Genomic DNA, 222353 nt, shown 5'->3' with positions numbered 1-222353 from the left:
GATAGGCATCGAGATAGGCGGCGATATCGGCTGGCGAGCTCAGCGCTTCGGCGGCATCCCAGGGTTTGGTTTCGAGTGTCATGATCAAAGCTCCCTGGCCATGGCGATGGCGCGTTCGATGTCGCGTTGCTGGCTTTGCTTGTCGCCGCCGCAGAGCAAAATGATCACCAGCCGTCCGCGTTGCACAAAATAAACTCGGTATCCGGGCCGAAGGCGAAGCGCAGTTCGCTGACACCGCTGCCAACCGGATTGGCATCGCCGAAATTGCCATCGGCCATCCGGTCGAGCCGCTTGGCAATCCGCGCTCGCCCTTGAATATCCTTCAGGCCGGTCAGCCAGTCGAGAAACGCGGCCGTCAGTCTGATTTCAAACATGTGACTTATAATGCACAACCGCATAGGGTCGTTCAAGTCAGAAAATCCCGCCACCCATGAACAGCCGGAACGCGCCGATCGCGATCACCACCAGGTTCAGATTGCGCCCCGCATTGCTGCCCGACAGCGCGCCCAGCCCCAGACCGACCATGGCCATCGGGATGATCGCCCAGTTTGCCCAGCCCAGAAACGGCAGAAAGGCGAACACCGCCAGCCCCAGCGCGATGAAGCCGACGAACAGGGACAGGAAGTTCAACATAATCCGAATGTGGGAACCGATAGGGGGTGGCACAAGGTGACGCTGTGACAAAACTCGCAGGGTTGCTCGAGGCTCGATTCGGGTTTACGTAAACGTCAACCTATCTGCTGGGGAGTGAGACATGGACCTGAATTTCAGCGCCGCCGACGCCGCCTTCCGTGACGAAGTGCGTACCTTCATCCGCGAATCCTATCCGCAATATCTGCACGACAAGATCGACGAAGGCGAGGAAATGGCCAAGGAAGATTTCCTGGCCTGGCACAAGGTGCTCCACGCCAAGGGTTGGGTCGCGCCCGCCTGGCCGGTCGAATATGGCGGCACCGGCTGGACCGCGACACAGCGTTATATCTGGTCCGAAGAAACCGCCGCCGCCGATTGCGTGCGCCTGATGCCGTTCGGCCTCTCCATGGTCGGCCCGGTGATCTACACCTTCGGCACGCCGGAACAGAAGGCCAAGTTCCTGCCGCGCATCCTGTCCGGTGAGGATTGGTGGTGCCAGGGTTACAGCGAACCCGGCGCCGGTTCCGACCTTGCTTCGCTGCGCACCCGCGCCGAGCGTTTCACCGGCGAAGACGGCAAGGAATATTATCGCGTCAACGGCCAGAAGACCTGGACGACGATGGCGCAGCACGCCGATTGGGGCTTCTTCCTGGTCCGCACCGACACGTCGGTGAAGATGCAGGAAGGCATTTCCTTCCTTTTGATCGACATGAAGACGCCCGGCATCACCGTGCGCCCGATCATCACCCTGGGCGGCGAGCATGAAGTCAACGAAGTCTGGCTGGAAGACGTGATCGTGCCGGTGGAAAACCGCGTGTTCCACGAAAACAAGGGCTGGACCTGCGCCAAGTTCCTGCTCGCCCACGAACGTACCGGCATCGCCGGCGTGGCTGCGTCCAAGCGCAGCGTCGAGCGCATCAAGAGCGTGGCGCGCAAGACCGAAGACGGCGCCGAAGCGCTGCTCGCCAATCCGTTCTTCAAGCGCAAGGTTGCCGAACTGGAAGTCGATCTGGCCGCGCTGGAATATACCGAACTGCGCACGCTGGCCGGCGAAAGCAGCGGCAAGGGCCCCGGCCCGGAATCCTCGCTGCTCAAGATCAAGGGCACCGAAATCCAGCAGCGCCTGACCGAACTGGCCCTCGAAGCCGCGGGTTCCTACGGCGCGCCTTACTTCCGCTCGATGGGCGAAGGCGATAACAGCTTCGCCGTCGGCCCAGACAGCGCCCGCCGCGTCGCGCCCGTGTATTTCAACATGCGCAAGACCAGCATCTATGGCGGGTCCAACGAAATCCAGCGCAATATCATCGCAAAGATGGTGCTGGGGCTTTAATCACTGATCGTCACCCCGGCGAACGCCGGGGCCCATCTCCCCGGCCGTGATCGCATGCGACACGGGCACGCGATGGGCCCCGGCTTCCGCCGGGGTGACGCGTTTCTTGGGGACGGACCATGGATTTCAATTTCACCGACGAACAGACCATGCTGCGCGACACGCTCTCGCGCTATTTGGCTGACACCTACAACTTCGACGCCCGCCAAAAGGTGGTGCACGGCGGCAAGGGCTGGAACCCGGCCGTGTGGCAGGCCTTCGCCGAAGAGCTCGGCATCCTCGGCGCTCCCTTCTCCGAAGCCTACGGCGGCCTCGGCGGCGGTGCGGTGGAAAACATGGTGGTGATGGAAGAAATGGGCCGCGCCATCGTGCTGGAACCCTATCTGTCCACCGTCGTCATCGGCGGCGGCGCCATGAAGCATGTCGGCGGCGACATTGCCGATGCCGTGATCCCCGGCATCATCGCCGGCACTACCCGCATCGCCTTTGCTGCCTATGAACCCCAGGGCCGTTTCTATCTGCACGATCTCGCCACCACGCTGAAGGGCGGCCAGTTGAATGGCCACAAGGCCGTCGTCGAAGGCGCCGCGCATGCCACGCACCTGCTCGTCACCGCCCGCACCGGCGGCGCGCAGCGGGATGCCGGCGGTATTGCCCTGTTGCTGATCCCGGCCGACGCGCCCGGCATCACCCGCCGCGATTATCTCACCGTGCACGGCACCAGCGCTTCGGAAGTCTATTTCGAAAATGTCAGCGTCGGCGCCGAACATGTGCTGCGTGACGACGCGCTGCCGCTGATCGAAGCCGTGGTTGACGAAGCCACCGCCGCCCTGTGCGCCGAAGCCTGCGGCGTGCTGAAGGTCCTCCACGCCACCACGCTGGATTATGCCAAGCAGCGCAAGCAGTTCGGCAAGGCCATCGGCGATTTCCAGGTCATCCAGCACCGGCTGGTCGACATGTTCATGGAAGTCGAACAGGCCGTCTCCATGACGATGATGGCCACGTTGAAACTCGACACCGATGAACGCAGCGCCGCGGTCTCGATGGCCAAGGCCAAGGTCGGCAAGGCTGCCAAGTTCGTCGGCCAGAACGCCGTGCAGGTGCATGGCGGCATCGGCATCACCCAGGAACTCGCCGTCGGCCACTTCTTCAAGCGCGCGACGCTCATCGAAAATCAGTTCGGCAGCGTGGATTTCCACCTGTCGCGCTACGAAGGCATCGCACTGGCGGCCTGAGCGCGACATTGCCCCGCCTTGCCGCCCGGCGCACGGGCGGCGAGAGCGGGGCATGACCACCCTCATCCCCATCCTCGGCGATCAACTCTCCCACAGCCTCGCCAGTCTGCGGGTCGCCCCGGAAAACGCCATCATCCTGATGATGGAAGTGGCCACCGAAGCCACCTACGTCCCCCACCACCCCCAGAAAATCGCTCTGTTCTTCAGCGCCATGCGCCACTTCGCCGAAGAACTGCGCGCCGCGGGCCGGCGCGTTGACTACATCGCCATCGACGATCCCGAAAACACCGGCGATTTCAGCGGCGAAGTCACCCGCGCCGCCGCCCGCCACCGCGCCACCAACATCATCACCGTCGCCGCCGGCGAATGGCGCGTGCAGACAAGCCAGCAGACCTGGGCCGACGCCACCCAAATCCCCGTGCAGATCCTCGACGACGATCGCTTCCTGTGCAGCATCAATCAATTCATGGCCTGGGCCAAAGGCCGCAAGCGCATGATCATGGAGGATTTTTATCGCATCATGCGCCGCCAGACCGGCCTGCTGATGGACGGGGATCAGCCCCTCGGCGGCCAATGGAATTATGATCAGGAAAACCGCAAATCCGTGCCCAAGGGCCACAAATTCCGCCCGCCGCTGCGCTTCGCCCCCGATGCCATCACCGCCGAAGTGATCGAAACGGTCGCCGCCCGCTTCGGCAATCATTTCGGCAGCCTGGATGGCTTCGGCTGGGCCGTCACCCGCGAACAGGCGCTCGCCGCTCTCGATGATTTCATCACGCACCGCCTGGCCGGCTTCGGCGATTATCAGGATGCGATGGTCACCGGCGAAGATGTGCTCAACCACAGCCTGCTCTCGCCCGCGCTCAACACCGGGCTCTTGCTGCCGCTGGAAGTCTGCCAGGCTGCCGAAGCCGCCTACCACGCCGGCACCGCGCCGCTGAACGCGGTGGAAGGCTTCATCCGCCAGATCCTGGGCTGGCGCGAATATGTCCGCGGCCTCTACTGGTTCGCCGGCCCGGATTACATGGCCCGCAACCACCTCGGCGCCACCCGCCCGCTGCCTGCGCTCTACTGGGGCGCCCCCACCGACATGCTGTGCCTATCACAAGCGGTCGACGCCACGCGCCGCAACGCCATGGCCCACCATATCCAGCGCCTGATGATCCTGGGCAATTTCGCCATGCTGGTCGGCACCGATCCGCACGAAGTCAGCCGCTGGTACCTCGCCGCCTACGCCGACGCCATCGAATGGGTGGAAGCCCCCAACGTGATCGGCATGAGCCAGTTCGCCGACGGCGGCCTGATGGCCACCAAGCCCTATGCGGCCGGCGGCGCCTACGTGAACCGCATGAGCGACCACTGCAAACCCTGCAAATACGACGTGAAACAGCGCACCGGCCCCAACGCCTGCCCGTTCAACAGCCTCTATTGGGATTTCCTCGCCCGCCACGAAGACACGCTGAAAAACAACCAACGCCTGTGGCGCATGTACGACGGCTGGCGCCGCTTCGCCCCCGACGAACAAACCCGCATCCGCGAACAAGCCGCCACCTTCCTCGCCACGCTGGCCTGACCCTAACAATCCTCCCCTTTCAGGGGAGGGGGACCGCCGCAGGCGGTGGAGGGGTCCCACCATCGCCACCCACCACGGAGGACCAAAATGCCCAAACGCACCTCCCCCAGCGACGCCGCCGACATCACCGAAGCGGACGATCTGCAACACGCCGTCCACGACAAACGCGAAGGCTGGCGCGCCAACCCCACCAAAGCCCGCCGCCGCCAACGCCGCTACACCGGCCTGCTGACGCGCGAGCTGCTGAAACAAGGCGGGGTGGAAGAGGAAGAGTGAAGGGCACGTCACCCCGCGCCTGATGCGGGGCGGCGGGCAGGGTCGCAGACCCTGCACCCGTAAGATTTGGGGCGGCTCACTCCGACGGCAAATGCCGCTCGATATCCATCCGGCTATGCAGCACCCGCGCAACAGTGAGACGCTCGTCCTCCACATGCACAATCAGATAATGGGATCGCACCCGGAAAATGCGAAACGGCCCGCGCAGCGGCCGTGCCCGCCCCGGCTGGCCGGCCACCAGCCGCGCCGCATCGCGGATATCCTCAAGATAGCGACGGGCCACAACCGCGCCCCAGTTGTCGATGGAATAGCGCCGCAGCGCCTCCAATTCTTGCCGCGCCAGGTTCGACCAGACGAGCTTCACGCGCCCAGGCTCAATCTGGCGCCTTCACCGCATCCACAAACGCATCGATGTCAAAGCCCTCATCAATCCCGCTGGCCATGCCCGTTTCGCCCAGGCTCACCAACCGATCCACCACCCGCGCATCCTCCTCCAGCCGCCGCAATCCGGCCCGGCAGGCATCAGACAAATTCTCGAACCGCCCCTCCGCCACCAGCCGCTGCCCAATGGCGCGGGCAGCACCGAGATTGACGCTGGCGAGGCCTTCACGTTGTGCCATGGATGGGTGCTCCAGATGATGCCACAATGTATTACAACCCGGCCGCCGCGCCAAGACACCGCAAGCATCACCCAGGCCGACGATCTGCAACACGCCGTGCACGACAAACGCGAATCCTGGCGCGCCAACCCCACCAAAGCCCGCCGCCACCAACGCCGCTACATCGGCCTGCTCACCCGCGAGCTGCTGACCCGAAGGGCGGCGCAGCCAAACAAGGCGGAGTGGAAGAGGAAGAGTAAGGGGGGCACGTCACCCCGCACGTGATGCGGGGCGGCGGGCAGGGTCGCGGACCCTGCACCCGATTTGTTGGCACGGTTCGCTACAGCAACTGTTGGGCCGTCTGCGGACTGGCCGGTCCTGGACTGAAGTTGGAAAATCTGCCGCTCCCAAATCCTAAGCTGCGGGGCATAAATGTATCCCAACCTAGCGCCCGCCAATAATATCGCGCAGCCCATGCTCGAAAGCGGCTGGGGGCGCAGTTAGGTCAATCGTCTTGAAGCGCATCTGATGCCCTTGTACCTCCATCGCTTCGTCAACTGCTCCACCGGTCTGAGGATGCAGGAGCATCCCGTCAGCAGTAAGGCTAGCCGGATCGTTAGAGTCTTCCTGAGTGCGTAGGTAAGCATATATCTGATAAAGATACCCACTCTTCAAGATCGCTTCGCGATAGCTTGAAGCGGTCAGAATCGACGTGAATTTTGTGTCGATTACAATCCGCCTGCCTTCGCGCGAATGGTTCAATTCGATATCGGTTTGCATCCCCGGAAGAATCGCCGCAATCCCCGATGTCTGCGCCATTGCAGGCCAGGCGAGCCGGCGACCCTGACTCACCTGCCAGCCTTGTGGCGCCAGTTCAAGACGCAGGGCATTGCCGACGGCGCGCTCGAACAGACGGCGTACCAATTGTTGCTGCGTGTCCGGCTCGGTTCCTGCTACTCGTCCCGAAATCTCTGTAGGGATCATGAGATCAAAGACCATCCGCGCCAAAGCAACCATGAACCTGTCAGTACTTTCATTCCGTCCTATCTGATCGCTGGCAATGTCCCCCCAGGATGGACGCGCGCCCGTAACCCCCATCCGAGCGAAACCTTCGGCAAGTTGGCGACACCTACCAGCGAGCTGATCAGCCTGCACTGTTCCCGCAAGCCGATTCAGCGCCGCCCGCACAAGCCTGTTTCGAGGAGTGTCCATGGTATGCTCTTGGAAACGGCAGGCGACTTGTCCTCGATCCATCAAGCGCCGCGAATTTGTTTCTAGTAAATTAATGCGTCCGCGGACCCGCGTGAGAGTGGCTGCACGAGCACGATACCCGCGAGAGAGATTTCGTCTGAATCTTTCCTCGACTGCGAACGTAAGCAGATTGGCAATGAGATCAGGTAAGTCGCGGGCAGCCTCAACTTCGCTTTCAAACCTATCGCGAAATTCGACCAAGTCAGCGGCGTACAGAAACAGTAGCCAAATGTTTCGCAAGGGGATCGAGTCGCTCATTATAATCCCGCGCGAAGCGCTAGCACAGCCTCTCGAGCGTGATCGGGTGCGTCGAACCAGTATTCTTCCAACAGGGGGCCTATTTCGGTTTCTATCACTTTCGCGAACCATGAACGGGGATCAACCATATCGTCATCGATAGGCGTAACATACGAATGGCCTACTCGGAACTGCGGTCCCATCGTGCGGTCCTGCGCAATCTTTTCATTTAGTGCTGTCATTCTTTCACGAATCAAAATAATCAAATCTTCAGGAAGTCCCTTCTCGAGCGACCATTTCGCCCAAGCGTCGTTCAGGAGGGGTTCCAGCGTCACAAAGGCGAATCGCCGCCGCAAGGCGAGATCAACCAGCGCCAATGAGCGATCTGCGATGTTCATCGTTCCAATGATATGCAAATTGTCGGGTACGTGCACTTTCTCGCCCGGAACCTTCCGATATGCGAGTTCCATTGCGTCAGCGCGGCTTCGCTTGGTGTTCTCCAGCAACGTGAGCATCTCGCCAAAGACTTGCGCAGGGTTGCCTCGGTTGATCTCTTCAATGATAAGCACATGCGGCAAGTCAGGCTGTGCTCGGGCGGCTTCAACAACCTGTAAGAATATTCCGTCTGTTAGCACAAGACCAGCCCCTGAAGGGCGGTAGCCGCGAACGAAATCCTCGTATGAGAGCGATGGGTGAAACTGGACCGACCGCAGCTGGTCCATCAAAGGCGTTCTTCGCCCAATCAAGGCACGAGCAAGGCGCTTAGCTAGCCAAGTCTTGCCAGTGCCGGGTGGCCCCTGAAGTATCAGGTTCTTCTTGGATTCGAGGCGGCCGATCATAGCCGAGAGGGTCTGCCTGTCTAGGAAACTCCCCTCCGCAATAATGTCATCGACACTATACGCTGCCGTCTCAGGGACCGATATGCTCTCGGCTTCCGCCTCTGCGTCGGCCTCCATAGCGCTCAATGGATCGATTACTGGCGCAAACAGTTCGGCCCAGTAAGGGTGTGCCAAAAAGTGAGCATAGTCCTGCGGTGCGCCGTCAAAAGTAAAAGCGACTAGCCGTCGTGCCATGTCATCTTCTTCGATCCGAGCGCGGACTACGGTTGTTCGGTAGGTGTAGAAGTACCAATCGCGCGCTGGTTCCTCCACCTGCCAGTCGACGCTGATGGATTTGCCGTCTTGTTGGTTCGCTTTGATCGTTCCAACCAACTTGATTCGCATAACGCTGGCTGGGCGTCCATGATTTTCAAAGGGGACATCGTATTTACGGGTGAAGGTTGATTTTATTGCGATCCGGTCGCCTGGCCTCATTTGCTTTACGACTTTGGTAAACTTTTCATCATAGCCGTTTATCCAAACACCTTCCTTTGAAAAGCGGGCTGTCTGGTCGACATTTTCCCAAGCAGCACCGACAAACCAGTAGTTCACGCCATCCGGTACTATGTCATCTGCAGGTGCGACCTGCTCATCTTCATCGCCGGTAAAATTGGCGCGAGCAGAACGAAAAATCTTTATAGCACTTTCGGAGTTTAGTTGAGCATTTAAGCCGGACTCGGTCAATCCCCAGACGCCACGGTGAGGAGCATTCATTAGACCCGCTTTGAAAAGATAGAAGCGAGCAAAATGAACTCGATTTTCGAATTTCGATCCTCCGTTTTTATTTGTCAAAGCGAGGAATTTCTGCGGTATATTATACCGTTCAATCAGTTCTTGAAATACCTGCTGGGGCCGCGCCGTTCCCCCTAAATCGCGCATGATCTCAATGATCGGAGAAAAATAGCTCGCAAACTGAGGCACTCCATCAATTTTCTGATCATGTAAGTCCATGTTTCGACCTCATTTTGAAATTCGCTGTCGGTGGATGCATGCCGTAGCTGGAACCAAACAGCACGACTGTCTAGAGTGGGACCGCAGCCGACCCATTCGGTCGGCGATCTTGCCAAATCAAGGTAAGCGGTAACATCCCCTTATGACCGGTTTCCGCCACCCCCAGCGGACGGCTGTATGTCCGAAATTAGGGCGCATTGCTGCCGCCTGGGGTGAACATGAATGGCGGTGGGTGCAGGGGCTCAGCCCCTGCCCGCCGGAGGCCGCTAGCTTGGTCCTCTGTCCTGCACGCGCCGATCTTGGTGTAGCGATCAGGCCCTACTGACGGGGACGGCAGGCTAGGCCTGTCCTACAGGGCCGGAACCATGTCATGCTCCTGCGCAGGCGGCGGTGCGATGCGGCCATATTGTTTTGGCACAGCATGTGCCGAAAAGTCTGCAAAAGCCGAACCTTACTAACCTTGTAAAGAACAATTGTAGGATTTCCGGGCGCGTTCCCAGCGAAAGTGGCTGCCGGGGCTCAGCCCCTGGCCACGTCACCCCGGACTTGCTCCGGGGCGGAGGCCCCCTTGCTTGGCTCTCTGTCCTACGCGGGCCGGGCCTGTCATGATGGTGGATCTGGGCATTGGTTCGGGCCGGCGGTGGGGGTGAATCTTTGAAAATCGTGATTTTTCAACGTCCAATGCCACCGGATTCGTCAAGGCTGACAAAACTGGCGCGCGTATCGGGGGAGACAAGCAAGCGGGGCCCCGCCCCGGATCAGGTCCGGGGTGACGGGTCCGCAGTGAGGGGTCCGGCGTGACGCAGCAGGACCGGCGCGGCGGCGGCGTAATGCCGCGTTTGGGGATACCGGGGGTGGTATCATTGCGGGGAATGTGAAAGCTTTGCATGGTTAACGATAACCACTGGGGAATGATCATGCGTCTGGCGCTTGCGGCGGTTTTTCTTGCGGTTCTACTGATGGGCGCGGCGGCGCCGGCGGCGGCGCTCAACATGTATGTGTTTGGGGATTCGCTGGTGGATGCCGGCAATGTGTTCGTGTCCACGTTCGGCACGACGCCCAGCCCGGCGCAGGGTTATGTGCAGGGGCGGTTCACCAATGGTTTTAACTATGTCGATTATCTCAATCGCCGGTTGAATGGCGGCAACACGGTGGCGTCGTTGCTGGGTGGGCAGAATTATGCCTTTGGCGGGGCGCGGGCGATCGGGCCGGATTTCGGCGGGTTTCCTGTGCCGGGCCTGCCGCAACAGCTTGGCAGTTATTTTGCCAGCACCGGCGGCACGGCGGATGGCAATGGCCTGTATGTCATCAATTTTGGCGGCAATGATCTGTTCGGCATCGCATCGGGCGATATCGGCGGGCTGTCGCCCACCGATGTCGTCAATCTGTTGATCGGCAACACGGTGAACGCCGTGCTGTCGCTCAGTGCGGCGGGGGCCGGCAAGATATTGGTGGCCGGTATTCCGGTGGGCGGTGCACAGGGCGTGGCGATCGAGGGTCTGTTGCAATCCTCGCTCGATGCCATCGAGCCGGGGCTGGATGCGCGCCTGTATCGCTTTTCCTATCTCGATTTTTACGATCGCTTTCAGAACGATCCAACGGCCTATGGCTTTCCGGCGGTCGTGAATTACACCTCCAATTGCCGGTCTGATCAGCCGGTGGTTGGCGGCGCCATCGATTGCACCGGCTATTTCAGTTTCGATGGCACGCATTTCACGGCTCAGGTGCAGCGCGCCATTGCCCACGATGTGGGTGACATTTTGGGTGTGCCGGAACCGGCGAGCTGGGCCATGATGATCGCCGGTTTCGGGCTGGTCGGTGCAGCGATGCGCCGGCGGGCGGCGCAGGCGGCCAGGCTGGCGTGATGCTGCGCCTCAGCCGCCGGCCAGGGCGGCGAGGAGCAGCAGCGCGACGATGTTGGTGATCTTGATCATCGGGTTCACGGCCGGGCCGGCGGTGTCCTTGTAGGGATCGCCCACCGTGTCCCCCGTGACCGCCGCCTGGTGCGCCGGGGAGCCTTTGCCGCCATAGGCGCCTTGTTCGATGACTTTCTTGGCATTGTCCCACGCGCCGCCGCCGCTGGTCATGGAGATGGCGACGAACAGGCCCGAGATGATGACGCCCATGAGAAGGGCACCGAGCGCGGCAAAGCCGTTGCCCTGGCCGGCGACGGCGGTGATGACGAAATAGACCACCACGGGGGCCAGCACCGGCAGCAGGGAGGGGATGATCATTTCCCGGATGGCACCGGCCGTCACCAGGCCAACGGTGCGGGCATAATCGGGCTTCACTTCGCGGGTGGCGATGCCGGGGTTTTCGCGGAACTGGGCGCGGATATCCTGCGCCACGGCCTGGGCGGTGCGGCCCACCGCGGTCATCGCCATGCCGCCGAACAGATAGGGCAGCAGCGCACCGAGCAGCAGACCGACGACAACGTACGGATTGGACAGCGAGAAATCGACCGTGACGGCGGTGAAGAACTGGGACAGATCCTCGGTATAGGTGGCGAACAGCACCAGCGCGGCGAGGCCGGCCGATCCGATGGCATAGCCCTTGGTAACGGCCTTGGTGGTGTTGCCCACGGCATCCAGCGCATCGGTGCGCTGGCGGACTTCGCCATCCAGCCCGGCCATTTCGGCGATGCCGCCGGCGTTGTCGGTAACGGGGCCATAGGCATCCAGCGCGACGATCATGCCGGCCAGGGCCAGCATGGCGGTGGCGGCAAAGGCGATGCCGATCAGGCCGCCCAGTTTGTAGGTGGCGATGATGCCGGCAACGATCACCAGCGTGGGCAGCGCGGTCGATTCCATCGACACGGCAAGGCCCTGGATGACGTTGGTGCCGTGGCCGGAATCGGATGCCTTGGCGATGGATTGCACCGGGCGATAATCGGTGCCGGTGTAATATTCGGTAATCCACACGATCAGCGCGGTGACGACGAGGCCGATCAGCATGCAGTAGAACAGCGAAGCGCCGGTGAAGGCTTCACCGGCCACGCTACCATCACCGATCACGGCGTTCATGTCCGGAAAGATGGCAGCCGTGGCGAACCACAAGGCCGGCACCGACAGCACACCGGTGACGATCAGACCCTTGTAGAGCGCACCCATGATCGATCCGCCACCCAGGCGGACAAAGTAAGTGCCGATGATGGAAGTGATGATGCACACACCGCAGGCCAGCAGCGGCAATTGCATCAACCGGGCGGCATCAGGGCCGGCAACCAGCAGGGCACACAGCACCATGGTGGCACCGATCGTGACCACGTACGTCTCGAACAGATCGGCGGCCATGCCGGCACAATCGCCGACATTGTCCCCCACATTGTCAGCGATCACGCCGGGGTTGCGATCGTCATCCTCGTCGAAGCCCAGCTCGTTCTTGCCGACCATATCAGCACCGACGTCGGCCGCCTTGGTAAAGATGCCGCCGCCCAGCCGGGCGAAGATGGAGATCAGCGATGCACCGAACGACAGCGAGACCAGCGCATTCACAACCGCGCGGCTCGTCGGCTCCAGGCCCGAAGACACCAGCGCATAGAAATAGCCGGCGATGGCGAGCAGCGCGAGGCCGGCGACCAGCATGCCGGTGACCGCGCCCGAACGGAACGCCATGGTCAGCCCGGCCTGCAGCGACTGGCGTGCGGCCTCTGCGGTGCGCACATTGGCGCGCACCGAAATGTTCATGCCGATGAAGCCGGTGGCGCCCGACAGCACCGCCCCCAGCACGAAGGCGACGGCGGGAATCAGCCCCAGGAACCCGGCAACCAGCCCGGCGACGATCACGCCGACGATGGCGATGGCGGTATATTGCTTGGTCAGGTAGGCGCCGGCACCGATCTGGATGGCCTTTGCGATTTCCTGCATGCGGGCGTTGCCCGGTGAGGCACTGAGCACCTGGCGCGAGGTGAAAACACCATAGGCCACCGCTGCCAGACCGCAGGCGATGGCGAACATCACATAGTCCATGATTGTCCTTCCCCAGTTGTATTCGCCCGCGTATGCCGTGGGTCGGTCATTTTGTCGCAGCATGACATGGGTTTTGGCGATGGCAAGCAGGGACAAGACCGAAGGGGGAGATTCGATGATGACGGTTTCACGGCGCGATGCGATGTTGCTGGCGGCGGGGGCTGCGGCGGCGGGTTCGGCGCAAGCGGCCTTGCCCACCGGCATCATTGCCGCCGACGACGAAGCCGGCTGGGCGCGCATCGCGGCGCTCTATCCCAAGATGGGGCCGGTGACGCAACTCGAGCATGGTTACTGGGGCAATATGGCGGCGCCGGTGGCCGAGGTGCACCGGGCCACCCTTGATCGGCTGAACCGCGACACCAGCATCTATGCGCGGCGGGCGATGCAGAAGGATGTGCAGGCCGCCAGGGCACGGGCGGCGCAGGTGATGGGCGTGCAGCCGGGCGAGATCGGATTTTGCCGCAACGCCGCCGAAGCGTTGCAGGCGCTGATCAGCCAGTTCCGGGCTGTGGCGGAAGGCGATGCCATCCTGTGGTCGGACAATGATTATGAAACCACCCAAGGTGCGATGGCCAGCCTGGCCCGCAGCCGGCGCGCGACGCCGGTGAAGATCGACCTGCCGCGGGCACCCACCCACGAGAACGTGATCGCCGCCTATGCCGAGGCCATTCGCACCACGCCGAAGCTGAAATTCGTCGTGCTCACCCACGGCACCCACCGCAGCGGCCTGGTGGTGCCGGTGGCGGAGATTGCAGCGCTGGCCAAGGCGGCGGGCGCGGTGGTGCTGGTCGATTGTGCGCAGAGTTTTCTGCAACGGCCATTCGTGATCCCGGATTTCGGCGCCGATTATGTTGTGCTGAACTTCCACAAATGGACCGGCGCGCCGGTGGGCATCGCCGGATACTGGTGCCGGCCGGGCATGGCGGCGCTGATCGCGCCAGCCGCCAGCGAAGGCGAGGCCAAGCCCGATAATGTGCAGGCCAAGGTGCACCAGGGCACGGTGGACTATGCCCCGCAACTCACCCTGCCGGCGGCGCTGGACTTTCAGGCTGCCGTACTGCCCATCCCGATGAAACTGGCGCGGCTGCAATATCTGCGGAACCGTTGGGTCAGCCAGCTGCGCGGGCTGCCGGGGTTGGAAATCATGGTTGGCGATGATCCGCGGCTGTTCGGCGCGATCACCTCGTTTCGGATCGCAGGACACACCAGCACGGCGGAGAACATCGCCATCACCGACACGTTGTTCAACCGCTACAACATCATGACCGTGCACCGCTCCGGCCTGGCAGCGGGGGCGTGTGTGCGGGTGACGCCGGCGCTGTTCTCCACGCCGGCCGAATGTGACCGGCTGGTGGCGGCGTTGCAGGACCTGGTGCCGCAGATCGCGAAGGCGTGATCGCGCATTCCCACCCCCGGCCCCTCTTGGCTGCGGCAGGGGAGAAGAACGGTCAGGTGCAAACGGCTCCCCTCCCGCTTGCGGGAGGGGCTGGGGGTGGGTCTATCCGTGCTCCCAGCCCAACCGCGTTGGCACCGGCACCAGCTGACCCTCGTAACGCAGCGCCAGCCCCGAACCCGCCACCACCGTGCCGATGCGGGTAACCGGCGTCTTCGTGGCCGCATTCAGACCAGCCACATCAACATCCGGCGCCGCGGTGAACAGCAGTTCGTAATCATCACCAGCGGTCACCTGCGCCAGCACCTCGGCCAGATCACTGGTCGGCACTGCCAGTGGCACGGCATCCAACGCAATCGCAAGGCCCACCCCACTCGCCGCCGCCAGCCGCTCCGCATCGATCAGCAGCCCGTCCGACACATCCATACCCGCGCTGGCCACGCCGCCAAGCGCGGCGCCGAGCGCCAGGCGCGGCATCGGCCGCCGAAATCGGCCCAGCAGCGCCTTGTCGAAGGGCCGCGCCCCGCGCGCCACCGCCAGCCCCAGCCCGGCGCCGCCGATGCTGCCCGATACGTACAGCGCATCTCCCGGCTGTGCGCCGGCGCGGCCCAGCGCCTTGCCCGGCTCGACCCAGCCGACCGCCGTCAACCCCAGCACCGCCTGCGCCAGCCCCGACACCGTATCGCCGCCCCACAGCGCCACGCCGAAATGCGCCAGTGCACGACCCAACCCGGCGACAAAGGCTGCGCGCCACGCCTCATCCTCGGCCGCAGACAGGCCCAGCCCCAGCAGCACACCGGCCGGCGTCGCCGCCATCGCGGCCAGATCGGACAGGTTCACCGCCAGCAGTTTCCAGGCGACATCGCTGGGCGGATCGTCGGGCAGATAATGGATACCTGCGGCCAGCACGTCGTGGGTGAACACCAGTTGCCGGCCGATCGGCGGCATCCACACCGCCGCATCGTCACTCAACCCGCGCGCTGCAGGGGTGGTGGCCAGCGGCGCAAGCAGGCGGGCGATGAAATCCCGCTCTGCCATCGCTCAGGCGCGGCCAGATCCGCGAACGCTGCGGGCGACCGCATCCAGCAGTCCGTTCACGAACCCCGCCTGCTTGGCGTCGTGGAAGGCGTGCGACACATCGACATATTCGTCGATCACCGTCGCTGCCGACACATCGGCACGCGCCACCAATTCATACACCGCCGCCCGCAGCAGCGCCCGCATCGGCCGGTCGAGCCGATCCAGCGCCCAGCCTTGCGCCAGGGCACCGCTGATCAGGCCGTCCAGCTCGTCCTGCCGCGCGGCGACACCGGCGACGACATCATCGAAAAAGGCTTCGTCGGCGGCCAGATATTCGGCACCTTCGATTTCCTGGCCCAGCCGGTGGCTGTGGAATTCCATCAGCAGTTTCGGCACCGGATCGCCGCCCATCTCGCGCTGATACAGCGCTTGCACGGCGGCAAGGCGCGACGCGGAGCGGGCACGATAATCGGGGGGCGAGGTACTGTTGATCATGGGTGGCGCGGCTTACGCCGATTCCGGGGGGGCGGGCAAGCGGTGTGGTCCCAGACCGCAACGGTAGCGCGACTTTGTCCCGTACTCATCCACAGACCTGCCCACCGGGAAATTGCCGTGCCGTCGGCCGGCCGGGTTGCTGCGCAGCCAGGCATGCGCGACTATGGCCAGATGGTTTCCCTTCCCCCCCTATTGCCCCCCGCCGGCCCTGCGCTGCGCCTGGTCGACCCCAATCAGCCGATGGCCGGCCTGCCGCAGAATCTCGAAGCCGAAGCCGCGCTGCTCGGCGCGCTGATGATCGACAACCGCTTGGTGGAGGATGTCGTCACCCGCCTGAAACCCGATCATTTCGCCGATGCCCTGCATGGCCGCATCTATGCCGCGGTCTTGTCGCTGTCGGCCAAGGGCATGTCGGCCAATCCGGTGACGATGAAGCCGCTGTTCGAAGCCGATCCGGCGATCATCGAACTGGGTGGCCCCGGCTATCTGGCGATGCTGACCCAGAACGGCGCGGCGCTGTTGGCCGCCCGCGATTTCGCGACGCAAATCTATGATCTGGCGCTGCTGCGCGAACTGATCCGGGTGGGGCGCGACATGGTGAGCGCCGCCGGCGACACCAGCACCGGCATCGCGCCGATCGAGCAGATCGAGACCGCCGAAATGGCGCTCTACAAGGTCGCCGAGGCCGGCGAAGTTCAGGGCGCGGTCAAGAGCTTCAGAGAAGCCGCGATGGAAGCGGTGAAGATGGCCGACCGTGCCAAGCGGTCGGGCGGGCATTTGTCGGGCTACACCACCGGTTTGACCGGGCTGAACGAAAAAATGGGCGGTCTGCACAAATCCGATCTGATCATCCTTGCCGGCCGCCCGGCGATGGGCAAGACCAGCCTTGCCACCAACATCGCCTTTGCCTGTGCGCAGCGCTTTGCCGAGGATGTGGCCCGCGGCGTGGAGGCCGAAAAGAGCAGCGGCGCACCGGTGGCCTTCTTCAGTCTGGAAATGTCGTCGGACCAGTTGGCGACACGCATCCTGGCCGAACAATCCGAACTGAGCAGCGAAGCGCTGCGCATGGGCCGGATCAAGGATGAGGAATTCACCCGGCTGGCCCGCGCCTCCACCGCGCTGTCGGCGCTGCCGCTGTGGATCGACGACACGCCCGGCCTGACCATCGCGGCGCTGCGCACCCGTGCCCGCCGGCTGAAACGCCAGCATGGCATCGGGCTGATCGTGGTCGATTATCTGCAACTGCTGACCGGATCGCGCAGCGGCGGCAGCGACAACCGCGTGCAGGAAATCTCCGAGATCACCCGCGGGCTGAAAACTCTGGCCAAGGAACTGGCGGTGCCGGTGCTCGCGTTGTCGCAGTTGTCGCGCGCCGTGGAAAACCGCGAAGACAAGCGGCCGCAGCTTTCGGACCTGCGCGAATCCGGCACCATCGAGCAGGACAGCGACATCGTGATGTTCGTCTATCGCGAGGAATATTATCATTCGCTGAAACAGCCCGATCCCGAAGATGGCGAAAAGCACGCCAAGTGGCGGGAAAAGGCCGAAAAAGTCTTTGGCCTTGCCGAAGTGATCGTCGCCAAGCAGCGCCACGGCGCGACCGGTACCGTGCCGCTGACCTTCATCAAGCAGTTCACCAAATTCGCCGACCGCGCCGACAGCGATTATGGCCCGCAGCCCTGGTGAGCGCAGCGGCGGGAACGCCTGTCGCAGCCGGTGACAAACCCCCGTCATTTCGCCACTATCGGTGGGTGGGGCCAGCCGGCATCGCACGGCTGAGCATGAGGTGCAGGCTCTGGTTGGGTGAGGGGATACAAGGTCTTGACGAACTGGGCAGAAGCGGGGCCGACGCGGCGCGAGGTGCTGCGGGCCATCGGCATGATGGCGGGCACCGCCGTGCTGTATCAGGCGATGGAAGTGCTGGGCCATGCCAAGGAAACCCAGTTCGCCGGCCCGCCCAACCTGCAGGGTGCGCGGCCGGGCGCCAAGGTGCTGGTGCTCGGTGCCGGGCTGTCGGGCATGCTGGCCGCCTATGAATTGGGCAAGGCCGGTTATGAGGTGCAGATTCTGGAGTATAACAACCGCCCCGGTGGCCGGAACTGGTCGCTCTATGGCGACGATGTCTACACCGAACTTGGCGGCGCCACGCAGCGCGTCGGCTTTTCCGACGGCAATTATCTCAACCCTGGCCCGTGGCGCATTCCCTATCACCACCGCGCACTGCTGCATTATTGCAAGCAGTTCGGCGTGGCGCTGGAGCCGTTCATCCAGATGAATCACCAAGCGCTGGTGCAGTCGGCCAAGGCCTTCGACGGCAAGCCGATGCGCTATCGCGAACTGGCCGGCGATTGGGATGGCAATGTCGCGGAACTGCTGTCGAAGGCGATCGACAATCGCGGGCTCGACAGCGTGTTGACCAAGGACGACGCCGACCGGCTGCGCCTGGCGCTGCGCGAATGGGGCGCGCTCGACAAGGATTTCAAATACACCAAATCCGTGCGCTCGTCGCGGCGGCGCAGTTTCGAACGCCCGCAAGGTGGCGGCGTGCTTGGTGAACCAATCCCGTCCGAACCTTATGCGTTCAAGGACATCATGGATTCGGGCATCTGGCGGGTCGTGGCCCAACATATGAGCATCGATCACCAGCATTCGATGTTCCAGCCGGTGGGCGGCATGGGCATGATCGGCCGCGGCTTTGCCAAACAGGTCGAAGGCAAGATCCGCTACAACTCGAAAGTCACCAGCATCAGCCAGCAGGGCGACAAGGTGACCGTGACCTACGCCGATACCGGCACAGGCAGCGTGAACACCGCCACCGCCGATTATTGTGTCTGCACGATCCCGCTGGGCGTGCTCAGCCAGATCGATCTCGATTGTTCGCCAGCACTCGATGCCGCGATCCGGGCGGTGCCGTACAGCAATTCGGTGAAGGTCGGCCTCGAGTTCAAGCGGCGCTTCTGGGAGGAAGACGAAGCCATTTACGGTGGCATCAGCTTCACCGACCGCGAGATCGCGATGATTTCCTACCCTTCGGCCCGCATGCACAGCAATGGCCCGGCGGTGCTGCTGGGCGCCTATACCTTCGGCGCTGGCGCCTATCGCTTTGCCGGCATGACGCCGGAGCAGCGGGTGCAGGCAGCGCTGGAACAGGGTAGCGTGTTCCATCCGCGCGGATACAAGGAAGAATTCATCGGCGGCGCGTCCGTGGCCTGGAGCCGCTCACCGTTCACGCTCGGCTGCTGCGCGATGTGGAACGAAGACACGCGCAAGGAACATTATCAGACGCTGGTGGCCGTCGATAACCGCCTGGTGCTGGCCGGCGAACACGCCAGCTATATCGGGTGCTGGATGGAAGGCGCGATCCTGTCCTCGCTGGACGCGGTTACCCGCCTGCACAAGCGCGCACTGGAGGCATGATGATGCGAGTGATATTGTTGGCTGCTGCCTTGCTGGCCACACCAGCGTTCGCCCAAAAACCGGCCGCCAAGCCAGCGGCGCCACATCCGGGGGCCGAGGTTTATCAGAATCTCTGCCAGGCCTGCCACATGGCCAATGCGCTGGGCGGTGTGGGCGCCGGCCGTATTCCGGCGCTGGCGAAAAATGACGCGCTCGTGGACGCGGCCTATCCGATTGCCGTGGTCACCGGCGGCAAGGGCGCGATGCCCTGGTTCCGTGGCAGCCTGACCGACCAGCAGATCGCCGACGTGATCAACTATGTCCGCAGCAATTATGGCAACAGATATCGGGACAAGGTGACGCCAGCGATGGTGGCGGAACTGGGCCTGCCGGCGCCAAAGGGCGGCCGCGGCGAGTGATGGAACCTGCTCCCCTCCCCTTCAGGGGAGGGGTCGGGGGTGGGGCTGTGCCGACATGCGCACCAGGGGGGGGGCCCCCCCCCCCCCCCCCCCCCCGGGGGGGGGGGGGGGGGGGCGCCCCCCCCCCCCGTGCCGACATGCGCACCATTCCCCACCCCCAGCCCCTCCCCTAAAGGGGAGGGGAGTAGTCCGGCTCACTTCGCGAAATAATAGGCGTAGGCCGGCAGCGTCAGGAACGGCTCCAACTGGTCGGCGAGCACCAGCGTGCGGAACAGCTCGGCGGCTTCGCGATATTTGCCGGCTTCGAAGAAATTGTCGCCAACCTGTGCGCGCCATGCCGCAAGCTGCTCGTCGGTGACACGCGAAATCAGCGCCGCGTCCACCGCCTCGCCGCTGTCCAGCGTCGCGCCATGCTTGCGCCATTGCCACAATATCGTGCGGCTGATTTCGGCGGTGGCGGCGTCCTCCATCAGATTGTGCAGCGGCACCGCGCCCTGGCCGCGCAGCCAGGCAGCGACATAGCCGATGCCGACATTGATGTTGTTGGTCAGCCCCGCCAGTGTGCGGGCGCCAGCGGGCGGCGTCACCAGATCATCGAACGTCGCATTGCCTGCCGGGATCACATCCAACTGGTTCGGCCCGGGCATCAGCCGGTCGAACACCTCCCGTGCCACGCCGACGAGGCCGGGGTGGGCGACCCAGGTGCCGTCGTGGCCAAGCTTGGCCTCACGCTCCTTGTCGGCCCGCACGGCGGCGAAGGCTTTTTCGTTGGCGGTTTCGTCGTCCTTCACCGGGATGAAGGCGCTCATGCCGCCCATCGCGTGGGCACCGCGGCGGTGGCAGACGCGCACCACATGGGCGGCATAGGCCGCCATGAACGGCACGCCCATGGTGACCGCGGCGCGATCGGGCAGCAGCTTGGTTGCATCATTCTGGAAGGTCTTGATGTAGCTGAAGATATAATCCCAGCGGCCGCAGTTCAGCGCGGTGATGTGGTCGCGCAGTTCATAGAGGATTTCTTCGGCCATGAAGGCGCCGGGCAGGGTTTCGATCAGCACGGTGGCGCGGATGGTGCCCAATGGCAGATTGAGCATCGATTGCGCCGAAACAAAGACATTGTTCCACAACCGCGCTTCCAGAGCATGCTCCAGCTTGGGCAGATAGAAATAGGGGCCACTACCCTTGGCCAGCAGCGCCTTGGCATTGTGATAGAAATACAGGCCGAAATCGAAGATCGCCCCGGCCACCCGTTCGCCATCCACCGTCAGATGCGCTTCGTCGAGATGCCAGCCACGCGGACGGCAGAGCAGCACGGCGGTCTTTTCGTTCAATTTGTAGCTCTTGCCCTTGTCCTCCAGCGTGATCGTGCCGGCAGCGGCATCGCGCAGATTGACCTGGCCTTGCACCATCACATCCCAGGTCGGCGCCGAGGCATCCTCCAGGCAGGCCATGAAGCAATGTGCACCGCTGTTGAGCGCGTTGATCACCATCTTGCGATCACAAGGCCCGGTGATCTCGACGCGGCGGTCGGTCAGATCGGCCGGCGCCGGGCGGACTTGCCAGGTGCGGTCGTCGCGGATCGCCGAATATTCGGGCGCAAAGCCGATGAAGCCTTCGTGGTTGATCCACTCTTGCCGCTGGCCGCGGGCGCGCAGCAACGACTGGCGGGTGGGTTCATACATGCGGTGCAGTTGCGCCACGAACGCCAGCGCGTCGGGCGTCAGGATGGTTTCATAGCCGGGCTGCATCGCGCCCTTGATTTCAACACCATCAAGTCCGGGGTGGCTGGTCATGGAAAGCCTTTCAATCATCGGTGAAACGAAACGGGGTGAGCACGCGCTGGCGTTCGTCGAAGGCCAGATGGGCGCCGGCCGGCGGCGCGCCGCGCTGGCGGCAGGCGGCGCGGTGGCAGGCGGCACAGCCAGGGCCGATCGGCGCGGCCTGGCCGTTGAGTTCAATGCCGGCGCTCCACGCCAGCGCCGGGGCATGGGCAATGTCGCAGCCAATGCCGATGGCGAAGCTGGGCCGCGCGCCGCCCCACGGCATGGCGGCCGGCCGCACGGTGCGCGCCAGTGTCAGGTAGCGCTTGCCATCTTCCAGCTCGACAAGTTGCCGGCGGATTTCGCCGGGCCGATCAAAGGCGTGATAGATATGCCACAGCGCGCAGCCGCCAGTGACTGGCAGCGGCGATGGACCGGGCGCGAAGCGTTTCGAGATGGTGCCAGCGCGATCCAGCCGCAGAAAGAAGAACGGCACGCCGCGCGCGCCAGGGCGGTGCAATGTGGTCAGGCGGTGCGCCACCTGTTCCAGCCCGCGGCCGAACCGCGCCTGCAGCAATTCGACATCATAGCCGGTGGCTTCGCAGGCGCTGAGGAAGCGGCCATAAGGCATCAGCGTCGCGGCGGCAGCATATTTGCCCAGCGCAACCATGCAGGCGCGTACGCTGAGCGGGTCGGCGACGCCGGCTGCCATGATGGTGTCGGCGATCTGCGCCTTCAGTTCGATCAGTACCAACTGGACGGCCGCCGCAAAACCGCGGCTGGCGGCATCCAGCGATTCCGACAGCAGCAATTGGCGGGCATGCAGATCGAGCCGGCGCAATTGACCCGGCAGCACCTCCATCGGCAGCGCACGCACGGTGATGGCGTGACGGGTGCGCAGGCGATCGACGACGGCCGCGTTGAGATCAGGGCCGGACAGCCGCAGTTCGTCTGCCAGGCGTTCGCAGGCTTCATCAAGCGCGCCGAAATAATTGCCGGCGGCATCGATCATCGCCGTGACCGCGGCCAGGGGCCCGGGCGGTGGCGGCTCGGGCGCGACCGACGGCGTGGCGGCGGCGAGGCGGAGCAAGGCATGGGCAATGGCCGGCGCACGAACGGCAAGGTCTTTCAGCTCGGCGCGCGGCACATCGATGCCGATCAGGCGCGGATCGGTGAAGAGTTTTGACAAATCCTCCACCAGTTCGCCGCCATCATCACCGGTCAGGCTGCGCACATCCAGATCATAGTTTTCGGCGAGCTTGACCAGGAAGCTGGCGGACAATGGACGCTGGTCGCGCTCGATCAGATTGAGATAGCTTACTGAAACGCCGAGGTCGTGCGCCATCCGAGTCTGCGTGAGTCCGCGCTGCGTGCGCAAGCGGCGGACGCGCGCACCGGCGAAGATCTTGCGGCCACCATTGATGGCTTGCGGCAGAGCAGGCGAGGCAGCAAGGTCTGTCAAAATATTTACATCTTTACCGTCGGAACTGGCGAAAGCGGGACATTTACACACGATTCCTTGACAGAATCTGTTGACCGGGCCGTAGCTGAAGCGCAACGCGCTGACAAGCGATACACACCGCAGTGCAGCAATTGCCCATTGCGGACCAACAGGAGAGCCACATGAGCTATCAGGACGAAATCCGCCAGGCCGCCACCGCCATCGAAGGCAAGCCCGGCTGGCAGGCGATCAACGCTGAATCCGTGGCGCGCATGCGGGTGCAGAACCGCTTTCAGTCAGGCCTCGATATCGCTCGCTATACCGCCGCCATCATGCGCCGCGACATGGCGGCTTATGATGCCGATCCCGGCCAATACACCCAGTCGCTGGGCTGCTGGCACGGCTTCATCGGCCAGCAGAAGCTGATTTCGATCAAGAAGCATTTCGGCACCACCGACAAGCGTTACCTCTATCTTTCGGGCTGGATGGTCGCGGCGCTGCGCAGCGAATTCGGCCCGCTGCCCGACCAGTCGATGCACGAAAAGACCAGCGTTTCGGCACTGATCGAAGAGCTTTACACCTTCCTGCGTCAGGCTGATGCCCGCGAATTGGGCGGTCTTTTCCGCGATCTCGATGCGGCGCGCGCGGCTGGTGATGCGGTGAAGGCCAAGGCGATCGAGAATCAGATCGACAATTTCCAGACGCATGTCGTGCCGATCGTTGCCGATATCGATGCCGGCTTCGGCAATGCCGAGGCGACCTACCTGCTTGCCAAGAAGATGATCGAAGCCGGTGCCTGCGCGCTGCAGATCGAGAATCAGGTGAGCGACGAAAAGCAATGCGGCCACCAGGATGGCAAGGTGACCGTGCCGCACGAGGATTTCCTGGCGAAGATTCGCGCCATCCGTTACGCCTTCCTGGAATTGGGCGTGGAAGACGGCATCATCGTTGCGCGCACCGACTCGCTCGGCGCCGGCCTGACCAAGCAGATCGCCTACAGCCGTGAGCCGGGCGACATCGGCGACCAGTACAACAGCTTCCTGGATTGCGAGGAAATCGATGTTACCCAGGTCGGCAATGGCGATGTGGTGATCAGCCGCGACGGCAAGCTGCTGCGCCCGAAGCGCCTGCCCTCCAACCTGTTCCAGTTCCGCGCCGGCTCCGGCGAGGACCGCTGCGTGCTCGATTGCATCAACAGCTTGCAGAACGGCGCCGATCTGCTGTGGATCGAGACGGAGAAGCCGCACATCGGCCAGATCGCCGGCATGGTGAACCGCATCCGCGACGTGATCCCGAATGCCAAGCTGGTCTACAACAACAGCCCCAGCTTCAACTGGACGCTGAACTTCCGTCAGCAGGTTTATGACGCCATGGTTGCCGCCGGCAAGGATGTGTCAGCTTATGACCGCGCCCGCCTGATGAGCGTGGATTATGATGGCAGCGCGCTGGCCAACGAGGCCGACGAGCGCATCCGCACCTTCCAGCGCGATGCGGCCCGTGAAGCCGGCATTTTCCACCACCTGATCACGCTGCCGACCTATCACACCGCCGCACTGTCGACCGACAATCTGGCCAAGGAATATTTCGGCGACCAGGGCATGCTGGGCTATGTGAAGAATGTTCAGCGCGCTGAAATCCGCCAGGGCATTGCCTGTGTGAAGCATCAGAACATGTCCGGGTCGGATATTGGCGATGATCACAAGGAGTATTTTGCTGGCGAGGCGGCGTTGAAGGCTGGCGGGGCGCACAACACGATGAACCAGTTTGCTGCGTAGCGCGGCGCGACGGTAATGCGCAGCGTTGCCGTCCGACTCGCGCAAGCACGGACAGCGAGCGAAAAGGGCGGCCCCAACAGGCCGCCCTTTCTGACTCGTGTGATGCTTTGGCCGCGCTTCGCCTTTTCCGATGCCGGCTGCATGCCCGGCGGGCTGACTGCACGTTCAGTGCGCCAGCGCCGTGACAGTGGCTGCTACCCCTGTAACGTTCCGATCAACGCTTGTGCGCGCCTGCGCCGGGCTGCGGCGCCGACCAATCCGAAGCCAGCGATCAGCATCGCCCAGCTTGCCGGCTCAGGCACAGCGCCGCCGCTCACGGGACTGATATCGACAAAGGTGCGGAAGCCGCCGGACTGGCCAGTTTGTTGAGGCTGGAAACTTCCTCCGCTGAGGAAATAATCCCGTCCGCCACCATAGAACCCGCCAAAATGCCATGAGGCGGCAAACGCGCTGGTGACCGGTTCAATGCCGAAAACCTGACCGGCGGTGATTGCCAGCGAGGTTGTGAACACCGCCCAATCGCCTTGCAGCCCGGCAAATGTGCCCGTGCCCAGAATGGCAGACAGCGCCGTCTCCGGCGTTCCGCTATTGGTATTCACGACATTGAACCCGGTCACATTCGCAACAAAGGCCGCAGAATAATCAAAGCCATTGAATGTCGTGGGGAACATCTGGATGTGCACTTCGCTCAGCGTGCCCGTCATGCCGGCGGTTACGGTCTGCACGCGGCGGGTGCCATTCACAGTGGACGAAGCAAAATTGATGCCGTCGCCGGTTGCGACATGCCCCTGATCAAGAACAGTCGTGGCAGCCGTAGCGGTAGAGGCCAACGGGCCGGCCGCGAGCAAGGCAAGAGAAGCCAGCGTCCATAGTTTGTACATGTTTATACCCCCGTAAACTTAATCAACGTAAGCTGCGGTTTGTCACCCTGTCAATTGCTTGTGCCGTACGCTGGCCCGCCTACAAAGCCCGCGAATACGGGTCCGACCGGCCGCGCCCACAGCAGGCCCCTAAAGCTTACCCCACTCCCAACCCCTCCCCTAAAGGGGAGGGGAATTCTCACCGCGTGTTCGCCCGCCACCGCGCAATCACCCGGTCCAGCATCTCGGTATCATCGCCGGTTTCCACCCAAAGTTCGCTGAACACCGGGTCGTCGCTGGCCGGGCGCTTGTGCGGTTCCAGATCGTCCAGCCGCACGCGGATCGGTGCGGCGACGCCTTCGCCGGAAATGATGCATTCGCGGTTGCGCAGTGCCGGGATGGCATCGATCAGGCTGCGGCCGCCTTCGGGCAGAGCGTTGCGCACGAAATCCTGATCGCGATCATTGTTCAGGCGCAGCGACACGATGGTGCCGCATTGCGACAGCGCGCCTTCGGCCAGATCGGAGGGACGCTGGGTCACCAGGCCCAGCGATACGCCATATTTGCGGCCTTCCTTGGCGATACGCTCCAGCACGTCGCGCACCGTGGAATTCTTGGAAATGTTGCGCGACGGGATGTAGCGGTGGGCTTCTTCACAGACGAGCACGACCGGCCGGCGCTGTTCGCCGCGCGACCAGACTGCGAAATCGAACACGATGCGTGACAGCACGGACACCACCGCCGAGACCACGGCAGACGGCACGCCCGACAGATCAATCACCGAGACCGGCTTGCCCTCCACCGGCAAGCGCAGGATGCGGCTCATGAAGTCCGCCATGCTGTCGTTGGAATAGCGGCGATCGAACATGAACTGGTGGCGCGGATCACGCATGATCTGTTCCAGCTTGGCGCGGATGCGCAGATAATTGGGCGCATTCTGGCTTTCGGAAATCTTGCCCATTTCCGATGACAGCGTGTCCATCAGCACAGACAGCAGATAGGGGATTGGCGTGTCGGTGGTGACGCTGTTCAGGCCCTGCGCATACACGGACTTCATCCGCGCCAGTTGCAGGCTGCGCGACAGGATATCGCGGTCCATCTCGCGCGCCGCGCCTTCGCTGGTCAGCAACACTTCGCCATGTTCTTCAAAATTCAGCAGCCAGTAGGGCAGCTCCAGATTGTCGACGTTGAAGATCTGGCCGGTGCTGGCAAAGGCGCGGGCATATTCGCCGTGCGGATCGATCACCACGACATGGCCTTCGGGGGCCTGCTCGATGATGCGGTGCAGGAACAGCGCGGTGGCGGTGGATTTGCCGGTGCCGGTGGAGCCGACGATGGCGAAATTCTTGGACAGGAACGTGTCGTAGAATACCGCGGCGCGCACCTTGCCGGTGGGATAGACGATGCCGACCTGAATGTGCGGGCGTTCATCGCCGGAAAAGACGCTGGCGGTCTCGATGCCATCCAGCGGCCAGGCGCGATCGCCGGCGCGCGGATAGGTGCCGACACCGCGGCGGAAGCGGGTGATGCGGCCATCCGCGTCGGATTCCGCTTCGCCCAGGAAATCGATGATGGCCATGGGCAGGCCGTCGCGCTGTTCCACGGCGCGCAGCGTGCCGATCACCCATAGTGATTGGCTTTCCACTTTCAGCAGGCTGCCCAGCATCCCGGCGGATGCCAGCACACCATCGGGGTTGCCCTGCAACCGCGCCGCGGCGGCCACATCAAGGCGCAGCAGCATCTGGCCAGCCGATACGGCGGCCACATCGCCGATCACCATGTCTGCCTGTTTCATGCCCATGTTCCCCAATCAATCCGGCATGCCGATACATACGCCGAATTTCCGTGGCGGGACGCCCTGTTTTCAGCGCTTGCCTGCCGGCCCGGCCCGGGCCAGCATGCGCTGAAACGACCGGGGAGGACAGATGATGAGCGATTTCCATCCACATACCATCATTGCCGAGGGGCTGGGCTTTCCAGAGGGGCCGGTGGCGATGGCCGACGGATCGGTGCTGGTTGTCGAGATCCGCGCCGGTGCGATCACCCGCATCACGCCGGATGGCCGCAAGCATGTGGTGGCGACGCCGGGCGGCGGGCCCAATGGCATGGCGGTGGGTCCGGATGGCGCGCTGTATGTCTGCAACAATGGCGGCTTCGATTGGTATGAGCAGGATGGCATGGTGCTGCCGGGCAATGCCGCCAGTGACTATACGACGGGCCGCATCGAGCGGGTGGATATTGCCACCGGCAAGGTCGATCGCCTATATGATGCCTGTGACGGGGCGCGATTGTCTGGTCCGAACGACATCGTGTTCGATGCGCATGGCGGGATGTATTTCACCGATCTCGGCAAGCATTTTGCGCACCACACCGATGCCGGCGGGTTGTTCTATGCCCTGCCCGATGGATCGAAGATCACGCAGCTCGTTCACGGGCCGGATTTGAACGGGGTCGGCCTCAGCCCGGACGGCAAGACGGTCTATGCCGCCTCGACCAGCCGGCGGGTGGTGCTGGCGTTCGATATCGTCGCGCCGGGCGAACTGGCGCCGGAGCCGTTGCCGGCGGTGCCCGGCCGCTTCGTGACGACCTGGGCCAACAAGACCTATCTCGATTCGCTGGCCATCGAAGCCAATGGCAACATCGCGCAGGCGACGTTGATCGAAAGCGCCGGCATCACCAGCATCGATCCGGCGACGGGGGCACAGGAATTTTTCCCCTTCCCCGATCTGCTCACCACCAACATCTGCTTTGGCGGGGAGGACATGATGGACGCCTGGGTCTGCCTTTCGACGACGGGCAAGCTCGCCAAGTGCCGCTGGCCGCGGCCGGGTTTGAAGCTGCACTTCAACGCTTGAGGCATTGGGCGTGATGATGCTCCGCGCCAACGGGCTGGACTTCGCCTGCGATGTCGCCGGTGAAGGCCCGGACGTGGCGCTGTGCCTGCACGGCTTTCCCGAATCGCGCTTTTCCTGGCGGTACCAGTTGCCGGTGCTGGCGCAGGCCGGCTGGCGAGCGGTGGCGCCGGATTTGCGCGGCTATGGCGGTTCGAGCCGGCCGGTTGGCAAGGCCGCTTACCATATCGATCATCTGGTTGCCGATGTGGCCGGGATGTTCGATGCGCTGGGTGCCCGCCGCAAGCTGCTGGTGGCGCATGATTGGGGCGCGGCGATTGCCTGGGTGGTGGCGATGCGGCGGGCTGTCGATCTGGATGGTCTGATCATCATGAACGTGCCGCACCCGACGGTGTTTGGCGAACTGATTGCCCATTATTGGCCGCAGCGGCGGAAGAGCTGGTATGTCGCTTTCTTCCAATTGCCGTGGCTGCCGGAATTTCTGCTGCGCCAGCGGCGGGCGGAAGGTATCGCCAACGCCTTTCTGAACATGGCGGTGGACAAGAGCATGTTCCCGCCGGACGTGCTGGAGCATTATCGGCAGAACGCGCTGCAGCCCGGCGCGCTGACGGCGATGATCAACTATTACCGCGCCAATCTCGGCCTGCTGGATGAGGTCGCGCCGCAAATCACCGTGCCGACGCTGATGCTTTGGGGGGAGGAAGACAAGGCGCTCGATCTGAAATTGACCGAGGGCTATGGCCGCCATGTGCGGGATTTCCGCCTGGTGCGGTTTCCGAACGTTTCGCATTGGGTACAGCAGGAGGCGCCGGACGCCGTGAATGCGGCGATGCTGGCGTGGCTGCGGGAGAAGCGGCTTGCTGGCTAGACTGGATTGAGAAAGAGCGGGCGGTGCGTTTTGACAGTTTGAACGAATCCGGCGGGGTTCAGTGTTGTTTTTGCAGGTGATTTAATTAATTGGCGCAGATTCAAACTACCAGCCCATCATGGCAGGATTGGGCCGTGTAGGACAGGCCCACCCCCGGCCCCTCTTGGCTGCGGGAGGGGAGCAGTTCGGTCATTGTGGGCAACCTGCGCTACCAGCACGAATGGCTCCCCTCCCGCTTGCGGGAGGGGTTGGGGGTGGGAAAAATCTCAGTGCGCATCGCCCCATGAGGCGCCGTGGCCGATTTCGACGCCGAGTGGGACCGACAGGTCCACCAGCGGGCGGTGGGCGTTTTCCATCACGCTGCGGATCACCGGCTTGGCCGCCTCGACCTCGCTCTCCGGCACTTCGAACACCAGTTCATCGTGGACTTGCAGCAGCATCTTCGTGCCGGTCAGGCCGGCGGCGGCCAGTGCGGCCGGCATCTGCACCATGGCGCGCTTGATGATGTCGGCGGCGGTGCCCTGCACGCGGGCGTTGACGACGGCGCGTTCGGAAAATTGGCGTTCGCCCTGGTTTTTCGACAGGATCAGCGGCGCGTGGCATTTGCGGCCGAACAGGGTGGTGACGAAGCCATGCTCCTTCGCAAACGCAATCGTTTCGGCCATGTAGTTGCGAATGCCCGGAAACCGGCTGAAATACAGATCGATGTACCGCGCTGCCTCGCCGCGATCGATGCCGAGCCGCGCCGCCAGGCCGAAGGCGGAAATGCCGTAGATGATGGAGAAATTGATCGTCTTGGCGCGGGCGCGGGTGTCGCGGGTCACTTCGCCGAACACTTCGCGGGCGGTCAGCGCGTGGACATCTTCGCCGGCGGCATAGACCGTCTTCAGTTCCGGCACGTCGGCGATATGCGCGACCAGTCGCAGTTCGATCTGGTTGTAATCGGCCGCCATGATGACATTGCCCGGCGCCGCCACAAACGCATGGCGGATGCGGCGGCCAAGTTCGGTGCGGATCGGGATATTCTGCAGATTGGGATCATTGCTGCTCAGCCGGCCGGTGGAGGTGGCGGCGAGGTGGAAATTGGTGTGCACCCGGTCCGTGGTCGGATTGATCTGGCTCTGCAGCGCATCGGTGTAGGTGGATTTCAGTTTCGAATGCTGCCGCCAGTCCAGCACGCGCTGCGCAATCGGTGCGCCTTCCTCGGCCAGCCGTTCCAGTTCGCTGGCATCGGTGGTCCAGGCGCCGGTCTTGCTGCTCTTCTTGCCGCCCTTGTAGCCCAGCCGGTCGAACAATATTTCGCCCAGTTGCTTGGGGCTGCCGATGGTGAACGGCCCGCCGGCGAGTTCGTGAATCTCGCCTTCCAGCCGGCTGATCTCCGCCTCATACAGCGCCGACAGCCGCACCAGTTCGGCACGATCGACCTTGATGCCTTCCATCTCCATGTCGGCAATCACCGGCAGTAGCGGGCGGTCGACGGTCTCGTGGATGGTGGTCACCTGTTCCTTCCACAGCCGGCGGCGGAATCCTTGCCACAGCCGGAAGGTGACATCGGCATCTTCGGCGGCATAGGCGGTGGCGCGGGCGAGATCGACTTCGGCGAAACTTTTCAGGCCCTTCGCCACCTCCTTGTAGGGGATTGGCGTGTGGCCGAGGTGGCGTGAGGACAGATCGTCCATGCCATGGTTCCAGCGCCCGGCATCAAGCGCGTAGCTGAGCAGCATCGTGTCGTCGTAAGGCGCCAGCGCCGGCACGCCATGGCGGCGCAGCACGATGAGATCATATTTCAGATTCTGGCCGATCTTCAGCACGCCGGGATCGGCGAACAGCGGGTTCAGCCGGGCGATCACCGTGGCCATATCGAGCTGCGGCGGCCGCTCGGCGAACATGCCGTCGCCGCTGCCATGGCCAACCGGGATATAGCAGGCGACGCCCGGCGCGGTGCACAGGCTGATGCCGACCAGATCACAGCGCATCTGATCGGTGCTGGTGGTTTCGGTGTCGACGGCCACCGCGCCCAGGCGGGTGGCTTCGGCGATCCACCAGGCCAGTCGTTCTGTTGTCGTCACCGTCTCGTAATCAGCGTGGGTGAAGGCGACCTCGTCCTCGACCACGGCGGTTGACGGCCGGTGCGTGTCCGGTGCCGGGCCATTGGCGCCACTGGCCGACAATTTGGCGAGCATGGCGCGGAAGCCGTGTTTCTTGAGGAAGGCCGTCAAGGGCTCATGCGCCGGCTCGCGCAGCGTCAGCGAGTCGAGCGGTGCCGGCAGCGGCAGGTCATCGCGCAGGCGCACCAGTTCGCGTGACAGCCGCGCCATGTCCACCGATGCGGCCAGCGTCTCTTTCAGCTTGGGCTTCTTGATCGCGTGGATATTGGCAATCACGCCTTCGACGGTGCCATATTCCTTGATCAGATCGGCGGCTGTCTTCGGCCCGATGCCCTTCACGCCGGGAATATTGTCGGACGTGTCGCCCATCAGCGCCAGCACCTCACCGACCTGTTCCGGCGGCACGCCGAACTTCTCGATGACTTCGGCCCGATCGATGGTCTGGTTCTTCATCGTGTCGAGCAGGTTGATGCCGGGCTCTACCAACTGCATCAGATCCTTGTCGGAGCTGACGATCGTGACATTATAGCCCTCGACGCGCGCCGCCTTGGCATAGCTGGCGATGATGTCGTCGGCCTCCATGCCGGCCTGTTCGAAGCAGGGCACGCTGAACGCCCGCACCGCATCGCGGGTCAGCGGGAATTGCGGCACCAGATCTTCGGGCGGCGGCGGGCGATTGGCCTTGTAGCCACCATACATGTCGTTGCGGAACGTGTGGCTGCCCGCATCGAAGATCACGGCGAGGTGCGTCGGCGCTTCGGCCTTGTTGAGTTCCGCGATCAATTTCCACAGCATGGCCGTGAAGCCATAGACGGCGCCGACCGGCGTGCCTTCCGGGTCGGTGAGCGGCGGCAGCCGGTGATAGGCGCGGAAGATGAAGCTGGAGCCATCGACCAGGTAGAGATGCTGCTGAGCGGCCATGCCGCTTCGCTAGCAGGTCAGGCTGCGGACGGCGAGACCCTCTCCAAGTTGTGCCGCCGCCGGCGCAGCGCCGCACCGGTCAGGCCGAAGCCGGCGATCAGCATTGCCCAGCTTGTGGGTTCCGGGATGGCGGCGTTCAGCGCTTCCGGGGCGATGGCCTGATCATAGATGCGGATGGCATCGATGCTGCCCTGAAAATATTCGCCCAGGGTGCCGAACTGCCGGCCAAAGCGGGTGTTGGTGCCGCCGGCGCCGTTGGCACCCAGCACGCTGGTGGTAAAAACCTGAACGCCGTTGATGTAGAGCGTTGAACCAATGTTGCTGCGGCTGAACAGCAATTCATTCTCACCTGTCGGGAACGTGACGCCGGTGAAGCTGATCTGATCGGTGAGGCGGATACCGCCGCCGGGCGCGGTGCCGATATAGAATCCGCTGGTGCCAGAGGCGCCCTGCGAGATGATTTCCGTGAACGTGCCAAGATTGGGCGTGCCATTCACGCGAATGAACACCGAATAGGGGCCGCTGGTCGGCACCAGGTTGGTGCCGAACTGCACATAGCCAGTGGAACCATCCAGAACCAGCCGGCCGTCCACCACTGAAGCCGTTCCAATCAACGTGCCGTTGGCCCCGCCGACACTGTCGTTCACATTGCCATTGAATTCATAGGCATGGATCGGCGTGACAGCATGCGCCGACGCCAGCGGCAACATGGCTGCCGCCATCACAATGAAAAATCGCATCATATCCCCCGTTCATTCGCAAGTTACAGTTATTCGGCCAGCCAGCTTCGTGTCAACTGCGGTGGCCGCCACATTTGCTTTTGCGCGCGCCGGAACCCTGTGGCATTCGGCGAGCCATGCAAGCCTTCACCACCCTGTCCGGCCAGGCGATTCCGTTTGGCGCCGCCAACATCGATACCGATGTGATCATCCCGGCGCGGTTCCTGAAAACCATCAGCCGGGCCGGGCTGGGAGCCGGCGCCTTCGCCACGCTGCGCGAGACGCCTGACAATGTGTTCGATAATCACGCCGGCGCGCCTATCCTGATTGCGGGGGCCAATTTCGGTTGTGGCTCCAGCCGCGAACATGCGCCGTGGGCGCTGGCCGATCTTGGCATCCGCGTGGTGATCTCGCCGGGCTTTGCCGATATCTTCGCCGGCAATGCCTTCAAGAACGGCCTGCTGCTCGTCACGCTGCCGCAGGCGGCGGTGGACCGGTTGCTGGCGGTGGCGGTGGATGGCCAGCCGATCACCATCGATCTGGAAAATCAGGTGGTGACGACTCCGTTTCAGGATCGCTTCGAATTCGCGATGGACCCGTTCCGCAAGCATTGCCTGGTGAATGGCCTGGATGAAATCGGGCTGACGCTGGGGATGGATGCGGCCATTGGGGCGCACGAGGCGCGCCAGATGACGGATCGGCCGTGGCTGGCCGGCGCCGCCGCGCGCATTTGACCGGCGTTGGCAGCACAGCGGATTATCGATAAGGGCGAAACATGACCAAGACACTGCTGCTGCTCCCCGGTGATGGTATCGGCCCCGAAGTTTCCGCTGTGGCCCGGCGGGTGGCCGGGCGGCTGATCAACCATGGCCTGCCGCTGACCGTGGAAGAAGCGCCGTTTGGCGGGGTGAGCATCGATGCCCATGGCGTGCCGTTGACCGACGCGACGCTGGCCCGCGCGCTGCAGGCCGATGCGGTGTTGATGGGCGCCGTGGGCGGCCCGCAGTGGGCAAACCAGTCCTATGCCACGCGGCCGGAAGCCGGGTTGCTGAAGCTGCGCTCCGAAATGCAGGTCTATGCCAATCTGCGCCCGGCGCGCTGCTTTACGGCGCTGGCGGATGCCTCCACGCTGAAGCGGGTGTATGTCGAGGGGCTGGACATCCTGTTCGTCCGCGAACTGACCGGCGGCGTGTATTTCGGCGAACCGCGCGGCGTCGAAACGCTGGCCGATGGCCAGCGCCGCGGTGTGAACACGCACGTCTATACCAGCAGCGAAATCCGCCGGGTTGCCCGCGTCGCCTTCGAACTGGCGCGCGGCCGCAAGCATGAGGTCGTGTCGGCCGAGAAAGCCAATGTGATGGAGGCTGGCCTGCTGTGGCGCGAAGAGGTGCAGGCGCTGCGTGATGCCGAATATCCGGATATCAAGCTGTCGCACATGCTGGCCGACAATATGGCGATGCAATTGGTGAAGAACCCGCGCCAGTTCGATTTGATCCTCACCGACAATCTGTTCGGCGATATCCTGTCCGATGAAGCCGCGATGCTGACCGGGTCGCTGGGCATGTTGCCGTCGGCTGCGATTGGCGATGCTGGCCGGGCGGGCCTGTATGAACCGATCCATGGTTCGGCGCCGGATATTGCCGGCCGCGGTATCGCCAATCCGTGCGCGGCGGTGCTGAGCCTGGCGATGGCGCTGCGCCACAGCCTGGGCGCGCCCGAACTGGCGGCGCGCGTCGAAGCTGCCGTGGAGGCTGCGCTGGACAAGGGCGCCCGCACGCCCGATCTGGGCGGCACGCTCAGCACCGTGGCGATGGGTGACGCCATCCTGGCTGGCCTTTGATCCGGCGTATTCTGGCGCCTTTTGTCACCGGGCTGCTGTTTCTGGCGCCGGTGCTGCTGACCATCATCCTGCTCAACTGGTTGTCCGGCTATCTGATTGCCGCACTCGGCCCCAACACGCCGCTGGGCCAGGCGCTGGGCGCGGCCGGCATGTTCTTCACGCCGTCGCCGTTCGCCGCCTTCTGGGCCGGGCTGGGGCTGGCGGCCATCGTCGTCTGGCTGATCGGGCTGGCGGTGCAGACGCGGTTTCGCCCGCAACTGGAAGGCGGGCTGGATGGGCTGTTGTCGCGCATTCCCGGCCTGGGCACCCTGTATCGGCCGCTGGCGCAGTTCGTGCGGTTGATGGGCAATGCGCCGGGCGGCGAGATGACCGGCATGTCGGTGGTTTCCGTCAGCTTTGGCGCCAATGTCGAGATCTTGTCGTTGCTGACCTCCTCGCGCATCCATGATTTCGGGCAGGGGCGGCGATACTTGATCCTGATCCCGACCGCGCCGGTGCCGGTCGGCGGTGCCTTGCTGTTCGTCGATATCGCCGATGTGAAACCGGTGCCGGGCATGGGCGTGGATGATCTGGCCAAGCTCTATGTGACGATGGGCACATTGTCCGGCGGCGAAGCGCTGCGATGAGCCTGACCCTGCGCATTCTGCTGGCGCTGATCGCCGGGCTGGTGGCGGGGGCGCTGCTGCCCGCCGATGTCGGCACGCTGCTGCTGCCGATCAGCGATGCGGTCGGCAATCTGTGGCTGCAGGCGCTGCAGATGACGATCATCCCGCTTATTGCGGGCCTGTTGTTCACCGGCATCGCCCAGGCCGCCGGCACCGCTGGCGGCGGGCGGATGGCGGGGCAGGCGCTGCTGGCCTTTCTGGGGCTGCTCATCTTCTCCGCCGGCTGGGCGATGCTGTTCGTGCCGCTGCTGCTCGATGGCTGGCCGGCCCCCGCCGAAGCCGCCGCCGCGATCATCCGCAACAGCACCGGCCAGGCCGCAGCCGTGGGCGAGATCAAGGTCGATCTGGGCAAATGGCTGCTCAGCCTGGTGCCGGCGAATATCTTCGATGTGCTGGCCAAGGGCGACATGCTGCCCGTTGTCACCTTCATCAGCGTGTTCGCACTGGCGGCCACAAGGCTGGATGATGCCCGGCGCGGCCTGCTGGTCAGCATGTTCGATGCCATCAAGGATGCCATGCTGGTGCTGGTCGGCTGGATTTTCCTGGTCGCGCCCTTGGGTGTGCTCGCACTGGCGATCAGCGTGGGCATCAAGGCCGGGCTGGGCGCGTTCGGGCTGCTCGGCCATTATATCGCCGTGCTGGTGGCGGTGCAGGTCGGGCTGATCATTCTCATCTATCCGGTGACCATGATATTGGGCCGGGTATCGCCGCTGGCCTTCGCCCGCGCCGCGCTGCCGGCGCAGGCGGTGGCCGTTTCCACCCAAAGCAGCATCGCCTCACTGCCGGCCATCTTCGATGGCGCCGAACGGCTCGGCTTGCCCGAAGCCACCAGCCGGGTGGTGCTGCCGCTGGCGGTCAGCATCTTCCGCATCACCTCCCCCTGCGCCAACATCGCCGTCGTCCTCTATTGCGGGCATCTTTATGGCATGGAGCACAGCACGCTGGCGTTTGTGGGTGCGCTGCTGGCGTCTCTGGTCGCAGCGGTATCAACCGGCGGGCTGCCCGGCTCCATCACCTTCCTCGCCGCCTGCGTGCCGATCGCCAATGCCATGGGCGTGCCGATCGCCGTGCTGCCGCTGCTGCTGGCGGTGGAGCTGGTGCCGGACGTATTCCGCACGCTGGGCAATGTGACGGCCGATCTGGGGGTGACGGCCATATTGGCCCGCGACGGCAAGCGTCCGCCACTGGACTCTGCCGGCTGATACGCTAACAGCCGCAACCCAAGGAGCTTTCCCATGGGTTACAAGATCGTCGTCGTAGGCGCCACCGGCAATGTCGGGCGCGAAATGCTGAACATCCTCGCCGAACGGGAATTCCCGATCGCCGAGATTGCTGCCGTCGCCAGCTCGCGGTCGGTGGGGGACAAGGTCGAGTTCGGCGAAACCGGCCGCGAGCTGAAGGTGCAGAATATCGAGCATTTCGATTTTGCCGGTTGGGACATGGCGCTGTTTGCCTGCGGGTCCGGCCCGACGAAAATCCATGCGCCGCGCGCTGCCGCGGCCGGCTGCGTGGTGATCGACAACAGCAGCCTGTTCCGCATGGATCATGACGTGCCGCTGATCGTGCCGGAGGTGAACCCCGAAGCCATCGACGGCTACACCCGCCGCAACATCATCGCCAATCCCAACTGTTCGACCGCGCAGATGGTCGTCGCCCTGAAGCCGCTGCATGATGCCGCGATCATCAAGCGGGTGGTGGTGAGCACCTATCAATCGGTGTCCGGCGCCGGCAAGGATGGCATGGACGAGCTGTTCACCCAGTCCCGCGCCATCTTTGTTGGTGACGATCCGGTGCAAGAGAAATTCACCAAGCGCATCGCCTTCAATGTCATCCCGCACATCGACAGTTTCCTTGGCCCCGAAAGCGGGATGGACGGCTACACCAAGGAAGAATGGAAGATGACGGTGGAAACCCGCAAGATCCTCGATCCCGATATCGAGGTGACGGCGACCTGCGTGCGGGTGCCGGTGTTCGTCGGCCACAGCGAAGCCATCAATGTCGAGTTCGAAATGCCGCTTTCCGTCGCCAAGGCGCAGAGTCTGCTGCGCGCGGCGCCGGGCATCATGCTGGTCGATAAGCGCGAGGACGGCGGCTATGTCACCCCGATCGAATGTGTCGGCGATTATGCCACCTTCGTGTCCCGGGTGCGCAAGGACCCGACCGTGGAGCACGGCCTGGCGTTGTGGTGCGTATCCGACAATTTGCGCAAAGGTGCAGCGTTGAACGCCGTGCAGATCGCCGAGCTGCTTGGTCGCCGGCATCTGAAAAAGGGCTGATTTCGCCATCCTTGCGTGTTGGGCGCCCCGCAAGCCAGCCGGCTTGCGGGGCGCAACTGCATGGATTCACGATGAATTTTCTCACTTTCTGAAGCGCGGGTGAACCAACCAAGGCAAGTGTATGGCAAAAACAATACACCGCCGCCAAAATGCCTCTATTGGTTCAGCGCGTGGCCAGCCTGGGGGCGCCATACGCTCGGGTAGCCGGCTTCCCCCATTGCCGGTGAAAGAAGAAGAAGGATCAACTCCATGACGACCAAGTTTACGCGTATCGCTTTTGCCCTGCTGGGTGCTGCCGCTGTTGCGGCCCCGGCCGCCGCGCAGGAAGCCAGCAATTTCAACGGCCCGTTCGTGGGTGTGCAGCTCGGCTGGCAGCAGGACCGCCAGACGCTCGAGCTCGGGACCGTGCCGCCGACCACCAGCCGTGCCCGCGGCAATGGTTTGGCTTACGGCGGCCAGGCCGGCTTCGATTACCGGCTCGGCTCCAGCGTCGTCCTCGGCCTGGAAGCCTCGCTCACCGGCCGCACCGGCAGCAACCGCTTCCCGACCTTCGATCTGGACGCTGGCCGCACCATCAACCTGACCGCGCGCGCCGGTGTGCTGGTCTCGCCGGATGGCCTGCTCTATGCCCGCGGTGGTTATTCGAACGCGCGTTTTGACATTCGCAATCCGGGCAACGCTTCGGAAACCCGTGACGGCTATCTGGTCGGTGCCGGTTACGAACATATGCTGGCGCGCAATGTGTCTGCCCGTGTCGAATATAATTACGCCGATTACGGCAATGACAATCTGCCCGGCATCGGCGGCGGTGCGCAGTTGAACTATCATCGCCACGCGGTGATGACCGGTCTCAACTTCCGCTTCTGATCGGCGCCTTGGCGAGGATGATAGCATCATGCTATCATCCTTCCATGGGCCAGATCATCATCCGCAACCTCGATGACCGGATCATCGAAACCCTGAAGCGCCGCGCCGAAGCGGCAGGGCGTTCGATGGAGGCGGAGGCACGCGAGGCCCTGCGCCGGGCAACACGCCTCACGTTCGAAGAAAAACTGGCCCTCGTCAAAGAGATGCAAGCCATCACGGCACCCATGATGCAGGGTCGCACCGACATGCGAGAAGGCTGGGAGCTGATTCGCGAGGATCGCGATGCCACCGACGATCCCTACCGATGCTCATTGATGCCAGCGTTGCGTTCAAGTTGATCGTGCCCGAATCGGGCTATGAAGCGGCGAACGCCTTGGTCTCCTCAGAATCCCTGACTGCGCCTGACCTGATTTTTGCGGAGTTGGCAAATGCCCTCTGGCGCTTCTCGCAGCGCAATGCTCCTTTGAACTGGTCAATTGCTGCCGCAAAGGTACGCACGGTCATAGATCGTGTGGTGCCAACCGAGGATTTGATGCCGGTTGCTATCGACATCGCCGTCCAGTTGAACCACCCAGCCTATGATTGCTTCTATCTCGCGCTGGCCATCGCCGAGCAGGATGTCGTCATCACCGCCGATCGCCGCTTCCACGCCGCCTGCGCTGCCTCTCCCCATGCCGCGCGGGTGCGGCTGCTGGGTTGAGCTTCCGTCAACGCTGAGAAAGAACGGGAATCAGGCTTCAAAATGGCCCTCGGTCCGGGCGCGCAGCGTGTCCAGATCGATACCCGGCGCCAGTTCGACCAGCTTGAACGGCGCGCCCTTGGCCGGGCGGGCGAGCACGGCGAGATCGGACACCACCATGTCCACCACGCCGGTGCCGGTCAGCGGCAGGGTGCAGGCGGTCTTGAACTTGGCCGAACCGTCTTTGGCGTTGTGTTCCATCAGCACGATGATCTTCTTGACGCCCGCCACCAGGTCCATGGCGCCGCCCATGCCCTTCACCATCTTGCCGGGGATCATCCAGTTGGCGATGTCGCCATTTTCGGCCACTTCCATGGCGCCCAGGATCGACAGGTCGATATGGCCGCCGCGGATCATCGCGAAGCTGTCGGCGCTGCTGAAATAGCTGCTGCGCCGCAGTTCGGTGATGGTCTGCTTGCCGGCGTTGATCAGATCGGCGTCCACCTCGTCGTCATAGGGAAACGGCCCCATGCCGAGCATGCCATTCTCGCTCTGCAGGGTGATGTCGATGCCGGGCGGGATGTGATTGGCGACGAGCGTCGGCATGCCGATGCCCAGGTTCACATAGAACCCGTCCTGCAATTCCCGCGCGGCCCGGGCCGCCTGTTGGTCACGCGTCCACATCATACTGTCTCCCGCGTCCGCACCGTGCGCTGTTCGATGCGCTTTTCATAATCGGTGCCGACGATCAGCCGCTGCACATAGATGCCCGGCGTGTGGATATGATCGGGATCGAGGCTGCCGGCCTCCACCAGTTCCTCCACCTCGGCCACGGTCACCTTGCCGGCCGTCGCCATCATCGGATTGAAATTGCGCGCGGTTTTTCGATAGATCAGATTGCCGTAGGGGTCGGCCTTCCACGCCTTGACGATGCTCAGGTCCGCGACCAGCCCGGTTTCCAGGATATAGGTTTCCCCGCCAAAATCCTTGTGCTCTTTGCCGTCGGCCACCAGCGTGCCGACGCCGGTTTTCGTGTAGAAGCCCGGAATACCGGCGCCGCCGGCGCGGATGCGCTCGGCCAGCGTGCCTTGCGGGTTGAATTCCAGTTGCAGCTCCCCAGCCAGATATTGCCGCTCGAACTCCTTGTTCTCCCCGACATAGCTGGAAATCATCCGCGCGATCTGGCGGGTGCTCAGCAATTGCCCGAGGCCAAAGCCATCGACGCCGGCATTGTTGGAAATGCAGGTGAGGCCGGTCACGCCGGAGTCGCGCAGTGCCGCGATCAGCTTTTCGGGCAGGCCACACAGGCCGAATCCGCCCGACATGATCGACATGCCATCGAACAGCAGCCCATCCAGGGCAGCGGCGGCATCGGGGTAGAGCTTGCTGGCCATTGCCGGCTCCTGTTCTTGTTGCACTTGCGAGATAGCCAGATTGCCGCAGCAGCGCCAGCCCGTTGATTGCCAACAAACGTGATTTGCAAGGTTAGTAAAGTTAGGCTTTTGCAGATTTATTGGCGCCGCAGATGCCATATGATTGCGCGCAGCCTGATGCTGCTCCACGGATATGATGCCATGATTGCGGCGGTGTAGGACAGCGGCCGATTTCCGCGCGCAGGCGGGCGTATCCTCTGCTCCGGCGCTGGCGGCGTTACGCCACCTTTCCGTTGAAGCTGTCCCTTAATTCGCGTTTCAGCACCTTGCCGATGTGGCTGCGCGGCAATTCGTCGACGAGCACAACGGCGGCGAGGCGTTGGGTCTTGCCCAACTGCGCATTGGCGGCGGTGCGTAGAGCTTCCGGATCGGCGCCCGGCGCCACCACGAACGCCACCGGCGTTTCGCCCCAGGCGTCGGACGGCATGGCCACCACCGCCGCTTCGACCACGCCCGGCAGGGTGACGAGCACGGCCTCCAGATCGGACGGGTAGATGTTGAAGCCGCCGGAAATGATCATGTCCTTGGCGCGGTCCATCAGGGTCAGGAAGCCGTCTTCATCCAGCCGGCCGATATCGCCGGTGCGCAGCCATTCCTTGCCCGTGGGATCGATCCAATAGGCCTTGGCGGTGAGATCGGGGCGGTTGCGGTAGCCGTTCATCGTGGCCGGCGAACGGCCGACGATCTCGCCCGGTGTGCCCGGTGCCACATCGTTGCCGTCTTCATCGATGATGCGCACTTCGTGGCCAGGTTGGGGTAGCCCGACGGTGTGCAATTTGTCGGGATGTTCGTGGGCGACGAGCATGAAGCCGACACCGCCTTCGGTCATGCCGAAAAATTCGATCAGGCCGCCCGGCATGCGGCGCAGCACTTCGGCCTTCAGTTCGGCAGCGAACGGCGCGGAGGTGCAGAATTTCATCTGCAGCGACGACAGATCGGTGGCATCGAAGCCCGAATCGGCGAGCAGGCGGCGATATTGCACCGGCACCAGCATGGCATGGGTGGCGCGGTGGGTTTCGGCCAGGTGCAGCCATTTCGCGGTATCGAATTTCGGCAGCAGCACGACGGTGCCACCCCAGGCGAGGGTGGGGATGAAGCTGACCAGCGTGGTGTTGCTGTAGAGCGGCGTGGAGCAGAGGGTGACGCAATCCGGGCCATAGCCGATGCGCCGCCCGCCGGTGATGTGCAGGGATCGCATCGCGCAGCTTTGCACGATGCCCTTGGGGGTGCCGGTGGTGCCGCTGCTGTAGATGATGTTGAAGCCGGCGCTGGCATCGAGCGGGGCGAGCGCCGGCAGCACGGCATCGGGATCAAGCCAGCCATCGAGGGCATCGAGATCGACCAAGGTGCGCCCAGCCAGCACGGCACCGAATTCAGCGCGGTTGGCGGCATCGACGAAGACCAGCTGCGCCCCGGAATCGGCGACCATGGCGGCGATCTGATCGGGTGTGGAGCTGGGCGCCAGCGGGGCGATGGTGGCGCGCAGACGCAGCACCGCTGCCCACAGCACGGCATAATCGACGCTGGACAGGGCAATGCTGGCGACGCTGTCACCGGGGCCGACGCCGTGCGCTGCCAGTGTGGCGGCCAGACGTTCGGCGCGCTGCCAATAGGCGCCCCAGGTCAGGCGTTGATCCCCGCAGATCACCGCAGTGTGGTCCGGCATGGCCGCTGCGTTGGCAGCGAGCGCGGCGGGGAAATCGAAGATGTTGTCGGGGCTGGTCATGGCCAGCAACTTGCCAGCCAGCCCCGGCGTGTAAACTGGTTTCTTGGACGGGTGCCCTATTACGCGGCGTTGTGTGTGGCGCCGTTACGCGGCGTTATGTTTGGCGCCGTTACGCGGCGCGTGCCATCGGCGACGGCTCACCGGCCAGCGACGGCACCGGCTGGCCGAGCTGGGTCAGCGCGCGGGCGTGGGCGGTGTAGTTGGCGCTGAGGCGGGCAAGATGGTTGGCGTCGCCGCTGTGGCGGGCGATGGCATCGGCGAGCAGCTCGGCACCGCTGGTCAGCATGGCGATTTCGCGGACCTTGCGGCGCTCCAGCTGCGGCGGCACCAGGATCATCGCCCAGGCCACAAAGCCGGACAGGGTGATCAGGGTGAACACGGTCATCAGGATCGGCACGACATTATTGGCCAGCATGGCGAAACTCCGTTCTGTTGCCGGGCGGAATGGCCCGGGCATGCGTATGAGACATGGCAGGATTGTTACGCGCCTGTCACGGTCAGCATGGTCGCGGGCGCTATTGCCGCAGTGCAGCATGGTGACGCAGGGCGGGCGCGGGGCAAGGTGGGCGCGGTGCGGAAGCAAAAAAGGGCGGCGGCCACCTGGCCACCGCCCCTTTTTATTTGCGCTTGAACCCGTGGTTCAGAGCGGCTGCAGGTTCACCGCAGCCTGCTTGCCGCGACGGTCTTCTTCCAGCTCGAACGAGACGCGCTGGCCTTCGTTGAGGTTGGCGAAACCGGCGCGTTCCACGGCCGAGATGTGCACGAACGCATCCGGCGCGCCATCGTCGCGCTGAATGAAGCCGAAGCCCTTGGTGCCGTTGAAGAACTTCACGGTACCATCAACGCGCTGGCCGTCGCCCATCGGGGCCGGACGATCGCTGCGCGGCGCCGGCGGGCGGCGTTCGAAGCCACCTTCGCGCGGTTCACGCGGCGGGGCCCGATCCGAAACCGGCAGCGGTTCGCCGTCGATCTTCAGTTCGGTGGCCGACACGCGACCATTGCGTTCCGACAGGGTGAATTCCAGCGGCTGGCCATCGGCCAGGCCGGTCAGGCCAGCGGCTTCCACGGCCGAGATGTGCACGAACACGTCTTCGCCGCCATCTTCACGCACCACAAAGCCGAAGCCCTTTTGCGCGTTGAAGAATTTTACCGTGCCACGGCCAGTGCCGATGATGATGCCCGGCGATTGTTCACGGCGCGGACCACCGCCGCCGAAACCACCGCCGCCGCCGCCGCCGCCGAAACGACCACCGCCGCCGCCGCCGAAGCCGCCGCGATCACCGCCGCCGCCGCCGCCGAAGCCGCCACGATCACCACCGCCGCCGAAGCCGCCGCGGCCTCCACCGCCGCCACCGAAACGATCACCGCCGCCGCCGAAGCCGCCGCCACCGAAGCTGCGACCCGCATCCTCGAAACTGTCAAACCCGCCTTCGCGCTTGTCAAATCCACCGCGCCCCGGACCACGTCCGCGTCGATCAAAGCTCATTACCTAATTCCAAATCCGTATTATTGTCTGCGTTGCTGGAGCTTGTCGGGCGATGCGGTGAAATTTCCAAAGCAGCCGGCCGATATTGCGCCGAGGCAGATGCTATACCAAATCAAGATTCCACGCGAGTCGAATATTGACAGCGGAATTTACCCGGTGCAGCCGCGGCCGCTTCACCAGCGCCGGCGGGTGACGAGCGCGGCCAGCCCGCCCGCCAGCAGGGCGGCGCCCACCGCTGCCAAGCCATAGAGCAGGCTGCGCTCCTTCGCCATCACATAGACCCAGCGTTCGAATCCGGACTTGCCGATGGCAAAGCCGGTCGAGGTGCTGGCCAGCACCCGCCCGTTGCCAACCAGATGAATTTCCGCGGTATAATCCCCAACTGGCACCGCCGACGGCAGCGCGATGCGCGCGGCATAGAGCACGCCGCGCGTCACCTGCACGCCGCCTGGCGATTCGGCGAACAGGCCCTGGCGCTGGCGGGTGGAAATCAACCCGGCTTCGAAGGCGCGCGTCGTCGCTTCATCGGCGCCGCTGGCCGGCGACAATTGCAGGTTGCGGATGCCGATTTCATAGATGGCCGTGGTGCGCTCATCGGCGAGCGCTTCGATCTTTTGCGTGGCGGCCACCGCATAAAAGCCCGGCACCGATTCGAAACGCACGCCCTTGGCATTCACCCAGATGCCGGCGACGCGCGCTTTTTGCCGGACGGTAACCGGCCCGGCCGGGCCGCGCACCACCACCGCGATATCGGGCGGTGCATCGGGCACGGCGCCGCGCGGATACTGAATGGCGCCGAACACCAGCAATTCGGCGCCGCGAAAGCTGGTGTTGATATCGATGCGCGCCTGGCTGAGCTGCGTGATCAGCCGGATCGGCGCCGCCCCGCCCAGCAGGGTCCAGGCGCACATCAGAAGGGCGATGCGCCGCATCATGTCGCGGCAAACAGGGCGAAAGGCTCGGCCGGTGTCCAGGTGAGCCCGATCAGCAGCCGCACCGACACGCCGAGCACGATCACCGCCAGCGCCAGCCGCAAGCGATCGGGGGACAGTTTCTGGGCCGCACGCACGCCATATTGCGCGCCGACCACGCCGCCGACCAGCAACAGCAGCGCCAGCACGATATCGACGGTCTGCGATGCGGTGGCGTGCAGCAGCGTGGTCGCTGCCGTCACGAAGATGATCTGAAACAACGAGGTGCCGACCACCGCCTGCGCGCGCATGCCCAGGATATAGACCATGGCCGGCACCATGATGAAGCCGCCGCCGATGCCCATGATGACCGTGAGGATGCCAACAGCCGCACCGAGCACCAGCGGCGCGATCGGCGAGATATAGAGGCCCGATTTGGGAAAGCGTATCGGCCACGGCAGCGCCGCCACCCAGGGCCGGTGCCGCAGCCGCCTTGTCGGCGCCGTCTGCCCACGGTGGCTGGCCAGCAGCGCCACCAGCGAATCCCACAGCATCAGCCCGCCGATCACCGTCAGGAACAGCACATAGATCAGGCTGATCACCACATCGATCTGGCCGAAATCCTGCAGGATGCGGAACACCACCTGGCCGATGCCGGCGCCGATGATGCCGCCCAGCACCATGACAAGGCCCATCTTCACATCGACCTGGCCGCGTTCCCAATAGGCCAGCGCGCCCGATACCGACGATCCGGTGATCTGCGTGGCCGACGACGCGACGGCAACGGCGGGTGGGATGCCGTAAAAGATCAGCAGCGGCGTGGTGAGAAAGCCGCCGCCGACGCCGAACATGCCCGACAGAAAGCCGACGCCGCCGCCCAGCAGGACGATGACCAGCGCGTTCACCGACATTTCGGCAATGGGCAGATAGATGTCCATGCGCCGACCGGTGTAGGGCGGTGTGCGGGAAAAGGGAATCGCTGAGTAGCGGCGCCCGCTACCCCGGCAGCGCAATCACCGACAATTGCCGGCCATAATCCAGCTCCCCGGCATGGGTGGTGCGGCGATAGCTGAACCAGCGGGCGGCATCGGGATAGGTGTCCACGCCCATCGCGATCACGGTGCGCACGCCGGCGGCCGCCAGACGCGCGGCGATGAAGCCTTCCAGATCGAATTGAAAATGATCGCCCTTGGGCCCGGGTTTGCCGCTCCGGAAAAAGGCGTCGTGCGCTGGATCGGCGGCGCAGAAGCGGTCGCGGAAGCCGTTGTCCACCTCGTAACTGCGCTGCGCGATGGTTGGCCCGATGGCGGCCACGATGCGATCTTCGCGCGCGCCCAGCGCCACCATCGCCGCCACGGTGGCCGGGCCGATATCGGCGAGCGCGCCCTTCCAGCCGCTGTGCGCCGCGCCGATCACGCCGGCTGCTGCATCCGCCAGCAGGATCGGCGCGCAATCGGCGGTGAGAATGCCCAGCGCCAGGCCGGGCGTGGCGGTCACCATCGCATCGGCTTGCGGGCGTTCGTCGTCGGCGAAGGCTGCGATGACCGGGATGACCGTGGCGCTATGCACCTGGTACAGCGTCACCAGGTCCGCGCCCGGTGCCACGGCGGCCACGGCGCGGCGGCGGTTTTCCTGCACGGCGGTGCTTTCATCGCTGCTGCCCAGCCCGACATTCAGGCTGGCGAACAGGCCGGTGGAAACCCCGCCGATTCGCGTGCAGAAGCCGTGGCGCACGCCATGCAGCGCCGGCACGGTCAGAAAATCTACAGCTTGGCCCGGCACATTATATCCTCGTCAGCCTGTGTGCCCACCATGAAGGCATAGGGCGCGATTTCGGCAAAGCCATGGCGCGCATAAAATCGCCGGGCGCGGGTGTTGGCGGTAAACACGCTGAGCCAGATTTCGCTGGCGCCGCGCGCGCGGGCCCGATCCATCGCCCAGCGGGTGAGTTCATCGGCGAGGCCGAGGCCGTGCCAGGGTTTGTAGACATAGAGCTGGCGCAGTTCGGCGGCGTTCGGCGCTGGATCGGGGGCCGGCAGCAACAGCTTGCTGATCTTGCAGAAGCCGATGGGCGTGCCGCCGGTTTCCGCAAAGCGCACTTCGATATCGGGATCGGCGAGCTCGGCTGCATAGGCGGCGTCATTCCCTTGCTCGAGGAAGACGGCGAGATCGTCGAGTTTGTACAGCGTGCCGAACGTGTCGATGAAGGTGGCGCGCGCGATGCCGCCGAGCACGGCGCCATCGGCGGGCGCCGCATCACGGTACGTAATCAGGGGGTGGCTCATGGCGCCGCCATGCCAAAACCGGCCGGCGCTGGCCAGCCCGGCGCGGTGCAGGCCAGCGCCCGGAAAATGGCGCCCATTTGCTGCGGCGCCGTGAGCCGCTGCAGGGCCGCAGTGATGATGGCGGCCTGGCCGGCGGGCTTGCCGAATTGCAGCGCAGCGGCGCGGGCGGCGATGCCGAGCTGGCCGAGAAACGCGCCCTGCGGCGCCGGGCCGTGGCAGGCGAGGCCGTGCGCGGCCGCAAGGATGGCCAGGGCGCCGAAATCGACATGGGCGGTGAGATCATGGGCGCCGGGATCGGTGAAGGGGCTGACGCGCTCGCCGCCGCGCAGCGCCTGCAGCGTGTCACCGGCGATGCGGCCGTCATGGCCGTAATCGATGATCAAGGCCGCGCCGCCGTGCGTGGTCAGTCGCGCCGACAGTTGCGCCATCACGTCTGCCGCAGCCTCGCTCCATTCGGCATCCGGGCCGTCGGCGGGCAGCCAGAGGGGCGCAAAATCATCGCCGGTCAGGTCGATATGCAATTCCTGGCCCCCGCGCCGCTGGCGGATGGGCAGTGCATCGAAAAATTCGTTGGCGATGATGATCAATGGCCGATCAGCCGGCAGCGTAGCCACCGCACCGTGCCATTGCACCGGCCAGCCCGCCAGCCGCGCCGCCTGCGCGTCCTGCAGCACGGGGCTCGTCTCCACCAGTTGCAGCCGAAGCGCCGCCGCCAGACCGGGCAACCGCGCCAGCACCCGCAGGCTGTCTGCCAGCAAAGTCCCCCGCCCGGGCCCCAGCTCGACCAGATCGAAGGCAGGCGCCCCGGCGCGCAGCCACAGATCGCCGATCCAGCCGCCGATCATCTCCCCGAACATCTGGCTGATTTCCGGCGCGGTGGTGAAATCGCGGCCCAGCGGATCGGCGCTGGCGTAGAAGGCCTGGTTGCAGGCCGCCATCCACGCATCCAGCCGCATCGGCCCGTCGGCAGCGATGCGGGCGCGCAGCGTTTCGGCCAGCGTCACGCCGGCACGGGCTTGCGCAGCAGCGCCACCAGCAGCAGCACGACGGCCGCCAAAATCAACGGCAGCGACAGCGTCTGCCCCATGGTCAGGCCGGTGGAGAGGAAACCCAGTTGCCGATCCGGTTCGCGATAATTTTCAACGATATAGCGTGACAGACCATAGCCGATGCCGAACACCGCAGCCAGCAAGCCGGGCCGCAGCCGCGCCGGGGTCAGCCAGAACAGCGCGGTAAGGATGATGAACAGCACGCCGCCTTCCAGCACGGCCTCATAAAGCTGGCTGGGGTGGCGTGGCTCTGGCCCGGCGCCGGGGAAGATCACGCCCCAATCGGTGCCGGTGGGCCGGCCCCACAATTCGCCGTTGATGAAATTGGCGACGCGGCCCAGCCCCAGGCCGATGGGGGTGACGGTGGCGACATAATCCAGCAGGCGCAGGCCATTATAGCGGGCCGCCCAGCCGTGCAGGAAACAGGCGGCGATCACCCCGAAACAGCCGCCATGAAAGCTCATGCCGCCATCCCACAGCCGGATGATCTCCATCGGATCGGCCATGTATTTTTCGGGATTGTAGAAGATCACATAGCCGAGCCGGCCGCCGCCGATGACGCCCAGCGTCGCCCAGGTGATGAAATCATCGAGGCGTTTTTGATCGAGCGGTGCGCCGGGCCGGCGGATCATGCGGGTGAGCAACAGCCACGCGGCGGCGATGCCGACGATATAGGCCAGGCTGTACCAGCGCAGCGCAAACGGGCCCCATTCGCTGCCGCCGACGCTGAGTGCCGGGATGGTGAAGGCTTCCGGGCGCAGCGGCAGGGTGGTGAAATCCACAGCAGCCTGAAACAAATCGATCATGGTTGGGCCCGGAACTTCCATCGCAACTGCCAGCTTGGCGTTGGCATCGCGGTGCACCATAAAGGCCGCGGGTGGTTTTTCCAGTGGGAGGCTGTTGATGTCCGATCTTGATGCATTCCGCGCCGATGTGCGCGCCTGGCTGGCAGAAAATTGCCCGCCCGAAATGCGCGAACCGATCCGCGGTGACGAGGATGTGTGCTGGGGCGGCCGCAACTGCGAATTCAAGAACGACGCGCAGCGGCTGTGGCTGGAGCGCATGGGTGCCAAGGGCTGGACGGTGCCGGAATGGCCGACGCAATATGGCGGCGGCGGGCTGACCCGTGAACAGGCCAAGGTGCTGCGCGAGGAAATGGGGCGCATCAAGGCCAGGTCGCCGCTGTCGAGCTTCGGCATCTGGATGCTGGGGCCGGCGCTACTGAAATATGGCAATGAAGCGCAGAAGCTGGAGCATCTGCCGAAGATTGCGCGCGGCGAAATCCGCTGGTGCCAGGGGTATAGCGAGCCGGGCGCAGGTTCAGACCTCGCTTCGCTGCGGACCAGCGCGGAAGACAAGGGCGACCATTATCTGGTGAACGGCAGCAAGGTGTGGACCAGCTATGCCGACAAGGCGGACTGGATTTTCTGTCTGGTGCGCACCGACAGCAGTGGCCCGAAGCATCAGGGGATTTCGTTCCTGCTGTTCGACATGGCCAGCGAGGGCGTATCGACCAGCCCGATCAAGCTGATTTCGGGCGCATCGCCATTCTGCCAGACATTCTTCGACAATGTGAAGGTGCCCAAGAAGGATCTGATGGGCACGCCCGGCAAGGGTTGGGATATCGCCAAATATCTGCTCACCCACGAACGCGACATGATCGGCGGCAGCGATTCCACCGGCGGCGGCATGCGCGATTCGGTGTCGAACGTCGCCAAGCGGCAGATCGGGCTGGATGCAGCGATCCTGGCCGACACCGCACTGCGCACCGATATCAGCCGGCACGAGATCAACGCCTGGGCCTTTGCGCTGACCATGGAACGCACGCTGGCGGAGGCCAAGCAGGGCCAGGGCACCGGCGCGCTGTCTTCGATGCTGAAATATTATGGCACCGAACTCAACAAGGAGCGGATGCAGTTGCTGATGTCGATCCGCGGTTCGGATGGCCTGGCCTGGGAAGGCGAGGAAAAGGGTGAGGGCGATCTGGCGCGGTCGTGGCTGCGGTCACGCGCGAACAGCATCGAGGGCGGCACGTCGGAAGTGCAGCTCAACATCATCGCCAAGCGTGTGCTGGAATTGCCGGGGGCGTAACCCCTCCCCCCTCCCGTTCAGCTCCGCTGGCCTGCGGCTCAGGGGAGGGGCCGGGGGTGGGGTTGTGCCGCGCGTACCCATATTCGCACATTGAAATCACTTCCCCACCCCCAACCCCTCCCCTGAAGGGGAGGGGAGCAGAAAGAGGGAAGGCAGGGGAGGAAAACCATGGCTCTTGTACTTACCGAAGACCAACAGATGATCCGCGACAGCGCGGACGGGTTTTTCCGCGACGAAGCCCCGGTCGCGCAGCATCGGCTCTTGCGCGACAGCCACGATGCCGACGGCTTTTCGCGCGGCACCTGGGCCAAGATCGCCGAGATGGGCTTTGCCGGCGTGCTGGTGCCCGAAGCGCATGGCGGCGCGGATATGGGGCATGTCGCGGCCGGCATCATCCTGGAGGCAATGGGCAAGAATCTGTCCGCCGCGCCGATGCTGTCCACCGCCGTGCTGGGCGCCACGGCGTTGAAGCACGGCACCGCCGAGCAGCAGGCCAGATATCTGCCGCTGATCGCCCAAGGTGCGCATCTGCTGGCGCTGGCGGCCGATGAAGCGGCGCGGCACAAGCCGACGCATGTCGCGACGACCGCAACGCCGGCGGGCAATGGCTTCAAGCTGAACGGCGTCAAGGGCTTCGTGCTGGATGGGCATGTCGCGGACACGCTGATCGTCGCGGCGCGCACCAGCGGCGAGACGGATGATGCGGCGGGGATCACGCTGTTTCTGGTCGATCCCAAGGCCGCAGGCGTTGAGGTGGCGCGGCGGTCGATGGTGGACAGCCGCAATGCCGCCAAGGTGACGTTGAGCGACGTGCAGGTCGATGGCGCCGATGTGCTCGGCACGGTGGGGGAAGGCCATGCGATCCTGGAAAAGATGCTGAACGCCGGCCGCGCGTGCCTGGCGGCCGAGATGCTGGGGGTGTCGGGCACGGCCTTCACGATGACGGTGGATTATCTGAAGCAGCGCGAACAATTCGGCCAGAAGATCGGCAGCTTCCAGGCGCTGCAGCACCGCGCCGCGCATCTGTTCTGCGAGCTGGAGCTGGCGCGATCGGCAACGCTGAAGGCGCTGCAGGCGCTGGATGAAGGCGATGATCGGGCGCCGCTGTATGTCTCGCTGGCCAAGGCCAAGGCCGGCGAAGCGGCGATCCTGGCCACCAACGAAGGCGTGCAGATGCATGGCGGCATCGGCATGACCGACGATTACGACATCGGCTTCTTCATGAAACGCGCCCGCGCCGCGCAGGAGACGTTCGGCGATGCGGCGTTCCACAGCGACCGGTTGGCGCGCACGCTGGGTTATTGAGGGGGCAGGCCGCCCGTCTGGCGCAGCGCCTCGCCCAGCGCGAGCGCGGCGGACATGGCGAGGTTCATCGATCGGACCTCGGCGCGCATCGGCAGGCGCACGCGGGCGTCGCAACGTTCGGCGACCGTGATCGGCACGCCGGCGCTTTCCTTGCCGAACAGCAGGATATCGCCCGGCAAATACTGGAAATCATAGGCCGATTGCTGGGCCTTGGTGGTGAACAGGATCAGCCGGGCCGGTGCGACCGCGGCCTGAAACGCCGCGAAATCGGCGTGGCGGGTGATGTGCACATGATCGATATAATCCATCGCGGCGCGGCGGACGCGGGCATCGTCCCACACGAAACCCAGTGGCTCGATCAAATCGACCGCAGCGCCCAGGCAGGCGCCCAGCCGCAGGACGGCGCCGACATTGCCGGCGATTTCCGGTTCATACAGCGCGATTCGCATCGGGCCGCTCATTCGCCGGGGCGATAGGTCCGCTCCGTGTGGCCCTGCAACTGGGCGTCGGTGAAATAGACCGGGCGGAAATCGTGGGTGCGATAACGCTCGGCCTGATCGCGGAAATGTGGGGAGGCCGGGTTGCTGTTGATGCCGCCGGCGTGAACGGCGCGGGCTTCGGGCCCATCCTTGCCGAAGCGCACGACGGCGACGAAGCTGTTGCCGTAATCACCATACCAGCGCCTGGTGCCATCACGCGGTTTTGACCCGAAGGACGCCAGGCTGCCCCAGGTGCCGCTGGCGAAGCCGATCGGCGTGGAGGGCTGGGCGTCGTCGTAGGTCTGGTGCACATTGCCGGTCAGGCGCTGGAAACGGTTGATCTCGCCCCATGGCGTATCCCACTTGCCGAAATCGGCCGTCAGGCGGGTGACGGCGGTGTCGAGCGCGGCCAGCCGCTCCGCATCGCTGATCTTGCTGCTGGCCAGATAGACGGTGAGGCCGGTTTCGGCGCTGCGGGCGGCGGCGCCGTGGCGTTTGATCATCTCGTCACCCCAGACCATCGCCAGGGATGTGGCGACCGAGGCTTCACCGGTGCGAAAATCCCAGGCCTTCAGCGTTGCGGCGGGTGCAGCGAGTCGCGTTTTCAAGGCATCGCCGGCCGGCAATGCGTCCCAGGCCTTGACGACGCCGGGGATGGTATCGGCAAAGCCTTGCAGGAATGGGTCGTACGCAGCGGTGAGCAGGCTGGTGAGATCGAATTTCCGGTCCCCGCTCAGCAGCCGCAGCGCATTGGGGCCGCGCGGATTCTCGCCGGCCTTGTCCATGTAGCGCGGGAAGGCGGCCTGCGGCGGGCTGTCCGGCCCGGCGGCGGTCCATGGCCAGTTGTTGGTGTTGAACACAAAACCGCTCTTCGGGTTGGCGACGCTGGGCAGTTCTTCCAGGCTGTGCTCGCCCTGCCAATCGGTGGCGGGATCGGCGCCATCGACAGGCTTGCTCCAGTCGAAACGATTGTCGCGCACCGGCACGAATTGTGGGTGGAGATAGGCGATCTCGCCCTTGGCTGACGCGAACAGCGTGGCGTTGGACGAATTGGCGCGGCGCGCGGCGACCCGCATATAGCTGGCGAGATCGCGGGTTTTGGTGCGCAGGAAGCTTTGTTCCAGCGCCGGCACCGGGCGGTGCATCAGCGCGATGGCGATCCATTTGCCATTCTCGCTGCGGATCACCGGCCCCTGGTGTGACCGCCAGGTGGTGAAACGGCGCGATTGCAGGCTGCCGTCGGCCGCCTTGAAGGGAATGGCGATGGTCTTTTCGACCAGTGGCCGCCAATCGGTGCCATACAGATAATGCGGCTTGCCGCCGCGCTGTTCGACGGTGAGCGCGAATTCATCGATATTGTCGACGCCCGACGAGGTGTGCATCCAGCCGACATGGCGGTTGAAGCCCTGATAGACGAAGAACTGCCCCCAGGTGCTGGCGCCATAGGCATCGAGGCCCTGACCGCTTTCGACCTTGGCTTCGGAGCGGAAATAGAAGCTGGTGTGCGGGTTGATCAGCAGCAGCGCGTCGCCCGATGTGCTGCGGCTGGGGGCCAGCGCGAAGCCGTTGGAGCCTGACGGTTCCGGGCGCTCACTGCCCAGATCGATAGCGGACAGTTTCGCCGGCTGGCCGGTGTAGAACGCCTCCAACTGGGCGAGGTTGATGCTTTCGATGTCGCCGCCGATGCTGCCTTCGGAAAAGCTGAGCGCCATCCAGGGTTCGAAGCGGGTGATGACGCGCGGTTTCACTTGCGGGTTGGTGGCGAGATAATGGTTCAGCGCATCGGCCCAGGCGACGCACAGCGATTTCAGCCAGCCGGGTGCGCGCTTGTAATCGGCTTGCAGCTCGGCCGGATCGATGAACAATTTCATGCGCAGATCGCGCCAGATTGCCGCTTCGCCTTCGGTTTCGGCGAGGCGGCCCATGGCATTGATGAAATTGGTTTCGACGCGGTGGAAATCATCCTCGGCCTGGGCGTGGATCATGCCGAACACGGCGTCGGCGTCGGTCTTGCCCTTGATGTGCGGGATGCCGAAATCGTCACGGGTGATGGTGACGGCGGCCTTGCGCTGGTCCCAACGGTCGGTTTCGGGGGAGGCGAGCGCCGGCGCGGACAGGAGCAGGGCGAGCAGGAAGCGGTGTGCGATCATGCCGCAACGCTAGTCAGCCGGTCCTCCTTGGGCAAGAGGGCGAGGCCCGCGGCGCTGACGATTGCGGCGCCGGCGAGATACCAGCCGACGGCGCCGATGCCATATTGGCTGGCCAGCGCCTGGCCGATCACCGGCGTGAGGCCGCCGCCGATGATGCCGCCCATGTTGAAGGCAACGCTGGCGCCGGTATAGCGCACACGCGCCGGAAACAGGCCGGGCAGGAAGGCGCCCAATGGCCCATAGACGAAGCCCATCACGAACAGGCTGAGCGCCAGGAAGGCGAACACGCCGCCGCTGCCGGCCTGCATCAGCGGGCCCATCGCGGCGCCGACCCCGATGCTGGCGATACTGCCGATCATCAGCACGCGATTGGGGGAACTGCGATCGGACAGATAACCGGCGAGGATGATGCCGGCGGCGAGAAACAGGATGGCGCCCAATTGCAATTGCAGGAACGCGCTGCGCGTGTAGCCCAGCGCCGTCGTGCCATAGCCGAGCGCGAAGGCGGTCGCGATGTAGAAGATGGCAAAGCAGGTGACGGCCGCAGCGATGCCGCACAAGGTGGCGCGGCCGTGGTGGCGGATGAGTTCGGCGAGCGGCACGGCGGGGGGCTTTTCGTGGCGCGCCATCGCAGCGAAGGCCGGCGTTTCCAATATGTTGAGCCGCACCCACAGGCCGATGCCGACGAGCAGGATGGAGCCGGCAAACGGCAGCCGCCAGCCCCAATCGATGAACTGGCCATCGTCCAGCCACAGGCCCAGCGCCAGGAACAGGCCGTTCGCCGCGATGAAGCCCACCGGCGCGCCCAATTGCGGGAACATGCCATAGCGGCCGCGCCAGCCCGGCGGGGCATTTTCCACCGCCAGCAGCGCCGCGCCGCCCCATTCACCGCCCAGGCCAAAGCCCTGCCCGAAGCGCAGCAGGCACAGCAGCACCGGCGCGGCCACGCCGATGACGGCATAGGTCGGCAGGAAGGTGATGGCGAAGGTCGATCCGCCCATCAGCAGCAGCGAGGCGACCAACGTGGATTTGCGGCCGAGCCGATCGCCATAATGACCGAACACCAGCGCGCCGATCGGGCGGGCGACGAAGGCGACGGCAAAGCTGGCGAAGCTGAGCAGCAGTTGCAGATCGGCGTTGTCGGACGGGAAGAACAACGGCCCGAACACCAGCGCGGCGGCGGTGGCGTAGATATAGAAATCATAGAATTCGACCGCCGTGCCGACGAGGCTGGCGGCGAGAATGCGGGAGGGCGGGGCCGGCTTCACCATAAACACCCAGTCATCCTGAACTTGTTTCAGGATCCATGGGACGCGTGCCCCAAAGGGCATGCATTGCGGGGCGCTGATCCCATGGATGCTGAAACAAGTTCAGCATGACGTGTTCTTCCTGGTGGGGGTCCTCACAACCACGGCGCCTTCGCATCCAGCGCCAGCATGGCGGCGGGCTGGTTGCGCTGGGACACGACCGCCCACTCAGCGCCCTTCACCATCACTTCGGGCACCAACGGCCGCGAATTATAGGTGCTGGCCATGGTCGCGCCATAGGCGCCGGCGGTCATGAAGGCGACGAGATCGCCGGCCTGTACATCCTCGATCTCGCGATCGGTGGCGAAGGTGTCGCCGGTCTCGCAGATCGGGCCGACAACCGTTGCGGTGGTGCGCGCCGTCTTGGGCCGCACGGCCAATATGTCGTGCCAGGCGTTGTACAGCGACGGGCGCAGCAGATCGTTCATCGCGGCATCGACCACCACGAAATGGCGCGAGGCGCCTTCCTTGGTCAGGATCACTTCGGACACCAGCACGCCGGCATTGCCGACGATCATGCGGCCGGGTTCAAACATCAGCCGCCACGGCCAGCCGGCGGTGGCGCGCGACACCATTGCGGCATAATCGGCCGGGCTGGGCGGCGGCGGCAGGTCGCGCTGATAGGGCACGCCGAGCCCGCCGCCGACATCGATGCGCTTGATGGCATGGCCGGCCGCTTCGAGGTCGCGGGCCAGGGCGCCCAGCTTGCGGATCGTGTCTTCCACCGGGCTGAGATCGGTCAACTGGCTGCCGATATGCGCGGCGAGGCCCACCGGGCGCAGATGGGCGTGTGCGGCAGCCTGCGCGAAGGCGGCGGGCAGGCGTTCCCAGGGGATACCGAACTTGGCATCGGCGCCGCCAGTGCTGATCTTGCCGTGGGTCTTGGGGTCCACCGCCGGGTTGATGCGGATGGCCAGTTCCACTGTTGCGCCCTTGGCCGCCGCAACCTGCGCCAGCATGTCGATCTCCGCTTCGGATTCGACATTGAACTGCAATATGCCAGCCTCGATGCCGGCAGCGAGTTCGGCGCGCGTCTTGCCGACGCCGGAAAACACGATGCGCTGTGCGGGGATGCCGGCGGCGCGCGCGCGCGCCAGTTCGCCGCTGGAAACGACATCGGCACCGGCGCCCAGCCGCGCGACCGTGGCCAGCACGGCGAGATTGGGATTGGATTTGACGGCGAAGGCCACCAGCGGATCACCGCTGCCAAGGCCCGCGACGGCATCGCGGAAAACGGTATAATGCCGCTCGATGGTGGCGCTGCTGTAACAGTAGAATGGCGTGCCGACGCTGGCGGCCAGCATTTCAAGGCTGACATCTTCGGCGTGCATCACGCCGTCGCGAAACTGGAAATGGTCCATGGCGGGTCTTTACTGGCGGGGGGGCGGCAGGTTGAACGGATCATTGCCGCGTTCGGGCAGCGGGCCCTGATTGTCATCGACGCGCTGCGGCACGGCCTGCGGATCGAGCTGCAGCATTTCCTGCGGGGTGGCGGCGCGAATCTGTGTGGCGCCGCGCTGCGGGGCGGGGCGGCCGGCTTGCGGCTCCAGCGCGCCCTGCTTGCCGCAGGCGCCAAGCGTGATTGGCAGCAGCAGCGCAGCCAGGGCGAGCGCGCGCCTCACAGCCGCGCCCTGGCGGCGGTAATCGCCGCGCGCACATTGGCCGGTGCCGTGCCGCCGAAGCTGGTGCGGCTGGCCACGCTGGCCTCCACGCTCAGCACATCGCGCACCGCCGGCGTGATGCGCGCATCGATGGCGGCGAGTTCGGCATCGGTCAGCCCATTCAGGTCGCTGCCCTTGGCTTCGGCGGCCTTCACGCAATTGCCGGTGATTTCATGGGCTTCGCGGAACGGCACGCCAGCCACCCGCACCAGCCAGTCGGCCAGATCGGTGGCGGTGGAAAAGCCGCTGTTGGCGGCTTGGCGCAGCTTTGCGGGGTTGAAGCTGATGGTTTCCATCATCCCGGTCATCGCGGCGAGGCACAGGCCAAGATCATCATAGGCGGCAAACACCGTCACCTTGTCGTCCTGCATGTCCTTGGAATAGGCCAGCGGCAGGCCCTTCATGACCACCGAAAGGCGGGTGTAGGCGGCGAGGAACGCACCCGATTTGGCGCGCACCAGCTCTGCGGCATCGGGGTTGCGCTTTTGCGGCATGATGCTGCTGCCGGTAGACCAGGCATCGGGCAGGGTGATGAACCCATAAGGCTGGCTGGCCCAGATGATGATTTCCTCGGCCAGGCGCGACAGGTGCAGCCCGGTCATGTGGGTGGCGGCCAGATATTCCAGCGCGAAATCCCGATCCGATACGCTGTCCAGGCTGTTGCGAGTCGGGCCGGCAAAGCCCAGCGCGCTTGCTGTCATCTGCCGGTCGATCGGGAAGCTGGTGCCGGCCAGTGCGGCGGCGCCCAGCGGGCTTTCGTCCATGCGCTGCGCCGCATCGGCAAAGCGGCCGCGATCCCGGCCGAACATCTCGACATAGGCCATCAGATGGTGGCCCAGCGTGACGGGCTGCGCGACCTGCAAGTGCGTGAAGCCGGGCATGATCGTGTCGGCATGTTCCTCGGCGCGGGCCAGCAGTGCGGTGATCAGGCCCTTCAGCGCCGCATCGGCCTCCGCACAGGCGGCTTTCGTCCACAGCCGGAAATCCACCGCTACCTGATCGTTGCGGCTGCGCGCGGTGTGCAGCCGGCCGGCGGCGGGCCCGATGATCGCGCGCAGGCGGGTTTCGACATGCATGTGAATGTCTTCCAGCGCGGCGTCTTCCACCAGGCCGCCGGCTTCATATTCGGCCGCCACCTGCTGCAAGCCGGCATCGATGGCGGCGACATCTTCGGCGTTCAAGATACCGGTGGCGCCCAGCATGGCGACATGCGCGCGGCTGCCGGCGATGTCTTGACGCCACAGCCGCTTGTCGATGGCGATGGAGGCGTTTATCTCCCGCATCACTGCCGACGGGCCGGCGCCAAACCGGCCGCCCCACATGCTGTTCGTTTCCGAGGACATTATATGCGCTTGCCTCTCGCCCCTGTTGTTACCGTTGCGGCCGCCCTGCTGCTCACCGCCTGCAACGCTGGCGGCGATACGGCAAAGCCCGCCCCCCCGCAAGCCGAGGGCGCCGCGGCCCCCACCGCTGCTGCTGCGCCGGCCGCCATCAACACCATCGATCGCAGCCACGCCGGCGAACCCGGCCCGATGGCAGTAAGCTGGGAAATGAAGGGCGGCACCAAGCAGAAGCTGGGCGATCATGCCGGCATGAAGATGCTGGTCAATCTGTGGGCAACCTGGTGCGCGCCGTGCATCGCCGAAATGCCGGCGCTGGACAAATTGGCCGGCGAAGTGCCGGTGATGGTGCTGCCGATTTCGCAGGACATGGAAGGCTGGCAGGCAGTCGACAAATTCTGGGGCACTGGCAAGTTCGCCAATATCGAGACCGGGCTGGACCAGCCGGGCAGCTTTGCCGAAGCGGTGAAAGCACGCGGGCTGCCGGTGACGATCCTGTATGATGAGGAAGGCAAGGAGATCTGGCGGGTGGCCGGCACGCTGGATTGGGAATCGGCTGAGGTGCGCAAGGCGATTGTGGGGTGAGGGCTGCTCCCCTCCCGCTTGCGGGAGGGGGTGGGGGTGGGTTTTGCTGCGTGGCTGAGTTTGGGCTCGGCTGGTTACGCCCTAGTTGCGGTGTAAGGCCATTCTTCCTGTGCCGCCGTAAAGCGGACCATGATGCAGTGCTGCTTTAGTAGCTGGCATTGGGCCGGTTGCGGACAGGCAAGTTTCGGATAGTCGCACGTGGTTAGCCGCCATTCCAGACCACCGAATGGCCATGTCGGCTGTCGATCCCGTCTAAGCCATTCCATATTGGACTCGCGAAGGTCCGCGTTTGCAGGACACCATCGTGCGTCCAACCGACCATTGTGGGACAGGTAGCCAAGCGAACGCTGAGACGGCCACCCCGAACTACGAATGGTCATCCCGAAAGGCTCGGGAGGTTAGCCGTCGAACTAAGCGCGAAAGGGGACGTCGGTGATGCGATGATCAAACCGATTACAGTCCTAGCCGATTTCGACGCCGTAAACGCGCTCAGCGCCTGCCTGGTCAGCGCCTAGCGATTGCCAAAAGGTGAGAAGCTATGCTGTCGCGGTCGATCCCAAAGTGCGCGCGGCGGTGATCATCCGCACATAGCGCTACAACATTGGTGTCGGAGTCAGACCCGCCCAACGCCAATGGAATAATATGATGGGTCTCAAGATAGACAGCACCGCTGGCCATTTCGAAGCCAGGACGCTTGCACAGCTCGCATATGCCCATTGAACGACTGAGCACGCGCCGCCGCACGGCCGGATCACGGATAAACGACGTCGTGGCAACTTCTATCCGCCGAGTCTCCGTCTTTAGGGCTACATCCAAATCGAACTGATCGACATACTTTGGTCCGAGTGTTCCTCTCACCAGTAGGAGCCGACCCGTTCCAATCTCATAGTCGGCGATGGTCCAAGGCTCTGTATCCAGTTCACGAGCGCGCACCTCTGAAGGCCGAAGCCCAGGATCGTCTCGGGTGCGCTGGTTACCTGTGTTGATTATTACACGAACTGGCAGATTTTCTTTCCACGCGGTCTGAAGGGCTTCATCCACCCGTTGGGCACGCTTGGCCCATGTTGTCTTACGAGTGACGCTTCGGTGGTATTCAGCATCATCTCGGAAATTTTTTCGTTGAACGATTCTGCCATCCTCGTCTTTAATGTCAGAATGCCAGAAATTCAGAACGATCAATTTCCCTGGCTCGACGAACGCCCATTCGTAGCAATATGCCGGATTGGCTTTGGGGCCGCGCGGATCGTTGGAACTTTTAATCCAACCGGAGACATCATATCCCGCCTCCTCGACAAGATCGAATACAAGACGCCGTTGCGTCGGCTGTAAATCTGAAATTGCGACCATCTGTTTCCTTGATTCTATGAAATTATAGCTAGCACAGTCTTTCTATTCGTGAGCCGGGGATAAACAATCCGCACAAAATTTAGCGCGCGGCGTTCTCAGCCTTCGTCCGCAGCTAGGGCAGGGCGGCCCATATATAGTGATACGGTGATGCGCGATCGCATTCAAATTGGTTTCTTGAAAGCCAGTTATATCGAAATAGTAATCGAGCACTTTCTGGCGTCGGTCAGGTTCAGACTTGTTAGACAGTATGGCATTCAGCGCGTCAAACTCCGCGTCGTCAAGCATCGGTATGTCCATGGCACATCGCCAGCAGTAGATTATCTCGGACATTTCGAGTTCCTAAACATTCCCGTACGCTCATATCATCTGATAATAGAATTGTCTTGTTGAGAATGATGTGCAACCGATCATGTCCGCATTGTTTGGTTCGGATTCCAGAAGCAGACAACCTGAGATCCACCCCCCTTCTGGACATGACCATCTTGACAGCGGCTTTCGGTGGCAGGCTGATGCCCGCCCTGTCCTACAGGGGCAAAGCCTGTCATCATGCTGCTGTCCGCAGACTGTGCGCAGCGCGAAAAACATGGGTTTTCAAAGCTGATTCCTGCCGGAATCGTCAATTCAGTCAAAACTGCTTCCCGGCAAGACCGCCATCGACTGGCGCATCCGCAAGCCATCCGCAAAACATCTGCTCTTTCTCAGATCGGGACAATGCGTGCCGCAAGGGCCGCCCAAATGGGCTGAGTTTGGGCCTGGCGGCCGGCGGCTGAGCCGCCGAGTCCGCTGGATTGGGTGAAGGAAGGGAAAAGGAAGAGCGTGGCGGAGCCACGCCGTCAGACGAATCAAAAAGGGCAGCCTGAGGGCTGCCCTTTTCGTTCGCTGGCCGACCGTTCGGCGAGTCGGAAAATAGCTGACGCTATTTTCGCGCCGCCTCACTCGTTAGTGATTCATAGCATCAAAAAAGTCCTTATTATTCACCGAATCCTTCATCTTATCGAGCAGGAACTCGATCGCATCCGTCGAGCCCATCTGCATCAAGATCCGGCGCAGCACCCACATCTTGGCGAGCGTCGCCTTGTCGACCAGCAGTTCTTCCTTGCGGGTGCCGCTCTTGCCGATGTCGATGGCCGGGAACACGCGCTTGTCGGCGATCTTGCGGTCGAGGACGATTTCGCTGTTGCCGGTGCCCTTGAACTCTTCGAAAATCACTTCATCCATGCGGCTGCCGGTGTCGATCAGCGCGGTGGAGATGATGGTGAGGCTGCCGCCTTCCTCGATGTTGCGCGCCGCACCGAAGAAGCGCTTCGGGCGCTGCAGGGCGTTGGCATCGACACCGCCGGTCAGCACCTTGCCGGAGCTTGGCACCACCGTGTTGTAGGCGCGGCCCAGGCGGGTGATGTTGTCCAGCAGGATGACCACGTCGCGCTTGTGTTCCACCAGGCGCTTGGCCTTTTCGATCACCATTTCGGCGATCTGCACGTGGCGGGTGGCCGGCTCGTCGAAGGTGGAGGAAATCACCTCGCCCTTCACCGTGCGCTGCATGTCGGTGACTTCTTCCGGGCGTTCGTCGATCAGCAGCACGATCAGGAACACTTCCGGGTGGTTGGCCGAGATGCTGCGGGCGATATTCTGCATCATCATCGTCTTGCCGACGCGCGGCGGCGCCACGATCAGGCAGCGCTGGCCCTTGCCCAGCGGCGATACGATGTCGATCACCCGGCCGGTCTTGTCCTTCACCGTGGGATCGGAGATGTCGAGATTAAGCTTCTCGTTGGGGTAAAGCGGGGTGAGATTGTCGAAATTCACCCGGTGGCGCACGGCTTCGGGATCATCGAAATTGATGTTGGTCACCCGGGTCAGCGCGAAATAGCGTTCGCCATTCTGCGGGCCCTTGATCTCGCCTTCCACCGTATCGCCGGTGCGCAGGCCAAACCGGCGCAGGATCTGCGGGTTGACATAGATATCGTCCGGCCCGGCCAGATAATTGGATTGCGCCGAGCGCAGGAAGCCGAAGCCATCGGGCATCACTTCGATGGTGCCGCTGCCCATCACTTCGGTGCCGGCTTCGGCCGCGGCCTTCAGGATGCCGAAGATGATATCCTGCTTGCGCAGCGTGGAGGCGTTTTCGACGCCCATTTCCTCGGCCATGGCCACCAGGTCGGCCGGCGAGGTTTTTTTCAGTTCTTGCAGGTGCATGTGCACGCTTCCCAAAGCTTGTTGTGCTGGCACGGGCGCTGAGCGGCCGGCGATGATATTCAAGGTGGAAGGCCGTTGTCGCACACCAGGACGGGCGCGGGCCTGTGATGGGCCGTAGTGTGCAGGCGGGGCAGCGTCAAGCGCGCTTGTGAGGACGCGGCTGACGATGATAGCACAGGTCTGATCTTCAGCAGGAGCAATGCGATGCCAGTGGAAGCCCTGGGGCCCTATGACAAGGACAATATCTTCGCCCGCATCCTGCGCGGCGAAATCCCCTGCCGCAAAGTGCATGAGACTGAGTATGCGCTGGCCTTTCATGACATCAATCCGCAGGCGCCGGTGCATGTGCTGGTGATCCCCAAGGGGCCGTATCGCAGTTGGGCGGATTTTTCGCACCTTGCCAGCGAAGCGGAGATTGCCGGCTTCGTGCGTGCCGTGGGTGAGGTGGCGCGGATGCTGGAGCTGGAAGCACCGGGTTATCGCCTGCTGGCCAATGCCGGGCTGGCTGCGCACCAGGAGGTGCCGCACCTGCATGTGCATGTGTTTGGTGGCAAACCGCTGGGGCCGATGCTGGTGCGGTGAGCTTTTACCATCTCCCGAAAAGGGAGAGGGGTTAGTGGTGCGCTTCGCCCATGCCGCGGATGGCGCTGATCTTGGTGTGCAGCGGCGCCCAGTCGTCACGGTCGGCGATGGCGGTCCAGATGGCTTCCACTTCGTCGATCAGCATGGTGCAGGGGGCGTCGTCGGCCCAGTAGGCGTGAGTAGGCACATCGGCCGCGAAATCGGGAATCAACGCCAGAAAATCGGTGAAGCCTTCGTGGCTGTAATGATGGTCCGCCGGGGATTGGCCGCGCCGCATGCCGCAGCGCCAATCGAAAAAGAAGCGATCCGGGTCCATCTGCGTGGCGACCAGTGCGGCCTGGATGGCATCCACCAGCGTCTCGTCACGATCTGCTCCCAGGCGTTTGACGCCCAACCGGCCGAGCACGGCATCCGACAGCGCTGCGCGGTAACGCTGTGGGTAGGTTTCCAGCGGACCTTTCAGTTCATCGACTTCGGCGATCAGGCGCAGTGCATTGGCGAGTTGATAGAGATTCCATTGCAGTGCCTCGGCTTGCCGCCCGAACGCATAAAGCCCGCCATGATCGAAATAGGCCGCCGTGAAGCCGGCAGCCCAGGCCGGCGCAAACCGCCACGGCCCGTAATCGAAGCTTTCGCCGGTGATGTTGATATTGTCGGTGTTGAGCACGCCATGGACGAAGCCGGCGGCCATATATTGGGCTGCCAATCGCGCGGCGCCTTGTACGGCGTGATCGACCAGCGCCGCCACCGGGGTCGGGCCTCTGGCCTCTGGCGCGAGGTTGGTCAGGCAATATTCGACGAGGGCATGCAGGCCGTCGCGATTCTGGTGGAAGGCCTGGCGCTGGAAACTGCCGTAGCGGATGTGGCTGTGGTTCAGTCGCACCAGCACCGCCGAGCGCGTGGGCGAGGGTTCATCGCCGCGCACCAGCCGCTCACCGGTTTCGATGACGCTGAAGGTGCGGCTGGTGTTCACCCCCAAGGCTTCCAGCATTTCGGTGGCCAGGATTTCGCGCACGGCGCCCTTCAGGGTCAGGCGGCCGTCACCGGCGCGGCTCCAGGGGGTGGTGCCGCTGCCCTTGGTGCCCAGATCCATCAGCCGGCCGGCACCATCACGCATCTGGGCAAACAGGAAGCCGCGGCCATCGCCGAGATCGGGGTTGTAGCTGCGGAACTGGTGGCCGTGATAGCGCAGCGCCAGCGGCTGCGGCAGGCTGCCGGGCAGCGGTGCAAAGCGGCCGAAATGATCGAGCCACTGCGCGTCGCTGAGCTGATCGAGGCCAACGCTTGCTGCGGCGCGATCATTGCGGAAGCGCAGGTTGGTCTGCGGAAAATCCGCTGCTGTCACCGGATCGAAAAAATCCGGGCCAAGCGACAGGATGCTGGTTTCGGGCTGGAAGCGCGTCATGGCATTGGTATCGCCGGTACGGCGCCGTCAGGCCAGACGATATCCACTGCCAGCGCGCACGAAGCGGATGGTTTCGCGCTCGATCCGGTCAGCTTCTTCCGGGCTCGGCGCGCACAGCCAGCGATCAATGGCATCGCCCACGATGTGATGGGTGAAACTGGCGGCCAGATCGATCTCCACGTCGGTAACGCCTTGCTTGTTCAGCACTGCGGTGAGGTGGCGTTGAATCCAGTTGGTCGTCACTTCCTTGGCGGCATGATAGAAAGGCTCGGCGTCCGGCGTGGCAGCCATCTTGGATTTGGGGCCACATTCGGCGCAATCCCCCTCCATGCCTTCCCAGATCATGTTGTCGCGCACGAACCGCAGAACGCGCGGGATGGTGATATCCGGCTCTAGTTCCTCCAGCGTGTAACCGGCTTCCATCGCTTCGATCATGGCTTCGCCATGGCGGCGGCCAAGCTCTTCGAGCAGCGCCTTTTTCGAACCGAAATGATAGAAGATGGAGCCTTCCGAAACATCGGCTTCACGGGCGATATCGGCGGTGCCGGTGTTCGCGAAGCCTTGCCTTGAAAACAGCATATGGGCTGCGGCCAGAACCCGCGACTTGGTTTCGGCCGGATCATAGCGGCGGGCGCGCATGTCTGGCGCCTTGGCCAGAGACTTGGCGGATGCCGCCGCGCTGCGGCTGCTGCGGGCCGGAGCCGACGAACGGGAATCAAGAGCACGCGTTGCCACGATTGACGATCTTCCTTACCCCCACGGTAAGGGCTTTCTATAGCGCGGGAGTTGAGTCAGAGTCAAAATCATGGCGACCGCTGCTGCCTCATCTCGCCTGTTGCCGGCTGCCGGCTGGCAGGCTGGCCATGTCTGGTCGCCGGACAATGTGCGGCTGTGCTGGCATGATCATATGGCGCCAAGCGTGCCAAAACAACGGCCTGCATTGCTGTGTCTGCCCGGTCTGACCCGCAACGGCAGCGATTTCGTGCATCTTGCCGAGCAGTTGGGCACGCAATGGCGCATTGTCGCCGTTGATCTGCGCGGGCGCGGCGAATCGGGCTGGGCGCGGGATTCGCTGTCCTATGTGTCGCTGACCTATCTGCGCGATTTGTCGCTGCTGATCGATGCGGCCGGGCTGCAGCGTTTTGTGGTGCTGGGATCATCGTTGGGCGGTTTGCTGGCGCTGCGGCTGACGACGGCGCACCGCGCAGCGATGGCTGGCGCGATCCTGAATGATATCGGCCCGGCGATCGAGCCGGACGGGCTGGCACGGCTGCGCGCCAATGTCGGGCGCGGCGGCAATTGGCCGACCTGGGTGCATGCGGCGCGCGACCTGGCGGTGCGCAATTTGGCCATCTATCCCGATTGGGGGCTGAATGACTGGCTGGCCTTTGCCAAGCGCCTGTGCCGGATCAGTCCCCAGGGCCGCATCATCTTCGATTATGATCCGCGCATCGCCGAGCCGTTCCGGTTGCCGCACGGCGATGCCGGCGCCGATTACTGGGCCGCGTATGACAGCCTCGCCGGCTTGCCGGTGCTGTCGATTCGGGCCGAGCGTTCGGATGTGCTGTCGGCGGCAACGCAAGCCGAAATGGCGCGGCGCCTGCCTGGCCTGACCTGCTTGACGGTGCCGCGTGTCGGCCATCCACCGAGCCTGACCGAGCCGGCGGTGATGGCCGCGCTGGGTGGGTTCCTGGAAGGGATATCATGACGCCGCGCAGGATCGTGCTGGCCTGGGTGGAGGCGTTCAACATCGGCGATGTCGATGGCCTGGCGGCGCTTTATGCCCCCGACGCGGTCAATCACCAGATGGCCTATGGGCCGTTGGCGGGCCGGGACGCGATCCGCGCCATGTTCGCGATGGAGTTCGGCCGTGCGCAGATGGTCTGCGTGATCGAGCAGTTGCTGGTCGATGGCGAATGGGCGGTGCTGGAATGGTCCGACCCGAAGGGCTTTCGCGGCTGCGGCTTTTTCCGGGTGCAGGGCGGGCTTATCGTGTTTCAGCGCGGCTATTTCGATCGGCTGCAATTTTATGAAGCGCACGGCATTGATGTGGCAGAGGCAGCAGCAACTGAAGCTGCGATGAAACAGGGGAAGACGACATGATCCGTAAAGTGTGGAAACTGGCCCGCCGCCCGGTTGGCGACATCGCCGACAGCGATCTGGAACTGGTGACCGAAACCCTGCCCGATCTGGCCGAAGGGCAGATCCTGCTGCAGGTGATCTATATCAGCCTCGATCCCACCAACCGCATCTGGATGAGCGACATGGAGCAGTACATGCCCCCCGTTGCCATCGGGGCGCCGATGCGCGCCGGCGTGTGTGGCCGGGTGATCGCCAGCCGCAAGCCTGGGGTTTCGGAAGGCCAGATCATGGCGGGCCTGGGCGAATGGGCGGATCATATCGTTTCGGATGGCAGCTTCCTGTCGCCGCTGCCCGAATTGCCGGGCGTGCCGCTGGCCGCCACCTATGGCACGCTGGCGCTGGTTGGGCCGACCGCCTATTTCGGCCTGCTGGATATCGGCCAGCCCAAGCCCGGCGAGACTCTGGTGGTGTCGGCGGCGGCCGGCGGCGTCGGGCAGATCGTCGGCCAGATCGGCAAGATCAAGGGCTGCAAGGTGATCGGCATCGCGGGGGGCCGCGCCAAGTGCGATTATGTGGTGAACGAATTGGGCTTCGATGCCTGCATCGATTACAAGAACGAAGACGTTGGCGCGGCGCTGGATCGGTTGGCACCGGACGGGATCGACATCAATTTCGAGCAGGTCGGCGGCCCGATCATGGTCGAGGTGCTGAAACGCATGAAATTGTTCGGCCGGGTGCCGCTGTGCGGAATGATCTCCACCTACAACGATGTGAACCCCACCGAAGAGCCGGGCTTCTGGACGATGATCCTGATGCGGCGGCTGGCGATCCGCGGTTTCATCGTGACGGATTTTGCGCCGCGCTTTGCCGAAAGCGGCGCCGCGCTGGCGGGCTGGATGCTGGGCGGGCAGCTCAAAACCCGCCAGGACATCCGCCCCGGCCTGGAGAACGCCGTTGCGACGGTGCGCGAGCTTTATACCGGCGGCAATTTCGGCAAGTTGCTGATCGAGGTGAGTGCGCCTTAAGCCGTCCACCCTCCGAACGGCAGGATCGGCGCCAGTCGTGCCAGCGTTTCGCCATCGCCGCGCAGCCGCGCCCGAAACGCGTTCTCCACGATGCAGGCCTGTTGTTCGAGGCCGTAGCGATTGAAGGGCTTCCCCGGCACGATGGCATAGCGATAGCGCGCCCACGGCGGCCGGCGCAGGGCCAGGTGGCCGTCCGTCTGCACCTGCCACACATGCACCAGTTCATGGACGAAATGCGCCTGAAAGCCCGGCGAGGCGGCGGCATAATCGGCGCACCAGTTGGGGCCGTTGGGGTGGCACCAGATATGGCCATCGGGCGCCATCGTCACCCACCAGGGGTGCAGCGCATACCATTTGGCGCGGCGCACCGTCACCCGCCCCAGGTCCAGCGCATCGCCGAACACACTGGCCGCCAGCGCGGTTTCGCCGACGGTCAGCCGGCGTACCTGCGGCACAGAGTCATCATGTTTGCCCATCATTGGTTCCGTTAATCGCTTGGTCGCCGTCTTGCAGCCCCGGATTCGCTTCCTATATCGCCCCCATACGAACTGCTCGATGTGAACGGTCGGGGGCACCGGCCAATATTGCCAACCAGGGACGATCCTGCCGCGCTGCCTTCATGGGGCGCATGGGGTTCGGGCCCACAGAACAAGGAAGCGCCGAGATGGCAAAAGTTATCGGGATCGATCTGGGCACCACCAACAGCTGCGTGGCCGTGATGGAAGGCTCTGCGCCGCGCGTGATTGAAAATGCCGAAGGCGCGCGCACCACGCCGTCGCAGGTCGCCTTCACCAAGGATGGCGAGCGTCTGGTCGGCCAGCCGGCCAAGCGCCAGGCCGTCACCAACCCGTCGAACACCGTATTTGCCGTGAAGCGCCTGATCGGCCGCCGCTTCGATGATCCGTTGACTGCCAAGGATGCCGAACTGGTGCCCTATCAGATCGCGCGCGGCAGCAATGGCGATGCCTGGGTGCATGCCGGTGGCCAGGATTACAGCCCGTCGCAGATTTCCGCCTTCATCCTGCAGAAGATGAAGGAAACCGCCGAATCCTATCTCGGCGAAACCGTGACGCAGGCCGTCATCACCGTGCCGGCCTATTTCAACGACGCGCAGCGCCAGGCCACCAAGGACGCCGGCAAGATCGCTGGCCTGGAAGTGCTGCGCATCATCAACGAGCCGACCGCCGCCGCGCTGGCCTATGGCCTCGACAAGAAGAATGATGCCCGCACTGTGGCCGTGTACGATCTGGGCGGCGGTACCTTCGACATCTCCATCCTGGAACTGGGCGATGGCGTGTTCGAAGTGAAGAGCACGTCGGGCGACACCTTCCTGGGCGGTGAGGATTTCGACGCCAAGCTGGTGGAATTTCTGGCTGCCGATTTCAAGAAAGCCGAAGGCATCGATCTGACCAAGGACAAATTGGCCCTGCAGCGCCTGAAGGAAGCCGCGGAAAAGGCCAAGATCGAGCTGTCGTCCTCGGCGGCGACCGAAGTGAACCTGCCGTTCATCACCGCGGACCAGAACGGTCCTAAGCATCTGGTGAAGTCCATCACCCGCACCGATCTGGAAAAGCTGGTGCTGGATCTGATCGAGCGCACCCGCAAGCCGTGCCTGGATGCCATCAAGGAAGCCGGCGTGAAGCCGGGTGATCTGGATGAAGTGATTCTGGTTGGCGGCATGACCCGCATGCCGCGCGTGCGCGCCTTCGTGAAGGAATTGTTCGGCAAGGAGCCCAACACCAGCGTCAACCCGGATGAAGTGGTCGCCATGGGCGCCGCGATCCAGGCCGGCGTGCTGCAGGGCGATGTGAAGGACGTGCTGCTGCTCGATGTGACTCCGCTGAGCCTTGGCATCGAGACGCTGGGCGGTGTGTTCACCCGCATGATCGATCGCAACACGACGATTCCGACCAAGAAGAGCCAGGTCTATTCGACGGCCGACGACAACCAGTCGGCGGTGACGATCCGCGTGTTCCAGGGTGAGCGCGAAATGGCGGCGGACAACAAGATGTTGGGCCAGTTCGATCTGGTCGGCATTCCGCCGGCGCCGCGCGGCGTGCCGCAGATCGAGGTGACCTTCGATATCGATGCCAATGGGCTGGTGAGTGTGAACGCCAAGGACAAGGGCACCGGCAAGGAACAGCAGATCCGCATCCAGCCGTCGGGCGGGTTGAGCCAGGCCGATATCGACCAGATGGTGCGCGATGCTGAAGCCTTTGCCGAAGAAGACAAGAAGCGCCGCGCCAGCGCCGAAGCCCGCAACCAGGCCGACAGCCTGGTGCACAGCACCGAACGCCAGTTGGCCGAACATGGCGACAAACTTGCGGCCGACGTGAAGTCCAATATCGAAACCGCGATCGCCGATGTGAAATCGGTGATGGATTCGGGCGATGCCGAACTGATCAATGCCCGCGTGCAGGCGCTGGGCCAGGTCGCGATGAAGCTGGGCGAGGCGATCTATCAGGCCGAGCAGGCTGCCGCCGCCCAACCGGCGCCGGATGCGGCCAAGACCGACGATGTCGTCGACGCCGAGTTCACGGACGTGGACGAAGGCAAGCAGTAAAGGCCTGCTTCCCTCCCCTGAAGGGGAGGGGTTGGCGGTGGGGAATGGCTTTGGCCGGGGGCGGGGTGTGCATATTTGCACGGCCCCACCCCCGGCCCCTCCCCTGAAGGGGAGGGGGATTCTTGATGGCGACCGAAACCGATTATTATGAACTGCTCGAGGTGGAACGCGGTGCCGATGAGGCCGCGCTGAAATCCGCCTATCGCCGGCTGGCGATGAAATTTCACCCCGATCGCAACCCCGGCGATGCGGTGGCCGAACAGAAGTTCAAGGCGATCAGCGAAGCCTATGATGTGCTGAAGGACCCGCAGAAGCGGTCCGCCTATGATCGTTATGGTCATGCCGCTTTCCGGCAGGGCGGCGCCAATGGTTTTGGGGGCGGTGGCGGCGCGCAGGATTTCGGCGGCTTTGCCGATATTTTCGAAAGCGTGTTCGGGGAATTCATGGGCGGCGGCCAGCGCGGCGGTGGCCGGCGCGGCGGCCCGGCGCGCGGCAGCGATTTGCGCTATGATCTGGAGATGACTCTGGAGGAGGCCTATCACGGCCGCCAGGCGACATTGACCATCGATGTGGCCGCCACCTGTGAGCCATGCGGTGGCCAGGGCGCCAAGCCCGGCACATCGGCACGCGCCTGCACCACCTGCGGCGGCAATGGCCGCGTCGGCATGCGCCAGGGCCTGTTCATGGTGGAGCGGACCTGCCCGGCCTGCCATGGCCAGGGCCAGATCATCGCCGATCCCTGCACCAGTTGCGGCGGCGCCGGCCGGGTCGAAAAGCAGAAAACGCTGAATGTGAATGTGCCCAAGGGTGTGGACGATGGCACCCGCATCCGCGTCGCCAACGAAGGCGAAGCCGGCACGCGCGGCGGCCCGTCGGGCGACCTGTATATCTTCGTGCATCTGAAGGCGCATGACGTCTTCAAGCGCGACGGCACCACCTTGTTCACGGTGGCGCCGCTGTCGATCACCACGGCCGCGCTGGGCGGCGATATCGATGTGCCGGCGCTGGACCGCGAAAAGACCGTGATCAAGGTGCCGGCCGGCACCCAGACCGGCAAGCAATTCCGTGTGCGCGGCAAGGGCATGCCGGCGCTGAACAGCGGTGGTTTCGGCGATCTGGTGATCCAGGTCGAGGTGGAAACGCCGGTGAAATTGACCAAGCGCCAGCGCGAATTGCTGGAGGAATTTCAGGCGATCGAGACCAGCGAAGGCGGGCGCAACACGCCCAAGGCGCAGGGCTTTTTCGACAAGCTGAAGGACGCCTGGAACGAATTGACGGACTGAGTTTCCCCTCTCCCCCAGGGGGAGAGGGGTGGTCGTGCCACCCCACTTGCGCTAATCGCCGCGCATGGACCCTGCTCGCCTCGTCAATCGCCGCATCCTCGTCACTGGCGCCGCCCGCGGGCTTGGCCTGGCCATCGCGCAGCGCTGCGTGGCCGAAGGTGCCCATGTGATGCTCGCCGATGTGCTGCCGGACGGCGAAGCGCGGGCGACGGAACTGGGCGATGCTGCGGCGTTCATCGATTGCGACGTCACCAGCCGTGATGCCATCGCTGCAGCCATTGCTGCCACAGTCGCGCGCTTCGGCGGGCTGGATGGCCTGGTCAACAATGCCGGCATCGCGCCCAAGGGCGATATTCTTACCGAAACGCCCGAGCAATATGATCGCGTGATCGCCACCAACCTGACCGCCGCCTTCCACGCCACGCAATTGGCCGTGCCGCACATGCAGGCCGCGGGCGGCGGCGTGATCGTCAACATGTCCAGCGTCAACGCGCTGCTCACCATCCCGACACTGCTCGCCTATAATGTCGCCAAGGGCGGCCTGAACCAACTCACCCGCAACACCGCCGTGGCGCTGGCGCCGCACAGGATCCGCGTGGTCGGCATCGGGCCGGGCACCATCCTGACCGAACTGGCGAGGAACGCCGTGATGGCCGATGCCGCCGCGCGCATGCAGATCATGTCGCGCACGCCGCTGGGCCGCGCCGGTGAGCCAGAGGAAATCGCCGCCATCGCGGCCTTCCTGCTCAGCGACGAAGCCAGTTACATTACCGGCGAGACACTCTATGCCGACGGCGGCCGGCTTGCCCTCAACTATACCGTGCCTGTTGGAGATGATTCGTGATCGAAGCCGAATGGTGGGACTATGACGACGCCGAGGAGATGGCCGAAGCGGTCGCCGGCGATATTGCCTATATCATCAACCAGGCGTTGGAGGCGCGCGGCCGCGCCACGGTGGCCTTTCCCGGTGGCGCCACGCCATTGCCAGCGCTGAAGAAGCTGGCGGCGATGCCGATCGAGTGGGCGGATGTGACCATCATCCCCACCGATGATCGGCTGGTGCCGGTTACCGATCCACTGTCCAATGCCGGGATGCTCGCCAAGATTTTCCTGCCGAAGAAGGCGCGAGTCGTGCCGTTGACCGCCGGCGAGAGCGATCCGGTGATGGCTGGCCGCGCGGCTGATGAACGGCTGGCCGATCTGGAATTTCCGCTGGATGTCGCCTGGCTGGGGGTTGGCGAAGATGGCCACACTGCCTCGATCTTTCCGGGCCCGGATTTCGATGCCGCCATTGCCGGCCCGAAAGCGCGGCGGGCCATCGGGGTGCGTCCCGATCCGATGCCGGCCGAAGCGCCGGTGCCGCGCGTGACGTTGACCGGGCCGACTTTGGCCACCGCGCGCGTTGTCACGCTGGTGCTGAGCGGCCAGGCCAAGCGCCGGACGGTGGAACAGGCGATCAAGCAGGGCGCGTCGAGCCTGTTGCCGATCGGGCGCCTGCTCGCCGAGCTGGACATGGACATCGATATCCACTGGTGTGCCTGAAGACGCCGGCCGGCGCCGCGGACTTTTTTCTGTCATCTGGGCGGGGTAGGCGGGTAGGATGATGCGTTCGATCCTCTTGCCGCTGGTGATGTTGCTGATGGCTGCTGCTCCGCCCCCCAGAGACACAGCTGTGCCGGCGCCGCCGCCCGGGCCGCCGCTGATCATCGCGCATCGCGGCGCCAGTGCGGAGCGGCCGGAGCATACGCTGGCGGCGTACGAGCGCGCCATCGAACAGGGCGCCGATTTCATCGAGCCGGACCTGGTGCCGACCAAGGATCATCAGCTGGTGGCGCGGCACGAGAACGAGATTTCCGGCACCACCGATGTCGCAGCGCGCCCGGAATTTGCGGCGCGCAAGGCCACCAAGACCATCGACGGCGAGACGGTGACCGGCTGGTTCACCGAGGATTTCACCCTGGCCGAACTGAAGACGCTGCGCGCCCGGGAGCGCCTGCCGCAGTTGCGCCCGGACAATGCGGCCTTTGATGGCCAGTTCGAGATCCCGACGCTGGCGGAAATCATCACCTTGGCCAAGACGGCGTCGGCGCGCACCGGGCGCACGATCGGCATCTATCCCGAAACCAAGCACCCGAGCTATTTCCGCGGTCTGGGCCTGCCGATCGAGCCGGTGCTGCTGAAGGAACTGGCGGCGGCGGGCTGGAACACGGCCGACGCGCCGGTGTTCATCCAGAGTTTCGAGATCGACAATCTGAAGGTGCTCAAGGGCCAGACCGGCGTGCGCCTGATCCAGTTGCTGGCGCCGGCCGGGAAGTCTGCCGATGGCCATGATTATGCGGCGCTGGCGACGGCCGGCGGATTGCGGGGAATTGCCGCTTATGCGTTTGGCATTGGCCCGGAAAAGACGATGATCATAGCGCGCGATGCCGCCGGCAAATTGGGCGCGCCGACCAGCCTGGTGGCCAACGCCCATGCGGTGGGCCTGAATGTGCACCCCTGGACGTTCCGGCCGGAGAATTTCTTCCTGCCGGCCGACATGAAGGCCGGTACCGATCCACGGGGTCGCGGCGATGTGGAGGCGGAAATCCGCGCCTATCTGGCCGCCGGCATCGATGGCCTGTTCAGCGATTCGACCGCGGCGGCGGTCAGGGCACTGGCGCCGGCTGAACTGGCACCTGGGGCCAATCCAGCACGAAATTGATGTGCGCCGCGGCAATCGGCTTGTCGCGGCTGCCCTGCCAAACCTGCGCCTGCACATTCACCACGCGGCGGCCCAGCTTGGTGATGCTGGCAGTCGCGCGGCTTTCCGTGGCGGCGCCTTCGCGCATATAATCCACTGTCACCGTCACGGGGCGCACGCGCGGCAGCGCTTCGCCGTCGGGCTGGGCGGCGATCACGGTGAGCAGCCCGGCCAGTTCGAGCAGACCGGCAATCGCGCCGCCATGCAGCCGGCCCGGTGATCCGATCAGCGTGTCATCAAACGGCATGATCAGGTGCAGTTCGTCCCCGACCCGCTCGAACGACAGGTCGAGCAGCGCCGCATAGGGCAGCAGGTCGAGCCGGCCCGACGCGTTTTTCAGCGTGGCAGCAAGCAGCGGGCTGGTCATGCCATGCTGCCCTTCCAGCCTTCGGCCAGTTTCGATGGCGCAAACATGAAGGTGCCGGCCACATGCGCGATCGGATCGGCCGGATCGCCATCATGGGCGAGGCCGCGCACGAAGGCGATCTGGCGGGTCATGCGATAACATTCGCCGCGTGCGATGACCGTGGCTTGCGCACGGGGGGACCGCACATAATCGGTGCGCAAATCCAATGTCGCGTGCGGTTCGAAGGCGCCGCGGGCCAGCATCGATGCCATGCCCACCGCCGTGTCCATCAGGGTGAAGATCGGGCCGGACGCCCAGATGCCATGATCGGGATCGACCAGCAGGTGCGGCGCGAACGGCAGTTGCAGTTCCACCCAGTTTGTTCCGGCGGTGACGAAACGCAGGCCCAGCCGCTTGTTGTGCGGCACCCGGCCAACGAACGGCCCCATGAACTGGCCGACCTGATCGGCGAAGCTGGCGGTCATGCGGCGCTGCTTTTGGCGAGCGTATCGATACGGGCAATCATGGAGGCGAGGCCCTGCGTGCGATTGGACGACAGATGCTTCGACAGGCCGAGCCCGTCCAGCCGCGCCTTGATGGTGGCGCCGTCGATATCTTCGGGGTGGCGGCCATCGGCGAGCATCAGCACCAGCGCGACCAGGCCCTTGACGATGGCGGCATCGCTGTCGGCGGCAAAGCGCAGCACATCGCCATCCAGGCTGGGATGCAGCCACACCTGGCTGGCGCAGCCGCGCACCTTGGTGGCGTCGGTTTTCAGGGCGGGGTCCATCGCTGGCAGGGCCTGGCCCAGCGCGATGATCAACCGGTAACGGTCGTCCCAATCGTCGAAGGCTTCGAATTCGGCTTCGACATCATCGAAAGTGGTGATGGCCATGGCGCGTTTCCTTGCTGCCCATGGCCGGGCCGGTCAACCCCTGCGGCTTGCCGCAGGGGTGTCGTGATTCAAAGGTCCACACCCGCCGCAATGGCTTCCAGCTTGCGGATGCGTTCCTTCAGATCGGCCAGATCGATGCGCTGGCTGATTGCCGGCAGGTCTTCCCCAAACGGGCGGGCATCGAGTTCGCGGGTCTTCAGCTTCAGCCAGCCCGCCCAACTCCAGGCGGCCAGGCTGCCCAGCATGGCGATGCCGATCAAGGCGGCGCTGGACAGGATGAGCAGATATTCAACGGAAGGCACTGGCGGGGACATGGCAGCTTCCTTTCCTTTTCGGTCATTTGTCTTTGAGCGATTCGATTTCGTCGGCGAGGCGCTTGGCCGGATCGGTGGCGAGGCGCTCCAGCACCCGCAGCCGGTCGTTCAGCCGGGCAACCTCGGCCTGCAGGCGCAGATTTTCGGCACCGTCATCGGCGTGGGTTTTCAGGGTCTTGCGATTGTCCTTGCTGCCAAAGCGGGCTGACAGCACTTTCCCAATGGTGACGATCAACACGATCAGCACCACCATTTCAAACGGGTTCATGGCTTGGTCCTTTGTGGGGCCGCCGGGGGCAGCGGGCTCAATTCAGCTTCATGGTGCGCAATTCTTCGATTTCGGCGGCGAGCATGCTCGGCTTGTCGGTGGCGATGCGTTCCAGCACGGCCATGCGATCCTTGATGCTGCCCAATTCGGCACGCAGTTGGGCGTTTTCCTGGCTCAGCAGCCGGATGCGCTCCATCGCTTCGCCGCCGCCGTTGGGATACATCGGCTTGCCCCAACTGTTTTCCAGCGGGTAACCGTTTTTCACCTTCAACCAGGTGGTCGTCACCCAGCCGATCAGGCCGGTGACACCGAAGATCGCAGCCACCGGGGCCAGGGCTTCGATCATGATGGGATCCAGCGCCATCGGTCGGTCCTTCAGTTCAGTTGCTTGGGCGTGTCGCGCAGCGCTTCGATCTGCACCGCCAGCCCTTCGTTGCGATCGGTGACGATCCGGTTCAGCACGGCGACCCGTTCCTCCAGCGTCGCGATGCGGGCGGCATATTGCGCAGCCTGCTCGGCGGTGGCGTGGGCGGTCAGCTCCATCTGCTTTTCCTTCAGCTTGGCCCAGCGGTTGAACATGCCGCTCAGGATGCCGCCGGTGATGGCGATGATCGGGATCATCGTGCCGAAGATCGGGATCAGGTAACGGATATTGTCGTCCATTTGATCCTCCCTCAGCGCAGTTTTTCGATTTCGTCAGCCAATTGCCGGCTGTCGCTGGTGACATAATATTCCAGGTCACGCAGGCGGCGGTCGGCATCGCGGAACTGGGCGTTCACGTCGCGCAGGGTGCGCTTGGGCGCCACCCGCACATCGCGCCAGAATTCCACACGTTCCGGGCTCTGGTCATACAGCGTATTGGGCTTGGCATTGGCGATCCAGCCGATGGCCAGATAGGCCAGGATGGTCGAGCCACCGCCCAGGATGGTGCCGACGGCAAAACCGATGCGGACCAGCGTGACATCCCAGCCGAAATAATCGGCGATGCCCGCGCAGACGCCCAGCAGCTTGCCGTTGCGCTTGTCGAGGTAGAAACGGGTGCGACTGGCAGACATGATGTTCTTCCCTGTTGGCCGGGCCGCAGTGCGCCCCTGGCGATGCGCGCCTCAGCGCGCCGCTTTGGCGATCACGCCGATGAGCAGATAGATGAGGACGGGCGATCCGAAGCCGAACAAGGCGGCAGCCACAAAGCCGATGCGGATCAGCGTGACATCCCAGCCGAAATAGTCGGAGATCCCGGCGCAAACGCCCATGATCTTGGCATCGGATTTGTTGAGGAGAAATTGGCGGCTCATCTTGGGCCTCCTTCAGGCTGTGCCGTCAGCGGAGCTGGCGGCGTTGCTCGGAAAGATCGGTCACCCGATTGTCTTTCCAGTTGGGGTTTTCCGCGGCCACGATGCGCTCCACGCTTTCGAGGCGCTGATCGAGGCGGCGGGCGAGTTCGTGCAGTTCATCGAGCAGGGCTTCATCCTGGCTGGAAATGCCGGTCTGGCTTTTCCACTTGGTCAGATAATGGAGGATCAGGCCAGGCAAGCCGATGAACAACATGCCGACGATGGCGACGGGAACGATGATGTCTTCCATGGCGATCAGCCCTCCGTCTTGCCGAGGCGCGCCTTCATGGCGGCCAGTTCGGCGTCCACTTCGTCGTTGGTCTGCAGCGATGCGAATTCATCGGCCAGGCTGCGCACGTCGCCCGGGCCGGAGAGGCCCAGCGCATCGGCGCGGCCTTCGGCCATGTCGGCGCGGCGTTCGAGCACTTCGAAGCGGCTGAAGGCTTCTTCCACGCGCGGCCCGCGGATCATCTCGCGCAACCTGGAGCGCTGGGTGGCGCTTTCGATGCGGTTGATCAGCGCGTTCTGGCGGGACCGGGCTTCGCGCAGCTTGCTTTCCAGCTTGGCGATGTCGGCCTCGTTCAGAGCCAGCGTTTCATTGAGCAGATCGACCTCGGCCTGCGTCGTGTCGATGAAGGCCTTGGCCTTGTTCTTCTCGGTCAAGGCGGCCTTGGCCAGGTCTTCGCGGCCTTTCGACAGCGCCAGTTCGGCCTTGTCCTGCCAGTCCTGCACGGCCTGGTTGGCCTTGATCATCGCGCGCTTCATTTCCTTTTGATCGGCGATGGTGCGGGCGGCAGAGGCGCGAACTTCCACCAATGTTTCCTCCATCTCCATGATGATCATGCGGATCATCTTGGCCGGGTCTTCAGCCCGGTCGAGCAGGTCGGTCACATTGGCTGCGATGATATCGCGGGTTCGCGAGAAAATGCCCATCGGTCGTATCTCCAGAAATTCGAATTTGTTGGTCGGGGCCGGTTCCGTTGATTGATAAAGTGCTGGGGGGCGGTGCACTGGAACCAAGGCCCCGACCATCGCCGCGTTGGTCACGCAACGATATCGCTGTTTGTGGTCGGCGTCACCAGTGCGGGGGCAGTGGCGGCGGCGATGAAGGTGGTGCCGATCAGGACGGTGGCGAGCACCGCGATCAGGTTGCGGCTGAGATTGTGGAACATGGTCATTGGGGGTCTCCTTGCTATGACTGTGGCGGCGGGTGCCGCTCATGCCAGATGTATTGCAGGGGTCGTGCCAAGTGGGCTTTCCCCGCCAAGTGCTTGAAAAATATGGAAGCGCCCTGGGGTGCGGCAAATAGTTTCATGTGGGAATTGCCAAGAGTTGGGAATTCATGCCAACTCTTGCGCATGGCTGCTCCGGCGCAGATGATCGGCACTTCGCTCAGCTTTCTCGATGCGGTCGAGAAGGCGTCGGCGGCGGCTGCACTCAACCGCCCGGTGCTGGTGATCGGGGAGCGCGGCACCGGCAAGGAACTGATCGCCGACCGCCTGCACCGCCTGTCGCCGCGCTGGTCGCAGACATTGGTTTCGCTGAACTGCGCGGCACTGCCGGAAAATCTGATCGATGCCGAATTGTTCGGTTATGAAGCCGGCGCCTTCACCGGCGCACAGCGGGCACGCGCCGGACGTTTTGAAGATGCCGACGGCGGCACGCTGTTTCTCGATGAGATCGGCACATTGTCGAGCCAGGCGCAGGAGCGATTGCTGCGCGTGGTGGAATATGGCGAGCTGTCGCGGCTGGGTTCGAACAAGCTGATCAGCGTCGATGTGCGGCTGGTCGGTGCCACCAACGAGGATTTGCCGGCGATGGTCGAGCAGGGGCGGTTTCGCGCCGATCTGCTCGATCGGCTGAGCTTCGAGGTGATCACGCTGCCGCCGCTCCGAGAGCGTGCCGAGGATATCGACATGCTGGCATCGCATTTCGCGCGGCGGATGGCGGCCGAGCTGGGCTGGCCGCGTTTTCCCGGCTTTTCAGCGCGGGTGCAGGAGCAGCTGATCAGTTGGCACTGGCCGGGCAATGTGCGTGAGCTGAAGAATGTCGTGGAGCGGGCGCTGTACCGCTGGGGCGATGCGGACCGGCCGATCGGGCAGTTGGTGATCGATCCGTTCGAATCGCCGTGGCGGCCCAAGCCCTCGAAAACGTCGCAGCGGGCCGCGGCGGTGACGAACGGTGGCGATGCGTCGGCCGAGCCCTGTGACGTGCCCCCGCCGAAACTGGACAGCATCACCGACCTGCGCGGTGCGGTGGCAATTTATGAAAAGCAGATACTGGAATGTGCGCTGGAAAAACACCGGCACAATCAGCGGCGGACGGCGGCCGGGCTGGGCCTGACCTATGACCAGTTGCGCCATGCGCTGCGCCGGCATGACCTGCTGGGGGAGTGATCAGTCCAGCTTGACGCCGTGCCTGGCCAACAATGGCGCCTGCGCCATGGTGAAGGCGAAGATGGCGATGGTCACGCCCCACACCTTGAAGCTGAGCCAGTCATCATAGCTGAGCAGCCGCCGCGCCGCTTCGTTGGCGCCGAGCAGGGCGATGAACATCAGCGCCCAGTTGCGGGTGAGCAGGCGCCAGCCGCGTTCGGACAGGCCGGGCAGCGCGTCGCCCATCACCAGTTGCAGGGTCGGCCGGCCAGTGGCCAGGCCGCCGAGCAGCAGCGCGGCAAACGCGCCATAGATGATGCTGGGCTTGAGCTGGATGAAGGCCTTGTCCTGCAGCCAGATGGTGAGGCCGCCAAACAGCACGACGATGATCGTGGTGAAGATCATTGCGGCCGGCAGGTGGCGTGTCTTGGCGTAATGCCAGATGGCGGCGAGCAGCGACGCGAGGATGAACACGCCGGTGCCAACCACGGCGCTGGCGACTTCGGCATCGGCCAGGCCGGGCAGATCGCCCCGCTCGAACAGAGTCTTGCCGGCCTTGCTGGCGGCAAAGAACAGCAGCAGCGGGCCGAAATTGATAACCATGCTGCTGGTGGTGGACAGTTTCGGGCGATCATTCTGCATGGCGCTGGCCATAGCCGGATTTCGGGCGTGCGTCACCCGGGTGCAGGGGGTGACGAAGCCGGGCCGAGCCGGTAAGCCAAACGCCGTGGTGGAACCGCTCGTTCTTGAAAATCTCGCGTGCCGGCGCGGCGGGCGGCTGTTGTTCGAAGGCCTGTCGGCGCGCGTCGAACCGGGCGGGGCGCTGCTGCTGACCGGGCGCAACGGCGCCGGCAAATCATCCCTGTTGCGGTTGCTCGCCGGCCTGCTGCGTGCCGAGGCTGGCGATGTGCGCGGCGGCGGCCGGCGCGCCTTTCTGGGGCATGACGTGGCGTTGAAGCCGCGGCAAAGCCTGGGCCGTGAACTGGAATATTGGGCGCGGCTGGATGATGGATTGGCGCGGCTGCCGGCGGCGATGGCGGCGATGAATGTCGCGGCCTTGGCCGATGTGCCCTGCCGGCATCTGTCCAGCGGCCAGCGCCGCCGCGCCGGGCTGGCGCGGGTGCTGTCGGCGGGTGCCGATTGCTGGTTGCTGGATGAACCGACGGCGGGGCTCGACACGGCATCGGCGGCGTTGCTGGCAACCGCCATGGCGGCGCACCGCGCGGCTGGCGGACTGGTGGTGGCGGCGGTGCATGGCGATATCGGCCTGGCTGATGCCGCCGAAGTGCGGATCGGCTGATGTTCCTGGTTCTCGTGCGCCGTGATCTGTTGCTGATCGCCCGGTCGCCGGCGCTGTGGCTGCCGGTGATGTTCTTCGTGCTGGCCGCTGCGCTGTTTCCGTTTGCGGTCGGCCCCGATGCGCGGCTGCTGGCGCGGATCGCGCCGGGGATCATCTGGGTGTCGGCGCTGCTGGCGGCGCTGCTGCCGGTGGAAACCCTGCTGGCGCCCGACGTGGAGGATGGCAGCATCGACCAACTGATCGCGCGCGGCATTGCGCTGGAACTCGTGTGTGCGGCGCGCATCCTGGCGCATTGGGTTGGCTTTGCGCTGCCCTTGCTGGCCGCGCTGCCGGTGGTTGGCGTGCTGCTGGGCATGAACAGCGATGATGGCTTGCGCATCGGCCTGGCGCTGCTGCTCGGCACGCCGGCGCTGGCCAGCCTGGCGGTGGTGGCCGCGGCGTTGACCGCGGGCTTGCGCGGCGGCGGCGCGCTGGCCGGGTTGATCGTGCTGCCGCTGGCGCTGCCGGTGCTGATCTTTGGCGTGGGATCGGATGTGGCTGGCGCGTTTCGCCTGTTGGGTGCGGCCAGCCTGGTGGCACTGGCTGTCGGGCCGTTCGCTGCGGCAGCCGCCCTGAAACCGGATTGAGACAGCCGGATTGAACCGTCGCGGCCGCCCGCGGTTGTTCCGGAACCGACCTTGTGACATATTGCAATTTGGTATCTGTGAAGGGAATTTTCGATGCGTGTTCTGCCCGTTGCCACTTTGGCTGCTGCCCTGTTGACCGCTGCCTGCGGTGGCAGCGACAAGGCCGCTGAAGCGCCGGTCGCCACCGAAACCACGACCACCGAAACCATCACCACCGAAACCACCGCTACCGAAGCGGCCACCACGGAAGCCGCCGGCACCGAAACAGCCGGCGCGGCCCCTGCGGCAACGGCCGTCAGCTACAGCTCGCTCACGGGTGATGCCGCCAAGGGCGAGAAGCTGTTTGCGCAGTGCAAGGCCTGCCATGTCGTGGAAGAAGGCAAGAACCGCGTCGGCCCGTCGCTGTATGGCGTGGTTGGACGCACCGCCGGCACCGTTGCCGGCTACACCTACAGCAAGGCCAACAAGGAAAGCGGCGTCGCCTGGAGCGAGGACGTGCTCTTCACCTATCTCGAAGCGCCGCAGAAGTTCATGCCGGGCACCAAGATGGCCTTTGGTGGCCTGAAGCAGCCGCAGGATCGCGCGGACGTGATTGCCTATCTGAAAACGAACGGCTGATTTCGTCTCACATCATTGTGCCCGGTCGGCTTGCTGACCGGGCATTTTTTGTGCTCAAAATGGGCTGTTCAGTTCGACAATCGCCCGATTGAGCATCGCCGCAAAACTTACCCACGCCAGATAGGGCAGCAGCAGCAGCGACGCCGGGCGCGATACACGCCAGGTGACGACGATCAGCGCGGCGATGCTGCTCCAGAGAATGCCGACTTCCAGCGCGGCATAATCCGGCCGGTGCATGCGGAAGAACAGGAAACTCCATAGCAGGTTGAGAAAGCCGTTCAGCGCGAACAGGCCGATGATTGCCTCGCCGCCGCCGCGGGTGCGCGTCGCCATCCACGCCGTCACGCCCGACATCGTGCACAGCATGAAGATCACCGTCCACGCCGGGCCGAACAGCCAGGTGGGCGGCGCCCATTCGGGCTGCACCAGCGCCTGGTACCAGGGGCCGATATCGGTGATCGTCGCGCCCACCGCCGCCGTGAAGCTGGCAGCAACGGCGGCAATGGCGCCGGGCAGTACCCAGCGTGCGGCGGCGGTTTCGGACAAACGAGTCTTCTGGCGGGCCATGGGGCTCAGCCCTCCCTCAACCCCGCCGGATCACACCTGGGCGCGCTTGCCGGCCTTGTTGCCTTCGCGCACGCCGCCGCCCGACAATATGCCGGTTACCAGTTGCACGCTGTCCTTCAGGAAAATCTTGACGTGGGCCAGCGGCTTCTTGCGCGCCAGTTCCTTGTTCATATAGGCTTCCCAGGTCAGCTGCTGGATATCCTTGTCCATGCACAGCTTCACGAACTTCTCGCGCATCGTGTCGCTGCGATACCACCACCATTGCATGATGCCGAGCACGCGGAACACGGTGCCGTGCGCCTTCATGAAGCGCTTGCGGGCGAGGCCCAGCTTGGCGGGATCGCCGCTCTTCACGGCTTCGGCGGCGGCCGCAGCCGCTTCGCGCCCAGCGGTCATCGCATAGAAAATGCCTTCGCCGCTGGCCGGGGCCACGGTCCCTGCGGCGTCCCCTGCCACCACCACGTCCTTGCCATTATCCCACTTCTTGCGCGGGCGCAGCGGGATGGGCGCGCCTTCGACCCGCACCGTCTTGCAGGTTTCCTCGCCCAAGCCGAGCTCTTCGCGCAGTTTGGTGACCGCCTTGCGCAGTTCGAAACCCTGCACGGCGCTGCCGGTGCCGATGCTGGTCTTGTTGCCGTGCGGGAATACCCAGGCATAGAAATCCGGGCTGTGCTTGCCCTGATAGAACACGTCGCAGCGATCGCCTTCGAAGCCCTTGAACCCTTCCGGCGGGCTTTCCACGACTTCGTGATAGGCGGCGACGAACGGCAGTTTCTCTTCGGGCAAGGCGGCGCGCGCGACAGCCGAATTGCAGCCATCACAGCCGATCAGCATCTTGGTGCGAACCTTGATCGGATCGCTGCCACGCGGCGCGCCCTTGGGGCGGTAGGACACGATGGCGGTGCCGTCCGCATCGCGTTCCAATGCTTCGAAACTGCCGTCGCGGCGATCGGCGCCGTTCTTTGCAGCCCGCGCGCGCAGCCACTCATCGAACACGTCGCGATCGACCATGCCGACCCAGCCACCTTCGCCCACCGGCATATCGACCTTGCGATCCTGCGGGCTGATCATGCGGGCGCTGTTGGCGGTGGTGCACAGCAGGTCCAGCGGCACGTCGAAATCCTTCAGCAGGCGCGGCGGCACGGCACCGCCGCACGGCTTGATGCGGCCCATGCGATCGAGCAGCATCACCTTGAAACCCTGCAACGCCAGATCATTGGCGGCCGTGGCACCCGAAGGGCCACCGCCGACCACCACCATGTCGAATTGTTCGGTCATGCTCCAAAGCCCTTCATGCTAACGCCTCCTGCTGTGTCGGCCTGCCCGCCGGGTTCATGTTGTCATTCAATCGCAAAGCGATCACCGCCGCCACCAGAAACAGCACGGCTTCGGCCGCAAACACAAGCTCAAATGCCTGTGCTGTCTCGGCAACGATGCTGCGCAGGCCATCGACAGCGATGGCGCCGGCAAAGCCGCCGATGCCGAACGCCGAAGCCTGCGCTGCGCCCCACAGGCCCATGCGGATACCTTCATGGCCCGGACCACCTCTGCCGGCCAGTTCCAGCATCGAACCGATCGCGGCGACCGCGAACATGCCGTTGGCAAAGCCCAGCGCCGCCACATTCAGCTCCAAAGGCCAGCCCGGCCCGGCGCGCGCCGCCATCGCCAGCAAGGCCAATGCCGCAGCAGATGCCACACAGCCGATGACGATCCAGCGCTTGAGACGCATACCCGCCTTCCCGCCAAACGCATGACCGCCCACGCCGACCAGGATCATGCCGGCGAGCACGCCCTGGTGCTGCACGCCCGACAGGCTGGTCGATTGGCCCGGCGTCATGCCGAAGATCAGGCCGGCGAACGGTTCGAGGATCAGATCCTGCATCGAATAGGCCAGCATCGAGAAGAACACGAAGATGCTGAACAGGCGGGTCAGCGGATCGTGCCAGATGCCGCGCAGCGCTTCGCCGAACGGCGCGGTGTCGCGCTTGGCTTCGGCTTGTGGCACGCCTTCGACGCCCCACACCGCGATGCAGGTGAGGGCGAAGGCGACCGCGACAACCCCTGCCGCCACGGCGACCAACCGCTGCGGCGAGAAGGGATCGAGCAGGCTGCCGGCGACTCCGGCCGAAATGACGATGCCGACGATCATCATGATCCAGGTCAGGCTGGCCGCTGCGGGCCGGCGCGGCTCGGCGGTGCGGCTGGCAAGCAGCGCCAGCAGCGAGGTGCCGGAAGCGCCAACGCCAATGCCGATCATCGCATAGGCCAGCACCAACAAGCCAAGCACCGGCCAGAACGGGCCGTTCAACAACGTGGTGGCAAAGGTCGCCAGCACGCCGCCGCCACCGAGCACGGCCATGCCGCCAATGATCCATGGCGTGCGCCGCCAGCCGGCATCGCTGCCATGGCCCCATTTCGGGCGGGATAGCTGTACGCCGTAATGAAAGGCCACCAGTCCGGCCGGCAATGCCGCGGCGGTGGCATATTCGACGACCATGATGCGATTGAGCAGGCTGGACGCCAGCATGACGATGGCGCCGAGCGCACTCTGCACAAGGCCCAGCCGCGCGATGCCGGCCCAACCGAGGTAAGCAGGTGCACTCATACGATCACCGACAGGCCAAAGGCGGATGTGAGCATGCCGAGCACATAAAGCGTGGTGCCGGTGGCGTTGTAGAACGGCGCGTTGGCCGCCGGCGCGGCCAGCACGCGCTGCATCAGCACCACCTGCATGGAAAGGGAAAATGCCACCATCGCCGATGGCCAGTGCAGCCCCCAGCGCGCCAGCAGGATGATCACCACCACCTGTGGCAGCGCCATCGTCCAGCAGGCGATTTCGGCGGCGTTGCGCTCCCCGATCTGCACCGGCAGCGAATTGACGCCGGATTGGGCGTCGCCCTTCACCGCCTTGAAATCATTCAGCACCATGATGCCGTGCGCGCCCAGCGCATACATGCACAGCACCCAGATGATGCGGCTGTCAGGGATGCCGCCCGCCATCACCGCAGCACCGGTGAACCAGGTGACGCCTTCATAGGCGGCGGCGCAAACCAGCGGCCCCAGCCAGCCGTTGGCCTTGAAACGCAGCGGCGGCGCCGAATAGGACCAGGACATGGCGAGGCCCACCACGGTCGCCCAGCCCACCACCGGCCCGAGCAGGAAGCCGACAACCAGCGAGATGATGCTGCCGCCAATCGCGATGCCCAGCCCCCAGCGGCCGGGGATGCGGCCCGACGGGATCGGGCGCTGCGGTTCGTTGATGGCATCGACATGGCGATCGAACCAGTCGTTGATCGCCTGGCTGTTGCCACACACCAGCGGCCCGGCCAGCAGCATGCCGGCGATCAGCAGCCCCCAGCGGTCGGCCAGCGGCACGCCTGATGACACCACGCCGCACATGAAGGCCCACATCGGCGGGAACCAGGTGACAGGCTTGAGCAATTCCAGCACGTCGCGCGGCCGCGGCACACTGCGCGGCGCGGCATCGGCGGCAATCGGGGGCGGCACATGTTCCATTGCGGCAAACTAGTCGCGTGGCGGGAAAGGCGTCAACGCTGCTTGACACTTATGCCTGCAACCAAATGCCACTGCGACAGGGGCTCAATCGATATCGGCGCTGTTTTCGCCCAGATTGCCCAAGCCGTGCCGGTGCAGTTTGGAATAGAGGCTCTGCCGCGACAGGCCGAGAATCTCGGCTGCCGATGCGCGGTTGTCGGCGGAATAGATCAGCGCCGCTTCGATGCACATGCGCTCGATCAGATCGGTCGATTCGCGCACGATTTCCTTCAATGGCACGCGGCCGACCATGTCGGTCAACTGGCTGATCGACAGCGCCGGCTGGCCGGCCGTGGCGGCGGCGCGCGGCGCCGGGCGGATGGCAAAGCCATGGTGGCGTTCATGGGCGTCGCCCGAGGACACGGCGGAGACTTCAACGGCTTCGCCTTCGCCCACGTTGGGGTGTGCGTGGCCGGGCCGCACCAGCGTGGTGAAGCCGCGCACCAGCCCATGCTGGCGCAAGGCGGCAAGCAGCACACCCAGATCCAGCCCCGGCCGGCCGACAAAGCGCCCGATCGGCTGGCCGACCAGATCCTTGTGGCGAGCCAGGCCTACCAGATCAAGGAAGGCGCCATTGCCGGCGACGATATCGAACTGGTCGTCGGTGACCACAAACGCGTCGGGCAGGCGTTCCAGCCCGTCGGCCAGATGCTCCCGGAAATGGTCGGTCACCGAATCCAGCGGGCTCATTCTGAGCAGCAGGCGGGTGTCGCGATCCTGACGGAACAGGGTTGCCGACAGCGCCCAGGCCTTGCCATCGGCCAGCCGCAAGCGGACCGGACCCGGCTGGTCGCTCGCCGTGAGCGCGCCCAGCGCCGCCAGCGTGGCGTCATGATCATTGGGATGGACCAGCGCGGCAAAACCATGGCCAATCAACGCGCTGGCAGACAGGCCGGTGGCGCGGCGGGCGGCCAGATTGGCATCTGCCACGCGACGGGTGGCAGCATCGATGATGAACATCGCTTCTTCGGCGCTGTCGAACAACAGGCGCTGCCGCGCTTCGAGTTGGCGCAGCCGCATCGCATCACGTTCGTTGACCTGCTGGGCGCGCGCCAGCCGCTGCTCCAACGTGGCGGCGGCGCGGCGGTCGCGGGCGATGGCCAGCCGGCAGCCTTCGGGCAACGGCAAGCTCAGCCATTTCAGCGGCAATTCACCATCACGGCTGCCATGGCTGACATCATGCCAGACGGGCGCCGCGTCATCGCCGAGCAGGGCAGTGATCTGGTTCTGGCTGGCCGCGAGCGCGGTCTCTGCCCAATATTGGCCGCGCCAGCCGGCCACATCGTCGGGGCTGATATCGCCGCTGCCGATCTGCAGATCCTGGATGCGGCCGTCTGGATCAACGACCAGCACCAGATCAGCCGCCGCCAGCACCGCGGCGAGCGCAGTGTCGGGCCGGCTGGCGACAAGAGCGGCAAGATCGATCATATCGTCGCCGAGCAGAGCGTTGATGCTGCTGAAATAATTGGCATCCATTGCCGATCCGGTCCGGCCCCTCAGTGATTCCCTGTTGTCGGGAGCTCCCCGGACGGCGTTCGGCCAGCCAAAAGGTGCCCGCCAACAAATTCAGCCCAACCCCATATCGCGCCGATTTTTCCGGCATGGGCAGGGCAAGGCTGACGCGACATGCTGCCACAGGCTATGCTACAGCGCGGTTTGACGCAACTGGTTGTTCACGGGCAATTTTGCCGAGTGAATTGCAGACATTACCTTAGCGTAATACGCTAACTGGCCTGAGAGTGGCTTGCGGAGTCGTCAGGCTGGCTTGACGGTTGTGACTGACACGCCGGCATGACAGTTGCGCCGCAAACGCGGTTGACAGGCAAAGGCCGGGTGATAGGGTTTTCGTCCAAGGGCTTGAGGGGTTGAAGGCTTGTCATCGGCATCGTCATCATTGGGGTCGGCAGCGGGGTCAGCCTCGTCGGGGCGTCCGTTGTACACGCCCGAAGAACGGGTGCGGCGGGACAGCAGCAAATGGACCCTGGTGCAGGGCCTGCTGGCGCCGGTGCAGTTCCTGATTTTCGGGGTCAGCCTGTATCTCGTGCTGGATTATCTGAACACCGGCCGCAATTATGAATGGGCCGTCTGGTCGGTCGTCGTCAAGACGATGGCGCTCTATACAATCATGATTACAGGCGCGATCTGGGAAAAGGTCGTGTTCGGGCAATATCTGTTCCACGAGAGCTTTTTCTGGGAAGATGTGTTCTCGATGCTCGTCATCGTTTTGCATTCATTATATCTGTTCGGGTTGTTCACTGGCATTGCCGATGAGGGCGTGCTGTTTGCGACTGCGCTTGCAGCCTATTTGGCCTATGTGATCAATGCGGCGCAGTTCATCTGGAAACTGCGCCAGGCCCGGCTTTCGGCGCCAGCCGTGGTTCAGCCGGTTGCCGCTGACGATAGCGCCGACGCCCCGCTTGCGATTGCGCGGGCGGCATGAGCGTGACTGGTCCTCTGCCGGGCTGCGACGCCCCGCCGGTGGGTGTGGATGGCATCCTGCGGGAACGTGGCCAGCGCGAAGTGTTCTGCGGCCTGACTGGCATCATCTGGTTGCACCGCAAGATTCAGGATGCGTTCTTCCTGGTGGTCGGCAGCCGCACCTGCGCGCACCTGCTGCAATCGGCGGCTGGCGTGATGGTGTTTGCCGAGCCGCGCTTTGGCACGGCCATCATCGAGGAAAAGGACCTCGCCGGTCTTGCGGATGCCAATGAGGAGCTTGACCGGGTGGTTACCCGGCTGCTGGCACGGCGGCCGGATATCCGCATGCTGTTCCTGGTCGGATCCTGCCCGTCCGAAGTCATCAAGCTGGATCTGAGCCGGGCGGCGCAGCGACTCAACAAGAATTTCATGCCGCAAGTGCATGTGCTGAACTACAGCGGCAGCGGCATTGAAACCACCTTCACGCAAGGTGAGGATGCCTGCCTGGCCGCGCTGACACCTGACCTGCCGTTCACCGACGAGCAGCAGTTGATGATTGTCGGCAGCCTGCCGGATATCGTCGAGGATCAACTCACCCGGCTGCTCGTTGATCTGGGGATTCCCAAGGTGGTGTCGCTGCCGGCGCGGCGGGCCGGGCAGATGCCGGCGGTTGGTCCCAACACAAGATATCTGCTGGCGCAGCCGTTTCTGGCCGAAACCGGGGTGGCGCTGGACAAGCGCGGCGCGGTGCATCTGCCAGCGTTGTTTCCGTTCGGCGCCGAAGGCACGACGGCCTGGCTGCATGCCGCCGCCCAGGCTTTCGCGGTGCCGGAGTCGCGCTTCGAACACGTCATTGCGAGCCCAAGGGAACGCGCTCGCAAGGGGTTGGCGCTGTATCGGGAACGCCTGGCCGGCCGCCGCATCTTCTTCATGCCGGACAGCCAGCTAGAAGTCCCGCTGGCGCGGTTCCTTGCGGGTGAACTCGGCATGGAATTGATCGAGGTCGGCACGCCTTACTTGCACAAGGGCCATTTGATCGACGAACTGGCCGCTTTGCCGCCGGGCACGATGATTTCGGAAGGGCAGGATGTCGAAAAGCAGCTCGATCGCGTGCGTGCCTCCCGGCCTGACCTCACTGTCTGTGGCCTGGGCCTCGCCAATCCGCTGGAGCGCGAAGGCCTGACGACGAAATGGGCCATCGAGCTCGTGTTTTCGCCGATTCACGGCTATGATCAGGCCGGTGACTTGGCCGAATTGTTCGCCCGCCCGCTTCACCGCCGCGATCTGTTGAGGGTCTAGGCCATGCAGTTGACCGTCTGGACCTATGAAGGCCCGCCCCATGTCGGGGCGATGCGTGTCGCGACGGGCATGAAGCAGTTGCATTATGTGCTGCACGCGCCGCAGGGCGATACTTATGCCGATCTGCTGTTCACGATGATCGAGCGGCGGGATCATCGCCCGCCGGTGAGCTACACGAGTTTTCAGGCGCGCGATCTGGGCAGCGATACCGCCGAATTGTTCAAGACAGCAGCGCGCGAGGCCTATGATCGGTTCCGCCCCCAGGCGATGATCGTTGGCGCCAGTTGCACCGCCGAACTGATCCAGGATGATCCGGCCGGGCTGGCGGCGACCATGGGGCTTGATTGCCCGATCATCCCGCTCGAATTGCCAAGCTACAGCCGCAAGGAAAATTGGGGCGCGTCGGAAACCTTCTATCAGATCGTGCGCGGGCTGGCGGACAAGGGCCGCAAGCCGCTGCCGGCGGTGGATGCCGCTGGCCCGCGCCGGCCGCTGGCCAATATATTGGGGCCAACGGCGCTGGGCTTTCGCCACCGCGATGATGTGGCGGAAATCACCAAGTTGCTGAACGAACTGGGCATCGATGTGCGGCTGGTGGCGCCGCTGGGCGCGACGCCGGCCGATATCGTTGCGATTGGGGAGGCGGATTTCAACATTTGCCTTTATCCTGAAATCGCCGCGCAGGCCTGCAGTTGGCTGGAGCGGACGTTCCGCCAGAAAACCGTGCGCACCGTGCCGATCGGGCTGAATGCGACGCGCGAATTCGTGGCCGAGGTGTGTGCGGCGGCCGGCATCCCGGTGCCCGATGATCTGAACCAGGGCCGCATGGGCTGGTGGTCCCGATCCATCGATTCGACCTATCTGACCGGCAAACGCGTCTTCATCTTCGGCGATGGCACGCATGCCGTGGCGGCGGCGCGGGTGGCGAGCGAGGAACTGGGCTTCAAGGTCGTTGGGCTTGGTTGCTACAACCGCGAATTCGCCCGCGAAGTGCGCGCCGCGGCCGAGAAATATGGTGTCGAGCCGCTGATCACCGATGATTATCTTGCCGTTGAGGAGGCCATCGAGGCCGCCTCACCGGAACTGGTGCTCGGCACCCAGATGGAACGCCATATCGCCAAGCGGCTGCGGCTGCCCTGCGCGGTGATTTCGGCGCCAGTGCATGTGCAGGATTTCCCGGCGCGCCACAGCCCGCAAATGGGCTTCGAAGGTGCCAATGTGCTGTTCGACACTTGGGTGCATCCGCTGGTGATGGGGCTGGAGGAGCATCTGCTCACCATGTTCCGCGACGATTTCGAATTTTCCGATGCCGCCGGCGCCAGCCATCTTGGTCATGCCCCAGCCGCGCCGCTCCCCGCCTCTTCAGGGGAGGGGCCGGGGGTGGGGAACGCCGTGCCAACCGCGACCATGGTGGCCGAAGCACCTGCCGTCACCCAGGCCGCCGCCGAGCCCGGCGGCTGGACCGCCGAAGCCCTTGCTGAACTTGGCAAGATCCCGTTTTTCGTGCGTGGCAAGGCCCGCCGCAACACCGAACGCTATGCCGCTGAACTCGGCATCGTCACCATCACCCGTGATACCTTGTACGAGGCAAAATCCCATTATGCGCGCTGACACCCCGCCTTCGAAGCAGGACCGGCCCGATCATTGCCATGTCGTGATCATCACGCTGGACAATCATTTGTCGGGCGCCATCGATCGCGCCCGGGTGCGCTTTCAGAAGGCTGGCATGCCGGTGTCGATCGGTTTCCACGCCGCGGCCGATTGGGACAAGCCGGGCACGCTGGATGCCACCCGCGCCGACATCGCGCGCGCCGATATCGTCGTGGTGACGATGCTGTTCCTCGATGAACAGATCCGCATGATCAAGGATGCGCTGACCGCCCGCCGCGAGGATTGCGACGCGATGGTCTGCCTGATGAGCCAGTCCGATGTCGTGAAGATGACGCGGATGGGCGATTATCGCATGGATGCGCCGCCCAAGGGCCCGCTGGGCTGGCTGAAGAAATTGCGCGGCACCTCCAAGGATGGCGCGCCGAACAGCGGCGCCGCGCAATTGGCGGTGCTGCGCCGCCTGCCCAAGCTGCTGAAGTTCGTGCCCGGCACTGCGCAGGATGTGCGCGCCTATTTCCTCACGCTGCAATATTGGCTGGCCGGCAGCGACGACAACGCCTTCCAGATGATTTCGGCGCTTGTTGATCGTTATGCCGCCGGCCCGCGCAAGGGCTTGCGCGGCAAGGCCAAGGTGGAAGCGCCGCAGGAATATCCGGAAGTCGGTGTTTATCACCCCGATCTGCCGCAACGCATGTCCGAGCATCTGGCCGATCTGCCTTGGAAACAGGGCGCGGTCGGCACGGTGGGCGTGCTGATGTTGCGGTCCTATGTGCTGGGCAAGGACGCCAATCATTATGACGGCGTGATCCGCGCGCTGGAGGCCAAGGGCCTGAATGTGATCCCGGCGTTTGCCGGCGGGCTCGATCAGCGGCCGGCGATCGAGACGCTGATGATGAAGGATGGCCGCGCGACGGTCGATGCGGTGATCAACTTGACCGGATTCAGCCTGGTCGGCGGGCCGGCCTACAGCGATGCAAAATCGGCCGAGGAAATCCTCACCAAGCTCGATCGGCCCTATATTTCGGCGCATCCGGTGGAATTCCAGACGCTGCAGCAATGGGGCGCCAACCGCCAGGGTCTGCTGCCGCTGGAAGCCACCATCATGATCGCCATCCCCGAACTGGATGGCGGCACCCAGCCGATGGTGTTTGGCGGCCGCAGCGACTCCAGCGGCGAAGCCTGCACCGGCTGTTCGCGCGCCTGCACCTGGTCACCATCGGATGGCGTGCGCGCCATGCAGTCCTGCCCGGAACGCGCCGAAGCGCTGGCCGACAAGATGGTCAAGCTGGTGCAATTGCGCCGTGCCGCCAACAAGGATCGCAAATTGGCGGTGGTGCTGTTCAACTTCCCGCCCAATGGCGGCGCGGCGGGTACCGCGCAGTTCCTTGCCGTGTTCGATTCTCTGCACCGCACGCTGATCCGGTTGAAGGCCGAAGGCTATGATGTCGAAGTGCCGGCCGATTCCGATGAAGTGCGCCGCCGGGTGATCGAAGGCAACGCGATGCAATATGGCCAGGAAGCCAATGTGCATGCCTTCGTGCCAGCCGAAACCATCGTGGCCACGGAGCCTTATCTGGCCGAAATCGAAAAGGAATGGGGCCCGGCACCGGGCAAGTTCCAGTCCGACGGCCGCAACGTGCTGATCACCGGCGCGCAGTTCGGCAACATGTTCGTCGGCATCCAGCCGGCCAATGGCTATGAATCCGATCCGATGCGGCTGCTGTTCGATGGCCGCTTTGCACCGACCCATGCCTTCATGGCCTTCTACCGCTGGATCCGGAATGATTTCGGCGCGCACGCGGTCATCCACTGGGGCACACACGGCAGCCTGGAGTTCATGCCCGGCAAACAGACCGGCATGACCATGAGCTGCTGGCCGGAGCGGATCATTCAGGATTTGCCCAACATCTATCTTTATGCCGCCAACAACCCTTCCGAAGGTGTGCTCGCCAAGCGGCGCTCTGGGGCGACGTTGGTGTCGTACCTGACCCCGGCCTTGACCAATTCGGGCCTGTACAAGGGCCTGTCCGATATCAAGGCCAGCGTCGATCGCTGGCGCTCCACCGAGCCGGGCAGCCCGGAATTGGTGGGCCTGGAAGAAATTATCGCCGAACAGGCCGCTGCCATGGATCTGGATGGCAGCGATGTGTCGAAGCTTGCCGCCAAGCTCTATGAGATCGAGCAGGAATTGATCCCGCAGGGTCTGCACGTGTTTGGCGACGCGGAAAGCGAAGACGCCCGCATCGACATGCTGTTGGCCAGTGCCCAGGCGCGCGGTGAAATCATCGATCGCGACACCGTCGAAAAGCTGATTCACGGCCGCATTGTGCCCAACACGCCAACCTTGCGCGAACTGGTCAATCTCAACGCCGCGCTGTCGGTCAATCACGAGATGAACGGGCTGATCCGCGCGCTTGACGGCCGCTATGTGCCGCCGGTGGCCGGTGGCGACATCCTGCGCGATCCGGAGATTTTGCCGACCGGGCGCAACATTCACGGCTTCGATCCGTTCCGGCTGCCGTCGGCCTATGCCTGCAAGGATGGTGCGGCGCAGGCGCAGCGCATCCTCGATCGCGCCCTGGAAGACGCCGGCAAGCTGCCGGAAACCGTCGCCATGGTGCTGTGGGGCACGGACAATCTGAAATCTGAAGGCGCGCAGGTCGCGCAGGCGATGGCGCTGATGGGGGCCAAGCCGCGGTTCGACAGCTACAACCGGCTGGCGGGTGCAGAGCTGATCCCGCTGGAAACCCTCGGCCGCCCGCGCATCGATGTGCTGGTGACCATGTCCGGCGTGTTCCGCGATCTGCTGCCGCTGCAGACCAAGATGCTCGCCGAAGCCGCGCTGCTGGCCTCTGAAGCCGATGAGCCGGGCCATCTGAACTTCATCCGCAAGCACAGCCTCGTCTATCTGGAAGAGCATGGCTGCGACATGGCCACCGCTTCGCTGCGCGTCTATTCCAACGCCGAAGGTGCGTACGGCGCCAACGTCAACCTGTTGATCGACAGCGCCGGCTGGACCGACCCCAACGAGCTGGCCGACGTCTATGAAAAGCAGAAAGGCTATGCCTATGGCGTCGATGGCAAGCCCAAGCGCCAGCCCGGCCTGCTCGCCAGCGCGCTGAAGACGGTGGACTGCGCTTATCAGAATCTCGAAAGTGTCGAACTCGGCATCACCACCATCGATCAATATGTCGATACGCTGGGCGGCATCAGCCGCGCGGTGACGCGCGCCAAGGGCGGCGAATCGGCGCCGGTTTACATTGGTGACCAGACGCAAGGGTCCGGCAAGGTGCGCAGCTTGCAGGAGCAGGTGGCGCTGGAAACCCGCACCCGCACGCTCAACCCGGTGTGGATCGAAGCCCAGCTGAAATATGGCTATGAAGGCGTGCGCCAGGTCGAAGCCGCGGTGACCACCACCATGGGCTGGTCCGCCACCACCGGCCAGGTCGATCCCTGGGTATACAGCCGCATCAGCGAGACCTATGTTCTGGACGATGCGATGCGGCAGCGCATTGCCGAGATGAACCCACGTGCTGCCGCCAAGATTGCCAACCGGCTGATCGAAGCAGCGGATCGCCAATATTGGCAGCCCGATGCCGAGACGCTGGCCGCGCTTTATGCGGCCACCGATGCGATCGAAGACCAACTAGAAGGTGTTGCGCCTGCCGGTTCGCTGGCCGCGTGAGGAGAAGACAGACATGACGCTGATCATCGACAAGACGCGCAAAATCGGTCCCGGCGATGGCGAGGGCAGCGTGCAGGTCGCGCTCGACCCTTCGCAGAAGATCGAGGGCGCCAAGGTGTTCGCCGTCTATGGCAAAGGCGGCATCGGCAAATCGACGACCTCGTCCAACCTGTCGGCGGCCTTCTCGCTGCTTGGCCAGCGCGTGTTGCAGATCGGCTGCGATCCCAAGCACGACAGCACCTTCACGCTGACCAAGAAACTGATGCCCACCGTCATCGACGTGCTGGAACAGCATGATTTCCATCACGAGGAACTGCGGCCCGAAGATTATATGTTCGAAGGCTATAATGGCGTGATGTGCGTGGAGGCCGGCGGCCCACCGGCTGGCACCGGTTGCGGCGGCTATGTCGTTGGTCAGACGGTGAAATTGCTGAAGCAGCATCATCTGCTGGAAGATACCGACGTGGTGATCTTCGATGTGCTGGGCGATGTGGTGTGCGGCGGCTTTGCTGCACCGTTGCAGCATGCCGAACGCGCCATCGTGGTGACGGCCAATGATTTCGACTCGATCTTCGCGATGAACCGCATCATGGCCGCCATCGCAGCCAAATCGAAGAATTACGAAGTGCGCCTGGCAGGCTGCATCGCCAACCGCTCGGCCAATACCGACGAGATTGATCGCTTCTGCGGTGCCACCGGCATCAACCGGCTGGCGCACCTGCCCGATCTCGATGCCATCCGCCGTTCGCGCCTGAAGAAGTGCACGATTTTCGAAATGGACGAAACGCCGGAAATCCTGGCCGCGCAGAATGAGTACAAGCGGCTGGCCGCCCTGCTGTGGGCCGGTGTGGAACCCAATCTGGCCAAGCCGATGAAGGACCGCGAGATTTTTGATTTCCTCGGTTTCGAGTGACAGACAAGCCCCGATGAACGCTCATATGCCCAAACACGCGCCGGGCTGGGAAGCCAAGCGCGCCCGGCTGGAAACCTATTTCGACCGGACTGCGCTTGATGCCTGGGCGGCGATGACCAGCGATGCGCCGGTATCGAAGATCCGCGCCACGGTGCGAGCCGGGCGCGAGGAAATGCGCAATACCCTGCTGGCGTGGCTGCCGCAGGATCTGCGGGGGCGGCGCATATTGGATGCCGGCTGCGGCACCGGCATGCTGGCCATCGAGGCGGCACGCCGCGGCGCCGAGGTGGTGGGCATCGATGTGTCGCCGCAACTGATCGAGATCGGCAAGGAGCGGCTGCCCGATGACGTGAAGGGCGCGATCAGCCTGCACGCCGGCGACATGCTCGATGCCAGTTTCGGCGAGTTCGATCATATCGTGTCGATGGATGTGCTGATCCATTATGAAAGCGACCAGATTGCAGCGGCGACGGCGCGACTGGCTGAGCGTGCGCGGCACAGCTTGCTGTTCACTTTTGCGCCGGGCACCCCGCTGCTGCGCACGGCGCGCGCCGTGGGCCAGTTCTTCCCGAAATCGGATCGGTCACCCAGCATCATCCCGGTCGCGCATGACTTGCTGAAATCCCGGCTGTCGCGCAGCGTCCCGCTGGCCCGCCTCGGCCGCGACCAACGGGTAAGCCGTGGATTTTACACCAGTCATGCCCAGGAAGTCCTGTTGGGATGAGGGATGGTTCGCCTGGGCACTGCGGTCGCACCTGCGACATCTCGCCACATCCATGGGGTGGGGCAGGTCGAATCGGCTTCAGACCGGTCATAATGCTCTACGGGCCTTGCAAGACATTGCCATTGCGTCATGTTCTGCACTACCCTGGGTTGCGGTTGACGTGTTAGGTCTGACGCAATGTGTTGCGTGCGCACGCACGGGTTTGTTGGGCACCCCACAGGCGCAGTGGGGTTCGGGCCGTGGTGGTCGCGCTGATATGGTCTGGCTGAAACCAGCCAGAATGATGGTTTTTTCTGAGGGGAGACGCCTCGCATGACAAATGTGCATCTGGTGGGTGGCCTTGATATCGCCGAACTCACGTTTTTCGCCTTTTTCCTCTTTTTCCTCGGCCTCGTCTGGTATTTGCGCGGCGAAGACCGCCGCGAAGGCTATCCGGTGGAAGACGATCTGCACGGTGCTGAACATGGCGGCACCGAGCCGTTGTTCTTCAAGCCGCCGAAAACCTTCAAGTTGCCGCATGGCCGTGGTGAGATCACTACCCCGACCGCCAACGATCGCGATCCAATGCCGACCAATGTTCTGCCGCGCGCCTGGTCCGGCGAACCGCTGGATGTGGTCGGTGACAAGCTGACGTCCGGCCTTGGTCCGGCGTCGATCTCGCAGCGCGCCGATTACCCGGATCTCGACATGCACGGCGAACCGCGCATCGTGCCGACCCGGCTCATTCATCACCCGGTGAGTGTGCATGAAAACGACGTCGATCCGCGCGGCCTGCCGGTCTTCGGTCTGGACGGTGGCAAGGCCGGCACGGTCAAGGAACTGTGGATGGACCGGGCGGAATCCTGCCTGCGTTATCTGGAAGTCGATCTGCCGGGCGGCGCTGGTAGCGTGCTGCTGCCGATCACCATGGCCGAAGTGTCGCGCCGCGGCGTAATCAGCGACGCCATCACGGGTGCGCAGTTCGCGAAGGTGCCGCGCACCAAATCGCCCGATCAGGTGACGTTGCTGGAAGAAGAAAAGATCACGGCCTATTTCGGCGCCGGCTATCTGTGGGCGACGCCGGAGCGGGCAGAACCGCTGATCTGATCCGGCCCCGAAGGCCTGAAGGGTCTGGGCCGACACTGGAACGGAATGGACGGAGCGCCGCGTGTCGATGGAGTATGAAGACGAGCCGATCCCGGGTCTGCCCGGGCGGTTGCCGCCAGGGGAGCAAATCCTCTGGCAAGGCACGCCGGATTGGCTTGGCGTGGCGCGCGGCGTGTTTCACGCGCGCCTGGTCATGATCTGGTTCGTGTTTGTGGCCAGTCTGGCCTTTGTTGCTGGCGGCACCGGCCTGACCGGTGCGTTGGTCACGATGGCCGTGGCCGCGCTCGGTCTGGCTGTGCTCGCCGTGCTGGCGCGGGCGCAGGCCAAATCGACGATCTACACGCTGACCAACAAGCGGGTGGTGTTGCGTTTTGGCGTGGCGCTGCCGAAATGCGTGAATGTGCCGCTGGCACTGGTTGGCCGCGCTGACGTGAAGGCGGCCGGCAGCGGCATTGTTGATGTGTCGCTCACGCCCACGGTGCGCTTCCCGCTCGCCTATCTGCAGATGTGGCCGCATGTGCGGCCATGGAAGTTCGGTTCGCCGCAGCCGATGCTGCGATCCGTGCCGGAAAGCTTTGTGCCCCTGTTGTCGGATGCGCTGGCCAAGGCCGATCCGGCGCGGGCCACTGCGGCTTCTGCGGATGCCGGCACCGTGCCGAACATGATAGGCGCAGCCGCATGAGCGGTGAATTCACCAACGAACGCTTTCCCAAGTCGGCGCTTTACGCAGCCGGCGCGCTGATTGGCATCGCGGTCCTGACCGTGGGCAGCATTCGTGTGGGTGTGTTGCCAGCGCCGGAGACAGCGCCAGAATCGCGCGCGCGGCGCCAGGTGATGCCGGCCGTATCACGTGATTTCCGATTCGAAGACCGCGCCGATGGCGCACTGCTCGTCACCGATGTGATTGCCAACAAATTGGTGTTCATTTTCCAGCCAGGCACCAACACCGGCTTCATTCGCGGCGTCATGCGCGGCATGATGCGCGAACGCCGCCTGCACGAAGTGCCGCGCACTGGCCCCGTGACCGTGACCCAGTGGGAAGACGGCGCGCTGACGCTGGAAGACAAGTCCACTGGCCGCATCCTCGAACTGGGCAGTTTCGGCCAGACCAACCGCGCAGCCTTTGCGCAGTTGCTGGTGCCCTATCAAAAGGGTGGCAGCGGCGTGCCGGACCAGCCAATCATTCCGGCGATGCCGGCGCCGTCCTCGGCGCCATTCCTGAGCGGGCCGGGCTGATGGGCCTGTTCAGCCGCGACCGTTTCGATACGCAGTGCACGATCGAAATCGAGCACACGTTCGAGAATCTGCACGCCCATGTCGAACTGGACGATGATTACCAGCTTGGCCCGGGCGATCAGGTGAAGGTGCACGGCGCCGCGGTGAAGCTGCCGTTCGGTGAGCGGTTGACGCTGCGCCGCCCGGCGACCGTGTGGAAAGCGACGCCATGGGAACGCGCCTGGACCCGGCTGCGCGCCCAGTGGGAATTGACCGATTTGTATGAGATCACCTTCAGTTCGGAGAAGCCGTGATGAACGCCGTGACACCGATCAAGGCCGATGGCAGCGTGGGGCTCACCAAGGACGATGCGATGGCAATTGCCACGCAGGACACGGTGCTGTCGCCGCGGTTCTACACCACCGATTATGACGCGATGGACCGCATCGATGTGTCGGGCGTGCGCGCGGAATGGGACAGCCTGATCGCCGAGATGCAGGCCGATCCCAACAAGAAGCATTTCAAACGCACCCCGGAATTCGACGGCGTGATCGCTGCCATGGACCCGACGCTGAAGCCGGAATTTGTCGATTTCCTGGTGTCATCGATGACATCGGAATTTTCCGGCTGCATTCTTTATGCCGAAATCACCAAGCGCATGAAGAATCCGGACGCGAAGGTGCTGTTCAAGCTGATGGCACGCGACGAAAGCCGTCATGCCGGCTTCATCAACGACAGCCTGAAGGATGCCGGCATCGGCATCGATCTCGGCTTCCTGACCAAGACCAAGAAATACACCTTCTTCCGGCCGAAGTTCATCTTCTATGCGACCTATTTGTCGGAAAAGATCGGCTACGCCCGCTACATCACCATCCACCGTCACCTGGAAAAGCATCCGGAAAAGCGGTTCCATCCGATCTTCAAATGGTTCCAGGAATGGTGCAACGATGAGTATCGCCATGGTGAAGCCTTCGCGCTGCTGATGCGGTCCGATCCGAAGCTCACGTCGGGCCTCAACGTGCTGTGGATCCGTTTCTTCCTGAACGCGGTTTACGCCACCATGTATGTGCGCGATCACAAGCGGCCGGCGCTGTACAATGCGTTCGGGATCAACCCGACCGAGTTCGGCTTCCGGGTGTTCCGCATCACCACCGACATCACGCGCCAGGTGTTTCCGATCGGTTTGCAGACCGATGCGCCGTCCTACCGCGCGCTGCTGGAAACCATGCGCACCACCAGCGACGCGATCGATGCAGCGGTCGCGCAAGGCGGCGTGATGGGCAAGATCAAGCGTGTCGGCCTGTCGTTGAAGGCGGCCTTTACCTTCGTGCGCCTCTATACCCATCCGGTGGACAAGCTCGACGTGACGCCCAACGTCCGCATGGCCCCGGTCTGGTAAGCCAACCGTTATCGTCGTGACCGAGTTTGCGCTGCCTTTGTTGTTTGCCACCGTGCTGTGGTTTGTCGCCACCGGCTTTGTGCTGTGGCTCGACAAGTTGCCGAGTCACACCTGGCCGGTCAGCATCACGCTGGCCACCGTGGCATCGGGATTTGCCATGGGCGGCATCATCGCCACGGCCGAAGAAACCAGCCCCTGGGCCGCTTATGTGGCCTTTGCCTGTGCGCTGGTGTTGTGGGGCTGGCACGAATTGTCGTTCCTGATGGGCTTTGTCACCGGCCCCAATCGCAAGCCATGTCCGCCGGACGCGCGCGGCTGGCAGCGGTTTCGGCTGGCGGCGGCCACGTTGATCTATCACGAGGTCGCGATGTTTGCCTGCGTGCTGGCCATGGCGGCCTTCACGTGGGGCAAGGCCAATCAGACCGCGACGCTGACCTTCCTGCTGCTATTTGTCATGCGACTATCGGCCAAGTTCAATATCTTCGCCGGTGTGCCACATCTATCGACAGAAATGATGCCGGATCACATGCGTTACCTGTCGAGTTATTTTCGTATTGCCCCACCGCGCTGGTTTTTCCTGGCATCGGTGACCAGCATCGCGATGGTGGCGGCTTGGCTGGCCGATCTGGCGCTGCACAGCGAGGGCGGCATCGCCACCGGCTATGCATTGGCGTTCGCATTGGTGGCGCTGGCCTTCATCGAACATGGTTTCCTGGTGGTGCCCTGGCAAGACACCGCCATTTTCCGCTGGGCCATGCCCCAGCACGCCCGCAACCGAGGTGCATCCATGCAGGGAGAATCCCCTAAATTGGCACCTCAAACTGACACAAAACCCCTTGCGGTGCGACAAAACGCCGTGCAATGAACGGCACCGGGAGATTTCGAATGGATTATGAATCGCACTTCCGGGACGCGCTGGACGGCTTGAAAGAGCGCGGAAATTACCGCGTGTTCGCCGAACTTCAGCGGCACCAGGGTGATTATCCCCATGCCACGCGCTACTTGCCGGATGGTTCCACCCAGGATGTGACCGTGTGGTGCTCCAACGATTATCTTGGCATGGGTCAGCATCCGAACGTGCTGGTCGCCATGCACGAAGAACTGGATCGCTCCGGCGCCGGAGCCGGCGGCACGCGCAACATTTCGGGAACCATGCATGTGCATCGCCAGCTTGAGCTGGAACTGGCTGACCTGCACAACAAGGAAGACGCACTGCTGTTCACGTCGGGCTATGTCTCCAATTGGGCAGCGCTCTCCACCTTGGCGTCCAAGATCCCGGGCTGCGTCGTCTTCTCCGATGCGCTCAACCACGCCTCGATGATCGAAGGCATCCGCCACAGCCGTGCCCGCTGCCACGTGTTCAAGCATAATGATCCGGAAGATCTGGATCGGCTGCTCGGCATGTATGACGAATCGGTGCCCAAGCTGGTGGCATTTGAAAGCGTCTATTCGATGGACGGCGATATCGCGCCGATCAAGGAAATCTGCGACGTCGCCGACAAGCATGGCGCCATGACCTATATCGACGAAGTGCATGCGGTGGGCATGTATGGCCCGCGCGGCGGCGGCGTTGCCGAACGCGAAGGCCTGATGGACCGGTTGACGGTGATCGAAGGCACGTTGGCCAAGGCCTATGGCGTGGTTGGTGGCTATATCTCGGCCTCCAAGGCGCTGTGCGATTTCGTGCGCAGCTTTGCGAGCGGATTCATCTTCACCACGGCACTGCCGCCGTCGATCGCGGCGGGTGCGCTGGCGTCGGTAAAGCATCTGAAAGAAAGCCCGTTCGAGCGCAAGCGCCAGCAGGAGCGCGTGGCCAAGGTCCGCGCCGCACTGCGCCAGATGGGCATTCCGCAACTGGAAAATCCCAGCCATATCATTCCGGTGATGGTGGGCGACGCCAAGAAGGCCAAGATGATCAGCGACTGGCTGATGGACAATCATGGTATCTATGTGCAGCCGATCAACTATCCCACCGTGCCGGTCGGCACCGAGCGGCTGCGCATCACGCCAAGCCCGGTGCACAGCGACGATGACATCGATCGCCTGGTGAGGGCGCTGTCGGATATCTGGGGCCAGTGCGCCCTGCATCGCGTGGAAGCGGCAGCATAATATCCGTTATCAGCGACGGGGCCCAGGGTTCGGGCCCCGCGCTTCCCTCCGCCGCCACCGCCCGCTAACGCTGCTGCATGTCGCTGCTGCGTGCCTTGTTCGGCTGGATCGCCCGCCACGCGCTGCTGTTTGTGCTCGTCCTTGCGGTGATGGTGGTCGCCGCGCAGCTTGTTCCTGATCCCGGGTCACGTTCCGCACTGCAAGGCTCGATCGCCAGACTTGATGCGGCGGCGGCCGATGTGCGCCGCCAGTTGCAGACGCTGGAAGGCCGAGCCGTTACCCGCCTCGACGCGACGCAACGCACGTCCCTCGCCGCCATCGATGCGCGACTGGCCGAACTGGCCCGTCAAGAGCGGGAACTGGCGGACCGCAAGCCCGACAGATTCGATCTGTTGCGCAGCCCGCGTGAAGCGATCGCCGCCAATGCCCGCCGCGAGATCGATCTTGGGTTGATTGCGCAGGAAGTGCAGTTCCTGACGCTGCTGCGAACCAATGTGGCCACGCGTGGCCGCGCCCTGTCGTTCGATGGCCAGATTGCCAGGCACCGGCAAGATATTGCGGCGCTGGATGCCGCCATCGCTGCCGATGCGGCCAATATCGCCGCTCTGCCGTCAAGATTGTCGCCGCGCCGCTATATGCGTGGCAGCCTGCCGCCGCGCGATCTTGCAACAATCTATCGGGAACGGCAGCAGGAAAACCGCCGCAAGCGGGACGTGGCGATTGCGGCGCTTCGCTTTGCCGAGCAAGCGCGCCGCGAAATCGGCGATATTGCGACGCTGGCGACGCCAAACGTCGCGATAGCCAGCTTGCAGAAACCATTGGCTGCGCTGCAGGCTGCTCGAACAGCCCAAAGCCACAAGCTGGAAACCGCCATCGAGCGGGCCGCGCGGCTATGGTATGTCCGGCTCGGCATACATGACAAATTGTGGCCGGCCTTCTGGATCCTGATCGGGATCGTGTTGGCGCCCTTTGCGATCCGCACCCTGTTCTATTGGGTGTTGGCGCCGCTGGCGACGTTGCAGCGGCCGATCCAGTTGCTTGCGGATGCCGCGCCGATCCCGCTGCCCACAGAGCGATCTTCGGTTTCGCGCGCGATCAATCTGGTTGAGGGCCAGCAACTGCTGGTGCGACAGGGCTTTGTGCAATCCGTTTCGCTGGCAGGCACCAAGGCGACGCAATGGCTGCTCGATGGCCGTCATCCGTTCAGCAGCCTGGCGTCCGGCCTCTATTTTCTGACGCGCATCGAAGGCCAGGCGCGCGATGTGGTGACCGTATCGGCCACCCGTGATCCGTTTGCCGAAATTGCCGTCCTGTCGCTGCCAGCGGGCGCCGCTGCCGTGTTGCAGCCGCGCGCCATTGCCGGCGTCGTGCAACCGGTTGCTATGCCGCTCAGGATCACCAGCCATTGGCGGCTCTGCACGCTGAACGCCTGGCTGACCTGGCAGCTCAGGTTTCTGGTGTTCCATGGCCCGGCCGAGATCATTCTGACCGGCGGGCGCGGGGTGCGAATCGAGGCGGCCGTCATGGGGCGCAGCATCGGGCAGGACCAATTGATCGGCTTCTCCGCTGGCATTGCCTATACAACGGGCCGCACCGAAACCTTCATTCCCTATCTGTTCGGCGGAGAGCCGTTGTTGAAGGATCGCATTGCGGCCGGTGCCGGCGTGCTGATCGCCGAAGAATCGCCAATGAACAGCCGGTTGCAGCGCGGCGCCAAACGCGGCTTGGAGGGGATAGTCGATGCGCTGCTGAAGCCGTTGGGCATCTAGACCCTCTTGCGCCGTTCGTTACGTCACCTTAATGCCCGCCACGATGGCACTCGACGCTCTGCTCCAGCCGGTTGTGCTGTTCTTTCTGCTCGGTGCGCTCGCGGCATTTGCCCGGTCCGATCTTGCCATTCCCGAAGCCGTCGCCAAGGGCATCTCGCTCTACCTGATGATGTCGATCGGCCTGCGCGGCGGCAGCGAGGTCGCCGAACTCGGCTTTACCCACGATATGGCCCTGGCGGGTGGGGCGGGGCTGGCGCTGTCGTTCCTGCTGCCGCTGCCGGCGTTCTGGCTGCTGCGCACTGCAGGACAACTGGATCGCACCAACGCCGCGGCGGTGGCGGCGCATTATGGCTCGGTCAGCGTCGTCACCTTTGCCACCGGATTTGAAATCCTGCGCCAGGCCGGCATGGCGCCCGCGGGCTATATGGTGGCGGTGCTGGCGCTGATGGAAACCCCGGCGATCATTTCCGGCCTGTTGTTGGCGCGGGCCGGTGGCGGCGACAGTCTGGCGCCGCGCGGCGGGTTGCTGCATGAAACATTTCTCAATGGCTCGGTGATCCTGCTGCTCGGCAGTTTCATCATCGGCATGGTGGCGGGGGCAGACGGCATGGCCGCGATCGCGCCGGTGTTTGATGTGCCATTCCGCGGCATGCTGTGCATCTTTCTGCTCGATATGGGCCTGATCGCGGCGCGGCGCCTGCTGGATCGGCGTGCACTTTCTCTGCGCACGGTCGCACTGGCGCTGCTGCTGCCGATTCTCAACGGCTCGTTTGGCGTGCTGCTCGGCATGGAACTTGGCCTGGATGCCGGATCATCGGCGGCGCTCGGCATCCTGGCGGGCAGCGCCAGTTATATCGCCGTGCCGGCCGTGATGCGCCTCGCCTTGCCGGCTGCAGACCCTGGCCTGTATCTGGGCATGAGCCTGGCCGTCACCTTTCCCTTCAACCTCACCATCGGCATCAGCTATTATGGCTGGCTTGCTGCCCATCTTTGGCCCCTGATCCGCACATGACCACCATTCTCCGCCGCCGCATCGAAGTATTGGCCGATGAACCGCTGATCCCGGCCATCGTGCGCATCGCCAACGATGTTGGCATTATCCACCACACGCTGTTGCCTACAATGGGTGGCGCCGGCGCGCATGGCCGCTGGCGTGACGATCAATTGTCCGGCGCAACCGCCAAGGTCCTGCTCATGCTGATCACCAGCCAGGATCACGCGACATCCTTTGTCGAAAAGCTGGCACCCATGCTCGAAAGCCATCACTTGATGCTGTTGATTTCCGACGTTGAAGTGGTGCGCGGCGCCAAGTTCGATTGACGCTTGGAACCTGCGGCGTTTCGCCTGAATGCTTGCTGGCAGCCTGCGCGCCGCTTAAGGCAGGCCCCATGCGAATGACTTTCCCGTTCACGGCCATCGTTGGCCAGGCTGAGATGAAACAGGCGTTGCTGCTCGCCGCTGTCGAGCCGCGACTGGGCGGCGTGATGGTGTTCGGCGATCGCGGCACCGGCAAGTCCACTGCCGTACGCGCGCTGGCCGGCCTGCTGCCGCCGATGAAGGTGGTGCCCGGCTGCCGCTATGGCTGCGCGCCGGATGACCGCACGGCCTGCTTCGAAGGCTGCCGCGAACGCGCCGGCAAGCGTATCGAGGAGGCGCAGGTGCCGTTCGTCGATCTGCCGCTGGGCGCCACCGAAGATCGCGTGGTCGGCAGCCTCGATCTGGAACGCGCGCTGGCGACGGGGGAAAAGCGTTTTGAGCCTGGTCTGCTGGCCAAGGCCAATCGCGGCTTTCTTTATATCGACGAGATCAACCTGCTGGAGGATCATCTTGTCGATCTCCTGCTCGATGTGGCGGTGTCGGGCACCAATGTCGTCGAGCGCGAAGGCCTGTCGATTCGTCACCCGGCGCGCTTCATCCTGGTGGGCAGCGGCAACCCCGAGGAGGGCGAATTGCGCCCGCAGTTGCTCGATCGCTTTGGCCTGTCGGTGGATGTGCGCACCCCCACCGACATGGGCGACCGCATCGAGATCGTGAAGCGTTGCGACCGTTTCGATCGTGATCCGGCCGGATTCGTGGCCGATTTCCGCGAGAGCGAAGAGGCGACACTGGATGCCATCGCCCGTGCCCGCAAATATCTGCCCAAGGTGCAGGTGGCTGACGAGATGCTGGGCCTGGGTGCGCGGCTGTGCTCGGCGGTGGGTGCCGATGGCCTGCGCGGCGAACTGACCCTGCTGCGTGCGGCGCGGGCGCAGGCGGCGCTGGCCCACAAGAAAGAGGTGAAGCCGCATCATGTCGCCGAAGTGGCGGTGATGGCGCTGCGCCACCGGCTGCGCCGCAATGTGCTGGATGAAACCGGCTCTACCGCCCGCATCACCCGGGCGCTGGCGGAACTGATCCCGGCATGACCCAAGCCGCGGGTGACGGCGAGGACGACGGCAGTGAACGCTGGGCGCTTGCCCTTGACTCCATCGACATCATCGCAGCGGCGGGCAACCGGGTGGGTGGCATCCTGCTGCGCGCGCGGCCCGGCCCGGTGCGCGATGCCTGGATGGCTGCGCTGGCCATGGTGCTGCCCGTGCGCCGCCTGCCGGGCAGCGCCGATGCCGAGGCGCTGGATGGCGGCCTCGATCTCACCGCCACACTGGCCAGCGGCAAGCCGGTGCACCGCACCGGGCTGCTGCAGGACGCACGCGGGCAAATGCTGCTGGTGCCGATGGCCGAACGGCTGAACCCGGCGCTGGCAGCAAGGCTGGCCACCGCGCTGGATGATGATGCGCCGGTGCTGATCCTGTTCGATGAAGGCGATCCGGATGATCCCGAACGGGAGCGCGTGCTGCCATCATTGGCGGAACGACTGGCCATCCACATCGATCTGAACGCCGTGCGCCTGCCGATGGCGGCGCTGCTGGCCGGCGAGGCGCCGCCGCCGCTGGCGATGCTGGCCGAACCGGGCGCAGTGGCGAAGGATCCGGAAACCGCGCTCAGCGTGGCGGCGGCGGCGCTCGGCATCGCCTCCATCCGCGCGCCGATCCTGGCGTTGCGGGTGGCCCGCGCCCATGCCCGCGCCGATGGCCGCAGCGATGCCATCGATCAATTGCGCGAAGCCGACATGGCCGCCGCCGCCGCGCTGGTGCTGGGGCCACGCGCCACCCGCATGCCGCCACCCCCACCGGAGGACGAGCAGCCACCGCCTCCGGAAGAGTCGCCGCCTGATCAGGAACCGCCCGAACCGCCGCCCCCATCCGACGACACGCCAGGCGACGATCAGGAACAGCCCGAGCCACCCCCGATCGATCCCACCGACATGGTGCTGGACGCCGCGCAAACCGCGCTGCCGCCCGGCCTGCTCGATGCGCTGGCGGCCGGTACGATCAGCAAGGCGCCCAAGACCAGCGGATCGTCCGGCGCCAAGCAGAAAAGCATCACCAGCGGGCGCCCGGCGGGTGTGAGGCCGGGCATGCCGGGGCGCGGCGCGCGGCTGGCGCTCATTGAAACCATCAAGTCGGCGGCGCCTTGGCAAAAGGTCCGCCCGGCGCGCGACGATGGCCGGCTGGCGATCCGCACCGATGATCTGCGCATCCGCCGCTATATCGCCCAGACTCAATCGACGACGATCTTTGCCGTGGATGCCAGTGGGTCGGCGGCGTTCGCGCGGCTGGCCGAAGCCAAGGGCGCCATCGAACTGCTGCTGGCCGAAGCCTATGTGAAGCGCGCCGAAGTGGCGCTGGTGGCGTTTCGCGGCACGGATGCCGCGCTGGCGCTGCCGCCCACCCGCAGCCTGCCGCGGGCCCGCAAGGAGCTGGCCGGGCTGGCTGGCGGTGGCGGCACGCCGATTGCTGCCGGGCTGGACATGGCGCGCAAGGTGGCGGAGGCCGAACGTGGCCGGGGCCGGTCGCCGCTGGTGGTGGTGCTCACCGATGGCCGGGCGAACGTGGGCGGCGATGGCAAGATCAGCCCGCAGGAAGCGGCACTGGCAGCGGCCCGCGCCTTTCGGGTGGCTGGCATCGCTTGCGTGTTCATCGATTGCGCGCCGCGGCCGCGGCCGCAGGGGGCCGAACTGGCGGCAGCGATGGGGGCGCGGCTGGTGACTCTGCCGCGTGTCGATGCCAAATCGGTGGTGGCAGCGGTGAAGGCATCGGGAGGTCTGTAATGCGTTGGGATGTCGATGGCCGCCATGTGCCGCACCGGGAATGGAGCCGGTTCGTGACCGCGGGCGGGCTGAAATGGCATGTGCAGGTCGCTGGCCCGGATGATGCGCCGGTGCTGCTGCTGATCCACGGCACGGGTGCCACCACCCACAGTTTCGCCGATCTGGCGCCGTTGCTGGCGCAGCAGTTCCGGGTGGTGATTCCCGATCTGCCCGGCCATGGCTTTACCGGCAAGATGAACGCACCGGGGCCGGACAATGTCGCCAAGGCGGTGGCGGCGCTGATGGCCGAGCTGAACCTGGCGCCGGCCCTGATCCTGGGCCACAGCGTGGGGGCGGCCGTTGCCTTCATGACGGTGGCCCGCGGGTTGCTGGCGCCGCAGGGCGTCGTCGCGATGGGCGGCGCGCTGCTGCCGTTCGCCGGGGTTGGCAAGGCGTTTCCGGGCATTGCCAAGGCCCTGTTCGTCAACCCGCTAATGCCGGCGCTGTTTTCGTTCAGCACCCGGTTGCAATCCATGCCCGATCTGATGGCGCGCTGGACGGGGTCCCGCTCCAGCCGCGAACAGATTGCCCATTATGAACGGCTGTTCCGCAGCAGTGCCCACACCGGCGGCGCGCTGGCGTTGATGGCGCACTGGGATCTGGATGCCATCGAGCGCAGCATTGCCGGCGTGAAATGCCCGGTGCTGCTGCTGCACGGGGAGCGTGACAAGACGGTGCCGCCCGACACGTCCCGCAAAGTGGCGCAGCGGCTGACGGCGCACGGTACAAGCGCTGTCCACCACGGCTTGGCGGGGCTGGGCCATCTGGCCCACGAGGAAGCGCCGGATCGCCATGCCGAGATGATCGCGGCGTTTGGGCGCGATATGGGCGTGCTGCGGGCCTAATCCGGCAACAGGTCCAGCCCGCTCAGCCTTGTGGGGGCGGCCAGGCCGGCGATGCGGATGGCGCTCAGGCCTTCGCCGCGATCGTCGGTGATGGCCACGAAATCGATGCTGCCGTGGTTCAGTTGCAGCCGCCAGCGGTCGGCGCGTTGCTGCCAGGGCTGCACCAGCATCGTGCTCCAGCGCATGGCGATCACTTGCGGGTTTTCGCAGGCAATCACGGCGCCGGTGATGGTCAGGCCGGGGTTGGTGTGGCGGTGCCAATCCGGCCCGGCCCAGGCATAGCTGCCCATCATGCCCGGATCGGGGGCATGATGATCGATGGAAAGCAGGCAGCCGCCGGTGTCACGCGGATGCAGGTGCAGCGCCCTGGCCGATGCGCCGTGCTGGCGCACGTCCACATCCTCCACGATGCGGATGTTCATCATCGCCAGCCGCAGCCGCACCGGCGCCAGATCGTCGCTGTCCAGGATCAGCATATATCCGGTCGGTCCGCCGCGCCGGTCCAGATAGCGGCCGGCGGTGGTGCCGGCGGTGATCGGGGCCAGTGCCTCCAGAAACGTGCCACCCAGTGACCAGAGCGCATTTTCAAGGCCGAATTTCGCCACCCCCGGATCGCGGAAACACACATCTGCGCCCAAAGTCGCGCAGCCAGCCGCCACCACGGGCGCCAATTCCGGCGCCACCACTGCAATCTGCCGTAATCTGAACAACCCACTCTCCCCCAAAGGCGGTCATTGCCGCCATCGCCCGCCATGCCGAACATGACCGAGCGCCCCCTCGCAAACCTGCATCATGCCGCAAGCGGGCCGGCCTGTCAGCAATGAAGGCTGATCGTTGACGGGCCCCGCTTTGCCTGCCAGCCTTGGTGCGATGGATATTCCGGCAGAATATTATGGTCTGATCGAAGGCGGCATCACGCTGTTTGCAGTGCTGGCGTTTGCGGGCTGGCAGTTGTGGACTTTGCGCGAAAAGCCGGGGGACAAGGCGGACAAGGATGACGGGGCGGGTGGCTGAGCCGCCCGGCCAGCCCGCCGGGTTTTGACGGTGTTGACGATTCCGGCGGGATTAGGCGTTGATTTCGCTGCTATTCTCATTTTTTGCGGGCGTTGGTGCGGGTGCTGACGGTGGAATGGGCCGCGCCAGCATAACCACATTCGGGCCGTGTAGGACAGGTCGCCGCACCGCGCGAAATCGAATGCCTTCGGGACAAGACGGATGAGGGTTCGATAGGGGCATGGAGGGTCTCGCGAGCAAGCAACAGCTTGTTTCGCCGGTAATTGACAGGTAGCCGGTTGGTGATTTGGAGGGATGATGGCACGCCGGCCTGCCAACAAGATTGATTTCACGGAGATCGCCGCAGACATTGCAGCCACGTGCAATGGCCAAGAGGCCAGCATGTATCCGCGCCTGTTTCAGTTGTTCGTCCATTTCCTGGGCTATCGCGGCAATCAGGTGCTCGTCGATACAGCGGGTGATGCTGGCCGGCCGGATGTAACCTGCCGAGCCCCCAGCGGCCTGACATTGGCTAACGGCCGCTCCCATGAGGTTGATTGGATCGTGGTCGAGGCCAAGGACGGCCGAACCAATCTGGCCAACCGTTCGGTCCGTGAAGCCCTGTTTGCCGAAAAATCGAAATATATCACGCCCAACACCGCCTGGTTCGTGATGGTCAACCCGTCGTTGTTCATCGCCCGCCCGGTGATGAGCGGCGTGGCCGACGACGCCAACGATATCGAGTTCGCCCTTCACAGCGAAAACGAAGCGGCATTTCGGCTCAAGTTCGCCGATCTCCACAGCGACAGGGCCGGAGTTCCCGAACGGCTGCGCCGCTTTCGCGAAGGCGATGTGTCGCTGATCGCGACCGAAAAGCTGATTGCTCCCGATGGTGCCACGCAGCGCACGATCAACCGGGTGCAACTTGCGCGCCGCAATTTCTACACGACCCTGCGGGACACCACCCGCACGCTGCAGCAGGCAACGTTGCAAACTCTGAAATCCGTGCAGGATGACGTGAAAGCGATTGCCGCCTTGGTGGCAGCGTTTGATGCCAGCTATGGCCCCTATACGTTCGATGCCCACAGCCTGACCATCAAGGGCAATCCCCGGCTGGAACAGCGCGGTTATGGCGCTGATGTTGCCCGGCTCAATCGGCGGCTCCGCAAGGCCGGCAGCATTGCCCGTCTGGCAATTGTCGGCTGGCCGCAATTCCGCGCCCGCATCAGCGTTAAGGATGATGGCGCCGGTGAAAATCAGGCGTTGGAGATGTTTGCCACCGAAACGGCCAATCTGGTGCTGGCCCGCATCCTGTTGATCCGTTTTTTTGAAGATCACGGCTTTTTCGGCGCTCATCGCTATGTCTGCAACGGCGGGGTTGCCGCCTTCCAGCAGTTGCGGACCATTTTCGAGCAGGGCTACACCCGCCTGCTCAAGCTCGCCTATGAAAAGGCGCAAGCGCTTTATGCGGCTGCTTTCGATGAAACCGAACTGGATTGGGTGTTCGATGCCCATGAAGAACGGCTGTCGGCGGCCATCGAATGGGCGATGTTCCAATTGTCCCGTTATGATTTCACCACGGTGAAAGGCGATATTCTCACCGGCATTTATGATCGTTTTCTGGATCGGGATCAGCGCAAGAAATATGGCGAATATTTCACTCCACCCAGCATTGCGCGCTATATCGTGGACCGGCTGGATTTGCACGAGACGGACCGTTTTCTCGATCCCGCCTGCGGCAGCGGCACCTTCCTCATCGAGCGCTATCAGCAGGCGGCCGGTGACGATGTGGATCGCGGCATCGGCAGCTACCCGCAAGCGGTTGCGGCGCTGGAACGGCTGGCCGGCAATGATCTCAACACATTTTCGGCGGTGCTCGCGCAGATTCAGTTGCTGTGGCACATTTTGCCGTTCCGGGAGGAATTGCTGGCGGCCGAGGATTTTCCGGACATTCCGATTTCGGAAAAGGCCAGCAGCATCGTTTCCCATGATGCCGGGCAGGCGCTGCCCGGCCGCTGGGCGGAACTGGATCAACTGGATTATGGCGGCGTTGGCGGCAATCCGCCCTATGTCCGCCCCGAACGCGGCGGCGAGGTGAGCCAGGCGACACGCCAATATTTCGAACAGAATCGCGATTTCATCGGCGGCGGAAAAACCTGGCCGGGCATTTCGGCCGAAGCCAATCTCTATGCACTGTTCATCTATCGCGCGCTCACCGATTGGTGTCGGCAACCCAATCGCTGGGGCGAGCGCGCGGGGCGCATGGGCTATGTCGTGCCTCTGGCGCTCTGCGGCACCAACGAGAATGCTGCGCTGCGTCGGCTGTTGGCGCCCGATGGCCGCTGGACCATAACCGAGATCGTTGATCTGGAAGTGATCTGGCGACATGTCTTCGACGCCGATGTGCTGCCGATGCTGCTGATCGTGGAGGCTCGGCCACCACGTCTGCCCATTGCACCGGAACTGCTCAGCCAGGCGACGCCGTTGCCCGCCGATCCGGTGCGGCGATTGCAGGTGCGGGCGGCGAGGTTGCAGCCGTGGCTGGAGGCGCGAGCTGCGTCCGCGACTCCGGCCCGGCAAGCCCAGTGGCAGACGATGGCGGCGCGCAACCGTGCACGATGGGAACCAGATCGTGTCACCATCCGGCTTGCTGACAAGAGCATCATCGATTTCCACGAAGGCGGCAAACGGCCGACATTCCGCATTGCCGACGCGCCAACGGTGACGGCAGACTATGCCGATATCTTCACGCCCGATGGCCGCATCATGACGCGGTTGACTCCGGCGCGGCAGGCAATTTTGGCCAAATTGCACGCCAACGACACACTGGCGTCAGCATTTCAGACTTACTGGTACAAGAGTTCTGGTGCCGATAGGGGGGCAACGTCTTTGAGCGAGCCATTGCGGGACAAAGACCGTTGGGAACGCCGCGAAATGGTTTCGCGCGGTGTCGTGTTTGCTGGACGAAAGGAGTACGTACTTAAGGGCAGTGGTCATACTATTTTCAAGGCTGAGAACATCCTAACAGGCGAAATCTATGGGGCCGCACAGGATTCGGGAGTAAATATCAGGGCAGCTCGGAACCGATACCTGTTCGAATTCATGGATATTTTGCCAGAACGAATGTGGGCGGTTGCTCGTATAAGCACGTGTCCAAATGCCGCTTCGTTTGATCCAAGGGTTATTGCCTTCACCGATACTGCGACTGTTTTTGCTCCACGGCTTGATCTTATCGCAGTGCCGTTTGATATTTTGTTTGTTTCAAGGATTTATCGATATTTTTACGTGCTGATGGGGCGCATGTCTTATCTGAATTTGATGCGTGGTGACGTCTATCCCACAAATCTCCGACTGTTGCCTTGGAACGAAACATTGGCGCTGGCCGCGCAGCCGCTGGAAGCCTTGCGCGCCGATTTCAATGCCGCCTGTGCCGATGCGCTGCACACGCAGACGCAGATGTTTTCCGAACTGGATCGGCTGCCGCTGCTTGCCCTGCGCGATGCGGTGCGCAGCGCGCAGGGCAAGATCGAATGGTCCGAAAGCTTTCGGCGCGGCGCGGAAAAGATCGAGATCAGCCGGGCGCTGTCGCTCAACCAGGGCCAGCTTGGCTGGCATCTGCAAGTGTCTGATCAGCTTTATGATTATCTCGACATCAGCGACGAAGCCACGGCGCGCGGCCTGCTCACCGCGCTGCGTGCGCGGCCGGGGGTTGGCGTTGACCGCGAAGAGCTGCTGGGCATGGCCATCCCGCCCGATGCTGGCGTGCGGGCCGCGTATGAAGCGATCGTTGCCCGCTTCAACGGCAGCGATCATCAGGCAGCCATCGAAGCACAGGTGGACCGCATTGACGCGCTTGTCGGGCCGGCGCTGGGCCTGGATGCCGATGATCTGGCAGCCATCCGGCACGACATGCTGACTGACCCGTTCCTGAAACAGATCGTGCCGCGCTGGCCGGGCAGCAGCACCCGCCTGCACGGCTATCGTACCGGGCTCGACAGTTCGCAGCGTTACGCCTGATCGGGCAAAAAGCCTGTGGATATGTTCGGCAAGCCGCTTTCATGGTGGTTCACACGTCTGGTATCGGTAGCGTGTGGAAGTGCAGCAAGATCTTTTCGGTGAAGAGCCGCAACCGCAGCGTGTCCCCGCCCCGCAGCGTCTGCCGCTGACGGCGGACGATGTCCGCAACCAGATGATCGCGCTTATTGCGCAGCTTCGGGAATCCGACGTAATCCCGTTCGAAGCCGCAGTGATGAAGAAGCATATCGCCATGTTCCCGATCATGGCGCAGTGGCTTGACCCGGAAGAAGGCCGGCAGTTGGAACTGGCCTTCGGGGCGGAAGTAGAACGACTGACCAGGGCGGCCTAGCCCTTCACAGCTTGCATCAGACTTTTCTGGGCATTCGCCACGGCAGCATCCACTGCACCGCTCCCGTCGCAAACCGGTTCATGTTCAGCGATTCATGCACGGCCACGACATCTTCGCCCCACAGGCGGGTGGCGAGGGCGGTGCGGCTGTAGAAGGGGGTGTCTTCCCAGGTGGCGCGGACCCTTGCCGTATATCCCGCGTCGGCGCGGGTGAAGCGGTCGAGGCGCCAGAGGGTTTTGGGGAGGACGACGCGGGCGGGCATTTCCATGACTTCGGCCTGGCCATCGGGGCCGATTTTCAGGGCCATGCCGAAATCGGTGCCGCCTTTCAGCTGGCCTTCGTACATCACGGCGGTGGAGCCATCGGCGAGGTGGGCGCGGCTCCATTGCCAATCGGCGAAACCGTCTTCCAGCGGCTCGCTGCCGTGGTTGGCATCGAGATAGCCGGTACCGGACCAGCTGATTTTCGGATTGGTGCAGGTCAACTCCACCCGCGCGCAGGGGCCGAGCGGTTCCCAGACGTGGCGGCCGGAGGGATCGAGGCGGAAGCGGCGTTGGCCGAAGACCATTGGCGTGACGCGCACCTGGCCGCGCACGGGCAGCGGCAGCACGGCGCTTTCTTCCTCGATATCGATCACCAATGTCTGCCCGTCCCAGCGGACCTGGCTGGGGCCGATGCGCAGCGTGGCGGTGTCGCGGAATAGGGCGCCGGCGCCCCGCTCCGTCATCGCCCAGCGGCGGGTGCGGCCGCCGTAGAGCGCGACGTTCAGCGACACATGATCTTCCGGGGCGTCGCGGCCGGCGGCCTTGTAATAGGGGGAGAAGACCGAGCCGATGAAGGCGATGATGGTCAGCCCATATTGTCCGCAGTCGCTTTCGGCGTCGACATACCACCAGCGGTAGCCGTTGGGTGGAACGTCCTGATCAAACCGCGGGCCTTGAGGATCGCTGCGCTCGCCAAGCGGCCGGACAAGGCCGCCATCGGCACGCCCGCTCCGGGATGCGCCGAGCCACTCGCCACCCAGAGCCCGGGCAGCTTCGTCTTGCTGCCAGGCCGGCGGAAGCTGGCCTGCCACCCGTGCGAGGCCCGACCATAAAGGGCCCCACCGCTCGAAGGGAAAAGCGCCTCGAACATCGCCGGGCCGACTGGCACCGTTGCTGTCGGCCGCAGGATCAGCCCGCACCTTGCCAGCACCGCCAGGGTCGATGTCTGACATTGGGCCATCTCCTCTTCATTTGGTGGGCGCATATCGCCAGTTGCCGGCGCATTGACAATCAACTGGAAGCGTTCCGGGCCCCCCGAAAGCCCGTGAATACCGCGATCCTGGGCACAAACATAGATGCTGGGTTCGGCCGGCAGGCGCTGGTCACCAAATATTTGCCGGAACTCGGCAGCATAATCGGTGGAGAAGAAGACATTGTGGCGATCGAGATCGAAACCGCTGGCATCGGCGGTCATCATGGTGACCAGCGCCGACAGCGAGCGATCGCGGGGTTTCACGCCGGTGACGGCATGGGCGGCGGCCGGGCCGAACTTGCCATCGGCCAGCGCGGAAATGTCGCCGTTGGAGAGGATGTCGTTGGCGAGGATGTCTTCGCCGCTGGCGAGTTTCACGCCGGCGGCGCGGCCACCCCGGACCAGAATCTCGGACACGTGCGCGTTGTAGTGGAATTGCACGCCCAGCCGCTGTGCCAGCGCCGCCAGCTGGCGCGCGACCTCGTGCATGCCGCCATCGACGAGCCAGACGCCGCGTGCCTCCAGATGGGCGATCAGCATCAGCGTGGCGCTGGCCTGGAAGGGATCGGCGCCGGTGTAGGTGGCATAGCGGCCATAAAGCTGGTGCAGGCGCGGATCGCGGAAATAGCTGCCGAGCGCTTTCCAGAGGGTCTGGAACGGGTTGATGGCGAACATTTCGTGCAGGTGGAACGGCGCGTATTTCAGGGTGAGTCCGATGGGGTTCATCGCCGGGCTTTCCATGAAGCGGGTTTCCAGCGCGTTCCAGATGCGCGCGGCTTCGCGTTGGAAGCGTTCCCAGCCTTCGGCCTCGCTGGGGCCGGCGAACTGAGCCACGGCATCGCGGCTGCGGGCGTGATCGCCCCACAGATCGAGCGCGCTGCCATCCTGCCAGGCGTGGCGGGCGAGGCGTGTCGATTTCACCAGGGTGAGATGATCGTCGAGGTTGGCGCCGGCATCGGCGAAGATACGCTCGAACACCGGGCGATGGGTGAACACGGTGGGGCCGGCATCGACCGCGACGCCTGCCACATCGACGGTGCGCAATTTGCCGCCGGGGGCGGCCATGCGCTCCACCACGGTGACCGGGATCCCGCGCGCGGCGAGCAGCACGGCCGCGCTGAGGCCGCCCATGCCTGCACCGATGATGACAACGCCGTCAGGGCCTGCCAAAACGCTCTCCGATATCCACGGCGCGGTGGCGTGACTGCCATCCGCCCAACCCGACTGACGGCACAATGATTGACCCCTTGGGCCACACGTGTCCAGACCATTTGACAGCAGGGACCGCCTGAATGGCTGCTGATGAAGCTGCGGGTGGGTGGAAATTGCGTTGGCTTAATGCCCGCAACCGCGTGTTGATGAATCCGAAGTTTCAGCGCTTTGCGATGCGCAACCCGCTGTTTCGGCGCACGGCGCGGTACCATGCCAATGCGATGTTCGCGGTGATTACCGGTTTCGTGCAGACGAAGGCGCTGACGGCGGCGGTGGATGCCGGCGTGATCCGCACGCTGGCGCAGGGGCCGGCGAGCGCCGCGGACCTGGCGCAGGTGGCCGGGCTGCCGATTGATGCGATGCAGCGGCTGCTGGGGGCGGCCAGGGCGATTGATCTGGTGGAGCTGGCGGCGCCCGATCTGTGGGTGCTGGGGCAGCGCGGCGCGGCGCTGTCGTCCAACCAGGGCGCGCTGGCGATGATCGAGCATCACAAGATTTTCTATGATGATCTCGCCGATCCGCTGGCCATGCTGAGCGGCGGGCGCGGGCAGGGCAAGTTGGCGGCGTTCTGGACCTATGCGCCGGCGGCGGGGCAAGGGCTGCCGGCAGCGGCCGATGCGGCAAGCTGGCAGGGCGGCGGCGGCGCAGTGGCGCCCTATTCGGCGCTGATGGCGGCGAGCCAGCCGATGGTGGCCGAACAGGTGATCGATGCCTATCGGTTCGATCGCCACCAATGCATCATGGATGTCGGCGGGGGGCACGGGGCGTTCCTGGCCGAGGTGGCGGCGCGCCATCCGCGGCTGGCGATGAAATTGTTCGATCTGCCAGCGGTGGTGGAGGGGGCGAAGCCGAAACTGGCGGCGCGCGGCCTGTCCCATGTCGCTTTGCATGGCGGCAGTTTCCGTGACGATCCGCTGCCGCGCGGCGCCGATCTGATCAGCCTGGTGCGCATCTGCCATGATCATGACGATAGGGTGGTGCAGGCGCTGCTCGCCAAGGCCCATGCCGCGCTGCCGCCCGGTGGCCGGCTGATCATTGCCGAGCCGATGGCCGGGACAGCGGGCGCCGAAGTGATGGGGGACGCCTATTTCGGGCTTTATCTGTGGGCGATGGGATCGGGCCGGCCGCGTACGGCTGCGGATTATCTGGTGCTGCTCGCCAGCGCGGGATTCAGCACCGCCCGTGAAGTGTCGACCGCGCTGCCGATGGTGACGCGGCTGATCGTGGCGGAGCGGTGATTCAGAGGCGTTTGGAAGGGCCTGGCGAGACTCGCGGCCGGCGCGAATCGGAGAAAGTCCAACGCCGTCAAGCCCTAAAGTGGACCGGCAATGTCCAATTTTTTTCTTCCACAAGCGTCAAGCGCGCTTTACAGCCCGGATAGGCATTGGATAGATTGCCGCAGGTGGAGGGGGCCTGGCGGGTTGCGCTGCAGCCGGCCAGTCCTTCGTTGAGGGGCGTTTGAATGGATACATTGGCTGTTGTCGTGGAGGAGCCCGAGCGCGTCGCCCTGCGTCGCCTGGCGCTGGTTCCCCCCGACGCCGATGACGTGGTGGTGGCGGTGGATTATTCCGGCATCTCCATGGGCACCGAGAAATTGATGTACAACGGTACGATGCCGATGTTTCCGGGCATGGGCTATCCGTTGGTTCCCGGATATGAAGCCGTGGGAACGGTGATCGATGCGGGCGCCAACGCGCAGGCCATGATTGGCAAGACCGTGTTCGTGCCGGGTTCGTCGAAATTCGAAGGCGCGCGCGGGCTGTTCGGCGGCCAGGCGCGCCATGTCATCACCGGCGCGGCGCGCGTCATCCCGATGCCGGATGGCATGGGCGAACAGGCCGTGCTGATGAGCCTGGCCGCCACCGCGCAACATGCGGTGGTTGGCGGCGAAATGCCGGATCTGATCATCGGGCATGGCGTGCTCGGGCGCTTGTTGGCGCGGATCGCGCTGGCGGCCGGGGTGGAGCCGGTGGTTTGGGAAATCAACGACGCCCGCATGTCGGGTGCAGAAGGTTATCGGGTGATCAAGCCCGAGAGCGACGAGCGGCGCGATTACCGCTCGATCTACGACGCAAGCGGTGACCATCGCATTCTGGACCAGGCCGTCATGCACATGACGCGCGGTGGCGAGATCGTGCTGGCCGGCTTTTACAGCGAGCCGCTGTCGTTCAACTTCGCGCCTGCGTTCCGGCGTGAAGCGCGTATCCGCATCGCCACAGAGTTCCAGCCTGACGACCTCGCGACTTGTTTCGCGATGGTGGGCAGCGGTAGGCTGTCACTCGAGGGCCTTGTGACGCACCGGGTTCCCGCAGCCGACGCGCCAACTGAATATGGTCGCGCCTTTTCGGACCCCACCTGTCTCAAGATGGTCTTCGACTGGAGAAATATCGCATGAGCATCAACGCACTATTGGATCAGGTCGCCGCGCTTCGTGATGAGGCTGCTGTCGAACCGGACCCCGTTCACACTGGTGAAATCACCAAGGAAACCCAGATCATCGCCATTTATGGCAAGGGCGGTTCCGGCAAGAGCTTTGCGCTCGCCAACCTGTCCTACATGATGGCGCAGCAGGGCAAGCGCGTGCTGCTGATCGGTTGCGATCCCAAGAGCGACACCACCAGCCTGTTGTTTGGCGGCAAGGCGACGCCGACGATCATCGAGACTTCGTCCCGCAAGAAGCTTGCCGGCGAAGAATTGTCCATCGAGGATGTCTGCTTCCAGCGCGACGGCGTGTTCGCGATGGAACTGGGCGGGCCGGAAGTCGGCCGTGGCTGCGGCGGTCGCGGCATCATCCATGGCTTTGAAACCATAGAAAAATTGGGCTTCCATGATTGGGGCTTCGATTATGTGCTGCTCGATTTCCTGGGCGACGTGGTGTGCGGCGGCTTCGGCCTGCCGATCGCCCGCGACATGTGCCAGAAGGTGATCGTGGTCGGTTCGAACGATCTGCAATCGCTCTATGTTGCCAACAATGTCTGCAAGGCGGTCGAGTATTTCCGCAAGATGGGCGGCAATGTCGGGGTGGCCGGCATCCTGATCAACAAGGATGACGGCAGCGGCGAAGCGCAGGCCTTTGCCGAAGCGGTTGGCATTCCGGTGCTGGTCAGCATCCCCGCACACGACGATATCCGCAAGAAATCGGCCAATTATCAGATCATCGGCACGCCCGACAGCCAGTGGGGCCCGTTGTTTGCCCAGCTTGCCGAAAATGTCGAAACCGCGCCGCCGGTGCGGCCGAAACCACTCGATCAGGATGGCCTGCTGGCGCTGTTCAAGCCCGAAGATACTGGCGGCAACTTCACGCTGAAGCCGGCAACCCAGGCCGACATGCGCGGCGGCGTCTTCGAGACGAAGCCGAGCCTGGAAGTGGTGTACGACAATGTCTGAGGATCTTGTCACCGCTGCCCCGGAGGGCGCCCCACCCCTTGAAGGCGCCGGCTGCCACGCCGGGGCCGACACGATGCGCGACGCGGCGGCCAAGGCCGGCAAGACCGAGGTGCTCGACCGTTATGCGGCCGATTACCCCAAGGGTCCGCATGATCAGCCGCAGTCCATGTGCCCGGCGTTCGGCTCGTTGCGGGTCGGCCTGCGCATGCGCCGCACGGCCACGATCCTGTCCGGCTCGGCCTGCTGCGTCTATGGCCTCACCTTCACCTCGCACTTCTATGGGGCGCGGCGCACGGTTGGGTATGTGCCGTTCAATTCGGAAACGCTGGTCACCGGCAAATTGTTCGAGGACATTCGCGAGGCCGTCCACGACATGGCCGACCCGGCGCTGTACGATACCATCGTGGTGACCAATTTGTGCGTGCCGACGGCGTCGGGCGTGCCGTTGCAGTTGTTGCCCAATGCCATCAACGGCGTGCGCATCATCGGCATCGATGTGCCGGGTTTCGGGGTGCCGACCCATGCCGAAGCCAAGGATGTGCTGGCCGGCGCCATGCTGAAATATGCGCGTGAGGAAATCATGGCCGGCCCGGTCGCGGCGCCGGCCGTGATGCCCGACAAGCCGACCGTGACCCTGCTGGGTGAGATGTTCCCGGCCGATCCGGTGGGGATCTCGATGATGCTGGAGCCGATGGGCCTCACCACCGGTCCCGTCGTGCCAACGCGCGAATGGCGTGAGCTTTATGCTGCGCTGGCTTCGCCGGTGGTGGCGGCAATCCACCCGTTCTACACGGCGGCCGTCCGCGAATTCGAAGCGGCCGGGCGCACGATCGTGGGTTCGGCGCCGGTCGGCCGTGACGGTACCGCGGCCTGGCTGGCGGCCATCGGCGACGCCTTCGGCCTGTCGGCCGACAAGGTGGCCGCCGCGCAGAACAAGTGGCTGCCCGCCATTGTCGGCGCGCTGTCGGCCAAGCCGATCAAGGGGCGCATCACCGTTTCGGGCTATGAAGGTTCCGAACTGCTGGTGGCACGGCTGCTGATCGAAAGCGGCGCCGATGTGCCCTATGTCGGCACCGCCTGCCCGCGCACCAGATGGTCTGATCCGGATCGCGAGTGGCTGGAAGCCAAGGGCACGCGCATCCAGTATCGTGCCAGCCTGGAGCAGGACATTGCCGCGGTCGAGGAATATGGCCCCGATCTGGCCATCGGCACGACGCCGGTGGTGCAGCATGCCAAGACCAAGGCGACGCCTGGCCTGTATTTCACCAACCTGATCTCCGCCCGCCCGTTGATGGGTCCGGCGGGTGCCGGCAGCCTGGCGCAGGTCATCAATGCCGCGCTCGGCAACAAGAGCCGGTTCGACATGATGAAGGGCTTTTTCAACGGCGTTGGCGAAGGCCATGCCGCCGGCATCTGGGAAGATGTTCCGGTGGACCGGCCGGAGTTCAAGAAGAAGTTCGCTGGCAAGATGATCGCCGCCGCCAAGGCGAGCGAAGCGATCGGGAACTGAGCCATGTTGGTATTGGACCATGATCGGGCAGGCGGCTATTGGGGTGCAGTGTACAGCTTCACCTCGGTGAAGGGCCTGCAAGTCGTCATCGATGGCCCGGTGGGGTGTGAGAACCTCCCCGTCACCTCGGTGCTGCATTATACCGACGGCCTGCCGCCGCACGAGCTGCCCATCGTCGTCACCGGCCTTGCCGAGGAAGAACTCGGCAAGACCGGTACCGAAGGCGCCATGAAGCGGGCGTGGAAGACGCTGGATCCAACGCTGCCGTCGGTGGTGGTGACCGGCTCCATCGCCGAGATGATCGGCGGCGGCGTGACACCGGAAGGCACCAGCATCGTGCGCTTCCTGCCGCGCACCATCGATGAGGATCAGTGGCAGTCTGCCGACCGGGCGCTGACCTGGCTGTGGAAGGAATTCGGGCCGAAGAAGATGCCGGCGCCCAAGGTGCGCAAGGAGGGCGAGAAGCCGCTCGTCAACATCATCGGGCCGCAATATGGCACCTTCAACATGCCATCCGACCTGGCGGAGATCCGCCGGCTGATCGAAGGCGTGGGCTGCGAAGTCAACATGGTGTTCCCGCTGGGCACGCACCTTGCCGACATCCGCCGGCTGGCCGACGCATCGGTGAACGTGTGCATGTACCGCGAATGGGGCCGCAACCTGTGCGAGACCCTCGAGCGGCCTTACCTGCAGGCGCCGATCGGATTGTCGAGCACCACCGCCTTCCTGCGCAAGCTGGGCGAGTTGACCGGGGTGGACCCGGAACCGTTCATCGAGAAGGAAAAGCACACCACCATCAAGCCCTTGTGGGACCTGTGGCGCAGCGTGACCCAGGATTTCTTTGCCACCGCCAGCTTTGGCATCGTGGCCACGGAAACCTATGCGCGTGGCATGAAGGTGTTCCTGGAAGACGATATGGGCATGCCCTGCGTGTTCGATTTCCAGCGCAATGCCGGCATCAAGCCCGACAACCAGGCCGTGCGCGAGGCGATCCGCACCTCCAGCCCGCTGATCGTGTTCGGCAGCTATAACGAGCGCATGTACATGGCAGAGGCCAACAGCCGCTCCATCTACATCAACGCCAGCTTCCCCGGCGCTGCCATCCGGCGCCACACCGGCACGCCGTTCATGGGCTATGCCGGGTGCACCTGGATCGTGCAGGAAGTCTGCAACGCGCTGTTCGATGCGCTGTTCTTCATCCTGCCGCTGTCCACGATGATGGACAAGGCGGATGCCACGCCATCGAAGCTGCTGGAAGCGGTGATGTGGGAAGACGATGCCCGGTCGGCGCTCGACAGGCTGGTGGACAAGGAACCGGTGCTGGTGCGAATCTCTGCGGCCAAGCGTTTGCGGGACGCGGCGGAGCGTGCGACCCGCGACGCAGGTGAGAAAATCGTAACAATCGACCGGCTACATGCTGCCGCGCGACTTTATGAAGCACAAGCGGCGTGAATCGGGCCATGTTCCCCTTTTCAAACCATTACAAACTTGCCATGGTTGGCAGAGACGGAATTGGCCTTGCGGGGGGTTCCCCAACAGGTCTCAAATACTTTGCGGTGGAATCATCCTACGCCGCAAAGCCGCCGGTCGGGCGGGGCTATGACGGCCTCGTGCGGCGGAACCATCGGAGGAAAAGGCATGAGTGACAACAAGATTGGTCCAGGTACCTACCTGACCGACGCCGAAGCGAAGGAGTTCCACCGGGGCTTCGTCGTGTCGATGGCGTTCTTTGTGATCGTGGCGGTGATCGCCCACTGGTTGGTTTGGGTGTGGCGTCCTTGGCTGGGTTCGAAGCGCGCCTTCGCAGCCACGGAAATCCACCAGATCCAGCAAGCGGACGCTTCCGGCGCCGCTGCGCCCCGGGCTTAAGGAGCGACGACAATGTGGAAAATCTGGCAAACATTCAATCCGCAGCGCATCCTGACCGCCCTGGCCGTGTTCCTGTTCACGCTGGCGATCCTGATCCACTTCATCCTGCTGAGCACCGAACGCTACAACTGGCTCGATGGTGCAGAGCCGGCCGCTTCCGCAGCGGTGATCGAAGCCAATCAGGCCGCCTGACTCAGGTCAGGCAGCCCGACCGGCTGATTCTGTTGACGTGATGGGCGGGTTTGTCACAACGCCCGCCCATCCGTCTTCGGATAGATTGCCGATCGGTAATGTGCCGGCGTGAGTTGCAGGGTCGAGGAGGAGATGCGCCATGGCAGTGCTGAGTTTTGAACGTAAATATCGAGTACGAGGCGGCACGCTCATCGGCGGTGACCTCTTCGATTTCTGGGTCGGCCCCTTTTATGTCGGGTTCTTCGGAGTCACGACGCTGTTTTTTTCGGCGCTTGGTACATTCCTGATCCTGTATGGCGCCGCCATTGGTCCGACATGGAACCCCTGGTTGATCAACATCGCGCCACCGGACCTGAGCTACGGCCTGTCCCTGGCACCGATGAAGGAAGGTGGCATCTGGCAGATCGTGACAATCTGCGCGATCGGCGCTTTCGTCAGTTGGGCGCTGCGTGAAGTGGAAATCTGTCGCAAGCTGGGCATGGGCTATCATGTGCCCGCAGCGTACGGGATGGCCATCTTCGCCTATGTCACTCTCGTGGTGTTCCGCCCGCTGTTGATGGGCGCCTGGGGCCATGGTTTCCCCTATGGTATCTTCCCGCACCTCGATTGGGTGTCGAACACCGGCTATCAGTATCTGCATTTCCACTACAACCCGGCGCACATGCTGGCGGTGAGCTTCTTCTTCACCACCACGCTTGCGCTTGGCTTGCACGGCGCGCTGGTGCTGTCTGCGGTGAACCCGGCCAAGGGTGAAACCGTCAAGTCGCCGGAATATGAAGATACGTTCTTCCGCGATCTGATCGGCTATTCGGTCGGTACGCTGGGCATTCACCGTGTGGGCCTGTTGCTGGCGATGAACGCCGGTTTCTGGAGCGCGGTGTGCATCATCATCTCAGGTCCTTTCTGGTCGCGTGGCTGGCCGGAATGGTGGACCTGGTGGCTCAACCTGCCGATCTGGCGTTGAGGACGGACAAGCATCATGGCTTATCAAAACATCTTCACGCAGGTCCAACTCAGGGGTGAGTTGGAACCCGGTGTGCCGCTGGGCCCCAACAACGACAGTCGTTTCGGGCCGTTCGGTACCTCCTGGTTGATGGGCAAGCTGGGCGGTGCCCAGATCGGGCCTGTCTACCTTGGCACCCTCGGCGTTGCCTCGCTGCTCTGCGGCTTCATCGCCATCGAAATCATGGGCCTGAACATGGCCGCGTCGGTGAACTGGGATCCGATCCAGTTCGTGCGGCAGTTCTTCTGGCTGGCGCTGGAACCGCCGCCTGCCAAATATGGCTTCACGGCCAACGTGCCGCTGAATGAAGGCGGCTGGTGGATTGCCGCCGGCTTCTTCCTCACGGCTTCCATCCTGTTGTGGTGGGCCCGCACCTATGTGCGCGCCAAGGAACTCGGCATGGGCACGCATGTGGCCTGGGCGTTCGGTTCGGCGATCTGGCTGTATCTCGTGCTTGGGTTCATCCGCCCGATGATGATGGGCAGCTGGGCCGAAGCCGTGCCGTTCGGCATCTTCCCGCACCTCGATTGGACGGCGGCCTTCTCGATCCGCTACGGCAATCTGTTCTACAATCCGTTTCATGCCCTCAGCATCGTCTTCCTTTATGGCTCGACCCTGCTGTTCGCCATGCACGGCGCCACAATTCTGGCCGTCGGCCGCTATGGCGGTGAGCGCGAAATCGAGCAGATCACCGACCGCGGTACCGCATCGGAGCGCGCGGCGCTGTTCTGGCGCTGGACCATGGGCTGGAACGCCACCATGGAATCCATCCACCGCTGGGCCTGGTGGTTCGCCGTGCTGACGACGCTTACCGGTGGCATCGGCATCCTTCTGACCGGTACGGTCGTCGACAATTGGTATCTCTGGGCTGTCCAGCACGGGTTTGCGCTGGAATATCCTGCGACCGGCGTCATCGATCCGGCCACGCTTCCGGGAGCACCGCAATGAACGCGCTGAACAAGCTTGTTGCCATCGCGCTGCCAGCGTTGCTGCTGGCGGGCTGCGAGTTCGGGCCCAAGGAACAGGAGCAGGTGGGCTATCGTGGCACCGCCCTCGTCCTGATCAGCGATCCGGACAGCAAGGCAAAGGTCGGTGAGATTCCGGCACCGCCGTACGAGCTGACGGCGGAGATGATCTCTGGCGACAAGTCGGGCACGGCCTATGAGAATGTTCAGGTGTTGGGCGATGTCTCGGTCGACGAGTTCAACTATCTGATGCAGGCAATGACCACCTGGGTGTCGCCCGATGGCAGCGACATTCCGGATGCCGGCTGCACTTATTGCCATAATCCGGAGAACATGGCGTCGGACGAAAAATACACCAAGGTCGTGGCGCGCAAGATGTTGCAGATGACGCGCAAGGTGAATGCCGAGTGGGTTCCGCACTTTGCTGGTCAGGAAAATGCCGGTGTGACCTGCTGGACGTGTCACCGCGGCAAGCCGGTGCCGACCTACAACTGGTCGACCGCTGTGCCTGATCCCGGCACGCTGACGGGCAACAAGCGTGGCGGCAACACCCCCGCGCAGACGGTGGCCTATGCCAGCCTCGCTTATGATCCGTTCACCGATTATCTGGCCGGCAAGGACAATATCCGGGTGGGTGGCAAGGCTTTCCCGACCAAGGCCAGCAATGCGTCGATCCAGAGCACGGAAAAAACCTACGGCCTCATGATGCACATGAGCCAGGGCCTGGGCGTCAATTGCAGCTTCTGCCACAACTCGAACAATTTCGCGAAGTGGGAAGACAGCCGGCCACAGCGTGTTGGTGCCTGGTATGGCATCCGCATGGTGCGGGATATCAACAACAACTATATCACGGCGCTGGGTGATATCTGGCCGGTCAATGGCAAGGGTCCCTATGGCAACCGCCGCGGTCCGCACGGCGATCCGCTCAAGGTGAACTGCACCACCTGCCACCAGGGTGTGAACAAGCCGCTGGGTGGCTACAAGATGCTGAAGGACTATCCGGCACTGAAGGGCAGCTATGATGCTGCGCCTGCGGCTGCGCCGGTGGTGGCTGCGGCACCGGTTGCTGCCCCGGCGGCAATGCCGGCGGAAACCGCCGCAGCGGCCAGCTTGCAAAAACCGGCAGCCTGATCAGGCAAAAGCCAAAACACGGGCCCGGCATCGCCACGATGCCGGGCCTTTTTTTTCATGCACGGCCTGTCGCACCCAATATTCCCAGCTTTGCCAACCCAGCACGCGTGGTAGCGTCTGCCATATCGTCCCTGGGGAGGGGCATCGCGTGGGAAAGGGCAAGATCATGGCTGAACGACTGGATGTGCTGATTGTCGGCGCCGGCTTTTCCGGCATGTACATGTTGCTGAAGTGCCGGCAGCAAGGCCTGAAGGTGCAGGTGGCGGAGGCTGGCAGCGGTGTCGGCGGCACCTGGTACTGGAACCGCTATCCGGGCGCCCGCGTCGATATCCAGAGCCTGGAATATAGCTTCGGCTTTGATGAGAAATTGGAGCGTGATTGGCGTTGGTCCGAACGCTATGCGCCCCAGCCCGAATTGCTCGCCTATGCCAATCATGTCGCCGAGCGTTTCGACCTCAGCCGCGACATCCGTTTCAACACGCGCGTCACCGCCGCACATTGGGATGCCGATGCAGACGGTTGGGATGTGACCCTGGACAGCGGTGAAACCCTGCCCGCCCGCTTCGTCGTGATGGCCACCGGCTGCCTGTCGGTGCCCACCGATGTCACCTTCCCCGGCATCGAGGACTATCAGGGCCAGATTTACCGGACCTCGCGCTGGCCGCACGGCGGCGTGGATTTCAGCGGACAGACCGTGGGCATCATTGGTACCGGCTCATCGGCGATCCAATCCATCCCGATCATCGCCGAACAGGCCTCGCACCTCACCGTCTTCCAGCGCACCCCCAATTATTCCATGCCGGCCCACAATGGCCCAATCCCCGAAGCCGATTTCCACGAATGGCTGGCCGACCCGCGCGCCTATCGCGCCCGATCGCGCCGCACCGTCGGCGGGTTCTGGAATGAAGCCCGGGAAGATTCCATCCTGATCCACACGGCGCCGGAAGAGATCACGGCGGAACTGGAGCGGCGCTGGGCGTGGGGCGGCTTCCGCATCCTGGGGGCCTTTGCCGATTCCGCCATCGATCCTGAAGCCAACCGGATGGTGCATGAATTCGTGGCCGGCAAGATCCGCGAACAGGTGAAGGATCCCAAGGTTGCCGACATGCTGACGCCCAAGGATCACCCGTTCGCCACCAAGCGCCCCTGCGTCGATACCGGCTATTACGCCACCTATAATCGCGACAATGTCAGTCTGGTCGATCTGCGCGCCGATCCGCTGGTTCGTTTCACGGCGACCGGCATCCAGACCCAGAACGCAGCCCATGATTTCGATGCGGTGGTGCTGGCGACCGGATTCGACGCGATGACCGGCGCCATCGAGCGCATCGACATTCGCGGCGTGGGCGGTGAAACCATCCAGGATCATTGGGCGGCCGGCCCGGAAACCTATCTCGGCCTGATGGTTGCCGGTTTCCCCAACATGTTCCTGATCACCGGCCCCGGCAGTCCTTCGGTGCTGACCAACATGATCAACAGCATCGAACAGCATGTGGAGTATGTCGCCGACATCATCGCCGCGCTGAACGCCAGCCAGGCCGGCCGCATCGAGGCCAGCCTGGAAGCCGAGAAGCTATGGACCGATCACTGCGACCAGACCGCGGCGATGACCCTGCTGCCGCAAGCCAATAGCTGGTACATGGGCGCCAACGTGCCCGGCAAACCGCGCCGATTCATGGCCTATGCCGGCGGGCTGCATCATTACACCGACACCTGCAACGCGGTGCGTGACAAGGGCTGGGAAGGCTTCGTGATCGCCCGCGGCGATCAGGTGTTGAGCGAATCGCGCGACTTCACCAGCTATCCGCCGCCGCCGGAAAACATGGCGCCGCATCTGGTTGAAATGGCGACGGGCCGGGTGGCAAAATGGCTGGAGGCCCACGGCCAGCCGGCGTGACCCGGCCCTAGGGTCGACCGCTTTCAAGTTGCAGCCACAAAGCTCCCTCCCTTCAAGGGAGGGCGAGAGACGAGCCGCAGGCGAGGCCCGGGGTGGGTGCAAAGTATGGCCACAGGCAGGATCACCCACCCCGCTCGGCTGGCGCCGAGTCGCCCTCCCTTGAAGGGAGGGAGCCGAGACGCTTCAACCAAACTGCAATCAACTCTAAGCGCGTGCGGCTCCGGCGCCAGCCCAGAGCCGCGCCACCACCGGCGCCAGGCCACGGTGATTGCCACGGTGAAAGGCGTTGTCGGCTGGCAGCTCAGCGGCGAGACGCCGGTGCGCTTCGCCCAGCGCATGATAGGGCAGGCCGGGCAGCAGATGGTGCAGCGCGTGATAACGCAGGCCGACCGGTGCCCACAGCACTGGCAACAGCGCCGGTGGCGGCACGTTCACGCTATCCAGATATTGCGCGGTGATGCTCATCTGGCTGCCATCATTTTCCCACAGATGGGCCGCCAGCGTCCGCACCTGGTTGATCACCATGCTGGCCGACAACACGCCAAGCCAGATCAGGAAGGCGCGCAGCGGGATTACATCAGTGGCGACACCAACCAGGATGGCGATGGCCAACAGCGACGTCGCCGCCTCCAGCAATTGCCAGCGCTGCCGGGCCGCGCCGGTAACCGGATCGCGGCGGAAATCCGGATTGATCGCCAGCGCCGAAAATTTCGCTTCGATCGTACGGCGCAGCCCAGGCACCAGCACCGACAGGGGCGCCAGCACAGCCCAGCGGGCAAACAACGCAATCGGCCCCAACGCCGACACAGCCACGAACAGCGGCAGGCTGTATTTTGGCTTCAGCGCCAGCGCCATATATTCCGGGTCGCGCACCGTGCCGTAGCGGTTGCGGGCATGATGCAGCGTGTGCACGCCTTCGTACATGAAGCTGGGGATCATCAGCGGGATGCCGGCGATCAGGTTCCACCCCAGCCGATAGCCGGGCACGCTATCGACCTTCATGTGGGTGATTTCATGAATGAAGCTGCCCAGGCGATAAATGCCGAGCACGGCGACCAGACCAAGCGCCAGTGCCGCCGCCAGCGGCAAGCCCGGCAGCAGCATCAACGCCGCCAGCGCGCCCCAGCCAACCAAAGCCGATGCCAGCGTATCGACCCAATAGACGACGGGCTTGTAGGCACCCAACTCGCGGCCGATCGTGGCCGCGCGCTGGATCATGGCTCGGTCTTCGACTGACGGATCGCGCACGACTTCGCCAGCCGCAATCCGCAGCGCTGCCGGTGGGCACGGCTCGACGGCGCGTGCCGCACTCACACTCATCAACGACGCATCAGCTCTCATGACACCCATATGGCAGCAGATTGCGTCCGGTTAAGGGCAGAAACCCGACATGGCCATGCCTGTTAATGCCGCAATTGCCGCGGGGCCGGCCGATCAGATCGTGCGGCTGACCACTTCCTTCATGATTTCGCTGGTGCCGCCATAGATGCGCGCCACGCGGGCGTCGCGCCACAGGCGGGCGATGGGATATTCGTTCATGTAGCCGGCGCCACCGTGCAGTTGCAGCGCTTCGTCACAGACGCGGCCCTGCAATTCGGTGTGCCACAATTTGGCGGCGCTGGCTTCGGCCGCGGTCAATTTGCCTTCGATCAGTTTTTGCAGGCCCCAATCGATATGCGCCCAACCGACCTGCAGTTCGGTTTTCAGCCCGGCCAGCACGAATTTGGTGTTCTGGAAATCCCACACCGTCTTGCCGAACGCCTTGCGATCCTTGACGAACTTCACCGCCTCATCAAAGGCGCGCTGGGCGCCGGCCTGGGCAGAGATGGCGATGGACAGGCGCTCCTGCGGCAACTGGCTCATCAGATAGATGAAGCCCATGTTCTCCTCGCCCAGACAATTGGTCATCGGCACGCGGACATCGTTGAAGAACAGTTCCGAGGTGTCGGCGCTGTTCTGGCCGATCTTGTCGAGGTTGCGGCCACGCGCGAAGCCTTCACGGTCGGCTTCGACCAGGATCAGCGAGGTGCCCTTGGCGCCCTTGTCCGGCTCGGTCTTGGCGACGACGATGATCAGATCGGCGTTCTGGCCGTTGGTGATGTAGGTTTTCGAGCCGTTGATGACATAGTGATTGCCATCCTTTTTCGCGGTGGTCTTCACGCCCTGCAAGTCGCTGCCCGCACCAGGCTCGGTCATGGCGATGGCGGTGATGATCTCTCCGGAAATCATCTTGGGCAGATATTTCTGCTTCTGCTCTTCCGACCCGTAGGCGATCAGATAATCGGCGATGATGTCCGACTGAAGCGTGATCCCGGCCGACGATCCAGCATAGGAAAGCTCCTCATCGACAATCGCGTTGTAGCGGAAATCGAGGCCGAGGCCGCCATATTGCTCTGGTACGCCGGGGCAGAGCAGCCCGGCATCGCCGCACGCGCGCCAGAAATTGCGATCGACCAGGCCCTCTTCCTCGTAACGGTCGAGATTGGGGATCAATTCCTTGTCGAACACCTTGCGCACCGTATCGCGGAACGCGGCTTCATCGGGGCCATAAACGCGGCGGTCGGCAGCTTCGAGCATTGTCATTCTCCGAACTGGTGATCGCCTACGTTATGTGGCCAATGGGGCGGGGCCGTCACCTGTCTTGCAAGAGAGGGCGGCACGGTGCCACAGTGGGTGCCATGATGCACAAGTTCCTGATCGCTGCCTTGCTGGCCGCCGTGGCAACCCCGGCGCTGGCGCTGGAAGACCCGTTTCTGAAGCGCGCCGAGGCGGTGCTGAAGCGCCAGCCGATCATCGATGGGCATAATGATTGGCCAGGCGCGCTGCGCGGCAGTTTCGGTGAGGGCTGGTGGCAGCAGGATCTGAAAAGCGACAGCCGGCAATACAAGCGGCCGTTGATGACCGACATCCCGCGCCTGCATCAGGGCCGCGTGGGCGGGCAGTTCTGGAGCGTTTATGTGCCGGCATCTGTTACCGGCCCACAGGCGGTGAAATCCACCATCGAACAGATTGATATCGTGCACGGGCTGGTGGCGAAATATCCGGGCGATTTCGAGCTTGCCGGCACCGCCGCCGACATCCGCCGCATCCAGAAAACCGGCAAGGTCGCCAGCTTGCTGGGCGTGGAGGGCGGCAGCCAGATCGACAACAGTCTGCCGGTGTTGCGTATGTACCACGCGCTGGGCGTGCGTTACATGACGCTGACCCACACCAAGCATAATGACTGGGCGGACAGCGCCAATGAACCGGCGCGCCCGCAGCCGCTCAGCGATTATGGCAAGGCGGTGATCCGCGAAATGAACCGCATCGGCATGCTGGTCGATCTCTCCCACGTCTCGCCCGGCACGATGAAGGCGGTGCTGGCCACCACGAAGGCGCCGGTGATCTTCTCCCACTCGTCGGCGCGCGGGCTGGCCGATCATGTGCGCAATGTGCCCGACGATGTGCTGCCGCTGGTAAAGGCCAATGGCGGCGTGATCATGGCGACCTATGTGCCCGGCTTCATCAATGGCCCGCGTCAGGCCTGGGAAGCGGCGCGGGGCGGCGAACGCCAGCGGCTGGCGGCGCAGTATATCGCCGATCTGCCCCGCCAGGGCGCAGGCATGGCGGAATGGGACGCGAAAAATCCGGAGCCGCCGGTCAGCATCAAGGATGTCGCCGATCATATCGAGCATCTGGTGAAGGCGATGGGTATCGATCATGTCGGCATCGGCGGCGATCTGGATGGCATCGGATCGACCCCCACCGGGCTGGAAGGCGTCGAGACATACCCCGCCCTGATCGCCGAACTGCTGCGCCGCGGGTATAGCGAGGCCGATTGCGAGAAGATCGCCGGCGGCAATCTGCTGCGGGCGATGGAAGCGGCGGAAAAGGTTTCGGCCAGCATGGCGGGCGATTTGCCGCCGGATGTGACGCCTTGACTTGCTCCCCTCCCCTTCAGGGGAGGGGGAGGGGGTGGGGCAGTGCCGTCGGGGGCGGGTTTCGTGCATGCGGGCGCGGCCGGCGGCAGAGCCGCCGGGTCCGCTTCAGGCAATGAGGAAGGAAGCAAGAAAGAGCGCGGCAAGGCCGCGCCGTCAGACGAGTCAAAAAAGGCGGCTGGAGTGCCGCCCTTTTTGCTCGCTGGCCGTGCTGGCGCCTGTCGGCGCGCGGCACGCGCGCTCGCGGCGCTGCGCACCAAAATGGCCGCTGGTGTCGCCACCAGCGGCCACTATGTCGTGCCGTCTTGTCCGGCTGCTCGCCTGCGCTCTCCTGCCCGAGCCCTTGCGGGCGCAGCTGGGGCGGCCACGGCGGTCGCACCGTCTTTCCGGCACTTTCGCAATGGGTGGCGGGGCGGCTCGGCGGAGCCGTCTCGTCACCCTTGCCGGACCTTCCTGCGCCGCTTGTCTGTCCAGCGCCAAGGCGCCGATCTTCCTCGCGGGCTTCTGGCCCAGGCTGCCTGCCCATCCCTCGCCTGGGGCCAGCCCTGCATGCGCGATAGCACGCACTTGCGGGCCTGCCTTGCGCCTGGGCTGGCGTTGCAGCCTGCTGGCTGTCACCAGTCCCGTGTTCCCGATCCGGCGGGCGAACCCGCTGATCCTGGCCACCTGGCCTGGCTTTCAGCCCTGAACCGACCGATCATTCCGCTGTTGTGCGTCCTGATTTGCATCAGAACGGTTTTTCAACGGGCCGACTGCCCGGTTCGACATGTCGCTCGCGCCAAATCCCCTCTCGTCGAGTGGATTTCTCACGCCGTCACGCCATAACCGGTTCATTTCCTTTGGCGTTTCCGCCGCCGTCAATTCCCGGCTACAGGTGAATGGTCTCACCATGGGCTGAGTCGTCAAAATGAAATATTTGCCCTTTGGCCTGTGGATAACGGGGATAACGGGGATAATTCACGCCACCGTCTCAGGCAGCGGTCCAGCCGCCATCCATGCTGATGTTGGCGCCGGTGATCTGGCTGGCGGCATCGCTGCACAGGAACATTGCCGCCGCCGCCACTTGCTCTACGGTCACGAACTGCTTGGTCGGTTGCGCCGTCAGCAGCACGTCGTTGATCACCTGTTCGCGGGTCAGCTTGCGTGCGGCCATCGTGTCGGGGATCTGCCGTTCGACCAGCGGCGTCCAAACATAACCGGGCGATATGCAGTTGGCGGTGATGCCATGCGTCGCCAGTTCCAGCGCAATCGACTTGGTGAAGCCGGCCAGGCCATGCTTGGCGGCGACATAGGCGGATTTGAACGGTGAGGCGACCAGGCTGTGCGCCGACGCGGTGTTGATGATCCGGCCCCAGCCACTGGCCTTCATGCCCGGCACTGCCAGCCGGCTGGTGTGGAAGGCGGACGACAGATTGATGGCCAGGATCGCATCCCATTTCGCGGCCGGGAAATCCTCCACCGGCGAAACGAACTGGATGCCGGCATTGTTGACCAGGATGTCGACGCCGCCCAGTTCCGATTGTGCGACCGCGAACAGATCGGCGATTTCGGCCGGTTTCGACATGTCGGCACCGTGGTAAAGCGCGTCCCCCGCCGCCGCCCGCGCCGCTGCGATCTGCGCTTCGTCGCCAAAGCCGTTGATCATCACGCGCACGCCGGCCTGGGCCAGCGCGGTGGCAATCGCCAGCCCGATGCCGCTGGTCGCACCGGTCACGACCGCGCGCTTGCCGTTCAATTCGTTCATCAGATTCGCTCCACTGCAATGGCCGTGGCTTCGCCGCCACCGATGCACAGGGCCGCCACGCCGCGCTTGCCGCCGGTCCGCTCCAGCGCCGCCAGCAACGTGGCGATGATGCGCGCGCCTGACGCGCCGATCGGATGGCCCAGCGCACAGGCGCCGCCGTGAATGTTGAGCTTTTCGTGGGGGATGGCCAGATCGTGCATAGCAATCATCGCCACCGCGGCAAATGCCTCGTTCACTTCGAACAGATCGACATCGGCCACGCTCCAGCCGGCCTTCGCCAGCACCTTGCGGATTGCGGGGACCGGCGCGGTGGTGAACTTGCCGGGTTCATGGGCGTGGGCGGCATGGGCAACGATGCGCGCCTGTACGGCCATCCCGTGCGCCTCGGCCACGCTGGCCCGCGTGATCACCAGCGCCGCCGCACCATCGGAAATGGAGGAGGCATTGGCCGCGGTGATCGTGCCATCCCGGGCAAAGGCTGGTTTCAACGTGGGGATCTTGTCCGGCCGCGCCTTGCCGGGCTGTTCGTCGGTATCGATCACCACATCGCCGCCGCGCGCCGAAATGGTGACTGGCACGATCTCGCCAGCAAAGGCGCCGCTGGCAATCGCCGCCTGCGCCCGGGCCAGGCTGGCCAGTGCGAACTCATCCTGCGCGCTCCGGGTGAACTGGTAATCCCGCGCCGATTCCTCGGCAAAACTGCCCATCAAGCGGCCGGGATCAAAGGCATCCTCCAGCCCATCCAGATACATCGAATCCTTGATGGCATCATGGCCGATGCGCGCGCCGCCGCGATGCTTGGTCAGCAGATAGGGGGCATTGGTCATGCTCTCCATGCCGCCCGCCACGATGATATCGGCGCTGCCCGCCGCAATCGCATCATGCGCCATGATCGTGGCCTGCATGCCACTGCCGCACATCTTGTTGACAGTGGTCGCCTCGATGCCCAGCGGCAAGCCGGCGCCCAACGCCGCCTGCCGCGCTGGCGCCTGGCCCAAGCCCGCCGGAAGCACACAGCCCATGATGATCTGCTGGATGGCTTCCCCCGCCGCGCCGGCACGTTCCACCGCCGCCCGCACCGCCGCCGCGCCGAGCTGCGTGGCACTCACGCCCGACAGTGCCCCCTGAAAACCACCCATCGGCGTGCGGGCGTAAGCGGAAATGACAATGGGATCAGCGGTGCGATCAGCAGACATGCGGGGCGACTCCTGCGGCAATATTGCACCGCACTTAAAGCCCGCCGGCGTGCGCTGGAAGCAGAAAGCGCGCGCTGGCCTTCTCGTGCGCTTTCGGCAAATTTGTTCGCCTTGCGAACGAACGGGGGCATTCTGCGCTTGAGAGTAAGCGGGTTGTCACGCTATTCCGGCAGCCTGCATGCGGAGGATGACATGATCGAGCGGCGCAATTTCCTGCAGGGCGCAGCGATGCTCGCGCTCGGCGGCGCGTTGCCGGCCTTTGCCGCAGACGGAGCAGACGCCGCGCTGGCAGCCATGCTGCAGCGGCATGCCGAAGCCTATCTGCGCCGCATGCCGCAAGAGGCCAGCAGCGGCCGGCGGGCGGCCGGCGCCGATCCGGCGCTGCGCTCACGGCTGAACGATCGTTCGCTGGCCGCTCGCACCGGCGATCGTGCCGCGGTCAAGTTCGCGCTGCTCGAACTGTCCGGTATCGATCGTGCCGCCCTCTCGCCCACCGCAGCGCTCGATTATGACGTGGCGCGCTTTGTCTATGCCACGCTCGATGATCTGCTCGGCCGTTATGGTGCCGTCGATCTCAATCTGCGGCCCAGCCCCTATGTCGTGCAGCAGATGGGCGGCGCCTGGTATTGGCTGCCGGGTTCGCTCGGCGAACGGCAACCGCTGACTGCGCCGGCCGATGTCGATTACTGGCTGGCGCGGCTCGATGGCTTTGCCACGGCGCTCGATCAGGAAACCGAATGGATCCGCCACGATGCCGCCCAGGGCGTGGCGCCGCCGGGCTTTGTCATCGATCGCACCATCCCGCAAATGCAGGCGCTGCGTGACGAAAACCCGGCCCAGAGCCGCCTGATCGCCCCGATGCTGGCGCGGATCGCTGCGCAAAATTATCCTGATGTGACGGCGCGCGCCGAAACCATCCTGCGCACCCGCATCGTGCCCGCGCTGGATCGCCAGATCGCGGCGCTGGCATCGCTGCGGCCGCGCGCATCCGATATCGGCGGGGTGTGGCGGCTGCCGGATGGCGAAGCCTATTATGCGTCGGCCCTGCGCGCCAACACCACCACCGATGTTGCGCCGGGCGATCTGCACCGCGAAGGCCTCGCCCAGTGCCGCGCGCTTGCCGCCGAGATCGACGGCCTGCTGAAAGCGCAAGGCCTTGGCAAGGGCAGCGTCGGCGAGCGCCTGGCGGCTCTGGACAGCGATCCACGCTTTCGGGTGTCCGGCGATGCGGGCCGCGCCCAACTGCTGGCGCTGGCCCAACGCCAGATCGCCGCCACCACCGCCAAACTCGGCAACGGCTTTCACATCGGCGATGTCCAGCCGGTGGAGGTCCGCCGCATGGACCCCGGCGTGGAGCCCGGATCGCCCGGCGCGATGTACCAGGGCGTGGGCAGCAACGGCAAAGGCACGATCGTGGTCAACCTGTTGCACCCGGAAGAAAATGGCGCCTGGCGGATGCCGACCCTGGTCCACCACGAAGGCGTGCCCGGGCATCATTATCAGGCCAGCGCCCTGCGCAATGCGCCAGCCCTGCCGCTGTTTCGGCAATTGGTGGGCTTTTCCGCCTGGACCGAAGGCTGGGCGCTTTACGCCGAGCAGGTTGCCGATGAACTCGGCGTCTATGCCGACAATCCCCTCGGCCGCATCGGCGCGCTGCAATCGCAACTGTTCCGCAGTGCCCGCATCGTTGTCGACACCGGGCTGCACCATGAACGCTGGACACCGGAACAGGCGGCCGTATGGATGGTGGAAAATGCCGGTGAACCCCCGCTCTCCACGGAACGCGAGATTGTGCGTTATTGCACCTATCCCGGCCAGGCCTGCTCCTTCAAGGTTGGCGCCAATCGCATCGTCGGCGCCCGGGAAGCCGCCCGGGCAAGGATGGGCGCCCGTTTCGATGTCCGCGACTTCCACGATCTCGTTTTGAAGGCCGGACCGGTGCCGATGGCGGTGCTGGAAGCGATGATTGCGGCCTGGGCGTCGGCATGATCAGGGGGGCATACGGGATGACCAGGCACAGCATCTGGATCGGCGCGATCGCGCTGGCGCTTTCCATCGGCGCGCTGCCTGCCGCGGCGCAGCGATTGCCGGACACGCCGGTTGCGGGCACCGCCAGCGTGGCTGGCACAAGCCTGACCCTTGATGCGCTGTATCAACCGCAAAGCATTGTCGGCAACGAACCGGTCGGCTTTGTCTGGGCGCCGGATGGTGCGGTGCTGTTCCTGTGGAACGCGGATGGCCGAAGTTTTCGCGACGTCTGGCGCTTTCATCCCGGTACCGGGCAGAAACAGCGGCTGACCTTCCTTGGCACGGACGCCAAAGCGGAGCAGGCGGGCATCGGGCAGGTCGTGGCGCTTGGTGATGGCCGCATCGCCTACACACTGGGCGGGCAATTGTTCACCCAAGCTGCCGATGGCACCAGCGCCCGGATCGCGGCTGACAGCCAAGGGATCCGCAAGCTGGGTGTGTCGCCGGATGGCCAGTCGCTGGCCTATGTCGCGGGTGGCGATCTGTGGGTGATGCCCGCTGCTGGCACTGGCCCGGCCCGGCGGCTGGTCGGCAGCGACAATGCCAAAATCTATGTCAGCGATTACCATTGGTCGGACGGTTCGGACGCCATCGCCTTCGAGCAGAGCGACGACATCGCCATGCCGGAACGCGACATCTTCTATCATGCCAAGGGCGAATTGCGGAACAACCGGGTCATCCGGGCCTTCCCGGGCGAAGAAACGACGAAGGCCACGGTCGGTGTGGTGAACTTGGCCAACGGCGCTGTGCGCATGTTCGATCGCCCCGATCCCAAGCACCACGTCTGGGGCTTCGGCCTGTCGGGGGATGGCAAGCGCCTGTTCGTCAGTGGTTCGGACATGGAGGCCAAGGAACACACGATCTACCTTTATGATGTGGCCAGCGGCCAGCGGGAAACCTTCTATCAGTTGCGCGAAGCCAAACATCTGCGCACCGACTGGCAGGTGGCCTGGGCACCGGGCGATGATGGCCTGATCATCCTGACCGATCGCGATGGCTGGCTGCATCTCTATCATCAGCGCACCGCCGGTGGTGTGCCGCGCCAGATCACCCGCGGCGAATGGGAAATCGCGTCGTTTGCGGTGGACCGCAAGAACCGGCAACTGCATTTCGTCGCCAACAAATCCTATCTGTCGGACCGGTCGCTGTACCGTGTGCCGCTGTCCGGCGGCGCCGTGCAGCCGGTGGGGCCGCAGGGCCATGGCACCCACGAGCCGGTCTATTCGCCGGATTTCGCGATGATCGCCGATTGGTACAGCAACGATAGCACGCCGCCCGAATTGCATGTCGTCGATACGCGCAGGCCGGGCCGCACGGTGCAGGTCACCAACTCGCCGCGCCCCGAGTTCCAGCAGCAGACTTGGGCCAAGGTCGGCTACATCGAATTTGCCAGCCATGTCGATGGCCAGACCCTGCTCGGCCGGGTCAGCCTGCCGGCCAATTATGATCCCGCCCGCCGTTATCCGCTGATCGTCGGTTCGGTCTATTCCGATGCCGCCCGCAACCAGTGGGGCGGGCGCCGGGCGCATCCGACCTGGGGGATCGATCAATATTTCGTGTCCCAGGGCTATATCGTGCTCAACGTGAACGTGCGCGGTTCCTGGGGGCAGGGGCGAGCCCACAACCAGAGCCAGTATCACAGCTATGGCGAGACCGACATCAACGACCTTGAAAGCGGGGTCCGCCATCTGGTCGCCAAGGGCTTTGTCGATCCCAGGCGGGTGGGGCTGTGGGGATCGAGCTATGGCGGGCTTATGACGATCATGTCGCTGGCCAAGAAACCCGGTGTCTATGCCGCCGGCATCGCTGGCGCCCCGGCCACCAACGTGTGGCACGCCTATCCGGCCCAGATGTGGATCATGGGCAATTACCAGGGCCCCGACATGCCGGCCCGTTACGAAGCGCAATCCGCGCTGTATCAGGCCAAGGGCATCAGGGACCCGTTGATGATCATCCACGGCACCCGCGATCCGGTGGTGCTTTATTCCGATACCACCACGCTGGCCGAACAGATGATCCAGCGCGAACAGATGTTCGAACTGGTCACCCTGCCCGGCGCCAACCATGCCTGGGCCAGCGACAACCTCCCGCAAACCCGTTTTGCCTTCAGGAAGATGGTGGACTTCTTCAACCGCAATGTCCGCGACCGGCCCTGATCGCTTGCCAACGAAGGCCCGTCTTCCCGACCGGTTTTGACAGCGTCGGCACTGCCCTTCCATCCGCGCGGGCGCGCGTGCACCGTCGCCGCCCCGCTGACGGTCACGATTACCTGCTCCACGCCATCGATTATGCGCGACGCCGTGGCAGGGGGCGCCGATGGCGATGCTGGGGCGGGCTGCACAGCAGGTTGAACGTGTCGGCCTTGTCCAGCGCATGGAGTCCGCGCTTGGTGTCTGTGACGCCGGGCGGCAGGAAATCCGCGATGCTGGTGGCACCGCCGAACGGGGGATCGGGCAGGCGCACGATGATCGCCCGGCCGCCGAACTGTTCTTCGAAGGCGGCAATGGCGGTGGGCGCGGCCGATATCGGCTGGCGGGTGGTGATTTCGGGCAAATGCTGGCCTGGATGGCGCACAATCGGCATCGCTCACTCCCCTCAGCCGGCGGAAGGGTGCCAGGCCTTCAGCGGCGTGCCGGTGTCGGCCAGCGCGTGGATCGGGACGGCAACGCCCTGTTCGACCAGCGCCTTGCCCTGCACATAATCGCGGGCGGCGTTGACACAGTCCAGCGCGATGACCTTGCCCTGTTTCAGATAGACGAGGCTGAAGCTGCGGGTGGCGGGATCGCCGCGCAGCACGGTGGCGTCGTGGCCCATACTCAGCCCCATGGTCTGCAGGCGCAGATCATATTGGTTGGACCAGAACCACGGTACGGCACGGTAGGGCGCGGGATCGCCGGTGAGCGTGCGGGCGACGGTGGCGGCCATGTCGGCGGCATTTTGCACCGATTCGAGGCGGATCGCGGCGCCGCCGGCAAAGGCGTTGGCATGCAGCGCGCAATCGCCGATCGCAAAGATACCGGGCAGGGTGGTGCGGCAATGATCGTCCACCCACACGCCGCCGGGCGTGCCGACCGAGCCGCCTTGGGCGCCGGCAGCCAGCAGGGGCTGCACTGCGGGGACGATGCCGATGCCGACGATGATCACGTCTGCCGCGACATGCCGGCCATCGCCGAGGGTCACGCCTGTCGCGCGACCGGCAGACCCGGTGATTTCGGTAACGGTCATGCCGGTTTCGATCACCACGCCATGGGCGCGATGTTCGGCTTCGTAGAAGCGGGACAGGTCAGCGCCGGCAACACGCGCCAGCACCCGGTCGAGCGCTTCGAAAAGGGTGACCTTGTGACCCAGCTTGGTCAGCACGGCAGCCGATTCGAGACCAATGTAGCCGCCGCCGATGACCAATACAGCTCCGGAATAATGCTGTAGGTCCCGCACCAGGGCGTCGACATCGGCCCGCGTGCGGATGGCGTGCAGGCCGGCGAGATCATGGCCGGGGCAGGTCAGCCGCCGCGCATCGCCGCCGCCGGCCCAGATCATGCTGGTGTAGCCGATCGGACCGGCAGTGGTGGCGAGCAATTGCGCAACCGGATCGACGGCGGTGACGCGTGTGCCGGTGCGGATTTCGACGTTGCGCTCCGCCCAGAAGGCCGGCGGGCGCAGCAGCATGCGATCGAAGCTTTTTTCGCCGGCCAGATAATCCTTGGACAAAGGTGGGCGTTCGTAGGGCAGCTCCGGCTCGGCGGTGAGCATGGCGATGGTGCCGGCATGGCCGCGCTGGCGCAATTGCGTCGCCATGGCTGCGCCGCCATGGCCGCCACCCACGATCACCACATCATATTGCTGCATCGCCATGCCCTTTCGTTCGCAGACGCATGCGGCAAGGTTGCAATCCTATCAAGAGTGGCCGGCCTTTCAATTGCGGCGCGCCGCTGCCACATGGGGGGCATGGATCTTGCTGCTCACCCCGACAACAGCCAATATGGCGTGCTGGCAGAGCGTTCGCCGCTGGTGCGCCGGCTGCTGGCGCGCAATCCGTCGCCGTTCACCTTTACCGGCACCGGCACGTTCGTCGTCGGACGCGGCACGGTGGCGGTGATCGATCCTGGCCCCAATGATCCGGCGCATGTCGCGGCGTTGCTGGCGGGGCTGGCCGGCGAGACGGTGAGCCATATCGTCATCACCCACACGCACATGGATCATTCGCCGGCGGCACCGGCGCTGAAGGCGGCGACGGGCGCGCTGATCGTGGGCTGTGCGCCGCTGGTGCTTAGCGATGATGGCCCGCGCGCCGATGCCGGCTTTGATGCCAGCTATGCGCCGGACGTCGTGTTGGCCGATGGCGAGCGCGTGAGCGGGCCGGATTGGACGCTGACCGCGGTGGCGACGCCGGGGCATACCAGCAATCATCTGTGCTTTGCGCTGGAACAGGAAAAGGCGCTGTTCACTGGCGATCATGTGATGGGCTGGAGCACCACGGTGGTGGCGCCGCCCGATGGCGACATGGCGGATTACATGGCGAGCCTGCAGAAATTGATCGGCCGTGACGACGTGATCTATCACCCGACCCACGGCGAGGCGGTGACGGAGCCGCAGCGCTTTGTGCGGCATCTGCTCGGCCATCGCCGCCAGCGCGAGGCGCAAGTCTTGCGCGCCATCGACGAAGGCCTGGTGACGATCCCGGCGATGGTGGCGGCGATGTATGCACAGGTCGACAAGCGGCTGCACCCGGCGGCGGGGCGCAGCGTGCTGGCGCATCTGATCGATCTGGAAACCCGCGGGCAAGTGGTGCGTGAGGGTGACCGCTGGGCCCGCAACGGAGACGCATGATGGACGCGCGATTGAACATGTTGGGTGCCAATGGCTTCGGCGGTGCCACCGTGGACATCAAGGCCGAGATCAACCGGCTGCGCAAGGAGCGCAATGCGGTGATCCTGGCGCATTATTATCAGGCGCCGGAAATTCAGGACATTGCCGATTTCGTTGGCGACAGCCTCGATCTGTCGCGCAAGGCGGCGGCCACCGATGCCGATGTGATCGCCTTTTGCGGCGTGAAGTTCATGGCAGAGGTCGCGAAGATATTGTCGCCGGCCAAGACGGTGATCCTGCCCGATCTGAAGGCCGGCTGTTCCCTGGAGGATTCGGCCCCGCCGGAAGAATTTGCCCGTTTTCGCCGGGCGCACCCGGATCATCTGTCGCTGACCTACATCAATTGTTCGGCGGCGGTGAAGGCGGAGAGCGACATCATCGTGACGTCTTCGTCGGCGGAAAAGATCATCAACCAGTTGCCGGCGGACCAGAAAATCCTGTTCGCGCCCGACAAGCATCTGGGCGCCTGGCTCAACCGCAAGACCGGGCGCGACATGCTGTTGTGGGACGGCGTGTGCATCGTGCACGAGCGTTTTTCGGTGACCGAACTGCTCAAACTGAAGGCGTTGCACCCGGCGGCGCCGGTGCTGGCGCACCCGGAATGCCCGGCGCCGATCCTGGAACTGGCCCATTATATCGGCGCGACCAGCGGCATCTTGAATTATGCGCTGAACAGCCCGGAACCGACCGTGATCGTGGCCACCGAGCCCAACATCATCCACCAGATGCAAAAGGCCGCGCCGCACAAGCAGTTCATCGGTGCGCCCGGCGCGGACGGCAATTGCGGCTGCAACATGTGCCCGTACATGGCGCTGAACACGCTGGAAAAACTCTATCTGGCGCTGCGCGATCTGACGCCTCAGCTTGAAGTGCCCGAAGACGTGCGCGTGCGCGCCAAGCGCAGCCTGGACCGCATGCTGGAGATGGCCGGCAACGTCTCGCCGGTGCGGGTGACGGGGGACTGAGCCTGCGCGTCAGGCCAGTTCATCGCCAGGCAGCGGCGCACGATCCGGCACCTTCGCCAGTACGGCCGATGCAGCCCCAGCCTCGGCGCGCGCTATCCGCGCCTCGACATGGGCCAGCGCTTTCAACTCGCCGACGCGCTCGGCGATCAGGCTGCTGAGGAACTGGTTCAGGGATGTGCCGTTGCGCGCGGCAAAGGCCTTGGCGTCGGCCAGCACATGATCGGGCAGGCGTAGCGGGTAGTTGCTCATGGTTGGGCTCCTTTCACTGCTGATTGCGCCAGCGTGCCAGCGCGGCACCGGGCAGGATTGCCTCCACCCGATATAATGCTGCCGCTGCGAAATCGCGGGTGTTCATGGTCACGATGGCGTCGGCACCGGCCTGCACAGCGCATTCCAGCACCATGTCGTCGTTCGGATCGTTCAACGTCGGCCGCAGCCGGGTGCGGACCGGCATCACCAGCGTTGCCGCCGCCAGATAGGCGTCCAGCACGGCATTCAGATCGGCTATGGTCGCCCAACTGGCCTCGCGCATTTGTGCACGGGTCAGCACCGCCTCATATTCAAGGGCCAGCGCGACTGATACCGCAACCGACAACTGCCCACGCAGCGCCAGGTCCAGCAACCGCCATGATGCGCCATTGCGTGACCACAAGGCTGCCACCAGGATATTGGTATCCAGCACGAACATGACGTCATATATAACGTCATGCGCACACGACGGCAAATCTTGCGTGCTTGTCCCCCTGTGGCAGCGTCGCTATCGCAGCGCCATGATCCCTGATGTCGACCTTGACCGATTCATTGCCGCCACTCTGGCAGAGGACCTTGGCACGCGTGGGGACATCACGTCGGACGCGGTGATCCCGGCGGATGCGCGGTTGAATGCGGTGATGGCCAGCCGGGATGATGTCGTGCTGGCCGGCGTGCATATTGCCGAGGGGTTTTTCGGCGCGCTCGATCCTTGCTGCCGGTTTGAACGGCTGGTCGAGGATGGGGTGGCAGTGCCGGCGGGGACGGCGTTGCTGCGGATTTCGGGCCATGCGCGGGCGATCCTGGCCGCCGAACGTTCGGCGCTGAACACGGTGCAGCATCTGACCGGGATTGCCACCATGACGCGCACCTATGTCGATGCGATTGCCGGCACTGGCGCGGTGCTGCTCGATACGCGCAAGACGTTGCCCGGCCTGCGCGACCTGGAAAAATATGCCACGCGCATGGGCGGGGCCACCAATCACCGCATGCGGCTGGATGATGGGGCGATGATCAAGGACAATCATATCGCCGTGGCCGGCGGGGTGGAACTGGCGGTGCGCGCGGCCAAGGCGGCGGGGCTGACCGGCGTGGTCGTGGAGGTGGACCGCATCGACCAGATCGAACCGGCGATTGTGGCCGGCGCCGATCGCTTGCTGCTCGACAATATGGATGTGCCGACGCTGCGGGCCGCAGTGGCGCTGGTGGCGGGGCGGGTGCCGACCGAGGCCAGCGGCGGCGTGCGGCTGGATACGATCCGGGCGATTGCCGAAACGGGGGTGAATTTCATCAGCGTGGGGCGCATCACGCAGAGCGCGCCGGCGGCGGATATCGGGCTGGATTTTCTCTGACGCTCCCCCCAGCGAGGAGCGGGGTTACAAGAGCCGCTTGATGAGTTTCAGATTGCGGGTGTTCGACCGGAAGAACAGATCGAAGATATTGCCGGCCACCGGGATGCTGCCCAGCAGCGTGTCGAGACCGACATTGGCCAGCATCCTGATCTGCGTGCCGCGTGAGGCGCCCAGGTTGCGGGCTTCCCAGATCAGATAGACGCCCAGCGCGCCGGCGGCGAGATCGCCGATGCCAGGCGCCAGGCCAAGCAGACTGTCCAGCCCGACGCGGCCGATCACCGGCACGTTCACCATGCCTTCCAGCAGATGTTCGAGGCGGATGATCCGGGCGCGAGTGGCAGCCTTGGCAGGCGTGAGGGCAAGTGCGGTCATGGCACCGAATCTGGCCCTGTTTGGCCGCGTTACAAGTGGTTGGCCCCAGATCGCCTAACCCGCCATCATCGCGGGCAGCGCCGTTTCATGCACGCGGCGCAATTCTGCCAGCGGCAATGCCGTGCCGTTCAACACCAGCGCGTCGCCGCCCACTGTGCCGATACGCGTCGCGCCAGCAATTTCGACGCCAGCCGGCGTCGTGACCAGGTAACGCGCCTGATCTTCGCCGAACGCCGTGGCGGCTTCGAGCGGCATCGCGACCGATGCGCCAAGCCCGCCAGCCAACGCCATGTCTGCCAGCGCCACCGCAAGGCCACCGTCGGACAGGTCATGCACCGCTGTCACCACGCCATCGCCAATCAACGCGGCGACCTGTTCACCGGCAGCGCGTTCGGCCGCCAGATCAACCGGCGGCGGCGGGCCGTCTTCGCGGCCGTGCAGCTCGCGCAGCCACAGCGATTGGCCAAGGTGGGAACCGGCCGCGCCGATCAGCCAGATCACGTCTCCCGCGGCTTTGAAGGCCAGGTCCATCTGCCCGGCATAATCCGCCAGCAGGCCGACGCCGCCGATCGCCGGTGTCGGCAGGATCGCATTGCCGCCGCCCGTCGCCCGGCTTTCGTTGTAAAGCGACACATTGCCCGAAACGACCGGGTAATCGAGCGACCGGCAGGCTTCGGCCATGCCTTCGATGCAGCCAACCAACTGGCCCATGATCACTGGATTCTGCGGCGAGGCGAAATTCAGGCAGTTGGTGATCGCCAGCGGCTTGCCGCCCACCGCGATGATGTTGCGCCAGCTTTCGGCCACCGCCTGTTTGCCGCCTTCCACCGGATCGGCAAAGCAATAGCGCGGCGTGCAATCGGTGGTGATGGCCAGCGCCTTGCGGGTGCCATGCACGCGCACCACCGCGGCATCGCCACCGGGGCGCTGCAACGTGTCGGCGCCGACCTGGCTGTCATACTGCTCCCAGATCCAGCGGCGCGAGCAGAGATCGGCGCTGCCCATCAGGGTGAGGAGATCGGCCGCGATGTCGCTGCTTTCGGGTACATTTTCCAGCGGTGCGCGCTTGGGTGTCGGCACATGCGGGCGATCATATTTCGGCGCCGCATCGGCCAGCGGATCGAGCGGGATGCGGCCCACCACCTCGCCATGGAAGGTCATCGTCAGATCGCCGCCGTCCACCACTTCGCCGATCACGGCGAAATCCAGTTCCCATTTGTGGAAGATGGCCGCGGCAAAATCTTCCCGCCCCGGCTTCAGCACCATCAGCATGCGTTCCTGGGATTCGGACAGCATCATTTCATAGGGCGTCATGCCGGTTTCACGGCACGGCACGCGATCAAGATCGAGGCGGATACCCACCCCGCCCTTGCTGGCCATTTCCACCGACGAACTGGTCAGGCCGGCCGCGCCCATGTCTTGAATCGCCACGATCGCGTCCGATGCCATCAGCTCCAGGCAGGCTTCGATCAGCAATTTTTCGGTGAACGGGTCGCCCACCTGCACGGTTGGGCGCTTTTCCTCGGAGTTTTCATCGAACTCGGCGCTGGCCATGGTGGCGCCGTGGATGCCGTCGCGCCCGGTCTTGCTGCCGACATAGACCACCGGATTGCCGACACCAGCGGCAGCCGAATAGAAGATCTTGTCCGCCTTCGCGACGCCCACGGTCATGGCATTGACGATGATGTTGCCATTGTAGCTGGGGTGGAAAATCGTCTCGCCGCCCACGGTCGGCACCCCCACGCAATTGCCATAGCCGCCGATACCGGCGACGACGCCCTTCACCAGATGGCGCATGCGCGGCGCATCGATGGCGCCAAAGCGCAGCGCGTTCAGATTGGCGACGGGGCGCGCGCCCATGGTGAACACATCGCGCAGGATGCCGCCGACACCGGTGGCCGCGCCCTGGTAAGGCTCGATGAAGCTGGGGTGGTTGTGGCTTTCCATCTTGAAGATGGCTGCATCGCCATCGCCTATGTCGATCACGCCGGCATTCTCGCCGGGGCCGCAGATCACCCAGGGCGCCTTGGTCGGCAACTTGGCGAGATGGATGCGGCTGGATTTGTAGCTGCAATGTTCGGACCACATCACCGAGAAGATGCCAAGCTCCAGCAGGTTCGGTTCCCGCCCCATCGCGGCGAGCACGCGGTCATATTCTTCGGGCGTGAAGCCGTGGGCCGCGACAATCTCGGGGGTGATGCTGGACATGGCGTTGCTCATGCCGGGGCGCATAGACTGCGGCCGGGCATTTGTCATGCCGATGTGGCGGGATTTTGCGGCGCCGGCGCTTGCGTGTTGGCATCAGCGCGTCGCCCGCTGGCAGCGGTGCGCAGCATCACGATGCCGGTGTAGCTGATCACCACCGACACCAGCCATTTCAGCGGGGCCAGCGGCAGTGCCTTCACGATCAGGGCCGCCACCAGCACGGCCGGGATGCCGGCCAGCACCATCGAAAGCGGCACCCACAGATCGATCTTGCCGGCCTTGATGTGATGGGTCGCGATCCCGGCCGCCGCAAAGGAGGCGCTGGCCGCCATGATCGGAAAGCACAGACGCGGGTCCAGCCCCATCAGGCTGAGCATGGCCAGCGACGGCGCATAATTGCCGATGCCGAAATTGATCAGCACGCCAAAGCCGAAACTGGCGGCGATGGCCACGATCGTCAGGCCGGGCGGCAGGCTGGTTGCGGTGCCGCCCACCGGCATCAGATCCAGATTGGACAGCAGGAAAAATCCGGCCGCGATCAGCAAGGCGATGCCCACCACGCCCTGCACCACCCAGGCCTTGGCGCGGGCGATCAGCGGCAGGCCGGCCCAGCCACCCGCCAGAAAGGCCAATATGCTGCCCACCAGCAGCACCGGGTCCACCCCCACACCCAACAGGCTGAGGAAGATCAGGCCCTCCACCATGGTTGGCAGGGTCAAGCCGGTGATCATCGTCTGCGGGATCAGGTGATCGGGCACCATCTTGCGAAATTTGAACCAGGCCATGGTGGGGGCCATCGAACCGATGCCCAGCGTATCGAGGAAATTCACCACCGCGCCCAGCACGGCGGCTTCGGCGCGTGGCCACACCCGCTGCGCAATGGCCGCGCGCAGCAGCACGACGGCATTGAACGCCGCGGCCAGCGTCAGCAGTGCCAGCAGGATGGTCAGCATCGTTTCGTCCCCCAACGGCTGGCCACCCGGTGGTGCAGCGCAGCGTCAACAAGGCGGCGACCATCGCCGGCGTCAAGAGCGGCAGCGCGAATTTGTCATGCCGCGATGGCATGATGACCGCAGCGAAGGCTCAATCGCCGGCGCCCGGTTGGCCGGCAAATTGCGGTGCGTCATCGCAAATCGCGACCCAGCCCGGCTTCGATCCGGTGAAGATATGGCCGGAAATGGTCAGCGGCGGATCACCATCGAGCGCGCCAGCCGGCACGAACATGCGCTTGCCGTCGGGCGTGGGTTGCGGCGTCGGGCAACCACATTGCCCGCAAAACATGTTTCGCCATCCGGTGGCGGTCGTGAAATGGCGCAGTTCCGTTTCGCCGGCGTCCCAGACAAAGCGCTCTGTGCGAATGTTGAGCACGGCGTTGGAGCCCGTCCCCGATACGCGGCGGCACTGCGAACAATGGCAGAATCCCACCGGCGGCAACGCGCCGAGCAGATGAAAGCGCACCGCACCGCACAGGCAGCGGCCGGTTGCAACGATCTCATCCGGCATCGGCCCCTCCTGCGCTGCGTATGGCGCGATGCTATTCGCTGGCCATGTGCCTGTCCAATGCCTGTCTGCGCCATCCGCACCTTTCGCGAGGCGCTTTCGCCGGCTATGACGCAGTGCAGCAGCAATGAAGGACGGGCATGCCGCGCACACGGGCCGACGGGAAAAAGACGCAGATCGTGGTCGTCGGCGGCGGCGCTGGCGGGCTGGAACTGGTGACGAAGCTGGGCTCGCATTTTCCGCGTGCCGATTTCGACATCATCCTGGTCGATCGCAATTCCACCCATATCTGGAAGCCGTTGCTGCACGAAGTTGCCGCCGGCAGCCTGGATGCCAATCTGGATGAGGTCGGCTACCGCGGCCATGCCTATCGCTGGGGCTATCGTTATTTCGACGGCGCACTGGAAGCGGTTGATCGCGACGCCAAGGAGATCATCATTGCGCCGATCACCGATGAAGACGGCAGCGAAGTGATCGGCCGCCACCGCATCCGTTATGATTATCTGGTGCTGGCCGTCGGCAGTGTGTCGAACGATTTCGGCATCGAGGGCGTGAAGGAACATTGCCTGGCGTTGGAAAGCCGCGCCGATGCCGACCGTTTCCGCCGCAAGCTGCTGAATCAATGCCTGCGCGTGTCGCGCATGATGGTGGCCGATCCGAATTGCGATGCCAGCGTGAAGGTGGTGATCGTCGGCGGCGGTGCGACCGGTGTCGAACTGGCGGCCGAGCTTTATTCGGCGGCCGATGCGCTGGGGTTTTATGGCCTGGAGGTGTTCGATCGCAACCGGTTGCAGGTGTCGCTGCTGGAGGCGGGCCCGCGCATCCTGCCGCTGCTGCCGGAAAAACTGGCGGCCGCAGCGCACAGCGAGCTGGAAAATCTGGGGGTGAAGGTGCTGCCGGCCACACAGGTCGTGTCCGCCACGCCGGACGCCATCCATACCAAGGATGGCAAGATCATCCCGGCGGACATCCGCGTGTGGGCGGCCGGCGTGAAGGGCGCGCCGTTCCTGCAGGCCATCGGCGGCCTGGAAACCACCCGCAACAACCAGTTGCTGGTGCGCGACACGCTGCAGACGACGCTGGACGACTGCGTGTTCGCCATCGGCGATTGCTGCAGCTACACGCCGCCCGGCGCCGAGCGGCCGATCCCGCCGCGCGCCCAGGCCGCGCACCAGATGGCGCAGACGGTATTCCACAACATCAAGGCGCTGGTGGCCGGCAAAGCGCTGAAGCCCTTTGTCTATGAGGACAAGGGATCATTGGTCAGCTTGGCGCGCTATTCCACGGTGGGCAGCCTGATGGGCAATCTGGTTGGCGGCAAGATGGCGATCGAAGGCCGGCTGGCGCGGTTCGTCTATACCTCACTCTACCGCATGCACCTGGTTGCCATTCACGGCTGGATGAAGGGCGTGTTCCTGATGGTCGTGGGGCACGTCAACCAGGTGGTTCGACCAAAGCTCAAGCTGCACTGAGGCGGCGTTGATTCTGGCGGCGCCGGCGCATGGCAGCGCCCGTCAAGCCAAAGCCGGTGATCAGCATCGCCCAGCTTGCCGGTTCCGGGACGGCCGCAGCGATATCATAACCCATCACGTCGAAGGCGATCAGGTCCAGCGCCGTGATTCGCATGGCTGGTTGGGTGCCGCCGGGCCCGCTAGCGGTTGGATCCATGATCCCAAGCTGTGAACTGGCGTTCAGAAGTACATCGTCCTTCCAATGGCTGGCCTGACGCAAATCGCCGTTCACGCGGCCCGTGGACAGAAGCGCAAGGCAATTTGCGCCGCCATCGATGGAAAAGCAGGATTGTCCGCCGATTGACCAATCGAGCACGCGATCGCCTTGGAAATCGCCATAGCGTTGCAGATCATTGACCGTGCCCCAGGCGATGTTGCCCAGGCCGCGTGTGCCGGGCAGGGCGCGGCCGGGTAGGGCGTTGACGTCTGCCAGATCGACTCCAGAGCGAAAGCCCAACACGTGGCCGATTTCGTGGGCTGCCACGCCGACAAAATCGAAAAAGCCCGGCGTGATCCCGTCGCTGGGATCGAAATCCCAATCGAAGGCACTGCTGAACTGCACGGTGCCATCCCGACCACCCGGGTTGTTGGCCGCGTAAACCGGGTTCACACCCAGCGCCTTCAACTGGGCGGTATTGGCCGCGATATTGTTGTTATCGAACGTATTGTCGTTGTCCAGAAAGCGAAGGCGGGAATCGATGGCGCCTGTCACGGGCGGTTCGTTGGTCACGAAGGCCAGCGGCCCTGACTGCAGGGCGGCAACGGCCTTTGCATCATTGGCCGATTTGGCGTCGGCCGCCAGCAGGCCGGCCAGACCGGTATAGCTTACGCTGTTGGTGGTCGAACCCGCCGAGCCGAGGATGCCGGCGCCGAGTGCGGCAAAACTGACGTCGAGCCGGATGGTGATCGGGTCCTTCAACACGCTGGTCCACAACGCCGCTGCGGCTTCGAAGCCGGCGCGTGCCTGCGTGCCCACGCCGACCCCGCCGAGATCGTTCAGGACAATGGTCATGCCGCCGCCAGACGAAAAATTTTCGGCCGAATAGGCGAGGTTGCGCAGGCTGAGATCAAGCTCCCCCTGAAATTCGGTGAAGTGGTGGCCGCAGGCAAAGCCGTGCACATGCCCCTGGGCCAGGACCGGAGAAGCGGCCGCCAGAAGCAATAATCCAAGTGCCAACCGCATGATCTCGTTCCCCCCCCCTGAATTAAACGAAGGTAAATTCTTACGGAAGAAACACGGCGTTCGTCCAGTTTTTTTCTGGTGGTCCGATTCAATCGGTCTGGCCGCACGAAAAATGGTCCGTTCGGCAAGGTCATTCCACGAATTCCGCCAGTTCCGGGATGCGGGTGAAGGCAATGGCCGGCCCGCGTGACCTCGTGGCGCCGCGTTCGTCATGGCCCAGCGTGACGGCGTCGCGGCCGAATCGGTTGTTCACCTTGTCCATCGCCTGGCTCAACGCCAATCGGCGGGCATCGGTGCGCGCGCATAGCAGTGCACCCGAATCGAACAGATCGGCCTGCGCTGCATCGGCCGGTGACAGATCGGACAGCACGACACCGACCTGCAGCAGGCGGCGATGGGGGAAGGCGGCCTCCATCTGCGCCCACAGGCCGTCCATCGCCTCGATCAGGCTGAGGCTGTCCATCACCTGGCCCAGCTTGACCCCGGCCTTCCATCTGGTGCCGCGGGTTTCGCCCTTCACGAACAGGCCGAGCCAACTGGTGCGCAAATTGGCACGGCGCAGGCGCGTGCCGGCCTTCATCACCAGCCGCCGCGCCACCAGCCGGGCCATGGGCAGCGGGCGCTTGTCCGGCCCCAGCACATGGCTGTGCCCGATGCTTTTCTGCGCATGCACCACATCGGCGATTTCGTGGCCGTGCAGCAGCATATGCAGCCGTTCGCCCCACACGCTGCCCCAGGCCTGGCGCGCCTGCGCTGGTGTCATCGCCAGCAACTGCGCCATCGTTACCAGCCCGGCGGCGGCCAGGCGTTTTTCCATGGCGCGGCCGACACCGGGAATATCGGATAACGGCAGGTCCGACAGGCGCGCGGCGCGCACATCGTCGGTCAGGATGGTCAGCCCGTCGGGTTTCTGCATGTCGGCCGCCATCTTGGCGAGCAGGCGATTGCTGGCAACGCCAATGGAGGCCGTGAGACACGCCCCCACATTGGCGGCCAGCCCGGCCTTGATCCGCCTTGCGAGGTCGGCAGCCATGGCCGGGCTGTTCTCATTGTCCATCAGGCGGCACGCCACCTCGTCGATGGAACAGACATTGGTCACTGGTACATGCCGGTTCACTTCGGCGATGATCCTGTGGTGGAACCGCACATATTCATCGTGGCGGCCGGGCACGATCACCAGATCGCGGCACTTGGCCTTGGCCTCCCAGATCTTCGTGCCGGTGCGGATGCCGTAAGCCTTGGCTTCGTAACTGGCGGCAATCGCGCTGGTGCTGTCGGTCATCACCGGGGCCACCACCACTGGGCGCCCGCGCAAATCGGGATTCAACTGCTGCTCAACGCTGGCGAAATAGCTGTTGAGATCGAGATAGAGCCAGCGAAGAGGCAGCGACTCAGCCATACGGGCACGATAGCATGGTAAGAACAAAAAAAGAACAATCGCCATGCGTCAGTTGGGTAGTTTTCCGCTGCGCGCCAGCCTGTATGGTGCGCGGCCATGACAAGCAGCCCTGATGAGCGCGCCTTGCTGGCGCAGGTCGATGAACCGGATGGCATAAGGGCCGTGTCGGCCGCGTCGCTGGCCGGCCGGCAATTGCGTTATTATGATGTGGCGATGGCGGCCTTTGCCGTGATCCTGATCTGCTCCAATCTGATCGGGGCGGGCAAGCCGGCGCAACTCGATCTGCCGCTGTGGGGCACGGTCACCTTCGGTGCGGGCATATTGTTCTTTCCGCTCAGCTATGTGCTCGGTGATGTGCTCACCGAAGTCTATGGTTTTGCGCGCGCGCGGCGGGTGGTGTGGGTGGGCTTTGCCGCCTCGATCTTTGCCGCCACCATGAGTTTTGTGGTGGTCAGCCTGCCGCCCGATCCGGCGTGGCAAGGGCAGGCGGCCCTGGCCGACGTGTTTGGCCAGGTGCCGCGCATCTTCATCGCGTCGATCATCGCCTTCTGGGCCGGCGAAATGGCCAATGCCTTCGTGATGGCCCGGATGAAATTGCTCACCGGCGGCAAGATGCTGTGGACGCGCACCATCGGCTCGACCGTGGTGGGACAGGGTGTCGATTCGCTGCTGTTCTACCCGCTGGCGTTTGGCGGCATCTGGGAGACGTCGTTGGTCATCCAGGTGTTGTTCACCAACTATGTGCTGAAAGTGCTGTGGGAAGCCGCCCTCACGCCCGTCACCTATCGCGTGGTGGCGTGGTTCAAGGAGGCCGAGGGCCTGGACGTGTTCGACACCGGCACCGATTTCACGCCGTTCACGACGCGGGTGTAGCCGGGTTCGGCCGGCCGATACCGGTTTTGGCTGGCATTCTTGCCTTGCCGCCGGTTCAGGCGGCGCGCGCCACCACCGCGCCGCTGCCGGTGTGGATCACCTGCTCGACGCCGTCCACGATCCGGAACACGGTGCCTTGCGGTGCCCGCGGCGCCACGGGGACGCCGTGCCAGGAGTCGCCGCCGACCAGCAATCCGCGCAGCACGCCGGCAGTGATGCCGTGGCTGATGGCCAGCACTGGCCGGGTGGGAGAGAGGCTGGCGAGCCAGTCGTTGAGGCGATCGGCGATCTGCGGGAACCATTCGCCGCCTGGCGGCGGTTCGCAGAACAGGCCACGTTCCGTATCGACGATGGGGCGGCCGAGTTCGGCGACGATATCGTGATACCAGCGGCCTTCCCAATCGCCGACATCGATTTCCAGCAGGCGATCATCGCGCTGCCACTTGAAGAAATCGAGGCCGAGATGCTCACCGACGATTGCCGCCGTCTGCTGGGTGCGGCCCGAAGGCGATACCCACAGATCGAGATCGGGGGCCTCGCCAAGGGTTTCGCGCAGGGCGGCGCCCATCGCTTCGGCCTGGGCGATGCCGGCGCGGGTAAGCGGGGTGTGCGCCCTGTTGCCCTGCATGCGGGCGGCGGCGTTGAACACGGTTTCGGCGTGGCGGGCGAGAATCAAATCCATGGCGCAACCATAAGCCGATATTGCCGCACATCGCCACTACCGCACGCCGCATGAATGGCTATAGTGATGATGAAATTATCGCGACAACAGGGATCAGGATGAAAGCTACCGTCGAACGGGCAACGCTGCTGAAATGTCTGGGCCATATCCAGTCGGTGGTTGAACGCCGCAACACCATCCCGATCCTGTCCAACGTGCTGATCGAGGCGCGCGGTGATGGCTTGCGGTTGATGGCCACCGATCTTGATCTGCAGGTGGTGGAAACCATCCCGGCGGCGATCGATGTGAACGGCGCCACCACGGTTTCGGCGCACACCCTGTTCGATATCGCCCGCAAGCTTCCCGAAGGCGCGCAGGTCGAACTGGCGGTGTCGGGTGAACGGATGAGCGTGGTATCGGCGCGCAGCCGGTTCAGCCTGTCGACGCTGAAGCGTGACGATTTCCCGGTGATTGCCGAAACCGATCTGCCGGTGCGCTTCACGCTGAGCGCGGCCGATCTGAAGGAATTGATCGACGCGACGCGCTTCGCGATTTCCACCGAGGAAACGCGCTATTATCTGAACGGCATCTATCTGCACGCCACGGCCGGCACGGCGCCGCGCTTGCGCGGTGTGGCCACCGATGGCCACCGTCTCGCCCGCATCGAGCTTGATCTGCCCGCCGGTGCGGCCGACATGCCGGGCGTGATCGTGCCGCGCAAATGCGTGAACGAAGTGCGCAAGTTGCTCGATGAAATGGCGGCCGATGCGCCGGTGGAAATCAGCCTGTCATCGGCGAAGATCCGCTTCAAATTCTCGGCGGATAGCACGCTGACCAGCAAGCTGATCGACGGCACCTTCCCGGATTACAGCCGGGTGATCCCTACCGCCAACGACAAGCTGCTGAAGATCGACGCGAAGGGCCTGGCCGAAGGCGTGGACCGGGTCGCGGCGATTGCCACCACCGAAAAGACCCGCGCGGTGAAATTGTCGCTGGGGCCGGACAAGGTGACATTGTCGGTGACCAGCCCGGAAAATGGCACCGCTTCGGAAGAAGTGCCGGCGGATTATGGTGCCGACGCGCTGGAGGTCGGCTTCAACTATCGCTATCTGCTCGATATTCTCTCGCAGGTCGGCAGCGATCAGGTCGATATGCACCTGGCCGATGCCTCGGCGCCGACGTTGATCCGCGAGAATGACGATTCGCGGGCGCTGTATGTGTTGATGCCGATGCGGGTCTGAGCAGCAGGTGTGAACCGGGCGCTCAATGCCCGCCCAGCCGCTCCGCCAATATATGCTGCACCGTCGGCTGCATGCGGGCGTTGTAGCGGGCGAGCACCGGGTGATCGCCGCTGCTGCCATAATGGGTGACCAGATCGCGCCCCGTCCAGTAATGCAGCGCAAATCCGGGCGCTTCGGCCACGATCATGTCGCGGCCGTCCGGCGCCTCCGGGTCGATCTCGCGGAAATCGATGGCCACCTGCGGCGCGGCCGATGGGCACACGGCCAGGGTGGTACCGTGCCAGCCGGTGACGATCGCGCGGTGCAGATGGCCGGTAACCATGCGGATGACATGGGGGTGACGCTCCACTACGGCGGCCAGCCGGCGCACCCACGGGGAGTCCAGATCTTCGGTCATCCAGCCATTGCCGGTTTCGATCGGCGGGTGGTGAAGCACCAGCATGGTCGGGCTTGTATCTTCGGCCAATGTCGTATCCAGCCAGGTGGCCTGCTCCGCAGAAAAGGCGCCACCGTGATGGCCCTCCTCCAGCGTATCGAGCACGACGAAGCGCAGCGGCCCGTGCACGAAGGCATATTGGACATGGCCTGATGGCAGCACCGGCACGTCGGGGAACACGCTGCGGAAGTTGCTGCGCTCGTCATGGTTGCCGAGCGCGAAGTGCACCGGGAACGGCAGGCGTTCGGTGATGAGTTTCAGGGTCTGATAGGACGCCAAGCTGCCATGTTCGGTCAGGTCGCCGGTGGCCAGCAGCAGATCCGGCTGCGGCGTCAGCGCCAGCAGCGCATCCACCACCTCGTCAAACCGCTTGCGGTTCAACTCCGCCGGGTCGTCCGGCTGAAAGCCGAGATGGATATCGGTCACCTGGGCAATCAACATCACAAGGCCCCCGGCGTCTGCGCCCACATGGCGTTAATCTGTCGTCTGACAGGTACGTAATCCTGGCCAAATCTGACGCAGTTGCGACACTTTCGCAAGTGCGCAAGTTGCATCAGGACCGACCTGGCCCATTGCGTGCCGCCGCGATGCGGGCCGGCGCGCCGCCATGGCCGGCCGGCAGCGGCGCGCGCGTGTCGCCGCCTTCGTGGAAACCATGGCAGGTGTCGCAACTGTCGCCGGCCTTGGCGGCGGCGGGCAGCAGCGCCTTGGTCGGCGCACCGTGGCATTCGCGGCAATTTGCCACGCCGGGGATCAGCACGTCGCTCGACAGTTTCGATTTCAGCACGTCGGTGTGGCAGGCGACGCAGGCGGCCTGGCCGGTCTTGCCATCATAGCTTTTGTGCTGGCCGTGCGGGAACTGGCCCTGCGGCAGATAATGATCGTTGATCGACACGTCCGCGATGGTGAAGCGCTTGGTCACATCGGCAGCGCGCGTGTCGGTGACAAGGTGGCAATCGGTGCAGATGCCCTTTCCGGGCACCCCGCCGCCCGTGAACACGGCTTCCACGGCCGCTGCGGCACGGGCGCGGGCATCGCCGATGCCGCCCAGCCGCAACTGCGCCGCCTCCACCTCTGCCATGCGGCCCGGCAGCCGGCGTTCGAATGCGATGCGCTGCACGCCGGCGCGCGGTGCCACCGCCTGCGCCAGATAGAAATCGCGGATGATGCCCGCCACCTGCGCCGGCTTGCCGTGCGGCAGCGTGCGCAGCGTGCCGCCATCGCGGGCAAAGGCCAGATCATGGCATTCGCCGCAATTGGCCTCCATCTCGATCGGCTTGAAGCGCAACTGATCACTGTCCGGCTTGTGGCAATAGCTGCAGGGCAGGGCGCCATCGGCATTTACCGGCATGCCCTGTTTTTGCGCCATGTTGGCAACCGCATTGCGGGTCGATTGATGGATGTCGTGCGGATAGATCAGGCCGGAACGTTCGCGCGCACCGGCCAGGGCGACACGGGTGAACTGCGGCTTGTCCACAGACGGCGCCGACACCAGGGTGGCGCGGAAATCAGGATGCTTGCTCCAGCTCGGCACGTCAGCGACCTGCGTGTCGCCCAGCCGCGTTTTCATGCCGTCATGGCAATCGGTGCAGAAGCTGGCGGCCACCGTCATCACGGTTGCTTCGCCTTCATGCTCCTTGTGGCAACTGGTGCAGCGCCCCTGCGGCAGGTTGAAGGTCTTGTGTGCGATACCGATGATGCCGGTTTCCGGCGCCTGGCTGCTGGCAAGGCGGGATGGCTTGGCATGATCGGGCAGGGCCGCGGGCGTGTGGCAGGCCTTGCAACTGCTGTCGGTTACGGAAACAAACGCCTGATTGTGGCAGGCGCCGCAATTGTTGGACAGGCTGGCGTGGGCGTTGGACAATTTGCCGGTGGACCACAGCTCATCCGGCGCCGGGCCGCCGGGCGGCACACTGCGCGGCTGTGGCACCTGCAGGCCAACGCCAAAGGCCTTGCCGGCCGGCACCGGCCGCGACGCCTCGGCCACCATGTCACGTGGCAGCACGGCGCGGTCTTCGCCCAGGAAATGCAGCAACGGCAGCAGCAGCATGACCACCAGCACGGCCAGCCCGCCGACCCAGGCGAGGCGCCGCCGTGTCGGCATCGCGCCCTGCAACGAAAAGACCGACGTTTCCTGCGCTGCATCGGCGGTGTCGAGCGGCGGCACCACGCGTTCTGCAGTGACGGCAACAGCGCCATCTTCGCCGGCCGACAGCGACAGGCGGAACGGGCCAATGTCGATCGCTGGCGCATCGGCCAACTGCACATCGGCGCGGGTGACGAACTTGCCGGCAACCTCGACGGGCACGCCGCCGGTGGTCTCCACGCTCACCCGGCCCGGTGCGATCTGCACCAGGCGGGCGTGGCGCAGCATCACCGCCAGATCGGCAAGCTGGATATCGCAATCGGTGCCGCGGCCAACGCTGATCTCGGCCGTCCCCAACGTGCGCGTGCGAATGATATCGCCACCGTCGGCGCGCTTGGCGACCTGGCGGATGATGAAGCTCATGGCTTGCCCCCACACAGCATCGACATCACCAATAGATGAACACGGAGAGGATATGCGCCAGCAGCGCCGCGATCAACGCGACGGTCACCGGCACATGGATGTACAACCAGAATTCCAGCTGCGCCTTCAGCCGGATATGGCGGCGGGCCTGGCTCAAGGCCGCCTCCTTGCGCTCCAGCAGGAACTGGACCTGCCGCACAAGATCATCGCCGCGGCCGGCGCGCATGTCGGTCATCACCCGGTCTGAAATCGCCGCCAGTGCCCGGGCATTGCCATCATTGTCGTAATTGCCCCACAGGCGCTGGCGCAGCGACCCGGCAATCCGGCATTCCTCCAGGCTCAATCGCACCAGCGCCGCATCTTCCGGCCCCAGCGGCTGCGCAGCGGCATCGAGCTGGCGATCGAGGGTGCGGACCGCCTCCAGCATCTGCAGCTGGGTGACCTCACCGCGATTGGCGGACAGTCTTTCGGGCAGATTGGCATAAAGGCTGATGCCCCACAGGCCGGACAGGATGACGATCATCATCAGCACCCAGGCCAGGGTGTGAACATTCAGGCCGAGCTGAAACCCGGTGTGCAGCGTGCCGATGACGATCAGCGACAGGCCCAGATAGACATGCGCGCTGGTCCAGCCCTTCAGGCTGAACGGTTTGGAACCGATCACGCGTTTGCGCACGCCGAGCAGGGACAGCCAGATGATCATGCCGGCGCCGATGGTGCCGAGCGTATAGCCCAGCCAGGTGCCGCCATTGTGGCGGGGGATCGGATCGGTGAGCAGATAGGTGAGCAAGGCCACCAGCGACAGCGTGCCGGCAATCTTGGCCCAGCGGGCGCGGCGATGGGTGAGAAAGCCCTCGTGCGCCGAATCACGCGGCGCGCGCTTCACGGCCTTGCCGCTCATCACCTTGCGGGTGGTGCCGGGTACAGGGGGGGCGTTGCTGGCCATCAGCCGTTGTCCCGGCCCATCAGGGCGACGCCGAGAAATTGTTCGGGGGAGACGCGGATGGCCGCCCCGGTCGGGCAGGCGCGCACGCAGGCCGGGCCGCCTTCCTGGCCCGAACACATGTCGCACTTGATCGCCTTCTTGGCCTTTTCGGCATAGGCCGGATCGGATTTCTTCGACCATTTGGAGCTGGGCTCACCGGGGCCGGGCCCGCTGCCGAACAGGAACCAGCTCAGCAGCCAGGGCTTTTTCGGCGGCACCTTGTCCATGCGGATCACGCCATAGGGGCAGTTGCGCTGGCAATTGCCGCAGCCAATGCAGGTGTCGTCGATATAGACTTCGCCGGTCGGGCCTCGGTGAATGGCATTGGGCGGGCAATCGGCCATGCAATGCGGATGTTCACAGTGGCGGCAACTGGTCGGCACGTGCAGATGCGCATAGGTGCGCCCGGCCTCGCGATCGAGCCGCGACAGGCCATCATGGGTATCCGCGCAGGCCTTCTCGCAATTGTCGCAGCCGACGCACAATTTCTCGTCGATCAGCAGCACGTCGGTGGCTTCGCCGACGCCCTGTTCGACCAGGAAATTGGCGACGCCGGTGTACATGTCGACCACCGACGAGAAACTGTCCTTCTTGGATTCGATGAAATTGTTCAGCGACACGCGGCTGGCCATTTCGCCGCGCAATTTGTCGAGCAATTGCGGTTTGGCGGCGAGCAGCGCGCGGAACGGCTCACCGGACAGGCGGATGACGTCGCTCTTCACGGCGGCGCGCACGGTGGCGCTGCGCGGGGCGCCATCGATCACGCCCATTTCGCCCACGAACGATCCGGCCGGCACATAGGAAAGGAACACCGGTTTGCCGCCCAGCGACTTTTCCACCACCATCGAACCCGACCGGATGATGAAGATGTCGTCGCCGATTTCGCCTTCCTTGATGATGGACTGGCCGGCGCGGATGGTTTCCACCTTGGATGCGGCGATCACGTCCACCAGATCGGCCGGCGCCAGCCCCGATTTGAAGATCTGCAAAAGGCTGCGTTCGGTGGTGACGCGGGTGATCTCGCGGGCGGCCGACGGCACCTGGCTCATCAGCTTCAGCGCGGCGTTGCGGCTGATCTCCACCAGGATGCAATCGCTGCCGGCCCGGATGGTGGCGCCGCGACGCCGCCCGGAAATCAGGCCAACTTCGCCAAAGATGGTGCCGGCACCCACCGGCACGGTGATCGACGGATCGCTGGGGTTCACCTCGACGAGGACCTGGCCCTGCGCGATGCCGAACAGGGATGATCCCGGCGCGTTGCGTTCGAACACCACATCGCCGGCACGGTAGAGTTTCACGGTCGAATCGAGCATGAACTCGCGCATCTGCAGGCTGCTCATGCCCGTAAGGATCGACACGCTGGCGCGCAGATATTCCAGCCAGTCGGCAACGCTTCTGTTGCCGGGCAGACCGGCCAGCTTGGCTTCCAGGATGGGTTCGTCGGCCGGCTTCAGACCCAGATTGCCGTTGATGAACTCCACGACATCATGGCCCTGGTTCATGCAATGCTTGATCAGCGGATAGCCGGCGAGCGCGCCCACCACATAAATGCCCGGCGCCGTCGATTCGAAGGTGGCCGACAGTTTCGGGAAGGCCAGTCGGTCGCCCGAGGCAAATTCCACGCCGCAGCCTTCGACGAAGCCGCGCGGCGGCGCCGATCCCATGCGGGCGATCACCCGGTCACAGCGGGCGCGCACTTCACCGTCGCGGCTGTCGAGCGTGATCCAGCCCGGCTCGATGCTACGCGTCGTCGTTTCGGTCATGATGCTCATGCGGCCCGAATCGCGCGCCGCCAGCAGCGCCTTGACGTTGGCATCCTTGGCAGTGGCGAAATCGGCCGAGCGGTTGACCAGCGTGACCGTGTTGTTCTGCGCCGGATCGGCCGCCAGCCCGAGCGCGTTTTCGATGCCGGCATCGCCGCCGCCGATGACGAAAATATGTTCGTCGGTATATTCGGTCGGATCATCAAGTTGATATTGCACATGGGGCAGGTTGCCGCCGGGGCATGCCATCAGATTGGGATTGCCCTGCGTGCCGATGGCCAGGATCACCGTATCGGCCATGATCTCTTCGCCGTTGGTCAGCGTCAGCCGATAGGGCGGCGCGAGGCGCTGGATTTCCCTGGTTTCGCTGGTGCCATCACGTTTGCGGCTGACGATCTTCATGATCGATCCGGCAATGGCCTCCCCGGTGCCGACAATCGCCTTCACTTCGGCATGATATTTCACCAGCACCTGCGCGGCGCTGGTCTGCTCGCTCCAGGTGTCGAGCACCGCTTCGCGCTTGCCGGCGTCGAAATCCAGCGGGGACCTGAGCACCAACTGCGATGGCGTCGCCATCACATGTTTGCCCTTCTGATATTTGTAGATCGTGTCCGACAGATGGTCGGTTTTCTCAAGCAGCACATGGCTCAAACCCAGACGCGCGGCGTGTGCCGCCGCCGACAGGCCGGCCGGCCCAGAGCCCACGATTGCGATGCGATACGTCGTCACAACGGTCTTGCCCCCCGGATCAAGCCCTGCTTACCCACCACAGTTACAGATTAAACCCTACCATCTTGATACGTATCGGCTAGAGCAAGAATTGCATCGGTGGCATTTTATCCGCCACACTGCTCAGCCAACCCGCTGGAGACGCGCCGCCCATGCTTGCCGAAATCGGCCATTTTGCCCTGATCCTCGCGCTTCTGGTGGCAACGGCGCAGGCCGTGCTGCCGATGATCGGCGCCGTGCGCGGCGATGCGGCGTTCATGGCCTTCGGGCGCAGCGCCGCCAGCCTGCAGGCGGTGCTGATCACGATCAGCTTTGCCTGCCTGATGATCCTGTTCGGCCAGGCCGATTTTTCGGTGGCCGTGGTCGCCAATCACAGCGCCCTGTCGCAGCCGCTGGCCTATCGGCTGGCCGCGACCTGGGGCAATCACGAAGGCTCGATCCTGCTGTGGGTGCTGGTGCTGGCGATCTATGGTGCTGGCATCGCGCGTTTTGGCGACAATCTGCGCGCCACGCTGCAGGCCCGCATCCTCAGCATCCAGGCGATCATCTCGGTCGCCTTTCTGGCATTTGCCCTGTTCACCTCCAATCCCTTCGCCCGGCTCAATCCGGCGCCGTTCGATGGTGCCGAACTGAACCCGCTGCTGCAGGACCCCGGTCTCGTCTTCCACCCGCCGCTGCTGTATCTCGGCTATGTCGGCCTGTCGGTCACGTTCAGCTTTGCCGTGGCCGCGCTGCTGGAAGGCCGCGCCGATCCGGCCTGGGCGCGCTGGATGCGGCCCTGGGTGCTGGCGGCGTGGGTGCCGCTGACCTGCGGCATCGCGCTGGGCAGTTTCTGGGCCTATTATGAACTGGGCTGGGGTGGCTGGTGGTTCTGGGATCCGGTGGAAAACGCCAGTTTCATGCCCTGGCTGATCGCGACTGCGTTGCTGCATTCCGCCATCGTCACCGAAAAGCGCGGCAGCCTGGCCGGCTGGACGATCCTGCTCGCCATATTGGCTTTCTCATTGTCGCTGATCGGCACGTTCCTGGTGCGGTCGGGCATTCTCACGTCCGTGCATGCCTTTGCCGTCGATCCGGAACGCGGCGTGTTCATCCTGGCGATGATCATCGGCGCCACCGGTTCTGCGCTCGGCCTGTTTGCCCTGCGCGCGCCGATGCTGCGCTCTGGCGCGCTGTTCGGCAGTGTCAGCCGCGAATCGGGGCTGACACTCAACAATCTGCTGCTGATGGCGCTGACCGCGGTGGTGTTCCTCGGCACCTTCTATCCGGTGATCATGGAGGCGATTTCGCCGACCAACAAGATTTCCGTGGGTCCGCCTTATTACAATCTGGTGTTCGCGCCGCTGGCGATTCCGTTGCTGATTCTGGTCACCATCGGGCCGGTGCTGGCCTGGAAACGTGACGAACTGGGCCGTGTCGGCCGCAAATTGCTGGTGCCCGCTGCCGGCGTGCTGGGGCTGCTGGCCGGCTTGATGCTGTGGCTGGGCGCCGCGCAAGTCTCGGCGGTGTTCGGCCTGGCGCTGGGCGCCTGGCTGATCCTCGGTGCCTTGCTGGTGCTGGCGCGGCGCTGGTGGGGGGCAAGCGGCTTTTCGTGGCGGCTGGTCCGCACCACGCCGGCGGCCACGATCGGTCTGGTGCTGGCCCACGCCGGGCTGGGCGTCACCACCGCCGGCATTTCCGCGATGGGCGCGTTTTCCGCCGAGAAGATCCTGGTGATGCGCCCCGGCGAAACCGCCACCGCGGGCCCGCTGTCGGTCACCATGGTGGGTGCACAAGAACTGGATGGCGCCAATTATCGCGCGCTGCGCGCCCAGTTCAGCGTGACGCAGAATGGCAGCGTCAGCACGCTGTTTTCCGAACGCCGGCTCTACACCGTGTCCGGCAACCAGACGACCGAGGCCGCCATCGACGCCTCGATCATCGGCAATCAATATATCGCCATCGGCGATGTGCAGGCCGATGCGCGCGGCCAGGGCCTTGTCGTGCGCATTTACTGGCATCCGCTGGTCGGCTGGATCTGGTTCGGCGGACTGTTGATGGCGATGGGTGGTTCGGCGTCGCTGGCAGACCGGCGTTTCCGCATCGGCGCGCCGCAGGTGCGTGTCCCTCTTGCGCCCAACATGGTTCCGGCCGAATAAGCCAGCGACCATGCAGCGCCTTGTCTTCATTTTGCCGATCATCGCCTTTGCCGGCCTGGCGGCGTTCCTCGGCTTCGGCCTGACGCAAGACCCGAAGGCGCTGCCCAGCCAGTTGATCGACCGGCCGCTGCCCGAATTCGTGTTGCCTGGCATCGCTGCAGAGGCCGGCGGCGGGCCCCAGGAACTTCAGGGCTTTGCCAGCGCCAGTTTCCGCGATGAGCCGCGTTTGCTCAATATCTGGGCAAGCTGGTGCGCCGCCTGCCCGCAGGAGCATCCGGTGCTGGAGCGCATCGCGGCCGAAGGCTTCCCGGTGTATGGTATCGCCTGGAAAGACAAGCCAGGCGACAGCCGCACTTGGTTGGCGCGCTATGGCAATCCTTACGCTGGTGTCGCAGCGGACGAGCAGGGCCGCACCGCCATCGATCTGGGCGTGACCGGCGTGCCGGAGACGTTCATCATCGACAAGAAGGGCCGCGTCCGCTTCAAGCAGATCGGCCCGATCAGCCCGGAGGTGTGGGAAGGCCAGATCAGGCCGCTGATGCAGCAATTGCGAGCCGAAGCATGAGGGGGATGGTCAGACGTGCGCCAATCTTCACCCCTCCCCTTCAGGGGAGGGGCTGGGGGTGGGGACGTGCCGTCAAGGGCCGGCTGCTGTTACGTTTCCGCTCCAGTTCCCATTCCCCACCCCCAGCCCCTCCCCTTCAGGGGAGGGGAGCGGTTCTGCTCGCGTTGGCCCTCCTCTTCGCCGCGCCTGCCGCCGCCGTGCTGCCCGATGAAATGCTGCCCGACGCCGCGCAGGAACAGCGCGCCCGCGCGCTGAGCAAGGATTTGCGCTGCGTCGTCTGCCAGAATCAGTCGATCGACGACAGCGATGCCCCGTTGGCGCGCGATTTGCGGCTGCTGGTGCGCGAACAGATCGCGGCCGGCAAAAGCGACGCCGCAGTGCGCGACTATGTGGTGGAGCGCTATGGCAATTTCGTGCTGCTGAAACCACCGGTTGAAGGTGACACGCTGCTGCTGTGGGTGGGGCCGTTTGCCGTTCTGCTGTTCGGCGCGCTTGGCTTGTTCCTCTGGCAACGCAATCGCCCGGCCGCGCGTGGCGATGCCCCGTTGACCGCGGCCGAACGCGCCGAATTAGACCGGCTGTCTGGCCCCTCTGACTGAGACCCGCATGACGCTCTGGATCATTCTCACCGCGCTGGCCGCGCTGGCGGCGGCCTGGCTCACCATCCCGCTGGTGCGTCGCCACGAAGCCCGCGTCGATGCCCGTGCCGCCACCATTGCGGTGCTGAAGGATCAGCTCGCCGATATCGATGTGCAACTGGCGTCGGGCAGCATCCAGCCGGCCGAGGCGGAAGGGCTGCGCAACGAAATCCGCCGGCGGTTGCTGGCCGCCGGCCATATCCCGGCGGAACTTGATCGCACGCTGGGCCAGAAATCCCTGTCCGGCGTGGCGCTGGGCCTGGCTGCGCTGGTGGCGATCGCGGCAGCCGCGCTTTATGCCAGCATGGGGCAGCCGGAACTGGCCAACACGTCGGCGCCGTCTTCGGCTGCGCCTGCACAACAGGCCGCTGCGCAGCCTGGCGCAGAGGCGCCATCGGCCGAAGTCGCGCAGTTGATCACTGGCCTGGAAGCCAAGATGCAATCGACGCCGGATGATCCCGAAGGCTGGCGCATGCTGGGCTGGAGCTATTTCCAGACCGGGCGCTATTCCGATGCGGCCAAGGCCTATGCCCGCGCCATCGCCATCGACCCGGCCGGTGCCGGCTATCAATCGGCCTATGGCGAGGCGCTGGTGCAGGAAGCTGGTGGGCAGGTGACGGCGCCTGCCGCGGCGGCGTTCGAACTGGCTGCACGGCAAGATGGCGCGGATGCGCGCGCCCGCTATTTCCTGGCGGTGCGCAAGGCCGAACAGGGCGACCGCCAGAGTGCGATCAACGACTGGCTGACCTTGCTGGCCGATTCGCCTGCCGATGCGCCGTGGTTGCCGCAATTGCGAGCGGTGATCGAACAGACCGCGCAAGCCGGCGGCATCGATATCGCTGCGCGGCTGGCCGCCACCAGACCGGCCGGCAATGCCAGCGTGCCCGGTGTGCCGGAACCGGCTGCCGCCGCTGCGGCGGCCAGCGCCGCCGGCCCGCCCGCCGGCGTGCTGCCCAGCCCGAGCCGCGACCAGGTGCAGGCCGCCCAGCAAATGGCCCCGGCCGACCAGCAGGCGATGATCCGCGGCATGGTCGAACGCCTCGCCGAGCGATTGAAGACCAACCCCAAGGACGAAGCCGGCTGGCTGCGCCTGATGCGCGCCCGCCAGGTGATGGGCGATCTCTCCGCCGCGCGTACGGCCCGCGATCAGGGGCTGGCGGCGTTTGCCGGCGATGCGGCGGCGCAGGGCCGCATCAAGGCGGCAGCATCGGAGATGGGGCTTTAGGCCGCCTTTTGCCGCGACAGCGCGGCGCGGGCAGCGTCGGCCAGGAATCCCGAACGATTGTCGGCCACGGCATCAATCGCTGCCACCAGCCCTTCATCCATGGTGATCGACAGGCGGACAGCGCGGCCAGAAAGTTCCACCGGTACCAGCAGGCGGGCGAATTCCGTCACATCTGGATCGGCTGGAATGGCGTCTGCCGGGGTCGTATCGGGAATCGGTTCATCGTCCGCACGCAGCCCGGCAATGTGCAGAGCCAAGGCTTCGCGCGCGGCATGGGCAGCGTCTTCAACGCTGGCACCGGCCGAGGTGCAGCCCGGCAGATCGGGGAAGAACAGGCTGAAGCCACTGGCACTGCGTTCGATGATCGCTGTGTAATATCGTTGCATCGCGTTTGACCCTATCGAAGTTTCACGCCGCTTTGGCGCTCGATGCTCTTGATTGTGCCGATGGCCAAGTCTGCTTTCGGATGCGGCACGGTCACCCGCCCAGGCCGCTCGGGATGTTTCAGCTGCACGTGACTGCCTTTCTGGGCCACCACCTGCCAACCGCACGATTGCAGGGCTTTGATCACGTCTCCGCTGCGCATCGGGCTGCCTGTATGGATCAGTATGTATAACCACCATGGCGGGTGTCTGCAAGCTGAACTGGGCGGTGCAACGGCGGCTTGGCAAGTGCCTCGGCCTGTCGCATGGAAGCGATGATGACCCCGCCTTCCCCCGCCCCAGACGACAGCGGCCGCTGGTTCCGCCGCACGTTGGCGGTGATGGCTGGCATCGCACTGGCCTTGACGGCCTGGCATTTGAAGCAACTGGTGCTGGTGCTGTTTGCCGCCGCGCTGATGGGCCTGATGTTCAGCGATTTCACTGCGCTGTTGCAGCGCTGGTTGCGGTTGCCGTTTGCGCTGGCGCTGACCGCGGCGATCCTGATCCCGCTGGCGGCACTGGTGGTGATCTTTGGCCTGTTCGGCACGCTGATGGTCGAACAATTCATCCTGCTCGCCGATCGCTTTCCGCCGGCCTTGCAAACGGTGCAGGACTGGGCGCGCAGCACCCAGATCGGCCGCGAGATATTGTCGCAAATCGAAGGCTATGCGCCCAGCATGTCGCAGGTTGGCGGCATCGTGCAGGGCGCGCTGGCCAATGTCGGCTCGGCGCTCACCGGCTTTGCCGTGGTGCTGGTCGCGGCGCTGTATCTGGCCGCGCAGCCGCGTCTTTATGTCGATGGCCTGATCGACATGCTGCCCGACAGCGCCAAGCCCCGCGCCATCGAGACCGTGCACGCGGCACGCGAGGCGATCACATTCTGGCTGAAGGCCCAGGCCATCGGCATGGCGTTCGTCGCGGTGGGCACCTCGATCGGGCTGTGGCTGGTCGGGCTGCCGTCGCCGCTGGCCATCGGGCTGGTGGCCGGCCTGTGCGAATTCGTGCCCTATCTGGGCGTCGTGCTGGTTTCGGTGCCCACCGTCATCCTGGGCTTTGGCCAGAGCGTGGAAACCGGCATCTTCACCATCATTGCGCTGGTGGTGGTGCAGCAGTTGCAGGGCAATGTGGTGATGCCGATCGCGCAGAGCCGTTTCGGCGATTTGCCGCCGGTGCTGACCATCTTCAGCCTGATCGCCGCCGGCACCTTGCTCGGGCCGCTCGGCGTGATCCTGGCCGTCCCGATGACCGTCGTGGGCATGGCGCTGCTGAAACTGCAGCTCGCGCGCAGGGGCCGCCGATCGCCGCTGACCGGCGGCTGAGGCCGCGCTTGCACGTCCGGCCGGGGCGTGTATCAGCCCGGCAGACCCCATGGCCGATCATCCCGCCTTCCTGCTTATCGATCGCACGACGGCCCTGTTTTGCGGGGTGGCGGCGGGCATCGCCATTGGCCTGGCGTTTGCGCCGCAGTTTCACAATCTGATCACCGAAGCCGGGCCGCCGCCCGCCGTGCGACCGGGACTGCCATCGCCGCCAGTTGCGCCGGGGCCAGACGCAGCCCGGCCGGGCGCGGTGCTGCCCAGCGATATCGCCAGCGCCGCGCAAGTGCCCGATGGCCTGGCCCGCGCCGTGGCCGATGGCCGGCCGTTCCGCATCGGCGTGTTTGGCGACAGTTTCGGTGATGGCCTGTGGACCGCGCTTTACAACCAGTTGCCGCGCCGTGAGGCGTTTCAGGTGCTGCGTTACTCGCAGCAGGCGACCGGCTTCACCCGGTATCGCCAGACCAATCTGGAGGAGGCGCTGGCCCGGCAACTCGCCGAAGGCCCGGTCGATGTCGCGGTGATCAGCTTTGGCGCCAATGACATGCAGGGCCTGTTCGTCGAAGGCCGGGTGGCGCCGCTGTTGTCGCCGGCCTGGCAGGCGGAGATTGAACAGCGCATCGCCCGCTACATCGGCCTGTTGCGCGCGCAAGGGGCCGTCGTGGTGTGGATTGGCCTGCCGGTGATGCGGGATGGCACGTTCGACGCGCAGGTGCAGGGCATGAACCGGTTTTACGCCGACGTGATGGCGCGGCTGGGCGTGCCGTTCATCGATACGCGCGCCGCCGCGGCGGGCCCCGATGGCGGGTACGCGTCGCACCTGCCCGATCCCGAAACCGGCGCGCCGCGGCTGGTGCGGGCGGGCGATGGCATCCACATGAGCATGCGCGGCTATCGGCTGCTCACCGATACGCTGGCCGCGCGGGTGCGGGCGTGGGGGCAGGCGGCGCGTGATGGCAAGGCGGTGCCGCCGGAACTTGTGCCGCCGCCGGCCGCCCCAACACTGGCAGCGCCGCCGCCAACGCCGGCCCCGGAAGCTGCGATGGCCAGCGAGCCGCCGGCAGAATCGGCGGCGCCGGCGCCAACCGCCACCGCAGAACCGCCGGCTGCCGCCAGCCAACCGGTGCAATTGCTGCCACCGGTTGCCGATACGCCGGTTGCGCCCGAACCGGCGCCGCCGCGACCATGATGTCGGCCCTGCTTGTCCTGGCCGCCGCGCCCTGCCTTGCCAGCCTGTGCGGCGGCGATGTGCTGGCCGGCGTGCCGCTGAACCTTGCGGCGATGCCTGCCGACCGCCCGGTGCATATCGTGCAGATCGGCGATTCCCACACCGCCGGCGATGCCATTACCGGCGCGCTGCGCGATGCCTTGCAGGCGCGGCTCGGCCATGGCGGGCGCGGCCTGATGCCGGCCGGGCGTCCACACGCCGGGGTGCGCACGCGCGGGGTGACGGCGTCGATGGCCGGCGGCTGGCAATCACGCGGCCTGTTTGGTGGCGGCGCATCCGAACCCTGGCCGCCGCGCGGCATCACCGGCTATACGCTGACCAGCCGTGCGGTCGGCGCGTCGCTGGCGCTGACTGCCGACGCCGGCGAAGACTTCAGCGCCTTTGGCGTGTGCGTGGCGGCTGGCCCGGATGGCCCGCAACTGGCCATCAGTGTCGGTGACACCACGCAGACGGTGGATTTCACCGCTGATACCGATGCCCCGCGTTGTCAGCGCTTTGCAGCCAATGGCATGGCCAGCACCGCCCGGTTGGAGCTATTGTCCGGCCAGGCGATCATCACCGGCTGGTGGCTGGAACGCCCGCGCGGGCTGATCCTGTCCAGCCTGGGCGTGCCGGGTTCGCAACTGCAGTTTCTTGGCCGGGCCGACACCGCCACCATGGCCGCACAGTTCCGCGTGCTGCCGCCCGATCTGGTGATCCTGGCGTTCGGCACCAACGAGGGCTTTGCCCCCAGCGCCGACGCGGCGCGGCTGGAAAGCGACCTGCGGGCGCAGGTGGCGCGAGTGCGCGATATTGTGGGGCCGGTGCCGATCCTGCTGATCGGCCCGCCCGATGCCGCCAGCCGCAACATCGCGCTGCGCGGGAATGCGCCCGGTGCCGCGCCGGATTGCAACCCGGCCATCCAGACCAGCCCGGACCGGTTGCCGGTGGCCGGTTTCGATATCCCGCTGTGGACGGCCGCCGGCGGCAGCCTGGCGCCCGATCCGGTGACATTGTCCGATGTGCAGCCGCGCGCCGTGCGCCGCGGGTTGCCGTTGTTCACCCCGCCTGGCCTCAGCATCGTCAGCGCCGTGCAGCGCCGGGTCGCGGCGGATTTGGGAATCGCCTTCTGGGATTGGCGGGCGCGGCAGGGCGGCGCCTGTTCGGCGGTGCGCTGGATGCAGCGCGGCCTGATGGGGCCGGATTTCATCCATTACTCCCCGGCCGGCGGCGCCGAAGTGGCGCGCCTGCTGCTGGCGGATATTGATGAGGCCCAGGCCTTGTCCAGGGTGCAGGCCCATAATCAGACGGCGCGCTGATGCTGTTTCCGACGCTGGATTTCGCGATCTTCTTCCTGCCGGTGCTCGTTCTGGTGTGGACGGTGGGCAAGGCCAGCAACGAATGGCGCAAGATCATCCTGCTGCTGGCGAGCTGGGTGTTTTACGGCGCGTGGGATTGGCGTTTTGTCGCGCTGCTGATCGCGTCGGCGGCGATCAACTGGGGCATCGCCGCGCGCATCCATGCCCGGCTGGACCGCGATGAACCCGCGCAGCCGTGGCTGGCGATCGGCGTCACTGCCAATCTGCTGATTTTGGGCGCGTTCAAATATTATGGCTTTTTCCTGGAGGAACTGGCCGTCGTGCTGGCCCGGGCCGGCTGGAGCCGCGATCTGCCGGTGATCGAGGTGATTTTGCCCGTCGGCATCAGCTTCTTCACCTTCCAGGGCATGAGCTATCTGATCGACATTGCCCGGCGCCAGACGGCACCGGCCAGTTTCCTCGACATCACGCTGCTGATGAGCTTCTTCCCGCATCTTGTCGCCGGGCCGATCGTGCGCGCCAGCCATCTGGTGCCGCAATTCCAGGCCATGCCGCGCCTCAATCGCGGCATGGTGGCCACCGCCCTGATCCTGATCACCTGGGGCCTGTTCAAGAAAAGCGTGGTGGCCAGCGAATTGTCGGTGGCGCTGGTGGACAAGGCATTTTTCGATCCGGCCGCGCAAACCGGGTTTGATCTGCTGGCGGGCGCTTATGGCTATGCCGTGCAGATCTACTGCGATTTTTCGGCCTATTCCGATATGGCGATCGGGCTGGCGGCGCTGCTCGGCTATCGCTTTCCGCGCAATTTCGATCAGCCTTACCGCGCCACCTCGCTGCAGGATTTCTGGCGGCGCTGGCACATCTCGCTGTCGAGCTGGCTGCGTGATTATCTCTATATCAGCCTGGGCGGCAGCCGTGGCAGCCTGGCCTTCATCTGCCGCAACCTGATGATCACCATGCTATTGGGCGGGCTGTGGCATGGCGCGAAATGGACGTTCCTGATCTGGGGGGCGCTGCATGGCGGCGTGCTGGCCATGGAACGCGTGTGGCGCGAATGGCGCCCGGCCGGCTGGCCGACACTGCCGGCGCCGCTGGCCATGCTGCTGATCTTTCATGTCGTGGTGGCGGGCTGGATTTTCTTCCGCGCCGATACGCTGGCCGGCGCGCTGGACTATTTCGCACAGCTTTGGGCGTTCCGGCCGGGGGTGGCGCTGGCCAGTCCGCTGTTGGTTGGCCTGATCGCGCTGGGCCTGGCCATGAATGTCACGCCGCCCAATCTGCTGCCGGTGCTGGCGCGGCGGGTGGCGGCGTGGCCGGCGCCGGCGCTGGGGCTGGCGGTTGGTCTGGCCATCCTGATCATCGATGCGATGCGTTTCGAAGGCGTCGCGGCCTTCATCTATTACCAGTTCTGAAAGGCAGACGCGCATGGCCGACCCGTTTGATTCGCCGGTGGATGTGGCGGCCGATGGCGCCGGCGTGTCTGGCCTCACCCAGATGGCAGCAGCGGTGAGCGTGGCGCTGTTCTGCGTGGCCATGTTGAATGCCCATGCCCTTGCGGCCTGGGCCGACGGCCTGACGCCCAGCGCGCGCACGGCGGGCGTGGTCGCCGTTTCGCATGGCCTTGCCGACCGTACCGCGGCGCGCGGGCTGGATGGCCCGCGCGCCGCGATCAAGGCAAGGTGGGACCAGGCAAAGGCCGCGCGCTGGCGCGGCCAGAGCGAGGATCAGCGATAGAAGTCGTGATCTTCCAGCACCGCGATCTTGGTGCGGCTGCGGAAGAAACGGTCGGGCTTGGCCCAGTTGGCGTGGAAATATAGCGCGCCCTTCGAATGATCGCGGGCTTCGCCGGCCAGCACGGTGCGCGCCACGTCGACAGCGGCGGCCCAGGTGGCGGTCTTGCGGTTGGGGTGATAGCGGCTCAGCGCGAAGAACTGGCCGGGCTGGTTGGCGACAGCGCAGACATCAGCGGCAAAACCATGCTTGACGCGGTTGACCATCACATGCGCGACCGCAATCTGGCCTTCGCGCGGCTGGTTGGCGGCTTCGTGATGCACCACCTTGGCGACGCAGGTCACATGGCGCGGATCGAGTTCCGGGGCCGGTTCGGCTTCCACGGCGGCGAGCGCCGGTTCGGGCGCGGCGGCGGGAATATCAGTCTCCGCCATCTCGGGGCTGGGCTGGGCAGCGACATGATTGACGGCCAGCCCGGACATCAAAACGGCTGCCGCAGCGGCGGCCAGCATCTGCAAACGTGGCGATTGGGTCACTTTTTATGCCGAAACTGCGCCCCTGCGGCGATTGGCGGGCAAAAACACCGCCCCCAATGCGACAGACACGACGTGCAGGGCGGGCCACAACCACGCCAATTCCCTGCCGTTCAAACCAGAGCGGCCGGGTAGGGAATGAAGTTGATTGCGTCAAGCCGCCCGGCGATGAAACGGGTGTAACTGTCGGCGAGCCGAGCGGTGTCAGCCGTCCAGCAATGCCTTCAGCCGATCATTCACGACGCCGGGCGCGGCCTTGCCGGCCATGGCGCGCATGACCTGGCCGACGAAGAAGCCGAACAACTTGTCCTTGCCGCTGCGATATTCGGCCAGCTTGTCGGGATTGGCATCCAGCACCGCTTTGATGGCCGCATCGATGGCGCCGGTGTCGGACACCTGGCGAAGCCCGCGTGTCTCCACGATGCTGCCGGCGCTGTCACCGGTTTCCAGCATGGCTTCGAACACCTGTTTCATCAGCGGGCCCGACAGCGTGCCATCGGCGGCCAATGCCAGCAGTTCGGCGAGGCCTTCCGGCGATACCGGGCTGTCGGTGATGTCCTTGCCCAATTTCTTCAGCGCGCCGAACAGATCGCCGGACACGAAATTGGCCACACGCAAGGCCACTTCGGCCAGAGGCTTGTTCAACCGACCGGCGGTGGCGGCCAGCGCGGTCTCGAACCAGGCCGCGGTTTCCTGTTCGGCGGTGAGCACGCCCGCCAGATAGGGCGACAGGCCAAGATCGGCGGCATAGCGCGCGCGCTTGGCGACGGGCAGTTCCGGCAGGCTGGCGCGGCAATCAGCGACATACGCATCGTCGATCACCAGCGGCAGCAGATCGGGATCCGGGAAATAGCGATAATCATGCGCGTCTTCCTTGCCGCGCATCGATCTTGTGGTGCCGGTGCCGGGATCGAACAGCCTTGTTTCCTGGATGATCTTGCCGCCGCCTTCGATCACATCGACCTGGCGGCGCGCTTCATGCTCCACCGCCTGCATTATGAAGCGCACGCTGTTGACGTTCTTGGTTTCGGTACGGGTGCCGAATTCGGCGCCGGCCTTGCGCACCGACACGTTCACATCGGCGCGCATCGAGCCTTCGTCCATGTTGCCGTCGCAACTGCCGACATAGCGCAGCAACTGGCGTAGCGCCGCTACATAGGCGCCGGCCTCGGCCGGGGAACGGATGTCGGGCTTGGAGACGATCTCCATCAGCGCGCAGCCGCAGCGGTTGAGATCAACGAACGACATCGTCGGGTGCAGATCGTGCACCGATTTGCCGGCGTCCTGCTCCAGATGGATGCGCTCGATGCCGATGCGCTTGGTGGTGCCATCATCCAACGTGATGTCGAGATGGCCTTCACCGACGATCGGGTGATAGAGCTGGCTGATCTGGTAGCCCTGCGGCAGATCGGGATAGAAATAATTCTTGCGGTCGAACCGTGACCACAGGTTGATCTGCGCGTCGATAGCGAGCCCGGTGCGCACGGCCTGGCGCACGCATTCGCCGTTGATCACCGGCAGCATGCCCGGCATGGCAGCATCGACCAGGCTGACCTGCGCATTCGGCTCCGCGCCGAAATTGGTGGCGGCGCCGCTGAACAGCTTGCTGTTCGCCGTCACCTGCGCATGCACTTCCAGCCCGACGACGATTTCCCAATCGCCGGTGGCACCCTTCACGGTCCAGATATCGCTCATCCTCGTGATTCCTCAGGGCCGGGCCGTGAAGCCAGCGGCGCGTTCGATGGCGAGGCCGGCATCGAGCACACCCGCCTCATCCAGCGGCCGGCCGATGATCTGCAGGCCCAATGGGAGCCCGGATGCGGAAAGTCCGGCCGGCACGCTCATTGCCGGCAGCCCGGCGAGGCTGGCCGGCACGGTGAACACGTCGTTCAGATACATGGCCAGCGGATCGGCCTTGGCGCCAAAGGCAAAGGCCGGGCTGGGCGCGGTGGGGGTGAGCAGGACATCGCACCGCTCGAACGCAGTCGCGAAATCGCGGGCGATCAGCGCCCGCACCTTCTGCGCCTGGGTGTAGTACGCATCATAAAATCCCGCCGACAGCACATAGGTGCCGATCATGATGCGGCGCTGCACTTCCTTGCCAAAGCCGGCAGCGCGGGTGGCGGCGTACATGTCCTGCACATTGCCGCCCTGCGGCAACACGCGCTGGCCATACCGCACGCCATCATAGCGGGCGAGGTTTGACGAGGCTTCGGCCGGGGCGACGATATAATAAGTGGGCAGCGCGTATTTCGTGTGCGGCAGCGACACCGAGACGATCTCGGCGCCGGCGTCCTTCAACCAGGCGATGCCGGCATCCCACAGCGCGGCGATTTCCGGGTCCATGCCGTCCAGCCGATATTCCGCCGGAATGCCGACCCGCTTGCCGGCCATGCTGCCGGTCAGGCCCGCGGCGAAATCCGGCACCGCCACATCGAGGCTGGTCGAATCGAGCGGATCAAAGCCGCACATGGAGGTGAGCAGATGCGCGCAATCCGCCACACTGCGTGCCATCGGGCCTGCCTGATCGAGGCTGGAGGCAAAGGCGATGGTGCCCCAGCGGCTGGCTCTGCCATAAGTCGGCTTGATGCCGGCGATGCCAACGAAGGCGGCAGGCTGGCGGATGGAGCCGCCGGTATCGGTGCCGGTCGCCCCGGCGCACAGCCGCGCAGCGACCGCGGCCGCCGAACCGCCCGACGAACCGCCGGGCACCAGATCAGCGTCAGACCCATTGGCTTTCCACGGGCTGATCACCCGGCCGAAGGCGCTGGTTTCGTTCGACGATCCCATGGCAAACTCATCCATGTTGAGCTTGCCCAGAAACACCGCGCCGTCGCGCAGCAGATTGGCCGACACGCGGCTTTCATAGCGCGGCACGAAGCCCTTCAGAATATTCGAGCCGGCGGTCGTCTGCACGCCATCGGTGCAGAACAGATCCTTGATGCCGAGCGGAATGCCGGCCAGCGGCCCCGTGCGCGTGCCCTCATCCACCGCGCGGGCCTGCGCCAGCGCCAGTTCCGGCGTTTCGGTGATGAAGGCGTTCAGATGCCGATTGGCCGCCATCGCATCCAGATGCGCCTGCGCCAATTCCACCGCGCTGAATTGCTTCGCCGCCAGCCCGGCCTTCATGTCGGCAAGGGAAAGATCAGTCAGCGTGCTCATTCGATCACCTTGGGCACCGCGAAGAAGCCGCTGGTCGCGTCCGGTGCATTGGCCAGCACCTTGTCCTGGATATTGCCGTCGCTCACCACATCATCGCGCCAGCGCAATGTGCCCGATCCTGCAATGTCCATGACACTGGGCATCGGCTCGATGCCGCTGGTGTCCACCTCGCCCAGTTGCTCGATCCAGCCCAGGATGCCGTTCAGCTCGCCGGTCAGGCCCGGCACATCATCCTCGGCAACGGCGATGCGCGCCAGACGCGCGATCTTGCGCACGGTTTCATCAGTAACAGACATGCACGTGCCGCTAGCAGGCGGCGCCCGCGCCAACAAGGGGGCGAAGCGACCCGATCAGACCAGGGCAGTGCGCGCCAGCCCGGCCACGTGCGCCAGCATGGCCGGCGATGCGCCGCCTTCACGCGCCTGCGCAATAGGCGCCGCGATGCGCGCCACCTTGCCCGATTCCCGCGCCAGCCAATCGGCCGTTGCCGCCAGCGGATCGCTGCCGGGCGGCACGATGCGCGCCAGCAGATCGAGCCGCATCTGTTCGAAATCGCGCACCAGCGACGCGGTCAGCAATCGCTCCCACGGATCGCTGGGTGTCAGGGCGGCAGCCACGCCGCGCGCCCAGTCCAGCCCGGTCGCTTCGCCCAGGATCGTGTAGGCCTGCGCCGTCGCTGCCACATCGAGGCCGCGTTTCGCCGCCAGCAACGCCGTGCCCACCGCGCCGTCCAGCGCCTCGATACGCACCACCGCCGCGGCCAGGTCGGCCGGCGCACCGGCTGCTGCCAGCCGCGCCGTGATGCGGTCCAATTGCCCCTGCACTTCCAGGCGCAGCAATTGCGCCAGCGATTCGCCCAGCGCGGTGACGCCGGCGGCCAGATCCGTCACCAGTTCCGACGCGCTGCGCGTGCCGCCCAGCCGCAGCAGATCGGCCATCTGGATGCGCAGCGCCGCCTGTGCTTCGCGATGCAGTGTCGTTGCCGCTGCGGCCGTCATGTCGGCGGTATCGATCGCCAGCCACAATTGCCCCAAGCCAAATAATTCGCGCGCGGCGACAAAGGCCCGCGCCACATCGGCCAGGCTGGCGCCCAGTTCCTCGGCCAGTTCGAAGGGTGCGGCAAGGCCGGCGCGGTTGATCAGCTCGTTGGCCAATTTGGTCGCCACCAGCTCACGGCGCAGGCGATGGCCCAGGATGGCATCGCGATGCGCCTGCTGCATCGCCATAGGGAAGGCCGCGATCAGATCGGCATCGAGCAGCGGATCATTCACCACATCGCTGGCCACCAGCGCTTCGTACGCAGCCATCTTGGCATAGGCCATCACCACGGCCAGTTCCGGCCGGGTCAGTGCTTCGCCGGCTGCGGCGCGCGTTGCCAGCACATCGTCACTGGCCAGGCCTTCGACGCTGCGGTCCAGCCCGGCGTCACGCTCCAGCACCTGGATCAGCCGCCGGAACGCCGGCATCGCCGCACTGCCCCCGGCCTGCGCCAGGCTGAGCGCCTGTGTCTGCAAGATATTGTCGCGCAGCACCAACGCCGCGACATCGTCGGTCATCGCCTTCAACAGCGCATCACGGTCGGCGGTGGCCAGCCGCCCGGCGGCCACTTCGCCGTTCAGCGCGATCTTAATGTTGACCTCATGATCCGAACAATCAACGCCGGCCGAATTGTCGATGAAATCGGTGTTGATGCTGCCGCCGGCCCGCGCGAACTCGATGCGCGCGGCCTGGGTCAGCCCCAGATTCGCGCCTTCGCCGATCACCCGCGCGCCCAGCTCGCGCGCATCGATGCGCAGGCCATCATTGGCGCGATCGCCGGCATCGGCATGGCTTTCATGCGAAGCCTTCACATAGGTGCCGATGCCGCCGAACCACAGCAGATCGACCTTCATCTTCAGGATGGCGCTGATCAGCTCGGCCGGGCTCAGCGTGGCCGCGTCGACGCCCAGCATGGCCTGAACCTGAGGCGACAGCGGGATCGCCTTCAGGCTGCGCGGGAACACGCCGCCGCCGGCCGAGATCAGCGCCTTGTCATAATCGTCCCAGCTCGACCGCGGCAGCGCAAACAGCCGCTGGCGTTCGGCAAAGGCGGCCGCAATTTCGGGCGCGGGATCGAGGAAGATGTGGCGATGATCAAAGGCCGCAACCAGCGCCACCGCTGGCGACAGCAGCAGCCCGTTGCCGAACACATCGCCCGACATGTCGCCCACGCCGGACGCGCGCACCGTTTGCGTCTGCACATCGATGCCCAGCTCGCGGAAATGGCGCTGCACTGAAATCCAGGCGCCCCTCGCGGTGATCGCCATCGCCTTGTGATCATAGCCATTGCCGCCGCCGCTGGCGAAGGCATCGCCCAGCCAGAAGCCATGTGCCTGGGCAATGCCATTGGCAGTGTCGGAAAATGTCGCCGTGCCCTTGTCGGCGGCGACCACTAGATAGGGGTCGGGCGCATCGTGGCAGACGACGCCTTGGGGCGGCAGCACGCTGCCATCCACGGCCAGATTGTCGGTGATCGACAGCAGCGCACGGATGAACACGCGATAGGCTTCGGTGCCCTCCGCAAACCACGCGTCGCGATTCGACGCTGGCGGCAGCAACTTCGGGTAAAATCCGCCCTTGGCACCAGTGGGTACGATGACGGTGTTCTTCACCTTCTGCGCCTTCACCAGGCCCAGCACTTCGGTGCGGAAATCGTCGCGCCGGTCCGACCAGCGCAGGCCGCCGCGCGCAATCGGGCCCCCGCGCAGGTGGATCCCCTCCACGCGCGGCGAGAACACCCAGATCTCGCGATAGGGCACCGGCGCCGGCAGGCCGGGCATCGCGGCGGAATCGATCTTGAAGGCCATGGCCTCCGGCCCGCCGGGCACGAAGAAATTGGTGCGCAGCGTTGCCAGCATCGCAGCGCGATACAGGCGGATGATGCGATCATCATCGATGCTGGCCACGTCGCCAAGCGCCGCATCGATGCGCGCCAGCACCTCGGCCTGCGCGGCGTCACGATCGGCGATGTCCAGGCCAAAGCGCGCGCCAAACAGCGCCACCAGATCGCGGGTGATCGCCGGATAGCGGCGCAGCGCGTCCACCACCGTCATCACGCCATAGGTGACGCCGGTTTGCCGCAGATAGCGGAACCAGGCGCGCAGCAGCGAAGCATCACGTGCCGCCAGCCCACAGGCGGGGATCAGCGCATTGAAGCCATCATTCTCGCGCTTGCCGAGCAGCACTTCGACCAGGGCCGGCTCCAGCCGCGCCGCCAGCGCCGGAATATCCCCCAGGATTGCCGGATCAGGCACTTCGCAGATGAAATCATTGATGCGGCCCAATTTCCCGTCATGCAGATCGAATGGATATTCCTCGATCACCTTTAGGCCGAAATTCTCCAGCACCGGCACCGCTTCCGACAGCGGGATGATCGCGCCCAGCCGATAGAGTTTCAGCCGCAACTGGCCCGGCTCCATGGCCGCCATGATACGCACGGCGCGTTCGCGATCATCCGACAGTTCGGCCAGCGCCAATATGTCGGCTGCGGCATCGGCCGGCTGGTGCTGCGCGCGATAGCTCACCGAAAAGGCGCGGCCGTGGCTGATGGTCAGCCGGGCGGCGCGGGCGGCGTCCACGCGTTCGGCAAGCGCGCTTTCCAGCTCCTCTTCCCAGCCGCGCACCAACTGACGCAGCCGCCGGTCAAGCATCGCCGCCACCTCCGGCGTGAAGCCGGCGGTATCGGCAACCTCCACCACGAAATGCACGCGGGCCAGGCCCTCTTCGCGCAATTCCACTTCATAACGGGCGATGCGGCCATGCAATTCCTGCGCCAGCATCTGGCCGGCCGCCTCACGCAGCCGCACCGAATAGCCATCGCGGGGCACATAGACCAGCACCGACACGAAGCGCCCGAACGGATCGGCGCGGGCGAACAACTTGGGCCGCGGCCGATCGAGCAGGCTCAGCAGGCCCAGCGCCATGGCTTGCAGATGCTCCGGGCTGGCTTCGAACAATTCGGTGCGCGGGAAGCTTTCCAGCACATGCACCAGCGCCTTGCCGGTGTGGCCGCTGGTGCCAAAACCCAGCGCGTCGATGATCTCCCCCACCTTGCGGCGCAGCAACGGCACCTGGCGCGGCGACGTGTTGAGCGCAGCCGACGTGTACAGGCCCAGGAACCGGGTTTCGGACACGACACGGCCCTGCCGATCAAAGCCCTTCACCGCAATCAGATCACCGTTCACGCGGCGGTGCACGCACGCTACGGCGCCGGAACGGGTAATCAGCAACGGCTCCGGGCTGGCCAGCAGCGCTTTCAACTCGCGCGGCGTGTCATTCTGGCCGCGCACCCCTGACCACACGGGATAATCCGGATCGGCCAGCAGCCCGAGGCCGGGATCGCCCGCGGCTTGCATGGCCGGATCGTCCAGATCGCCCTCCAGCCGATAGCGGCGCGCGCCCAGCAAGGTGAAATTGTCGGCCGCCAGCCATTCCAGAAACGCCATGGCTTCGGCAGTACGATGCGGCGCCAGCGGCGGCGGATTGTCGGACAGCGCGCGGATGCAGCTTTTCAGCAGCGCCAGCATCGCCTGCCAGTCGGTCACCGCGGCACGCACCTCGGCCTGCACCTTGGCCAGGCTGTCCAGCAGGGCGGCGCCGGCTGCGGTGTCAACCTGCTCGATCTCCATGTAGATCATCGATTCGCGAGTGGCGCCCGGCGGCGGCGCGGCGCCGATCGGCACCATCGCCGTCAGCAGCCGGCCATCGGCATCGCGGGCCACATCGACGATCGGATGCAGCAGCCGGAAAATGTCGATTCCCGCCGCCGTCACGGCAGCGGCCGTTGAATCGACCAGGAACGGCCGATCCTCGCCGATCACCGCCAGCCGCAAACGGCGCTGCCCGGTGTCCTGGCCCGGATCGAGCAGGATCACCGGCGTGTCAGGCAGGCGCATCGCCGCTGCCTTGCTCATGAAGCCCGCCGCCGCATCACGGCCAGCGGCGTCCAGATCCTCGATCTCACCGGGCAGGGCGTGGGCAAATAGGCATTGCGCCAAGGTGTTCAGCGCTTCGGCTGCACCGTCTAACGAACCGGGCACGGGACAAGCTCCTGCGGCATGTGTGGGCAGCTTATGCGCCGGTGCAGCAGGAAAGAAAAGTGTGATATGAATATCACTCATTATTTTTGGTGATGTTGCGCACATCAGTGGTCAGCGCCCGGCGCGGGAAGGGATCAGCCGCGGGCGGCAGGCGGCCGATATCGGCAAAGGCATGGGCCAGTTCGGCGCGCAGGCGTTTGGCGGCACTTTTCGACAGGACTTCGCGCCAGCTCAGCACGATCTGCACGCAGCCGGCGGGATCATCGCCATCGGGCAGCGGCAAGGCCAGGCCGCGCACCAACACTTGCGCACCCATCGGATCGTTGACGCTGGCCTCGAACGGGATCGGCATCGGCTGCAATGCCACCAGCTCGCACGCGGCGACCAGTTCCTCGCCTAGGCCGGGATCGCGCAGCAGCGGCAGCCCGGCCATCAGGCCGAATCGCGCCGACACCGGCCCACCGACATTCTCGATGATCGCCCGCCCGGCCGGATCGCGCACCACCAGGCTGTGATCGAAAAACGCCTGCAGCGCGGTGGCGATGTCTTGCTCCGGTGCATTCTGCCAGGCGGCGAGCGCCCGATTGGTCAGCCGCCGCTCCACCACCACGCTTTGCGGCACAAGATCGGCCCGAAACAGGCCGGGCTGCAAGCCATCGGCGGCGTCGGGCGACAACAACGGGCGATTGAATGGGCGATTGCGGGGCGGGGCATGGCTCATGCCCCCGATAACGACGTCGCCCACCAGAGTTTGCGCCCGCCCGGCCCCCACCCCCGCACCAACCCCCCGCACCAACCCCCCGCACCAACCCCCCGCACCAACCCCCCACACCAACCCCCCGCACCAACCCCCTTGCCAGCGCCCCCGCCCCCTGATAATCGCCGCCCCCTAGCCCGGAGCCGCTTTAGCTCAGCCGGTAGAGCACATCATTCGTAATGATGGGGTCAGGTGTTCGAGTCACCTAAGCGGCACCAGCCTACCAAAGGCCTTTCCATCGGAAAAACCTGAGCCTCCTGTGAAAGGTCGCTGGCCTTGGATGTTCCAACTTGGCTGCAAAAGGGGGGGCGTGAGTTCAAGTCCGCCGAAAGATTGAGCCTACGGGCTTCGGCATTATCCGGCAGCGCTGTGCCGGGGCCATTCGTTAGGGGCTATGCGCGATCCCGTCCGGTGATCCTGCCGTGTCCGTCAACCCACAGCCGCGCTTCTTTGATGACGTCATCGACAGCGATTTTGTCACCTGGCTGAAGATCGCGGCCAATGAGCGTTACCTCTGTTTCCCAGCCTTGCGGTCGGTCGAATGTGCGGTTCAGCAGCGCTGGTGCGCCCATCATGTCGTAGCCCAGCCACTCTTCTGCGCGACGGACAGTGGTGTCCAGACGCAGGCGATACGTAATGCCCCAGGAGAAGTGTCGCGCGCGCTCGATGACGGTGAATGTGCATTGGACGGTCATGCTTGCAGTATTGCCTGTAACCGTCGCCCCGGCAAGATCGTGGGTTGCACGGCGCGTGATTACGACTGTACCGGCCTCGACTTCCACGCCATGCGCTGATCGAGCGTCAGGCTAGCCGCCGTCAGCCGGGCGCCAGCGCGGTACCAATGCCAGATCGGCGGCCCCGAACGGCTTGTCGTTGAACAGATAATCATAATAAAATTCCCGCAATTCGCGGTGATAGGCGCGGATGCGTTGTTGATAGGCCAATTGCGCGGTCACATCGGTGCCAGCCATGGCCGCCATGGCTTGCGCCAAGCCAGCCGGCGGCAGCAACCAGCCGGCGGTGCGGGCCAGTGCGGCGCGGCGGGCAATGCCATCGCGATAGGCCTGCGCGTCGGCTGCGACATGCAGATCGCCGAGATGCTGGAAGGCAAAATACCATTTCCAGGTAAAGGTTTGCGGCACGGCGGCGCGATCGGCAAAACCGGGGTAGACGGCGATGAACCGCGCCATCGTGTCAGCCTTTGGCTTGTCCCAGCCGGCGTGCACCTCTTCGCGATTTTCGCGGGCCATGGCGGCACCATCGGGCACCGGCACGGCGGCGTTGATGGCCAGGCCCGCGGCGGCCGGCGCCACCAGCGTCAAGCCGAACCACAGCGCGGCGAGCGACGCGGCATTGACCGACGAGGAGGCGGTGCGGCGGGCCACCAGAAGTGCCACCACCGTCCAGAACGCGCAAACCAGCAGCAGCAGCCCGGCAAAGCCCAACGCGCGGGCCATCGCTGTGCCCGACAGCGCTGCGCCGATGGCGAACGGCAGCAGCAGCGCCAGCAGCACCCCGCCGGCGCGCACGGCGACGCGCGGCGCCCACAAACGCCAACGCGCCGACGGTGTAGCCTGGAGCGCGAACAGCCTTCCGGCCTCGCGTTCACCGGACCAGAGATCATGCAGCAAGGCGATCAGCACCAAGGGCGCGAGATAGACGGCCACGAAAGCCAGATCGAAACGCCCGGGCAGGGCCAGTTCGGGGTTGCCGGCTTCGTTTTCGTAAATCTGGCCTTCAAGGGCCAGCGCCCGCACCCGCAGCATGGCCGGCGCGATGTCGCGGCTGCCCAGCGCGGCAAAGGCCAGATCGGACGGCGGGTCCCAGGTCGGTTGAAAGCCATAATAGGCGCCGTCGCCCGGATCATGCACGAAGGCGGCCAGCGCAGCCTCTTCGGCGGGTTGCCCGGCCAGCATGCGGGCGATGGCGGCGCGGTCGCGATCGACACTGGCCAGGCCAAGCGCAACGGCCGCCGCAGCGCAGACCGCCAGCAGCAGCAGCGCGCCAAGTGCCGCACGGTTGCGGCCCAGCAACCAGGCTTCGCGCAGCAGGCTGGTCATGCTGCCTGCCCTGCCAGCCGCCGCGCCGCCAGCCAGAAAAGGCCAGCCGCCACCGCCAGCCACAGCGCCAGCAGGCCGAGCGTATGCAGCATGGCGCTGGCGCGGATGGCTGGCGACTGCTGGACAAAGCGAAATTCCGGCATGGATTTCCAGAAATCCGCCGAAATGCGCGTGCGCCGGTCGGCAATCGGATCGCGGCTGCGCGCGCCATCGTCGGCGCTCGAAACGGCTTCGGCCTGCAGGCGGTTGAGGCGCTGCACCAGATCGAAGCGATAGGCCTCGGCCTGCCGCAGAAATTCCAGATGGGTGGACAGATCGGTCGCCGCCGCCAGCATCGACGCGCGCCGCACGGTCAGCGCCGGGCTGAGCAGGCCCATCGCCGCCAGCCGTGCCGATTGGGCCATCTGGATCGTATCGGCACGGGCGCCATATTCGGCGAACAGCTGCGATGTCAGCCGTTCGCCCTCCATCGCCTGGATGCCGCGATAATTGACCGGCAGGTCCTCGACGCGGCTGACGCCATATTGTTTCAGCACGCTGGCCTTGAAGGCGGCAAAATGCGGATCATTGGCATTGTGGCTGTCACCGAGCTTGCGCAGATCGGCGGCGATGGCGAACTCGGTATCGACGCGGCTTGGCAACGGCTCGGCAACGCCGGCCCAGCCGGCAGCCGCGCGCGGCACCAGCACGACGACAATGGCCCAGGCGGCAATCAGGCCGACCAGTGCCCCTTGTGACGTACGCGCAAAGGCCGATGCCGCCACGATGGCCAGCACCCAGATCAGCAGATAGGCGGCATAGGCCAGCGCGGTAAGCGCCGCCATGCCCGCCTCAGCCGGCGCACTGGCTGCTGCCCAAGCCAGCGCCACCAGCGCAGGCAGCATGGCCAGCGCCGCCACGCCGCCCAGTGCCAGCGCCTTGCCGCCCATGATGCGCAAGGTGTCGGTACCATGCGCCCGCAAGGCACGAAGGCTGCCGGATTCACGTTCCCGCGCCACGCTGGCAAAGCCGAGGAACACCAGCAACAACGGCGCCAGGCTTTGCAGCACGAAAGCCGGCGTCAATTGCCCGAAGCGCAGCAGATCGGACGATTCGCGCGCCGCGCCGAAGGTGGCACTGTTCTGGCGATGGCCTTCCAGGAACAACACGGTGCCGGTGAAGGCATCGACGCCGGGATCGAAGGCCGCCAGCGGCCCCACCGGGCGCAGCGCATAGGTACCATAATGCACCATGCGGTGCGGGTGGCGATCGGGCTGGGATTTGAACTGCGCATCGGTCGTGGCCTGGGCTTCGGCACGGGCGCTGGCGGCGGCGGCCATTTGCACCCCGGACGTAACGGCAGCAATGGCAGAGAGCAGCAGCAGCGACGCCAGCCCGACCAGCGCCAGCCGCGAACGCAGCATCAGCCGCAATTCGGCCGCAGCGATGGTGACGATCATGCCCGCGCGCCTCTTGCGCTTTGGGCAAAGCCATCGTGCAGCGCATTCAGGTCAAAGCGCGGCTCCGTGGCGCTCGCAGTCCATTCGCGCGCTATGCGGCCGGCCTGGATCAGGCCGATGCGACTGGCGGTATCGGCCGCGCCAAGCAGATCGTGCGTCACCATCAGCACGGCAACCCCGCGTGCTGACAACGCACCCAGCAGTGTGTGGAAATCGGCCGACGCGGCCGGATCGAGGCCGGAGGTTGGCTCATCGAGCAGCAGCAGCGGCGTCTGGCGCAGCAGGGCCAGCGCAATCGCCGTTTTTTGGCGCATGCCCTTGGAAAAGCTGCCGGCGCGCGCATCCCAGGCCGAAGCAGCAAGGCCAACGCTTTCGAAGGCCGCGTCCGTTTCGGCACGGGACCGCGGCGACGCGGCAAGTTTCAGGAAATATTCGACATTCTCGCGCGCGCTGAGGTGATCGTAGAGCGCGACATTTTCCGGCAGATAAGCCACCTTGGCCCGCACGGCATCGGGGTTGCTGGCCGGATCGGCGCCGGCCACGCTGAGTGTGCCGCTGGCGCGGGTGAGAAAGCCGAGAATGGCGTAAAGCGTGGTCGATTTGCCGGCGCCATTGCCGCCGAGCAGCGCATAGATTTCGCCGGCGCCAATCGACAAGGACAGGCCATCGAGCACGCGCCGCTCGCCGCGAGTCACCACCAGGTCGCTGATGGCCAGCGGCATATCCGGCACGCCCGACATCAGTAACGCAGCCGCAGCGCGACCGACGCCGCGCGCGGGCTCCCCGGCTGCACCCACAGATCATTGAAGCTGTTGCTGTACCAGGTCGTGTCGAACAAATTGGTCACGTCGGCAAACACCTCGATATTCTTTGTCACAGTGAGCGAAGCAAACAGCCGGGCCAGCGTGTAATCAGGCAGGGTGAAGTTGGTGCCGGTCGCCCCCAGCCGCTCACCGACATGTTGCACACCACCGCCCAGCATCAGCCGCATCGTGCCGATGTCGATGCCCTTGCTCACCTGCACATTCAGCGTATGGCGCGGAATATTGAGCAGCGGATCGCCGGCGCGGATGGCAAAGCCGAAGTTCAGATCGGCGACATCATTGCGTGCCTGCGCATCCACATAGGCATAGGAAAACCACAGATCGACATCACCGGGCAGCTTGCCGGCCACATCGACCTCCAGCCCGCGACTGCGCGCTTCGCCAATCGGCAGGGAAAAGCCGGGATTGTTGGGGTCGGCCGCCAGCACATTGGATCTGGTGAGCTCGAACAACGAAACGGTGCCGGCCAGCTTGCCATCCAGCAGCGCCAGCTTGGCGCCGACTTCGGCGGATTTCGACACTTCGGGATCGAACAATGTGCCGGCGGCAGTGGCCCCCAGATTGGCCCGGAAGCCCTGGCCATAGGCGGCGTAGAGCGACACGGCCTCGCTTGCCGCATACACGATCCCGGCCTGCGGGCTGAAGCGGCGATAGGTGCGGGCTGCGGCGGCATTGTTGGCGCGATTGAGGGTGCTCACTTCGAAACTGTCAAAACGCCCGCCGAACCTGACCTGCACGCGATCGGACAACGTGATCTGATCCTGCACATAAACGCCAAACGCGCGCTGCTGGTCGAGCCGATCGGTTTGCGGCCCCGGCGTCGGCAACGGGAAGCGGCCATAGACGGGATCGAACACATCGATATCGTTGCTTTGCGCCGCTGTGGTGGCAGCGCCGATCACCGCCGGGCGAAACCGCAGGAACAACTGGCTATTGTCGAAGCGGTCATAGTCCGCACCGATCAGCACGCGGTGGAGCAAGGTGCCGGTTTCGAAGCGGCCGGCGATTTCGCCGCGCACCACGACATGTTCGCCTTCGTAAAGGCGGGAACGGCGCTGGCGGGACAAGGAACGCCCGTCGCGCCCCAGGCGCTGGCGGCCACCGGCAAGTTCGGCTTCGGTAGAAAAGCCTTCAAGGCGCGTGTCGCGATATTGGCCGCCCACCAACAGGCTCCAGCCGCCGCCGAAATCATGGCTCAATTGCACCTGGTGGCCCGTGGCATCGGCCTCGACCGGCCCATCGCCGGGCTCGCCGAGGAAATTCTCGCGCGGCACCGCGCCGAGCACGCCATTGATGGCAACCGTCCCGCGATCGAAATCGGCTTCGGTGCGCGACAGTTCAAGGTCATAGGTGATGCTGGTATTGTCGCCCAGCTTGACCAGCACGGATGGCAGGAAGCCATAGCGGTTGCTGCGCACCGTCTCGCGGAAGCTGCCGGCGTCTTCGTAAAACCCGACCAGCCGCACCGCCAGCACATCGCCGGTCGCGATATTGATATCGGCATCGGCGCGCTGGCGATCGAAGCTGCCGGCCAGCAGGTTGAGCCGGCCGCGATTGCGGAAATCGGCGCGTTTGGTGACGATGTTGATGGTGCCGCCCGGCTCACCCCGGCCGAACAGCGCCGCGTTGGGGCCTTTCAGCACCTCCACCCGCTCGATGCCGGCGGCGTCACGTGCGCCGCCGAAGCCGCGCCCGCCATTGAAGCCGTTGACCAGATAGCCCGACGGCAGATTCTCGTCGCCGGCAAAGCCGCGCACCGCATAGGCATCCCATAGCCCGCCGAAATTATTCTGCCGGGCCACCGAAGCCGACAGATCCAGCACATCGGTCAGCCGCGTGATGTTGTTGTTATCGATCTGGCTCTCACCGATCAGCTGGATGGCCTGGGGGGTTTCCTTCAGCGTGAAGTCACCGCGATAGGCCTGGCGCTGCCCGGTCACGACGATCTGCTGATCCTCCGCCGTGGCCATTTCCTCAGCCGCAGCATGGGTGCCACTGGTGACGCTGGCCAACAGCAGGGCATAGACCGACAGGCGAAAGGTGCGCATTGCGTGTGTGATCCCATACGCGACATAGCCCCCTCGACTCGCCGCGCCGGCGTTCTGATACATTATATCGTAAGCCAATCAAGTGGTCGCTTGGCTGATGTGGCTGGCCGGTTTCCTGACCGCAGCCGCCAGCAATGACGCCCGTGCCCCATTGGCCTGACCGGTTGGCGCCGTCTCCGCGCAGTTTCGCGTTTACCACTGACGATGCCATCAATTTCCCCACCCAGCTGTCGCGCCGGCTGACAGGCGGTGTGGACACGATGTTGCGGCCGCGACACATTGCGGCGATGTCTCCGCCATCCCCTGACCTGCCAACACGACATACGTCAGACGGCCTTGCGGCGGTGGCGCGGGGCGATCTTGCTGAAGCCATCGTGGCCTTTGCCGCGGCGGCGACCGCCAACCCGGCCAGCGCCGATGCGGCCGCCAACCATGCGCTGGCGCTGCTGCGTGGTGCGCGCGCGGCCGACGCGCTGGCCGAGGCGCGGCGGGCGCTGTCGATCGATCCGGCGCAGGCCGCGGCGCAGGCCACCACCGGCCACGCCATGCTGGCCACTGGCGATGTGCCGGGGGCCACCGCAGCCTTCCAGGCCTTGCTGGCACACCAGCCCGACAATGCCGATGCCCTGCATGGGCTGGGCCTGGCGCAGCGCGCGGCGGGCCAGTTTGCAAACGCGCAAGGCACGCTGCTGCGCGCCTGTACGGCGCAGCCGGCCGCCGATGCGCCGCGTGCAAACCTGGGCCTCGTGCAGCTTGAATGCGGGGAGGCGCCGGCGGCCGTCGCCAGCTTTGCCGCTGCCACCCATGCCGCCCCCGACACGCTGGCCCATGCCAGCAATGCCATCATGGCGATGGCCTATCTGCCCGATCTCGCGCCCGACGCGGCCTTTGTCAGCACGCGCGCCTGGGCCGCCGCGCTGGAGGCCGGCACGCCGCGCCATGCCGGCGGGCAACGGGCGTTGCGGCGCGATGGCCAACTTACCATCGGCTATGTCTCGGCCGATCTGTGCCGGCATCCGGTGGGGTGGCTGGGCGGCCAGGCGATTGCCCTGCACGATCCAGATCGCTGCCGCGCCATCGTCTATGACACCGGCCATGTGCGCGATGATATCAGCGCGCGCATCCAGGCCGGCGTGGCGGGCTGGCGGCACGTGGGCGCGCTGGGCGATGCGGCGCTGGCCGATCTGGTGGCGGCCGACGGCGTGGACATCTTGGTCGATCTGGCGGGCCACACCGCCGGTGGCCGGCCGCGGCTGTTCGCGCTGAAGCCAGTGCCGGTGCAGGCGGGCTGGCTGGGCCATGTCGGCAGCACCGGGCTGGCGCGCATCGATGCCGCGCTGATGGATGCGGTGACGGCGCCGGCGGCCATGCAATCGCTGTTTTCCGAACGGCTGCTGCATCTGGATGGTGGCCGCTTTGCCTGGACGCCGCCGCCCGAGGCGCAGATTCCGCCCGACCGCCTGGCCAGCCATGATGGCCCGATCTTCGGCTGTTTCCAGGCGCTGGCGAAGCTGAACCCGGCGGTGGCGGCGCTGTGGGCGCGGGTGATGGATGCCGTGCCGGGCAGCCGCCTGCGGCTGATGCGGCGTGAACTGGCGGATGATGCGGTGGCGGCGCGGCTGCGGGCGATGTTTGCCGCGGCCGGCGTTGATCCGGCGCGGCTCGATCTGCGCCCGGCCATCGATCTGGCCGGGCTGTTCGCGGCCTATCGCGATATTGATGTGGCGCTGGATCCATTTCCGTTTTGCGGCGGCGCCAGCACGGCGGAGGCGCTGTGGATGGGCGTGCCGGTGGTAACGCGGCCCGGCACGGCCCCGGCTTCGCGCCAATCGCTTGCCATGCTCGATGCCATCGGCTGTACGCAATGGGCGGCGGCGGACGATGACTCCTATGTGGCTGCCGTGCTGGCCGCGCTGGCCGATCCCGACAGTCGTGCGCAGCGCCGCGCCCGGTTGCTGGACTCGCCGCTGGGCCAGCCGGTCAGGCTGGTGCGCGCGCTGGAAGCGGCCTTTGCCGCGCTCGCCGTCGCCGCATCATGAGCCCGGTGATGCCGAAGCCGCTGATCAGCATCGCCCAACTGCCCGGTTCGGGGATGGTGCTGACCGCCTCGGCCGTGGTTGCGAACAAATTGGCGCTGACCGACAGGCCGCCGATGCCGAAGGTTGCGAACTGATCATTGTTGATGGACAGGCCACCGGTGAAATCGCCGAGCGCGCCGCCCGTGAAGCCGAGACGGATCTGCGCCATGCCGCCATCGCCCAGCACACCGGAAAAATCCTGATCCACGAAAAAGCCGAAGCCGAATACATTGGCGCCAAAGATCGACAGATCATTGATGTTCAGGCCTACGCTGGCCAGTTCCGGCAGATTCTGCAGGCTGATCACCCGGAACACCGTCTCACCGGGTCGCACGGCGCCGAAATCAATGCCCGCCACATCGATATCGGTGACCAGCCGCGGCCCGGCAACACCCATCACGCCCGGCTGCACGGCCCGGCAATATTGCGCGCCGCCATAGGATTCGCTACCGGCAACGCATGCCAGCGCCGCCGCCAGACCGGGGACGGGCGCAAAGAAATCCTGCGGTGCCGATTGGGCTGCGATGGCGCCAACCACCGCCACGAAGCTGCCCACGGGGGCCGGCGTGGCGGCCGTGGCGCCCACATCGGCCACAAAGCTGCCGATCGGCGCCAGAGTCGCTTCCTGCGCGCCGGCGGTGGCCACGAAGCTGCCCGGCGAGGCCAGCGTGGGAGCCGAGGCGCCCGACGTTGCCACGAAACTGCCCGGCTGGGCCAGTGTCGGGGCGGTGGCGCCGGCGGTGGCCACGAAACTGCCCGGCGATGCGGGGGTTGCGGCCGTGGCACCTTCCGTTGCCACGAAACTGCCCGGCGGCGCCAGGGTGGGGGCGGATTGGCCGATCTGGTTCACAAAGCTGCCGGCCGGCGCCAGTGTGGCGGCCGACTGGCCGGCATCCGCCACGAAACTACCGGCGGGTGCCAGCTTGGCGGCCTGAGCGCCAACTTCATCGGAATAACTGCCGGGCGGCGCCAGCGTAGGGGCACTGGCGCCCGCTGTCGGCACGAACGTGCCCAGCGGCGCCAGTGTTGCCGCGCTCTGTCCGGTGGTGCCCACAAAACTGCCCGGCGGTGCCAGCGTGGGCGCGGTCTGGCCAACGGTCGCCACGAAACTGCCCAAAGGGGCCTGGGTCGGCGCGGTCGCGCCGAATGTGGCGACAAAGCTGCCGCGCGGCGCGGGGATGAAACTGGACTGGCCAATGGTGGGTACGAAGCCGCCCGGCGGCGCCAAGGTGGGGGCAGACTGGCCCTGGGTGGACACATAGCTGCCGGCCGGTGCCAGCGTTGGCGCTGTGGCGCCGGTCGTCGGCACGAAGGTTCCCGGCGGCGCCAGCGAGGCCTGCGACGCCCCGGCCGTGCTGGTGAAGCGGCCCAGCGGCGTGAGCGTTGGCGCGGTGGCGCCGGCGCCGGGGACAAAGGTGCCGGGCGGCGCCAACGTCGGCGCCGAAGCGCCTGCGACCGGCACGAAGCGGCCGGGCAGCGCGATCGTGGCGCTGGTGGCGCCGATGGTGTCGACAAATGTGCCCGGCGACGCCAGCGTGGGGGCCGACGCGCCGGAAAGATTGACGAAACTGCCCAGCGGCGCCGGCGTGGGGGCCGTGGCGCCAACGATGGGAACGAAGCTGCCGGGCGGTGCGATCGTTGGGGCCGTGGCTCCGGCGTTGGGCACGAAAAAGCCGAGCGGTGCCAGCGTGCAAGATTGCAGGATATTGGCGGCGAAGCTGCCCGGCTGGCAGGCGGACTGTGCCATGGCCGGTACCGCGGTCCCAAGCAAGGCGGCCAAGATGATCTGGTTGCGCATGTTCATGTCCCCCGAAACGCGGCTTGCTAACATTCGTCATTGCTATCGTTGCCATTGGCGACAGCAGCAGGCAACCCCGGTGCTGCGCCGTGTCGTGCCATGGACCTGCTGCCGAAGTGTTTCCGAAGGGCGTGGCCGGGTGGAGCGTCGGCCGTCAGGCAGCCAGCTCGATGCTGCGGGCCTGCACGTCGTCGAACAGCGCTTCAAGCCCCGGGTGCACGCCGCGCAATTGATCGATGACCGCGCCGGCCCAGGCAAAATAATCCTGTTTGCGGCTGGGCAACCAATCGGCCGGCGGGGCGGCGAGGATGTCGCGCAGGTTGCAGATCTTGTCGGCCAGTTTCACCAGCTTGGCACCGCTGGAGATGCTTGCGGCGTGCACGACCTGCTGGCGCTTGCGCTCCGCCTTGGGAAGCGACTTGTCGTCGGTCACTTCCATCACGATGCGCGCAATCGCCGGCCCAAAGCTTGCCGCCAGTTCGGCCTCGCTGGTTTGCGTGTCCTCCACCGTATCGTGCAGCACTGCCGCGCACAGCACGTTGATATCGGTGATGCCGCCTTCGCTGGCCAGCACGGTGGCCAGCGCAATCGGGTGGTTGATATAGGGTGATCCTTCCGCATCCTTGCGGCGCTGGGTGCGGTGCTTGTCGGCGGCAAAGGCCACGGCGCGCAGCAACAGGGCAGTCGGTTCTTCGGTCATGCTGATGATCCTTTCACAGCGGGGGCAAATTCCAATCAACCGGTGCCAGGCCCTGCGCCGCCAGCCAGGCGTTGGTGCGCGAGAAATGCCGGCAGCCGAAAAAGCCGTTATGGGCTGACAGCGGCGAAGGGTGCGGCGCCTTCAGCACCAGATGGCGGCCAGCATCGACAAATGCGGCCTTTTTCTGCGCATGGCTGCCCCACAGCAGAAAGGCGCACGGCGTCGCGCGCGCTGCCACCAGCCGGATCACCGCATCGGTGAAGCCTTCCCAGCCGCGGCCCTGGTGGCTGGCGGCCTGGCCCTGCTCCACGGTCAGGCAATTGTTGAGCAGCAGCACGCCCTGGCGCGCCCAAGGCTCCAGAAAACCATGCCGGGCCGGCGCGATGCCGAGATCGCTCTGCAACTCCTTGTAGATATTCACCAGGCTGGGCGGCACCCGCACGCCGGGCTGCACGCTGAAGGCCAGACCATGGGCCTGGCCGGGGCCGTGATACGGGTCCTGACCCAGGATCACCACGCGCACCTGATCCAGCGGCGTCAGATCGAGCGCGCGGAACCACGCGCCGGGGCGCGGGAAGATGGCCTTGCCGGCCTCCCGCTCGGCCACCAGAAAGGCCCGCAACGCCGCCATCTGGGGGGAGGCAAAGTGATCAGCCAGCGGTTCCCGCCAGCTTTCGTGCAATTTCACCGCGCTCGCCATGCCCGCCTGTGTGACGGGGCAGGGCAGGGGGCGTCAAGCGGCGTGAAGGCATTCGCCGCTGGTGGAAAATCCGGGCAGGGCCGTAGGCGGGCGATACGGGCCCTGGTGTTGCGGTCAGAAATTCAGGCGGGCGCCGACCCAGAAGGTGCGTGGCAGCGCCCGCTCGATCACGCCGGTGCCCGACAGCGCGGCCTGCACCTCTTCGTCGAACAGATTTTCCACACGGCCTTCGATGGCGATGGCTTTCACGATCGGCACCACCAGCAGCGCATCAACCATGGTGGCCGCCCCAAGCGTGCGGGCGTTCTGATCATCTTCGAACTGGCTGGCGATGTGGCGCAGCGTGGCCGACGCGGTGAACAATTTGCCGGTATAATCCACTGTGCCCGAAAACTGGTCGCGCGGCGTCTGCGCCGGCGCCAGGCCGTTCAGCGGCGCGGCGGCCCCGCTGGCCTGGATGGTGGGATCGACATGGCTCCAGCTTGCGGTCAGCCCGAACGCGCCGCGGCGCAACCGGGCATCAACCTCCCAGCCCCAAACGTCCAGCGCATCAAGATTCTGGCGCTGGCGATAAAAACCGGCCGCACCGACAAAGCCGACACCGGGGAAATTGCCTGGCCCGCGCGCCACCGTCACATTGGCGATGCTATCGTCCATGCGGTTCCAGAATCCGGTCACGCCGATTTCCAGGCCACGCAGCGGCTTGAGGGTAAAGCCGACATCCACCCCGGTCATGCGTTCCGGGTTGAGCAGCGCATTGGCCGCGGTGGCATCGGCGCCGACCCGGAACGGCCGATAAAGTTCGTTCAACGTCGGCAACCGCCAGCCGCGATAGGCCGCCGTCCGCAGAGTCAGCCAGTCGGCCGCCTGCACCGCCACGCCGGCGCGCCCGGTCAATTCCTCGCCCGAACGGTCCGCAAACAGCAAGCTGGTGAACGGCGCGCCCGTGGCCAAAGTGGTTTCCAGCAGCCGGCCATCGCGGATCGTCCACCAATCCAGCCGCCCCGCCAGGGTCAGTGTGACGATGCCCGCCGCGATGCTGGCGTCGGCAAACACGCCGCTGGTGCTGCTCTGGCCGCCAGCCTCACGCTGGCGGGTCGGCGCGGCGTTGACATAGGTGAACAGCTCCAGCGTCTTGCCGCTCAATTGCCGGGTGTCGGCGCCGATGCGCAGCGTGATGTCATCGCCCAACGGCGGCGCGATTTCCAGCCGGCCGCCCCAACCTGTCGCCGGCGTCGCATATTGCGCCAGGCTTTGCGTCGCGACAGTGCGCGCGGCATTCACCGCCGCAAAATCCGAGGTGAAATTGCGCGTCTGCACATAGGCCAGCGCCTGCCAGCCCCAACGGCCGCGCCCGACCAGCCGCAGCGCGGCATCGGCGCCTTCGGAGGTGTTGCGCGAAAATTCAAAGCCGCGCTCCCGGCTGTCGGTGAAGGCGGTCGCGGTCACCTGCGCTTCGGTATCAGGGGCGATGCCCACCACCACGCGCAGATTGGCGCTGGCCTGTTCATAGGGGGCCGCCCGGTCCACCGGCCCGCGGCTGCGTTCGACGATGGGAATGAAGCCATCGCCGCGCCCATAAGCCGCCGACAAGGTGGCAAAGCCGCCATCGCGTTGCAGGCCCAATGATCCTTGCGCATCCAGGCTGTTGCGGCTGCCATAGGCGATGCCGCCGGTGAACGGCGTCAGCGCGGCGCCGCCCACCGATTCCAGTTCGATGGTGCCGGCCAGCGCGCCTGGCCCCCAGTAACCCGAACCGCCGCCGCGCGTCACCCGGATGCGATCCAGCCGCCCGGTGGCATAGGCCGGAAACGCCACCCAGCCGCCGAACGGATCGGCCTGCGGCACGCCATCCAGCACCAGCAGCGCACGGCTGGAGGCATTGCCGCCCAGTCCGCGCAGCGTGATGCCCTGGCTGGTTGCATTGGCGGACCGGCTGTCGGATCGGCGGAACTGCTGCTGCCCGGCGATATCGGCGAGCACCGATTCCAACCGGTTCGAACCCGTATTCAGGATGCGGTCCCGATCGATCACCACCAGCGACAGCGCGGCATCACCCGGCAGGTCCTTCAGGCCCTTGCCGGTGACGGTGATCAGTGCCTCTTCGGCGTCGGCCGCCAGGGCCGGCGCAGCGGTGAACATCAGGGTGGCGAGCAGGGTCAAGCGCATCATCAGCCCCCCTTAACAAACGCAAGAGCCTGCGCAACCTGTCCTAACGGTCGAGACCCAAGGCCGGCAGGTCGGCTGTGGCCGCCGCCAGATCGGCGTGGGCGACGATCTGCCGGAAGGCCGCATCCAGCCGGCGCACCTGCGCGTCGGCCGCGGCTTCCTCGCGCAGATTGACCAGGAAGAAATCCGACGCGCCTTCCTGAAAGCGCCGGCGCTCGGCATTGGCCATCAGCAGTGCGCGATCCTGTTCATCGATGGCGATGCCAAGCAGGCGCAGCGATTGCCGCGCCGCGATGGTCAGCCCGATGATCTCGGCGCGGATCTGGTCTTCCAGGAACCGCCGGCGCTGCTGAAAACCTTCGATATCCGCCGTGGTCTGGCCCAGCCGCCCGCGTGCCGTGCGCTGCTGCAGCGGCACCGACAGGGCAACCCCGACCTTGCTTTCCAGCCCGGTGTAATTGATGTCGCCAACGCCGGCCGCGCCGACATATTGATTGACCTCGGCCTTCAGGTCCAACCGCGGCAGGAAAAAATTGCGGTCCAGCGCCAGCTTGGTGCGGGCCTGGGCGATGCGCACATCCACCAGCCGCAGATCGGGCCGGCTTTCCAGCGCCGCCATCGCATCTTCGGCCAGCGGCAGCGGCGGCGCCAACTGCGGCGGCAGCCGTTCTGGCCCCGGCACGATCGTATTGCCATCATTGTCGCGCCAGAACAGGGAAAGGATCACGGCCGCCTGTTCCAGCGCCTGTTCGGACTGCACCACCAAGGTCTGGCGGCGCAGGATATTCTGTTCATTCTCGGTCAGCAGAATGGCCGGGCGCAGGCCTTCGCTGACCTGGCGCTTGAACCCGGCCTGGCGATCCAGCGCCAGCTTGAGCAGCCCCTTGTAAACCGCCACGCGCTGCCCGGCGATCACCCAGTTGTTCCAGGCGGCGATGGCCCGCGCCTGCACGCCGATTGCCACCATCAACCGATCATTGTCGGCCAGCACGACATCGGCGCTGGCGATGGCGCGATTGAAGCGGCGTTCGTCGATGTCGCGATCGCGCAGCAGCGAAAACAGCGTGCCGGCCGTGATGCGCCCGGCTCGCGCCGTGAAATTATCGGCCTGATAGCTTGGGAAATCGCCGCGCGAGACATCATAGCCGGCATAGATATTGCCGCCATTGTTGGCGAGCGGCTGGAACACCCGCGCGCCGACATTGGCGCCGTCATAATAGCCGGTGGGGCGGATATCGGCCTGCGCGCTGAACAGCGTGTCGAACGCGCCTTCGGTGGTCAGCACGCGGGCTTCGGCACCGCGCACCCGGGCCAATGCCTCCAGCACCTGCGGCGCATGAAAGCGGGAGGTGGCCAGCACCTCATCCAGCCGCAGCGGCGCGGTGGTGGCCGGCAACGGCTCCGCAGCGGCGCGGGCATCAGCCTCCAGCGCGCGGCGGCTTTCCGCCAATTGCCGTTGCACAGCCACGGGCTGCGCAACCGCGACCGCCGGCAGCAATATCGCCAACCACAGCAACAGTTTATTTGGCAGTGGCATTGGCCTCGCCGCCCCCGCCCATCGGCGCATCACCATTCACGGCGGGCGTTGCGCCGGGGCGGGTGAATTGCAGCGGGAAGTCATTCAGCACCCGCCACAGCTCGAACCAGATCGGCACGGTGTTCATCTGCACCCAGCCGCGCACCTTGGCGCCCAGCCGGACCGATCGCTCGTCGGGCCAGGGATCACGGTCAGGGCTTTCGGTAACCAGAACGCGGAACAGGCCGTTGGGGGAGGCATTCTGGTCCATCGCGGCCACCTGCCCGTCGAAAAAGCCCTTGGCCACCGACGGCCAGCCGGAAAACTGGATCGCCGGCCAACCTTCGAATTCCAGCCGCACGCGCCGGCCGATGGTGATCAGCGGGATGTCGCGGCCATCCACATAAAGCTCGACCACCCGGCGCGACTGTTCCGGCACGAAGGTTGCCAGCACATCGCCCTGCTTGACGATGGTGGCGCTGTCGATGCTGGTCACGCGCATGATGCGGCCATCGCGGGGTGCCGTGATGGTCTGTTCGGATTGGCGGCTGATGCTGACGTCGATCCGGTTGATCTCGGCCCGCGAGGCTGCCAGCTTGGCGGCATAATCGGCGACCTTGATCTGGGCCAGTTCCATGTCGCGCCGCGCCGCCAGGCCTTCGGCAAACAAGGTGCGCATGCGCGCCACATCCCGTTCGGCCGTGTTCATCGCCGCCTGTGTCGCGGCCAGTTCGGCCAGTTTCTGATCCCGTTCCGCCCGCAGCCGGTTCAGCAGATTGGGATCGATGTCGATCACCTTGGCAATCGGATCACCCGCGCGCACGCGGGCGCCATCGGTGACATACCAGCGGTCCAGCCGGCCGGGCACCAGCGCCGTGATATTCTGCTGGCGGTCGCGCGGATCAAAGGCGATCACCTGCCCGGCGCCCTGTGCCGTCTGCACCCATGGCACCAGCGTGATGAACAGCAGCGTGATCACGATGGTCGCCACCACCAGACGCGCAAAAAACTTCATCACAGGCGGCGGATTCAGGCTGCGCAAGGTCGGAAAATGGCCTTGAGGGATGGTCACCGGCTTAGTTGCCATCTTCGGTCTCCCGGCCGGCACTGCCGCGGATGGCATCGAATTTGTCGCGATCGTGGCTGATCAACTGGATGTCCAGCCCCAGCCAAAGATACCCGTCCAGCGTCAGATCCTCGGGGCGGTTGCTGAAATACAGGATGGTGGTGTCGGTGGTGCGGAAATGTTCGATCACAGCCTTCAACCGGGGCCGCGATACGGTGTCGAACAGCGGCGACATCACCAATATGCGCGGTTCCGAAAGGATCGCGGCAGCCAGTTTCAACTGCATCATCTTGGCGATGGTGAACGGCGCACCGGTGGTCGATAACTTCGTATGGATGCCGTCCGGCAGGAACGCCAGCCGGTCTTCCAGGCCAACCAGCCGCAGTGCCATCATCTGATCGGCCGCATTCTTGTCGGGATTCGCCAACCGCAGATAATCGGCAATCGTCGATTCCACGATGGTGGCACGATCGAGCACAATAATGTCGGACCGCACGGCAAGCGGGTCCATCAGCGCGATATCCACGCCGCCCAGCGTGATCAGGCCGGATTCCGGGCGCTCCAGCCGCTTCAGCAGTTCGGCAAACTCACGCTCCATGCCCGGCACGCCCTGGCAAACCAGCCGGCTGCCCTGTGGAATTTGCAGGTTTATCTCGCAAGGTCCGGCGGCCATCGTGAAGCGCACCCGGTTCATGGCAAGCGCGCCGCCCCGCGGTGCCGACAGATTGGCGGCCGCTGGCGCCTCCTGCCTCAGGCCATAGAGCAGCGCCAATTCCTCGATGGAGGCCACCAGATCGTACCAGTCATCCAGATAGGAATAGAGATTGTTCATGCCAGTAAAGACGCCAGCCAGAATCAGCTCGGCTGCCACCAATTGCCCGATCGACAATTGCTCTTGAATCACCAGCCAGCCACCCAGCGCCAACAGTCCGGCACTGGCTGCCGCATATAGAAAATATAGCGCGATAGTCTGTGGGAATTGGTAACTGAATTGCTGGGCGTGCGCCTTTACATAGTTGGCGGTCACCTGTTCGGCCTTGTTCAGTGCGTAATCGATGTGGCGGGCCGATTTGTAGAAGCCGTTCGATGCGCCAACGGTTTCGAGGAAATGCGCCGCATTATATTTTTCGTGGCTGAGAATGATCGAGCTCTTCATGGCGCCGCGCGACCAGATCGCCCACACCATGTACAACAGGCCGATCAGCACCAGATTGAAGGCCAGAAAAAACGGGTGATAAAAGGCGGTGACCACAAAGCCGACCAGCATTGCCAATATGACGGTGAAGCCGCCGATCAGCAGGGACGGCACCGCCTTTTGCATGTTGACCAGCTCGAAATAACGATTGAACAGATCGATGCGCCGATCATCCTGAAAAAACGGGTCGGCGGCGTTGATCGCTCGCATCGTCACATCGGCGACCAGCCGCGCCATGAAGCGGCGGCGGTACATTTCCATCAGATGGATGCGCAGCACCGACAGCAGGCCGGAAATGATCAGCAGCGCGAACAGCAGCGCCGCCAGCGTGAACAGCGGCACCACCAGCGCGGTATTGGCCAGGCTGTTGATCAGCAGTTGTACCGAAATCGGCACCGCCAGGCCCAGCAACGAAATGCCAACGCCATAAATGATCGCCAGCCAGAAATAATTTTTTTCTGGCCAAAGGATCTCCTTCAACCAGCGGTAGACCAACCGGTTGAGATCCATCTGGGCAAGATCGTGGACAGCCATGCGTCTCCTGTCGCCGAATCCGGGCGTTGCGGCAACGATGTAGGGTGCAACCCCCGGTTTTGCCAAGGCTGGACGGTGAAAAAGATTACGCTGACGTAATGTCAAATCCTGCAATCAAGCCAGACCGTGCAGCCCCACCGCAAGCCGGTCGGCGATCTCGTCGATCTGCGCTGCATCGATAATCAGCGGCGGTGACAAGGCGATGATATCGCCGGTCACCCTGATCAACAGGCCGGAATCGAACATGGCGCGAAACAGCGCCTGGCCGCGCGCGCCGGGCTGCCCCGCGATGGGGACCAATTCGATGCCCGCCACCAATCCGAAATTGCGCACATCAATCACATGCGGCAATTCGCGCAAGGCGTGCAGCGCCGTTTCCCAATGCTGTTCCAGGCTGTGCGCCCGCGCGAACAGGCCTTCATCGGCGTAAGTCTCCAGCGTGGCGAGTGCCGCGGCGCAGGCCAGCGGGTGCGCGCTGTAGGTATAGCCATGGAACAATTCGATCCCCGGCGCGTCGCCGGCGCCGTGCACGATCCCGTCATACACGTGGCGGCCCGTCGCCACCGCCCCCATCGGCACCGCAGCGTTGGTCAGGCCCTTGGCCAGGCAGATGATGTCCGGCGTGACGCCAAACCGCTCCGCTGCCGTGGCCGCACCAAGCCGGCCAAAGCCGGAAATCACCTCGTCGAAGATCAGCAATATGCCATGCTGGGCCGTGATGGCGCGCAGCCGTTCCAGATAGCCCACGGGCGGCACCAGCACGCCGGTCGATCCGGCCAGCGGCTCGACGATCACTGCCGCGATGGTATCGGCGCCGTGCAGGGCGATCAGCGCCTCCAGCCGGTCAGCCAGTTCCGCCCCATGCGCCGGCTGCCCACGCGAAAAGGCATTGCGCGCCAAATCATGTGTGTGCGGCAGATGATCGGTGCCGGGCAGGCCGGGCCCGAAGGCGCGGCGGTTTGACAGGATGCCGCCCACCGAAATGCCGCCAAAGCCGACGCCATGATAGCCGCGCTCCCGTCCGATCAGCCGCGTGCGCTGGCCCTCGCCGCGCGCCCGCCAATAGGCCAGCGCGATCTTCAGCGCGGTATCGACGCTTTCCGAACCGCTGTTGGTGAAGAAGATGCGGTCCAGCCCGTCGGGCATGATGTCCGCCAGCCGCGCCGCCAACTGGAACGCCGCCGGATGCCCGACCTGGAAACTCGGCGCGAAATCCATCAATTCCGCCTGTGCCTTGATGGCGGCGGTGATGCGCTCGCGGCCATGGCCGGCATTCACGCACCACAGGCCGGCAGTGCCATCCAGCACCTGCCGGCCATCGGCGGCGGTGTAATGCATGTCCTTCGCCGCCACCAACTGGCGCGGATTTGCCTTGAAATAGCGGTTGTCGGTGAACGGCATCCACCAATTCGACAGATCATTGGGGGCCGGAGCTGAAGCGTTCGGGGCCACGGCGGCTCAGGCCTTGGCCAGCAATTTCTCGATCTGGCTGCCCAGCGCCTCGGGCTTGGTCGCTGATCCGAACCGTTCCTGCACCTGGCCTTTGCCGTCGACCAGGAACTTGGTGAAATTCCATTTGATCGCTTCGGTGCCGAGCAGGCCGGGCGCCTGTTTCTTCAGCATCTGGAACAACGGGTGCGCCTTGTCGCCATTCACATCGATCTTGGCAAACAGCGGGAAATCGACATCATAGGTCAGCTTGCAGAAATTGGCGATTTCGTTGGCATCGCCCGGTTCCTGCGCGCCGAACTGGTTGCAGGGGAAGCCGAGCACGGCAAAGCCCTTTGGCCCATATTGCTTGTGCAGCGCCTCCAGCCCGGCATATTGCGGAGTGAAGCCGCATTTGCTGGCAGTGTTGACGATCAACAGCACCTTGCCTTCGAAATCGCGCATCGACACCTCGCGGCCATCGATGGTCTTCGCGCTGAACTCATAGACGCTCGACATATGCCTCTCCCTTACCGGCCAGCCAGCGCCGCCACGAAATGGCGCCGGCACAACGCCACGTAACGATCATTGCCACCAATTTCGGTCTGCTGGCCAGTGGTCACCGCGCGGCCGGATGCGTCAATGCGCAAATTCATTGTCGCCTTGCGCCCGCAGTCGCACACGGCCTTCAATTCGCTCAGCGTATCGGCCAGCGCCAGCAGCCATTGGCTGCCTTCGAACAGGGCGCCCAGAAAATCAGTGCGCAGGCCATAACAAAGCACCGGAATGCTCAAGTCATCGGCCACCCGCGCCAATTGCCACACCTGGGCTTTTGTCAGAAACTGTGCCTCATCCACCAGCACACAATGCTGCGGCGTCACGGCATGGGCCGCGCTCACCTCGGCAAACAGGTCGGTGTCGCCGGCAAAGGCCTGCGCCGGCGCCGATAGCCCGATGCGCGACGCGATCACGCCGGTGCCCGCCCGATCATCGATGGCGGCGGTGAACAGCAATGTGTTCATGCCGCGCTCGCGATAATTGAAACTGGCCTGCAACAGCACCGTCGATTTGCCGGCGTTCATCGAGGCGTAATAGAAATAGAGCTTGGCCAACACGCACCTCTTGGGCGTGTTCATGCGCGTGGCCAGGCCCGCAGGTCAACTCACCTGTTGCCGCCGATGAAATCGCCGAACTCGCCCAGGATGCTGCCTTCGCCGCGGTTGCCGCCGCGGCCGGCAGCGGCCTGCAGCATGCGCCCGGCCAGGCGGCTGAACGGCAGCGACTGGATCCACACCTTGCCCGGCCCGGTCAGCCGCGCGAAAAACACGCCCTCGCCGCCGAACAGCATGGATTTCACACCGCCCACCGTCTCCAGATCGAAATTCACCGACGGCGTGTAGGCCGCGACACAACCGGTATCGACATGCACCACCTCGCCCGGTGCCAGGCTGCGTTCGATCACGGTGCCGCCCATCTGCACGAACACCCAGCCATCGCCGTCCAGCTTCTGCATGATGAAGCCTTCGCCGCCGAACAGGCCGGTCATCACCCGGCGCTGAAACGCGACACCGATGGACACGCCCTTGGCCGCCGCCAGAAACGCATCCTTCTGGCAGATCAACGTGCCGCCGATGCTGTCCAGCTTGATCGGCAGGATGTGGCCCGGAGTCGGCGCGGCAAAGGCCACGCGAGCCTTGCCGCGGCCATTGTGGGTGAACACGGTGGTGAACAGGCTCTCGCCGGTCAGCAGCCGCTTGCCGGCCCCAAGCAGCGCGCCCACAAAGCCACCCGATTGCCCGGAACCATCGCCAAAGATCGTCGCCATGCCGATGCTGGCATCTTTCCAAACCATCGCGCCGGCTTCGGCCACCGCGCTTTCACCGGGATCAAGCTCGATTTCCACGAATTGCAGCTCGTGGCCCTTGATCTCGAAATCAATGTCGTCGGCGCTGTTCTTGCTGCGGCTGTGCTGCCAGGGGTTGTTCATGGCGATGTCCTCATCTGGTTCAACCGCCCGAATGTAGGAGCAGTGTATTGCGCTGCCAAGACGCAGCCTACGGGAAATGCCGGAGCTTGCCGCTGACTGTGCAGCATGGCAGACGCTGCGCCATGTCGCGCCGCCATCCCGGCCTGTTGCTGATTGCGGCCTGTCTGGCGGCACTGGCGCTGCGCGTGATGGTGCCGGTGGGCTGGATGCCGGCCACCGGCAGCACGGGTGTTTCGTTGATCCTGTGCAGCGGCACTGTTTTGCCGGTCGATCCGCTTGCCGATCCGCAGCTGCCATCCAGCGACACCGAACTGTGTGATTTTGCGCTGGCGATCGGCCCGGCGTTGATCGCCAGAGCGTTGCTTCTGCCCCTGCTGGCGCTGCCGCTGTTGCCGGCACAATTGCCGCCGCCCGCGCGGGCCGTGTTGCGCCGCCACCGCCCGCGCCCGCTTGGCCAGGGGCCGCCACGCGCCTGAACCCATGCTGCGGCCAGGCGCATTGCTGTCGTGCCGCCCTGCCATTCCAGTTCAGGACATACCAATGAAATCCATGCTTCTGGCTGTGGCACTTGCCATGGCCATCCCGGCTGCCGCCCACGATTACAGCGTCGGCAGCCTGACCATCGATCATCCCGTGCTGCGCGTTGCCAGCCCGGTGTCGAAAACCGGTGCCGGCTTTCTGACGGTCACCAATCGCGGCCGCCAGGCAGACCGGCTGGTATCGGTGACCACCAGCGCATCCAGCCGCGCCGATCTGCATGGCACCATCCGGAACGGCAATGTCATGCAGATGCGCGCCCAAACCGACGGGGTGCCGGTGCCGGCGGGGGCCACGGTCACCTTCGCCCCCGGCGGCCTGCACGTGATGTTCATCGGCCTGAAGGCGCCGATGCAACCGGGTGCAATGTTGAAGGCCCGGCTGACCTTTGAAAAGGCCGGACCTGTGGACGTTGAATTCAAGACCGAAACCGCCGCAGGCGGCAACCATAAACACTGACAAAGGGAGAAACCCCATGAAGACGACGATGACCATGGCCGCTCTGGCGGCCATCGCGGCAGCGGCTCCGGCCGCTGCCCAGGATGCCCAGGTCGGCGAAAAGGCCTTTGTGCAATGCAAGGCCTGCCACAGCGTGGTGGCGGGGCAAAACCGCGTCGGCCCGTCGCTGGCCGGCGTGGTTGGCCGCAAGATCGGCACCTACGACAAATTCGCCTATTCCGCCGCGATGAAGACCAAGGGCGGCGTATGGACCGAGGCCAATCTGGATTCCTACCTCACAAAGCCGCAAGCTTATGTGAAGGGTACCAAGATGGCCTTTGCCGGCATTCCCGATGCGAAAAAGCGCAAGGATGTCATCGCCTATCTGAAAACGCTGAAGTAAGCGCAGCCGCTGCCGCCGCCGGCCGGGTCAGCCCAGCCGGCGGTTCAGCGTCAGGTTCAGCACATGGTTGTTGGCGTTGGGTCCGGGCCGGTTGATGTGCTGCACCATGTAACCGGCTTCGAAATTCATGCGCTTGGCCACGGGCTGCAGCCAGCCGACGAACAGGCGCTGCTGATCCAGACCATCGCGGGCACCCCAATCAGTGTCGTTGAACGCCACGAAGGTTTCCGCCCACACCAATGGCCCGGCGGTGCCCGGCCCTTTCAGGCCCTGGTGCCCGCGCCACAACATGCGCAGCCGCCAGCCGGTATCGTCGGCGCCCACAAAAGTCCGCTGCTCCAGCCGCCAGCGCGTGACCAGGATGAAGCCATTTTGCCGGCGCAGCACCGGCCCCATCACCTGCTGCCAGAACCGATGTTCGTCGCTGGTGACGCCCGGCGCCGGATTGTTATGCTGAAAATGATAGCCGGCATGGAAATCGATATCGTTCTTCGTGCGCACGCCCAACGCGACGCGGCCGATGATCTGCCCAACGCGGTCCAGATCGTTGGTCAGCCGCGGTTGCCCTTCGGCCCACAACAGCAACTTGCCGTCGATTGGCCCCTGAAACAACATGGTGTTCCAGCTCTGCACATCCTGCGCAGTGGCCGGGGCAGCGAGGATCAGGGCGGCCAGCAAGGCGGAACGATTCATCGCCTGCCACTGCCGCCGCAATATGGCAGTGGTGTGACTCAAGCCTTCAAAAGCGAGCTATCCAGCGGCATCCGCCGCAAGCGCACACCCGTGGCGGCAAAGATCGCATTGGCCAGCGCCGGCGCGACCGCCGGATAGGCCGGCTCGCCCAGGCCCGTCACCGGATAGTCAGGCGTCAGCATCGCCACCTCGATCACCGGCGTCTGATCCATGCGCGCCAGCGGCACATCACCGAAATTGCGCTGTTCGATGGCGCCATCGGCAAAGGTGATGGCCTGATGCTGGCAGGCGTTCAGCGCATCGAGGATGCTGCCCTGCACCTGGTTCATCGCGCCGGCGGGGTTGACGATCTGCCGGCCGATGTCGCCGGCGGCCCACACCTTGTGCACCTTCACGCTGCCGTCGGCGGCGACACTGGCCTCGATCACATTGGCGAAATAGCCAAGGTGGCTGAAATGGAACGCAATCCCCAGCCCGGTGCGCGCCGGCAATTTGCGGCCCCAGCCGGCCATGGCGGCGGCCTTGTCGAGCACGGCGCGCATCCGCCCGGTGTTATAGGCGCCGCGCTGATTGGGATCGCCGATGATGCGGGGTGCGCCCAGAAAGTCGCGGCGGAACTGCAACGGGTCCTTGCCGGCGGCATGCGCCAGTTCATCGATGAAGCCCTGCGTGACGAAGCCAAAGGCATTGTTGGCCGGCGCCCGCAAAAAGCCGGTGGTGTGGATCAGCGGCAGCACCGTGGCGCCCAGCCGGAAATCCTCGACGATGCCGGCCGGGAAATCGGTGGGGCCGATGCCGGCGGCACGGGCGAACTTGCCGTCGCGGCCGTGGCTGACGAAATGGTTGTTCCAGGCAATGCAGCGCCCCTGCGCGTCCAGCCCGGCCTCCAGGAAATGCCAGCCGCCGGGGCGCAGAAAATCCTGCGTCACATCATCTTCGCGCGTCCAGGTCAGTTTTACCGGCCGGCCGGCCTGCCTGGCGATGGCGGCGGCCTCCACCATATAATCATTCTGCAGCCGCCGCCCGAAGCCGCCGCCCACGCGCATCATATGGATGGTGATATTTTCCGGGGGCACGCCCAAGGTTTTTGCCACCGCCGCGCGCCCCGGTTCCGGATTCTGTGTCGGCGCCCAGATTTCCACCTTGTCACCCGTGACGCGCGCCGTGCAGTTCATCGGCTCCAGCGGCACATGCGCGATGAAGGGATAGGCATAATCGGCGGTCACGCGCTTGGCAGCGCCGGCCAGCGCGGCAGCCACATCGCCGCTGCTGTGCACGGCCATGGCGGGCGGCTTGGCCTTGGCCTCGGCCGCAAGTTTCTCCCAGGTCGCCGTCGATTGGAACGCCGCCGGGCTGTCGGTCCATTGCACATTCAGCGCATTGCGGGCGCGCTGCGCATGCCAGGTCGTGTCGGCAATCACCGCCACGCCGGCGCTCAGCCCTTCATATTCGTCCGTCCCCGTCACGATGAACGCATCGCGCACCCCGCTCATCGCCTTGGCGCGGGCCAGATCGGCGGATTTCACCTTGGCGCCCTGCACCGGCGGCTTGTGGAACGCGGCGTGAGCCAAGCCGGGCAGCACGGCATCGATGCCATAATCCTGTTTGCCGGCCACGATGGTGCGATTGTCCACCCCCGGCTGGAAGGTGCCGATCAGCTTGAAGTCCTTGGGGTTCTTCACTGGCACGCTGGCCGGATCGGGCGCGGGCAGGGCGGCGGCAGCGGCGGCGAACTGGCCATAAGGCGCCTTGCGCGACGTGCCATGCATCACCATCGCGCCGCGCGTCGTCAGTTCGGCGGCTGGCACGCCCCAGGCCGCGGCAGCGGCCTGCACGATCAGGCTGCGCGCCGAAGCGCCCACTTTGCGCATCGCTTCATATTGCGTCGTCATTGCCATCGATCCGCCGGCGACCTGGCGGCCATAGACCTTCGCGTCGGCCATGGTCGGCACCACCTCGACCATGGCCCAATCGGCGTCCAGCTCCTCGGCGATCACCATCGGCAGGCTGGTGCGGATGCCCTGGCCGATTTCGGGATTGCTGGCCATGATGCGGATGCGATTGTCCGGCGCGATCACCACCCAGGCGTTGAGTTGCCCCGCCTCAGCCGCTTCGGCCGATTGTGGGCTGATGCCCAGATACAGGCCACCGCCCGCCGCCGCGCTGGCAAACAGGAAATTGCGGCGGTTCATCTGGATGGTCATGGCTCAGGCCTTCAGAAGTTCGGTGTCGAACGGCAATTGCCGCAGGCGTTTGCCGGTCGCGGCAAAGATCGCCCCGGCCAGCGCCGGCGCCAGGCTGGGGTAGGCGGGCTCGCCCAGGCCGGTCGTGTGGAAATCGGTAGGAATGAACGCCACCTCCACCGCCGGCGCATCGCTCATGCGCGCCATGTGATAGTCGCCATAATTGCGCTGCTCCACCGCACCGTCGGCAAAGGTGATGCGCTGGCCCATCGCGGCACCCAGCGCGTCGATCACGCTGCCCTGCACCTGGTTTTCGGCGCCCGAAAGGTTGACGATCTGCCGGCCGACGTCGGCGGCCACCCAGATCTTGTGCACCGTCACGCTGCCATCGGCGGCGACGCTGGCCTCCACGACATTGGCGAAATAGCCGAGATGGCTGAAGTGGAAGGCGATGCCCATGCCGCGCCGCGCCGGCAGCTTGCGCCCCCAGCCGGCCATCGCGGCGGCCTTGTCGAGCACACCGCGCATCCGCCCGGTGTGATAGGGCGTGCCGCCGGCATCAGCCTTGACCTCGCCGCTGAACTCCTCGGCGATCGGAATGGCCCTTGGGTTGCCCAGCAGCGCGCGGCGATATTCCACCGCATCACGCCCCGCACTGTGCGCACATTCGTCGATGAAGCCTTGCGTGATGAAGCCGAACGCATTGTTGATCGGCGCGCGCAGCCAGCCCAGCGTGGAGGCCAGCGGCAGCACGGTCACGTCGGCGCGATAATCCCGGATCACGCCCGATGGAAACAGCGACGCATCGATGACGGCGGGCGGATCGAGCTTGCCGTCACGGCCATAGCTGATGAAATGATCCTGCCAGGCGGTGATGTTGCCGGCCGCATCCAATCCGGCTTCCAGCCGGTGCCAGCCACCGGGGCGCAGCCAGTCATGCGCGAAATCCTGGCCGCGATCCCAGGTCAGCTTCACCGGCACACCGGCCGCCTTGGCGATCACCGCGGCTTCCACAGCCACATCGTTCATCAGCCGCCGGCCGAACCCGCCGCCGGACCGCATCAGGTGGAGCGTGACATCCTCGGCTTTGAGGCCCAGCGCCAGTGCCACCATGCGGCGCGCGTCTTCCGGTGTCTGCGTCGAAAGCCACAGCTCGCACTTGCCGTCCTTGACGTGCGCCGTGCAGTTCATCGGCTCCAGCGCGGCATGGGCGATGAACGGATAGCTATAGTCGGCCGTCACGCGCTTGGTGGCCGCGGCCATCTTCGCCAGCGCATCGCCATGGTTGATGTAGCCAGGTTTTTGCGGGCCATCGCGCAGCGCCTTGGCGGCGGCTGCCTCCCAGGCTGCGGTGGATTGAAACGCCGCATCGCCGCCTTCCCAAACCGCGTTCAGCGCATCACGGCCCTTCAACGCCGCCCAGGTGGAATTGGCCAGCACGGCAATGCCTTGCGGCAGCACTTCGATGCCGGGCAGCGCCACGTCGATCTCGGTCTTCAGGTCGCGGCGCTCGGCAATGTCGATCACCGTCTGCACGCCCGGCACCGCCAGCGCTGCGGCCTTGTTGGCGCTTTTCAGCTTGCCGGCAAACACCGGCGATTTGGCATAGGCGGCATAGACCATGCCGGGCGGGCGGGCATCGATGCCGAACAATGGCTGGCCGGTGACGACGGCGCGATTGTCGACGCCGGGCACGCGCTTGCCCAGGATCTTGAACTGCGCCGGGTCCTTCAATTTCAGCGTCTCGGGCTTGGGCGGTGTGATCCCGCCGGCGGCTTCGGCAAACTGGCCATAGCTTGCCTCGCGGTTGCTGGCCTTGTGATAGAGGCGGCCGCTCGCCGTGGTGATCTCGCCGGCCGGCACGCCCCAGCCCTTGGCGGCGGCTTCGATCAGCATGGCGCGTGCCGAGGCGCCCAGCCGGCGCATGCGTTCGAACTGGGTGGGTGTCGCGCTCGATCCGCCGGCGATCTGCGCGCCATAGACGGCACGGTCGCCCGGCGCCTGCACCACCTTCACCTGGTCCCAATCGACGTCCAGTTCCTCGGCGATCATCATCGGGAAGCTGGTTTTCACGCCCTGGCCGATCTCCGGCTGGTGCGCAGTGATCTCCACGCTGCCGGTCGCCCGCACGATGACGAAGGCGGACAGGGCGCCCGGCACACTCGCCTTGGCACCGGAAAAGCGCCAGCCCAGCGAGAGCGCGCCGCCGGCCAAAACACTCGCCTGCAACACGGCGCGGCGGGTGGCGCTCATGCCACCGCCGCCTGCTTGATCGCCGCGCGGATGCGCGTGTAGGTGGCGCAGCGGCACAGATTGCCGCTCATCGCGGCATCGATATCGGCATCGGTCGGCTTGGGTGTGCTGCGCAGCAGCGCTTCGGCGGCCAGCAACTGCCCGGCCTGGCAATAACCGCACTGCGGCACATCCAGCGCCACCCAGGCATCCTGCAACTTGCGGCCCAGGGCGGACATCGACAGGCCTTCGATCGTGGTGATCTTGGCCGTGCCCACCGCCGAAACCGGTGTCTGGCAGCTGCGCACCGGCTCCCCATCCAGTTGCACCGTGCACGCCCCGCAGAACGACGCGCCGCAGCCGAATTTGGTGCCGGTCATCCCCAGCACGTCGCGCAGCGCCCACAGCAAGGGCATGTCGGGATCGGCCAAGACCTCAGTCGGCTTGCCGTTGATGTTCAGCTTCATGGCGATCCCTCCCCTGCGATACACGGCAGCATAGCGGCGGCGCAGCACCACGGCAATTGCGCGCGCGCGCCGTTGCCGTCACAAGGGCGCATGGCTGCACTTCCCCGGTCCATCATGATTGCAACGCCGATGTATGGCGGCCAATGCACGGGTGCCTATGTGCAGGGTCTGCTGCTGACCATGCAGCGCCTGCAGCAATTGGGCATCGGCGCCGGTTGGGGCTATATCACCAACGAGGCCCTGATCACCCGGGCCCGCAACGAGCTGGTGCGGCAGTTTCTGGCCAGCGATGATGACGTGCTGGTGTTCATCGATGGCGATCACGGCTTTGACGGCGATGCCATTGCGACCCTGATTGCCGGGGGGCGCGATATCGCCTGTGGCATCTGTCCCAAGAAACAGGTGAATTGGGACAGTGTGCGCCGCGCTGCCGAGGCTGGCCGGCTGGACGAACTCGCCGATCATGCCGGCAGCTTCGTGGTCAATCCGCTCAGCACCGCGCCGGCGCGGCCGGATGCGCAGGGCTTCATCGAAATCCGCCACGGCGGATCGGGGGTGATGGCGATCCGGCGCCGGGTGTTCGAAATCATGGCCCCGCATGTGCCGGTCTATCGCGTGTCGGCCGCGCGCCATGCCAATGGTGATTGGGTGCACCCGCCCGTGCACGAATTTTTCGCCACCAGCCACGACGCATCCGGCGTGTTGCTGTCGGAAGATTTTCATTTCTGCGAACGCTGGCGCCAATTAGGCGGGCAGGTCTTTGCCCAGCCGTTCCTGCGCTTCACGCATATCGGCCCCTATGTCTATTCCGGCGATATCAGCAAGAGCGGCGCCAACATCTCCTAGGCCCGATCAGACCCACGCGCTCCATAGCCGCGCCGTATTGGCGATGTCCTGCACGGCCACCCGGTCCCCCGGCTGCAGTTCCCGGCCGACCAACGTCACATCGGTTTCCCATCCCGCCGGCTGCGCAAAGCTGCGCCGTTGCACCACCGGCAGCTTCGACAGCATGTCCCGGCCCAGACGTTGCTCCACTGCATGTACATCGCGGACCAGTTGCAGCCGATAGGTGACGCCCCAGGAATAGATCTTCTCGCGGCTCACCACCACAAAGCTGCCGGGCGCCTCATCGTCAACCGCATGACTGTCGGATGGATTCGCAGCCGGCACCGGCTCAGCCTCAGGAGTGTCGATCATCACCGCTCCTGTCGGGCAGAGTGGGCGCGAAGTCCAGAGCTACTGCCGCAGGAACCGCAGATGACCCTGAAACTATGCTTAACCACAATGTTTCAATGTGATTCGTTAAACTTTGGCTGGCAATGCAACGGTTGCGAGGGTCGTGGGCGGCAAAGGCTGCGGTGATGTGGGTGCGCGCGGCGCAAATCACATCGCCGGCGGCAGGTCGGTCGCGCGCACGGACCCGATGGAGATTGCCGTGCTGAAACCGCGCCTGGCCCAGGATGAAATGCACAGATTGCAGGTGCTCAATGCGCTCAAATTGCTCGATTCCGGGCCGGACGAGCGTTTTGACCGGCTGACCCGCATGGCCAGGCGCCTGTTCGATGTGCCGATTGCGCTGGTCACGCTGGTCGATTTCAATCGGCAATGGTTCAAATCCTGCCAGGGCCTGTCGGTTTCGGAAACGCCGCGCGACGTCAGCTTTTGCGGCCACGCCATCCTGGGCGACGATGTGTTCGTGATCCCGGATGCCACCGCCGACGTGCGCTTCTTCGATAATCCGCTGGTTGCCGGCAGGCCGGATATCCGATTCTATGCGGGTTGCCCGCTGCGCGTGTCACGCAGCGTCAAGGTCGGCACGCTGTGCATCATCGACACCAGGCCGCGCACCCTCTCGGCCGAAGACATTGCCGCGCTGAAGGATCTGGCAGCGATGGTGGAGGATGAACTCGCGGCTTTCCAGGCAGCCACCACCGATGTGCTCACCGGCGTGTGGAACCGGCGCGGATTCCTGAATGTCGGGCAGAGCAGCATCGATTTCTGTGTCCGCCAGGAGCAGCCCGTCACCCTGACCTGCATCGATCTCGATGGCTTCAAGGACATCAACGACACCCACGGCCATGGCGAAGGCGATGCCGTGCTGCGCCGCATCGCCGACGGGATGGCGCAAACCTTTCGCAGTTCCGATGCCTTTGCCCGCATGGGCGGCGATGAATTCGTCGCGTTGATGCCCGGCGCCGGCGAAACCGATGCCCGCCTCGCCGTTACCCGGCTGCGCCGCTGGCTGCTCACCACCGAAGACCGGCTCGGCCTGCCCTATCGCACATCATTTTCCTGCGGTTGTGTCGTCCATGATCCGTATCACGATGCCACGATCGAGGATCTGATCACCCGCGCCGATGCCGCGATGTACCGCATGAAACAGCGGGCCCAGCAACAACAGGATCCGGTGCCCTTGCTCGGCCGGCTGCCGCTGCCGCTGCCGACCTGAAGCCGGCGATCAGGCCAGCGTTGTCCGCCGCCGGCGCACCCCAATCCGGCGCTGCGTTGCACCGACAAGGCCAAAGCCGGCAATCATCATCGCCCAGCTCGCCGGTTCCGGGATGGCGCCCACGCCGCCGCCGACATTGTCGGCAGTGATGGTGATGTTGTCGAATGCCGCATACCCGCCGCTCAACAGATCAATCTGCAGGGTGACATTGCCGTTCGTGTTGCCTGCTGCCGACAGCCCGCTGTTCACCGTGGTCCACAAAAAGCTGCTCTTCGACGTATTGAAGGGCGCGCTGGCATCCACGAACGACAGCGCCGTGCCTGTGCCGGTGCTGGCCGCGCCAGTCGGGTTGTCGAACAGGCTGAAACGGAAGGTCGGCGCCGCGCCTTGCGCCGGCACGAACGGCCCGCCGAGGCCGCTGAGATCGATGCTGGAAATATCGATCCGGAAATTCAGGAACTGCAGCGCACCGATGTTGAAAGACAGGCCGAGCCGATCATCCTGCACATCCGACAACATGCCCAGCGCATAATTGCCGCCGCGGCCGTCAGGATCGCTGTAGCCGGTGCCAAAGGCCTGTGTGCCGGTGATCAGCAAGGTTTCGACGGTACCGGACTGGGCAAACACAAAACCCGGCGGCTGGTTGGGGTAAAGATTATTGACAGGCGCGATACTGGCATCAATCCCACTGTTGGGAAATGACGTTGGCGACTCGAAATCCTGCTCGTACAAGGTCACCGATGCTGCCATCGCAGCACCCGGAACCAGACAAGCACAAGCAAACATTCCGGAATTTATCAGGATATTGCGCATCGCGTCTCTCCCTGTCTGTCAGCCATCGCCGGCTTGACACTATTAACCTTTCCGATTTGCGTTTGCATCGCAACCGGGTAGAATCCGTGACGTTGGTGGGAATGCGGTGAAGCGATCCTTCGGCCGCGACAAATTGAGGCTTGATTGCCCAACGCGCCGCCGCCGTTTAATCCCGGTTCATGATGTCCCGCCGCGCCCTCCTCAGCGTCTCCGCCCTGTCGGTGCTCACGGCCGCCTGCTCGCCGCTTGGCGTGCTGAACGGTGCCAACCGGCTGACGCCCGGCGATGGCGGCGTGAAGCGCATCGTCGATGGCGCCGCGTTCGGCAGCGACCCGCGCCAGCGGCTGGATGTGTGGGCGCCGGAAAACGCTACCGCCAGCCTGCCGGTGATCGTGTTTTTCTATGGCGGCAGTTGGAAAAGCGGGGACCGCGACGGCTATGGCTTTGCCGCCCGCGCGCTGGCGGCCAGGGGCTTTGTCGTGGTGGTGCCGGATTATCGCCTGGTGCCGCAGATACGCTGGCCGGCGTTCGTCGAAGATGGCGCGGCAGCGATGCAGTGGGTGGCGGCCAATATCGCGGCGCACGGCGGCGATCCGGGGCGCATCGGCGTGGTGGGGCATAGTGCCGGCGCGCATATCGCGTTGCTGCTGGCCCTCGATCGGCGCTGGGGCGTGGCCGACAGCATCAAGGCCGCCGTGGGCCTGGCTGGCCCTTATGATTTCCGCCCGTTCGAACCGGGCGGCGCGGCCGAGGCGGCATTGGGCAATGCCCCCGATCTGTCCGATACCCAGCCGATCCACTTCGCGCGCGCCGATGCGCCGGCGCTGTTGCTGCTGCACGGCGATGAGGACACGACGGTCAAGCCGCGCAACAGCACCCGCTTGGCCAATGCCGTCACCGATCTGGGCGGCCGTGCCACGACCAGGCTCTATCCCGGCATCGGCCATATCGGCATCTTGCTGGCGCTCTCCAAGCCGTTCCGCGGCAAGGCGCCGGTGCTGGAGGATGCGAGCGAATTTCTGCTGGCCCAGCTTACGCCCTGATCAACCCACCCATCGCTGGTGCGGGCGCCGCAGAAAACACCCGCCGCACCACCAGTTCCGGGTCCAGGCCGTACAAGTCCGCCACCGCGCCCGCGAACAACGCGTTCAGGCTGCTGGTCGGCATCAGATCACGGTCTTCGTGCAGGCGCGCCAGCCCTGGCTAGTCGCCGTGCACCGTGCCGCCCGCCACGCGCCCGCCGGCAAGCAGCGCCGCACTCGCCGTGCCATGATCGGTGCCGCCGGTGCCATTGGCCGCCACGGTGCGGCCAAACTCCGTCGCGGCAATCACCAGCGTGTTGCCCCACGCCGCGCCCAGTCCGGTCTTCAACGCCGCAAACACCGCATCCAGTTGCCGCAACTGCGCCGCCAGGCGGAACGGCTGCCCGGCATGCGTGTCCCACCCGCCCAGATCCAGCACCGCAATGCGCGGCCCGGCCGCATCGGCCAGCAACCGCGCCGCCGTGGTTGCCAATGCCGGACCATTTTGCGGGCCGGTCGTGTCGCCCGCACTGCCGGCCATCATTTCGGTCGCCACCGCATCGCTCCACAGCCGGTGCAGCAGCGGATCGCCTTCATACAGCGCCGCCACCCGCGCCTTCAGCCCGGCGCTGGCATCGGGCAGTCGGCTGGGCGCAAAGCTGGTCGCCGGCGCCGCGCCTTGCAGCAGGGCGGGCAATGTCGCCGAAATCGCCACGGGTGGTGGGGCGGGCGGCAGCAGCGGCAGCAGCCGGTTCAGCCAGCCATCCTTCACTGCATAAGCCGCGTTGCCGGCGGTCTCGAGGATGTTCTGCGCATCGAAATGACTGCGCTCGCGATAGGGGCTGGCGACCGCATGCACCACCGATGCCTCGCCAGCGGCGAACATGCCGGCAAAGCCCTTCAGCGCCGGATGCGCGGCGAAATCGCTGGTCAGCCTGATCAGCGCACCTTGCTGTTCCGGCGGCGTTGCCAGCGGGCCGCGCAGCCGCGCCAGCCGGGGATCATTCAACGGCGGGATCGCCGCCAGCCCGTCCATGGCGCCGCGCAGGATGATGAACACCAGGCGTTGTTCGGTGCCGGCCGCCGCCAGCGCCAATTGCGGATGCAGCGCCAGGCCACCGATGAGCGCACCACGGCCAAGAAGCGAACGACGATTGATCATCGGCGCAGGAACTCCGGGGAAACCAGCAACAGCGCCAGGCCCTCGGCCGGGCTTTCGGCGCGCGCGATGGCGGCGGCGGTGCTGGCAGACAATGTGCCGGGCAGCAATTTCGTCGCCATGGCCCGCGGATCGGCGCCACCGGCCAGTATCGCCATCCGCCCGGCCACATCCACCCGGCGCAGCAGCGCATCGGGCGCCGCCCAGCGCGCCGTGTCATCCGGCCACCCCGCTGGCGATCCCGGCCGCCACACCGGCTGGCCCAGTTCGTTCAGCATCAGCACCAGCCGCAAATCGGGCAGATCGCGCTTCGGCAGCGCGCGCGCCACCGACACGGTCCAGTCCCACGGCGTCTTGAATTTGCTCAGCGGCTGCGCCCAGGCTTCGGGCGCGGCAATCAACGCCCGGTACAGCGCGGGCAAATCGCCGCCACTCGCCTGATAGACCCCGGCCAATCGTGTCACCAGCGCTGGCGGCGGCTCATCGGCGACCAGATGCTGCGCCAGTTTGGTCGCCAGCCGCTGCGCGGTTTGGGGATGCACCGCCAGATCGCGCAGGATCGCCTTGGCCTGGGCGGCGCCGTCCTGCGCATAGCGCTTGCCGGCCACGGTGACGCTGCCCGGCTCATGCCAATTGGGTTGAAAGACGAAATCGCCATCAGGCGCTGGCACCCCTAATGGCCGCCGTACGAAGCCGCCCACGCTCCACCCCGTCAGCGCCCGCGCCAGCCCGGCGACATCGGCCTGCGTGTAATGGCCGGCGCCCAGCGTGTGCAGTTCCAGTATCTCGCGCGCCAGATTTTCATTGAGGCCCGGCTGCCGCGGTGCATTGCGGCGGCGTGCCGCTTGCGCCAGCAGGCTGTTCGGCCCGATCGATTGCGCCTGATCCAGGTAGAACATCATGCCGGGATGGCGCACTACGCTAAGCAGCAGATCGGCAAATTTGCCGCCGATGTTGGGGCGTATCGCTTCGAATTCCAGCGGCCCGCCCATGGTGGCCGTCGCCAATTTGTCGGTCGAGATCGCGAAATGATTGGCCCAGAAATGCACCAGCCGCTCGGCGAACGGCGTCGGGCCGCTGATCGCCAGCGCAAGCCGCGCCTGCACCTGCGCACCATAAGCGGCGCGAAAATCGCGACGGCGTTGCTGCTGATATTGCGCGGCGGCGGCTTCGGCCTCGGCACCGGACAGCGGTTCCGGATCGCCGGGCTGGGGCGGCAGGCCGCCGATGCCGACCCGGCGCAGCGCCTGCAGATTCTGGCGATACTGGATGGTCATGGCCGCGCCGCCGGGCAGGTTGGCGACAATTTCCGGGCGCGGATCGAACTGGTCGAGTTGCGCCAGCAGCCAGGCCTTGGGGTCGGCCGGCGGCGTCATCTCCGGCCTTGCGCCAAGGCCGAAGCGATTGAGGGCGATGGCCGTGCTGCTCATGCCGGCTTAACGGCTGGGGGCAGGGATTTCCCCCGCCTGCGCCGCCCTCGGATACAGGAAATCAATTCTGGTTGTGGAGATGCCCCTGTGGCCGGGAAACGCCACAGGGGCCATCCATCACATTGTCATCGACATCTTGTCGCGCGTGCTGCTGTGGCCGCCGCTACGATACAGAATGTCCTGCGCCGCCGAGCCATGGATCGGCGAATTGCTGGTATCTACCGACACGAAAATGCCGCCTTCGCCGACGCGGGTTTCATAATAGCGCGCATCGTCTTCGCTGACGCCATGATCGGTGAGCAGGCCGGCGAGACCACCGGCAGCGGCACCAACGGCAGCGCCGGTCAATGCGGCACCCGGCACGGCAACGGCCGCAATCGCACCGGCGGCCACGAACGGACCAACACCCGGAATGGCCAGCGCCGCAATGCCGAGTGCGGTGCCGATGCCGGCGCCAAGCGCGGTCTTGCCGACCACATCCTGCACGGCACCCGTCGTGTCGGTGCCATCGCCATCGGTGGTGCGGTTTTCACCGTCATGGCGCGCGATCAGCGAGATTGCCTTATTGTCGACGCCAGCACTGCGCAGTTCGGAAACGGCGCGTTCGGCTTCGGACTGTGTGTCGAATACGGCGGATACATAATGTTCGTTCATGGTCTGATCCTTCTTGGTTGTTGTGCGGCGCAAATGTGCGCTGCGGTCGATCACGCGGGGTGTGAAAGCCTGGTGCGCGAGCCGCTGTGGCCGCCGGCGCGATAAAGAATTTCCTGGGCGGCCATGGTTTCGACGGGGGCACTGCTGGTGTCCACCGACACGAAAATGCCGCCCTTGCCCAAATGGCTTTGGTAATATTCGGCATCGACATCATCGACGCCGCGATCCGCAAACACGCTGGCCAACGATCCGGCGGCCAGGCCAACGGCGGCCCCGGTGACGGCTGCGGCCGGAATGGCGGCCGACGCGATGGCACCGGCGGCAACCAGCGGGCCGACACCCGGAATGGCGAGTGCGGCAACGCCCAGTGCGGTGCCGACGCCGGCGCCGAGCGCGGCCTTGCCCAGAAAGCCCTGATTGCCATCCAAATCATTGCCTTCGCCGGCGCCATTGGTGGCGCTATGCTTGCCGTCATGTTGGGTGATCAGCGAAATTGCGCCGTCATCGATGCCGGCGCTGCGCAATTCGGAAACGGCGTGTTCGGCTTCGGACCGGGTGTCGAACACCGCCGATACATAGTGGTGGCTCATGACATTCTCCTTTCGGGAAACAGTGCAGGGTCAACCCGAACCGGCCCGTCCGGTTCCATCAGATCTGCGTGTGGGCGCCTGATTCCATTGCTGGCAGCGCCGCGATCTCGGCGGCGGTCAGCAGCGTGCGGATCACCTTGTTGTCGAGCGCCAACTGGCCAATCTCCAGCGCCACCATGCGCTCGCCGACCCCGCCGACGCCGCCGCTGCGAATGATGATCTGGCGGATGCTGGCGCTGTTGCAATCGACGATGGCTTCCACCGCCTTGCCGGCGGCATGACCGTGCGCATCGATGATCTCGCGGCCGAAAATGCCACTGGTCGGCAGCACGGCGGCTGGCCCGGCTTCCACGGCCTCGCCCACCGCCTGATAGCGCGCCTCCCGGCCCAGCCAGCGCCAGATGCCAACCAGATTGACCAGGGTCAGCACGCCGTTGGCCACCACCAGGCCCATCTGTTCGCCTTGCAGCCCGACAATCACCCAGCCGATCGACCCGAAGGTGAAGACCACAAAGCCCCACCCGGTCAGCCGCGCGCCCAGATTGGCCGCCGTCATCATCGCCGCCACCATGGTCGCGGCCGGCGCCACCCAGCCGGCGATGTCAGGCAAATTCATCGTGCCGCCTCGGGGCTGCAGCACCAGCTTGGTGAGGTCATCCTGATCGTTCAGAAACCGGTCATCGGCGGGCGGCGCCTTATCCAGACAACCGCGTCGCACCAGACCAGCGCGCTCTCGATATCGGTCATGGGATCAGCCTTTTGCCTGTGTCCCCGCCCAACCGCCGGCAGGCCGGCAAGTTCCGCCGCCACGCGCGCCTTTGCGGCACAGGCCCGATCCGCTCAGGCCGAGGGCGTGTGCCCCCCAACCGCCGCGAATTGGCAGCAGGGAACCATCCGGGCCTTCCCTGGTTACCACGCTGACAACCATTTTCAGGAGACCCAAGATGATCCGCATGTTTATCGCCGTTGCCGCCTCGTCGTTGGTGCTCGCCGGCTGTGGCGAAAAAGCCGCCGACACCGATCAGAATGTCGCAATGGCCGACGGTACCGCCGCCAATCCCGGCATGACCGCCGATGGCCAGGCGACGATGAACGGCACGGATGACCCGATGGCCGCCGACAGCCTCGCCAATGCCATCACCGGCGCCAACGATCCGCAGCAATATATCAACCAGGCGGCATCGAGCGATCAGTTCGAAATCCAGTCGAGCCAGCTGGCGCTGCAACAGTCCACGAATGCCGGGTTGCGTGAATTTGCGCAGCAGATGATCGAGGATCATCGCACCTTCACCCAGAAGCTGCAGATCGCCTCCACCGGCGCCGCGCTGCAGGCCCCGCGCACCGAAATGCTGGCCGCGCATCAGGCCAAGCTGACCGAATTGAAGAATGCCGGCGCCAACATGGATGCGCTGTATCTGGAACAGCAGCGGGAGGCCCATGCCGAGGCCATCGCCCTGCATCAGGCGATGACCAGCAACAATGCGGCACCGGCGCAGCTTGCCGGCTTCGCCCGCGAAGTGCTCCCGCGCGTGCAGGAACATGCCCGCATGCTGGATCAGATGAAGACCAGCCGATAAAGTCACTGGCACCTGCGCCGGGCGCGGGTGCCAGTCCGGACGGAACAGTTGGAGAGCGACGATATGTACAGGATCTTTGTCACGGCTGCGGCGTGTGCGTGGCTTGCCGGCTGCGGCGAACCCGTGCCCGACACCAACAGCACCAACACGGATACGGTCCAGCCGGTCGATGCCGCGCAGGGCAATATCATCGACCCCGTGACCACCCAAGGCGGTGGCGCAATGGCCGCGTCGCCCGCCGAGATCAACCGGGACGGCAATATCGGCCCTGGCGTCAACGTGGTGCTACCGGGCACCGCCCAGGATTATGTCGCCCAGGCGGCATCGGCCGGCCAGTATGAAATCCAGGCCAGCCAATATCTGCTCGATCAATCGAAAAATGCCTTCGTGCGCGCCTTTGCCCAGCAGATGGTCGATGATCATCGCGCGGTCAGCGCAAAACTGGCCACGGTGGCGCGCAACAATCAACTCACTGCGCCCGGCACCGAGCTCAGCGTCAAGCATCAGACCCAGTTGACCGAGCTGCGCGCTGCCCCCACCAACATCCTCGATCAGATTTACATCGCGCAGCAGCGCGGCGCCCATGTCGAAGCCATCGCCTTGCATCAGGCTGCCAGCGGGATCGACATGCCCGAAGCCGTGAAAGCCCATGCCCGCGAAACCCTGGTCGCCGTGCAAGGCCACGCCCGCATGCTGCGTGATCTCAACCCGGCCGCCTGAGGCGAAATTTTATAAAGGGACCATGGCATGCTGAACTTCGTTCGGCATTGATGGTCTAGGCTCCGTACTCAATAAGGTCTGGCGCTGACTGATGTTTGCTGATTCAAGGCTGTTGGAAGGGAGCCTTGGATG

At 64.8% G+C, this 222353-nt stretch carries 211 protein-coding genes, 1 tRNA gene and 2 pseudogenes (1 of these 214 running past the window's edge); 99 read left to right on the top strand and 115 right to left on the bottom strand.

Annotated elements, in window-relative coordinates:
* The 3 genes from ACTIEZ_RS01070 to ACTIEZ_RS01060 form a co-directional block, all read right to left on the bottom strand.
* On the bottom strand, window positions 1-82 hold the start of the coding sequence (locus tag ACTIEZ_RS01070) for an addiction module antidote protein (RefSeq protein WP_439544790.1). 200 nt of this gene lie to the left of the window's left edge; only the first 82 of its 282 coding nucleotides appear in the window; the start codon lies at window positions 80-82; its stop codon lies beyond the left edge, outside the window.
* Between the two features lie 82 nt (window positions 83-164).
* A complete protein-coding gene (locus ACTIEZ_RS01065) occupies window positions 165-374 on the bottom strand; it encodes a type II toxin-antitoxin system RelE/ParE family toxin (RefSeq protein ID WP_439544789.1) in 210 nt (69 codons plus the stop codon).
* A 37-nt stretch (window positions 375-411) separates the two neighbouring features.
* Window positions 412-633, bottom strand: a complete 222-nt coding sequence (locus ACTIEZ_RS01060) for a hypothetical protein (RefSeq protein WP_439544788.1) — start codon at window positions 631-633, stop codon at window positions 412-414.
* Between the two features lie 121 nt (window positions 634-754).
* Here ACTIEZ_RS01060 and ACTIEZ_RS01055 point away from each other — a divergent pair, with 121 nt between their 5' ends.
* From ACTIEZ_RS01055 to ACTIEZ_RS01040, 4 genes are all read left to right on the top strand, one after another.
* On the top strand, window positions 755-1963 hold the full coding sequence (locus tag ACTIEZ_RS01055; protein ID WP_439544787.1) for an acyl-CoA dehydrogenase family protein: 1209 nt from the start codon (window positions 755-757) through the stop codon (window positions 1961-1963).
* 119 nt (window positions 1964-2082) lie between these two features.
* Window positions 2083-3198, top strand: coding sequence for an acyl-CoA dehydrogenase family protein (locus ACTIEZ_RS01050; RefSeq protein WP_439544786.1), 1116 nt, complete (start codon window positions 2083-2085; stop codon window positions 3196-3198).
* Between the two features lie 52 nt (window positions 3199-3250).
* Window positions 3251-4771, top strand: a complete 1521-nt coding sequence (locus tag ACTIEZ_RS01045; RefSeq protein ID WP_439544785.1) for a cryptochrome/photolyase family protein — start codon at window positions 3251-3253, stop codon at window positions 4769-4771.
* 87 nt (window positions 4772-4858) lie between these two features.
* A complete protein-coding gene (locus ACTIEZ_RS01040; protein WP_439544784.1) occupies window positions 4859-5047 on the top strand; it encodes a hypothetical protein in 189 nt (62 codons plus the stop codon).
* 76 nt (window positions 5048-5123) lie between these two features.
* Here ACTIEZ_RS01040 and ACTIEZ_RS01035 read toward each other — a convergent pair whose 3' ends face one another.
* Both ACTIEZ_RS01035 and ACTIEZ_RS01030 read right to left on the bottom strand, forming a co-directional pair.
* Complete coding sequence (locus ACTIEZ_RS01035) at window positions 5124-5411, bottom strand: type II toxin-antitoxin system RelE/ParE family toxin (protein WP_439544783.1); 288 nt, start codon at window positions 5409-5411, stop codon at window positions 5124-5126.
* 10 nt (window positions 5412-5421) lie between these two features.
* A complete protein-coding gene (locus tag ACTIEZ_RS01030) occupies window positions 5422-5667 on the bottom strand; it encodes a ribbon-helix-helix domain-containing protein (RefSeq protein WP_439544782.1) in 246 nt (81 codons plus the stop codon).
* Between the two features lie 6 nt (window positions 5668-5673).
* On the opposite strand from ACTIEZ_RS01030, the gene ACTIEZ_RS01025 reads away from it, so the two are divergent.
* Window positions 5674-5931, top strand: a complete 258-nt coding sequence (locus ACTIEZ_RS01025) for a hypothetical protein (protein ID WP_439544781.1) — start codon at window positions 5674-5676, stop codon at window positions 5929-5931.
* Between the two features lie 159 nt (window positions 5932-6090).
* On the opposite strand, the gene mcrC is transcribed toward ACTIEZ_RS01025, so the two are convergent.
* Both mcrC and ACTIEZ_RS01015 read right to left on the bottom strand, forming a co-directional pair.
* On the bottom strand, window positions 6091-7155 hold the full coding sequence (gene mcrC / locus ACTIEZ_RS01020) for a 5-methylcytosine-specific restriction endonuclease system specificity protein McrC (RefSeq protein WP_439544780.1): 1065 nt from the start codon (window positions 7153-7155) through the stop codon (window positions 6091-6093).
* Entirely contained in the window at window positions 7155-8963 is a 1809-nt protein-coding gene (locus ACTIEZ_RS01015) for an AAA family ATPase (RefSeq protein ID WP_439544779.1), read from the bottom strand. Before ACTIEZ_RS01015 ends, mcrC begins: the two co-directional genes overlap by 1 nt.
* A 917-nt stretch (window positions 8964-9880) precedes the next feature.
* On the opposite strand from ACTIEZ_RS01015, the gene ACTIEZ_RS01010 reads away from it, so the two are divergent.
* A complete protein-coding gene (locus ACTIEZ_RS01010) occupies window positions 9881-10828 on the top strand; it encodes a PEPxxWA-CTERM sorting domain-containing protein (protein ID WP_439544778.1) in 948 nt (315 codons plus the stop codon).
* 9 nt (window positions 10829-10837) lie between these two features.
* Here ACTIEZ_RS01010 and ACTIEZ_RS01005 read toward each other — a convergent pair whose 3' ends face one another.
* Window positions 10838-12931: a sodium-translocating pyrophosphatase gene (locus ACTIEZ_RS01005; protein WP_439544777.1), complete on the bottom strand. Its 2094-nt coding sequence runs from the start codon at window positions 12929-12931 to the stop codon at window positions 10838-10840.
* A gap of 115 nt (window positions 12932-13046) precedes the next feature.
* Between ACTIEZ_RS01005 and ACTIEZ_RS01000 the strand changes: the two genes are divergently transcribed.
* A complete protein-coding gene (locus ACTIEZ_RS01000; RefSeq protein WP_439544776.1) occupies window positions 13047-14327 on the top strand; it encodes an aminotransferase class V-fold PLP-dependent enzyme in 1281 nt (426 codons plus the stop codon).
* A gap of 102 nt (window positions 14328-14429) precedes the next feature.
* Here ACTIEZ_RS01000 and thiL read toward each other — a convergent pair whose 3' ends face one another.
* Window positions 14430-15362, bottom strand: coding sequence for a thiamine-phosphate kinase (gene thiL / locus ACTIEZ_RS00995; protein WP_439544775.1), 933 nt, complete (start codon window positions 15360-15362; stop codon window positions 14430-14432).
* Between the two features lie 3 nt (window positions 15363-15365).
* Window positions 15366-15839, bottom strand: a complete 474-nt coding sequence (gene nusB / locus ACTIEZ_RS00990; protein ID WP_439544774.1) for a transcription antitermination factor NusB — start codon at window positions 15837-15839, stop codon at window positions 15366-15368.
* Between the two features lie 171 nt (window positions 15840-16010).
* Here nusB and ACTIEZ_RS00985 point away from each other — a divergent pair, with 171 nt between their 5' ends.
* The 3 genes from ACTIEZ_RS00985 to ACTIEZ_RS00975 all read left to right on the top strand — a co-directional run bounded on the left by ACTIEZ_RS00985 (window position 16011) and on the right by ACTIEZ_RS00975 (window position 19654).
* Window positions 16011-17525: a replicative DNA helicase gene (locus ACTIEZ_RS00985; RefSeq protein ID WP_439544773.1), complete on the top strand. Its 1515-nt coding sequence runs from the start codon at window positions 16011-16013 to the stop codon at window positions 17523-17525.
* Window positions 17526-17660: 135 nt separating this feature from the next.
* A complete protein-coding gene (locus tag ACTIEZ_RS00980) occupies window positions 17661-19256 on the top strand; it encodes a flavin monoamine oxidase family protein (protein ID WP_439544772.1) in 1596 nt (531 codons plus the stop codon).
* Window positions 19253-19654, top strand: coding sequence for a c-type cytochrome (locus ACTIEZ_RS00975; protein WP_439544771.1), 402 nt, complete (start codon window positions 19253-19255; stop codon window positions 19652-19654). The genes ACTIEZ_RS00980 and ACTIEZ_RS00975 overlap by 4 nt, the downstream gene beginning before the upstream one ends.
* Window positions 19655-19848: 194 nt before the next feature.
* Here the strand turns inward: ACTIEZ_RS00975 and aceB are convergent, their stop codons facing one another.
* Both aceB and ACTIEZ_RS00965 read right to left on the bottom strand, forming a co-directional pair.
* On the bottom strand, window positions 19849-21447 hold the full coding sequence (aceB, locus tag ACTIEZ_RS00970) for a malate synthase A (protein WP_439544770.1): 1599 nt from the start codon (window positions 21445-21447) through the stop codon (window positions 19849-19851).
* A 10-nt stretch (window positions 21448-21457) separates the two neighbouring features.
* Window positions 21458-22876, bottom strand: coding sequence for a helix-turn-helix domain-containing protein (locus ACTIEZ_RS00965; RefSeq protein ID WP_439544769.1), 1419 nt, complete (start codon window positions 22874-22876; stop codon window positions 21458-21460).
* 161 nt (window positions 22877-23037) lie between these two features.
* On the opposite strand from ACTIEZ_RS00965, the gene ACTIEZ_RS00960 reads away from it, so the two are divergent.
* Window positions 23038-24630 (top strand): isocitrate lyase, encoded by a 1593-nt coding sequence (locus ACTIEZ_RS00960; protein WP_439544768.1) that lies wholly within the window; start codon window positions 23038-23040, stop codon window positions 24628-24630.
* 194 nt (window positions 24631-24824) lie between these two features.
* Here ACTIEZ_RS00960 and ACTIEZ_RS00955 read toward each other — a convergent pair whose 3' ends face one another.
* Together ACTIEZ_RS00955 and ACTIEZ_RS00950 are read right to left on the bottom strand one after the other, a co-directional pair.
* Entirely contained in the window at window positions 24825-25511 is a 687-nt protein-coding gene (locus ACTIEZ_RS00955; protein WP_439544767.1) for a PEPxxWA-CTERM sorting domain-containing protein, read from the bottom strand.
* Window positions 25512-25689: 178 nt separating this feature from the next.
* A complete protein-coding gene (locus ACTIEZ_RS00950) occupies window positions 25690-27285 on the bottom strand; it encodes an ATP-binding protein (protein WP_439544766.1) in 1596 nt (531 codons plus the stop codon).
* Window positions 27286-27418: 133 nt separating this feature from the next.
* Between ACTIEZ_RS00950 and ACTIEZ_RS00945 the strand changes: the two genes are divergently transcribed.
* Together ACTIEZ_RS00945 and ACTIEZ_RS00940 are read left to right on the top strand one after the other, a co-directional pair.
* The gene (locus tag ACTIEZ_RS00945; RefSeq protein ID WP_439544765.1) at window positions 27419-28345 is read left to right on the top strand and encodes an SMP-30/gluconolactonase/LRE family protein; all 927 of its coding nucleotides are present in this window, start codon (window positions 27419-27421) and stop codon (window positions 28343-28345) included.
* A 13-nt stretch (window positions 28346-28358) separates the two neighbouring features.
* The gene (locus tag ACTIEZ_RS00940) at window positions 28359-29210 is read left to right on the top strand and encodes an alpha/beta fold hydrolase (RefSeq protein WP_439545075.1); all 852 of its coding nucleotides are present in this window, start codon (window positions 28359-28361) and stop codon (window positions 29208-29210) included.
* Window positions 29211-29476: 266 nt separating this feature from the next.
* On the opposite strand, the gene polA is transcribed toward ACTIEZ_RS00940, so the two are convergent.
* Both polA and ACTIEZ_RS00930 read right to left on the bottom strand, forming a co-directional pair.
* Complete coding sequence (gene polA, locus ACTIEZ_RS00935) at window positions 29477-32239, bottom strand: DNA polymerase I (protein ID WP_439544764.1); 2763 nt, start codon at window positions 32237-32239, stop codon at window positions 29477-29479.
* Window positions 32240-32256: 17 nt separating this feature from the next.
* On the bottom strand, window positions 32257-32979 hold the full coding sequence (locus tag ACTIEZ_RS00930; protein ID WP_439544763.1) for a LamG-like jellyroll fold domain-containing protein: 723 nt from the start codon (window positions 32977-32979) through the stop codon (window positions 32257-32259).
* Between the two features lie 116 nt (window positions 32980-33095).
* On the opposite strand from ACTIEZ_RS00930, the gene leuD reads away from it, so the two are divergent.
* From leuD to ACTIEZ_RS00890, 8 genes are all read left to right on the top strand, one after another.
* On the top strand, window positions 33096-33692 hold the full coding sequence (leuD, locus tag ACTIEZ_RS00925; RefSeq protein WP_439544762.1) for a 3-isopropylmalate dehydratase small subunit: 597 nt from the start codon (window positions 33096-33098) through the stop codon (window positions 33690-33692).
* Between the two features lie 41 nt (window positions 33693-33733).
* Window positions 33734-34798, top strand: a complete 1065-nt coding sequence (gene leuB, locus ACTIEZ_RS00920; RefSeq protein ID WP_439544761.1) for a 3-isopropylmalate dehydrogenase — start codon at window positions 33734-33736, stop codon at window positions 34796-34798.
* On the top strand, window positions 34795-35424 hold the full coding sequence (locus ACTIEZ_RS00915) for a DUF502 domain-containing protein (RefSeq protein WP_439544760.1): 630 nt from the start codon (window positions 34795-34797) through the stop codon (window positions 35422-35424). Before leuB ends, ACTIEZ_RS00915 begins: the two co-directional genes overlap by 4 nt.
* Window positions 35421-36665 carry a dicarboxylate/amino acid:cation symporter gene (locus ACTIEZ_RS00910; RefSeq protein ID WP_439544759.1) on the top strand — a complete coding sequence of 415 codons (1245 nt, stop codon included), beginning with the start codon at window positions 35421-35423 and terminating at the stop codon, window positions 36663-36665. The genes ACTIEZ_RS00915 and ACTIEZ_RS00910 overlap by 4 nt, the downstream gene beginning before the upstream one ends.
* A gap of 33 nt (window positions 36666-36698) precedes the next feature.
* Window positions 36699-37739 (top strand): aspartate-semialdehyde dehydrogenase, encoded by a 1041-nt coding sequence (locus ACTIEZ_RS00905; RefSeq protein ID WP_439544758.1) that lies wholly within the window; start codon window positions 36699-36701, stop codon window positions 37737-37739.
* A gap of 249 nt (window positions 37740-37988) precedes the next feature.
* Window positions 37989-38606 carry an outer membrane protein gene (locus tag ACTIEZ_RS00900; protein ID WP_439544757.1) on the top strand — a complete coding sequence of 206 codons (618 nt, stop codon included), beginning with the start codon at window positions 37989-37991 and terminating at the stop codon, window positions 38604-38606.
* Between the two features lie 44 nt (window positions 38607-38650).
* Window positions 38651-38944, top strand: coding sequence for a FitA-like ribbon-helix-helix domain-containing protein (locus ACTIEZ_RS00895; protein ID WP_439544756.1), 294 nt, complete (start codon window positions 38651-38653; stop codon window positions 38942-38944).
* Window positions 38911-39306, top strand: a complete 396-nt coding sequence (locus ACTIEZ_RS00890; protein ID WP_439544755.1) for a type II toxin-antitoxin system VapC family toxin — start codon at window positions 38911-38913, stop codon at window positions 39304-39306. The genes ACTIEZ_RS00895 and ACTIEZ_RS00890 overlap by 34 nt, the downstream gene beginning before the upstream one ends.
* Window positions 39307-39336: 30 nt before the next feature.
* Here the strand turns inward: ACTIEZ_RS00890 and ACTIEZ_RS00885 are convergent, their stop codons facing one another.
* The 11 genes from ACTIEZ_RS00885 to lgt all read right to left on the bottom strand — a co-directional run bounded on the left by ACTIEZ_RS00885 (window position 39337) and on the right by lgt (window position 48981).
* On the bottom strand, window positions 39337-39972 hold the full coding sequence (locus tag ACTIEZ_RS00885) for a 3-oxoacid CoA-transferase subunit B (RefSeq protein WP_439544754.1): 636 nt from the start codon (window positions 39970-39972) through the stop codon (window positions 39337-39339).
* Window positions 39969-40679: a CoA transferase subunit A gene (locus ACTIEZ_RS00880; RefSeq protein WP_439544753.1), complete on the bottom strand. Its 711-nt coding sequence runs from the start codon at window positions 40677-40679 to the stop codon at window positions 39969-39971. The genes ACTIEZ_RS00885 and ACTIEZ_RS00880 overlap by 4 nt, the downstream gene beginning before the upstream one ends.
* A gap of 256 nt (window positions 40680-40935) precedes the next feature.
* Complete coding sequence (locus ACTIEZ_RS00875) at window positions 40936-42444, bottom strand: class I adenylate-forming enzyme family protein (protein WP_439544752.1); 1509 nt, start codon at window positions 42442-42444, stop codon at window positions 40936-40938.
* A 109-nt stretch (window positions 42445-42553) separates the two neighbouring features.
* Window positions 42554-42901: a hypothetical protein gene (locus tag ACTIEZ_RS00870; protein ID WP_439544751.1), complete on the bottom strand. Its 348-nt coding sequence runs from the start codon at window positions 42899-42901 to the stop codon at window positions 42554-42556.
* Window positions 42902-43084: 183 nt separating this feature from the next.
* A complete protein-coding gene (locus ACTIEZ_RS00865) occupies window positions 43085-43930 on the bottom strand; it encodes a cold-shock protein (protein WP_439544750.1) in 846 nt (281 codons plus the stop codon).
* A gap of 173 nt (window positions 43931-44103) precedes the next feature.
* Entirely contained in the window at window positions 44104-44865 is a 762-nt protein-coding gene (locus tag ACTIEZ_RS00860) for a TIGR02186 family protein (protein WP_439544749.1), read from the bottom strand.
* Entirely contained in the window at window positions 44862-45779 is a 918-nt protein-coding gene (locus ACTIEZ_RS00855) for a sulfite exporter TauE/SafE family protein (RefSeq protein ID WP_439544748.1), read from the bottom strand. The genes ACTIEZ_RS00860 and ACTIEZ_RS00855 overlap by 4 nt, the downstream gene beginning before the upstream one ends.
* A 58-nt stretch (window positions 45780-45837) precedes the next feature.
* Window positions 45838-46623, bottom strand: coding sequence for a peptidoglycan editing factor PgeF (gene pgeF, locus ACTIEZ_RS00850; protein WP_439544747.1), 786 nt, complete (start codon window positions 46621-46623; stop codon window positions 45838-45840).
* A complete protein-coding gene (locus ACTIEZ_RS00845; RefSeq protein ID WP_439544746.1) occupies window positions 46605-47126 on the bottom strand; it encodes a GNAT family N-acetyltransferase in 522 nt (173 codons plus the stop codon). The genes pgeF and ACTIEZ_RS00845 overlap by 19 nt, the downstream gene beginning before the upstream one ends.
* Window positions 47123-48130: a class I SAM-dependent methyltransferase gene (locus tag ACTIEZ_RS00840; protein WP_439544745.1), complete on the bottom strand. Its 1008-nt coding sequence runs from the start codon at window positions 48128-48130 to the stop codon at window positions 47123-47125. The genes ACTIEZ_RS00845 and ACTIEZ_RS00840 overlap by 4 nt, the downstream gene beginning before the upstream one ends.
* Window positions 48127-48981 (bottom strand): prolipoprotein diacylglyceryl transferase, encoded by an 855-nt coding sequence (gene lgt, locus ACTIEZ_RS00835; protein ID WP_439544744.1) that lies wholly within the window; start codon window positions 48979-48981, stop codon window positions 48127-48129. Before lgt ends, ACTIEZ_RS00840 begins: the two co-directional genes overlap by 4 nt.
* Before the next feature lie 97 nt (window positions 48982-49078).
* On the opposite strand from lgt, the gene ACTIEZ_RS00830 reads away from it, so the two are divergent.
* Window positions 49079-50266: an acyl-CoA dehydrogenase family protein gene (locus ACTIEZ_RS00830; RefSeq protein WP_439544743.1), complete on the top strand. Its 1188-nt coding sequence runs from the start codon at window positions 49079-49081 to the stop codon at window positions 50264-50266.
* Between the two features lie 168 nt (window positions 50267-50434).
* A complete protein-coding gene (locus ACTIEZ_RS00825; protein WP_439544742.1) occupies window positions 50435-51571 on the top strand; it encodes an acyl-CoA dehydrogenase family protein in 1137 nt (378 codons plus the stop codon).
* On the opposite strand, the gene ACTIEZ_RS00820 is transcribed toward ACTIEZ_RS00825, so the two are convergent.
* From ACTIEZ_RS00820 to argH, 6 genes are all read right to left on the bottom strand, one after another.
* On the bottom strand, window positions 51565-52020 hold the full coding sequence (locus ACTIEZ_RS00820) for a tRNA (cytidine(34)-2'-O)-methyltransferase (RefSeq protein ID WP_439545074.1): 456 nt from the start codon (window positions 52018-52020) through the stop codon (window positions 51565-51567). The two genes, ACTIEZ_RS00825 and ACTIEZ_RS00820, sit on opposite strands and share 7 nt — an antisense overlap.
* 8 nt (window positions 52021-52028) lie before the next feature.
* Entirely contained in the window at window positions 52029-54200 is a 2172-nt protein-coding gene (locus ACTIEZ_RS00815; protein WP_439544741.1) for a penicillin acylase family protein, read from the bottom strand.
* Window positions 54197-55471 (bottom strand): MFS transporter, encoded by a 1275-nt coding sequence (locus ACTIEZ_RS00810; RefSeq protein ID WP_439545073.1) that lies wholly within the window; start codon window positions 55469-55471, stop codon window positions 54197-54199. The genes ACTIEZ_RS00815 and ACTIEZ_RS00810 overlap by 4 nt, the downstream gene beginning before the upstream one ends.
* Window positions 55472-55602: 131 nt before the next feature.
* Window positions 55603-56868 (bottom strand): diaminopimelate decarboxylase, encoded by a 1266-nt coding sequence (gene lysA / locus ACTIEZ_RS00805; RefSeq protein WP_439544740.1) that lies wholly within the window; start codon window positions 56866-56868, stop codon window positions 55603-55605.
* Window positions 56869-56877: 9 nt separating this feature from the next.
* Complete coding sequence (locus tag ACTIEZ_RS00800) at window positions 56878-57129, bottom strand: hypothetical protein (RefSeq protein WP_439544739.1); 252 nt, start codon at window positions 57127-57129, stop codon at window positions 56878-56880.
* Window positions 57126-58511, bottom strand: a complete 1386-nt coding sequence (gene argH / locus ACTIEZ_RS00795) for an argininosuccinate lyase (RefSeq protein ID WP_439544738.1) — start codon at window positions 58509-58511, stop codon at window positions 57126-57128. Before argH ends, ACTIEZ_RS00800 begins: the two co-directional genes overlap by 4 nt.
* Before the next feature lie 3 nt (window positions 58512-58514).
* On the opposite strand from argH, the gene ACTIEZ_RS00790 reads away from it, so the two are divergent.
* Window positions 58515-59093: a TlpA family protein disulfide reductase gene (locus tag ACTIEZ_RS00790; protein ID WP_439544737.1), complete on the top strand. Its 579-nt coding sequence runs from the start codon at window positions 58515-58517 to the stop codon at window positions 59091-59093.
* Window positions 59094-59597: 504 nt separating this feature from the next.
* Here the strand turns inward: ACTIEZ_RS00790 and ACTIEZ_RS00785 are convergent.
* Complete coding sequence (locus tag ACTIEZ_RS00785) at window positions 59598-60440, bottom strand: HNH endonuclease (protein ID WP_439544736.1); 843 nt, start codon at window positions 60438-60440, stop codon at window positions 59598-59600.
* Window positions 60441-60986: 546 nt separating this feature from the next.
* Here ACTIEZ_RS00785 and ACTIEZ_RS00780 point away from each other — a divergent pair.
* Window positions 60987-61184, top strand: a complete 198-nt coding sequence (locus tag ACTIEZ_RS00780) for a hypothetical protein (RefSeq protein WP_439544735.1) — start codon at window positions 60987-60989, stop codon at window positions 61182-61184.
* 195 nt (window positions 61185-61379) lie between these two features.
* Here ACTIEZ_RS00780 and rho read toward each other — a convergent pair whose 3' ends face one another.
* Window positions 61380-62636 (bottom strand): transcription termination factor Rho, encoded by a 1257-nt coding sequence (gene rho, locus ACTIEZ_RS00775; protein ID WP_439544734.1) that lies wholly within the window; start codon window positions 62634-62636, stop codon window positions 61380-61382.
* 204 nt (window positions 62637-62840) lie between these two features.
* Here rho and ACTIEZ_RS00770 point away from each other — a divergent pair, with 204 nt between their 5' ends.
* Entirely contained in the window at window positions 62841-63218 is a 378-nt protein-coding gene (locus ACTIEZ_RS00770; protein ID WP_439544733.1) for a histidine triad nucleotide-binding protein, read from the top strand.
* Window positions 63219-63249: 31 nt separating this feature from the next.
* Here the strand turns inward: ACTIEZ_RS00770 and ACTIEZ_RS00765 are convergent, their stop codons facing one another.
* Window positions 63250-64623, bottom strand: coding sequence for a protein adenylyltransferase SelO family protein (locus ACTIEZ_RS00765; protein WP_439544732.1), 1374 nt, complete (start codon window positions 64621-64623; stop codon window positions 63250-63252).
* 27 nt (window positions 64624-64650) lie between these two features.
* The gene (locus ACTIEZ_RS00760; protein ID WP_439544731.1) at window positions 64651-65358 is read right to left on the bottom strand and encodes a TetR/AcrR family transcriptional regulator; all 708 of its coding nucleotides are present in this window, start codon (window positions 65356-65358) and stop codon (window positions 64651-64653) included.
* 70 nt (window positions 65359-65428) lie between these two features.
* Between ACTIEZ_RS00760 and ACTIEZ_RS00755 the strand changes: the two genes are divergently transcribed.
* The 3 genes from ACTIEZ_RS00755 to ACTIEZ_RS00745 are packed head-to-tail and all read left to right on the top strand — an operon-like array spanning window position 65429 to window position 67730.
* Window positions 65429-66331 carry an alpha/beta fold hydrolase gene (locus ACTIEZ_RS00755; protein WP_439544730.1) on the top strand — a complete coding sequence of 301 codons (903 nt, stop codon included), beginning with the start codon at window positions 65429-65431 and terminating at the stop codon, window positions 66329-66331.
* Window positions 66328-66726 carry a nuclear transport factor 2 family protein gene (locus ACTIEZ_RS00750; protein ID WP_439544729.1) on the top strand — a complete coding sequence of 133 codons (399 nt, stop codon included), beginning with the start codon at window positions 66328-66330 and terminating at the stop codon, window positions 66724-66726. Before ACTIEZ_RS00755 ends, ACTIEZ_RS00750 begins: the two co-directional genes overlap by 4 nt.
* Entirely contained in the window at window positions 66723-67730 is a 1008-nt protein-coding gene (locus ACTIEZ_RS00745; RefSeq protein ID WP_439544728.1) for an NADP-dependent oxidoreductase, read from the top strand. The genes ACTIEZ_RS00750 and ACTIEZ_RS00745 overlap by 4 nt, the downstream gene beginning before the upstream one ends.
* On the opposite strand, the gene ACTIEZ_RS00740 is transcribed toward ACTIEZ_RS00745, so the two are convergent.
* A complete protein-coding gene (locus tag ACTIEZ_RS00740; RefSeq protein ID WP_439544727.1) occupies window positions 67727-68206 on the bottom strand; it encodes a vgr related protein in 480 nt (159 codons plus the stop codon). The genes ACTIEZ_RS00745 and ACTIEZ_RS00740 overlap by 4 nt on opposite strands.
* Before the next feature lie 188 nt (window positions 68207-68394).
* Between ACTIEZ_RS00740 and dnaK the strand changes: the two genes are divergently transcribed.
* The 5 genes from dnaK (at window position 68395) to ACTIEZ_RS00715 (ending at window position 74277) form a co-directional block, all read left to right on the top strand.
* Window positions 68395-70293, top strand: a complete 1899-nt coding sequence (gene dnaK / locus ACTIEZ_RS00735; RefSeq protein WP_439544726.1) for a molecular chaperone DnaK — start codon at window positions 68395-68397, stop codon at window positions 70291-70293.
* Window positions 70294-70418: 125 nt separating this feature from the next.
* Window positions 70419-71576, top strand: coding sequence for a molecular chaperone DnaJ (gene dnaJ, locus ACTIEZ_RS00730; protein ID WP_439544725.1), 1158 nt, complete (start codon window positions 70419-70421; stop codon window positions 71574-71576).
* A 64-nt stretch (window positions 71577-71640) separates the two neighbouring features.
* On the top strand, window positions 71641-72420 hold the full coding sequence (locus tag ACTIEZ_RS00725; RefSeq protein ID WP_439544724.1) for an SDR family NAD(P)-dependent oxidoreductase: 780 nt from the start codon (window positions 71641-71643) through the stop codon (window positions 72418-72420).
* Window positions 72417-73118, top strand: coding sequence for a 6-phosphogluconolactonase (gene pgl, locus ACTIEZ_RS00720; protein ID WP_439544723.1), 702 nt, complete (start codon window positions 72417-72419; stop codon window positions 73116-73118). The genes ACTIEZ_RS00725 and pgl overlap by 4 nt, the downstream gene beginning before the upstream one ends.
* A gap of 58 nt (window positions 73119-73176) precedes the next feature.
* On the top strand, window positions 73177-74277 hold the full coding sequence (locus ACTIEZ_RS00715) for a glycerophosphodiester phosphodiesterase (protein WP_439544722.1): 1101 nt from the start codon (window positions 73177-73179) through the stop codon (window positions 74275-74277).
* Here ACTIEZ_RS00715 and ACTIEZ_RS00710 read toward each other — a convergent pair.
* From ACTIEZ_RS00710 to ACTIEZ_RS00655, 12 genes are all read right to left on the bottom strand, one after another.
* Complete coding sequence (locus ACTIEZ_RS00710; protein WP_439544721.1) at window positions 74222-74683, bottom strand: PaaI family thioesterase; 462 nt, start codon at window positions 74681-74683, stop codon at window positions 74222-74224. The two genes, ACTIEZ_RS00715 and ACTIEZ_RS00710, sit on opposite strands and share 56 nt — an antisense overlap.
* Complete coding sequence (locus tag ACTIEZ_RS00705) at window positions 74680-75147, bottom strand: PaaI family thioesterase (RefSeq protein ID WP_439544720.1); 468 nt, start codon at window positions 75145-75147, stop codon at window positions 74680-74682. Before ACTIEZ_RS00705 ends, ACTIEZ_RS00710 begins: the two co-directional genes overlap by 4 nt.
* The gene (locus ACTIEZ_RS00700; protein ID WP_439544719.1) at window positions 75144-75557 is read right to left on the bottom strand and encodes a SufE family protein; all 414 of its coding nucleotides are present in this window, start codon (window positions 75555-75557) and stop codon (window positions 75144-75146) included. The genes ACTIEZ_RS00705 and ACTIEZ_RS00700 overlap by 4 nt, the downstream gene beginning before the upstream one ends.
* Before the next feature lie 68 nt (window positions 75558-75625).
* Entirely contained in the window at window positions 75626-75871 is a 246-nt protein-coding gene (locus ACTIEZ_RS00695; protein WP_439544718.1) for a hypothetical protein, read from the bottom strand.
* A 22-nt stretch (window positions 75872-75893) separates the two neighbouring features.
* Entirely contained in the window at window positions 75894-76139 is a 246-nt protein-coding gene (locus tag ACTIEZ_RS00690) for a hypothetical protein (RefSeq protein ID WP_439544717.1), read from the bottom strand.
* 37 nt (window positions 76140-76176) lie between these two features.
* A complete protein-coding gene (locus ACTIEZ_RS00685; protein WP_439544716.1) occupies window positions 76177-76503 on the bottom strand; it encodes a hypothetical protein in 327 nt (108 codons plus the stop codon).
* Window positions 76504-76514: 11 nt separating this feature from the next.
* Window positions 76515-76802 carry a hypothetical protein gene (locus ACTIEZ_RS00680; protein WP_439544715.1) on the bottom strand — a complete coding sequence of 96 codons (288 nt, stop codon included), beginning with the start codon at window positions 76800-76802 and terminating at the stop codon, window positions 76515-76517.
* Window positions 76803-76813: 11 nt separating this feature from the next.
* The gene (gene pspC / locus ACTIEZ_RS00675; protein ID WP_439544714.1) at window positions 76814-77194 is read right to left on the bottom strand and encodes an envelope stress response membrane protein PspC; all 381 of its coding nucleotides are present in this window, start codon (window positions 77192-77194) and stop codon (window positions 76814-76816) included.
* Between the two features lie 51 nt (window positions 77195-77245).
* The gene (locus ACTIEZ_RS00670; RefSeq protein ID WP_439544713.1) at window positions 77246-77434 is read right to left on the bottom strand and encodes a PspC domain-containing protein; all 189 of its coding nucleotides are present in this window, start codon (window positions 77432-77434) and stop codon (window positions 77246-77248) included.
* Window positions 77435-77459: 25 nt separating this feature from the next.
* Window positions 77460-77723, bottom strand: coding sequence for an envelope stress response membrane protein PspB (pspB, locus tag ACTIEZ_RS00665; RefSeq protein ID WP_439544712.1), 264 nt, complete (start codon window positions 77721-77723; stop codon window positions 77460-77462).
* 5 nt (window positions 77724-77728) lie between these two features.
* Complete coding sequence (gene pspA / locus ACTIEZ_RS00660; protein ID WP_439544711.1) at window positions 77729-78406, bottom strand: phage shock protein PspA; 678 nt, start codon at window positions 78404-78406, stop codon at window positions 77729-77731.
* Between the two features lie 110 nt (window positions 78407-78516).
* Window positions 78517-78651, bottom strand: a complete 135-nt coding sequence (locus ACTIEZ_RS00655) for a hypothetical protein (RefSeq protein WP_439544710.1) — start codon at window positions 78649-78651, stop codon at window positions 78517-78519.
* A gap of 180 nt (window positions 78652-78831) precedes the next feature.
* On the opposite strand from ACTIEZ_RS00655, the gene pspF reads away from it, so the two are divergent.
* Window positions 78832-79869, top strand: coding sequence for a phage shock protein operon transcriptional activator (pspF, locus tag ACTIEZ_RS00650; RefSeq protein WP_439544709.1), 1038 nt, complete (start codon window positions 78832-78834; stop codon window positions 79867-79869).
* Here the strand turns inward: pspF and ACTIEZ_RS00645 are convergent, their stop codons facing one another.
* Window positions 79870-80451, bottom strand: coding sequence for an inner membrane-spanning protein YciB (locus tag ACTIEZ_RS00645; protein WP_439544708.1), 582 nt, complete (start codon window positions 80449-80451; stop codon window positions 79870-79872). It abuts the gene before it with no gap.
* Here ACTIEZ_RS00645 and ccmA point away from each other — a divergent pair.
* The 3 genes from ccmA to ACTIEZ_RS00630 all read left to right on the top strand — a co-directional run bounded on the left by ccmA (window position 80441) and on the right by ACTIEZ_RS00630 (window position 82392).
* Complete coding sequence (gene ccmA / locus ACTIEZ_RS00640) at window positions 80441-81148, top strand: heme ABC exporter ATP-binding protein CcmA (RefSeq protein ID WP_439544707.1); 708 nt, start codon at window positions 80441-80443, stop codon at window positions 81146-81148. The genes ACTIEZ_RS00645 and ccmA overlap by 11 nt on opposite strands.
* Window positions 81148-81774, top strand: coding sequence for a heme exporter protein CcmB (gene ccmB / locus ACTIEZ_RS00635; RefSeq protein ID WP_439544706.1), 627 nt, complete (start codon window positions 81148-81150; stop codon window positions 81772-81774). Before ccmA ends, ccmB begins: the two co-directional genes overlap by 1 nt.
* A 93-nt stretch (window positions 81775-81867) precedes the next feature.
* Window positions 81868-82392, top strand: coding sequence for a c-type cytochrome (locus ACTIEZ_RS00630; protein ID WP_439544705.1), 525 nt, complete (start codon window positions 81868-81870; stop codon window positions 82390-82392).
* 54 nt (window positions 82393-82446) lie between these two features.
* Here ACTIEZ_RS00630 and ACTIEZ_RS00625 read toward each other — a convergent pair whose 3' ends face one another.
* The 5 genes from ACTIEZ_RS00625 to ppsR form a co-directional block, all read right to left on the bottom strand.
* Window positions 82447-82959 (bottom strand): TspO/MBR family protein, encoded by a 513-nt coding sequence (locus ACTIEZ_RS00625; RefSeq protein WP_439544704.1) that lies wholly within the window; start codon window positions 82957-82959, stop codon window positions 82447-82449.
* Between the two features lie 30 nt (window positions 82960-82989).
* Window positions 82990-84237 (bottom strand): geranylgeranyl diphosphate reductase, encoded by a 1248-nt coding sequence (locus ACTIEZ_RS00620; RefSeq protein ID WP_439544703.1) that lies wholly within the window; start codon window positions 84235-84237, stop codon window positions 82990-82992.
* Window positions 84238-84250: 13 nt separating this feature from the next.
* The gene (locus ACTIEZ_RS00615; RefSeq protein WP_439544702.1) at window positions 84251-85564 is read right to left on the bottom strand and encodes a BCD family MFS transporter; all 1314 of its coding nucleotides are present in this window, start codon (window positions 85562-85564) and stop codon (window positions 84251-84253) included.
* Window positions 85561-86475 carry a chlorophyll synthase ChlG gene (gene chlG / locus ACTIEZ_RS00610; protein ID WP_439544701.1) on the bottom strand — a complete coding sequence of 305 codons (915 nt, stop codon included), beginning with the start codon at window positions 86473-86475 and terminating at the stop codon, window positions 85561-85563. Before chlG ends, ACTIEZ_RS00615 begins: the two co-directional genes overlap by 4 nt.
* 84 nt (window positions 86476-86559) lie before the next feature.
* The gene (gene ppsR, locus ACTIEZ_RS00605; protein ID WP_439544700.1) at window positions 86560-87990 is read right to left on the bottom strand and encodes a transcriptional regulator PpsR; all 1431 of its coding nucleotides are present in this window, start codon (window positions 87988-87990) and stop codon (window positions 86560-86562) included.
* Window positions 87991-88447: 457 nt separating this feature from the next.
* Here ppsR and bchF point away from each other — a divergent pair, with 457 nt between their 5' ends.
* The 19 genes from bchF (at window position 88448) to bchO (ending at window position 109776) form a co-directional block, all read left to right on the top strand.
* Entirely contained in the window at window positions 88448-88954 is a 507-nt protein-coding gene (gene bchF, locus ACTIEZ_RS00600; protein WP_439544699.1) for a 2-vinyl bacteriochlorophyllide hydratase, read from the top strand.
* Window positions 88951-90231: a ferredoxin:protochlorophyllide reductase (ATP-dependent) subunit N gene (locus tag ACTIEZ_RS00595; RefSeq protein WP_439544698.1), complete on the top strand. Its 1281-nt coding sequence runs from the start codon at window positions 88951-88953 to the stop codon at window positions 90229-90231. The genes bchF and ACTIEZ_RS00595 overlap by 4 nt, the downstream gene beginning before the upstream one ends.
* A gap of 3 nt (window positions 90232-90234) precedes the next feature.
* Entirely contained in the window at window positions 90235-91842 is a 1608-nt protein-coding gene (bchB, locus tag ACTIEZ_RS00590) for a ferredoxin:protochlorophyllide reductase (ATP-dependent) subunit B (protein WP_439544697.1), read from the top strand.
* Entirely contained in the window at window positions 91832-95527 is a 3696-nt protein-coding gene (locus tag ACTIEZ_RS00585) for a magnesium chelatase subunit H (protein ID WP_439544696.1), read from the top strand. The genes bchB and ACTIEZ_RS00585 overlap by 11 nt, the downstream gene beginning before the upstream one ends.
* A gap of 13 nt (window positions 95528-95540) precedes the next feature.
* Complete coding sequence (gene bchL, locus ACTIEZ_RS00580) at window positions 95541-96440, top strand: ferredoxin:protochlorophyllide reductase (ATP-dependent) iron-sulfur ATP-binding protein (protein WP_439544695.1); 900 nt, start codon at window positions 95541-95543, stop codon at window positions 96438-96440.
* Between the two features lie 25 nt (window positions 96441-96465).
* On the top strand, window positions 96466-97164 hold the full coding sequence (bchM, locus tag ACTIEZ_RS00575) for a magnesium protoporphyrin IX methyltransferase (protein WP_439544694.1): 699 nt from the start codon (window positions 96466-96468) through the stop codon (window positions 97162-97164).
* A gap of 312 nt (window positions 97165-97476) precedes the next feature.
* Window positions 97477-98250 carry a photosynthetic reaction center subunit H gene (gene puhA, locus ACTIEZ_RS00570; RefSeq protein ID WP_439544693.1) on the top strand — a complete coding sequence of 258 codons (774 nt, stop codon included), beginning with the start codon at window positions 97477-97479 and terminating at the stop codon, window positions 98248-98250.
* Window positions 98251-98317: 67 nt separating this feature from the next.
* Window positions 98318-98932 (top strand): photosynthetic complex putative assembly protein PuhB, encoded by a 615-nt coding sequence (gene puhB / locus ACTIEZ_RS00565; RefSeq protein ID WP_439545072.1) that lies wholly within the window; start codon window positions 98318-98320, stop codon window positions 98930-98932.
* The gene (gene puhC / locus ACTIEZ_RS00560) at window positions 98929-99486 is read left to right on the top strand and encodes a photosynthetic complex assembly protein PuhC (RefSeq protein ID WP_439544692.1); all 558 of its coding nucleotides are present in this window, start codon (window positions 98929-98931) and stop codon (window positions 99484-99486) included. The genes puhB and puhC overlap by 4 nt, the downstream gene beginning before the upstream one ends.
* The gene (locus tag ACTIEZ_RS00555) at window positions 99486-99779 is read left to right on the top strand and encodes a hypothetical protein (protein ID WP_439544691.1); all 294 of its coding nucleotides are present in this window, start codon (window positions 99486-99488) and stop codon (window positions 99777-99779) included. Before puhC ends, ACTIEZ_RS00555 begins: the two co-directional genes overlap by 1 nt.
* Complete coding sequence (gene acsF / locus ACTIEZ_RS00550; RefSeq protein WP_439544690.1) at window positions 99779-100864, top strand: magnesium-protoporphyrin IX monomethyl ester (oxidative) cyclase; 1086 nt, start codon at window positions 99779-99781, stop codon at window positions 100862-100864. The genes ACTIEZ_RS00555 and acsF overlap by 1 nt, the downstream gene beginning before the upstream one ends.
* 16 nt (window positions 100865-100880) lie before the next feature.
* A complete protein-coding gene (puhE, locus tag ACTIEZ_RS00545) occupies window positions 100881-101729 on the top strand; it encodes a putative photosynthetic complex assembly protein PuhE (protein ID WP_439544689.1) in 849 nt (282 codons plus the stop codon).
* A gap of 20 nt (window positions 101730-101749) precedes the next feature.
* Window positions 101750-102973, top strand: coding sequence for a 5-aminolevulinate synthase (hemA, locus tag ACTIEZ_RS00540; RefSeq protein ID WP_439544688.1), 1224 nt, complete (start codon window positions 101750-101752; stop codon window positions 102971-102973).
* 77 nt (window positions 102974-103050) lie between these two features.
* Window positions 103051-104742 (top strand): hypothetical protein, encoded by a 1692-nt coding sequence (locus ACTIEZ_RS00535; protein WP_439544687.1) that lies wholly within the window; start codon window positions 103051-103053, stop codon window positions 104740-104742.
* Between the two features lie 43 nt (window positions 104743-104785).
* On the top strand, window positions 104786-105754 hold the full coding sequence (locus ACTIEZ_RS00530) for a sodium-dependent bicarbonate transport family permease (RefSeq protein ID WP_439544686.1): 969 nt from the start codon (window positions 104786-104788) through the stop codon (window positions 105752-105754).
* Window positions 105751-106062 (top strand): DUF190 domain-containing protein, encoded by a 312-nt coding sequence (locus ACTIEZ_RS00525; RefSeq protein WP_439544685.1) that lies wholly within the window; start codon window positions 105751-105753, stop codon window positions 106060-106062. The genes ACTIEZ_RS00530 and ACTIEZ_RS00525 overlap by 4 nt, the downstream gene beginning before the upstream one ends.
* A gap of 68 nt (window positions 106063-106130) precedes the next feature.
* Window positions 106131-107147, top strand: coding sequence for a magnesium chelatase ATPase subunit I (gene bchI / locus ACTIEZ_RS00520; protein ID WP_439544684.1), 1017 nt, complete (start codon window positions 106131-106133; stop codon window positions 107145-107147).
* Window positions 107144-108892: a magnesium chelatase subunit D gene (locus ACTIEZ_RS00515; RefSeq protein WP_439544683.1), complete on the top strand. Its 1749-nt coding sequence runs from the start codon at window positions 107144-107146 to the stop codon at window positions 108890-108892. The genes bchI and ACTIEZ_RS00515 overlap by 4 nt, the downstream gene beginning before the upstream one ends.
* Entirely contained in the window at window positions 108892-109776 is an 885-nt protein-coding gene (gene bchO, locus ACTIEZ_RS00510; protein WP_439544682.1) for an alpha/beta fold hydrolase BchO, read from the top strand. Before ACTIEZ_RS00515 ends, bchO begins: the two co-directional genes overlap by 1 nt.
* Here bchO and ACTIEZ_RS00505 read toward each other — a convergent pair.
* On the bottom strand, window positions 109773-110486 hold the full coding sequence (locus ACTIEZ_RS00505) for a VOC family protein (RefSeq protein ID WP_439544681.1): 714 nt from the start codon (window positions 110484-110486) through the stop codon (window positions 109773-109775). The genes bchO and ACTIEZ_RS00505 overlap by 4 nt on opposite strands.
* A 160-nt stretch (window positions 110487-110646) precedes the next feature.
* Here ACTIEZ_RS00505 and ACTIEZ_RS00500 point away from each other — a divergent pair, with 160 nt between their 5' ends.
* From ACTIEZ_RS00500 to ACTIEZ_RS00490, 3 genes are all read left to right on the top strand, one after another.
* Window positions 110647-110790 (top strand): hypothetical protein, encoded by a 144-nt coding sequence (locus tag ACTIEZ_RS00500; RefSeq protein WP_439544680.1) that lies wholly within the window; start codon window positions 110647-110649, stop codon window positions 110788-110790.
* A gap of 297 nt (window positions 110791-111087) precedes the next feature.
* On the top strand, window positions 111088-114786 hold the full coding sequence (locus tag ACTIEZ_RS00495) for an N-6 DNA methylase (RefSeq protein WP_439544679.1): 3699 nt from the start codon (window positions 111088-111090) through the stop codon (window positions 114784-114786).
* Window positions 114787-114865: 79 nt separating this feature from the next.
* The gene (locus tag ACTIEZ_RS00490; RefSeq protein WP_439544678.1) at window positions 114866-115135 is read left to right on the top strand and encodes a hypothetical protein; all 270 of its coding nucleotides are present in this window, start codon (window positions 114866-114868) and stop codon (window positions 115133-115135) included.
* A 16-nt stretch (window positions 115136-115151) separates the two neighbouring features.
* Here the strand turns inward: ACTIEZ_RS00490 and ACTIEZ_RS00485 are convergent, their stop codons facing one another.
* Together ACTIEZ_RS00485 and crtD are read right to left on the bottom strand one after the other, a co-directional pair.
* Window positions 115152-115910, bottom strand: coding sequence for a hydratase (locus ACTIEZ_RS00485; protein WP_439544677.1), 759 nt, complete (start codon window positions 115908-115910; stop codon window positions 115152-115154).
* A 74-nt stretch (window positions 115911-115984) separates the two neighbouring features.
* Window positions 115985-117541 (bottom strand): 1-hydroxycarotenoid 3,4-desaturase CrtD, encoded by a 1557-nt coding sequence (gene crtD / locus ACTIEZ_RS00480; protein ID WP_439544676.1) that lies wholly within the window; start codon window positions 117539-117541, stop codon window positions 115985-115987.
* 188 nt (window positions 117542-117729) lie between these two features.
* Here crtD and ACTIEZ_RS00475 point away from each other — a divergent pair, with 188 nt between their 5' ends.
* The 11 genes from ACTIEZ_RS00475 (at window position 117730) to ACTIEZ_RS00425 (ending at window position 129537) form a co-directional block, all read left to right on the top strand.
* A complete protein-coding gene (locus tag ACTIEZ_RS00475) occupies window positions 117730-118821 on the top strand; it encodes a methyltransferase (protein WP_439544675.1) in 1092 nt (363 codons plus the stop codon).
* Between the two features lie 224 nt (window positions 118822-119045).
* Window positions 119046-119978 carry a chlorophyll synthesis pathway protein BchC gene (gene bchC / locus ACTIEZ_RS00470; protein ID WP_439544674.1) on the top strand — a complete coding sequence of 311 codons (933 nt, stop codon included), beginning with the start codon at window positions 119046-119048 and terminating at the stop codon, window positions 119976-119978.
* Window positions 119975-120970, top strand: coding sequence for a chlorophyllide a reductase iron protein subunit X (locus ACTIEZ_RS00465; protein ID WP_439544673.1), 996 nt, complete (start codon window positions 119975-119977; stop codon window positions 120968-120970). The genes bchC and ACTIEZ_RS00465 overlap by 4 nt, the downstream gene beginning before the upstream one ends.
* Window positions 120963-122480, top strand: a complete 1518-nt coding sequence (gene bchY, locus ACTIEZ_RS00460) for a chlorophyllide a reductase subunit Y (RefSeq protein WP_439544672.1) — start codon at window positions 120963-120965, stop codon at window positions 122478-122480. The genes ACTIEZ_RS00465 and bchY overlap by 8 nt, the downstream gene beginning before the upstream one ends.
* Before the next feature lie 3 nt (window positions 122481-122483).
* A complete protein-coding gene (bchZ, locus tag ACTIEZ_RS00455) occupies window positions 122484-123932 on the top strand; it encodes a chlorophyllide a reductase subunit Z (RefSeq protein ID WP_439544671.1) in 1449 nt (482 codons plus the stop codon).
* Between the two features lie 186 nt (window positions 123933-124118).
* The gene (gene pufB / locus ACTIEZ_RS00450) at window positions 124119-124349 is read left to right on the top strand and encodes a light-harvesting antenna LH1, beta subunit (RefSeq protein ID WP_439544670.1); all 231 of its coding nucleotides are present in this window, start codon (window positions 124119-124121) and stop codon (window positions 124347-124349) included.
* A 12-nt stretch (window positions 124350-124361) separates the two neighbouring features.
* Entirely contained in the window at window positions 124362-124541 is a 180-nt protein-coding gene (gene pufA, locus ACTIEZ_RS00445) for a light-harvesting antenna LH1, alpha subunit (RefSeq protein ID WP_439544669.1), read from the top strand.
* A 139-nt stretch (window positions 124542-124680) separates the two neighbouring features.
* The gene (pufL, locus tag ACTIEZ_RS00440; protein ID WP_439544668.1) at window positions 124681-125505 is read left to right on the top strand and encodes a photosynthetic reaction center subunit L; all 825 of its coding nucleotides are present in this window, start codon (window positions 124681-124683) and stop codon (window positions 125503-125505) included.
* A gap of 12 nt (window positions 125506-125517) precedes the next feature.
* A complete protein-coding gene (gene pufM / locus ACTIEZ_RS00435) occupies window positions 125518-126492 on the top strand; it encodes a photosynthetic reaction center subunit M (RefSeq protein WP_439545071.1) in 975 nt (324 codons plus the stop codon).
* On the top strand, window positions 126489-127640 hold the full coding sequence (gene pufC / locus ACTIEZ_RS00430; RefSeq protein ID WP_439544667.1) for a photosynthetic reaction center cytochrome PufC: 1152 nt from the start codon (window positions 126489-126491) through the stop codon (window positions 127638-127640). The genes pufM and pufC overlap by 4 nt, the downstream gene beginning before the upstream one ends.
* A gap of 166 nt (window positions 127641-127806) precedes the next feature.
* Window positions 127807-129537, top strand: a complete 1731-nt coding sequence (locus tag ACTIEZ_RS00425) for a flavin-containing monooxygenase (RefSeq protein WP_439544666.1) — start codon at window positions 127807-127809, stop codon at window positions 129535-129537.
* Between the two features lie 204 nt (window positions 129538-129741).
* Here ACTIEZ_RS00425 and ACTIEZ_RS00420 read toward each other — a convergent pair whose 3' ends face one another.
* Together ACTIEZ_RS00420 and ACTIEZ_RS00415 are read right to left on the bottom strand one after the other, a co-directional pair.
* Window positions 129742-130857 carry a fatty acid desaturase family protein gene (locus tag ACTIEZ_RS00420; RefSeq protein ID WP_439544665.1) on the bottom strand — a complete coding sequence of 372 codons (1116 nt, stop codon included), beginning with the start codon at window positions 130855-130857 and terminating at the stop codon, window positions 129742-129744.
* A gap of 114 nt (window positions 130858-130971) precedes the next feature.
* Entirely contained in the window at window positions 130972-132114 is a 1143-nt protein-coding gene (locus tag ACTIEZ_RS00415) for an acyl-CoA dehydrogenase family protein (RefSeq protein WP_439545070.1), read from the bottom strand.
* 101 nt (window positions 132115-132215) lie between these two features.
* Between ACTIEZ_RS00415 and ACTIEZ_RS00410 the strand changes: the two genes are divergently transcribed.
* Window positions 132216-133457 carry a dipeptidase gene (locus tag ACTIEZ_RS00410; protein ID WP_439544664.1) on the top strand — a complete coding sequence of 414 codons (1242 nt, stop codon included), beginning with the start codon at window positions 132216-132218 and terminating at the stop codon, window positions 133455-133457.
* A 967-nt stretch (window positions 133458-134424) separates the two neighbouring features.
* Here ACTIEZ_RS00410 and ACTIEZ_RS00405 read toward each other — a convergent pair.
* Complete coding sequence (locus ACTIEZ_RS00405) at window positions 134425-135201, bottom strand: 3-hydroxybutyrate dehydrogenase (RefSeq protein ID WP_439545069.1); 777 nt, start codon at window positions 135199-135201, stop codon at window positions 134425-134427.
* Window positions 135198-136394, bottom strand: a complete 1197-nt coding sequence (locus ACTIEZ_RS00400) for an acetyl-CoA C-acyltransferase (RefSeq protein WP_439544663.1) — start codon at window positions 136392-136394, stop codon at window positions 135198-135200. The genes ACTIEZ_RS00405 and ACTIEZ_RS00400 overlap by 4 nt, the downstream gene beginning before the upstream one ends.
* A 192-nt stretch (window positions 136395-136586) precedes the next feature.
* Here ACTIEZ_RS00400 and ACTIEZ_RS00395 point away from each other — a divergent pair, with 192 nt between their 5' ends.
* Together ACTIEZ_RS00395 and ACTIEZ_RS00390 are read left to right on the top strand one after the other, a co-directional pair.
* Window positions 136587-138383: a DUF885 domain-containing protein gene (locus tag ACTIEZ_RS00395; RefSeq protein WP_439544662.1), complete on the top strand. Its 1797-nt coding sequence runs from the start codon at window positions 136587-136589 to the stop codon at window positions 138381-138383.
* Window positions 138384-138400: 17 nt separating this feature from the next.
* Window positions 138401-140578: a prolyl oligopeptidase family serine peptidase gene (locus tag ACTIEZ_RS00390; RefSeq protein WP_439544661.1), complete on the top strand. Its 2178-nt coding sequence runs from the start codon at window positions 138401-138403 to the stop codon at window positions 140576-140578.
* Between the two features lie 130 nt (window positions 140579-140708).
* Here ACTIEZ_RS00390 and ACTIEZ_RS00385 read toward each other — a convergent pair whose 3' ends face one another.
* Window positions 140709-141005: a hypothetical protein gene (locus ACTIEZ_RS00385; protein ID WP_439544660.1), complete on the bottom strand. Its 297-nt coding sequence runs from the start codon at window positions 141003-141005 to the stop codon at window positions 140709-140711.
* 12 nt (window positions 141006-141017) lie between these two features.
* Complete coding sequence (locus ACTIEZ_RS00380; protein WP_439545068.1) at window positions 141018-142268, bottom strand: NAD(P)/FAD-dependent oxidoreductase; 1251 nt, start codon at window positions 142266-142268, stop codon at window positions 141018-141020.
* Between the two features lie 99 nt (window positions 142269-142367).
* On the opposite strand from ACTIEZ_RS00380, the gene ACTIEZ_RS00375 reads away from it, so the two are divergent.
* Complete coding sequence (locus ACTIEZ_RS00375) at window positions 142368-143249, top strand: MBL fold metallo-hydrolase (protein ID WP_439544659.1); 882 nt, start codon at window positions 142368-142370, stop codon at window positions 143247-143249.
* Window positions 143249-144253, top strand: a complete 1005-nt coding sequence (gene nadA / locus ACTIEZ_RS00370; protein ID WP_439544658.1) for a quinolinate synthase NadA — start codon at window positions 143249-143251, stop codon at window positions 144251-144253. Before ACTIEZ_RS00375 ends, nadA begins: the two co-directional genes overlap by 1 nt.
* A 9-nt stretch (window positions 144254-144262) precedes the next feature.
* On the opposite strand, the gene ACTIEZ_RS00365 is transcribed toward nadA, so the two are convergent.
* Complete coding sequence (locus ACTIEZ_RS00365) at window positions 144263-144502, bottom strand: hypothetical protein (RefSeq protein ID WP_439544657.1); 240 nt, start codon at window positions 144500-144502, stop codon at window positions 144263-144265.
* Between the two features lie 13 nt (window positions 144503-144515).
* Window positions 144516-144941, bottom strand: a complete 426-nt coding sequence (locus ACTIEZ_RS00360) for a putative toxin-antitoxin system toxin component, PIN family (RefSeq protein WP_439544656.1) — start codon at window positions 144939-144941, stop codon at window positions 144516-144518.
* Between the two features lie 82 nt (window positions 144942-145023).
* Here ACTIEZ_RS00360 and nadC point away from each other — a divergent pair, with 82 nt between their 5' ends.
* A complete protein-coding gene (nadC, locus tag ACTIEZ_RS00355; protein ID WP_439544655.1) occupies window positions 145024-145854 on the top strand; it encodes a carboxylating nicotinate-nucleotide diphosphorylase in 831 nt (276 codons plus the stop codon).
* A gap of 24 nt (window positions 145855-145878) precedes the next feature.
* On the opposite strand, the gene ACTIEZ_RS00350 is transcribed toward nadC, so the two are convergent.
* The 4 genes from ACTIEZ_RS00350 to ACTIEZ_RS00335 all read right to left on the bottom strand — a co-directional run bounded on the left by ACTIEZ_RS00350 (window position 145879) and on the right by ACTIEZ_RS00335 (window position 149934).
* Window positions 145879-146226 (bottom strand): DUF4112 domain-containing protein, encoded by a 348-nt coding sequence (locus ACTIEZ_RS00350; RefSeq protein ID WP_439544654.1) that lies wholly within the window; start codon window positions 146224-146226, stop codon window positions 145879-145881.
* A gap of 54 nt (window positions 146227-146280) precedes the next feature.
* On the bottom strand, window positions 146281-148446 hold the full coding sequence (gene purL, locus ACTIEZ_RS00345; protein ID WP_439544653.1) for a phosphoribosylformylglycinamidine synthase subunit PurL: 2166 nt from the start codon (window positions 148444-148446) through the stop codon (window positions 146281-146283).
* A 32-nt stretch (window positions 148447-148478) separates the two neighbouring features.
* Window positions 148479-149384 (bottom strand): hypothetical protein, encoded by a 906-nt coding sequence (locus tag ACTIEZ_RS00340; protein ID WP_439544652.1) that lies wholly within the window; start codon window positions 149382-149384, stop codon window positions 148479-148481.
* A 130-nt stretch (window positions 149385-149514) separates the two neighbouring features.
* Window positions 149515-149934 carry a GFA family protein gene (locus ACTIEZ_RS00335; protein WP_439544651.1) on the bottom strand — a complete coding sequence of 140 codons (420 nt, stop codon included), beginning with the start codon at window positions 149932-149934 and terminating at the stop codon, window positions 149515-149517.
* A 137-nt stretch (window positions 149935-150071) separates the two neighbouring features.
* Here ACTIEZ_RS00335 and ACTIEZ_RS00330 point away from each other — a divergent pair, with 137 nt between their 5' ends.
* A complete protein-coding gene (locus tag ACTIEZ_RS00330; RefSeq protein ID WP_439544650.1) occupies window positions 150072-151403 on the top strand; it encodes an NAD(P)/FAD-dependent oxidoreductase in 1332 nt (443 codons plus the stop codon).
* Here ACTIEZ_RS00330 and ACTIEZ_RS00325 read toward each other — a convergent pair.
* The 3 genes and pseudogenes from ACTIEZ_RS00325 to ACTIEZ_RS00315 all read right to left on the bottom strand — a co-directional run.
* Window positions 151390-151512: pseudogene (locus tag ACTIEZ_RS00325) on the bottom strand (PEPxxWA-CTERM sorting domain-containing protein); the annotation flags it as partial. The gene ACTIEZ_RS00330 and the pseudogene ACTIEZ_RS00325 overlap by 14 nt on opposite strands.
* A 6-nt stretch (window positions 151513-151518) precedes the next feature.
* A pseudogene (locus ACTIEZ_RS00320) lies at window positions 151519-152454 on the bottom strand (NF038122 family metalloprotease); the annotation flags it as partial.
* Window positions 152455-152755: 301 nt separating this feature from the next.
* Window positions 152756-154024 (bottom strand): DNA polymerase Y family protein, encoded by a 1269-nt coding sequence (locus ACTIEZ_RS00315; protein WP_439544649.1) that lies wholly within the window; start codon window positions 154022-154024, stop codon window positions 152756-152758.
* Between the two features lie 96 nt (window positions 154025-154120).
* On the opposite strand from ACTIEZ_RS00315, the gene ACTIEZ_RS00310 reads away from it, so the two are divergent.
* On the top strand, window positions 154121-154897 hold the full coding sequence (locus ACTIEZ_RS00310; protein WP_439544648.1) for a queuosine precursor transporter: 777 nt from the start codon (window positions 154121-154123) through the stop codon (window positions 154895-154897).
* Between the two features lie 55 nt (window positions 154898-154952).
* Here ACTIEZ_RS00310 and ACTIEZ_RS00305 read toward each other — a convergent pair whose 3' ends face one another.
* Entirely contained in the window at window positions 154953-155579 is a 627-nt protein-coding gene (locus ACTIEZ_RS00305) for a histidine phosphatase family protein (RefSeq protein ID WP_439544647.1), read from the bottom strand.
* Window positions 155580-155677: 98 nt separating this feature from the next.
* Here ACTIEZ_RS00305 and dnaN point away from each other — a divergent pair, with 98 nt between their 5' ends.
* On the top strand, window positions 155678-156799 hold the full coding sequence (gene dnaN / locus ACTIEZ_RS00300; protein WP_439544646.1) for a DNA polymerase III subunit beta: 1122 nt from the start codon (window positions 155678-155680) through the stop codon (window positions 156797-156799).
* Window positions 156800-156821: 22 nt separating this feature from the next.
* Here dnaN and ACTIEZ_RS00295 read toward each other — a convergent pair whose 3' ends face one another.
* The 4 genes from ACTIEZ_RS00295 to ACTIEZ_RS00280 all read right to left on the bottom strand — a co-directional run bounded on the left by ACTIEZ_RS00295 (window position 156822) and on the right by ACTIEZ_RS00280 (window position 163221).
* Window positions 156822-157676 carry a phosphodiesterase gene (locus tag ACTIEZ_RS00295; protein ID WP_439544645.1) on the bottom strand — a complete coding sequence of 285 codons (855 nt, stop codon included), beginning with the start codon at window positions 157674-157676 and terminating at the stop codon, window positions 156822-156824.
* 112 nt (window positions 157677-157788) lie between these two features.
* Window positions 157789-159744, bottom strand: a complete 1956-nt coding sequence (locus tag ACTIEZ_RS00290) for a cytochrome c3 family protein (RefSeq protein WP_439544644.1) — start codon at window positions 159742-159744, stop codon at window positions 157789-157791.
* Between the two features lie 25 nt (window positions 159745-159769).
* Window positions 159770-160690, bottom strand: coding sequence for a hypothetical protein (locus ACTIEZ_RS00285; protein WP_439544643.1), 921 nt, complete (start codon window positions 160688-160690; stop codon window positions 159770-159772).
* Window positions 160690-163221 (bottom strand): cyclic nucleotide-binding domain-containing protein, encoded by a 2532-nt coding sequence (locus ACTIEZ_RS00280; protein ID WP_439544642.1) that lies wholly within the window; start codon window positions 163219-163221, stop codon window positions 160690-160692. The genes ACTIEZ_RS00285 and ACTIEZ_RS00280 overlap by 1 nt, the downstream gene beginning before the upstream one ends.
* Window positions 163222-163373: 152 nt before the next feature.
* Here ACTIEZ_RS00280 and ACTIEZ_RS00275 point away from each other — a divergent pair, with 152 nt between their 5' ends.
* The 4 genes from ACTIEZ_RS00275 to ccmI all read left to right on the top strand — a co-directional run bounded on the left by ACTIEZ_RS00275 (window position 163374) and on the right by ccmI (window position 167787).
* On the top strand, window positions 163374-165359 hold the full coding sequence (locus tag ACTIEZ_RS00275; RefSeq protein WP_439544641.1) for a heme lyase CcmF/NrfE family subunit: 1986 nt from the start codon (window positions 163374-163376) through the stop codon (window positions 165357-165359).
* 10 nt (window positions 165360-165369) lie between these two features.
* Complete coding sequence (locus ACTIEZ_RS00270) at window positions 165370-165924, top strand: DsbE family thiol:disulfide interchange protein (RefSeq protein WP_439544640.1); 555 nt, start codon at window positions 165370-165372, stop codon at window positions 165922-165924.
* Window positions 165925-166088: 164 nt separating this feature from the next.
* Entirely contained in the window at window positions 166089-166523 is a 435-nt protein-coding gene (locus ACTIEZ_RS00265; protein ID WP_439544639.1) for a cytochrome c-type biogenesis protein, read from the top strand.
* A gap of 7 nt (window positions 166524-166530) precedes the next feature.
* Window positions 166531-167787 carry a c-type cytochrome biogenesis protein CcmI gene (ccmI, locus tag ACTIEZ_RS00260; RefSeq protein ID WP_439544638.1) on the top strand — a complete coding sequence of 419 codons (1257 nt, stop codon included), beginning with the start codon at window positions 166531-166533 and terminating at the stop codon, window positions 167785-167787.
* Here ccmI and ACTIEZ_RS00255 read toward each other — a convergent pair.
* Together ACTIEZ_RS00255 and ACTIEZ_RS00250 are read right to left on the bottom strand one after the other, a co-directional pair.
* Window positions 167784-168173: a type II toxin-antitoxin system HicB family antitoxin gene (locus ACTIEZ_RS00255; protein WP_439544637.1), complete on the bottom strand. Its 390-nt coding sequence runs from the start codon at window positions 168171-168173 to the stop codon at window positions 167784-167786. The two genes, ccmI and ACTIEZ_RS00255, sit on opposite strands and share 4 nt — an antisense overlap.
* Window positions 168174-168184: 11 nt before the next feature.
* Complete coding sequence (locus ACTIEZ_RS00250) at window positions 168185-168373, bottom strand: type II toxin-antitoxin system HicA family toxin (RefSeq protein ID WP_439544636.1); 189 nt, start codon at window positions 168371-168373, stop codon at window positions 168185-168187.
* A 114-nt stretch (window positions 168374-168487) separates the two neighbouring features.
* On the opposite strand from ACTIEZ_RS00250, the gene ACTIEZ_RS00245 reads away from it, so the two are divergent.
* Genes ACTIEZ_RS00245 through ACTIEZ_RS00225 form a run of 5 tightly spaced genes read left to right on the top strand, consistent with a single transcriptional unit; the run spans window position 168488 to window position 173785 of the window.
* Window positions 168488-169528 carry an AI-2E family transporter gene (locus ACTIEZ_RS00245; protein WP_439544635.1) on the top strand — a complete coding sequence of 347 codons (1041 nt, stop codon included), beginning with the start codon at window positions 168488-168490 and terminating at the stop codon, window positions 169526-169528.
* 49 nt (window positions 169529-169577) lie between these two features.
* Window positions 169578-170714, top strand: coding sequence for an SGNH/GDSL hydrolase family protein (locus tag ACTIEZ_RS00240; protein ID WP_439544634.1), 1137 nt, complete (start codon window positions 169578-169580; stop codon window positions 170712-170714).
* Window positions 170711-172051 (top strand): SGNH/GDSL hydrolase family protein, encoded by a 1341-nt coding sequence (locus tag ACTIEZ_RS00235; RefSeq protein ID WP_439544633.1) that lies wholly within the window; start codon window positions 170711-170713, stop codon window positions 172049-172051. The genes ACTIEZ_RS00240 and ACTIEZ_RS00235 overlap by 4 nt, the downstream gene beginning before the upstream one ends.
* Window positions 172051-173463 carry an MBOAT family O-acyltransferase gene (locus tag ACTIEZ_RS00230; RefSeq protein ID WP_439544632.1) on the top strand — a complete coding sequence of 471 codons (1413 nt, stop codon included), beginning with the start codon at window positions 172051-172053 and terminating at the stop codon, window positions 173461-173463. Before ACTIEZ_RS00235 ends, ACTIEZ_RS00230 begins: the two co-directional genes overlap by 1 nt.
* Window positions 173464-173476: 13 nt before the next feature.
* Window positions 173477-173785: a hypothetical protein gene (locus tag ACTIEZ_RS00225; protein ID WP_439544631.1), complete on the top strand. Its 309-nt coding sequence runs from the start codon at window positions 173477-173479 to the stop codon at window positions 173783-173785.
* Here ACTIEZ_RS00225 and ACTIEZ_RS00220 read toward each other — a convergent pair.
* The 6 genes from ACTIEZ_RS00220 to ACTIEZ_RS00195 all read right to left on the bottom strand — a co-directional run bounded on the left by ACTIEZ_RS00220 (window position 173776) and on the right by ACTIEZ_RS00195 (window position 183234).
* Entirely contained in the window at window positions 173776-174264 is a 489-nt protein-coding gene (locus ACTIEZ_RS00220; RefSeq protein WP_439544630.1) for a cell wall hydrolase, read from the bottom strand. The two genes, ACTIEZ_RS00225 and ACTIEZ_RS00220, sit on opposite strands and share 10 nt — an antisense overlap.
* A 255-nt stretch (window positions 174265-174519) precedes the next feature.
* Entirely contained in the window at window positions 174520-176010 is a 1491-nt protein-coding gene (gene gatB, locus ACTIEZ_RS00215; protein ID WP_439544629.1) for an Asp-tRNA(Asn)/Glu-tRNA(Gln) amidotransferase subunit GatB, read from the bottom strand.
* Between the two features lie 12 nt (window positions 176011-176022).
* Entirely contained in the window at window positions 176023-177477 is a 1455-nt protein-coding gene (gene gatA, locus ACTIEZ_RS00210) for an Asp-tRNA(Asn)/Glu-tRNA(Gln) amidotransferase subunit GatA (protein ID WP_439544628.1), read from the bottom strand.
* Window positions 177474-177773 (bottom strand): Asp-tRNA(Asn)/Glu-tRNA(Gln) amidotransferase subunit GatC, encoded by a 300-nt coding sequence (gene gatC / locus ACTIEZ_RS00205; protein WP_439544627.1) that lies wholly within the window; start codon window positions 177771-177773, stop codon window positions 177474-177476. Before gatC ends, gatA begins: the two co-directional genes overlap by 4 nt.
* A 54-nt stretch (window positions 177774-177827) precedes the next feature.
* Window positions 177828-182555: an NAD-glutamate dehydrogenase gene (locus ACTIEZ_RS00200; protein WP_439544626.1), complete on the bottom strand. Its 4728-nt coding sequence runs from the start codon at window positions 182553-182555 to the stop codon at window positions 177828-177830.
* A gap of 73 nt (window positions 182556-182628) precedes the next feature.
* A complete protein-coding gene (locus ACTIEZ_RS00195; protein WP_439544625.1) occupies window positions 182629-183234 on the bottom strand; it encodes a hypothetical protein in 606 nt (201 codons plus the stop codon).
* 220 nt (window positions 183235-183454) lie between these two features.
* On the opposite strand from ACTIEZ_RS00195, the gene ACTIEZ_RS00190 reads away from it, so the two are divergent.
* Window positions 183455-183530: transfer RNA gene (locus ACTIEZ_RS00190), tRNA-Thr, on the top strand.
* 174 nt (window positions 183531-183704) lie between these two features.
* On the opposite strand, the gene ACTIEZ_RS00185 is transcribed toward ACTIEZ_RS00190, so the two are convergent.
* The 5 genes from ACTIEZ_RS00185 to ACTIEZ_RS00165 form a co-directional block, all read right to left on the bottom strand.
* Window positions 183705-184007 (bottom strand): hypothetical protein, encoded by a 303-nt coding sequence (locus ACTIEZ_RS00185; protein WP_439544624.1) that lies wholly within the window; start codon window positions 184005-184007, stop codon window positions 183705-183707.
* A gap of 111 nt (window positions 184008-184118) precedes the next feature.
* On the bottom strand, window positions 184119-185372 hold the full coding sequence (locus tag ACTIEZ_RS00180) for a DUF3526 domain-containing protein (RefSeq protein ID WP_439544623.1): 1254 nt from the start codon (window positions 185370-185372) through the stop codon (window positions 184119-184121).
* The gene (locus tag ACTIEZ_RS00175; RefSeq protein WP_439544622.1) at window positions 185369-186811 is read right to left on the bottom strand and encodes an ABC transporter permease; all 1443 of its coding nucleotides are present in this window, start codon (window positions 186809-186811) and stop codon (window positions 185369-185371) included. Before ACTIEZ_RS00175 ends, ACTIEZ_RS00180 begins: the two co-directional genes overlap by 4 nt.
* Entirely contained in the window at window positions 186808-187533 is a 726-nt protein-coding gene (locus tag ACTIEZ_RS00170) for an ABC transporter ATP-binding protein (protein ID WP_439544621.1), read from the bottom strand. The genes ACTIEZ_RS00175 and ACTIEZ_RS00170 overlap by 4 nt, the downstream gene beginning before the upstream one ends.
* 17 nt (window positions 187534-187550) lie before the next feature.
* Complete coding sequence (locus ACTIEZ_RS00165) at window positions 187551-189683, bottom strand: TonB-dependent siderophore receptor (RefSeq protein WP_439544620.1); 2133 nt, start codon at window positions 189681-189683, stop codon at window positions 187551-187553.
* A gap of 344 nt (window positions 189684-190027) precedes the next feature.
* Here ACTIEZ_RS00165 and ACTIEZ_RS00160 point away from each other — a divergent pair, with 344 nt between their 5' ends.
* The gene (locus ACTIEZ_RS00160) at window positions 190028-191722 is read left to right on the top strand and encodes an O-linked N-acetylglucosamine transferase family protein (protein WP_439544619.1); all 1695 of its coding nucleotides are present in this window, start codon (window positions 190028-190030) and stop codon (window positions 191720-191722) included.
* Here the strand turns inward: ACTIEZ_RS00160 and ACTIEZ_RS00155 are convergent.
* The 11 genes from ACTIEZ_RS00155 to ACTIEZ_RS00105 all read right to left on the bottom strand — a co-directional run bounded on the left by ACTIEZ_RS00155 (window position 191664) and on the right by ACTIEZ_RS00105 (window position 204854).
* Complete coding sequence (locus tag ACTIEZ_RS00155; protein WP_439544618.1) at window positions 191664-193559, bottom strand: PEPxxWA-CTERM sorting domain-containing protein; 1896 nt, start codon at window positions 193557-193559, stop codon at window positions 191664-191666. The genes ACTIEZ_RS00160 and ACTIEZ_RS00155 overlap by 59 nt on opposite strands.
* 154 nt (window positions 193560-193713) lie before the next feature.
* Entirely contained in the window at window positions 193714-194259 is a 546-nt protein-coding gene (locus ACTIEZ_RS00150) for an HD domain-containing protein (RefSeq protein WP_439544617.1), read from the bottom strand.
* Between the two features lie 13 nt (window positions 194260-194272).
* Window positions 194273-194959 carry a uracil-DNA glycosylase gene (gene ung, locus ACTIEZ_RS00145; RefSeq protein WP_439544616.1) on the bottom strand — a complete coding sequence of 229 codons (687 nt, stop codon included), beginning with the start codon at window positions 194957-194959 and terminating at the stop codon, window positions 194273-194275.
* Between the two features lie 114 nt (window positions 194960-195073).
* Window positions 195074-197131 carry a TonB-dependent receptor gene (locus ACTIEZ_RS00140; protein ID WP_439544615.1) on the bottom strand — a complete coding sequence of 686 codons (2058 nt, stop codon included), beginning with the start codon at window positions 197129-197131 and terminating at the stop codon, window positions 195074-195076.
* 40 nt (window positions 197132-197171) lie between these two features.
* Complete coding sequence (locus tag ACTIEZ_RS00135; protein WP_439544614.1) at window positions 197172-198665, bottom strand: TolC family protein; 1494 nt, start codon at window positions 198663-198665, stop codon at window positions 197172-197174.
* Complete coding sequence (locus ACTIEZ_RS00130; RefSeq protein WP_439544613.1) at window positions 198649-199659, bottom strand: efflux RND transporter periplasmic adaptor subunit; 1011 nt, start codon at window positions 199657-199659, stop codon at window positions 198649-198651. Before ACTIEZ_RS00130 ends, ACTIEZ_RS00135 begins: the two co-directional genes overlap by 17 nt.
* A 61-nt stretch (window positions 199660-199720) precedes the next feature.
* The gene (locus tag ACTIEZ_RS00125; RefSeq protein WP_439544612.1) at window positions 199721-201439 is read right to left on the bottom strand and encodes an ABC transporter ATP-binding protein; all 1719 of its coding nucleotides are present in this window, start codon (window positions 201437-201439) and stop codon (window positions 199721-199723) included.
* A gap of 114 nt (window positions 201440-201553) precedes the next feature.
* Window positions 201554-202891 (bottom strand): aspartate aminotransferase family protein, encoded by a 1338-nt coding sequence (locus ACTIEZ_RS00120; RefSeq protein WP_439544611.1) that lies wholly within the window; start codon window positions 202889-202891, stop codon window positions 201554-201556.
* A 6-nt stretch (window positions 202892-202897) separates the two neighbouring features.
* Window positions 202898-203386: a glutathione peroxidase gene (locus tag ACTIEZ_RS00115; RefSeq protein WP_439544610.1), complete on the bottom strand. Its 489-nt coding sequence runs from the start codon at window positions 203384-203386 to the stop codon at window positions 202898-202900.
* An 11-nt stretch (window positions 203387-203397) separates the two neighbouring features.
* Window positions 203398-203979: a thymidine kinase gene (locus tag ACTIEZ_RS00110; RefSeq protein WP_439544609.1), complete on the bottom strand. Its 582-nt coding sequence runs from the start codon at window positions 203977-203979 to the stop codon at window positions 203398-203400.
* Between the two features lie 50 nt (window positions 203980-204029).
* Entirely contained in the window at window positions 204030-204854 is an 825-nt protein-coding gene (locus ACTIEZ_RS00105; RefSeq protein WP_439544608.1) for a TIGR00266 family protein, read from the bottom strand.
* Window positions 204855-204976: 122 nt separating this feature from the next.
* On the opposite strand from ACTIEZ_RS00105, the gene ACTIEZ_RS00100 reads away from it, so the two are divergent.
* The 3 genes from ACTIEZ_RS00100 (at window position 204977) to ACTIEZ_RS00090 (ending at window position 206232) form a co-directional block, all read left to right on the top strand.
* On the top strand, window positions 204977-205330 hold the full coding sequence (locus tag ACTIEZ_RS00100) for a hypothetical protein (protein WP_439544607.1): 354 nt from the start codon (window positions 204977-204979) through the stop codon (window positions 205328-205330).
* A gap of 64 nt (window positions 205331-205394) precedes the next feature.
* The gene (locus ACTIEZ_RS00095) at window positions 205395-205850 is read left to right on the top strand and encodes a copper chaperone PCu(A)C (protein ID WP_439544606.1); all 456 of its coding nucleotides are present in this window, start codon (window positions 205395-205397) and stop codon (window positions 205848-205850) included.
* Window positions 205851-205866: 16 nt separating this feature from the next.
* Window positions 205867-206232, top strand: coding sequence for a c-type cytochrome (locus tag ACTIEZ_RS00090; protein ID WP_439544605.1), 366 nt, complete (start codon window positions 205867-205869; stop codon window positions 206230-206232).
* A 27-nt stretch (window positions 206233-206259) separates the two neighbouring features.
* Here the strand turns inward: ACTIEZ_RS00090 and ACTIEZ_RS00085 are convergent, their stop codons facing one another.
* The 4 genes from ACTIEZ_RS00085 to ACTIEZ_RS00070 are packed head-to-tail and all read right to left on the bottom strand — an operon-like array spanning window position 206260 to window position 211807.
* A complete protein-coding gene (locus ACTIEZ_RS00085) occupies window positions 206260-206925 on the bottom strand; it encodes a DUF2490 domain-containing protein (RefSeq protein ID WP_439544604.1) in 666 nt (221 codons plus the stop codon).
* A 38-nt stretch (window positions 206926-206963) separates the two neighbouring features.
* On the bottom strand, window positions 206964-209129 hold the full coding sequence (locus ACTIEZ_RS00080) for a molybdopterin cofactor-binding domain-containing protein (protein WP_439544603.1): 2166 nt from the start codon (window positions 209127-209129) through the stop codon (window positions 206964-206966).
* Between the two features lie 3 nt (window positions 209130-209132).
* A complete protein-coding gene (locus ACTIEZ_RS00075) occupies window positions 209133-211361 on the bottom strand; it encodes a molybdopterin cofactor-binding domain-containing protein (protein ID WP_439544602.1) in 2229 nt (742 codons plus the stop codon).
* Window positions 211358-211807: a (2Fe-2S)-binding protein gene (locus ACTIEZ_RS00070; RefSeq protein ID WP_439544601.1), complete on the bottom strand. Its 450-nt coding sequence runs from the start codon at window positions 211805-211807 to the stop codon at window positions 211358-211360. The genes ACTIEZ_RS00075 and ACTIEZ_RS00070 overlap by 4 nt, the downstream gene beginning before the upstream one ends.
* A gap of 90 nt (window positions 211808-211897) precedes the next feature.
* Here ACTIEZ_RS00070 and ACTIEZ_RS00065 point away from each other — a divergent pair, with 90 nt between their 5' ends.
* Window positions 211898-212653 (top strand): hypothetical protein, encoded by a 756-nt coding sequence (locus ACTIEZ_RS00065; protein ID WP_439544600.1) that lies wholly within the window; start codon window positions 211898-211900, stop codon window positions 212651-212653.
* 6 nt (window positions 212654-212659) lie between these two features.
* Here ACTIEZ_RS00065 and ACTIEZ_RS00060 read toward each other — a convergent pair whose 3' ends face one another.
* Entirely contained in the window at window positions 212660-213004 is a 345-nt protein-coding gene (locus ACTIEZ_RS00060) for a hypothetical protein (RefSeq protein WP_439544599.1), read from the bottom strand.
* Between the two features lie 238 nt (window positions 213005-213242).
* Between ACTIEZ_RS00060 and ACTIEZ_RS00055 the strand changes: the two genes are divergently transcribed.
* Complete coding sequence (locus ACTIEZ_RS00055; RefSeq protein ID WP_439544598.1) at window positions 213243-214256, top strand: diguanylate cyclase; 1014 nt, start codon at window positions 213243-213245, stop codon at window positions 214254-214256.
* A 9-nt stretch (window positions 214257-214265) separates the two neighbouring features.
* On the opposite strand, the gene ACTIEZ_RS00050 is transcribed toward ACTIEZ_RS00055, so the two are convergent.
* Window positions 214266-215006 (bottom strand): PEPxxWA-CTERM sorting domain-containing protein, encoded by a 741-nt coding sequence (locus ACTIEZ_RS00050; protein WP_439544597.1) that lies wholly within the window; start codon window positions 215004-215006, stop codon window positions 214266-214268.
* A gap of 242 nt (window positions 215007-215248) precedes the next feature.
* Between ACTIEZ_RS00050 and ACTIEZ_RS00045 the strand changes: the two genes are divergently transcribed.
* Window positions 215249-216112 (top strand): alpha/beta hydrolase, encoded by an 864-nt coding sequence (locus ACTIEZ_RS00045; RefSeq protein ID WP_439544596.1) that lies wholly within the window; start codon window positions 215249-215251, stop codon window positions 216110-216112.
* On the opposite strand, the gene ACTIEZ_RS00040 is transcribed toward ACTIEZ_RS00045, so the two are convergent.
* The 6 genes from ACTIEZ_RS00040 to ACTIEZ_RS00015 form a co-directional block, all read right to left on the bottom strand.
* The gene (locus ACTIEZ_RS00040) at window positions 216102-216236 is read right to left on the bottom strand and encodes a hypothetical protein (RefSeq protein ID WP_439544595.1); all 135 of its coding nucleotides are present in this window, start codon (window positions 216234-216236) and stop codon (window positions 216102-216104) included. The genes ACTIEZ_RS00045 and ACTIEZ_RS00040 overlap by 11 nt on opposite strands.
* A gap of 36 nt (window positions 216237-216272) precedes the next feature.
* Complete coding sequence (locus ACTIEZ_RS00035) at window positions 216273-217253, bottom strand: DUF1501 domain-containing protein (protein WP_439544594.1); 981 nt, start codon at window positions 217251-217253, stop codon at window positions 216273-216275.
* Window positions 217250-218680, bottom strand: a complete 1431-nt coding sequence (locus ACTIEZ_RS00030; protein ID WP_439544593.1) for a DUF1800 domain-containing protein — start codon at window positions 218678-218680, stop codon at window positions 217250-217252. Before ACTIEZ_RS00030 ends, ACTIEZ_RS00035 begins: the two co-directional genes overlap by 4 nt.
* A gap of 117 nt (window positions 218681-218797) precedes the next feature.
* Window positions 218798-219334, bottom strand: coding sequence for a hypothetical protein (locus tag ACTIEZ_RS00025; protein WP_439544592.1), 537 nt, complete (start codon window positions 219332-219334; stop codon window positions 218798-218800).
* Window positions 219335-219384: 50 nt separating this feature from the next.
* Window positions 219385-219924 carry a hypothetical protein gene (locus ACTIEZ_RS00020; RefSeq protein ID WP_439544591.1) on the bottom strand — a complete coding sequence of 180 codons (540 nt, stop codon included), beginning with the start codon at window positions 219922-219924 and terminating at the stop codon, window positions 219385-219387.
* Between the two features lie 58 nt (window positions 219925-219982).
* Entirely contained in the window at window positions 219983-220540 is a 558-nt protein-coding gene (locus tag ACTIEZ_RS00015; RefSeq protein ID WP_439544590.1) for a PRC-barrel domain containing protein, read from the bottom strand.
* 328 nt (window positions 220541-220868) lie between these two features.
* On the opposite strand from ACTIEZ_RS00015, the gene ACTIEZ_RS00010 reads away from it, so the two are divergent.
* Both ACTIEZ_RS00010 and ACTIEZ_RS00005 read left to right on the top strand, forming a co-directional pair.
* Window positions 220869-221501, top strand: coding sequence for a DUF4142 domain-containing protein (locus tag ACTIEZ_RS00010; protein WP_439544589.1), 633 nt, complete (start codon window positions 220869-220871; stop codon window positions 221499-221501).
* A 63-nt stretch (window positions 221502-221564) separates the two neighbouring features.
* Window positions 221565-222221, top strand: a complete 657-nt coding sequence (locus ACTIEZ_RS00005) for a DUF4142 domain-containing protein (RefSeq protein WP_439544588.1) — start codon at window positions 221565-221567, stop codon at window positions 222219-222221.
* The last annotated feature ends 132 nt before the right edge of the window (window positions 222222-222353 follow it).

This window comes from Sandarakinorhabdus sp. (assembly GCF_051860625.1).
Classification (GTDB): domain Bacteria; phylum Pseudomonadota; class Alphaproteobacteria; order Sphingomonadales; family Sphingomonadaceae; genus Sandarakinorhabdus.
This window is presented reverse-complemented; position numbering and strand designations above follow the sequence as displayed.

What these genes read in the sequence shown, in the direction of transcription:
- ACTIEZ_RS01065 (WP_439544789.1), bottom strand. Translation starts at nt 374, where the DNA reads ATGTTTGAAATCAGACTGACGGCCGCGTTTCTCGACTGGCTGACCGGC.
- ACTIEZ_RS01060 (WP_439544788.1), bottom strand. Translation starts at nt 633, where the DNA reads ATGTTGAACTTCCTGTCCCTGTTCGTCGGCTTCATCGCGCTGGGGCTG.
- ACTIEZ_RS01055 (WP_439544787.1), top strand. Translation starts at nt 755, where the DNA reads ATGGACCTGAATTTCAGCGCCGCCGACGCCGCCTTCCGTGACGAAGTG.
- ACTIEZ_RS01050 (WP_439544786.1), top strand. Translation starts at nt 2,083, where the DNA reads ATGGATTTCAATTTCACCGACGAACAGACCATGCTGCGCGACACGCTC.
- ACTIEZ_RS01045 (WP_439544785.1), top strand. Translation starts at nt 3,251, where the DNA reads ATGACCACCCTCATCCCCATCCTCGGCGATCAACTCTCCCACAGCCTC.
- ACTIEZ_RS01040 (WP_439544784.1), top strand. Translation starts at nt 4,859, where the DNA reads ATGCCCAAACGCACCTCCCCCAGCGACGCCGCCGACATCACCGAAGCG.
- ACTIEZ_RS01030 (WP_439544782.1), bottom strand. Translation starts at nt 5,667, where the DNA reads ATGGCACAACGTGAAGGCCTCGCCAGCGTCAATCTCGGTGCTGCCCGC.
- mcrC (WP_439544780.1), bottom strand. Translation starts at nt 7,155, where the DNA reads ATGAGCGACTCGATCCCCTTGCGAAACATTTGGCTACTGTTTCTGTAC.
- ACTIEZ_RS01015 (WP_439544779.1), bottom strand. Translation starts at nt 8,963, where the DNA reads ATGGACTTACATGATCAGAAAATTGATGGAGTGCCTCAGTTTGCGAGC.
- ACTIEZ_RS01010 (WP_439544778.1), top strand. Translation starts at nt 9,881, where the DNA reads ATGCGTCTGGCGCTTGCGGCGGTTTTTCTTGCGGTTCTACTGATGGGC.
- ACTIEZ_RS01005 (WP_439544777.1), bottom strand. Translation starts at nt 12,931, where the DNA reads ATGGACTATGTGATGTTCGCCATCGCCTGCGGTCTGGCAGCGGTGGCC.
- ACTIEZ_RS01000 (WP_439544776.1), top strand. Translation starts at nt 13,047, where the DNA reads ATGATGACGGTTTCACGGCGCGATGCGATGTTGCTGGCGGCGGGGGCT.
- thiL (WP_439544775.1), bottom strand. Translation starts at nt 15,362, where the DNA reads ATGGCAGAGCGGGATTTCATCGCCCGCCTGCTTGCGCCGCTGGCCACC.
- nusB (WP_439544774.1), bottom strand. Translation starts at nt 15,839, where the DNA reads ATGATCAACAGTACCTCGCCCCCCGATTATCGTGCCCGCTCCGCGTCG.
- ACTIEZ_RS00985 (WP_439544773.1), top strand. Translation starts at nt 16,011, where the DNA reads ATGGTTTCCCTTCCCCCCCTATTGCCCCCCGCCGGCCCTGCGCTGCGC.
- ACTIEZ_RS00975 (WP_439544771.1), top strand. Translation starts at nt 19,253, where the DNA reads ATGATGATGCGAGTGATATTGTTGGCTGCTGCCTTGCTGGCCACACCA.
- aceB (WP_439544770.1), bottom strand. Translation starts at nt 21,447, where the DNA reads ATGACCAGCCACCCCGGACTTGATGGTGTTGAAATCAAGGGCGCGATG.
- ACTIEZ_RS00960 (WP_439544768.1), top strand. Translation starts at nt 23,038, where the DNA reads ATGAGCTATCAGGACGAAATCCGCCAGGCCGCCACCGCCATCGAAGGC.
- ACTIEZ_RS00955 (WP_439544767.1), bottom strand. Translation starts at nt 25,511, where the DNA reads ATGTACAAACTATGGACGCTGGCTTCTCTTGCCTTGCTCGCGGCCGGC.
- ACTIEZ_RS00950 (WP_439544766.1), bottom strand. Translation starts at nt 27,285, where the DNA reads ATGAAACAGGCAGACATGGTGATCGGCGATGTGGCCGCCGTATCGGCT.
- ACTIEZ_RS00945 (WP_439544765.1), top strand. Translation starts at nt 27,419, where the DNA reads ATGAGCGATTTCCATCCACATACCATCATTGCCGAGGGGCTGGGCTTT.
- ACTIEZ_RS00940 (WP_439545075.1), top strand. Translation starts at nt 28,359, where the DNA reads ATGATGCTCCGCGCCAACGGGCTGGACTTCGCCTGCGATGTCGCCGGT.
- polA (WP_439544764.1), bottom strand. Translation starts at nt 32,239, where the DNA reads ATGGCCGCTCAGCAGCATCTCTACCTGGTCGATGGCTCCAGCTTCATC.
- ACTIEZ_RS00930 (WP_439544763.1), bottom strand. Translation starts at nt 32,979, where the DNA reads ATGCGATTTTTCATTGTGATGGCGGCAGCCATGTTGCCGCTGGCGTCG.
- leuD (WP_439544762.1), top strand. Translation starts at nt 33,096, where the DNA reads ATGCAAGCCTTCACCACCCTGTCCGGCCAGGCGATTCCGTTTGGCGCC.
- leuB (WP_439544761.1), top strand. Translation starts at nt 33,734, where the DNA reads ATGACCAAGACACTGCTGCTGCTCCCCGGTGATGGTATCGGCCCCGAA.
- ACTIEZ_RS00910 (WP_439544759.1), top strand. Translation starts at nt 35,421, where the DNA reads ATGAGCCTGACCCTGCGCATTCTGCTGGCGCTGATCGCCGGGCTGGTG.
- ACTIEZ_RS00905 (WP_439544758.1), top strand. Translation starts at nt 36,699, where the DNA reads ATGGGTTACAAGATCGTCGTCGTAGGCGCCACCGGCAATGTCGGGCGC.
- ACTIEZ_RS00900 (WP_439544757.1), top strand. Translation starts at nt 37,989, where the DNA reads ATGACGACCAAGTTTACGCGTATCGCTTTTGCCCTGCTGGGTGCTGCC.
- ACTIEZ_RS00895 (WP_439544756.1), top strand. Translation starts at nt 38,651, where the DNA reads ATGGGCCAGATCATCATCCGCAACCTCGATGACCGGATCATCGAAACC.
- ACTIEZ_RS00890 (WP_439544755.1), top strand. Translation starts at nt 38,911, where the DNA reads ATGCTCATTGATGCCAGCGTTGCGTTCAAGTTGATCGTGCCCGAATCG.
- ACTIEZ_RS00885 (WP_439544754.1), bottom strand. Translation starts at nt 39,972, where the DNA reads ATGATGTGGACGCGTGACCAACAGGCGGCCCGGGCCGCGCGGGAATTG.
- ACTIEZ_RS00880 (WP_439544753.1), bottom strand. Translation starts at nt 40,679, where the DNA reads ATGGCCAGCAAGCTCTACCCCGATGCCGCCGCTGCCCTGGATGGGCTG.
- ACTIEZ_RS00875 (WP_439544752.1), bottom strand. Translation starts at nt 42,444, where the DNA reads ATGACCAGCCCCGACAACATCTTCGATTTCCCCGCCGCGCTCGCTGCC.
- ACTIEZ_RS00870 (WP_439544751.1), bottom strand. Translation starts at nt 42,901, where the DNA reads ATGCCCGGGCCATTCCGCCCGGCAACAGAACGGAGTTTCGCCATGCTG.
- ACTIEZ_RS00865 (WP_439544750.1), bottom strand. Translation starts at nt 43,930, where the DNA reads ATGAGCTTTGATCGACGCGGACGTGGTCCGGGGCGCGGTGGATTTGAC.
- ACTIEZ_RS00860 (WP_439544749.1), bottom strand. Translation starts at nt 44,865, where the DNA reads ATGATGCGGCGCATCGCCCTTCTGATGTGCGCCTGGACCCTGCTGGGC.
- ACTIEZ_RS00855 (WP_439544748.1), bottom strand. Translation starts at nt 45,779, where the DNA reads ATGGACATCTATCTGCCCATTGCCGAAATGTCGGTGAACGCGCTGGTC.
- ACTIEZ_RS00845 (WP_439544746.1), bottom strand. Translation starts at nt 47,126, where the DNA reads ATGAGCCACCCCCTGATTACGTACCGTGATGCGGCGCCCGCCGATGGC.
- lgt (WP_439544744.1), bottom strand. Translation starts at nt 48,981, where the DNA reads ATGATCGATTTGTTTCAGGCTGCTGTGGATTTCACCACCCTGCCGCTG.
- ACTIEZ_RS00830 (WP_439544743.1), top strand. Translation starts at nt 49,079, where the DNA reads ATGTCCGATCTTGATGCATTCCGCGCCGATGTGCGCGCCTGGCTGGCA.
- ACTIEZ_RS00825 (WP_439544742.1), top strand. Translation starts at nt 50,435, where the DNA reads ATGGCTCTTGTACTTACCGAAGACCAACAGATGATCCGCGACAGCGCG.
- ACTIEZ_RS00820 (WP_439545074.1), bottom strand. Translation starts at nt 52,020, where the DNA reads ATGCGAATCGCGCTGTATGAACCGGAAATCGCCGGCAATGTCGGCGCC.
- ACTIEZ_RS00815 (WP_439544741.1), bottom strand. Translation starts at nt 54,200, where the DNA reads ATGATCGCACACCGCTTCCTGCTCGCCCTGCTCCTGTCCGCGCCGGCG.
- ACTIEZ_RS00810 (WP_439545073.1), bottom strand. Translation starts at nt 55,471, where the DNA reads ATGGTGAAGCCGGCCCCGCCCTCCCGCATTCTCGCCGCCAGCCTCGTC.
- lysA (WP_439544740.1), bottom strand. Translation starts at nt 56,868, where the DNA reads ATGGACCATTTCCAGTTTCGCGACGGCGTGATGCACGCCGAAGATGTC.
- argH (WP_439544738.1), bottom strand. Translation starts at nt 58,511, where the DNA reads ATGTCCTCGGAAACGAACAGCATGTGGGGCGGCCGGTTTGGCGCCGGC.
- ACTIEZ_RS00790 (WP_439544737.1), top strand. Translation starts at nt 58,515, where the DNA reads ATGCGCTTGCCTCTCGCCCCTGTTGTTACCGTTGCGGCCGCCCTGCTG.
- ACTIEZ_RS00785 (WP_439544736.1), bottom strand. Translation starts at nt 60,440, where the DNA reads ATGGTCGCAATTTCAGATTTACAGCCGACGCAACGGCGTCTTGTATTC.
- ACTIEZ_RS00780 (WP_439544735.1), top strand. Translation starts at nt 60,987, where the DNA reads ATGCTGCTGTCCGCAGACTGTGCGCAGCGCGAAAAACATGGGTTTTCA.
- rho (WP_439544734.1), bottom strand. Translation starts at nt 62,636, where the DNA reads ATGCACCTGCAAGAACTGAAAAAAACCTCGCCGGCCGACCTGGTGGCC.
- ACTIEZ_RS00770 (WP_439544733.1), top strand. Translation starts at nt 62,841, where the DNA reads ATGCCAGTGGAAGCCCTGGGGCCCTATGACAAGGACAATATCTTCGCC.
- ACTIEZ_RS00765 (WP_439544732.1), bottom strand. Translation starts at nt 64,623, where the DNA reads ATGACGCGCTTCCAGCCCGAAACCAGCATCCTGTCGCTTGGCCCGGAT.
- ACTIEZ_RS00755 (WP_439544730.1), top strand. Translation starts at nt 65,429, where the DNA reads ATGGCGACCGCTGCTGCCTCATCTCGCCTGTTGCCGGCTGCCGGCTGG.
- ACTIEZ_RS00750 (WP_439544729.1), top strand. Translation starts at nt 66,328, where the DNA reads ATGACGCCGCGCAGGATCGTGCTGGCCTGGGTGGAGGCGTTCAACATC.
- ACTIEZ_RS00745 (WP_439544728.1), top strand. Translation starts at nt 66,723, where the DNA reads ATGATCCGTAAAGTGTGGAAACTGGCCCGCCGCCCGGTTGGCGACATC.
- ACTIEZ_RS00740 (WP_439544727.1), bottom strand. Translation starts at nt 68,206, where the DNA reads ATGGGCAAACATGATGACTCTGTGCCGCAGGTACGCCGGCTGACCGTC.
- dnaK (WP_439544726.1), top strand. Translation starts at nt 68,395, where the DNA reads ATGGCAAAAGTTATCGGGATCGATCTGGGCACCACCAACAGCTGCGTG.
- dnaJ (WP_439544725.1), top strand. Translation starts at nt 70,419, where the DNA reads ATGGCGACCGAAACCGATTATTATGAACTGCTCGAGGTGGAACGCGGT.
- ACTIEZ_RS00725 (WP_439544724.1), top strand. Translation starts at nt 71,641, where the DNA reads ATGGACCCTGCTCGCCTCGTCAATCGCCGCATCCTCGTCACTGGCGCC.
- ACTIEZ_RS00715 (WP_439544722.1), top strand. Translation starts at nt 73,177, where the DNA reads ATGATGCGTTCGATCCTCTTGCCGCTGGTGATGTTGCTGATGGCTGCT.
- ACTIEZ_RS00710 (WP_439544721.1), bottom strand. Translation starts at nt 74,683, where the DNA reads ATGACCAGCCCGCTGCTTGCTGCCACGCTGAAAAACGCGTCGGGCCGG.
- ACTIEZ_RS00705 (WP_439544720.1), bottom strand. Translation starts at nt 75,147, where the DNA reads ATGACCGCCAGCTTCGCCGATCAGGTCGGCCAGTTCATGGGGCCGTTC.
- ACTIEZ_RS00700 (WP_439544719.1), bottom strand. Translation starts at nt 75,557, where the DNA reads ATGGCCATCACCACTTTCGATGATGTCGAAGCCGAATTCGAAGCCTTC.
- ACTIEZ_RS00695 (WP_439544718.1), bottom strand. Translation starts at nt 75,871, where the DNA reads ATGTCCCCGCCAGTGCCTTCCGTTGAATATCTGCTCATCCTGTCCAGC.
- ACTIEZ_RS00690 (WP_439544717.1), bottom strand. Translation starts at nt 76,139, where the DNA reads ATGAACCCGTTTGAAATGGTGGTGCTGATCGTGTTGATCGTCACCATT.
- ACTIEZ_RS00685 (WP_439544716.1), bottom strand. Translation starts at nt 76,503, where the DNA reads ATGGCGCTGGATCCCATCATGATCGAAGCCCTGGCCCCGGTGGCTGCG.
- ACTIEZ_RS00680 (WP_439544715.1), bottom strand. Translation starts at nt 76,802, where the DNA reads ATGGACGACAATATCCGTTACCTGATCCCGATCTTCGGCACGATGATC.
- pspC (WP_439544714.1), bottom strand. Translation starts at nt 77,194, where the DNA reads ATGTCTGCCAGTCGCACCCGTTTCTACCTCGACAAGCGCAACGGCAAG.
- ACTIEZ_RS00670 (WP_439544713.1), bottom strand. Translation starts at nt 77,434, where the DNA reads ATGAGCCGCCAATTTCTCCTCAACAAATCCGATGCCAAGATCATGGGC.
- pspB (WP_439544712.1), bottom strand. Translation starts at nt 77,723, where the DNA reads ATGGAAGACATCATCGTTCCCGTCGCCATCGTCGGCATGTTGTTCATC.
- pspA (WP_439544711.1), bottom strand. Translation starts at nt 78,406, where the DNA reads ATGGGCATTTTCTCGCGAACCCGCGATATCATCGCAGCCAATGTGACC.
- ACTIEZ_RS00655 (WP_439544710.1), bottom strand. Translation starts at nt 78,651, where the DNA reads ATGACCATGTTCCACAATCTCAGCCGCAACCTGATCGCGGTGCTCGCC.
- pspF (WP_439544709.1), top strand. Translation starts at nt 78,832, where the DNA reads ATGGCTGCTCCGGCGCAGATGATCGGCACTTCGCTCAGCTTTCTCGAT.
- ACTIEZ_RS00645 (WP_439544708.1), bottom strand. Translation starts at nt 80,451, where the DNA reads ATGGTTATCAATTTCGGCCCGCTGCTGCTGTTCTTTGCCGCCAGCAAG.
- ccmB (WP_439544706.1), top strand. Translation starts at nt 81,148, where the DNA reads ATGTTCCTGGTTCTCGTGCGCCGTGATCTGTTGCTGATCGCCCGGTCG.
- ACTIEZ_RS00630 (WP_439544705.1), top strand. Translation starts at nt 81,868, where the DNA reads ATGCGTGTTCTGCCCGTTGCCACTTTGGCTGCTGCCCTGTTGACCGCT.
- ACTIEZ_RS00625 (WP_439544704.1), bottom strand. Translation starts at nt 82,959, where the DNA reads ATGGCCCGCCAGAAGACTCGTTTGTCCGAAACCGCCGCCGCACGCTGG.
- ACTIEZ_RS00620 (WP_439544703.1), bottom strand. Translation starts at nt 84,237, where the DNA reads ATGACCGAACAATTCGACATGGTGGTGGTCGGCGGTGGCCCTTCGGGT.
- ACTIEZ_RS00615 (WP_439544702.1), bottom strand. Translation starts at nt 85,564, where the DNA reads ATGAGTGCACCTGCTTACCTCGGTTGGGCCGGCATCGCGCGGCTGGGC.
- chlG (WP_439544701.1), bottom strand. Translation starts at nt 86,475, where the DNA reads ATGGAACATGTGCCGCCCCCGATTGCCGCCGATGCCGCGCCGCGCAGT.
- ppsR (WP_439544700.1), bottom strand. Translation starts at nt 87,990, where the DNA reads ATGGATGCCAATTATTTCAGCAGCATCAACGCTCTGCTCGGCGACGAT.
- ACTIEZ_RS00595 (WP_439544698.1), top strand. Translation starts at nt 88,951, where the DNA reads ATGAGCGTGACTGGTCCTCTGCCGGGCTGCGACGCCCCGCCGGTGGGT.
- bchB (WP_439544697.1), top strand. Translation starts at nt 90,235, where the DNA reads ATGCAGTTGACCGTCTGGACCTATGAAGGCCCGCCCCATGTCGGGGCG.
- ACTIEZ_RS00585 (WP_439544696.1), top strand. Translation starts at nt 91,832, where the DNA reads ATGCGCGCTGACACCCCGCCTTCGAAGCAGGACCGGCCCGATCATTGC.
- bchL (WP_439544695.1), top strand. Translation starts at nt 95,541, where the DNA reads ATGACGCTGATCATCGACAAGACGCGCAAAATCGGTCCCGGCGATGGC.
- bchM (WP_439544694.1), top strand. Translation starts at nt 96,466, where the DNA reads ATGCCCAAACACGCGCCGGGCTGGGAAGCCAAGCGCGCCCGGCTGGAA.
- puhA (WP_439544693.1), top strand. Translation starts at nt 97,477, where the DNA reads ATGACAAATGTGCATCTGGTGGGTGGCCTTGATATCGCCGAACTCACG.
- puhB (WP_439545072.1), top strand. Translation starts at nt 98,318, where the DNA reads ATGGAGTATGAAGACGAGCCGATCCCGGGTCTGCCCGGGCGGTTGCCG.
- puhC (WP_439544692.1), top strand. Translation starts at nt 98,929, where the DNA reads ATGAGCGGTGAATTCACCAACGAACGCTTTCCCAAGTCGGCGCTTTAC.
- ACTIEZ_RS00555 (WP_439544691.1), top strand. Translation starts at nt 99,486, where the DNA reads ATGGGCCTGTTCAGCCGCGACCGTTTCGATACGCAGTGCACGATCGAA.
- acsF (WP_439544690.1), top strand. Translation starts at nt 99,779, where the DNA reads ATGAACGCCGTGACACCGATCAAGGCCGATGGCAGCGTGGGGCTCACC.
- hemA (WP_439544688.1), top strand. Translation starts at nt 101,750, where the DNA reads ATGGATTATGAATCGCACTTCCGGGACGCGCTGGACGGCTTGAAAGAG.
- ACTIEZ_RS00535 (WP_439544687.1), top strand. Translation starts at nt 103,051, where the DNA reads ATGTCGCTGCTGCGTGCCTTGTTCGGCTGGATCGCCCGCCACGCGCTG.
- ACTIEZ_RS00530 (WP_439544686.1), top strand. Translation starts at nt 104,786, where the DNA reads ATGGCACTCGACGCTCTGCTCCAGCCGGTTGTGCTGTTCTTTCTGCTC.
- ACTIEZ_RS00525 (WP_439544685.1), top strand. Translation starts at nt 105,751, where the DNA reads ATGACCACCATTCTCCGCCGCCGCATCGAAGTATTGGCCGATGAACCG.
- bchI (WP_439544684.1), top strand. Translation starts at nt 106,131, where the DNA reads ATGCGAATGACTTTCCCGTTCACGGCCATCGTTGGCCAGGCTGAGATG.
- ACTIEZ_RS00515 (WP_439544683.1), top strand. Translation starts at nt 107,144, where the DNA reads ATGACCCAAGCCGCGGGTGACGGCGAGGACGACGGCAGTGAACGCTGG.
- bchO (WP_439544682.1), top strand. Translation starts at nt 108,892, where the DNA reads ATGCGTTGGGATGTCGATGGCCGCCATGTGCCGCACCGGGAATGGAGC.
- ACTIEZ_RS00500 (WP_439544680.1), top strand. Translation starts at nt 110,647, where the DNA reads ATGGATATTCCGGCAGAATATTATGGTCTGATCGAAGGCGGCATCACG.
- ACTIEZ_RS00495 (WP_439544679.1), top strand. Translation starts at nt 111,088, where the DNA reads ATGGCACGCCGGCCTGCCAACAAGATTGATTTCACGGAGATCGCCGCA.
- ACTIEZ_RS00475 (WP_439544675.1), top strand. Translation starts at nt 117,730, where the DNA reads ATGAATCCGAAGTTTCAGCGCTTTGCGATGCGCAACCCGCTGTTTCGG.
- bchC (WP_439544674.1), top strand. Translation starts at nt 119,046, where the DNA reads ATGGATACATTGGCTGTTGTCGTGGAGGAGCCCGAGCGCGTCGCCCTG.
- ACTIEZ_RS00465 (WP_439544673.1), top strand. Translation starts at nt 119,975, where the DNA reads ATGAGCATCAACGCACTATTGGATCAGGTCGCCGCGCTTCGTGATGAG.
- bchY (WP_439544672.1), top strand. Translation starts at nt 120,963, where the DNA reads ATGTCTGAGGATCTTGTCACCGCTGCCCCGGAGGGCGCCCCACCCCTT.
- bchZ (WP_439544671.1), top strand. Translation starts at nt 122,484, where the DNA reads ATGTTGGTATTGGACCATGATCGGGCAGGCGGCTATTGGGGTGCAGTG.
- pufB (WP_439544670.1), top strand. Translation starts at nt 124,119, where the DNA reads ATGAGTGACAACAAGATTGGTCCAGGTACCTACCTGACCGACGCCGAA.
- pufA (WP_439544669.1), top strand. Translation starts at nt 124,362, where the DNA reads ATGTGGAAAATCTGGCAAACATTCAATCCGCAGCGCATCCTGACCGCC.
- pufL (WP_439544668.1), top strand. Translation starts at nt 124,681, where the DNA reads ATGGCAGTGCTGAGTTTTGAACGTAAATATCGAGTACGAGGCGGCACG.
- pufC (WP_439544667.1), top strand. Translation starts at nt 126,489, where the DNA reads ATGAACGCGCTGAACAAGCTTGTTGCCATCGCGCTGCCAGCGTTGCTG.
- ACTIEZ_RS00425 (WP_439544666.1), top strand. Translation starts at nt 127,807, where the DNA reads ATGGCTGAACGACTGGATGTGCTGATTGTCGGCGCCGGCTTTTCCGGC.
- ACTIEZ_RS00420 (WP_439544665.1), bottom strand. Translation starts at nt 130,857, where the DNA reads ATGAGTGTGAGTGCGGCACGCGCCGTCGAGCCGTGCCCACCGGCAGCG.
- ACTIEZ_RS00415 (WP_439545070.1), bottom strand. Translation starts at nt 132,114, where the DNA reads ATGCTCGAAGCTGCCGACCGCCGCGTTTATGGCCCCGATGAAGCCGCG.
- ACTIEZ_RS00410 (WP_439544664.1), top strand. Translation starts at nt 132,216, where the DNA reads ATGATGCACAAGTTCCTGATCGCTGCCTTGCTGGCCGCCGTGGCAACC.
- ACTIEZ_RS00400 (WP_439544663.1), bottom strand. Translation starts at nt 136,394, where the DNA reads ATGTCTGCTGATCGCACCGCTGATCCCATTGTCATTTCCGCTTACGCC.
- ACTIEZ_RS00395 (WP_439544662.1), top strand. Translation starts at nt 136,587, where the DNA reads ATGATCGAGCGGCGCAATTTCCTGCAGGGCGCAGCGATGCTCGCGCTC.
- ACTIEZ_RS00390 (WP_439544661.1), top strand. Translation starts at nt 138,401, where the DNA reads ATGACCAGGCACAGCATCTGGATCGGCGCGATCGCGCTGGCGCTTTCC.
- ACTIEZ_RS00385 (WP_439544660.1), bottom strand. Translation starts at nt 141,005, where the DNA reads ATGCCGATTGTGCGCCATCCAGGCCAGCATTTGCCCGAAATCACCACC.
- ACTIEZ_RS00380 (WP_439545068.1), bottom strand. Translation starts at nt 142,268, where the DNA reads ATGCAGCAATATGATGTGGTGATCGTGGGTGGCGGCCATGGCGGCGCA.
- ACTIEZ_RS00375 (WP_439544659.1), top strand. Translation starts at nt 142,368, where the DNA reads ATGGATCTTGCTGCTCACCCCGACAACAGCCAATATGGCGTGCTGGCA.
- nadA (WP_439544658.1), top strand. Translation starts at nt 143,249, where the DNA reads ATGGACGCGCGATTGAACATGTTGGGTGCCAATGGCTTCGGCGGTGCC.
- ACTIEZ_RS00365 (WP_439544657.1), bottom strand. Translation starts at nt 144,502, where the DNA reads ATGAGCAACTACCCGCTACGCCTGCCCGATCATGTGCTGGCCGACGCC.
- ACTIEZ_RS00360 (WP_439544656.1), bottom strand. Translation starts at nt 144,941, where the DNA reads ATGTTCGTGCTGGATACCAATATCCTGGTGGCAGCCTTGTGGTCACGC.
- nadC (WP_439544655.1), top strand. Translation starts at nt 145,024, where the DNA reads ATGATCCCTGATGTCGACCTTGACCGATTCATTGCCGCCACTCTGGCA.
- ACTIEZ_RS00350 (WP_439544654.1), bottom strand. Translation starts at nt 146,226, where the DNA reads ATGACCGCACTTGCCCTCACGCCTGCCAAGGCTGCCACTCGCGCCCGG.
- purL (WP_439544653.1), bottom strand. Translation starts at nt 148,446, where the DNA reads ATGAGCAACGCCATGTCCAGCATCACCCCCGAGATTGTCGCGGCCCAC.
- ACTIEZ_RS00340 (WP_439544652.1), bottom strand. Translation starts at nt 149,384, where the DNA reads ATGCTGACCATCCTGCTGGCACTGCTGACGCTGGCCGCGGCGTTCAAT.
- ACTIEZ_RS00335 (WP_439544651.1), bottom strand. Translation starts at nt 149,934, where the DNA reads ATGCCGGATGAGATCGTTGCAACCGGCCGCTGCCTGTGCGGTGCGGTG.
- ACTIEZ_RS00330 (WP_439544650.1), top strand. Translation starts at nt 150,072, where the DNA reads ATGCCGCGCACACGGGCCGACGGGAAAAAGACGCAGATCGTGGTCGTC.
- ACTIEZ_RS00315 (WP_439544649.1), bottom strand. Translation starts at nt 154,024, where the DNA reads ATGGCTGAGTCGCTGCCTCTTCGCTGGCTCTATCTCGATCTCAACAGC.
- ACTIEZ_RS00310 (WP_439544648.1), top strand. Translation starts at nt 154,121, where the DNA reads ATGACAAGCAGCCCTGATGAGCGCGCCTTGCTGGCGCAGGTCGATGAA.
- ACTIEZ_RS00305 (WP_439544647.1), bottom strand. Translation starts at nt 155,579, where the DNA reads ATGGATTTGATTCTCGCCCGCCACGCCGAAACCGTGTTCAACGCCGCC.
- dnaN (WP_439544646.1), top strand. Translation starts at nt 155,678, where the DNA reads ATGAAAGCTACCGTCGAACGGGCAACGCTGCTGAAATGTCTGGGCCAT.
- ACTIEZ_RS00295 (WP_439544645.1), bottom strand. Translation starts at nt 157,676, where the DNA reads ATGTTGATTGCCCAGGTGACCGATATCCATCTCGGCTTTCAGCCGGAC.
- ACTIEZ_RS00290 (WP_439544644.1), bottom strand. Translation starts at nt 159,744, where the DNA reads ATGAGCTTCATCATCCGCCAGGTCGCCAAGCGCGCCGACGGTGGCGAT.
- ACTIEZ_RS00285 (WP_439544643.1), bottom strand. Translation starts at nt 160,690, where the DNA reads ATGGCCAGCAACGCCCCCCCTGTACCCGGCACCACCCGCAAGGTGATG.
- ACTIEZ_RS00275 (WP_439544641.1), top strand. Translation starts at nt 163,374, where the DNA reads ATGCTTGCCGAAATCGGCCATTTTGCCCTGATCCTCGCGCTTCTGGTG.
- ACTIEZ_RS00270 (WP_439544640.1), top strand. Translation starts at nt 165,370, where the DNA reads ATGCAGCGCCTTGTCTTCATTTTGCCGATCATCGCCTTTGCCGGCCTG.
- ccmI (WP_439544638.1), top strand. Translation starts at nt 166,531, where the DNA reads ATGACGCTCTGGATCATTCTCACCGCGCTGGCCGCGCTGGCGGCGGCC.
- ACTIEZ_RS00255 (WP_439544637.1), bottom strand. Translation starts at nt 168,173, where the DNA reads ATGCAACGATATTACACAGCGATCATCGAACGCAGTGCCAGTGGCTTC.
- ACTIEZ_RS00250 (WP_439544636.1), bottom strand. Translation starts at nt 168,373, where the DNA reads ATGCGCAGCGGAGACGTGATCAAAGCCCTGCAATCGTGCGGTTGGCAG.
- ACTIEZ_RS00245 (WP_439544635.1), top strand. Translation starts at nt 168,488, where the DNA reads ATGACCCCGCCTTCCCCCGCCCCAGACGACAGCGGCCGCTGGTTCCGC.
- ACTIEZ_RS00240 (WP_439544634.1), top strand. Translation starts at nt 169,578, where the DNA reads ATGGCCGATCATCCCGCCTTCCTGCTTATCGATCGCACGACGGCCCTG.
- ACTIEZ_RS00235 (WP_439544633.1), top strand. Translation starts at nt 170,711, where the DNA reads ATGATGTCGGCCCTGCTTGTCCTGGCCGCCGCGCCCTGCCTTGCCAGC.
- ACTIEZ_RS00230 (WP_439544632.1), top strand. Translation starts at nt 172,051, where the DNA reads ATGCTGTTTCCGACGCTGGATTTCGCGATCTTCTTCCTGCCGGTGCTC.
- ACTIEZ_RS00225 (WP_439544631.1), top strand. Translation starts at nt 173,477, where the DNA reads ATGGCCGACCCGTTTGATTCGCCGGTGGATGTGGCGGCCGATGGCGCC.
- ACTIEZ_RS00220 (WP_439544630.1), bottom strand. Translation starts at nt 174,264, where the DNA reads ATGTCCGGGCTGGCCGTCAATCATGTCGCTGCCCAGCCCAGCCCCGAG.
- gatB (WP_439544629.1), bottom strand. Translation starts at nt 176,010, where the DNA reads ATGAGCGATATCTGGACCGTGAAGGGTGCCACCGGCGATTGGGAAATC.
- gatA (WP_439544628.1), bottom strand. Translation starts at nt 177,477, where the DNA reads ATGAGCACGCTGACTGATCTTTCCCTTGCCGACATGAAGGCCGGGCTG.
- gatC (WP_439544627.1), bottom strand. Translation starts at nt 177,773, where the DNA reads ATGTCTGTTACTGATGAAACCGTGCGCAAGATCGCGCGTCTGGCGCGC.
- ACTIEZ_RS00185 (WP_439544624.1), bottom strand. Translation starts at nt 184,007, where the DNA reads ATGACCGTCCAATGCACATTCACCGTCATCGAGCGCGCGCGACACTTC.
- ACTIEZ_RS00180 (WP_439544623.1), bottom strand. Translation starts at nt 185,372, where the DNA reads ATGACCAGCCTGCTGCGCGAAGCCTGGTTGCTGGGCCGCAACCGTGCG.
- ACTIEZ_RS00175 (WP_439544622.1), bottom strand. Translation starts at nt 186,811, where the DNA reads ATGATCGTCACCATCGCTGCGGCCGAATTGCGGCTGATGCTGCGTTCG.
- ACTIEZ_RS00170 (WP_439544621.1), bottom strand. Translation starts at nt 187,533, where the DNA reads ATGCCGCTGGCCATCAGCGACCTGGTGGTGACTCGCGGCGAGCGGCGC.
- ACTIEZ_RS00165 (WP_439544620.1), bottom strand. Translation starts at nt 189,683, where the DNA reads ATGCGCACCTTTCGCCTGTCGGTCTATGCCCTGCTGTTGGCCAGCGTC.
- ACTIEZ_RS00155 (WP_439544618.1), bottom strand. Translation starts at nt 193,559, where the DNA reads ATGCGCAACCAGATCATCTTGGCCGCCTTGCTTGGGACCGCGGTACCG.
- ACTIEZ_RS00150 (WP_439544617.1), bottom strand. Translation starts at nt 194,259, where the DNA reads ATGACCGAAGAACCGACTGCCCTGTTGCTGCGCGCCGTGGCCTTTGCC.
- ung (WP_439544616.1), bottom strand. Translation starts at nt 194,959, where the DNA reads ATGGCGAGCGCGGTGAAATTGCACGAAAGCTGGCGGGAACCGCTGGCT.
- ACTIEZ_RS00140 (WP_439544615.1), bottom strand. Translation starts at nt 197,131, where the DNA reads ATGATGCGCTTGACCCTGCTCGCCACCCTGATGTTCACCGCTGCGCCG.
- ACTIEZ_RS00135 (WP_439544614.1), bottom strand. Translation starts at nt 198,665, where the DNA reads ATGCCACTGCCAAATAAACTGTTGCTGTGGTTGGCGATATTGCTGCCG.
- ACTIEZ_RS00130 (WP_439544613.1), bottom strand. Translation starts at nt 199,659, where the DNA reads ATGAAGTTTTTTGCGCGTCTGGTGGTGGCGACCATCGTGATCACGCTG.
- ACTIEZ_RS00125 (WP_439544612.1), bottom strand. Translation starts at nt 201,439, where the DNA reads ATGGCTGTCCACGATCTTGCCCAGATGGATCTCAACCGGTTGGTCTAC.
- ACTIEZ_RS00115 (WP_439544610.1), bottom strand. Translation starts at nt 203,386, where the DNA reads ATGTCGAGCGTCTATGAGTTCAGCGCGAAGACCATCGATGGCCGCGAG.
- ACTIEZ_RS00105 (WP_439544608.1), bottom strand. Translation starts at nt 204,854, where the DNA reads ATGAACAACCCCTGGCAGCACAGCCGCAGCAAGAACAGCGCCGACGAC.
- ACTIEZ_RS00100 (WP_439544607.1), top strand. Translation starts at nt 204,977, where the DNA reads ATGTCGCGCCGCCATCCCGGCCTGTTGCTGATTGCGGCCTGTCTGGCG.
- ACTIEZ_RS00095 (WP_439544606.1), top strand. Translation starts at nt 205,395, where the DNA reads ATGAAATCCATGCTTCTGGCTGTGGCACTTGCCATGGCCATCCCGGCT.
- ACTIEZ_RS00090 (WP_439544605.1), top strand. Translation starts at nt 205,867, where the DNA reads ATGAAGACGACGATGACCATGGCCGCTCTGGCGGCCATCGCGGCAGCG.
- ACTIEZ_RS00085 (WP_439544604.1), bottom strand. Translation starts at nt 206,925, where the DNA reads ATGAATCGTTCCGCCTTGCTGGCCGCCCTGATCCTCGCTGCCCCGGCC.
- ACTIEZ_RS00080 (WP_439544603.1), bottom strand. Translation starts at nt 209,129, where the DNA reads ATGACCATCCAGATGAACCGCCGCAATTTCCTGTTTGCCAGCGCGGCG.
- ACTIEZ_RS00075 (WP_439544602.1), bottom strand. Translation starts at nt 211,361, where the DNA reads ATGAGCGCCACCCGCCGCGCCGTGTTGCAGGCGAGTGTTTTGGCCGGC.
- ACTIEZ_RS00070 (WP_439544601.1), bottom strand. Translation starts at nt 211,807, where the DNA reads ATGAAGCTGAACATCAACGGCAAGCCGACTGAGGTCTTGGCCGATCCC.
- ACTIEZ_RS00065 (WP_439544600.1), top strand. Translation starts at nt 211,898, where the DNA reads ATGGCTGCACTTCCCCGGTCCATCATGATTGCAACGCCGATGTATGGC.
- ACTIEZ_RS00060 (WP_439544599.1), bottom strand. Translation starts at nt 213,004, where the DNA reads ATGATCGACACTCCTGAGGCTGAGCCGGTGCCGGCTGCGAATCCATCC.
- ACTIEZ_RS00050 (WP_439544597.1), bottom strand. Translation starts at nt 215,006, where the DNA reads ATGGCAGCATCGGTGACCTTGTACGAGCAGGATTTCGAGTCGCCAACG.
- ACTIEZ_RS00045 (WP_439544596.1), top strand. Translation starts at nt 215,249, where the DNA reads ATGATGTCCCGCCGCGCCCTCCTCAGCGTCTCCGCCCTGTCGGTGCTC.
- ACTIEZ_RS00040 (WP_439544595.1), bottom strand. Translation starts at nt 216,236, where the DNA reads ATGCCGACCAGCAGCCTGAACGCGTTGTTCGCGGGCGCGGTGGCGGAC.
- ACTIEZ_RS00035 (WP_439544594.1), bottom strand. Translation starts at nt 217,253, where the DNA reads ATGATCAATCGTCGTTCGCTTCTTGGCCGTGGTGCGCTCATCGGTGGC.
- ACTIEZ_RS00030 (WP_439544593.1), bottom strand. Translation starts at nt 218,680, where the DNA reads ATGAGCAGCACGGCCATCGCCCTCAATCGCTTCGGCCTTGGCGCAAGG.
- ACTIEZ_RS00025 (WP_439544592.1), bottom strand. Translation starts at nt 219,334, where the DNA reads ATGAACGAACATTATGTATCCGCCGTATTCGACACACAGTCCGAAGCC.
- ACTIEZ_RS00020 (WP_439544591.1), bottom strand. Translation starts at nt 219,924, where the DNA reads ATGAGCCACCACTATGTATCGGCGGTGTTCGACACCCGGTCCGAAGCC.
- ACTIEZ_RS00015 (WP_439544590.1), bottom strand. Translation starts at nt 220,540, where the DNA reads ATGAATTTGCCTGACATCGCCGGCTGGGTGGCGCCGGCCGCGACCATG.
- ACTIEZ_RS00010 (WP_439544589.1), top strand. Translation starts at nt 220,869, where the DNA reads ATGATCCGCATGTTTATCGCCGTTGCCGCCTCGTCGTTGGTGCTCGCC.
- ACTIEZ_RS00005 (WP_439544588.1), top strand. Translation starts at nt 221,565, where the DNA reads ATGTACAGGATCTTTGTCACGGCTGCGGCGTGTGCGTGGCTTGCCGGC.